The sequence below is a fragment of the Rhodococcus sp. S3 genome, assembly GCF_058211795.1.
The window spans coordinates 170,364-401,049 of sequence record NZ_CM177074.1; the positions used below are offsets into that span (position 1 = coordinate 170,364).

197 protein-coding genes, 5 tRNA genes, 3 rRNA genes, 1 other RNA gene and 5 pseudogenes (2 of these 211 only partly in view) are annotated in these 230,686 nt (G+C 68.0%); 123 read left to right on the forward strand and 88 right to left on the reverse strand.

All coding sequences use genetic code 11. The annotated features are described in order from the left end of the window. The 8 genes from AC0LPE_RS00815 to AC0LPE_RS00850 form a co-directional block, all read left to right on the forward strand. Positions 1-210, forward strand: partial view of a 3-hydroxyacyl-CoA dehydrogenase gene (locus AC0LPE_RS00815; RefSeq protein WP_016691832.1) — the 3' portion only. The gene continues 552 nt to the left of window position 1, outside the view; only the last 210 of its 762 coding nucleotides appear in the window; the start codon falls outside the window, past its left edge; the stop codon is at positions 208-210. A 31-nt stretch (positions 211-241) separates the two neighbouring features. Continuing rightward, positions 242-895, forward strand: coding sequence for a TetR/AcrR family transcriptional regulator (locus tag AC0LPE_RS00820; protein WP_016691833.1), 654 nt, complete (start codon positions 242-244; stop codon positions 893-895). A 39-nt stretch (positions 896-934) separates the two neighbouring features. Continuing rightward, on the forward strand, positions 935-1,918 hold the full coding sequence (locus tag AC0LPE_RS00825; protein ID WP_106200813.1) for an NAD(P)H-dependent flavin oxidoreductase: 984 nt from the start codon (positions 935-937) through the stop codon (positions 1,916-1,918). A gap of 8 nt (positions 1,919-1,926) precedes the next feature. Beyond that, positions 1,927-3,084 (forward strand): acyl-CoA dehydrogenase family protein, encoded by a 1,158-nt coding sequence (locus AC0LPE_RS00830; protein ID WP_490605437.1) that lies wholly within the window; start codon positions 1,927-1,929, stop codon positions 3,082-3,084. A 23-nt stretch (positions 3,085-3,107) separates the two neighbouring features. Further along, positions 3,108-3,866 (forward strand): SDR family NAD(P)-dependent oxidoreductase, encoded by a 759-nt coding sequence (locus AC0LPE_RS00835; protein WP_490605438.1) that lies wholly within the window; start codon positions 3,108-3,110, stop codon positions 3,864-3,866. Between the two features lie 49 nt (positions 3,867-3,915). Further along, the gene (locus AC0LPE_RS00840) at positions 3,916-4,314 is read left to right on the forward strand and encodes an NUDIX hydrolase (protein WP_443208690.1); all 399 of its coding nucleotides are present in this window, start codon (positions 3,916-3,918) and stop codon (positions 4,312-4,314) included. A gap of 87 nt (positions 4,315-4,401) precedes the next feature. After that, positions 4,402-4,689, forward strand: coding sequence for a putative quinol monooxygenase (locus tag AC0LPE_RS00845; protein ID WP_490605439.1), 288 nt, complete (start codon positions 4,402-4,404; stop codon positions 4,687-4,689). Positions 4,690-4,811: 122 nt separating this feature from the next. Next, the gene (locus AC0LPE_RS00850; protein WP_016933301.1) at positions 4,812-4,973 is read left to right on the forward strand and encodes a hypothetical protein; all 162 of its coding nucleotides are present in this window, start codon (positions 4,812-4,814) and stop codon (positions 4,971-4,973) included. Between the two features lie 27 nt (positions 4,974-5,000). Here AC0LPE_RS00850 and AC0LPE_RS00855 read toward each other — a convergent pair whose 3' ends face one another. Beyond that, positions 5,001-5,339 (reverse strand): metallopeptidase family protein, encoded by a 339-nt coding sequence (locus AC0LPE_RS00855; RefSeq protein ID WP_490605440.1) that lies wholly within the window; start codon positions 5,337-5,339, stop codon positions 5,001-5,003. A 13-nt stretch (positions 5,340-5,352) separates the two neighbouring features. After that, positions 5,353-6,411, reverse strand: coding sequence for a septum formation family protein (locus AC0LPE_RS00860; protein WP_490606401.1), 1,059 nt, complete (start codon positions 6,409-6,411; stop codon positions 5,353-5,355). A gap of 36 nt (positions 6,412-6,447) precedes the next feature. Between AC0LPE_RS00860 and AC0LPE_RS00865 the strand changes: the two genes are divergently transcribed. Together AC0LPE_RS00865 and serS are read left to right on the forward strand one after the other, a co-directional pair. Further along, the gene (locus AC0LPE_RS00865; protein WP_230824126.1) at positions 6,448-6,840 is read left to right on the forward strand and encodes an ankyrin repeat domain-containing protein; all 393 of its coding nucleotides are present in this window, start codon (positions 6,448-6,450) and stop codon (positions 6,838-6,840) included. An 11-nt stretch (positions 6,841-6,851) separates the two neighbouring features. Next, on the forward strand, positions 6,852-8,114 hold the full coding sequence (serS, locus tag AC0LPE_RS00870) for a serine--tRNA ligase (protein WP_490605441.1): 1,263 nt from the start codon (positions 6,852-6,854) through the stop codon (positions 8,112-8,114). 78 nt (positions 8,115-8,192) lie between these two features. On the opposite strand, the gene AC0LPE_RS00875 is transcribed toward serS, so the two are convergent. After that, on the reverse strand, positions 8,193-8,693 hold the full coding sequence (locus AC0LPE_RS00875; RefSeq protein WP_088896834.1) for a PaaI family thioesterase: 501 nt from the start codon (positions 8,691-8,693) through the stop codon (positions 8,193-8,195). Between the two features lie 92 nt (positions 8,694-8,785). On the opposite strand from AC0LPE_RS00875, the gene AC0LPE_RS00880 reads away from it, so the two are divergent. Next, positions 8,786-9,988, forward strand: coding sequence for an MFS transporter (locus tag AC0LPE_RS00880; protein ID WP_423659543.1), 1,203 nt, complete (start codon positions 8,786-8,788; stop codon positions 9,986-9,988). 14 nt (positions 9,989-10,002) lie between these two features. On the opposite strand, the gene AC0LPE_RS00885 is transcribed toward AC0LPE_RS00880, so the two are convergent. Then, the gene (locus AC0LPE_RS00885; protein WP_088896832.1) at positions 10,003-11,553 is read right to left on the reverse strand and encodes a Rieske 2Fe-2S domain-containing protein; all 1,551 of its coding nucleotides are present in this window, start codon (positions 11,551-11,553) and stop codon (positions 10,003-10,005) included. Positions 11,554-11,605: 52 nt separating this feature from the next. Continuing rightward, the gene (locus AC0LPE_RS00890) at positions 11,606-12,421 is read right to left on the reverse strand and encodes a hypothetical protein (RefSeq protein ID WP_160876648.1); all 816 of its coding nucleotides are present in this window, start codon (positions 12,419-12,421) and stop codon (positions 11,606-11,608) included. A gap of 63 nt (positions 12,422-12,484) precedes the next feature. On the opposite strand from AC0LPE_RS00890, the gene AC0LPE_RS00895 reads away from it, so the two are divergent. Beyond that, entirely contained in the window at positions 12,485-13,300 is an 816-nt protein-coding gene (locus AC0LPE_RS00895) for a lysophospholipid acyltransferase family protein (RefSeq protein WP_016692615.1), read from the forward strand. A gap of 55 nt (positions 13,301-13,355) precedes the next feature. Then, positions 13,356-14,192, forward strand: coding sequence for an HAD family hydrolase (locus AC0LPE_RS00900; RefSeq protein ID WP_490605442.1), 837 nt, complete (start codon positions 13,356-13,358; stop codon positions 14,190-14,192). Positions 14,193-14,217: 25 nt separating this feature from the next. On the opposite strand, the gene AC0LPE_RS00905 is transcribed toward AC0LPE_RS00900, so the two are convergent. After that, positions 14,218-16,383, reverse strand: a complete 2,166-nt coding sequence (locus AC0LPE_RS00905; RefSeq protein WP_490605443.1) for an N-acetylmuramoyl-L-alanine amidase — start codon at positions 16,381-16,383, stop codon at positions 14,218-14,220. Positions 16,384-16,656: 273 nt separating this feature from the next. Between AC0LPE_RS00905 and AC0LPE_RS00910 the strand changes: the two genes are divergently transcribed. From AC0LPE_RS00910 to AC0LPE_RS00975, 14 genes are all read left to right on the forward strand, one after another. After that, positions 16,657-18,216 carry a SpoIID/LytB domain-containing protein gene (locus AC0LPE_RS00910; RefSeq protein WP_016692618.1) on the forward strand — a complete coding sequence of 520 codons (1,560 nt, stop codon included), beginning with the start codon at positions 16,657-16,659 and terminating at the stop codon, positions 18,214-18,216. Between the two features lie 117 nt (positions 18,217-18,333). Then, a complete protein-coding gene (locus AC0LPE_RS00915) occupies positions 18,334-19,086 on the forward strand; it encodes a MerR family transcriptional regulator (protein ID WP_088896826.1) in 753 nt (250 codons plus the stop codon). A gap of 72 nt (positions 19,087-19,158) precedes the next feature. Next, a complete protein-coding gene (gene glf / locus AC0LPE_RS00920; protein WP_016692620.1) occupies positions 19,159-20,379 on the forward strand; it encodes a UDP-galactopyranose mutase in 1,221 nt (406 codons plus the stop codon). A 50-nt stretch (positions 20,380-20,429) separates the two neighbouring features. Further along, on the forward strand, positions 20,430-22,328 hold the full coding sequence (locus AC0LPE_RS00925; RefSeq protein WP_160877654.1) for a glycosyltransferase: 1,899 nt from the start codon (positions 20,430-20,432) through the stop codon (positions 22,326-22,328). Between the two features lie 37 nt (positions 22,329-22,365). Further along, positions 22,366-22,923 (forward strand): phosphatase PAP2 family protein, encoded by a 558-nt coding sequence (locus AC0LPE_RS00930; protein ID WP_160877642.1) that lies wholly within the window; start codon positions 22,366-22,368, stop codon positions 22,921-22,923. Continuing rightward, a complete protein-coding gene (locus AC0LPE_RS00935; RefSeq protein WP_016692623.1) occupies positions 22,920-23,825 on the forward strand; it encodes a decaprenyl-phosphate phosphoribosyltransferase in 906 nt (301 codons plus the stop codon). Before AC0LPE_RS00930 ends, AC0LPE_RS00935 begins: the two co-directional genes overlap by 4 nt. A gap of 4 nt (positions 23,826-23,829) precedes the next feature. Beyond that, positions 23,830-25,776: an arabinofuranosyltransferase AftB family protein gene (locus tag AC0LPE_RS00940; protein WP_490605444.1), complete on the forward strand. Its 1,947-nt coding sequence runs from the start codon at positions 23,830-23,832 to the stop codon at positions 25,774-25,776. 267 nt (positions 25,777-26,043) lie between these two features. Continuing rightward, complete coding sequence (locus AC0LPE_RS00945) at positions 26,044-27,054, forward strand: alpha/beta hydrolase (protein ID WP_088896824.1); 1,011 nt, start codon at positions 26,044-26,046, stop codon at positions 27,052-27,054. Positions 27,055-27,312: 258 nt separating this feature from the next. After that, complete coding sequence (locus AC0LPE_RS00950) at positions 27,313-29,229, forward strand: alpha/beta hydrolase-fold protein (RefSeq protein WP_016692626.1); 1,917 nt, start codon at positions 27,313-27,315, stop codon at positions 29,227-29,229. A 195-nt stretch (positions 29,230-29,424) separates the two neighbouring features. Further along, complete coding sequence (locus tag AC0LPE_RS00955) at positions 29,425-29,982, forward strand: DUF732 domain-containing protein (protein ID WP_145691278.1); 558 nt, start codon at positions 29,425-29,427, stop codon at positions 29,980-29,982. Between the two features lie 20 nt (positions 29,983-30,002). After that, positions 30,003-30,962 (forward strand): cutinase family protein, encoded by a 960-nt coding sequence (locus AC0LPE_RS00960; protein WP_016692628.1) that lies wholly within the window; start codon positions 30,003-30,005, stop codon positions 30,960-30,962. Positions 30,963-31,646: 684 nt separating this feature from the next. Further along, positions 31,647-33,536, forward strand: coding sequence for a long-chain-fatty-acid--AMP ligase FadD32 (gene fadD32, locus AC0LPE_RS00965; protein WP_016692629.1), 1,890 nt, complete (start codon positions 31,647-31,649; stop codon positions 33,534-33,536). A 53-nt stretch (positions 33,537-33,589) separates the two neighbouring features. Continuing rightward, a complete protein-coding gene (gene pks13 / locus AC0LPE_RS00970) occupies positions 33,590-38,518 on the forward strand; it encodes a polyketide synthase Pks13 (RefSeq protein ID WP_490606402.1) in 4,929 nt (1,642 codons plus the stop codon). Between the two features lie 8 nt (positions 38,519-38,526). Continuing rightward, a complete protein-coding gene (locus tag AC0LPE_RS00975; RefSeq protein WP_490605445.1) occupies positions 38,527-40,068 on the forward strand; it encodes an acyl-CoA carboxylase subunit beta in 1,542 nt (513 codons plus the stop codon). A 38-nt stretch (positions 40,069-40,106) separates the two neighbouring features. Here the strand turns inward: AC0LPE_RS00975 and AC0LPE_RS00980 are convergent, their stop codons facing one another. The 4 genes from AC0LPE_RS00980 to AC0LPE_RS00995 all read right to left on the reverse strand — a co-directional run bounded on the left by AC0LPE_RS00980 (position 40,107) and on the right by AC0LPE_RS00995 (position 47,946). Beyond that, positions 40,107-40,748, reverse strand: coding sequence for a TetR/AcrR family transcriptional regulator (locus AC0LPE_RS00980; RefSeq protein WP_085468766.1), 642 nt, complete (start codon positions 40,746-40,748; stop codon positions 40,107-40,109). Positions 40,749-40,817: 69 nt separating this feature from the next. Beyond that, a complete protein-coding gene (locus tag AC0LPE_RS00985; protein ID WP_172414842.1) occupies positions 40,818-41,246 on the reverse strand; it encodes a hypothetical protein in 429 nt (142 codons plus the stop codon). Between the two features lie 50 nt (positions 41,247-41,296). Next, positions 41,297-44,605: an arabinosyltransferase domain-containing protein gene (locus AC0LPE_RS00990; RefSeq protein WP_490605446.1), complete on the reverse strand. Its 3,309-nt coding sequence runs from the start codon at positions 44,603-44,605 to the stop codon at positions 41,297-41,299. 44 nt (positions 44,606-44,649) lie between these two features. Then, entirely contained in the window at positions 44,650-47,946 is a 3,297-nt protein-coding gene (locus tag AC0LPE_RS00995; RefSeq protein ID WP_088896818.1) for an arabinosyltransferase domain-containing protein, read from the reverse strand. Between the two features lie 130 nt (positions 47,947-48,076). Between AC0LPE_RS00995 and AC0LPE_RS01000 the strand changes: the two genes are divergently transcribed. Next, on the forward strand, positions 48,077-50,854 hold the full coding sequence (locus AC0LPE_RS01000) for an FAD-binding and (Fe-S)-binding domain-containing protein (protein ID WP_490605447.1): 2,778 nt from the start codon (positions 48,077-48,079) through the stop codon (positions 50,852-50,854). Here the strand turns inward: AC0LPE_RS01000 and AC0LPE_RS01005 are convergent. Then, the gene (locus tag AC0LPE_RS01005; RefSeq protein ID WP_490605448.1) at positions 50,840-51,589 is read right to left on the reverse strand and encodes a helix-turn-helix domain-containing protein; all 750 of its coding nucleotides are present in this window, start codon (positions 51,587-51,589) and stop codon (positions 50,840-50,842) included. The two genes, AC0LPE_RS01000 and AC0LPE_RS01005, sit on opposite strands and share 15 nt — an antisense overlap. Positions 51,590-51,727: 138 nt before the next feature. Here AC0LPE_RS01005 and AC0LPE_RS01010 point away from each other — a divergent pair, with 138 nt between their 5' ends. Beyond that, complete coding sequence (locus AC0LPE_RS01010) at positions 51,728-52,096, forward strand: phosphopantetheine adenylyltransferase (RefSeq protein WP_143543535.1); 369 nt, start codon at positions 51,728-51,730, stop codon at positions 52,094-52,096. 10 nt (positions 52,097-52,106) lie between these two features. On the opposite strand, the gene AC0LPE_RS01015 is transcribed toward AC0LPE_RS01010, so the two are convergent. From AC0LPE_RS01015 to AC0LPE_RS01040, 6 genes are all read right to left on the reverse strand, one after another. Continuing rightward, positions 52,107-52,769 carry a hypothetical protein gene (locus AC0LPE_RS01015; RefSeq protein ID WP_490605449.1) on the reverse strand — a complete coding sequence of 221 codons (663 nt, stop codon included), beginning with the start codon at positions 52,767-52,769 and terminating at the stop codon, positions 52,107-52,109. Then, positions 52,763-53,422, reverse strand: a complete 660-nt coding sequence (locus AC0LPE_RS01020; RefSeq protein WP_490605450.1) for a hypothetical protein — start codon at positions 53,420-53,422, stop codon at positions 52,763-52,765. Before AC0LPE_RS01020 ends, AC0LPE_RS01015 begins: the two co-directional genes overlap by 7 nt. Positions 53,423-53,498: 76 nt before the next feature. Next, positions 53,499-54,101, reverse strand: a complete 603-nt coding sequence (locus AC0LPE_RS01025; protein ID WP_490605451.1) for a hypothetical protein — start codon at positions 54,099-54,101, stop codon at positions 53,499-53,501. After that, the gene (locus tag AC0LPE_RS01030; RefSeq protein WP_490605452.1) at positions 54,077-54,490 is read right to left on the reverse strand and encodes a hypothetical protein; all 414 of its coding nucleotides are present in this window, start codon (positions 54,488-54,490) and stop codon (positions 54,077-54,079) included. The genes AC0LPE_RS01025 and AC0LPE_RS01030 overlap by 25 nt, the downstream gene beginning before the upstream one ends. A gap of 95 nt (positions 54,491-54,585) precedes the next feature. Then, positions 54,586-54,861: a hypothetical protein gene (locus AC0LPE_RS01035; protein ID WP_019290342.1), complete on the reverse strand. Its 276-nt coding sequence runs from the start codon at positions 54,859-54,861 to the stop codon at positions 54,586-54,588. After that, positions 54,858-55,160: an SAV_915 family protein gene (locus AC0LPE_RS01040; RefSeq protein WP_019290341.1), complete on the reverse strand. Its 303-nt coding sequence runs from the start codon at positions 55,158-55,160 to the stop codon at positions 54,858-54,860. The genes AC0LPE_RS01035 and AC0LPE_RS01040 overlap by 4 nt, the downstream gene beginning before the upstream one ends. A gap of 128 nt (positions 55,161-55,288) precedes the next feature. Here AC0LPE_RS01040 and AC0LPE_RS01045 point away from each other — a divergent pair, with 128 nt between their 5' ends. Further along, a complete protein-coding gene (locus AC0LPE_RS01045; RefSeq protein WP_059382146.1) occupies positions 55,289-55,729 on the forward strand; it encodes a DoxX family protein in 441 nt (146 codons plus the stop codon). Here the strand turns inward: AC0LPE_RS01045 and AC0LPE_RS01050 are convergent. Continuing rightward, a complete protein-coding gene (locus tag AC0LPE_RS01050; RefSeq protein WP_490605453.1) occupies positions 55,704-57,632 on the reverse strand; it encodes an arabinofuranosyltransferase in 1,929 nt (642 codons plus the stop codon). The two genes, AC0LPE_RS01045 and AC0LPE_RS01050, sit on opposite strands and share 26 nt — an antisense overlap. Before the next feature lie 245 nt (positions 57,633-57,877). Between AC0LPE_RS01050 and AC0LPE_RS01055 the strand changes: the two genes are divergently transcribed. Continuing rightward, on the forward strand, positions 57,878-58,108 hold the full coding sequence (locus tag AC0LPE_RS01055; RefSeq protein WP_490605454.1) for a hypothetical protein: 231 nt from the start codon (positions 57,878-57,880) through the stop codon (positions 58,106-58,108). A gap of 60 nt (positions 58,109-58,168) precedes the next feature. On the opposite strand, the gene dprE2 is transcribed toward AC0LPE_RS01055, so the two are convergent. Next, positions 58,169-58,930 carry a decaprenylphospho-beta-D-erythro-pentofuranosid-2-ulose 2-reductase gene (gene dprE2 / locus AC0LPE_RS01060; protein WP_490605455.1) on the reverse strand — a complete coding sequence of 254 codons (762 nt, stop codon included), beginning with the start codon at positions 58,928-58,930 and terminating at the stop codon, positions 58,169-58,171. Next, a complete protein-coding gene (dprE1, locus tag AC0LPE_RS01065; protein ID WP_145691287.1) occupies positions 58,930-60,354 on the reverse strand; it encodes a decaprenylphosphoryl-beta-D-ribose oxidase in 1,425 nt (474 codons plus the stop codon). The genes dprE2 and dprE1 overlap by 1 nt, the downstream gene beginning before the upstream one ends. A 19-nt stretch (positions 60,355-60,373) precedes the next feature. Between dprE1 and AC0LPE_RS01070 the strand changes: the two genes are divergently transcribed. After that, positions 60,374-60,907 (forward strand): GtrA family protein, encoded by a 534-nt coding sequence (locus tag AC0LPE_RS01070; RefSeq protein WP_226950042.1) that lies wholly within the window; start codon positions 60,374-60,376, stop codon positions 60,905-60,907. 50 nt (positions 60,908-60,957) lie between these two features. On the opposite strand, the gene AC0LPE_RS01075 is transcribed toward AC0LPE_RS01070, so the two are convergent. After that, entirely contained in the window at positions 60,958-62,061 is a 1,104-nt protein-coding gene (locus AC0LPE_RS01075) for a hypothetical protein (RefSeq protein WP_490605456.1), read from the reverse strand. A 164-nt stretch (positions 62,062-62,225) separates the two neighbouring features. On the opposite strand from AC0LPE_RS01075, the pseudogene AC0LPE_RS01080 reads away from it, so the two are divergent. Together AC0LPE_RS01080 and AC0LPE_RS01085 are read left to right on the forward strand one after the other, a co-directional pair. Beyond that, positions 62,226-62,339: pseudogene (locus AC0LPE_RS01080) on the forward strand (type IV toxin-antitoxin system AbiEi family antitoxin domain-containing protein); the annotation flags it as partial. A gap of 81 nt (positions 62,340-62,420) precedes the next feature. Continuing rightward, positions 62,421-63,065, forward strand: coding sequence for a DUF559 domain-containing protein (locus AC0LPE_RS01085; RefSeq protein WP_490606403.1), 645 nt, complete (start codon positions 62,421-62,423; stop codon positions 63,063-63,065). A 54-nt stretch (positions 63,066-63,119) separates the two neighbouring features. On the opposite strand, the gene rfbC is transcribed toward AC0LPE_RS01085, so the two are convergent. Continuing rightward, on the reverse strand, positions 63,120-63,701 hold the full coding sequence (gene rfbC / locus AC0LPE_RS01090) for a dTDP-4-dehydrorhamnose 3,5-epimerase (protein ID WP_490605457.1): 582 nt from the start codon (positions 63,699-63,701) through the stop codon (positions 63,120-63,122). Further along, positions 63,702-64,577: a glucose-1-phosphate thymidylyltransferase RfbA gene (gene rfbA, locus AC0LPE_RS01095; protein ID WP_490605458.1), complete on the reverse strand. Its 876-nt coding sequence runs from the start codon at positions 64,575-64,577 to the stop codon at positions 63,702-63,704. 33 nt (positions 64,578-64,610) lie between these two features. Between rfbA and rfbB the strand changes: the two genes are divergently transcribed. The 3 genes from rfbB (at position 64,611) to AC0LPE_RS01110 (ending at position 69,175) form a co-directional block, all read left to right on the forward strand. Then, a complete protein-coding gene (rfbB, locus tag AC0LPE_RS01100; RefSeq protein ID WP_490605459.1) occupies positions 64,611-65,618 on the forward strand; it encodes a dTDP-glucose 4,6-dehydratase in 1,008 nt (335 codons plus the stop codon). Between the two features lie 143 nt (positions 65,619-65,761). Beyond that, positions 65,762-67,666, forward strand: a complete 1,905-nt coding sequence (locus tag AC0LPE_RS01105; RefSeq protein WP_016692651.1) for a glycosyltransferase — start codon at positions 65,762-65,764, stop codon at positions 67,664-67,666. 24 nt (positions 67,667-67,690) lie between these two features. Next, positions 67,691-69,175 carry a glycosyltransferase family 39 protein gene (locus AC0LPE_RS01110; RefSeq protein ID WP_490605460.1) on the forward strand — a complete coding sequence of 495 codons (1,485 nt, stop codon included), beginning with the start codon at positions 67,691-67,693 and terminating at the stop codon, positions 69,173-69,175. On the opposite strand, the gene wzm is transcribed toward AC0LPE_RS01110, so the two are convergent. Next, positions 69,163-70,011 carry a galactan export ABC transporter permease subunit Wzm/RfbD gene (wzm, locus tag AC0LPE_RS01115; RefSeq protein ID WP_006553471.1) on the reverse strand — a complete coding sequence of 283 codons (849 nt, stop codon included), beginning with the start codon at positions 70,009-70,011 and terminating at the stop codon, positions 69,163-69,165. The two genes, AC0LPE_RS01110 and wzm, sit on opposite strands and share 13 nt — an antisense overlap. Positions 70,012-70,199: 188 nt before the next feature. On the opposite strand from wzm, the pseudogene AC0LPE_RS01120 reads away from it, so the two are divergent. The 4 genes and pseudogenes from AC0LPE_RS01120 (at position 70,200) to AC0LPE_RS01135 (ending at position 75,155) form a co-directional block, all read left to right on the forward strand. Then, positions 70,200-71,430: pseudogene (locus tag AC0LPE_RS01120) on the forward strand (amidohydrolase). A 13-nt stretch (positions 71,431-71,443) separates the two neighbouring features. After that, positions 71,444-72,091: a trimeric intracellular cation channel family protein gene (locus tag AC0LPE_RS01125; protein WP_490605461.1), complete on the forward strand. Its 648-nt coding sequence runs from the start codon at positions 71,444-71,446 to the stop codon at positions 72,089-72,091. A 28-nt stretch (positions 72,092-72,119) separates the two neighbouring features. Then, positions 72,120-72,503 (forward strand): hypothetical protein, encoded by a 384-nt coding sequence (locus AC0LPE_RS01130; protein WP_229566799.1) that lies wholly within the window; start codon positions 72,120-72,122, stop codon positions 72,501-72,503. A 159-nt stretch (positions 72,504-72,662) separates the two neighbouring features. Continuing rightward, positions 72,663-75,155 carry a response regulator gene (locus AC0LPE_RS01135; RefSeq protein ID WP_490605462.1) on the forward strand — a complete coding sequence of 831 codons (2,493 nt, stop codon included), beginning with the start codon at positions 72,663-72,665 and terminating at the stop codon, positions 75,153-75,155. Positions 75,156-75,211: 56 nt separating this feature from the next. On the opposite strand, the gene AC0LPE_RS01140 is transcribed toward AC0LPE_RS01135, so the two are convergent. Continuing rightward, positions 75,212-76,993 (reverse strand): AMP-dependent synthetase/ligase, encoded by a 1,782-nt coding sequence (locus tag AC0LPE_RS01140; protein WP_490605463.1) that lies wholly within the window; start codon positions 76,991-76,993, stop codon positions 75,212-75,214. 143 nt (positions 76,994-77,136) lie between these two features. On the opposite strand from AC0LPE_RS01140, the gene AC0LPE_RS01145 reads away from it, so the two are divergent. Both AC0LPE_RS01145 and AC0LPE_RS01150 read left to right on the forward strand, forming a co-directional pair. Then, entirely contained in the window at positions 77,137-79,596 is a 2,460-nt protein-coding gene (locus AC0LPE_RS01145; RefSeq protein ID WP_490605464.1) for a molybdopterin oxidoreductase family protein, read from the forward strand. Continuing rightward, positions 79,593-79,945: pseudogene (locus tag AC0LPE_RS01150) on the forward strand (hypothetical protein). Before AC0LPE_RS01145 ends, AC0LPE_RS01150 begins: the two are co-directional and overlap by 4 nt. A 12-nt stretch (positions 79,946-79,957) precedes the next feature. Here the strand turns inward: AC0LPE_RS01150 and glfT1 are convergent. The 3 genes from glfT1 to AC0LPE_RS01165 all read right to left on the reverse strand — a co-directional run bounded on the left by glfT1 (position 79,958) and on the right by AC0LPE_RS01165 (position 82,354). Beyond that, positions 79,958-80,848: a galactofuranosyltransferase GlfT1 gene (glfT1, locus tag AC0LPE_RS01155; RefSeq protein WP_229566806.1), complete on the reverse strand. Its 891-nt coding sequence runs from the start codon at positions 80,846-80,848 to the stop codon at positions 79,958-79,960. Next, positions 80,841-81,692 carry a galactan export ABC transporter ATP-binding subunit Wzt/RfbE gene (gene wzt, locus AC0LPE_RS01160; protein ID WP_085989369.1) on the reverse strand — a complete coding sequence of 284 codons (852 nt, stop codon included), beginning with the start codon at positions 81,690-81,692 and terminating at the stop codon, positions 80,841-80,843. Before wzt ends, glfT1 begins: the two co-directional genes overlap by 8 nt. 77 nt (positions 81,693-81,769) lie before the next feature. Continuing rightward, positions 81,770-82,354 carry a bacterial proteasome activator family protein gene (locus tag AC0LPE_RS01165; protein ID WP_016692665.1) on the reverse strand — a complete coding sequence of 195 codons (585 nt, stop codon included), beginning with the start codon at positions 82,352-82,354 and terminating at the stop codon, positions 81,770-81,772. Positions 82,355-82,501: 147 nt separating this feature from the next. Here AC0LPE_RS01165 and AC0LPE_RS01170 point away from each other — a divergent pair, with 147 nt between their 5' ends. Next, the gene (locus AC0LPE_RS01170; RefSeq protein WP_490605465.1) at positions 82,502-83,701 is read left to right on the forward strand and encodes a cysteine desulfurase-like protein; all 1,200 of its coding nucleotides are present in this window, start codon (positions 82,502-82,504) and stop codon (positions 83,699-83,701) included. Here the strand turns inward: AC0LPE_RS01170 and AC0LPE_RS01175 are convergent. Further along, entirely contained in the window at positions 83,698-84,684 is a 987-nt protein-coding gene (locus AC0LPE_RS01175; RefSeq protein WP_160877292.1) for an NAD(P)H-quinone oxidoreductase, read from the reverse strand. The genes AC0LPE_RS01170 and AC0LPE_RS01175 overlap by 4 nt on opposite strands. A gap of 119 nt (positions 84,685-84,803) precedes the next feature. Between AC0LPE_RS01175 and AC0LPE_RS01180 the strand changes: the two genes are divergently transcribed. Together AC0LPE_RS01180 and AC0LPE_RS01185 are read left to right on the forward strand one after the other, a co-directional pair. Then, positions 84,804-85,274 (forward strand): MarR family winged helix-turn-helix transcriptional regulator, encoded by a 471-nt coding sequence (locus AC0LPE_RS01180; protein WP_490605466.1) that lies wholly within the window; start codon positions 84,804-84,806, stop codon positions 85,272-85,274. A 51-nt stretch (positions 85,275-85,325) separates the two neighbouring features. Continuing rightward, a tRNA-Ser gene (locus tag AC0LPE_RS01185) sits at positions 85,326-85,413 on the forward strand. Between the two features lie 48 nt (positions 85,414-85,461). Here AC0LPE_RS01185 and AC0LPE_RS01190 read toward each other — a convergent pair. The 5 genes from AC0LPE_RS01190 to AC0LPE_RS01210 all read right to left on the reverse strand — a co-directional run bounded on the left by AC0LPE_RS01190 (position 85,462) and on the right by AC0LPE_RS01210 (position 89,288). Further along, entirely contained in the window at positions 85,462-85,962 is a 501-nt protein-coding gene (locus tag AC0LPE_RS01190; protein ID WP_261379860.1) for a hypothetical protein, read from the reverse strand. 62 nt (positions 85,963-86,024) lie between these two features. After that, positions 86,025-86,768, reverse strand: a complete 744-nt coding sequence (locus tag AC0LPE_RS01195; protein ID WP_088899634.1) for an MBL fold metallo-hydrolase — start codon at positions 86,766-86,768, stop codon at positions 86,025-86,027. Positions 86,769-86,799: 31 nt separating this feature from the next. Beyond that, the gene (locus tag AC0LPE_RS01200) at positions 86,800-87,198 is read right to left on the reverse strand and encodes a flavodoxin domain-containing protein (protein WP_490605467.1); all 399 of its coding nucleotides are present in this window, start codon (positions 87,196-87,198) and stop codon (positions 86,800-86,802) included. Positions 87,199-87,297: 99 nt separating this feature from the next. Then, entirely contained in the window at positions 87,298-87,969 is a 672-nt protein-coding gene (locus AC0LPE_RS01205) for a hypothetical protein (RefSeq protein ID WP_490605468.1), read from the reverse strand. A 56-nt stretch (positions 87,970-88,025) separates the two neighbouring features. Continuing rightward, complete coding sequence (locus AC0LPE_RS01210) at positions 88,026-89,288, reverse strand: helix-turn-helix domain-containing protein (protein ID WP_490605469.1); 1,263 nt, start codon at positions 89,286-89,288, stop codon at positions 88,026-88,028. 147 nt (positions 89,289-89,435) lie between these two features. Here AC0LPE_RS01210 and AC0LPE_RS01215 point away from each other — a divergent pair, with 147 nt between their 5' ends. Both AC0LPE_RS01215 and AC0LPE_RS01220 read left to right on the forward strand, forming a co-directional pair. Further along, a complete protein-coding gene (locus tag AC0LPE_RS01215) occupies positions 89,436-91,277 on the forward strand; it encodes an NAD(P)/FAD-dependent oxidoreductase (protein ID WP_088899636.1) in 1,842 nt (613 codons plus the stop codon). 172 nt (positions 91,278-91,449) lie between these two features. Then, entirely contained in the window at positions 91,450-92,448 is a 999-nt protein-coding gene (locus AC0LPE_RS01220) for an alpha/beta hydrolase (RefSeq protein WP_490605470.1), read from the forward strand. Positions 92,449-92,469: 21 nt separating this feature from the next. Here the strand turns inward: AC0LPE_RS01220 and AC0LPE_RS01225 are convergent, their stop codons facing one another. Both AC0LPE_RS01225 and hisC read right to left on the reverse strand, forming a co-directional pair. Further along, entirely contained in the window at positions 92,470-94,167 is a 1,698-nt protein-coding gene (locus tag AC0LPE_RS01225) for a bifunctional metallophosphatase/5'-nucleotidase (RefSeq protein ID WP_490605471.1), read from the reverse strand. Positions 94,168-94,266: 99 nt separating this feature from the next. Then, complete coding sequence (gene hisC, locus AC0LPE_RS01230; RefSeq protein ID WP_016692676.1) at positions 94,267-95,346, reverse strand: histidinol-phosphate transaminase; 1,080 nt, start codon at positions 95,344-95,346, stop codon at positions 94,267-94,269. Between the two features lie 148 nt (positions 95,347-95,494). Between hisC and AC0LPE_RS01235 the strand changes: the two genes are divergently transcribed. Further along, positions 95,495-95,586 (forward strand) — tRNA-Ser (locus tag AC0LPE_RS01235). 37 nt (positions 95,587-95,623) lie between these two features. Continuing rightward, positions 95,624-95,696: transfer RNA gene (locus AC0LPE_RS01240), tRNA-Arg, on the forward strand. A 70-nt stretch (positions 95,697-95,766) separates the two neighbouring features. Here AC0LPE_RS01240 and AC0LPE_RS01245 read toward each other — a convergent pair. After that, positions 95,767-96,660 (reverse strand): TIGR03619 family F420-dependent LLM class oxidoreductase, encoded by an 894-nt coding sequence (locus AC0LPE_RS01245; protein WP_016692677.1) that lies wholly within the window; start codon positions 96,658-96,660, stop codon positions 95,767-95,769. Between the two features lie 356 nt (positions 96,661-97,016). On the opposite strand from AC0LPE_RS01245, the gene AC0LPE_RS01250 reads away from it, so the two are divergent. Together AC0LPE_RS01250 and AC0LPE_RS01255 are read left to right on the forward strand one after the other, a co-directional pair. Then, the gene (locus AC0LPE_RS01250) at positions 97,017-98,249 is read left to right on the forward strand and encodes an acyl-CoA dehydrogenase family protein (protein ID WP_490605472.1); all 1,233 of its coding nucleotides are present in this window, start codon (positions 97,017-97,019) and stop codon (positions 98,247-98,249) included. Next, positions 98,249-99,397, forward strand: a complete 1,149-nt coding sequence (locus tag AC0LPE_RS01255; RefSeq protein WP_229566810.1) for an acyl-CoA dehydrogenase family protein — start codon at positions 98,249-98,251, stop codon at positions 99,395-99,397. Before AC0LPE_RS01250 ends, AC0LPE_RS01255 begins: the two co-directional genes overlap by 1 nt. A 31-nt stretch (positions 99,398-99,428) precedes the next feature. Here AC0LPE_RS01255 and AC0LPE_RS01260 read toward each other — a convergent pair whose 3' ends face one another. Together AC0LPE_RS01260 and AC0LPE_RS01265 are read right to left on the reverse strand one after the other, a co-directional pair. Next, a complete protein-coding gene (locus AC0LPE_RS01260) occupies positions 99,429-99,878 on the reverse strand; it encodes a very short patch repair endonuclease (protein WP_490605473.1) in 450 nt (149 codons plus the stop codon). Between the two features lie 11 nt (positions 99,879-99,889). After that, on the reverse strand, positions 99,890-101,035 hold the full coding sequence (locus AC0LPE_RS01265) for a DNA cytosine methyltransferase (RefSeq protein ID WP_033097811.1): 1,146 nt from the start codon (positions 101,033-101,035) through the stop codon (positions 99,890-99,892). Positions 101,036-101,671: 636 nt separating this feature from the next. Here AC0LPE_RS01265 and AC0LPE_RS01270 point away from each other — a divergent pair. From AC0LPE_RS01270 to rrf, 3 genes are all read left to right on the forward strand, one after another. Then, a 16S ribosomal RNA gene (locus AC0LPE_RS01270) occupies positions 101,672-103,193 on the forward strand. A 298-nt stretch (positions 103,194-103,491) separates the two neighbouring features. Beyond that, a 23S ribosomal RNA gene (locus tag AC0LPE_RS01275) occupies positions 103,492-106,625 on the forward strand. Between the two features lie 105 nt (positions 106,626-106,730). Next, positions 106,731-106,847 (forward strand): 5S ribosomal RNA (rrf, locus tag AC0LPE_RS01280). The 16S, 23S and 5S rRNA genes sit together here, the layout of an rRNA operon. A gap of 138 nt (positions 106,848-106,985) precedes the next feature. On the opposite strand, the gene AC0LPE_RS01285 is transcribed toward rrf, so the two are convergent. Then, entirely contained in the window at positions 106,986-108,146 is a 1,161-nt protein-coding gene (locus AC0LPE_RS01285) for a GIY-YIG nuclease family protein (RefSeq protein ID WP_490605474.1), read from the reverse strand. A gap of 112 nt (positions 108,147-108,258) precedes the next feature. Between AC0LPE_RS01285 and AC0LPE_RS01290 the strand changes: the two genes are divergently transcribed. Then, positions 108,259-109,278 carry a hypothetical protein gene (locus AC0LPE_RS01290; protein WP_160876156.1) on the forward strand — a complete coding sequence of 340 codons (1,020 nt, stop codon included), beginning with the start codon at positions 108,259-108,261 and terminating at the stop codon, positions 109,276-109,278. Positions 109,279-109,365: 87 nt separating this feature from the next. Then, positions 109,366-109,965, forward strand: a complete 600-nt coding sequence (locus AC0LPE_RS01295; protein WP_081314818.1) for a putative glycolipid-binding domain-containing protein — start codon at positions 109,366-109,368, stop codon at positions 109,963-109,965. Here the strand turns inward: AC0LPE_RS01295 and AC0LPE_RS01300 are convergent. Next, the gene (locus AC0LPE_RS01300; protein ID WP_160876154.1) at positions 109,962-111,308 is read right to left on the reverse strand and encodes an amidase; all 1,347 of its coding nucleotides are present in this window, start codon (positions 111,306-111,308) and stop codon (positions 109,962-109,964) included. The two genes, AC0LPE_RS01295 and AC0LPE_RS01300, sit on opposite strands and share 4 nt — an antisense overlap. After that, positions 111,296-112,258: a prephenate dehydrogenase gene (locus tag AC0LPE_RS01305; RefSeq protein ID WP_419957095.1), complete on the reverse strand. Its 963-nt coding sequence runs from the start codon at positions 112,256-112,258 to the stop codon at positions 111,296-111,298. The genes AC0LPE_RS01300 and AC0LPE_RS01305 overlap by 13 nt, the downstream gene beginning before the upstream one ends. A gap of 48 nt (positions 112,259-112,306) precedes the next feature. On the opposite strand from AC0LPE_RS01305, the gene AC0LPE_RS01310 reads away from it, so the two are divergent. The 4 genes from AC0LPE_RS01310 to AC0LPE_RS01325 all read left to right on the forward strand — a co-directional run bounded on the left by AC0LPE_RS01310 (position 112,307) and on the right by AC0LPE_RS01325 (position 114,535). Next, the gene (locus AC0LPE_RS01310; RefSeq protein ID WP_202400029.1) at positions 112,307-112,867 is read left to right on the forward strand and encodes a tRNA adenosine deaminase-associated protein; all 561 of its coding nucleotides are present in this window, start codon (positions 112,307-112,309) and stop codon (positions 112,865-112,867) included. After that, positions 112,868-113,344, forward strand: coding sequence for a nucleoside deaminase (locus AC0LPE_RS01315; protein WP_006552538.1), 477 nt, complete (start codon positions 112,868-112,870; stop codon positions 113,342-113,344). Positions 113,345-113,390: 46 nt separating this feature from the next. Continuing rightward, positions 113,391-113,481, forward strand: a tRNA-Ser gene (locus AC0LPE_RS01320). Between the two features lie 250 nt (positions 113,482-113,731). Continuing rightward, the gene (locus tag AC0LPE_RS01325) at positions 113,732-114,535 is read left to right on the forward strand and encodes an alpha/beta fold hydrolase (RefSeq protein WP_301847984.1); all 804 of its coding nucleotides are present in this window, start codon (positions 113,732-113,734) and stop codon (positions 114,533-114,535) included. Here the strand turns inward: AC0LPE_RS01325 and AC0LPE_RS01330 are convergent. Continuing rightward, on the reverse strand, positions 114,489-115,034 hold the full coding sequence (locus AC0LPE_RS01330) for a hypothetical protein (protein WP_490605475.1): 546 nt from the start codon (positions 115,032-115,034) through the stop codon (positions 114,489-114,491). The genes AC0LPE_RS01325 and AC0LPE_RS01330 overlap by 47 nt on opposite strands. Positions 115,035-115,179: 145 nt before the next feature. Next, positions 115,180-115,977, reverse strand: coding sequence for an SDR family oxidoreductase (locus tag AC0LPE_RS01335; protein WP_490605476.1), 798 nt, complete (start codon positions 115,975-115,977; stop codon positions 115,180-115,182). 77 nt (positions 115,978-116,054) lie between these two features. Here AC0LPE_RS01335 and AC0LPE_RS01340 point away from each other — a divergent pair, with 77 nt between their 5' ends. Then, positions 116,055-116,549, forward strand: coding sequence for a metallophosphoesterase family protein (locus tag AC0LPE_RS01340; RefSeq protein WP_088899154.1), 495 nt, complete (start codon positions 116,055-116,057; stop codon positions 116,547-116,549). A gap of 63 nt (positions 116,550-116,612) precedes the next feature. Here AC0LPE_RS01340 and AC0LPE_RS01345 read toward each other — a convergent pair whose 3' ends face one another. After that, positions 116,613-117,155, reverse strand: coding sequence for a TetR/AcrR family transcriptional regulator (locus AC0LPE_RS01345; RefSeq protein ID WP_267499186.1), 543 nt, complete (start codon positions 117,153-117,155; stop codon positions 116,613-116,615). Positions 117,156-117,253: 98 nt separating this feature from the next. Here AC0LPE_RS01345 and AC0LPE_RS01350 point away from each other — a divergent pair, with 98 nt between their 5' ends. Together AC0LPE_RS01350 and AC0LPE_RS01355 are read left to right on the forward strand one after the other, a co-directional pair. After that, on the forward strand, positions 117,254-118,795 hold the full coding sequence (locus tag AC0LPE_RS01350; RefSeq protein ID WP_160876142.1) for an MFS transporter: 1,542 nt from the start codon (positions 117,254-117,256) through the stop codon (positions 118,793-118,795). 38 nt (positions 118,796-118,833) lie between these two features. Beyond that, on the forward strand, positions 118,834-119,520 hold the full coding sequence (locus tag AC0LPE_RS01355) for a YceI family protein (RefSeq protein ID WP_160876140.1): 687 nt from the start codon (positions 118,834-118,836) through the stop codon (positions 119,518-119,520). Here AC0LPE_RS01355 and AC0LPE_RS01360 read toward each other — a convergent pair. Next, the gene (locus tag AC0LPE_RS01360) at positions 119,501-120,448 is read right to left on the reverse strand and encodes a sterol desaturase family protein (protein ID WP_016690967.1); all 948 of its coding nucleotides are present in this window, start codon (positions 120,446-120,448) and stop codon (positions 119,501-119,503) included. The genes AC0LPE_RS01355 and AC0LPE_RS01360 overlap by 20 nt on opposite strands. Positions 120,449-120,644: 196 nt before the next feature. Here AC0LPE_RS01360 and AC0LPE_RS01365 point away from each other — a divergent pair, with 196 nt between their 5' ends. The 6 genes from AC0LPE_RS01365 to AC0LPE_RS01390 all read left to right on the forward strand — a co-directional run bounded on the left by AC0LPE_RS01365 (position 120,645) and on the right by AC0LPE_RS01390 (position 129,064). Next, positions 120,645-121,109: an RrF2 family transcriptional regulator gene (locus tag AC0LPE_RS01365; RefSeq protein WP_490605477.1), complete on the forward strand. Its 465-nt coding sequence runs from the start codon at positions 120,645-120,647 to the stop codon at positions 121,107-121,109. 96 nt (positions 121,110-121,205) lie between these two features. Further along, a complete protein-coding gene (locus AC0LPE_RS01370) occupies positions 121,206-121,799 on the forward strand; it encodes a TetR/AcrR family transcriptional regulator (protein WP_490605478.1) in 594 nt (197 codons plus the stop codon). Positions 121,800-121,866: 67 nt separating this feature from the next. Next, on the forward strand, positions 121,867-124,203 hold the full coding sequence (locus AC0LPE_RS01375; RefSeq protein ID WP_490605479.1) for an MMPL family transporter: 2,337 nt from the start codon (positions 121,867-121,869) through the stop codon (positions 124,201-124,203). A gap of 93 nt (positions 124,204-124,296) precedes the next feature. Beyond that, positions 124,297-126,024, forward strand: coding sequence for an ABC transporter ATP-binding protein (locus tag AC0LPE_RS01380; protein ID WP_160876134.1), 1,728 nt, complete (start codon positions 124,297-124,299; stop codon positions 126,022-126,024). Continuing rightward, complete coding sequence (locus tag AC0LPE_RS01385; RefSeq protein WP_016690972.1) at positions 126,021-127,910, forward strand: ABC transporter ATP-binding protein; 1,890 nt, start codon at positions 126,021-126,023, stop codon at positions 127,908-127,910. Before AC0LPE_RS01380 ends, AC0LPE_RS01385 begins: the two co-directional genes overlap by 4 nt. Positions 127,911-128,026: 116 nt before the next feature. Further along, positions 128,027-129,064: a MarR family transcriptional regulator gene (locus AC0LPE_RS01390; RefSeq protein ID WP_229566822.1), complete on the forward strand. Its 1,038-nt coding sequence runs from the start codon at positions 128,027-128,029 to the stop codon at positions 129,062-129,064. 43 nt (positions 129,065-129,107) lie between these two features. Here the strand turns inward: AC0LPE_RS01390 and AC0LPE_RS01395 are convergent, their stop codons facing one another. Continuing rightward, positions 129,108-129,989 carry a LysR family transcriptional regulator ArgP gene (locus AC0LPE_RS01395; RefSeq protein WP_160876132.1) on the reverse strand — a complete coding sequence of 294 codons (882 nt, stop codon included), beginning with the start codon at positions 129,987-129,989 and terminating at the stop codon, positions 129,108-129,110. A 72-nt stretch (positions 129,990-130,061) separates the two neighbouring features. Here AC0LPE_RS01395 and AC0LPE_RS01400 point away from each other — a divergent pair, with 72 nt between their 5' ends. Then, positions 130,062-130,664 carry a LysE/ArgO family amino acid transporter gene (locus AC0LPE_RS01400; RefSeq protein WP_145691022.1) on the forward strand — a complete coding sequence of 201 codons (603 nt, stop codon included), beginning with the start codon at positions 130,062-130,064 and terminating at the stop codon, positions 130,662-130,664. Positions 130,665-130,669: 5 nt separating this feature from the next. Here AC0LPE_RS01400 and AC0LPE_RS01405 read toward each other — a convergent pair whose 3' ends face one another. Both AC0LPE_RS01405 and AC0LPE_RS01410 read right to left on the reverse strand, forming a co-directional pair. After that, positions 130,670-131,536 carry a cation diffusion facilitator family transporter gene (locus AC0LPE_RS01405; RefSeq protein ID WP_490605480.1) on the reverse strand — a complete coding sequence of 289 codons (867 nt, stop codon included), beginning with the start codon at positions 131,534-131,536 and terminating at the stop codon, positions 130,670-130,672. 36 nt (positions 131,537-131,572) lie between these two features. Beyond that, positions 131,573-131,992, reverse strand: a complete 420-nt coding sequence (locus tag AC0LPE_RS01410) for a pyridoxamine 5'-phosphate oxidase family protein (RefSeq protein WP_026060903.1) — start codon at positions 131,990-131,992, stop codon at positions 131,573-131,575. Between the two features lie 148 nt (positions 131,993-132,140). Between AC0LPE_RS01410 and AC0LPE_RS01415 the strand changes: the two genes are divergently transcribed. From AC0LPE_RS01415 to tgt, 3 genes are all read left to right on the forward strand, one after another. Next, positions 132,141-134,882 (forward strand): calcium-translocating P-type ATPase, PMCA-type, encoded by a 2,742-nt coding sequence (locus AC0LPE_RS01415; protein ID WP_160876130.1) that lies wholly within the window; start codon positions 132,141-132,143, stop codon positions 134,880-134,882. Between the two features lie 161 nt (positions 134,883-135,043). Beyond that, complete coding sequence (locus AC0LPE_RS01420; protein WP_085469869.1) at positions 135,044-136,282, forward strand: MFS transporter; 1,239 nt, start codon at positions 135,044-135,046, stop codon at positions 136,280-136,282. Then, positions 136,279-137,538, forward strand: coding sequence for a tRNA guanosine(34) transglycosylase Tgt (tgt, locus tag AC0LPE_RS01425; RefSeq protein ID WP_490605481.1), 1,260 nt, complete (start codon positions 136,279-136,281; stop codon positions 137,536-137,538). The genes AC0LPE_RS01420 and tgt overlap by 4 nt, the downstream gene beginning before the upstream one ends. Positions 137,539-137,570: 32 nt before the next feature. On the opposite strand, the gene AC0LPE_RS01430 is transcribed toward tgt, so the two are convergent. The 5 genes from AC0LPE_RS01430 to AC0LPE_RS01450 form a co-directional block, all read right to left on the reverse strand. Continuing rightward, positions 137,571-138,302: a queuosine precursor transporter gene (locus tag AC0LPE_RS01430; RefSeq protein WP_088899137.1), complete on the reverse strand. Its 732-nt coding sequence runs from the start codon at positions 138,300-138,302 to the stop codon at positions 137,571-137,573. A gap of 125 nt (positions 138,303-138,427) precedes the next feature. Continuing rightward, a complete protein-coding gene (locus AC0LPE_RS01435; protein WP_229566827.1) occupies positions 138,428-139,180 on the reverse strand; it encodes an RDD family protein in 753 nt (250 codons plus the stop codon). Between the two features lie 111 nt (positions 139,181-139,291). Next, positions 139,292-140,218 (reverse strand): DUF2189 domain-containing protein, encoded by a 927-nt coding sequence (locus AC0LPE_RS01440; RefSeq protein WP_490605482.1) that lies wholly within the window; start codon positions 140,216-140,218, stop codon positions 139,292-139,294. 86 nt (positions 140,219-140,304) lie between these two features. Further along, positions 140,305-141,237 (reverse strand): tRNA glutamyl-Q(34) synthetase GluQRS, encoded by a 933-nt coding sequence (gluQRS, locus tag AC0LPE_RS01445; protein WP_490605483.1) that lies wholly within the window; start codon positions 141,235-141,237, stop codon positions 140,305-140,307. Between the two features lie 9 nt (positions 141,238-141,246). Next, the gene (locus tag AC0LPE_RS01450; RefSeq protein WP_016691002.1) at positions 141,247-142,146 is read right to left on the reverse strand and encodes a LysR family transcriptional regulator; all 900 of its coding nucleotides are present in this window, start codon (positions 142,144-142,146) and stop codon (positions 141,247-141,249) included. 123 nt (positions 142,147-142,269) lie between these two features. Here AC0LPE_RS01450 and AC0LPE_RS01455 point away from each other — a divergent pair, with 123 nt between their 5' ends. Further along, positions 142,270-143,658, forward strand: coding sequence for an MFS transporter (locus tag AC0LPE_RS01455; RefSeq protein WP_016691003.1), 1,389 nt, complete (start codon positions 142,270-142,272; stop codon positions 143,656-143,658). Next, positions 143,655-144,392: a 3-hydroxybutyrate dehydrogenase gene (locus AC0LPE_RS01460; RefSeq protein WP_088899133.1), complete on the forward strand. Its 738-nt coding sequence runs from the start codon at positions 143,655-143,657 to the stop codon at positions 144,390-144,392. The genes AC0LPE_RS01455 and AC0LPE_RS01460 overlap by 4 nt, the downstream gene beginning before the upstream one ends. Before the next feature lie 62 nt (positions 144,393-144,454). On the opposite strand, the gene AC0LPE_RS01465 is transcribed toward AC0LPE_RS01460, so the two are convergent. Beyond that, a complete protein-coding gene (locus AC0LPE_RS01465) occupies positions 144,455-145,039 on the reverse strand; it encodes a TetR/AcrR family transcriptional regulator (RefSeq protein ID WP_490605484.1) in 585 nt (194 codons plus the stop codon). A gap of 53 nt (positions 145,040-145,092) precedes the next feature. Next, on the reverse strand, positions 145,093-145,758 hold the full coding sequence (locus AC0LPE_RS01470) for a YoaK family protein (protein WP_059383181.1): 666 nt from the start codon (positions 145,756-145,758) through the stop codon (positions 145,093-145,095). 139 nt (positions 145,759-145,897) lie between these two features. On the opposite strand from AC0LPE_RS01470, the gene AC0LPE_RS01475 reads away from it, so the two are divergent. The 3 genes from AC0LPE_RS01475 (at position 145,898) to AC0LPE_RS01485 (ending at position 149,621) form a co-directional block, all read left to right on the forward strand. After that, positions 145,898-146,968: a GmrSD restriction endonuclease domain-containing protein gene (locus AC0LPE_RS01475; protein WP_230825527.1), complete on the forward strand. Its 1,071-nt coding sequence runs from the start codon at positions 145,898-145,900 to the stop codon at positions 146,966-146,968. 390 nt (positions 146,969-147,358) lie between these two features. Continuing rightward, the gene (locus tag AC0LPE_RS01480) at positions 147,359-148,687 is read left to right on the forward strand and encodes an MFS transporter (RefSeq protein ID WP_259906637.1); all 1,329 of its coding nucleotides are present in this window, start codon (positions 147,359-147,361) and stop codon (positions 148,685-148,687) included. A gap of 94 nt (positions 148,688-148,781) precedes the next feature. Beyond that, complete coding sequence (locus AC0LPE_RS01485) at positions 148,782-149,621, forward strand: IS5 family transposase (protein ID WP_168702844.1); 840 nt, start codon at positions 148,782-148,784, stop codon at positions 149,619-149,621. Between the two features lie 49 nt (positions 149,622-149,670). Here AC0LPE_RS01485 and AC0LPE_RS01490 read toward each other — a convergent pair whose 3' ends face one another. Further along, positions 149,671-149,934 carry a hypothetical protein gene (locus AC0LPE_RS01490; RefSeq protein ID WP_059383179.1) on the reverse strand — a complete coding sequence of 88 codons (264 nt, stop codon included), beginning with the start codon at positions 149,932-149,934 and terminating at the stop codon, positions 149,671-149,673. An 85-nt stretch (positions 149,935-150,019) separates the two neighbouring features. Then, a tRNA-Ser gene (locus tag AC0LPE_RS01495) sits at positions 150,020-150,107 on the reverse strand. A gap of 117 nt (positions 150,108-150,224) precedes the next feature. Here AC0LPE_RS01495 and ffs point away from each other — a divergent pair. From ffs to AC0LPE_RS01520, 5 genes are all read left to right on the forward strand, one after another. Beyond that, an RNA gene (gene ffs / locus AC0LPE_RS01500) (signal recognition particle sRNA small type) lies at positions 150,225-150,319 on the forward strand. Positions 150,320-150,366: 47 nt separating this feature from the next. Then, entirely contained in the window at positions 150,367-151,659 is a 1,293-nt protein-coding gene (locus AC0LPE_RS01505) for an aspartate aminotransferase type Ic (protein ID WP_088899130.1), read from the forward strand. A 381-nt stretch (positions 151,660-152,040) separates the two neighbouring features. Then, a complete protein-coding gene (locus tag AC0LPE_RS01510) occupies positions 152,041-153,399 on the forward strand; it encodes a hypothetical protein (protein ID WP_490605485.1) in 1,359 nt (452 codons plus the stop codon). Between the two features lie 22 nt (positions 153,400-153,421). Beyond that, positions 153,422-153,994, forward strand: a complete 573-nt coding sequence (locus AC0LPE_RS01515) for an HhH-GPD-type base excision DNA repair protein (protein ID WP_088899157.1) — start codon at positions 153,422-153,424, stop codon at positions 153,992-153,994. Beyond that, complete coding sequence (locus AC0LPE_RS01520; RefSeq protein WP_490605486.1) at positions 153,991-154,767, forward strand: trypsin-like peptidase domain-containing protein; 777 nt, start codon at positions 153,991-153,993, stop codon at positions 154,765-154,767. The genes AC0LPE_RS01515 and AC0LPE_RS01520 overlap by 4 nt, the downstream gene beginning before the upstream one ends. 21 nt (positions 154,768-154,788) lie before the next feature. Here the strand turns inward: AC0LPE_RS01520 and AC0LPE_RS01525 are convergent, their stop codons facing one another. Genes AC0LPE_RS01525 through AC0LPE_RS01535 form a run of 3 tightly spaced genes read right to left on the reverse strand, consistent with a single transcriptional unit; the run spans position 154,789 to position 157,698 of the window. Then, a complete protein-coding gene (locus AC0LPE_RS01525) occupies positions 154,789-155,895 on the reverse strand; it encodes an LLM class flavin-dependent oxidoreductase (RefSeq protein ID WP_088899127.1) in 1,107 nt (368 codons plus the stop codon). Continuing rightward, on the reverse strand, positions 155,895-156,740 hold the full coding sequence (thiM, locus tag AC0LPE_RS01530; protein ID WP_088899126.1) for a hydroxyethylthiazole kinase: 846 nt from the start codon (positions 156,738-156,740) through the stop codon (positions 155,895-155,897). The genes AC0LPE_RS01525 and thiM overlap by 1 nt, the downstream gene beginning before the upstream one ends. Positions 156,741-156,780: 40 nt before the next feature. Then, on the reverse strand, positions 156,781-157,698 hold the full coding sequence (locus tag AC0LPE_RS01535) for a sulfurtransferase (protein WP_490605487.1): 918 nt from the start codon (positions 157,696-157,698) through the stop codon (positions 156,781-156,783). A gap of 124 nt (positions 157,699-157,822) precedes the next feature. Here AC0LPE_RS01535 and AC0LPE_RS01540 point away from each other — a divergent pair, with 124 nt between their 5' ends. After that, positions 157,823-158,512, forward strand: a complete 690-nt coding sequence (locus AC0LPE_RS01540) for a GntR family transcriptional regulator (RefSeq protein WP_016691017.1) — start codon at positions 157,823-157,825, stop codon at positions 158,510-158,512. Positions 158,513-158,516: 4 nt separating this feature from the next. Here the strand turns inward: AC0LPE_RS01540 and AC0LPE_RS01545 are convergent, their stop codons facing one another. Continuing rightward, positions 158,517-159,164 carry a PadR family transcriptional regulator gene (locus tag AC0LPE_RS01545; protein WP_490605488.1) on the reverse strand — a complete coding sequence of 216 codons (648 nt, stop codon included), beginning with the start codon at positions 159,162-159,164 and terminating at the stop codon, positions 158,517-158,519. 131 nt (positions 159,165-159,295) lie between these two features. On the opposite strand from AC0LPE_RS01545, the gene AC0LPE_RS01550 reads away from it, so the two are divergent. Both AC0LPE_RS01550 and AC0LPE_RS01555 read left to right on the forward strand, forming a co-directional pair. Continuing rightward, on the forward strand, positions 159,296-161,533 hold the full coding sequence (locus AC0LPE_RS01550; protein WP_490605489.1) for a DNA polymerase III subunit gamma and tau: 2,238 nt from the start codon (positions 159,296-159,298) through the stop codon (positions 161,531-161,533). Between the two features lie 71 nt (positions 161,534-161,604). Next, positions 161,605-162,183, forward strand: a complete 579-nt coding sequence (locus AC0LPE_RS01555; RefSeq protein WP_490605490.1) for a DUF2231 domain-containing protein — start codon at positions 161,605-161,607, stop codon at positions 162,181-162,183. Positions 162,184-162,282: 99 nt separating this feature from the next. On the opposite strand, the gene AC0LPE_RS01560 is transcribed toward AC0LPE_RS01555, so the two are convergent. From AC0LPE_RS01560 to AC0LPE_RS01595, 8 genes are all read right to left on the reverse strand, one after another. Next, positions 162,283-162,714, reverse strand: coding sequence for a RidA family protein (locus tag AC0LPE_RS01560; protein WP_229566842.1), 432 nt, complete (start codon positions 162,712-162,714; stop codon positions 162,283-162,285). After that, positions 162,704-164,302 carry a gamma-glutamyltransferase family protein gene (locus tag AC0LPE_RS01565; protein ID WP_229566843.1) on the reverse strand — a complete coding sequence of 533 codons (1,599 nt, stop codon included), beginning with the start codon at positions 164,300-164,302 and terminating at the stop codon, positions 162,704-162,706. The genes AC0LPE_RS01560 and AC0LPE_RS01565 overlap by 11 nt, the downstream gene beginning before the upstream one ends. Further along, on the reverse strand, positions 164,299-164,655 hold the full coding sequence (locus tag AC0LPE_RS01570; RefSeq protein WP_006552493.1) for a Rieske (2Fe-2S) protein: 357 nt from the start codon (positions 164,653-164,655) through the stop codon (positions 164,299-164,301). Before AC0LPE_RS01570 ends, AC0LPE_RS01565 begins: the two co-directional genes overlap by 4 nt. 39 nt (positions 164,656-164,694) lie before the next feature. Continuing rightward, entirely contained in the window at positions 164,695-166,149 is a 1,455-nt protein-coding gene (locus AC0LPE_RS01575) for an aldehyde dehydrogenase family protein (RefSeq protein WP_088899625.1), read from the reverse strand. Then, positions 166,146-167,372, reverse strand: a complete 1,227-nt coding sequence (locus AC0LPE_RS01580) for an NAD(P)/FAD-dependent oxidoreductase (RefSeq protein ID WP_490605491.1) — start codon at positions 167,370-167,372, stop codon at positions 166,146-166,148. Before AC0LPE_RS01580 ends, AC0LPE_RS01575 begins: the two co-directional genes overlap by 4 nt. Further along, the gene (locus AC0LPE_RS01585; protein ID WP_024102767.1) at positions 167,369-167,770 is read right to left on the reverse strand and encodes a Rieske (2Fe-2S) protein; all 402 of its coding nucleotides are present in this window, start codon (positions 167,768-167,770) and stop codon (positions 167,369-167,371) included. Before AC0LPE_RS01585 ends, AC0LPE_RS01580 begins: the two co-directional genes overlap by 4 nt. A 69-nt stretch (positions 167,771-167,839) precedes the next feature. Continuing rightward, the gene (locus AC0LPE_RS01590; RefSeq protein ID WP_006552489.1) at positions 167,840-168,559 is read right to left on the reverse strand and encodes an iron-containing redox enzyme family protein; all 720 of its coding nucleotides are present in this window, start codon (positions 168,557-168,559) and stop codon (positions 167,840-167,842) included. Between the two features lie 40 nt (positions 168,560-168,599). Continuing rightward, a complete protein-coding gene (locus AC0LPE_RS01595) occupies positions 168,600-169,049 on the reverse strand; it encodes a GlcG/HbpS family heme-binding protein (protein WP_006552488.1) in 450 nt (149 codons plus the stop codon). 328 nt (positions 169,050-169,377) lie between these two features. On the opposite strand from AC0LPE_RS01595, the gene AC0LPE_RS01600 reads away from it, so the two are divergent. After that, the gene (locus tag AC0LPE_RS01600) at positions 169,378-171,030 is read left to right on the forward strand and encodes a PucR family transcriptional regulator (protein WP_229566846.1); all 1,653 of its coding nucleotides are present in this window, start codon (positions 169,378-169,380) and stop codon (positions 171,028-171,030) included. On the opposite strand, the gene AC0LPE_RS01605 is transcribed toward AC0LPE_RS01600, so the two are convergent. Next, complete coding sequence (locus tag AC0LPE_RS01605; protein WP_423661124.1) at positions 171,017-172,489, reverse strand: MFS transporter; 1,473 nt, start codon at positions 172,487-172,489, stop codon at positions 171,017-171,019. The two genes, AC0LPE_RS01600 and AC0LPE_RS01605, sit on opposite strands and share 14 nt — an antisense overlap. A gap of 327 nt (positions 172,490-172,816) precedes the next feature. Between AC0LPE_RS01605 and AC0LPE_RS01610 the strand changes: the two genes are divergently transcribed. Beyond that, positions 172,817-174,391 (forward strand): TRAP transporter large permease, encoded by a 1,575-nt coding sequence (locus tag AC0LPE_RS01610; RefSeq protein ID WP_016691028.1) that lies wholly within the window; start codon positions 172,817-172,819, stop codon positions 174,389-174,391. Between the two features lie 40 nt (positions 174,392-174,431). Here AC0LPE_RS01610 and AC0LPE_RS01615 read toward each other — a convergent pair whose 3' ends face one another. Continuing rightward, positions 174,432-176,030, reverse strand: a complete 1,599-nt coding sequence (locus AC0LPE_RS01615; protein ID WP_145690992.1) for an FUSC family protein — start codon at positions 176,028-176,030, stop codon at positions 174,432-174,434. Positions 176,031-176,639: 609 nt separating this feature from the next. Between AC0LPE_RS01615 and AC0LPE_RS01620 the strand changes: the two genes are divergently transcribed. The 3 genes from AC0LPE_RS01620 (at position 176,640) to AC0LPE_RS01630 (ending at position 179,984) form a co-directional block, all read left to right on the forward strand. Beyond that, positions 176,640-177,335 carry a hypothetical protein gene (locus AC0LPE_RS01620; RefSeq protein WP_172414999.1) on the forward strand — a complete coding sequence of 232 codons (696 nt, stop codon included), beginning with the start codon at positions 176,640-176,642 and terminating at the stop codon, positions 177,333-177,335. A gap of 70 nt (positions 177,336-177,405) precedes the next feature. Beyond that, complete coding sequence (locus AC0LPE_RS01625) at positions 177,406-179,337, forward strand: sensor histidine kinase (protein WP_490605492.1); 1,932 nt, start codon at positions 177,406-177,408, stop codon at positions 179,335-179,337. Beyond that, entirely contained in the window at positions 179,334-179,984 is a 651-nt protein-coding gene (locus tag AC0LPE_RS01630) for a response regulator (protein ID WP_088898837.1), read from the forward strand. The genes AC0LPE_RS01625 and AC0LPE_RS01630 overlap by 4 nt, the downstream gene beginning before the upstream one ends. Positions 179,985-179,992: 8 nt before the next feature. Here AC0LPE_RS01630 and AC0LPE_RS01635 read toward each other — a convergent pair whose 3' ends face one another. Next, positions 179,993-180,709, reverse strand: coding sequence for a GntR family transcriptional regulator (locus AC0LPE_RS01635; RefSeq protein WP_490605493.1), 717 nt, complete (start codon positions 180,707-180,709; stop codon positions 179,993-179,995). 16 nt (positions 180,710-180,725) lie between these two features. Between AC0LPE_RS01635 and AC0LPE_RS01640 the strand changes: the two are divergent. The 4 genes and pseudogenes from AC0LPE_RS01640 to AC0LPE_RS01655 all read left to right on the forward strand — a co-directional run. Further along, a pseudogene (locus AC0LPE_RS01640) lies at positions 180,726-181,719 on the forward strand (FAD-dependent oxidoreductase); the annotation flags it as partial. Next, positions 181,635-182,267: pseudogene (locus tag AC0LPE_RS01645) on the forward strand (HAD family hydrolase); the annotation flags it as partial. The pseudogenes AC0LPE_RS01640 and AC0LPE_RS01645, both read left to right, overlap by 85 nt. Positions 182,268-182,903: 636 nt before the next feature. Continuing rightward, positions 182,904-184,118 carry an acetyl-CoA C-acetyltransferase gene (locus tag AC0LPE_RS01650; RefSeq protein WP_490606298.1) on the forward strand — a complete coding sequence of 405 codons (1,215 nt, stop codon included), beginning with the start codon at positions 182,904-182,906 and terminating at the stop codon, positions 184,116-184,118. A gap of 23 nt (positions 184,119-184,141) precedes the next feature. After that, a complete protein-coding gene (locus AC0LPE_RS01655; RefSeq protein ID WP_490605494.1) occupies positions 184,142-186,289 on the forward strand; it encodes a 3-hydroxyacyl-CoA dehydrogenase NAD-binding domain-containing protein in 2,148 nt (715 codons plus the stop codon). A gap of 81 nt (positions 186,290-186,370) precedes the next feature. Here AC0LPE_RS01655 and AC0LPE_RS01660 read toward each other — a convergent pair whose 3' ends face one another. Next, positions 186,371-187,678, reverse strand: coding sequence for a class I SAM-dependent methyltransferase (locus tag AC0LPE_RS01660; protein WP_490605495.1), 1,308 nt, complete (start codon positions 187,676-187,678; stop codon positions 186,371-186,373). Then, positions 187,675-189,135 (reverse strand): FAD-binding oxidoreductase, encoded by a 1,461-nt coding sequence (locus tag AC0LPE_RS01665; protein WP_490605496.1) that lies wholly within the window; start codon positions 189,133-189,135, stop codon positions 187,675-187,677. The genes AC0LPE_RS01660 and AC0LPE_RS01665 overlap by 4 nt, the downstream gene beginning before the upstream one ends. Positions 189,136-189,284: 149 nt before the next feature. Here AC0LPE_RS01665 and AC0LPE_RS01670 point away from each other — a divergent pair, with 149 nt between their 5' ends. The 5 genes from AC0LPE_RS01670 (at position 189,285) to AC0LPE_RS01690 (ending at position 192,955) form a co-directional block, all read left to right on the forward strand. Further along, positions 189,285-189,719 carry an SRPBCC family protein gene (locus AC0LPE_RS01670; protein WP_026061346.1) on the forward strand — a complete coding sequence of 145 codons (435 nt, stop codon included), beginning with the start codon at positions 189,285-189,287 and terminating at the stop codon, positions 189,717-189,719. 104 nt (positions 189,720-189,823) lie between these two features. Continuing rightward, positions 189,824-190,147 carry a YbaB/EbfC family nucleoid-associated protein gene (locus tag AC0LPE_RS01675; protein ID WP_016693176.1) on the forward strand — a complete coding sequence of 108 codons (324 nt, stop codon included), beginning with the start codon at positions 189,824-189,826 and terminating at the stop codon, positions 190,145-190,147. A 9-nt stretch (positions 190,148-190,156) separates the two neighbouring features. Continuing rightward, positions 190,157-190,765, forward strand: coding sequence for a recombination mediator RecR (gene recR, locus AC0LPE_RS01680; RefSeq protein WP_016693177.1), 609 nt, complete (start codon positions 190,157-190,159; stop codon positions 190,763-190,765). After that, a complete protein-coding gene (locus AC0LPE_RS01685; protein WP_301847921.1) occupies positions 190,762-191,361 on the forward strand; it encodes a TetR/AcrR family transcriptional regulator in 600 nt (199 codons plus the stop codon). Before recR ends, AC0LPE_RS01685 begins: the two co-directional genes overlap by 4 nt. Positions 191,362-191,458: 97 nt before the next feature. Continuing rightward, positions 191,459-192,955 carry an MFS transporter gene (locus AC0LPE_RS01690; RefSeq protein ID WP_420714471.1) on the forward strand — a complete coding sequence of 499 codons (1,497 nt, stop codon included), beginning with the start codon at positions 191,459-191,461 and terminating at the stop codon, positions 192,953-192,955. A gap of 95 nt (positions 192,956-193,050) precedes the next feature. On the opposite strand, the gene AC0LPE_RS01695 is transcribed toward AC0LPE_RS01690, so the two are convergent. Both AC0LPE_RS01695 and AC0LPE_RS01700 read right to left on the reverse strand, forming a co-directional pair. Next, positions 193,051-194,016 carry an oxygenase MpaB family protein gene (locus tag AC0LPE_RS01695; RefSeq protein WP_016693180.1) on the reverse strand — a complete coding sequence of 322 codons (966 nt, stop codon included), beginning with the start codon at positions 194,014-194,016 and terminating at the stop codon, positions 193,051-193,053. A 4-nt stretch (positions 194,017-194,020) separates the two neighbouring features. Continuing rightward, a complete protein-coding gene (locus tag AC0LPE_RS01700; RefSeq protein WP_088898846.1) occupies positions 194,021-195,556 on the reverse strand; it encodes an aldehyde dehydrogenase family protein in 1,536 nt (511 codons plus the stop codon). A gap of 130 nt (positions 195,557-195,686) precedes the next feature. Between AC0LPE_RS01700 and AC0LPE_RS01705 the strand changes: the two genes are divergently transcribed. Further along, complete coding sequence (locus AC0LPE_RS01705) at positions 195,687-196,436, forward strand: GntR family transcriptional regulator (protein ID WP_490605497.1); 750 nt, start codon at positions 195,687-195,689, stop codon at positions 196,434-196,436. A gap of 80 nt (positions 196,437-196,516) precedes the next feature. Further along, a complete protein-coding gene (locus AC0LPE_RS01710; RefSeq protein ID WP_088898823.1) occupies positions 196,517-197,374 on the forward strand; it encodes an oxygenase MpaB family protein in 858 nt (285 codons plus the stop codon). Between the two features lie 68 nt (positions 197,375-197,442). Here the strand turns inward: AC0LPE_RS01710 and AC0LPE_RS01715 are convergent, their stop codons facing one another. From AC0LPE_RS01715 to AC0LPE_RS01725, 3 genes are read right to left on the reverse strand one after another with little or no spacing between them, the layout of a single operon-like run. After that, entirely contained in the window at positions 197,443-197,919 is a 477-nt protein-coding gene (locus AC0LPE_RS01715) for a DUF4334 domain-containing protein (protein ID WP_088898822.1), read from the reverse strand. Next, a complete protein-coding gene (locus AC0LPE_RS01720; RefSeq protein WP_301847919.1) occupies positions 197,916-199,040 on the reverse strand; it encodes an NAD(P)-dependent alcohol dehydrogenase in 1,125 nt (374 codons plus the stop codon). The genes AC0LPE_RS01715 and AC0LPE_RS01720 overlap by 4 nt, the downstream gene beginning before the upstream one ends. After that, the gene (locus AC0LPE_RS01725) at positions 199,037-200,314 is read right to left on the reverse strand and encodes a TetR/AcrR family transcriptional regulator (RefSeq protein ID WP_490605498.1); all 1,278 of its coding nucleotides are present in this window, start codon (positions 200,312-200,314) and stop codon (positions 199,037-199,039) included. Before AC0LPE_RS01725 ends, AC0LPE_RS01720 begins: the two co-directional genes overlap by 4 nt. A gap of 254 nt (positions 200,315-200,568) precedes the next feature. Between AC0LPE_RS01725 and AC0LPE_RS01730 the strand changes: the two genes are divergently transcribed. The 4 genes from AC0LPE_RS01730 to AC0LPE_RS01745 all read left to right on the forward strand — a co-directional run bounded on the left by AC0LPE_RS01730 (position 200,569) and on the right by AC0LPE_RS01745 (position 204,935). Beyond that, on the forward strand, positions 200,569-201,558 hold the full coding sequence (locus AC0LPE_RS01730) for an NAD(P)H-dependent flavin oxidoreductase (protein ID WP_016693187.1): 990 nt from the start codon (positions 200,569-200,571) through the stop codon (positions 201,556-201,558). Next, positions 201,555-202,334: an enoyl-CoA hydratase gene (locus AC0LPE_RS01735; protein WP_016693188.1), complete on the forward strand. Its 780-nt coding sequence runs from the start codon at positions 201,555-201,557 to the stop codon at positions 202,332-202,334. The genes AC0LPE_RS01730 and AC0LPE_RS01735 overlap by 4 nt, the downstream gene beginning before the upstream one ends. Before the next feature lie 308 nt (positions 202,335-202,642). Continuing rightward, positions 202,643-204,241, forward strand: a complete 1,599-nt coding sequence (gene fadD5, locus AC0LPE_RS01740) for a fatty-acid--CoA ligase FadD5 (RefSeq protein ID WP_490605499.1) — start codon at positions 202,643-202,645, stop codon at positions 204,239-204,241. A gap of 145 nt (positions 204,242-204,386) precedes the next feature. Further along, positions 204,387-204,935, forward strand: coding sequence for an Rv1363c family protein (locus tag AC0LPE_RS01745; protein ID WP_085469843.1), 549 nt, complete (start codon positions 204,387-204,389; stop codon positions 204,933-204,935). A 48-nt stretch (positions 204,936-204,983) separates the two neighbouring features. Here the strand turns inward: AC0LPE_RS01745 and AC0LPE_RS01750 are convergent, their stop codons facing one another. Together AC0LPE_RS01750 and AC0LPE_RS01755 are read right to left on the reverse strand one after the other, a co-directional pair. Continuing rightward, positions 204,984-206,132: a hypothetical protein gene (locus AC0LPE_RS01750; RefSeq protein WP_088898818.1), complete on the reverse strand. Its 1,149-nt coding sequence runs from the start codon at positions 206,130-206,132 to the stop codon at positions 204,984-204,986. Beyond that, complete coding sequence (locus tag AC0LPE_RS01755; protein WP_423660800.1) at positions 206,132-207,067, reverse strand: metal-dependent hydrolase; 936 nt, start codon at positions 207,065-207,067, stop codon at positions 206,132-206,134. Before AC0LPE_RS01755 ends, AC0LPE_RS01750 begins: the two co-directional genes overlap by 1 nt. Positions 207,068-207,301: 234 nt before the next feature. Between AC0LPE_RS01755 and AC0LPE_RS01760 the strand changes: the two genes are divergently transcribed. From AC0LPE_RS01760 to AC0LPE_RS01770, 3 genes are all read left to right on the forward strand, one after another. Then, the gene (locus AC0LPE_RS01760) at positions 207,302-207,961 is read left to right on the forward strand and encodes a TetR/AcrR family transcriptional regulator (RefSeq protein WP_088898816.1); all 660 of its coding nucleotides are present in this window, start codon (positions 207,302-207,304) and stop codon (positions 207,959-207,961) included. Continuing rightward, positions 207,958-208,428, forward strand: coding sequence for a rhodanese-like domain-containing protein (locus AC0LPE_RS01765; protein WP_490605500.1), 471 nt, complete (start codon positions 207,958-207,960; stop codon positions 208,426-208,428). Before AC0LPE_RS01760 ends, AC0LPE_RS01765 begins: the two co-directional genes overlap by 4 nt. A gap of 240 nt (positions 208,429-208,668) precedes the next feature. Beyond that, a complete protein-coding gene (locus AC0LPE_RS01770) occupies positions 208,669-209,511 on the forward strand; it encodes an alpha/beta fold hydrolase (protein ID WP_490605501.1) in 843 nt (280 codons plus the stop codon). Positions 209,512-209,530: 19 nt separating this feature from the next. Here the strand turns inward: AC0LPE_RS01770 and AC0LPE_RS01775 are convergent, their stop codons facing one another. From AC0LPE_RS01775 to AC0LPE_RS01785, 3 genes are read right to left on the reverse strand one after another with little or no spacing between them, the layout of a single operon-like run. Beyond that, positions 209,531-210,241 (reverse strand): type 1 glutamine amidotransferase, encoded by a 711-nt coding sequence (locus AC0LPE_RS01775; RefSeq protein ID WP_006552453.1) that lies wholly within the window; start codon positions 210,239-210,241, stop codon positions 209,531-209,533. After that, positions 210,234-211,487 carry a MurT ligase domain-containing protein gene (locus AC0LPE_RS01780; protein ID WP_160876080.1) on the reverse strand — a complete coding sequence of 418 codons (1,254 nt, stop codon included), beginning with the start codon at positions 211,485-211,487 and terminating at the stop codon, positions 210,234-210,236. Before AC0LPE_RS01780 ends, AC0LPE_RS01775 begins: the two co-directional genes overlap by 8 nt. Beyond that, entirely contained in the window at positions 211,382-212,419 is a 1,038-nt protein-coding gene (locus AC0LPE_RS01785; RefSeq protein WP_490605502.1) for an EamA family transporter, read from the reverse strand. Before AC0LPE_RS01785 ends, AC0LPE_RS01780 begins: the two co-directional genes overlap by 106 nt. A 72-nt stretch (positions 212,420-212,491) precedes the next feature. On the opposite strand from AC0LPE_RS01785, the gene AC0LPE_RS01790 reads away from it, so the two are divergent. Next, positions 212,492-213,388 carry a LysR family transcriptional regulator gene (locus AC0LPE_RS01790; RefSeq protein WP_490605503.1) on the forward strand — a complete coding sequence of 299 codons (897 nt, stop codon included), beginning with the start codon at positions 212,492-212,494 and terminating at the stop codon, positions 213,386-213,388. Positions 213,389-213,410: 22 nt separating this feature from the next. Here the strand turns inward: AC0LPE_RS01790 and AC0LPE_RS01795 are convergent, their stop codons facing one another. Both AC0LPE_RS01795 and leuA read right to left on the reverse strand, forming a co-directional pair. Continuing rightward, the gene (locus tag AC0LPE_RS01795; protein WP_088898812.1) at positions 213,411-213,785 is read right to left on the reverse strand and encodes an SHOCT domain-containing protein; all 375 of its coding nucleotides are present in this window, start codon (positions 213,783-213,785) and stop codon (positions 213,411-213,413) included. Between the two features lie 233 nt (positions 213,786-214,018). Beyond that, positions 214,019-215,830: a 2-isopropylmalate synthase gene (gene leuA, locus AC0LPE_RS01800; RefSeq protein WP_088898811.1), complete on the reverse strand. Its 1,812-nt coding sequence runs from the start codon at positions 215,828-215,830 to the stop codon at positions 214,019-214,021. Positions 215,831-216,184: 354 nt separating this feature from the next. On the opposite strand from leuA, the gene AC0LPE_RS01805 reads away from it, so the two are divergent. From AC0LPE_RS01805 to AC0LPE_RS01835, 7 genes are all read left to right on the forward strand, one after another. Next, a complete protein-coding gene (locus tag AC0LPE_RS01805; RefSeq protein ID WP_490605504.1) occupies positions 216,185-217,480 on the forward strand; it encodes a glycoside hydrolase family 183 protein in 1,296 nt (431 codons plus the stop codon). A 78-nt stretch (positions 217,481-217,558) separates the two neighbouring features. After that, complete coding sequence (locus tag AC0LPE_RS01810) at positions 217,559-218,824, forward strand: aspartate kinase (RefSeq protein WP_088898810.1); 1,266 nt, start codon at positions 217,559-217,561, stop codon at positions 218,822-218,824. 2 nt (positions 218,825-218,826) lie between these two features. Next, positions 218,827-219,858, forward strand: coding sequence for an aspartate-semialdehyde dehydrogenase (locus AC0LPE_RS01815; RefSeq protein WP_145690975.1), 1,032 nt, complete (start codon positions 218,827-218,829; stop codon positions 219,856-219,858). Positions 219,859-220,000: 142 nt separating this feature from the next. Continuing rightward, on the forward strand, positions 220,001-220,579 hold the full coding sequence (locus tag AC0LPE_RS01820) for a TetR/AcrR family transcriptional regulator (protein WP_059383106.1): 579 nt from the start codon (positions 220,001-220,003) through the stop codon (positions 220,577-220,579). After that, positions 220,576-222,081, forward strand: coding sequence for a flavin-containing monooxygenase (locus AC0LPE_RS01825; RefSeq protein ID WP_490605505.1), 1,506 nt, complete (start codon positions 220,576-220,578; stop codon positions 222,079-222,081). The genes AC0LPE_RS01820 and AC0LPE_RS01825 overlap by 4 nt, the downstream gene beginning before the upstream one ends. Continuing rightward, positions 222,078-223,790, forward strand: a complete 1,713-nt coding sequence (locus AC0LPE_RS01830) for an FAD-dependent oxidoreductase (protein WP_423660789.1) — start codon at positions 222,078-222,080, stop codon at positions 223,788-223,790. Before AC0LPE_RS01825 ends, AC0LPE_RS01830 begins: the two co-directional genes overlap by 4 nt. Next, positions 223,783-224,415, forward strand: a complete 633-nt coding sequence (locus tag AC0LPE_RS01835; protein ID WP_229568238.1) for an acetoacetate decarboxylase family protein — start codon at positions 223,783-223,785, stop codon at positions 224,413-224,415. The genes AC0LPE_RS01830 and AC0LPE_RS01835 overlap by 8 nt, the downstream gene beginning before the upstream one ends. Before the next feature lies 1 nt (position 224,416). Here the strand turns inward: AC0LPE_RS01835 and AC0LPE_RS01840 are convergent, their stop codons facing one another. After that, complete coding sequence (locus tag AC0LPE_RS01840) at positions 224,417-225,289, reverse strand: helix-turn-helix transcriptional regulator (RefSeq protein WP_229566868.1); 873 nt, start codon at positions 225,287-225,289, stop codon at positions 224,417-224,419. Between the two features lie 186 nt (positions 225,290-225,475). On the opposite strand from AC0LPE_RS01840, the gene AC0LPE_RS01845 reads away from it, so the two are divergent. The 5 genes from AC0LPE_RS01845 to AC0LPE_RS01865 form a co-directional block, all read left to right on the forward strand. Then, on the forward strand, positions 225,476-226,327 hold the full coding sequence (locus AC0LPE_RS01845; RefSeq protein WP_423660787.1) for an SDR family NAD(P)-dependent oxidoreductase: 852 nt from the start codon (positions 225,476-225,478) through the stop codon (positions 226,325-226,327). A gap of 87 nt (positions 226,328-226,414) precedes the next feature. Further along, the gene (locus tag AC0LPE_RS01850) at positions 226,415-226,849 is read left to right on the forward strand and encodes a Fur family transcriptional regulator (protein ID WP_024102806.1); all 435 of its coding nucleotides are present in this window, start codon (positions 226,415-226,417) and stop codon (positions 226,847-226,849) included. 95 nt (positions 226,850-226,944) lie between these two features. Next, positions 226,945-228,405 carry a catalase gene (locus AC0LPE_RS01855; RefSeq protein ID WP_490605506.1) on the forward strand — a complete coding sequence of 487 codons (1,461 nt, stop codon included), beginning with the start codon at positions 226,945-226,947 and terminating at the stop codon, positions 228,403-228,405. Between the two features lie 330 nt (positions 228,406-228,735). Further along, complete coding sequence (locus AC0LPE_RS01860) at positions 228,736-229,569, forward strand: metal-dependent hydrolase (RefSeq protein WP_088898844.1); 834 nt, start codon at positions 228,736-228,738, stop codon at positions 229,567-229,569. Between the two features lie 76 nt (positions 229,570-229,645). Further along, positions 229,646-230,686 carry the 5' portion of a cholesterol oxidase substrate-binding domain-containing protein gene (locus tag AC0LPE_RS01865; RefSeq protein ID WP_229566874.1) on the forward strand. It continues 708 nt past the right edge of the window, so only the first 1,041 of its 1,749 coding nucleotides appear in the window; the start codon lies at positions 229,646-229,648; the stop codon falls past the right edge of the window.

Sequence of the window (230,686 nt, forward strand, 5' to 3'; positions counted from 1 at the left end):
GTCACCATCGCGCCGGGCCTGTTCAAGACCCCGCTGCTCGGCTCGCTGCCGGAGGAGGCCCAGGCCTCGCTCGGTGCACAGGTTCCGCACCCGGCCCGCCTCGGCGATCCGTCCGAGTACGGTGCCCTCGCCGCCCACATCGTCTCCAACCCGATGCTCAACGGCGAGGTCATCCGCCTCGACGGCGCGATCCGAATGGCTCCGCGCTGACCCGAGCACCGACTGTGAGAGGAGGGGGTCGATGACCCCGGCATACGAGGCCGAGGAATCCGACACGCCCCACGCGGACGTGCAGTCCGCGGACTGGCGGGAGTTCCAGCCTCTGGGGCTCGACCCCATCCTCGAACACGCCCTGGAAGCGTTCAGCGAGAACGGCTTCCACGGCACCACCGTCCGCGACCTGGCCCGCCGGGTCGGCGTGACGGTGCCCGCGCTGTACTACCACTACGAGAACAAGGAAGCCGTTCTCGTCACGCTGCTCGACGCCGCCGTCCTCGACCTCATCGACCGTGTCTCGGCCGCGGTCGCGGACGGCGGCGACGACCCGGTCGCCCGCTTCGTCAACGCCGTCGAGGCGATCGTGCTGAACATGACCCATCGCGCACAGCGTTCGGGCCTGGATTCCGAAGTGCGCCACATCTCCCCGGAGAACCGCCGTACCTACGCCGCGACCCGCAAACGTCTCGAGCTGATGATGCTCGACCTGGTGCGCGAAGGCGTCGACCAGCAGGTGTTCGACGTCGACGACGTCGAGGAGGCCGTGCGTGCTCTCCTCGGGATGTTCCAGTCCATCGTCCGCTGGTACCAGCTCGACGGTCCCCTCACTCCCGCTCAGGTCGCGCAGCGCTACATCGTGATCGCACTGCGGATCGTCGGTCATCGTCCGACCGCCTGAGAGCCTTTCGAACCGCCTCCACTGCAAGGAGTCCATGCCGTGCTGACCACCGCCTTCACCGAAACCTTCGGCGTCCGCCATCCCATCGTGCAGGGAGGGATGCAGTGGGTCGGCCGCGCCGAACTCGTCGCCGCGGTCGCCAACGCCGGCGCACTCGGCATGATCACCGCTCTGACGCAGCCGACCCCCGAGGATCTGGCGAAGGAGATCGAGCGCACCCGCGAACTCACCGACCAGCCGTTCGGCGTCAACCTCACGATCCTGCCGGCGATCGACCCGCCGCCCTACGAGGAGTACCGCCAGGTCATCATCGACTCGGGCGTGAAGATCGTCGAGACGGCCGGATCGAATCCCGCGCCGCACCTGCCCGACTTCCACGCCGCCGGGATCAAGGTGCTGCACAAGTGCACCAGCGTCCGGCACGCCGTCAAGGCACAGGACATCGGTGTCGACGGCATCAGCATCGACGGTTTCGAATGCGCCGGGCACCCCGGTGAGGACGACGTCCCCGGCCTCGTGCTCATCGCCGCCGCAGCCGAGAAGATCACCATCCCGATGATCGCCTCCGGCGGATTCGGTGACGGTCGCGGTCTCGTCGCGGCGCTGGCACTGGGCGCCGACGGCATCAACATGGGCACCCGGTTCATGTGCACCGAGGAATCGCCGATCCACCGCAACATCAAGGAAGCCATCGTCGCGGCGGACGAGACCGACACCGAACTCATCTTCCGTCCGTTGCGCAACACTTCGCGCGTCGCCAGCAACACCGTCAGCCGCGAGGTCGTCGAGATCCTCGACCGCGGAGGGCAGTTCGAGGACGTGCGCGAACTCGTCGCCGGTGCCCGCGGTCGCCTCGTCTACGAGAACGGCGACCCTGAGGCCGGCATCTGGACGGTCGGCACCGTCCAGGGAATCATCCACGACATCCCCACCGCGGGAGAACTCGTCGAGCGCATCGTCGCCGACGCCGAGAGCCTCATCGCGGAGCGTCTGAGCGGCATGATGTCGCGCGTGAACGCCTAGGAGAAGCCATGAAACGCAACCATTTCGACGACGACCACGAGGCGTACCGGGAGACCGTGCGCGAGTTCCTCGCCCGCGAGATCGAACCGAACTACGAGCGGTGGGAGGAGGAGCGCCTCGTCGACCGGTCGGCGTGGATCGCCGCGGGCAAGTCCGGCATCGTCGGCCTCGGCGTACCCGAGGAGTTCGGCGGTTCGGGCGTGACCGACTACCGCTTCCGGCACATCGTGCAGGAGGAGATCGCGCGCACCGGCACGACCTCCTTCGGCGCGGGACTCGCACTGCAGGACGACATCGCGATCCCGTACATCCTCCATCTCGGCACGGAGGAGCAGAAGGCGCGCTGGTTGCCGGCACTGGCCACCGGCGAACGAATCGGCGCGATCGCCATGACCGAACCGGGCGCCGGATCCGACCTGCAGGGTGTGAAGACCACCGCCGTGCGCGACGGCGACGAGTGGGTGATCAACGGCCAGAAGACCTTCATCACCAACGGAATCCACTCCGATCTCGTCATCGTGGTGTGCCGCACCGACCCGAGTGCGGGGTCGAAGGGCTTCTCGCTCATCGTCGTCGAGCGCGACACCCCCGGTTTCAGCCGGGGCCGCAAGCTCCACAAGGTCGGTCTCGCCGCGCAGGACACCGCCGAGCTGAGCTTCGAGGACGCCCGCGTCCCCGCCGGGAACCTCCTCGGCACCGAGGGGCGCGGCTTCGTGCACCTGATGGAGAACCTCGCGCTCGAACGCATCGGCATCGCCGTCAGCGCCATCACCTCCGCGCGGGCCGCCTACGAGTGGACCGCGCAGTACGTCTTCGAGCGCAAGGCATTCGGCAAGCCCATCGGCGACCTGCAGAACACCCGGTTCGCGCTCGCCGAGATGCTCACCGAGATCGAGATCACCGAGTCGCACGTCGACCGGTGCGTCCTCGCCCTCAACGCCGGGGAGCTGACTCCCGTGGATGCGTCGAAGGCGAAATGGTGGGCGACCGAATTGCAGAAGCGCGTCGTCGACCGCTGCGTGCAGCTGCACGGCGGGTACGGCTACATGATGGAGTACCCGATCGGGCGCGCCTACGTCGATGCACGCATCCAGACGATCTACGGTGGCACCTCGGAGATCATGAAGGAGATCATCGGCCGCGACATCGCTGCCGGGTACGCGTAATCGTTTCAGGGAAGAGGGATCCGATGTTCGACCTCACAGGCAGGCGCGCTCTCGTCACGGGTGGTTCCGCGGGGATCGGTCTCGGCATGGCCCGGGGCCTCGCCCGTGCCGGCGCCGACGTCACTCTGTGGGGCCGGAGCGAGGACAAACTCGCGAAGGCCGCGGCCGACATCGGGCGGTTCGCCGGCCGCGTGGCCACCCGCGCGGTCGACGTCTCCGACGAGCAGGCCGTGACCGACGGTGTCGCGGCGCTCGTCGACGACTTCGGTGGGCTCGACATCGTCGTGGTCAACGCCGGCATCGGATCGTCGCTGCAGAAGTTCCACGAGTCGACGACCGAGCGGTACCGCGACGTCATGGCCACGAACGTCGACGGTGCGTTCTTCACGATGCGGGAGACCTCGCGTGTGCTCGTCGAGCAGGGCGCCGGGGGTTCGATGATCGTCACGTCGAGCCTCGGTGCGCTGCAGGGCGCCGGACGCAACCAGCCGTACGCGGCGAGCAAGGCCGCGGTACTCGCGCTCGCGAACGGCTGTGCCGTCGAGTTCGCGCGTCACCGGATCAGGGTCAACAGCGTGCTGCCGGGCTGGATCGCCACCGACATGACAGGTCCGCTGCAGGAATCCGACGCCTTCAACTCGAACGTCATCGGCCGCGTGCCGCTCGGCAGGTGGGGCACCCCGGAGGATTTCGAAGGCATCGCCGTCTATCTCGCGAGCGATGCGTCGTCCTTCCAGACGGGCAGCACGACGCTCATCGACGGTGGTTACAGCATGTTCTGACCGGTCCTAGGATGGTCCGGTGAACCAGCATCCCGCGATTCGTGACCGTGTGATCAGAGTGAGCGCCGTCGTTCTCCGCAACGCCGCCGGTGAGGTGCTCACCGTGCGGAAGCGGAACACGTCGCGGTTCATGCTGCCCGGAGGCAAGCCGGATCCGGGGGAGACCCCGGCCGAGACCGCCGTGCGCGAGTGCGCCGAGGAACTGGGCGCCGAACTGGATCTGTCGTCGTTGCGTCTCGTCGGGGTCTTCGACGCCGAGGCCGCCAACGAGCCCGGTTACCGGCTCGAAGGAACCGTCTACGAACACCCGCTCGTGGAAGTCGCCGGTGCCGCCGCGGAGATCGCGGAGACGCGCTGGCTCGACCCGGCCGCCCTTCCGCTCCCCGGCGATCTCGCGCCGCTGCTCGAGCACCACGTCCTTCCCGCTCTCGCGTCGGCCTCCCGATAATCCTGTTTTCACAGAGGTATTGCGCAGTTCTCATCCATGGGGAAATGTGGTGAGGGCAGTCACATCGCACATCACGGAAGGTCTCCCATGGCGCTCACCGCTCTGCTCGAACTCGAATTCAAGGCCGACTCCCTCGACGACGCGAAGAAGGTCATGACCCGCGTGCTCGACGAGACGCGACAGTTCGACGGATGCGACGGCATCGAGATCCTCGTGGATCAGAAGGACGAGGCCCGCTGGGTGGTCGTGGAGAAGTGGCGCTCGGCCGAGCACGACGCCGCCTACCGCAAGTTCCGCGCCGGCGAGGGCGCCATCACCGACCTCGGACCCCTCCTGGCGGGAGCACCGAAGCTCGAGCACTTCACCACCCTCTGAGTCCCCACCGGAGCGCGGGCGGAGTCGGTCGTCACCCGGCGGAACGCGGACGGTAGGGTGACCCCCGGGGCGGACGTGTGCCGTTTGCCTCGAAGTGACATCGACTGTGGAGGTAACCGGGCATGTTGGAACTCTTCGGCGTCATCGTCGTGTGGCTCACCGTGGCCGTCGTCGCTGTCGGAACCGTCATCATGTTCGTCGTTTCGACGCTCAGCCCGCACTTCGGTCAGCGCAAGGCCAAGGGACCCCGCCTCGACAAGGCGACCGCGGCCCGCAACAAGTAGCACCCGGTACCGATCGCGAAGAGCGCCTCAGCCCCAGCCCAGCTGGTGGAGGCGCTCTTCGTTGATTCCGAAATAGTGCGCGATCTCGTGGACGACGGTGACGAGTACCTCGTGCACGACGTCGTCGTCGCTCTCGCAGATGTCGAGGATCGCGTCGCGGTAGATCGTGATCGTGTCCGGTAGCGATCCCGCGTAGTGGCTGTCGCGCTCGGTCAGCGCGACGCCCTGATACAGACCCAGCAGGTCGGGTTCTTCCTCGTGGCGCGGCTCGACGAGGACCACGACGTTGTCGATCGCCCGCGCGAGTTCGCGGGGGATCTCGTCGAGCGCTTCCGAGACGAGCTCTTCGAAGTGCTCGTCCTCCATGTGTACCGGCACGTCACGACCCCGGCAGGGGAACGGCGCCCGGCAACGGCGTCGGCAGCGACCGGCCTTCCGGCACGGGCGGCGGCGGCACGGGCGGCTGGCCGTCGATGAGGATGTCGCCCTTGGCGCTGCCGGTGATCGACGAGAAGCCGCCTCCCTCGACCTGCTTGCCGATCGAGCAGTTCACCTTGCGGCTGCCCGCGAGCCAGCTGTCGTAGTCGAGGTTGTCCCAGAACAGCGTGAGGGTCTTGTTGCGCAGGGCCTCGGGGTCGCCGAGGTACTCGTCGACCAGGCGCGTGCAGGTCTCCTCGAGATAGCCGTCCTGGTCCTCGATGCTCGGCAGCCCGCCGGGGAACTGCCCACCGAGGTCGACGACCGCGACGACCTCGAAGGCGTGCGGCTTGGAACACTCCACCGGGTCGGCAGGCACACCGTTGTTGATGCCGATGCAGACACCGACGTCCCAGGCCCGCGACTGGTCCTGATCGGCGACCCGGCCCTTGATGGGCAGCAGGTTGCCGGTGGTCGACGAGAACTGCAGACCGCACCGCAGCGTGCGCTCGCCGGCCGCCCAGCCCGCCTCGCCGGGGTTGATGAGGCCGATGCTGAACTTGCCGTGCGGGTCGAACCGGCCGTCGAGATAGTCCATCGCGGCGGGTGCGCACTGCTCGTCGCGCAGCTCGGTGAAACGCGTGACCGACGGGAAGCGTGATCCCGGTCCCCATTCGGTGCCGGGATACAGGCTCAGGTCGATGTCGGCGACCACCTCGAACAGATGCGTCTCGGCGCAGTCGACCTTCGTGAGGTCGCTCGCGTCGAGAGCACTCCAGGTCAGGCAATCGCCGGCGGTGGCAGTACCGAACGCTTCCCCCGCGACCGCGCCGGTCGTGCTGATGCCGGCGCCGGCGCTGTCGTCCCCGCCGTCGGCGCCCTGGAACCCCGCGACGACGAACGTCGCGATCGCCGCCAGGACGGCACCGGCCGCGACGAGCACGAGGGCGCGTCGGGTCAACCGCGCCGAGGGCGGGCGCCGGTCGGGCTTGGGCTTGTTGTCTTCGGCCATCACTTCCATCATGCCTGTTCGAGTGGACGCAGGTAGTTTCGGCTCATGGTCGACGACCCGATCGATCCCGAGATTCTCGAGATCGCCAAGCAGACCTTCGACGCCGCCCGCCAGGGAGACGTCGAGACCCTCACCGCGTACGTCGATGCCGGGGTGCCGGTGAACCTCACCAACGAGACCGGCGACACGCTGCTCATGCTGGCGTCCTACCACGGTCATGCCGAGGCCGTACAGGCCCTGGTCGAGCGGGGAGCCGACGTGAACCGGCTCAACGACCGCGGCCAGTCACCTCTCGCGGGTGCGGTCTTCAAGGGTGTCGAGGCAGTGGTGCGGGTGCTCGCCGAGGCCGGCGCCGACCCGCATCACGGGCACCCCACCGCGGAGGACACAGCGAAGATGTTCGGGCGCGACGACTACCTGGAACTCTGGCAGCGGTAGGCTTCGATTCCGTGATCGACCTCAAGTTCCTCCGCGAGAATCCCGACGCCGTCCGCGAGTCGCAGCGCATGCGGGGAGAGGACCCGGGCCTCGTCGACGTGCTGCTCGAGGCCGACGCCTCCCGTCGCGCCGCGGTCCTCGCAGGCGACAACGCACGCGCCGAGCAGAAGGCCCTGGGCAAGAAGGTCGGCAAGGCGTCCCCCGAGGAACGCCCCGCGCTGCTCGACGGCGCCAAGGAGCTGGCCGCGAAGGTCAAGGAACTCGAGGCCGAGCAGCACGCCGCGCAGGAGGCCTTCGATCGCGCGCACCTCGCGATCTCCAACGTCGTGCAGGACGGCGTGCCCGCCGGCGGCGAGGACGACTTCGTCACACTCGAGACCGTCGGCGAGCTGCCCACCTTCGACTTCGAACCGAAGGACCACCTCGCGCTCGGCGAGTCGCTCGGGCTCATCGACATGGAGCGCGGCGCCAAGGTCTCCGGTGCCCGGTTCTACTTCCTCACCGGTTACGGCGCGCTGCTGCAGCTGGGTCTGCTGCAGCTCGCCGCCCAGAAGGCCACCGCGAACGGGTTCACGATGATGATCCCGCCCGTGCTCGTGCGTCCCGAGGTCATGCAGGGCACCGGCTTCCTCGGCCAGCACGCCGACGAGGTGTACCGGCTCGAGGAGGACGACCTCTACCTCGTGGGCACCTCCGAGGTGCCGCTCGCGGGCTACCACTCGGGCGAGATCCTCGACCTGTCGAAGGGGCCGAAGCGCTACGCGGGCTGGTCGTCGTGCTTCCGTCGCGAGGCGGGCAGCTACGGTAAGGACACCCGCGGCATCATCCGCGTGCACCAGTTCGACAAGGTCGAGATGTTCGTCTACTGCCGGCCCGAGGAGGCCGCGGCGGAGCACGAGCGTCTGCTGGCCTGGGAGCGCGACATGCTCGCCGCCATCGACGTGCCGTACCGCGTCATCGACGTCGCCGCCGGAGATCTCGGGTCGTCGGCGTCCCGCAAGTTCGACTGCGAGGCGTGGGTGCCCACGCAGGAGCGCTACCGCGAGCTCACGTCGACGTCGAACTGCACCACCTTCCAGGCGCGTCGCCTCAACGTCCGGTACCGCGACGAGAACGGCAAGCCGCAGACCGCCGCGACCCTCAACGGCACGCTCGCGACCACCCGTTGGCTCGTGGCGCTGCTCGAGAACCATCAGCAGGCCGACGGTTCGGTGAAGGTGCCCGAGGCCCTCGTCCCGTTCGTGGGACGCGAGGTGCTCGAACCCGCCGGCTGATCTTCATCCGCTACAGAATCGGCTTCCCGCTACGGCAATTGCCGTAGCGGGAAGCCATTTTCGTAAGGGATGCAGTTGTCAGCGCAGGATCAGGCAGGTGGTCGAGCCCGTCGCGAGCAGGCGGCCCTCGGAGTCGCGGGCCTCGCCGCGCGCCGTCGCCGTGCGACGTCCGGTGTGCTCGCAGAAACCCTGCACACGGATGACGCCCTTACCGGTCTGCACCGGGCGGACGTAGCGCACCTGCAGGTCGAGGGTCGTGTACCCGACCCCGGCCTCGAGAGTGCTCGACACGCAGAAGCCCATCGCGGTGTCGAAGAGGGTGGCGAGCACGCCGCCGTGGATGCTGCCCACCGCGTTGGCGTGGAACTCCTGCGGCTCGAGGGTGACCTCGGCGAAGCCCTCGCCGGCATCGGTGACGGTGAAGCCGAGCGTGCGGGAGGTGGGGTGGTGCGGGATCGTCCCGTCGATCAGCCCGAGCAGGAAGTCGAGTCCGTGCATGTCGCGGTTGGCCGCCGACGTCGGTGCCGGGTCCTCCCACGTGTAGGTACGCTGCCGCTGCTGTTGCTCGTCCGTGCTCACGATGACCGACCGTATCCCACCTCCGGAGGGGTGACATGTGGAGCCGGGCGTGCCATTCTCGTTGCATGCGCCGTCGATGTTGATCCGATCCGGTGACCTCGCTGTCCGCGCGGGTGGTCGCGTACGCGTCCGTCCGTGAGTTCGTGCCGCTCTACGGCCTGTACGCGCTGCTGTTCGAGGATCACGGTCTCGACACCCGCTCGATCTCGTCGCTGTTCGTCCTGTGGTCCGTGGTTGCCTTCGTCTCCGAGGTGCCGTCGGGTGCGTGGGCCGACACCGTCTCCCGTCGCGGTCTGCTGTTCGGCAGCGGCGCCCTCCTCACCGCCGCGTTCACGACGTGGCTGATCTGGCCCGGTTACTGGGGGTTCGCGCTCGGTTTCGTCCTGTGGGGCATCAGCGAGTCGATGAAATCCGGCACCTTCGAGGCCCTCGTCTACGACGAACTCGCCGCGCGCGGGTGCGAACACCGGTACGCGGCGATCATGGGATACGCCAACGCGGGTGAGATGACGTGTGTCTTCGTCGCGATCCTCACGGCGGCACCGCTGTTCGAACTCGGTGGGTACGCGCTCGTGGGCTGGGTCTCGGTCGCGATCACCGTCGTCGACATCGCGCTCGTGGGAACGCTTCCGGCTGCACCGAAGGTGGAGGAGGCCGACGAGATCGCCGGCAGCGGCGACACCGTCCTCGTCCGCTACATGTCGTCGCTGCGGGCCGGCACGTCCGAGATCCGCACCGACCGGGCGGTGCGACGATCGGTCGTCCTCGCGGCCGCGCTGCTCGCCTGCCTTGCCTTCGACGAGTACTTCGCTCTCCTCGCACGCGAATCGGGAGCGGAGACCGGATTCGTGCCGGTGCTGGTCGCGCTGACGGCCGTCGGGCAGGTGGTCGGTGCCGCGACCGCCGGACGGACGGCGACGATGAGCGGCCGCACCATGGGTGCCGTCGTGATGGTCGGATCGGTACTGATCGCCGGTGGTGCCCTCGCGGGAGGGATCGCCGGGTTCACGGCGATCGGTGTGGGTTACGGCGCTCTGCACAACACGGCGATCGTCGCCGAGGCGCGCCTGCAGGACACGATGTCCGGTCGTGCCCGGGCGACCGTCTCGTCCGTCGTCGGCCTGACGAGCGAGGTGCTGTCGGTGGCGATCTTCGCCGCCTACGCGCTCGGCTCGCTGTGGTTGCCGATGGCGGTGCTGGTCGCGGTGACGGTGCTCCCACTGGTCGGGCTGGGCGTGGTCGCGCCGAGGCTGTTGCCCGCGGCGCGACCCGCCGCGACCGAACGGGAGCGGTGACTACCGGGTGCGGATCACAGCTTGGTGCTGCGCAGTTCGTGACCCTTCGACGTCTTGCAGCGGCCCGATTCGAGATCCCACTGCCAGCCGTGCAGGTTGCAGGTCAGCGTGGTGCCGTCGACGACACCGAACTTCGACAGGTCCGCCTTCAGGTGCGGGCAGCGACGCTGGATCTCGTAGCCGCCCAACTCGATCGACGCCGAGTCGTCGTGTGCCTCGGCGAACCAGCCGTCGGCGTACGCGATGCGCTCGTCGGTCAGGCACTTGAAGAAGGTGTAGAGGAACTCGTTGTATCCGCCGATGCGCCAGGCCGTGAACCGGGTGGACAGGAAGATCGTGTTGACCCAGTCGGGCTCGTCGTCGCGCAGCACCGTGCGCACGAGCTCGGGAGCGATGCGGAAACCGTAGCGGTACTTGCCTTCTCCCTCGATGGGTTCGCGCACGACGCGCTTCGGGAAGTCGAGCACCACGGTCTCGTCGCCCATCACCAGACCCACCGGATAACCGATGCCGTCGCAGATGAGATCGGACTGCGCCATGATCGGCTCGAACTTCGCCTTGAGCGCGGGCAGCAGCGGCTCGCCCTCGGCGGGCGCCCAGGCCGCCTTCTGCGCCGCGATCACCGGAGCGAAACGCTGCGCCATGTCCTCGATGTAGACGGCCTTGTTCGTGAAGATCGCCTCGACCTGCTCGTCGGGGATCGGGTGCGTGAGCGTCATGTGCTCGCTGCCCTTCAGATCCACCACCGAACCCGGGATCATGAGCAGACCGCCCTCGCGGCCGTGGATGCGCAGCTGCTCGAGGAAGACCTGCTGGTCGGGGAAGATGTTGCCCTCGTCGCCGTGGTCGTCGTTGAGGTCGCGCAGGTCGTCGTCGAGGAAGACCGGCGGACCGGCGGACGGCACGATCCACGTCGCGTCGACCTGGTCGATGTAGCTGCGGCAACGGTCCATGCCGCGCTGGCGCTTCTGCTTGCCGAAGTTGGCCTTGGTCTTCTTCGGGATGTCGTAGACCATCGGGTACCAGATGGCGCCCGAGTACTGCAGCAGGTGGATGTCGATCTTCCCGAACGCCTCGTGCATGACGTCCATGTCGATCGGCCGCGCGTCGTTCATGTTGAACACGGTCGACTCGCCGTCGGAGACGATCAGGCCCGAGTCGCCGATCGGTCCGTCGGCCGGCGCGCGCAGCGCGATGATCATGATGTCGAGATCGCCCTCGGGCCCACTCACCGTGTGCTTGACGGAGTCGGTGGTCTCGAAGAATTTCGAGAAGCCGAGCTTCTCGAGCTCGCGACGCAGGTCCGGCACCGGATAGTCGGGCAGCAGGACGGTCGCGTCCTTGTTGACGTGCTTGCTCAGCGTGTCGGGATCGAAGTGATCCTTGTGCAGATGCGAGACGTACAGGTAGTCGACGTTGCCGAGAGCGTCCCAGTCGAGACCGGTGTTGTCCGGGAAGGGCACCCACGAGGCGAAGTACGCGGGCGTGACCCACGGATCGCACAGGATGGACCCCGCTTCGGTCTGGATGTGGAAACCGGCGTGTCCGACGCTGGTGATCTGCACTTCGTACCCTCCTGACGTGCTGACCGACGCCTACCAGGGTAGGCGCCGCCCGTCAGTCCATTGCGCCCAGGCAGTACCCGTTGCTCCCCGTCGTGAGCAGGACCACCAGGTCACGGGGTGTGTCGGCCTCCACGATCGGAATCGTCACACTCGTGTACGCCTCCGAGATCGGCGTGACGGAGGCGGCCGCGGCGTCGAAGGATTCGAGGTCGCCGAGGACGTCGGGATCGGTGGCCAGCGGCGGCACGCCCGGGTTCCCGGTACCCCACGGATCCCATGTGCCCCGCGCCTCACACACCAGCGGGTACCGCTCCTCGGTGTCGTCCGGGTGCACCGGCTCACCGATCGCCCGTCCCAGGAATCGTTCGACGGCGTAGCGGGCGTCCTCGTCGGTGTAGCCCGGCGCACCGGTCGGGTTCACGTACGGGCACGCGTAGCCGGACGCGATCTCGCTGCGCAGGACGGACACGTCGATGCCGCCGGCCGACCACGTCACCGCGTACTGGCCGTCCCTGCCCGGCTGTTGCACCGCGGCGGTGATCGCGTCGACGTCGGCGTACATCTGCCGGGCCCGCTCCGGGGCGATCGTCCAGCACCTGCCCACCACATCGACGCCGCCGGCGAGGTCGTTCGTCCACGCCTGCAGCGCCGCGGTGGCGGCGGGATTGCCGGGGACGTCCCCGACGACCACCGTGGGCGTCGCGGCGGGGGTGGTGGTCTCCTCGACGGTGTCCACCGCGCTCGGCTCCGGACTCTCGGACGGGATGCCGGACTGCCCGTCGCCCTCGCAACCGGTGACGGTGAGGACGACGGCGACGGCGAGGCCGGCGAGTGCGAGTACGTCGGGCTTTCGGGGGAGGGTGCGCACAGCTTTGCCTTTCGACGATGATCACGGTCGTTCCTCCACCGGGGCCCCGCTAGGCTGACCGGCGTGGAACCCTTCTATCGGACCATCATCGGTGTCGCCCGCACGCTCTTCGCAGCGCAAGGGCTGAAATTCTCGATCACCGGGGCGGAGAACATCCCGGCGACGGGTGGCGCGGTCATCGCGATCAACCACACCGGCTACATGGACTTCACCTACGCCGGGATCCCCGCCCGGGCCACCAAGCGGTACATCCGCTTCATGGCGAAGAAGGAAGTCTTCGACCACAAGGTCTCCGGCCCCATGATGCGCGCGATGAAGCACATCCCCGTCGACCGCGGCGACGCCGGCGAGTCCTACCGACTCGCCGTGGAGGCGCTGCGTGCCGGGCAGCTCGTGGGCGTGTTCCCCGAGGAGACGATCAGCCGCAGCTTCGAGCTCAAGGCGTTCCGGTCCGGTGCGGCGCGGATGGCGAACGAAGCCGGTGTCCCGGTGGTCCCCATGGTCATCTGGGGGTCGCAGCGGGTGTGGACGAAGGGCCACCCGAAGCGGCTCGGACGTACGAACACCCCGATCACCATCGAGGTGGGCGCCCCCATCCAGCCGTTCGAGCCGGCAGCGGAGATGACCGCGCAGCTCCACGCGACCATGGAGGAGATGCTCCACCGGGTCCAGGACGGTTACACCCACGAGTCCGGTGCCTACTGGGTGCCCCGCCGGCTGGGCGGATCCGCGCCGACCCTCGAGGAGGCGACCGCCCTGGACGAGGCCGCGGCCGCCGAGCGCCGCGCGCGGAAGGCCCGCGAACGTGCCGCCCGTGAAGGTGCTGCCGGTAGCGGCAACGACGACGCAGGCGGCGACCGCGGTACTTCGGCACAATGACGGAGTGAACGCAGAGTCGAGTCGAGAGCCGTATCGGGACCACAGCACGGACGCGGTGCGTCCTGCGTCCACGGACGCGTCGCGTCCCGGATTGGTGGCCACGGACGTGGACGGCACCCTGATCGACGACACCGAGAAGGTGTCCGATCGGACCCGCGCCGTGGTGCATGCGGTCGTCGACTCCGGTGTTCCGTTCGTCCTGGCCACCGGCCGCCCGCCGCGCTGGATCGCGCCGGTGGTCGAGGAGCTGGGTTACGCGCCGATGGCGGTGTGCGCGAACGGTGCCGTGCTCTACGACAGTTCCACCGACCGGGTGCTCAGCGCCGCGGTGCTCGAGGTCGACGAACTGGCGTGGCTCGCCGAGGTGGCCTCGTCGGTACTTCCCGGTTGCGGTCTGGCCGCGGAGCGGGTGGGGGAGCGGGCCCACGACGCCGCGACGCCGCAGTTCGTCAGCGCTCCCGGTTACGAGCACGCCTGGCTGAATCCGGACAACACCGAACTCGCCGAGCACGAGGTGATCGGTGAGCCCGCCATCAAGCTGCTCGTCCGGCTCCCCGGCGCGACCAGCCGGGAGATGGCGGAGGCTCTCGTGCCGAAACTGCATGGGCTGGTCGACGTGACCTATTCGACGACCCACGGACTCATCGAGATCTCCGCGGCGGGGGTCACGAAGGCGTCCGGTCTCCAGGAGATGGCCCGGCTGCTCGGCGTCTCACACGAGAATCTCGCGGCCTTCGGCGACATGCCCAACGACATCCCGATGCTGACGATGGCGCGTCACGGTGTGGCGATGGAGAACGCGCATCCGGACGCGAAGTCGGTCGCAGACGAAGTCACCGCCACCAACGTCGAGGACGGGGTGGCCCGCGTTCTCGAACGGTGGTGGCGGTGACTCGTTCCTACCGGTGCGCTGCGGGTCAGCCCGCGGGCGCCGGTTCGGGTGCCGGTTCCGGCGCAGGTGCCGGTTCGGGTCCGGGTTCGGGCGCAGGAGCACCCTCGGGTGCGGGTCCTGCGACGTCGGCCGGCTGATCCTGCATCGCCTGGTCGTAGGCGTCGTCGTAGGCGCGCAGCACCTTGGTGACGACACCCGTGACCTCGTTGAAGATCAGCGAGCCGAACTCGAAGTCCGAACGCCAACCGTCCGGCACCCGGTACTCGTCGCTGGTGGGCAACCCCAGCTCACCAGCGTCGAGTCCGTTCTTCTCCCACGCCTTGTAGATCTCGCCGAGTACCGTCCACGTGCCGCCGTTCGGTGACGTGTAGATGGCACCGTTGACGAAGTTCACTCGTTCGAAACCGCTCTTGACCGCGGGAAGGATCGAGGTCACCGCCTGCCCGAGCCGTCCGAGTTCGCCGCCTTCGGCGAGCCACTTCTGGACCAGCGGGTGGCCGCTGAGGCGGATCAGTTCGTCGACGACACCTTCGGCAGTGTCGGCCGAGCCCGAGGCGAGCGCTCCGACGTTGACGTCCGGCACGTTCGGCTTCGGATTCGACGGTGACGGATTCGACGGTGACGGGTTCGAAGGCTGGGGGTTCGAGGGCTGCGGGTTGGACGGCTGCGGGGCAGTGCCACCGCCACCGCCCTTCGCCGCAGCGGCGGCGATGTCGCGGATCTTGCCCATCTGCGAGTAGCCGGCATCACCCGGGCAGCTGGTGTTGCCCACGTCGCGGTGCGCGAAGATGATCGGCAGATCCACCGCCGCACCGCGCGGGTACGGGGTGAACGACGTGCCCTCGGAGTACATCGTGGTGCGGCCCTTGGGATTCAGTCCCGCGCGGGCCAGACGCCAGCCGAGGAACTTGCCGACCGACTCCACCGCGGCCTGCGGCGGGGCCTGGGTCGAGAAGTCGCCCATCATCGCGATGCCGTGCGTGTTCTCGTTGAACCCACCCGCGTGGGCGCCCTGGACGTTGCGCTCGAGACCACCGGCGCGACCCTCGAAGATCTGGCCGTACTTGTCGACGAGCGTGTTGTATCCGATGTCGCACCAGCCGAGCGTGCGTGCGTGGTACGCGTAGATCGCGCGCACGATCTCGGCCGATTCGGCCTTGGAGTAGTTGTTGCTGCCCGCGGTGTGGTGCACGGTCGCGCCACCGAGGGAGTCGTCGTAGGTCGGGTTCTGGCAGCGCATCGACTCGTCGGCACCCCACTGCTGGCGGGTGATCACCTTCAGGCCGGAGTTGCCGAGCGGGCTCGCGATGTCCTCGAGTCGCGCGTCGGCCTCGCTGCTGCCGGGCGAGATGAGCACGGCGCTGACCGCCTCGGCAGCTGCCTGCAGCGGATTCTCGCGCAGCGGCTTGGACGACGATGCGGGCACGTATCCGAGGTCGGGCGCATCGGCTGCGGGTGCAGCGACCGGCGCGGGTGCCTCGTCGACGGGGACCGGGGCCTCCGCCGGGGCCTCGGGAGCAGGGGCTGCAGGAGCGGGTGCCTCAGGGGCGGGTGCCTCCGGGGCGGGTGCCTCGGGAGCGGGAGCAGGGGCTTCGGGTGCCGGCGGGGCCTCCGCGCCGGCGAGGTTCGGTTCGGGGCCGGGACGCGGCGTCAGCAACACCTGCACCGCACGCGTGGCGCCGACGTAGATCGGTTCCGTGCCGGAGCGTCCCTCGTTCGTGGCGTCGTCGGCGCGGGTCTCGATCGGCTGGGTCGCGGTCCACGGACCCCAGCTGCCGTCGTCGTGCTGCGCGCGGATGAGCGCGTCGGTGGCGGCGACGTCCTCGGCGGCGAGGGCGACGAGGCTGAACGGGGTGTCGCGGGTGAGTTCCTTGACGGTCGCACCGACGCGCTGGACGAGTCCGCCGTTCGGGTCGGGAGCAGTCGTGATCTGCGGGAGCCCGTCGACGATCTCCTTCAGGCTGAGGTCCGGCAGGTTGAGGCCGGTCAGTTCCTCGAGCGGGATGATCAGGTCGGGCACCGAGGCGAGCACGACTTCCGCGATATCGGGTGCCACTGCCTCGACGGTGTCGTTGGCATTCCGGATCTCGGGAGCGGTGCTGGTCAGCCCGGTGACGGCGAAGGGCGTCGCGACGGCCAGGGCGGCGACGGCACCCAGGACGATCGACGGCTTGGGGCGGCGATGCGGCACTGTTTGCTACTCCCTGTCGTTGGTGCTCCAGCGGACGGTTCCGACTTCGGATCGTCCCTTATGTGTCGCTTCCGTAGTCCGGTTCGGACACGAAAGTTCTGTAACTCGTGATTCTTGTGTTGCTTCTGTGACATTTGTTGCCTAGCTCCGTCACTCTTGTCACACTAGACGCAGCAAACCTTAAGCCTCAACCTGAGCTTGAGGATCGGTCGAAATTGTCCGATATCGCGGATCACGAGTTCGCGCCTACAGCGACAACGAGGGAGCAACGTCATGTCACGACAGTCCATCGGGCGCAGAGGCAAGATCCGGAGGCGGCGCATCATCCTCGGCAGGCCGCTGCGCAACGGATGGCGTCCCTCCGTCGCCCGTGCTGCCGCGATCGGGGTCGCTCCCGCGCTGCTCGTCGGAGCCGGCGTCGGCGCGCTCGTCCAGAGCAACCAGGCGGCACCGGGTGTCGTGCAAGCGGTTTCGGCCGACACTCCCTTCACGTTCAGCGGCTTCGGTCACGGCCACGGTCGCGGCATGGGGCAGTGGGGTGCCTACGGCTACGCCCAGGACGGGTGGACCGCCGAACGGATCATCGGCCACTACTACGGCGGCACCGAACTCGGCACGGTCGACGACGCGATGATCGCGGTGCGTCTCATGGCCCGCGACGACCACACCCTCGACGTCTACTCCGACACCGGCATGATCGTCGCCGGCAAGCAGCTCGCGCCCGGTGAGGCCGCGCACCTGACACCCACCCCGGACGGCGGCGCGAACGTCGTCGTCACGGAGGGCTGCAGCGGCGACGTGCTGTGGCAGGCCGCCACCGACCTGCCGTGGGTCGATCCGATCGACCTCGCCGAGGACCGTCCCGCGAACGAGCACCTGACGATGTGCTCGGACGACAAGACCTACCGCGGTGCCCTCGGTGTGGTGCTCGACGGCACCGCCCCGCGCACCGTCAACCGCCTCCACGTCGAGGACTACCTGCGCAGCGTGGTCCCCGCCGAGGCACTGCCCGGCTGGGCCGACACCGGTGGCGCCGAGGCGCTGCGGGCACAGGCCATCGCCGCGCGCTCCTACGCCCTCGCCGAGAAGCGTCACGAGAAGTGGCAGACCTGCGACACCACGGACTGCCAGGTCTACGGCGGGTCGGGCGTCGAGGATCCGCGCACGGACGACGGTGTGCGCACCACCCGCGGAACCGTCCTGATGAAGGACGGCGAGGTCGTGCGCAGCGAGTTCTCCGCCTCCACCGGTGGCTACTCGGCCGGCGGCACCTTCCCGCCCGTCGAGGACGAGGGCGACAAGGTCGCCCCGAACCGCGAATGGGCCAAGACCTTCACGGCGGCCGAGATCGGCAGCAAGTTCGGCGTCGGCGACCTCCAGGCTTTCGAGGTGCTCTCCCGCAACAATCTCGGCCCCGAAGGCGGTCGCGTGACCCGCGTCCGTGTGGTCGGCTCCGACCGCACCATCGAGACGACGGGTGCCGAGGCGCGGACCAAGCTGGGACTGCGCTCCGACTGGTTCACCGTCAAGGAAGGCATCGACGAGGACGCCCCGGAGGTCACTCCGGCACCCGAACCCGGCCCGGAGACCGGCACCGATCCCTTCGGCAGCGGCACCGGCACCTCGCCCATCGAGCAGGCCTACCTGGATCTCGGCGGCGTCGACAGCGTGCTCGGCTCGCCCATCGGCCCCGAGCTGATGCTGCCCGACGAGATCGGCAAGTTCCGGATCTTCACCGGCGGCGCGATCGTGTGGACACCGGACCTCGGTGCTCAGGTCATCGACGCGAGCTTCCTGAAGGACTGGTTCCCGAGCACGGGTAGCGCCGAGTAATCCCACGGCACACCTCGACCGGCCGGTGGCGTTCCGGCACCCCGACGACGAGTGTTGACATTGACGCAACGTCAAGATGCACGCTGGTCGTAGCCGGAAAGAAGAGGAGGTGGGCACGTGCGGGAATGGTCGATCCAGCAACTGGCACGCGCCGCCGGTGTCACCAGCCGCACGCTGCGGCACTACGGCGAGGTGGGGGTGCTGCGTCCGAGCCGCACCGGCAGCAACGGCATGCGGTTCTACGACGAGGACGCACTCGTGCGTCTCCAGCGCATCCTGCTGCTCCGCGACCTGGGGCTGGCCCTGCCCGCGATCCGCGACGTGCTCGCCGGTCACGACGACACCGCGAGCGCACTGCGCACCCACCTCGACCTGCTCGAACACGAGCGCCGGCAGTTGGACCGCCGTATCGCGGCGGTGCGCACCACCTTGGCGAAGACGGAGAGAGGGGAGGAACTCGTGGCAGACGAAGTGTTCGACGGGTTCGACCACACGCAGCACCGGGACGAAGTGATCGAACGGTGGGGCAAGGACGCCTACGACTCGGGCGACCGGTGGTGGCGGGGCATGGACGACGCCGCCAGGCACGACTGGATGAAACAGGTCGAGCAGCTGAACCACGACTGGACCGCGGCGGCCCGGGCCGGGCTGGACCCCGCCGGGCCCGAAGCACAGGACCTCGCGCGGCGGCACGTCGCCTGGCTGTCGTCGATTCCGGGCACCCCGGGAGGCGGCACTGCGGAGGGCAGTCCGCGGGAGTACGTGCTCGGTCTCGCCGACATGTACGTCGAGGACGAGCGTTTCGCAGCGAACTACGGAGGACGTGAAGGCGCCGAATTCGTCCGTGACGCGCTCATCCACTACGTGTGAGTGTGACGGCCCTCTCGGTCCGCCCGGACCGAGAGGGCACCTCCGCGACGGAGTCGCATACCCTGGTCTCCCGTGACTGCTGCATCAGCGCCCCAGCCCTCCACCGGTGAGTACGACCTGATCGTCGTCGGCTCCGGATTCTTCGGACTGACGATCGCCGAGCGCGCGGCCACGCAGCTCGGCAAGCGAGTGCTCGTGATCGAGCGTCGCCACCACCTCGGTGGCAACGCGTACTCCGAGCCCGAGCCGGAAACCGGAATCGAGGTCCACAAGTACGGTGCCCACCTGTTCCACACCTCCAACAAGAGGGTGTGGGACTACGTGAACCAGTTCACCGATTTCACCGGCTACCAGCACCGCGTGTTCGCGATGCACAAGGGCCAGGCCTATCAGTTCCCGATGGGTCTCGGACTGGTGTCGCAGTTCTTCGGCCGGTACTTCAGTCCCGACGAGGCACGCGCCCTCATCAAGGAGCAGGCCGCCGAGATCGACACCGCCGAGGCGAAGAACCTCGAGGAGAAGGCCATCTCCCTGATCGGCCGCCCCCTCTACGAGGCGTTCGTCCGCGACTACACGGCCAAGCAGTGGCAGACCGACCCGAAGGAACTGCCCGCCGGCAACATCACCCGGCTGCCCGTCCGCTACACCTTCGACAACCGCTACTTCAACGACACCTACGAGGGTCTGCCGGTCGACGGTTACACGGCATGGCTCGAGAACATGGCGAAGGACGAGCGGATCGAGGTCCGGCTCGACACCGACTGGTTCGCGGTGCGCGACGAGATCCGCGCGGCCAGCCCCGACGCTCCCGTCGTCTACACCGGCCCGCTCGACCGCTACTTCGACTACTCCGAGGGTCGCCTCGGATGGCGCACCCTCGACTTCGAGACCGAGGTGCTGCCCACCGGCGACTTCCAGGGCACCCCGGTCATGAACTACAACGACGCCGACGTGCCCTACACCCGGATCCACGAGTTCCGGCACTTCCATCCCGAGCGCGACACCTACCCGGCCGACAAGACGGTCATCATGCGGGAGTACTCGCGGTTCGCCGAGAACGACGACGAGCCGTACTACCCGATCAACACCTCCGAGGACCGCGAGAAGCTGGGCGCCTACCGCGCCCTCGCGAAGCAGGAAGCAGCCGAGAACAAGGTGCTCTTCGGTGGCCGACTCGGCACCTACCAGTACCTCGACATGCACATGGCGATCGCCAGCGCGCTGTCGATGTTCGACAACGTCCTGGCCCCGCACTTCGAATCGGGAGCGCCCATCGCCGGGGATGCCTCGTGAGCGCCGCGAAGCACGCCGCGGCCGCGAACGCCGGCAAGCACGAGGCGGCCGTGAGTGTTCCCGTCGCGGAGCAGGACGGCCTGCTCGGCCGGTCGTTGCTGCAGCGCATCATCCTGCCGCGACCGGGCGAGCCCCTCGACGTGCGCACGCTCTACCTCGAGGAGTCGCCCACCAATGCGCGTCGCGCCCACGCGACGAGCCGGACGACGCTGGCGATCGGCGCGGAGTCCGAGGTGTCGCTGTGCACCTACTTCAATGCCTTCCCGGCGAGCTACTGGCGTCGCTGGAGCACGCTCGGTTCGGTGGTGCTGCGTCTCGAGCTCACCGGCCACGGCCGCGTCGACCTGTACCGCAGCAAGGCCGACTCGAGCCGCATCCACGTCACCGGACGTGAGTTCCGCGGAACGGAGACGATCGTCGAGATCGACGCCGACCTCGGTCCGTTCGAGGACGGCGGCTGGCTGTGGTTCGACGTGACCACCGACAGCGACGTCACCCTGCACGCCGCCGGCTGGTACGCACCCGTCGAGGCGCCCGGCCGTGCCTCGGTCGCCGTGGGCATCCCGACCTTCAACCGTCCCGCCGACTGCGTGAAGGCGCTGCGTGCGCTCGCGTCCGACCCGCTGGTGATGGACGTCGTCGACGCCGTCATCATCCCGGACCAGGGCACCCGCAAGGTGCGCGACGAGGCCGACTTCGCGGAGGCCGCCGAACCCTTCGGTGCTCGCCTCGTCATCCACGACCAGGGCAACCTCGGTGGCTCCGGTGGTTACAGCCGCATCATGTACGAGGCGCTGAAGACCACCGATGCTCCCTACATCCTGTTCATGGACGACGACATCGAGATCGAACCCGACTCGATCCTGCGCGCCCTCGCCCTGTCGCGTTTCGCGCGGACCCCGATGCTCGTCGGCGGGCAGATGCTCAACCTGCAGGAACGCAGCCACCTGCACACCATGGGCGAGGTCATCCACCGCGCGAACTTCATGTGGGGTGCCGCCCCGAACGTCGAGTACGACCACGACTTCTCCACCAAGCCGCTGCGCGACCGGGAGAACTCGAAGCTCCTGCACCGCCGCATCGACGTCGACTTCAACGGCTGGTGGATGTGCATGATCCCGCGCGTCGTCGCGGAGGAGATCGGCCAGCCCCTGCCGTTGTTCATCAAGTGGGACGACGCCGAGTACGGCCTCCGGGCCCGCGAGGCCGGCTACCCGACGGTGACGATGCCCGGCGCCGCGATCTGGCACATGGCGTGGAGCGACAAGGACGACGCCATCGACTGGCAGGCGTACTTCCACCTGCGCAACCGGCTCGTCGTGGCCGCGCTGCACCAGCACGGCGACCCCAAGGCGATGGTGCTCGACACCATCAAGGCCACGATCAAGCACCTCGTGTGCCTCGAGTACTCGACGGTCGCGATTCAGAACAAGGCCATCGAGGACTTCCTCGCCGGCCCGGAGAACCTGTTCGATCTGCTGCCGCGCGCCCTCGGCGAGGTGCACGCACTGCGGAAGAACTTCCCCGACGCGGTGGTGCTGCCGTCGTCGACCGAACTGCCGATGGCATCCGGCGCCGAGGTCGGCGCCGTGGGCCTGCCCGAGGGTGCGGTCGCGAAGGTCAAGCGTCTCGCGAAGGGTGTACTGCACAACGTGCGCCCCGAGAACCGCGAGCACCACGAGCGGCCGCAGCTGAACGTGCCGACCATCGACGCGCGGTGGTTCCTGCTCTCGCAGGTCGACGGCGTGACGGTCACCACGGCGGACGGTCGGGGTGTCGTCTACCGTAAGCGCGATCGTGCGCAGGCCCAGGCCCTGCTCACGGAGGCGCTCCGGTTGCGACGCGAACTCGCTCGCCGGTTCCCCGAGATGAAGAAGCGGTACCGGGACGCGGTTCCCGCCCTGACCAGCAAGGAGGAGTGGGAGCGTGTCTTCGGTATCGGCAACTGACAGCAGCGCTGCGGCCACGACCGCAGACGGTGCGGCTGTGGACGGTGCAGCCGCGGACGGTGCGGCCGCACGTCACTGGAGGAGCACCGACACCGAGGTCCGGATCCTGCAGACCGTCCAGGCCACCGCCGGTGCCGTGCCCGCCGCGACGAAGATCGCCCGCGGCATGTCGCACTTCGGTGAGCACGCACTCGGCTGGATCGCGATCGGCGCCGCCGGCGCCCTCGTCGACCGCCCCCGTCGCCGCAAGTGGGCGAGCGTGGCGGTCGGTGCGTTCGGTGCCCACGCGGCGTCCGTCGTGATCAAGCGGGTCGTGCGCCGGCCGCGGCCGGTGGACCCGACGGTGCAGGTCAACGTGTCCACGCCGAGCCGGTTGAGCTTCCCGTCGTCGCATGTGACGTCCACGACTGCGGCGGCCGTGCTGCTCGCCCGCACCACCGGGCTACCCTTTCCCGCGGTGCTCGTGCCGCCCATGATGCTGTCCCGCCTGGTGCTGGGCGTGCACTATCCGACGGATGTACTGGCGGGTGCGGCACTCGGTGCGGCGTCCGCGGCCGTCGTGGCGCGGGCAGAGACGAAGTGGGGAGATCGATGAGCGAGGAACCGGCGCCCGTCAAGGAGGCGCCCAAGAGCCTGGGCGCCGGGATCGTCAAGGCGGTCCGTCCCCGACAGTGGGTGAAGAACGTCCTGGTGCTCGCGGCCCCGATGGCGGCCGGCTCGGTCACCCAGGTCGACGTGCTGCTGCCCGTCGCGCTCGCCTTCGTCGTCTTCTGCATGGCCGCCTCCGGCATCTACCTCGTCAACGACGCGATGGACGTCGAGGCCGACCGTGCACACCCCACCAAGCGGTTCCGGCCCATCGCGGCCGGCGTGCTCCCGGTGCGACTCGCGTACATCCTCGCGGCGGTGCTGCTCGTCGGCTCGATCGCGCTGTCGTTCGTCGCGAACTGGCAGCTCGCCGTCGTCATGGCCGTGTACATCGGCATCCAGCTCGCGTACTGCTTCGGGCTCAAGCACCAGGCCGTGCTCGACATCTGCATCGTGTCGTCGGGCTTCCTGATCCGTGCCATCGCCGGTGGTGTGGCCGCCGAGATCCCGCTGTCGCAGTGGTTCCTGCTGATCATGGCGTTCGGGTCGCTGTTCATGGCGGCCGGCAAGCGATACGCCGAACTGCGCCTCGCGACCCGCACCGGCGCGAAGATCCGCAAGTCGCTCGAGTACTACACCGAGACCTACCTGCGGTTCGTGTGGACGGTCGCGGCGACGGCGGTCGTGCTCTGCTACGGCCTGTGGGCGTTCGAGCAGGACAACGTGGCCGGCTCCAACTGGTACGCGATCTCGATGATCCCGTTCGTCGTCGCCATCCTGCGCTACGCGGTCGACGTCGACGGCGGTGAAGCCGGCGAACCCGAGGAGATCGCCCTGAAGGACCGGGTGCTGCAGTTGCTCGCAGTGGTGTGGATCCTGGTGGTCGGCGGTGCTGTCTACCTCTTCTGACGTCGTGCGCGGCGTCCACGACACCGAGGCCGGACCGTCCAGTACGGTCCGGTCCGTTCGGCGTGACCGCCTCGCCCGCGGCGTGTTCGCCGCCGGTGTGGTCGTCTCCGCGTTCCTGATGTTCTGGGGAGCGTGGGAGCGGCGCTGGATCGCCGACGACGGCCTCATCGTCCTGCGGACCGTGCGCAATCTCCTCGCCGGCAACGGGCCGGTGTTCAACGCGGGGGAGCGCGTGGAGGCCAACACCTCCACCGCCTGGACGTACATCGTCTACTCGGGTGGATGGCTCACCGGCCTCCGCCTCGAATACGTGGTGCTCACGATCGCGCTCGTGTTGTCGACGGGCGCGATCGTCCTCGCCATGTTCGGTGCCGCACGCCTGTACCGGTGGCGACTGCGCGCCACCACGGGGACCGTGCTGCTCCTGCCCGCCGGTGTCCTCGTCTACATCGCGGTGCCCCCCGCCCGCGATTTCGCCACCTCGGGCCTCGAGTCCTGCCTGGTGATCTGCTGGCTCGGTCTGCTGTGGCTGCTCATGGCACGGTGGGCGACCCCCACGCCGGGAGGGGACGGATCGCTTCCGGGTACGGGGCAGATCCTCGCCACGGCGTTCGTCGCCGGACTCGGCCCGCTCGTGCGACCCGAACTCGCGCTGGTCGCGGTGCTCGCGCTCGCGATGCTGTTCCTCGCGCCCGGCCTGGACCTGCGCATTCGCATCGCGATGGTCGCGGTCGCCGGAGCGATCCCGGTCGGCTACCAGATCTGGCGCATGGGCTACTACGGACTGCCCTATCCCAACACCGCGGTCGCCAAGGACGCCGGTGGTGCCAAGTGGTCGCAGGGCCTCGAATATCTCGGCAACCTGGTCTCGCCGTATCTGCTGTGGCTGCCGCTGTTGTTCCTCACAATCCTCGCCGCGCTCGTCCTCGCGACCAGCCGTGACGCCGCGGGCCTCACCGCCGCGGCGGCACGTCCCGATCCGCGCGACGTGCGGGCCACCCTGACCTGGGCGCAGAACCTGTTGCGCACGCCGACCGCCGTCGTCGTGCTGTTCCTCGGCTCGGGCGTGCTGCTCGCGTTGTACTCGCTGCGTGTGGGCGGCGACTTCATGCACGGCCGCGTCCTCCTGCCGCCGCTGTTCTGCCTGCTCCTGCCCGTTGCCGTCGTCCCACTGCGGGTCCCGGACCGGGCAGAGATCGGCAACAACCGGCCGACGCAGGTCGCGGGTGCGCTGGCCGTGCTATGGCTGGGCACCGTGGTGTGGACGGCCGCTGCGGCCAACACGACCGGCATGACCGAAGGCGCTGTGGTGGGCCGCTCCGGCATCGTCGACGAGCGCGCCTTCTACGCCCTCAACACCGGGCATCTGCATCCCATCCGGGCCGAGGACTATCTCGACTACCCGCGCATGCGGGCCATGGTCGAGGCCATCGCGAACACCCCGAACGGCGGGTTGTTGCTGCCGACCCCCTCCTTCGACGCGTGGGATGTCGTGCCGCCGCCCGAGCCCATCCCACCGGGTGGTGCCGGACATACGGTGTTCTTCCTGAACCTGGGCATGACCAGCATGAACACCGGTCTGGACGTGCGGGTCGTCGACCAGATGGGCCTGGCCTACCCGCTCGCCGCGCACACCGAGCGTCTCGAGGACGGCCGGATCGGCCATGACAAGATCCTGTTCCCCGACTGGGTGGTCGCCGATTCGGGCATGGTCGACGTGCATCCGTGGATGCCGGGCTATCTCGACGAGGACTGGGTCGCGATGGCGAAGACCGCGCTGACCTGTCCCGAGACCCGGGAGATGATCGATTCCTCGAGCGCCGAACTCACGTGGGCACTGTTCAAGAGGAACCTGCGCAACGCGTTCGACTACGCCTCGTACCGGATCGAACGGGTGCCGAAGTACGAGATCCAGCGCTGTGACCTGCCGATGCCACCGCCGCGGGGGTGACGGCCGGACACCGAGATCAACTTGGCCCCTTTCGACTGTCTCGATAGGATCACGACGCATCACGGATAGGTAACATTCCGGCAGCGCGTGCTTGACCTATAGGTCAAGAGGTGCCCAAGAGCTGTTGAAACCAGGGTTTGTCAGAGATCACGCGGTCCTTTACAGTTTTGACCGCAGTGTGACTTGGGGCGGCCTTCCGCGGTCGTCATCGCCGGAATCCGGGGGACGCGAACGCGGACGCCGCAGACGAGAAAGAGAGCATTGTTCATGCGTTTTGTCCCGAGGTTGAGGCAGGGCCTTCGACGGCGACTGCTCGGCACCGCCGCCGCAGCTCTGGTCCTCCCCGTGGCTGCCGGCCTCGTCGGAACCACCGCCGCCGTCGCCGCGCCGGCGCAGGGAGCGCCGGTCTCGCACCGCGCGCCTGCAGGGGGCTTCGAAGAGGTCTTCGTCGAGTCCGACATGGGCCCGATCAAGGTTCAGATCCAGTGGGCTGCGCGCGGTGGCGACGCGGCGCTCTACATGCTCGACGGCCTGCGCGCTCGGGACGACGCGAACGCCTGGACGTTCGAGACGAACGCCCTGCAGCAGTTCGCGAACGACAACGTCAGCCTGATCATGCCGGTCGGCGGACAGTCGAGCTTCTACACCGACTGGTACGCGCCGTCCAACCTGAACGGCCAGGACATCACCTACAAGTGGGAGACGTTCCTGACGGAGCAGCTGCCCGACTATCTCGCCACCCGTGGCGTGTCGCGCAACAACAACGGCATTCTCGGCCTGTCGATGGGCGGTTCCGCCGCCCTGACCCTGGCCGCCTACCACCGCGACCAGTTCAAGTTCGCGTCGTCGTTGTCCGGCTACCTCAACCTGTCGGCTCCCGGCATGCGTGAGGCCATCCGCGTGGCGATGCTCGACGCCGGCCGCTTCAACGTCGACTCGATGTGGGGCCCGCCGTGGAGCCCGGCCTGGCTGCGCAACGACCCGTTCGTCTTCGCTCCGAAGCTCGAGGGTCTGTCGCTGTACATCTCGGCCGCCAGCGGTCTGCCCGGTGAGCACGACAACCCGCAGGGCTTCGTCGGCTACTACAACACGGCCAACGGCATGGCCCTCGAGGCGCTGTCCCTCGCCCAGACCCGCGCGTTCCAGATCAAGCTGGCCACGCTCGGCATCCCGGCCACCTTCGACTTCCCGGCGCGCGGCACGCACGCCTGGAAGTACTGGGAGGATCAGCTCTGGAAGGCACGCCCGCAGATCCTCGAGGCGCTGAACGGGTTCTGATCCCCGGTACGCACTGCTAGCGACGACGCCGCCCGCTCACCATCAGGTGAGTGGGCGGCGTCGTAACTTTCTGCAACAATTTTCTCACCTGTCACAGCGCGGCACCCGCGATTCCGGGTGCCGCCGGTGTAGAAACAACATCCGGGACTCCGGTATCCCGAGTCGGCACATCCAGCCGGGGCGCCCTGCCACTGCCGCCGTCGCGGTCCACCCGAAGCCGCACTTCGGCAGGAAATCCGGCAACGCAGAAAGTGAGCGATGCAGATGCGAACTGAGCTCGAGCACGGTGAGCGACGGACGGGGCCGAGCAGGAGAGCGGCTCGCGTTGCGGGTGCGCGGAGCGGGAGATCCCGTGCGCTCGCACTGATCGCCGCAGCCCTCGTCGCGCCCGTCGCCGCAGGTCTGACCACCGTCTCGGTGGCCACCGCCGATCCGCTCATCGCCCAGTCCGGCCCGACGAGCACCGCCGGCGCCACCGTCCGTTCCGTCGACTGGCTCACCGATCGTCGCGTCGCCCTGTGGATCGACTCGCCGTCGATGGGGACGCCGATCCAGGTGCAGCTGCTGCTCGCGCGCGACTGGAACAGCAAGCCCGACGCGAAGTTCCCGTCGGTGTTCATGCTCGACGGCATGCGTGCGCGCGACGACGAGAACGGGTGGACGCTCGAGACCGACGCGGAAGCGTTCTTCGCCGACAAGAACGTCAACGTCGTGCTGCCGGTGGGCGGCCAGTCGAGCTTCTACTCCGACTGGATCGACCAGAACAACGGACAGAACTACAAGTGGGAGACCTTCCTGACGAAGGAACTTCCCCCGCTCCTCGAACGCGATTGGCGCACCACCGACAAGCGTGGCGTCGTCGGCCTGTCGATGGGCGGTACCGCCGCGATGTTCCTGCCCGCCCGCAACCCGGGCTTCGCGCAGTTCGCGGCATCGCTGTCCGGCATCCTCACCACGACCACCCTCGGCATGCCCGAGGCCATCCACTACGCGATGCAGGACGCCGGCGGTTTCGACTCCGAGGCGATGTGGGGTGCGCCCGGCTCCGACGGCTGGGAGTCGCACGATCCCTATCTGCTCGCCGACAAGCTCAAGGGTGTGAGCCTGTACGTCTCGAGCGGCAGCGGCACCACCGGCCCGTACGACGATCCGTCGGGCATCCCCGGTGTCAGCACCAATTACGCCGGTATGGGCCTCGAGATCCTCTCGCGCCTCACCTCGCAGGCGTTCGCGACGAAGCTCAAGAAGCAGGGCATCCCGGCCCAGATCGTGTACCGGCCGTCGGGCACCCACACGTGGAAGTACTGGGAGTTCGAACTGCACCAGCTGTGGCCGCAGCTCGCCAACACCCTCGGGGTCGGGGTCGACAAGCCCGAGTGCCAGGCCACCGGTGCCTTCGGCGACGTGGCGAACGCGAACGGCTGGCTCGGCGACTGCCTCACCGGTGAATACGACGTCGCCGGTGGCAAGGTGCAGGACTTCCGCTTCGGCCGCGTCTTCTCGTCCGAGGGCACGACGGTGCCGGTCGCGGGTGCGATCGGCGGCGCCTACCAGGGCGTCGGCGGTCCGGCCGGACAGCTCGGCTACCCGACCACCGAGGAACGCGTCGCTCCCGACGGACGCGGACGGTTCAACCACTTCCGGAACGGCGCGATCTACTGGACGCCCGAACACGGCGCCCACGCGGTCCGCGGCAAGATCTTCGAGGAATGGAAGAACCAGGGCTGGGAGGGCGGCCCCCTCGGTTACCCGATCCTCGACGAGGCGGCGACCCCCGACGGTCGCGGCGCGGTTCAGGGCTTCGAGATCGGTGCCATGTACTGGAGCGAGGACACCGGCGCCCACGGCGTGCAGGGCATGATCCTCGACAAGTACTCCCAGCTCGGCTACGAGACGGGCATCCTGGGCTACCCGACGAGCAGCGAGCAGCCCGCAGGGCGCGACGGTCGCTTCAACGAGTTCCAGCACGGCAACATCTACTGGAGCCCGCTCACCGGCGCCTGGCCGGTCCGCGGCAAGATTCTCGAGGCGTGGCTCGCCGAGAAGGGTGCCGAAGGACGTCTGGGTCTGCCGATCAGCGACGAGTTCCCGGCCGTGGACGGCAAGGGCGTGCAGCAGAACTTCCAGAACGGCTTCATCACCCTCGACGGCGACGAGGTGAAGCTGCAGCCGTAAACGGACGACAGCGGGGCGGCCCGTGCGGCCGCCGATCGCGAAGCGGGTCGGCCCGTGCGGCCGCCGATCGCGAAGCGGGTCGGCCCGTGCAACTGGGGGAGGCGGGACGCTTCTACCGGCCGCACGGGCCGCTCTGTAGCCTGGGGCGCATCTGACCAAGTTCGACCGACATCCCGGATGTGAGGACCCCACCACATGCCTTCACGGACCCGCTCGCGCTCGACCCGAGTCCTCGGCGCCCTCGCCGCGGCACTGACCGCCACGGCAGTTCTCTCCGCGTGCGGAAGCGACGACTCCACCGCGACGAACACGCCGACGACGTCTGCCGCCACGGAGACCTCGACGTCGGCATCGACCTCCGCGGCAGAGACGTCCACCGGCGCCGCCGGGGCGGAGAGCACGGACGAGGCCGAGACGAGCGACGCGTCCCCGGCTCCGTCCTCGCCCGACGCCGGTGAGGACACGGGAGCCGGCACGGGTGCGGCACCCGCTCCCACGCCCGGCGCCCAGGCCTTCCTCGACGGTCTCCGCGCCGAGGGTGTCGAGCCCAGCGACGAGACCGGCGCGGTGAACATCGCCGACTACATCTGCAGCGCCCAGGCGCAGGGCGGGTCTCCGGAGGAGATCAAGGTGTTCGTGACCGCGCTCGTGGGTAGTGATGCTGCAGCCGGTGGTGTCGAGTTGTCGGAGGAGCAGGCCTCCTCGACGGCCGACACGTACATCGCCGTCGCCGGCGAGACGTACTGCAACTAGGAAACGCGGGGACAGCACGAATGGTCAGGACGAAGCAGCGTCGCGGACGCAGGATCGTGGTCGTGGGGGCGCTGCTCGTCCTGGCGATCGTGCTGGTGCTCTGGTACATGCTCGCGGGGCGGCTCGACATCCCGTCGCCGATTCCCACCCCGCCGGGGCCGGAGGAGCCGCAGTCGCAGCCGGCCTCGTGCCCCGACGTGCAGGTCGTCGCGGTGCCGGGCACCTGGGAGTCCGCGGTGGGCGACGATCCGTACGCTCCGGCCGCGAACCCGTACTCGCTCATGCTCAACGTGACCCGGCCGCTGCAGGAGCGTTTCGACGCCCAGCGCGCCGACGTCTACACGGTGCCGTACGTCGCGCAGTTCTCGAACCCCATCGCGATCCCGCCGGACGGCCAGCAGTCCTACAACAACAGCCGCAGTGAGGGATTCGCGGCCACCACCGACATCCTCGCGCGCCGCTCGGCCGAGTGCCCGCTGACCACCTATGTGCTCACCGGTTTCTCGCAGGGCGCCGTGATCGTGGGCGACGTCGCCGCGCAGATCGGTGCCGGTAACGGCCCGGTGCCCGCCGACCGGGTGCTCGGTGTCGCGCTCATCGCCGACGGGCGCCGCGACGGGGTCTCGGGCACCGACATCGGTGCCCCCGTCGCCGGAGTGGGTGCCGAACTGTCGCTCGACGGACTGCGACTGCCGGGTATCACGATGACCGGCGCGCGTGCCGGCGGCTTCGGGGAACTCGACGACCGCACCATCCAGATCTGCGCGCCCACCGACAGCATCTGCGACGCACCGCCGAACGCGCTGAATCCCGCCAACTGGATGTCGGCCGCTCCGCGCCTGCTCGAGTACGTCAACAACCCGATCCACGCGATGTACAACACCTACGTCGTGGACGAGAACGGCACCACCGCGACGCAGTGGATCGCGAACTGGGCGGCGGAGAAGATCGACGCCGCACCGGAACCCGCAGAAGAGTGAGGTGCGGTTGTCGCCGCACGCAGGGAGGGTTCGGGCTCGAGTGAACCCTCCCACATATTACTCGCGGGTAGTGTCCGATCTCACCACCCGGTACACTCGAAAGACGGGCTGCCTTTAGACTCATCCCTCGGCTGCGTGCCCGGCCGTCCGGGATCGTGGCGCACGACGACTGCCACAGGAGAAGAGGTTCATGGTGCCAGCGACGGCACGGCGAACGGCCGGCCCCCTCCGGGGGCGTAGCGACGGCCCGCGACCGGGAATGATCCTTGTCACGAGCTCTCGCGTCGGTCGGGCGTACGTTCCGGGGCGCCGATCCTGGGCAGCAGAGGGCGGCGGGTCGCGTCGCCGGCTGGTGCCGGCGTCGAAAAACCGTCGCACACAATCGGATCGTGTGCTGTTCCCCTTCGGCGGGCACGGAATGTGTGTGTGAAGACGACCATGTCGTATCTTTGTGTTTCCCGTGTGCAAGGGGAAGTGTTCCTCCCGGCGTCCGCACTTTGCGAGGGTGCGCGTGATGCCGATCTGTAACATATTCGTGATCTGGGGTCGATGGACACGTTCGAGGAACGGACCGCCGGAAGCCGTGGGGGGCGGTATCGGTACGACGATCCGCCGGCGCGGAGGAAAAGTTAGTGGCGCAACCATGTCGAGTGGTTGTGGGATCGCTTCGACAGGGAGAAGGAATTGAGCGTCGGGTTCGAAGAGTTCATCGATGAGAACGGGCGGATCAGGCTGCCGGAAGGGCAGACCCTGCTCGATCACCTCGAGGGGAACTTCGCTTCAAACGGTGACGACCTCGCCTACCGGTACATCGACTACTCGCGGGAACGCGACGGCGAGGTGCACGAGCTGACCTGGGATCAGTTCGGCGTGCGCATCAAGGCCATCGCCGCGCGCCTGCAGCAAGTCACCGCTCCCGGCGACCGCGTCGCGATCCTCGCTCCGCAGGGCCTCGACTACGTCGTGTCCTTCTTCGCCGCGATCTACGCCGGCACCATCGCCGTGCCGCTGTTCGATCCCGACGAACCCGGCCACACCGATCGCCTGCACGCCGTTCTCGGCGACTGCACCCCCAGCGCGATCCTCACCGCCACCTCGTCCGCGGCCGGCGTGCGGCAGTTCTTCCGCCCGCTCCCCGCTGCGCAGCGTCCCCGCGTGATCGCCGTCGACGCCATCCCCGACTCGGTCGCCGAGTCCTGGAACCGGCCGCCCATCGGCACCGACGACATCGCGTACCTGCAGTACACCTCCGGCTCGACCCGCGTTCCCGCCGGCGTCGAGATCACCCACCGGTCGGTGCTCACCAACGTCATCCAGATGGCCGACTCGATCGAGCTCAACGAGTCGTCGCGCGGCGTGACCTGGCTGCCGCTGTTCCACGACATGGGCCTGCTCACGGTGATCCTGCCCGCGGTCGGCGGCAAGTACATCACCATCATGAGCCCGCGCGCCTTCGTGGCCCGGCCGAGCCGGTGGATCCGCGAGCTCGCCGCCGTCTCCGACGGTGCCGGCACCTTCGCCGCCGCCCCGAACTTCGCGTTCGAGCACGCCGCGGCACGCGCGGTCCCCAAGCCGGGCGAAGAACTCGACCTGAGCAACGTGATCGGCCTGATCAACGGCAGCGAGCCGGTCACCACGTCGTCGATGCGCAAGTTCAACGAAGCGTTCGGCCCCTACGGTCTGCCCCGTACGGCGATCAAGCCGTCCTACGGCATGGCCGAGGCCACTCTGTTCGTCTCCTCCACCCGCCACAGCGACGAGGCGAAGGTCATCTACGTCGACCGCACCGCCCTCAACGCGGGTCGGGTCGTGCGCGTCGAGCCCGACGCCGAGAACGCCATCCCGCAGGTCTCCTGCGGTTACGTCGCGCGCAGCCAGTGGGCCGCGATCGTCGACGCCGAGACCGGCACCGAGATGCCCGACGAGCACGTCGGCGAGATCTGGCTGCACGGCGAGAACATGGGCATCGGCTACTGGGGTCGCAAGGAAGAGACCGACAACACCTTCCACAACCGCATCACCAAGCGTCTGACCGAGGGCAGCCACACCGAGGGCACCCCGGACGACAGCAAGTGGCTGCGCACCGGCGACTACGGCGTCTACATCGACGGCGAGCTCTACATCACCGGTCGCGTCAAGGACCTCGTCATCGTCGACGGTCGCAACCACTACCCGCAGGACCTCGAGTTCTCGGCGCAGGAGGCCAGCTCCGCGCTGCGCCCCGGCTTCGTCGCGGCGTTCGCGGTTCCGGCCAACCAGCTGCCGCGCGAGGTGTTCGACAACGACGCCTCCGGTCTGCAGTTCGACGCGGACGATTCGTCGGAGCAGCTCGTGATCGTCGCCGAGCGCGCTCCCGGCGCCGGCAAGGCCGATCCGCAGCCGATCGCCGACGCGGTGCGTGCCGCGATCTCGTCCCGGCACGGTGTCACCGCCCGCGACGTGCTGCTCGTGCCGGCCGGTTCCATCCCCCGTACGTCCAGCGGAAAGATCGCGCGCCGGGCGTGCAAGACCGCATATGTCGAGGGAACGCTGCGCGGTGGTTACCAGCAGCAGGCCTTCCCGGACAGCGTGTAAGAACGAATGTCCTCTTTCCCGGGTAGCGTGGTGGGTTGATGTCTGACACTGAAATGACGGTTGCGCAGCTGCGCGAATGGCTGCGCAACTGGATCGCCGACGCGACCGGGCAGCCGGTCTCCCAGATCTCGGACGATCGTCCGATGGAGGAGTTCGGACTGTCCTCCCGGGACGCCGTCGCCATGGCGGGTGAGATCGAGGAACTCCTCGGTGTCACCCTCAATGCGACGATCGCCTACCAGCACCCGACGATCGCGTCGCTCGCGACGCGCATCATCGAAGGTGAACCCGAGGCACCCGCCGAGGACGACTCCGCCCTGTACACGGTCGGTGCCGTGGCGGGTTCGAAGGACGTCGCCATCGTCGGTCTGTCCACCCGTTTCCCGGGCCACGTCGACACCCCCGAACAGATGTGGGAGCTGCTCGCGTCCGGACGCGACGGCATCTCCGATCTGCCCGAGGGCCGCTGGTCGGAGTTCGAGAACGACCCCGCCGTGTGGGAGTCGATCCGCAACGCCAACACCAGGGGCGGCTACCTCGACGACGTCAAGGGCTTCGACGCCGAGTTCTTCGCGATGTCGCCGCGCGAGGTCGAGATGGTCGACCCGCAGCAGCGTCTCGCGCTGGAGCTGACCTGGGAAGCACTCGAGCACGCGCACATCCCGCCGAGCGACCTCAAGGGCGGCTCGGTCGGTGTGTTCATCGGCAGCTCGGCGAGCGACTACATGCTCCTCGCGGTCGGTGATCCGTCCGCAGCGCATCCCTACGCGCTCACCGGTACCTCCACCGCGGTCATCGCCAACCGCGTGTCGTACTTCTACGACTTCCACGGCCCGTCGGTCACGCTCGATACGGCGTGCTCGTCGTCGCTGGTCGCCGTGCACCAGGCCGTGCGCGCGCTGCGCAACGGTGAGGCCGACGTCGCTCTCGCCGGTGGCGTCAACATGCTGCTCGCCCCGGCCGGCACCCTCGGCTTCGACGAACTCGGCGTCATGGCACCCGACGGGCGCATCAAGGCGTTCTCCGCCGATGCCGACGGCATGATCCGCGCCGAGGGCGGCGGTCTCGTCGTGCTCAAGCGTCTCGAGGACGCCGAGCGCGACGGCGACAACATCCTCGCGGTGATCGCCGGTTCGGCCGTCAACCAGGACGGCCGCTCCAACGGTCTGGCCGCTCCCAACCCCGAAGCGCAGGTCGACGTGCTGCGCCGCGCCTACCGCGACGCGCAGATCCTGCCGTCCGGCGTCGACTACATCGAGGCGCACGGCACCGGCACGGTGCTCGGCGACCCGATCGAGGCCGACGCGCTCGGCCGCGTCGTCGGTCGTGGCCGCGAGGACGACAAGCCGGCCCTGCTCGGTTCGGCCAAGACCAACTTCGGTCATCTCGAGTCCGCCGCCGGTGCAGCCGGTCTCATCAAGGTCGTTCTCGCGATGCAGAACGATCAGCTTCCGCCGACGCTCAACTACACCGCGCCGAACCCGTACATCCCGTTCGACAGCGCGCACCTGAAGGTCATCCCCGAGGGTGCGAAGTGGCCGCGCTACACCGGTCGCGCCGTCGCCGGCGTGTCCGGATTCGGTTTCGGTGGCACCAACGCGCACGTCGTGGTCCACGAGTACACCGGCCCGGAGGGTCAGGAGGCGGCCGAGGCCGAGGTCGAGGTCCTGCCGGAGGAGATCCCCGCCGCCGCGGAGACCACCGAGCAGGCCCGCGAGCTGCCCGTCCTGCTCGCCGTCTCCGCTGCGATGCCGTCGCGTCGCCGTCGTGCCGCCGCCGATCTCGCCGACTGGCTCGAGACCGAGAAGGGCAGCACGACGCCGCTCGCCGACGTCGCCCGCACGCTCTCCCGTCGCAACCACGGCCGGTCCCGGGCGATCGTCGTGGCGAGCAACCACGGCGAGGCCATCGCCGGTCTGCGTGCCGTCGCTGCCGGTAAGCCCGCGCAGGGCGTGTTCACCGCCGACGCTCCGGCTTCCAAGGGCGCGGTGTGGGTGCTGTCCGGCTTCGGTGCCCAGCACCGCAAGATGGCCAAGCAGCTGTACCTGGAGAACCCGGTCTTCGCGGCGGCCGTCGACGAGGTCGACGAGCTGATCTACGACGAGTCGGGCTACTCCATGAAGGAGAAGTTCCTCGACGACGCGCAGGACTACGACGTCGAGACGGCGCAGGTCGGCATCTTCACGATCCAGATCGGTCTCGCCGCGCTGCTGCGTCACCACGGTGCCGAGCCCGCCGCGGTCGTCGGCCACTCGATGGGTGAGGCCGCCGGCGCCTACATCTCGGGCGGACTCTCGCTCGAGGACGCCGTGCGCGTCATCTGCTCGCGTTCGCGTCTGATGGGTGAGGCCGAATCGGGCCTGACCGGCGACGACATCCGCCTCATGGCGCTCGTCGAGTACAGCGCCGCCGAGATCACCGACGTGCTGCCCGACTTCCCGCAGCTCGAGGTCTGCGTCTACGCGGCGCCGACGCACACCGTCATCGGTGGCCCGCAGGAGCAGGTCAACGCGATCGTCGCGCGTGCCGAGGCCGAGGAGAAGTTCGCCCGGGTCCTGCAGACCAAGGGTGCAAGCCACACCTCGCAGGTCGATCCGATCCTCGGCGAGCTCGCAGCCGAGCTCGCCGGCATCGAACCGCACCGCCTGAAGGTCGACCTGTACTCGTCGGTCGACCAGGAGACCCTCTACCGCGCAGGTCACGACGGCATCCACGACGTCGAGTACTGGACCAAGGGCATGCGCCACAGCGTGTACTTCACGCAGGCGATCCGGCAGGCCCTGTCCGACGGGCACACCACCTTCGTCGAGCTCAACGCCAACCCCGCGACGCTCATGTCGGTCGCGGCGACGGCCTTCGACGCCGGTGTGCAGGACGGCCAGTTCATCCAGACGCTCAAGCGCAAGGAGGACGAGTCCCTCGGCGTGCTGACCGCGCTCGCGCAGCTGTACGTGCACGGGCAGTCCGTCGACCTGAGGACGCTGCTGCCGGAGGGCGACTACGCCGACCTGCCGCGCACCGCCTTCCTGCGCAAGCCGTACTGGGTCGACGCCAGCATCGGCACCTCCGGCAACGGCCGCGCGCCCGGCGCCCGCGTCGCACTGCCCGACGGCCGCTACGTGTGGGAGGTGCAGGCATCCGCCGTCACCGACGCGGCCGAGCTGGTCGTCGCGGCGGCTTCGCAGGTGCTGTCGGATGTCACGCTCACCGCGTCCATCCCGCACACCGAGGTCCCCGCGACCGGCACCCTCACCACGACGCTCACCCGGCATCCGGGTGGTGCGTCGCTGCAGGTGCACGCGAACACCGGCGACGGTTTCACGCTCGTCCACGAGGGTGTCGTCACCTCCGGTGAGCCGCTGCCCGCGCCCGTCGCGGTGGCCGCGAAGCCGGCCGCGCAGGCCGAGGAACTGCCCGAGGTCGTCGAGTCGTTCGGCGACAAGTGGGATCCGAACGGATCGCAGACCCTCGACGACCGCCTGAGGCTGATCGTCGCCGAGTCCATGGGCTACGCACCCGAGGACCTACCGGCCGAGATCCCGCTCATCGAGCTGGGCCTCGACTCGCTCATGGCGGTCCGCATCAAGAACCGCGTCGAGTACGAGTTCGACATCCCGCAGCTGCAGCTGTCGGCGGTCAAGGACGCGAGCCTGCGCGACGTCGCGAAGTACCTGCGGTACGCCGTGGAGAACCGCGAGGAGGTCGCGCAGCTCGCCGAGCAGCAGGCCGCCGAGAAGGCAGCCGAACGCGCCGCCGCTGCGGCGGATCAGGACGAGCTCCCCGCGATGGAGGACACCACCGCGGTGGGCGAGGCCGAGCAGATCCTCGCCGAGGCCGAGGCCGAGGTAGACGCAGAGGCACAGACCGCGCCCGAGACGCCCGCACCCGAGCAGGAATCGAGCGGAGTCGACGTGCCGCCGCGCGACGCCGCGGAACGACTGACCTTCGCCTCCTGGGCCGTGGTCACGGGCAAGTCGGCCAAGGGCATCTTCAACCCGCTGCCGAAGCTCGAGCGCGACGTCGCCGAGAAGCTCGCGGCACGACTGACCGAGCGGGCCGAGGGCGAGATCACCGTCGACGACGTGCTCGCCGCCTCGACCGTCGAGCAGCTCGCCGAGACCGTCCGTCAGCATCTCGAATCCGCCGATCGCATCGACGGACTCGTGCGCACGCTGCGGCCCCGCGCCGAGGGATCGGACGCCGTGCCGGTCTTCGTCTTCCACCCCGCGGGTGGTTCGACGGTCGCGTACGAGCCGCTGCTGCGCCGCCTGCCCGCGCACACCCCGGTGTTCGGTTTCGAGCGCACCGAGGGCCCGATCGACACCCGCGCCCAGGCGTACCTGCCGCTCATCGAGGAGATCCAGGGCGACGGCCCGTACGTGCTGTGCGGCTGGTCGCTCGGCGGTGTCCTGGCCTACGCGGTGGCCCGTCTGCTCCGCAAGAGGGGCAAGGACGTGCGTCTCGTCGGTCTCATCGACACCGTCATGGCCGGTGAGAAGGTCGAGGACACGCCCGACGAGATCCGTAAGCGCTGGCAGCGTTACTCGGCGTTCGCGAAGAAGACCTACGGGATCGACGCGCCGCTGCCCTACGACCTGCTGGCCGAGGCCGGCAGCGACGAGGAGCAGATCGGCATCCTGATGGGCCTGCTCGAGTTGAGCGGGGCGCAGATCCCCGGCGGCATCATCGAGCACCAGCGCACGTCGTGGCTCGACAACCGCGCCATCCAGACCGCGGAACTGCTGCCCTACGACGGCAAGGTCGTGCTGTACATGGCCGACAAGTATCACGACGACGCGATCGATCTCGAGCCGGCCTTCGGGACCCGGCAGCCCGACGGTGGGTGGGGTGAGGTCGTCGCGGATCTCGAGGTCGTGCACGTCGGCGGCGATCACCTGCAGATCGTCGACGAGCCGTACATCTCGAAGGTGGGGGAAGACCTGACCCGCAAGCTGGCCGACATCGAGGCCTCGAGGAGCTGAACGAAGAAGTGAGCACCACGGCACAGAAGCTGGCCGAGCTGCGCGAGAAGCTGGAGATCGCGAAGGAGCCTGCGGGCGAACTCGCGATCGCCAAGCGCGCGAAGAAGGGCATTCCGAGCGCTCGCGAGCGCATCGACATGCTGCTCGACAGGGGCAGCTTCGTCGAGATCGGCGCACTGATGAAGACGCCCGGCCGCGACGATGCGATGTACGGCGACGCGGTCGTCGTCGGGCACGGCACGGTCGACGGCCGCCCGGTCGCGGTGTTCTCCCACGACCAGACCGTTTTCGGCGGCAGCGTCGGTGAGATGTTCGGCCGCAAGGTCGCCGCGGTCCTCGACTTCGCCCTCAAGATCGGTTGCCCCGTCGTCGGCATCAACGACTCCGGTGGTGCCCGCGTGCAGGACGCCGTCACCTCGCTCGCCTGGTACGGCGAGATCGGCAAGCGCCACGAGCCGCTGTCGGGTCTGTGCCCGCAGATCTCCGTGATCGTCGGCAACTGCGCCGGTGGTGCGGTCTACGCCCCGATCAACACCGACGTCGTGGTCGCCACCGAGGGCTCGCACATGTTCGTCACCGGCCCGGACGTCATCAAGGCGGTCACCGGTGAGAGCGTGAGCCTCGAAGAGCTCGGCGGTGCCCGCCAGCAGGCCGAGTACGGCAACGTGCACCACGTGGCGCCCGACGAGAAGGCCGCCTTCGAGTGGGTGCGGCAGTACCTGAGCTACATGCCGTCCAACGCGCAGGAGAAGCCGCCGGTCATCAATCCCGGTCTCGAACCGGAGATCACGCCCGACGATCTCGAACTCGACACGTTCATGCCCGACGCCGACAACTCCGGCTACGACATGCACGACATCCTGCTGAAGATCTTCGACGACGGCGAGTTCCTCGAGGTCCGCTCGCAGACCGCGCCGAACATCATCACCGGCTACGCGCGCGTCGACGGTCATGCCGTCGGTGTCGTGGCGAACCAGCCGCTGTACCTGTCGGGTGCGCTCGACGCGGCCGCTGCCGACAAGGCGGCCCACTTCGTGCGCGTGTGCGACGCCTACGACATTCCGCTCGTGTTCGTCGTCGACACCCCCGGCTTCCTGCCAGGTGTCGAGCAGGAGAAGATCGGCGTCATCAAGCGTGGCGGCCGTTTCCTGTTCTCGTACGTCGAGGCATCCGTCCCGAAGGTGACGGTCGTGGTCCGCAAGTCATACGGCGGCGGTTACGCCGTGATGGGTTCGAAGCAGCTCGGCGCCGACATCAACTTCGCGTGGCCCACCGCGCGTATCGCCGTGATGGGTGCCGAATCGGCTGTCGCGGTGATCGGCCGCCGGCAGATCGAGGCCGCGGGCGAGAACGCTCCCGCCGTGCGCCAGCAGCTCATCAACTTCTACAACGAGCACGTGGCGACGCCGTACATCGCGGCCGAGCGCGGATACGTCGACGCGGTGATCGAGCCGTCGACGACCCGCCTCGAGATCCGCAAGGCGCTGACCCTCCTTCGCGACAAGGAAGTGTTCAAGAACCCGCGGAAGCATCACCTGCTGCCGCTGTAGAACAGCCGGAGAACCCTCGCCGACGGGGTCTGTGCACACTAGGACGTGCGCAGGCCCCGTCGCGCGTATCCGACGATCTGCTCGACCTCTGCGTCGGCGTCGAAGGTGGATGCGTCCCGCCACAGCAGATGCTCCATCACCGCGAGGAGCAGGATCGAGGTGGTGAGCGAATCCCGTTGCGGGTCGGCCGATCCCAGGTCGGCGATGGGACCGGCGAGTACCTCCGCGACCGCCTTCTCCAGATCCTCGCGCACCTTCGGTGCGTGCGACCGGCCGCCGGCGGAGGACACGACGTTGCGGGTGGCGGCGGCGATCTCGGGATCGACGGCCTGGTTCAGGACGGCCGCGATGCCGGCACGCAGGGCGGCGTCGGGGTCGGCGGCCTGGTCGATCTTGTGACGCAGGTACCGGACGAGTCGGTGTCCGCCCTCCTCGACGACGGCGTCGACGAAATCACCCTTGCTCTTGAAGTAGCGGTAGAAGGCGTCGTTGGAGAGTCCCGCGGCGGCCACGATGTCGGCGACGCGCGCGGGTTCGCCCCGGGTGAGCAGTTCGCGTCCGCACCGGATCAGGGTGTCGACGTCGCGGCTCGCAGCCTCCTGTCGGGGCGTCAGGCTTCGCTTCACGGCCTCGGAGGCGCGGGGGGACAGGGTCGACCCAGCTGAATTCTCGGTGGTCACCCGCTCATTCTAGATAACCGAAACCAGATTCTGGGATGCTCCGACCCCGTCACGCCGCACGTCGACCGATCAGGGAACCGTCCAGGAACCCCGGCCCGCCAGGAAGGTGATGTCGGTGGTCGTCACGACCGCCTCGATGCGTCCGGAGCCGGTCTCGAACGACGGATACGGGGACGCCGGGATGGTCGGGTAGATCGGCAGGGTGACGGCGCCACGCTGTCCGGTCGTGACATTCGTCCAGTGCACGACGCAGTGGCACTGGATGCTGCTGCCGAATCGGGAGAAACCAGGACGCTCGGGATCCACCCGAACGGTCACGCTCTCGTTGACGAGGGCGCCGCCCCATCCGGCAGAACCGGTACCACCGACCGCGCCGATGACCGGGCTCAGGGTCGTGGCCACGACAGGCTCCGCGGACGCCGCGGGAGCGGCGACCATGCCGAACGCGAGAGCCGCGCCCAGGGCTGCCGTGAATGCGATCTTTCTCGAGGTCGTCATGTCCAGTGTGTCGCCCCTGAGCATCACTTCCGTTACTCGCGCCCCACCCGTCACTCGTAGACGCGCATCGGCGCGGGCTTCCACAGACCCGACCGCGTCACCTCGGTGGTGGTCAGTTCGGCCGGCTGCGCATTCGGGTAGAAGCGCACGTACCGCTCCACCGAACCCCAGTCGCGACCCCAGTCGTTCTCCAGGTAGGTGGGCACCTGCTCGGGCCGCGCCAGGACCTCCGCGAAGCCGAGCGGACCACCGTTGTCGGCCGACTGCCAGGTGTCGGTCGACGACACCGCGAGCGGACGGTCGGGGAGGACCCGGTAGTTCGGCATCTCGGCAACGCCGGCCCAGTGGTCGAACGGCCGCTGGCACGGGAACTGCAGGCCCACGGCCCAGTCCAGCAGGAGCGGCTGATCGGAACCGAGCTGGGAGTCGAGCCGCTCGAGGGTCGGGACGCGCGGCGGCGTGAACGCCAGCCACTGGTCGCCGGTGAGGTTGGGGTCGTTCGCGACGATGCGGACGGCGTCGACGTCGTCGGGCAGGTCGGCGAGCGGCACACGCAGGTTCCGCCACGACGGCGCGGGGCCGATGTCGCGCGGCAGGTAGGTGCCCTTCGCCTCGACGCTGCCGTCGGCCTGGCGGGTGCCGTACTCGACGAGCAGCGACTGGCCGTAGGTCAGTGCACCGGTGTCGTCGTACGACCAGATGCGACCGGCCGCGGAGATGATCACCAGCGGCGTCTCGTCGGTGATCTCGGGCAGGGCGTACCAGCTGGAGGTGAGTGCGGCGGGTTCCTGCACACCCTCCTGGTAGCTGCCGAGCACCGGGGTGACGGCCGGATCGAGCCCGAAGGGCAGGCGCACGGTGCTGCCGTTGACCGTCTGCGCACCGGAGCCGCCCGTGGTGCCGCCGCCCGCGCCGGTCTCGAAGGTCGGGCCGACGCTCTGGTTGTCGGTGTTGCCCTGGCCCGGCTTGACCTCGACGTAGTCGGCGGTCAGATCGGACGGCACGCCGTCGGGAGTGAAGCCGCGCGGCGCCGCACCGGCGAGCGGGTCGTCGTTCGCCGGCGGGTTGGCGGGATCGATGATCGGTTCGAGGCGTCCCTCGTTGGGGTCGGACTCGACGAGCACGTCGTTCGCGAGACCGCAGGTCTGCCCGGCGACCGCCCCGATGTTGGACCGGGCGAGCGAGTACGCCGGGTACTGCGACACCGCGCCCTTGAGCAGCGACAGCACCTCGAACAGCACCATCACCGCGGCGACGACCGTGAGCGGAGCGGCCGCGAGGGCGCGGATCCGCCGGCCCTTCTTCGTCTCGGGCGACTCCGGCGGCGGCGCGTAGCCCTCGCGGAGGTACTGCCACGCGACGAGCACCAGGGCGAGACCGAACAGGACCAGGAACAGCGAGCTGGACTGGTAGCCGCTCAACGAGACGGTCTTGTCGAACCACGGCACGCCGTAGCTCGAGACGTACCACCAGCCGTTGATGCCGGCGAACGACACCGCCAGGACGAACAGCAGTCCGGCAAGGAAGATCGTGCGGTTGCGGCGCGACCGCAATGCGCTCGCGGAGACCACGACGGCCGTGACCGTCGCGAGCGATCCGGCGATGCCCGCGTACGCCCCGAAGTGGTGGGTCCACTTCGTGGGGTTGAACATCATGAAGAAGATCGTGCCGAAGACGATGCCGAGCAGACGCCAGGTCGGGCTCACGGCGACGCCGGGGATCCGGCGGCGGCGCAGCAGCACGAACAGCGTCGTGAACAGGCACAGCAGCATCGTGAGGAACGCGAAGCGGCGCGGCAGCGACCCGTCGACGGTCTGCACCATCAGGTAGTAGTAGCGGAGGAAGTCGTTCCACCACTCCTCGTTGGGGCCGATGATGGTGCGCACGCGGGTCGCCTCGAGGACCGCGGCGAGGGTCTGGTCCGAGAACACCACGACGAGCACGAGCAACCCGGCGGCACCGATCGGTGCGAGCAGCGGCAGGGTGCCGACCTCGCGGTGACGGCGCACGATGATCCGCGTCATCGGCCGGATACCGGCGATCAGGGCGGCCACACACATCAGGCCGGTCGGTGCCGCGGCGAGCGTGAACGCGCCGACGACCACCGCGGTCGCGGCGGGCAGCAGACGACCGGTCGCGATGGCGCGTTCGATCGAGCACCAGGTCAGCAGCGCACCGAGGGCGACGATCGGCTCGGGCCGCAGACCGTTGTTGTAGGGGAGCCAGAAGGCGAGGAAGACCAGTCCGCCGGTCCACAGCGCGATGCGGTTGTGCCGCACGGCCCGGCCGAGACGCGGCACCACCTCGCGGCTGATGACCATCCAGCACAGGATTCCGGCGATCAGTGCCGGGATGCGCATCCACGGGCTGGCCGCGGAGATCTTCGCGAACGCCGCCAGCACGTCGTAGTACCAGCCGAAGGGCGCTTCGGGGACACCGAACCAGCGGAAGTAGTTGGCCATGTAGCCGGAGTTCTCCGACACCCGGGCCATGGTCAGCAGGTAGCCGTCGTCCGAGGTGTTCGCGCCGAAGAAGTGCCAGCCGACGAGCGTGAGGACCACGACGACGTCGACGCCGGTGAACTTCCACCAGCGGGCCGGCAGGAAACGGCGGTGTCCGCGACCGTCCGTGCCGTCGAGTTTGGCCAGCGCGCCGAGCGCGAGTGCCGTCGACAGCACCGCCAGGATCATCGCGAGGGACTTGACCAGTGTCGGCGACGACGTGAACCGGGAGTCGACATCGACGGTGACGTCGAGGCCGGGAACCGCGGTCGGCAGGTCGCTGAACACGCCGACGACGAGCGGCCGCAGGTCGCCGGTGAGCTCACCGGACCGCGGGTTGCCGTTCTCGTCGGAGAGGCCGACGAACTCGGCGGTGGTGCGTTCGGAGTCGGAGAAGATCTGCAGTTCGCTGCACGCACCCGACTCGACGTCGGCGCGCGGCGCGGTCGCGACCACCACGTTGCGGTCGAGCACGTCGACGTTCTCGGCGCCGACCCGCACGAACATCGCGTTGAGCGCGGCGTCCTGCCCGTTGGTGGGGGCCGTCGCGAGCAGCATCCCGCCGTCACCCGGCATCTCCGCGACGGCGCTGCACGGCACGGTGGCGCGGAACTGGAGGGGGACCTGCGACATCAACGGCAGTTCGACGTCGGTCGCCGCCGCGTCCTGCGGCCACGACATCGTCGCCTCGGTCACGCGGACCGGGAGGAACGGTGTGGCCAGCGCCAAGATCATGCCGAGCAACCCGGCGACGACGGCGACGAGTCGCGCGGTCCGGTACCGAGTGCGAAGGTCCTCGCCCATCGACCGTGGGGCGGTCGGAGCGGGCGCGGGTGAGGTCGTCACGTCGTCGGGCACGGGAGTCGATGGTATCCGGCGACGTGGTGTGACGGCACTCGCCCTTACTCCAGCAGGACCGGGACCCCGTCACGGATGCGGCCCGGCGACCACAGGCCGGAGCGGGTCGTCACGTCGGTGGTGACCTCCGCCGGGGAGGCATCCGGGTCGATCGGGCGGTACTGCTCGAGCGATCCCCAGTCGCGATCCCAGTCGTGGTTCAGATAGGTGGGGACGGCCTCGGCGTTCAGCAGAAGCGGGATCCAGCCGAGCGGTCCACCGCCGATGTCGTCCTGCCAGCCGTTCGTCGCGTCGGCCCCGACACGGTCCGGGAGGATGCGGTATTCGGGGACCTCGGCGACACCGTTGCGGTGCCCGAACGGTCGCTGGCACGGGAAGGCGAGACCCACCGACCAGTCGATGAGGACGGGGGCGTCGGATCCGACGACCTCCTGCAGGGTCTGCATGCGCGGCATCCGCGGCGGCGTGACCGCGACCCACTGATCGGGGGAGAGGTCACCGTCGTCGACGACGATCCGCACGGCGTCGGCGTCGGCCGGGATCGCGTCGCTCGGCACGCGCAGGTTGCGCCAGGACGGCGACGGGCCGATGTCGATCGGGGCGAGCGTGGCCAGCGGCGTCACGTCGTCCCCGGACGACGAACCGAACTCCAGCAGCACGTCCTGACCGGGGGTGATGACGCCGTCCGGGTCCACGTAGCGGACGCGTCCCGCCGCGGTCACGACCAGCAGCGGTGTCTCGTCGGTGCGCTCCGGCAGCGCGTACCAGCCGGATTCGAGCTCGGCCGACTGCTGCGCGCCGGAGCGGTAGCTGCCGAGGACGGGCGTGGTCTGCGGGTCGAGGCCGAAGGGGAGCTTCACGGTGCTGCCGTTGATGCCTTCGTCGCTGGTGCGACCGCCCTCGGTGCCGGCGCTGGTGGAGGTGGTGGTGCCGCCCTCCTCGCTGTCGACGGTGTTGGCGCCACCGGTCGTGGTGGTCTCCGCATCCGCGGTGAGGTCGAGCGCCACGCCGTTCGGGGTGAAACCGACGGCCGTGCCGGCGCCCAGGGCCTCGCCCGGATCACCGTCGAGAGGCTGCAGCATCGTCGCGTTCGGGTCGGACTCGACGAGCACCTCGTTGGCGAGACCGCAGGAGTTGCCGGTCAGGGCCGCCGCGTTCGACTTGGCGATCGAATACGCCGGGTACTGCGAGACCGCGCCCTTGAGCAGCGACAGCACCTCGAACAGCACCACCGCCGCCGCGACCAGCGTCAGCGGCGCCGACGCCAGGGCCCGCACCCTGCCGTTGCGGTCGGGCCGCGGTGTCGTGAACGGCTCGCGCAGGTGGAACCACGCGGCGAGGAGCAAGGCGAGCACCGTCAGGCCGAGCAGCGCCGTGGAGAAGGCGTAACCGGAGATCGACGGCGGCTTGTCCCACCACGGGATGCCGTAGCTCGAGACGTACCACCAGCCGTTCGAGCCGGTGAACGCCATCGCCAGGACGAACAGCACCCCGGCGGTGAACAGCGCCCGGTTGCGGGCCGATCGGATGCCGACCGAACCCACTCCGATCGCGGCGAGCGCAGCCACCGACGCGGCCAGGCCCGCGTACACACCGAAGTGGTGCGTCCACTTCGTCGGCGTGAGCATCATGAGCAGCAACGACGCGAAGACGATGCCGAGGATGCGGCGCGACGGTCCGATCGCGGTGCCCGGAATGCGGCCCTTGCGCAGGATCAGCATCACGCACACGACCAGGCACAACAGCATCACGAACACACCGAACCGGCGGGCCAGCGAACCGTCGGGGGAGACGGTGAGCAGCGCGTCCCAGCGCAGCCGCTCGTCGAACCACGGCACGTTCGGGCCCACGGCCGAACGCACGCGGGTCGCTTCGAGGACCGACGCGAGCGTCTGGTCGGCGAAGACCGCGATGAGCACGACGGTGCCCGAGGCGAGGATCGGCGCGAGGGGCGCGACGACACCGACGAGATGCCGGCGCGCAATGAGCACCTTCACCAGCGGGCGCATCCCGGCGACGAGCGCGGCCACCGCGATCAGGCCGGTCGGACCGGCAGCGAGGGAGAAGGCCGCGATGAGCACCGCGATCGCGGCGGGCAGCATGCGACCGGTCGCGATGGCGCGTTCGATCGAGCACCAGGTCAGCAGTGCACCGACCGCGATGATCGGCTCGGGGCGCAGACCGTTGTTGTAGGGGAGCCAGAACGCGAGGAAGACCAGCCCGGCCGTCCACAGCGACACCCGGCTGTGCCGGACGGCGACACCGAGCCTGGGGATGACCTCACGGCTGATGACCATCCAGCACAGGATCGCCGCGATCAGCGTGGGCACGCGCATCCACACGCTCGACGTCGACACCTGCGCGAACACGACGAGCACGTCGTAGAACCAGCCGAACGGCGCCTCGGGCACACCGAACCAGCGGAAGTAGTTCGCCATGTATCCGGCGTCGCCGGACACTCGCGCCATATTGAGGATGTAGCCGTCGTCCGAGGTGTTCGCGCCGAGGACGTGCCAGAGCAACAGAGTGCCCACGACGATGGCGTCCACAAGGGTGAACCGCCACCAGCGAGCCGGCAGGAACCGGCGCGCGCGGCGCCCGTCGATCCCGTCCAGGCGATGCAGCGCGACGAGGGAGACCAGCGTCGCGAGCGCGCACACGATCATCGCGAGGAGCTTGAGCACCGTGGGGGTCGAGGTGAACCGCGAGTCGAGCTCGGCGCGCACCGACAACCGTTCCGTGGAGTCGTCACCGCCGGGTTCGAAGGCGCCCGCGGGGCCGGTGAGGTCGCTGAAGACACCGACCATCTGCGGTCGCTCGTCGCCTTCGAGCTCGATCGCGACCGGCGGGTCGGAGCCCACGATCTCGGCGGCGGTGCGTTCGGAGTTCGATGCGACGGTCACCGCCGTGCACGGTTCGTCGAGCGGCGCCGAGACGAGCACCGAGTTGCGCAGGACGGCCTCGACGGTGCCGGGGGCGCCGTCCTCACCGGGTACCGCGCGGATCACCAGGCCCTCCGCCGTGGCGTCGGGGGAGCCGGACGGGATGGTCGAGACGAGCGTGCCGCCGTCGGAACCGAGCTGCGCTGCTGCCGCGCACGGCACGCTGGCCCGCAGCGTGAGCGGGGCGTAGGTGACGAGCGGCGCCTCGACACTGTCGATGCTGCCGTTCTGCGGCCATTGCAGTTCGCCGGTCTCCTGCCGGACCGGCAGGAACGGAAGGGTCAGAGCCAGCACGAACCCGAGCAGTCCCGACACGATCGCGACGATCCGCGCTGTGCGGACGCGCGATGTCGGGTCGGACGAATCGGTTTTCCCGGGCGAAGCGGTATCGGCTGGCACAAGCGTCGATGCTAGGCGAGTCCCGTCACGGTCCGGGCTCGTGCCGCTCCGCTCGCACTACTCGTGGGTACTCCGCGGTTCTGTCCGACCACGTCCGGAGCCGTACCTCCCGCCACTAGCATCGCTGTCTATGAAGACCTCCACCCCGATCGGGCGCGCTCTGCGCGCGGCGGGCATCGGGGAGGTCTGCGACGACTCGACCACGCGCGCGCTGTACTCGTCCGACGCCTCTCTCTATCGCGTCCCACCACAGGCCGTGGTGCGCGCCCGATCGATCGACGACATCGCCACGACCCTCGACGTGTGCCGGCGCGAGGGTGTCCCCCTCACCTCCCGCGGCACCGGCACCTCCCTCGCGGGCAACGCCGTCGGACCCGGCGTCGTCATCGACTTCTCGCGTCACCTGAACCGGGTGCTCTCCGTCGACCCCGAGACCCGGACCGCGCGGGTGCAACCGGGGGTCGTGCAGGCCGAGCTCCAGCGCACCGCGGCACCGCACGGTCTGCGCTTCGGCCCCGATCCGTCCACCCACAACCGATGCACGATCGGCGGGATGATCGGCAACAACGCGTGCGGGGCGCGGGCGCTCGGCTACGGCCGCACGTCCGACAACGTCGTCGCGCTCGAGGTGTTCACCGGCACCGGGCACCCGCTGACGCTGCCCGGCGAGGATCCGACGCTCGAGCCGCTGCGGGAGATCGTCGCGCGCGATCTCGCGACCATCCGCACCGAATTCGGTCGCTTCGGCCGGCAGGTGTCGGGCTACGCACTCGAGCATCTGTTGCCGGAGAACGGATTCGACGTCCGGAAGCTGTTCGTCGGCAGCGAGGGCACCCTCGGGATCACAACCGAGGCGACGGTGCAGCTGGTCGCCGACCCTGCCGTCCGCACAATGGTCGTGCTCGGTTATCCCGACATCGTCGCCGCCGGCAACGCCGCGCACGGACTACTCGGGTTCCGGCCCACGGCGTGCGAAGGACTCGACTCGCGGATCGTCGACATCGTCCGGCACCGGCGCGGGCCGGAAGCAGTACCGCCCCTGCCGTCGGGTGCGGCGTGGCTGTTCGTCGAACTGGCGGGTGACGACGCCGACGAAGTGCGCGACCGGGCGAAGGCGCTCGCGCACGCCGCAGCCGCGACCGACGTCCTGCACGTCGAGGACCAGGCGCGGGCCGCCGCGCTGTGGCGCATCCGGGAGGAGGGGGCCGGCCTGTCGGCGAGAAGTCCGAAGGGACTGCCCGCGCACGCGGGATGGGAGGACGCCGCCGTCCCCGCCCACCGCGTCGGCGACTATCTCCGCGACTTCGAGGAACTGCTCGCCGGATACGACGTCACCGGCTATCCCTACGGGCACTTCGCCGACGGATGCATCCACATCCGCCTCGACATCCCGCTCGAGGTTCCCGGCCTGTTCCGCGAATTCCTCTTCGAAGCAGGCAAACTCGTCGCCGAGTACGGCGGGTCGATGTCGGGGGAGCACGGCGACGGCCGGGCCCGGAGCGAACTGCTGCCCCTGATGTACTCGCCCGACGCGCTCGCGCTGTTCGGCGCCGTGAAGTCGGTCTTCGACCCGGAGAACATCCTCAATCCCGGAGTGCTCGTCGACCCGCGTCCCGTCGACGTCGACCTCCGCGTCCCGGCCGCACGGAAGGTTCGTGAGGGTCTGGCCTTCCGCTATCTCGAGGACGGCGGCGACTTCACGCAGGCAGTCCACCGGTGCACGGGGATCGGCAAGTGCCGCGCCGACAACACCGGCACCGGCGGAGTGATGTGCCCGTCCTTCCTCGCGACCCGCGAGGAGAAGGACTCCACCCGCGGACGAGCCCGGGCACTGCAGGAGATGCTCAACGGTCACCTCGTCGACGAGTCGTGGCAGTCGCCGGAGGTGCACGAAGCGCTCGAGCTGTGCCTGTCGTGCAAAGGATGCCTGTCGGACTGCCCGACCGGGGTCGACATGGCGACCCTCAAATCCGAAGTGTTGCACCAGACCTACCGGGGACGACGACGGCCCGCCAGTCACTACGGTCTCGGCAGACTGCCGCAGTGGGCGGCGATCGCCTCCCGCGCGCCGCGTGCCGTCAACGCTCTGACCCGGATCCCGGGCGTCGCCCCGCTCGGCTTGACCGTCGCCGGTCTCGATCGACGCCGCCACGTTCCGGCGTTCGCTCCTCGCACCTTCCGGAAGTGGTTCGCCGACACCCTCCCGCAACGATCCCGCACGGGCGACCCGGTGTTGCTGTTCGTCGACACCTTCACCGAGTACTTCACCCCGGAGATCGGGGCCGCCGCCGTGCGTGTCCTCGAGACCGCCGGATGCAGCGTGCACATTACCGACGAACCCCGTTGTTGTGGGCTGACGTGGATCACCACCGGCCAGCTCGACCAGGCCCGGAAGATCGTGGGCCGCACCGTCGCCGAACTCTTCCGCAGTGGCATGCCGATCGTCGGACTCGAACCGTCGTGCACCGCTGTCCTGCGTTCCGACGCGGTCGAACTGCTCGGGTCCGCGCCCGCGCGTCTCGTGGCCGACAGCACCACCACCCTCGCCGAACTCCTCGCCGACTGGGAACCGCCGTCGCTGGAGGGGACACGGATCGTCGCGCAACCCCACTGCCACCATCACGCCGTCATGGGCTGGGGTGCCGATGCCGCCCTGCTGCGGCGTGCGGGTGCCGACGTGCAGCGACTCGCCGGCTGCTGCGGCCTGGCCGGGAACTTCGGCGTCGAACGCGGGCATTACGACGTGTCGGTGGCGGTCGCGCGGACCCAACTGCTGCCGGCCGTCGAGGCGGCATCCGACGACGCGGTGATCCTCGCCGACGGGTACTCGTGCCGTACCCAACTGAGCGACCTCACGACGCGGCGCGGCACGCACCTGGCGGAGTTGCTGGCCTCACGACTGCCGTAGGGAATCGAGGCGCTCGTCGACGACGATGCTCACACCGGATGCGGTCAGTGCCGTGGCGGTGAGCCCGAACATGCGCAGGAAGGTGTCGCTGAAATGGGACGGCGACACGAACCCCGCCGACATCGCGGCCGAGGTGAAATCTCCTCCCTCCGCGATAGTCCGGGCGACGGCGAGCATGCGGAGCCACAAACGGTAACGACGGAAGCTCGTGCCGGTCTCCCGTCCGAACAGTCGCAGGAAGTACGGCGTCGAGAGTGATTCCGCCCGTGCGAGATCGGTGGCGCTGCGTTCGGACGACGGATCGGATCGCATGCGTTCGACGGTCCGCGCGATCCGCGGGTCCAGGCGCCGTCGGGGCGGTCCCGACGCCGTCGCGGTGATGGCAACGCCGTCCGGAGCCGGCGCCTTGCACAGATCGATCAGTACGGACTCCTCACGATGACCGATACGGAACGGACCGCACCGATCCGATCTCCAGACCTCGTGCTCGCGGAGATATGCCTGGTTCACGTCCGCGTAGCAGAACAGGATCCTGTTCGGTGGAGGAGACACCACTCGGTGGACCAATCGTGGCGGAACCAGGGCACTGCGGGCGCTGATCTCCGTTCCGTCCTCGGCGGTCAGCGTGAACGGGGCGTCGACACCGACGACCACGCAGTACACCGACGTCGAGTGCGGATCGAGCTCGAGAGACGGGCCGAGATAGGCCGCTCGTCCGGGCCATACCCAGAGCATCGGATCCGGTGGCGATGAATCCGGAACAGCGCACGTTTCCGGAAGCGCGGCGGAGGCCATGCCGCGAGTCTAGGAGTGTCCGTCCCGAAGCCGGTGGTCTTCACCGATTCGGTCCGATCACGAAGCGAAGGAGTCGGAATGCGTTCATCGAGGATCGGTTCGCTACTCATGGCAGGAGTCGGCGTCGCTCACCTCGTTCCTGCGACGGCGGTGGTGTCGCGGCGGCGGGTCGAGGGTCTGTACGACGTCGACGCGAGGGACCGGAACGTCGAACTGCTTCTGCGGCACCGTGCGACCTTCTTCGGGCTCGTCGGTGCTGCGCTGCTCGCCGGTGCGGTCCACCCGCCCTACCGGTTGCCGGCCCTGCTGGCGGGGGTGCTGTCGCTGGGGTCGTTCGTCGGGCTCGTCGAGGCGGCCGGTCCTGCGAACGAGGAGCTCACCCGCATCGTCCGGGTCGACGTCGGTCTCCTCGGTGCCCTGGCCGGTGCGGCGGCCCTCACCCGGTGATCGACAGCGCTCACCCTCTGCTGTGTCGCCCTCTGGTGCGTTCGCTTCGGGTGGGGCGCGGACCGAGTTCGTAGGGGATCTTCAGGATGTGGCGGGTCTTGGCGTCGATGTCGCAGTTGCCCGACGCAATGGAATAAAGGATTCCGTTGTAGACCAGGTCCCACAGATCAGGGTTGCGCTGGATCTCGTTGATCTTGAACGAATGGATCTCGTTGCCGTGTACATCTTTCAAACGAAGAACGCGGTTGTAGCCGTCAGCGGAGAACTGGATGCGGGTGAGTTGGTAGGTGTCGACCCAATCTTCGCGCCATTGAACCCAGTTGATACCCGCTGCGGTCCAGTGATTCCCGATGCCTCGAAACAACAGCATGGCACTTCCGATGATGATGACCCACATGATCCACCAGTGGATCCAGCGGAAATCTCCGTTGATGACGGTGAGGTACACGATCAAGATTCCCGTTATCAGCAGTGCGCTGATGTATTTATCGCGGACGGTGGGTTGGAGCCATTCGAGGGTGGGGCCGAGATGGTCCGGTGCATCTGGTGGGTTCCGTGGGCTGCGGTCGTGCGGTGTGTATTCCGTTCCGTGGTAGATGCGGGGCGCCCGGGGTGGGCGGGGTTCGCTTGTGATCGAATCCGGCATCGGTGGTAGATCGATGGGGTTCACCATCTGCGGCGTCGTCCTCTGATGCGTTCGCTTCGGGTGGGGCGCGGCCCGAGTTCGTAGGGGATCTTCAGGATGTGGCGGGTTTTGGCGTCGATGTCGCAGTTGCCGGAGGCGACGGAGTGGAGGATGCCGTTGTAGACCAGGTCCCACAGGTCGGGGTTGCGTTGGATCTCGCTGATCTTGAACGAGTGGATCTTGTTGCCGTGTGCATCTTTCAAACGGAGAACGCGGTTCGGCCCGTCGGCTGAAAATCGTATGCGGGTGAGGTGATAGGTGTCAACCCAATCGTCGCGCCACTGCACCCAGGTGGATCCGACTGCGGTCCAATGGTTTCTGGTGGCGCCGAACATCACCCACGCACCCACAGCCATGATGACCCACATGACCCACATGTGGGTCCAGCGAAGGCCTCCGTCGACAAGGGTGAGGTACGCGACCGAGATGCCCACGATGAAGAGCGCGCTCGTGTACTGGTCACGGGCGGTGGGCTGGAGCCATTCGAGAACGGGTCCGAGATGTTCCGGCGCTTCCGGAGGCTTCCGTGGGGATCTGTCGGTCGGCGTGTGCTCGATTCTCTGGTAGATGCGTGGCGCACGGGGTGGTCGCGGCTCTCCGGTGTTTGGATCGGGAATCGCGGGCAGGTCGGTTGTATTCATTTATGTCCTCAGAAGAGATTTCCCACCCAGCGCGCCGCGGAACCGGCAGCGCCGGAGATATCGTCCCAGTGTTCGATCACTTCGCCCACACCGAACGCGACACCGACCCCGGCGCCAACAGCGAGAAGGGTGCCGGACCGCCTGCTGCACTCGCGAGTATCAACTCGGTCGCTACGGTTCCGGCGACGAAACCACCGACATCCTTCGCAACCGCTTTGACTGCGTCTCCGGTGGTTTCGGCATTTGCTACATCGTAGGCAGTCTGAAGTCCGGTGAGAACGCCTCCCACGACGGGCACCTTCGAGCCGAACTGTGCCAATGCCGAACCTTTTGGTAAATAGTCGCCGGCGGTGCGACCGAAGGATTCGATGAATTTGTTGTCACCGAGCCCCGCAAGCAAGCGAGAGTTCTCCGCAGCGAACCGCGCTGCATCGTCCGCTCCGCCCTGGAAGGCTCGAACAGCCCTGGCGGCTGTTGCTTCAGGGTACGGATCGCCAAGTCGCGCCGCTTCGGCAGCAAGCTCACGCAGCCGGGCGAGGGTCGCACCTCGCGTAGCGGCTTCGTTGCCCCATTTCGACAGCTCGGAGACTGTCGTCGCTATGTATCCGCCCACGGTATGCGCCAAGAGCCATTCCCACTGGGCTTCTGCGTCCTTCAGGATCGTCGTCGGCCCGCGCAAGGCTTCTGCGAGCGCGCTGTGCGCTCCGGTTCGGCCGCGCGACCTTCCGCAACGAGCCCCGCAGCCGCCTCGTAGGCTGCGATCTGCTTCGTCCGAAAAACCTGGGGTGCGATGTCGTACGAGTTCGGATCGACGTTGAGTGGCTCACCGATCCCGACGCCGAACTCCACGGGAATACCGGCTTCCGCCGCTGTCGCCTCGGCCTGCGACATGCGTGACCGGGCGGTGACGAGTCTGTCGGCGAATGCGCGCAGGGCAGCGGCGATCACGTCGATCTGGTCTGCGGCCTCGGTCGTCCCCGTGATGACGCGGTCGAGCGTCGTGCGGAACGCATCTCCCGCGGGGCTTCTGAATTCGTACTCGGACTCGGTGCGTCCGTCGCGCGCCACCTTCAGTCGGTCGTGCACACCCGTGGCGAGGGCAGTGAGCGAATCCGCGCATGCGTAGCAGGAGGTGGGGTCGCCGAAGACTCGGGTGTCGAGGCTCATCTCTCACCGGCCTTCGCCATCTCCTGAGCAGTGTGCGACTCGGCGTCCTGGTAGGCGCGCAGACTGTCCTGGGTGGCGTCTGCTGCATCGGCCAGCGACCGGACCGCCGCGTCCAGCGCGGAAGCAATCGACCCGAGAGCGTCGACGAGCAGTGCGGTGGCGGCACCCGCGTCGGGTATCGGTGCGGGATCGGATCCGAGCTCGTCGATTCCCATTGCTCCGGTCGCCAGGAGCTTCGCGACCGTGTCGAGGTCACCGATGTCGATGCTCACCGGGTCGCTCTCCTGCCGAGCGGGTCCTCGAACGGACGGTCGTCGTCCTCGATCGGGGGTGGCGGTGGTTGTCGGCCGTCGAGCAGGACCACGTCGTACCCGGTGGTCCGGTGGATCTCCTGCAGCCCTGTGCTGTCGACGCCCATCCACGGCTGCTGCGGTCCGCAGCAGCGGGCCAGTTCCTTCGGTGAGGTGTAGGCGGGCAACGCCAGCCGGCCGTCGGGCAGTGTGCGCATCTCAAGCCGAACGTGCCCGGAACTGTCGCGGCGTCGGATCGGCACATACAGAACGTCGCTCATCGAATCCCCCGATTCCGTCGTACCCCCCGTACGACTCGCCGAGACCCTACCGCAGCCGCGATGAGTTTCCGGCTCCTGCCCGGTCGGTATCTGCGACAGCACCGCTGCCCACCTACCAGGAGGTCGTCATGAACACCTTCACCCCGTCCACCACCGGCACCCGCGACGACACCGCCGCGGCACCCTCACGCACCGCCCGCATCGCAGGCCTGATCGTCAGCGGCCTCGTCGTCCTGTTCCTGCTGTGGGACTCGATCATCCACATCGCCAACGTCTCGCAGGTGCAGGAAGCCATGGCCGATCTCGGATTCGATCCGAGCCTCAACCGCGTGTTCGGCGTGGTCCTGCTGATCTGCCTGATCGCCTACGTCCTGCCGCCCACCGCGATCCTCGGTGCCGTTCTGCTCACCGGTTACCTCGGTGGTGCCGTCGCGACGAATCTGCTCACCGAACAGCCGATCGTCAGCACGACCCTCTTCCCGATCTACACCGGCATCTTCGTCTGGGGTGGATTGTGGTTGCGCGACATCGGAGTTCGTCGGATCATGCCGATTCGCCCGTCGCGGTGACGACGACGAACGGCCCCACCTCGGTCACGGTGAAGCGGGGATCGTCGAAGAGTTCCTTGGGGAAGGTCACCGTGTACCGCCGCACATTGGGATCGTTCGGGTAGACGTCCTCGGCCAGACGCAGCGTGTAGCCCTCGGCGCCCTGCCGGAAGACGACGGCGTCGGGGGCTCTCCACGGCAACTCCTCCCAGGCGGCGAGCAGTTCGTCGGGGGAGGAGAGTTCCGACCACTCCTCGATCGCTGCGGCCCGCGCGGAGAACTCCGCCAGCGGGTTGGCGTAGTGCGAGGTCAGGGCTTGGAAACCGAAGTACGGGTAGTAGGCGAGGAAGGACGTGTCGGCCGTGAGAACGACGTGGTCGTCACGCTCGGCGCCCAGCTGGGACAGCAGGACGTCGTCCACCTCGGCGTAGTAGGACGCGGCTCCGGCGGGTCGCTGGTCGGCGCGTTCGCCCGACCCGTCGGTATCGGTGTAGGCGACGGTGATCTCGCCGGCGAGTACCTGCGGAATGTTCTGCGCGAACGCCAGCGCACCCAGAGCCCCCACTGCCACGAGCACCCGGCGCACGCGCGGGTTCTCGCTGGTGGCCAGGCTGATCCACCGCGAGAAGTCGACGAAGGCGAATGCGCCTGCCGCAGCGAGCAGTACGAGCAGGATCACCTCGAGCCGGAACGCGAGCAGGGTGTTGCCCACGGCGGTCGACGCCATCGACGCGAGGTACCAGAGGTAGACCGCGATCACCCCGAGGCCGAGCGCCTGCGCCCGATGCGACGACGACGCCCGGCCCACGAGCCACACGGTGCCCAGCAACGACAGCAATCCGATCAGGGACATGTGGAACATCGGCAACGGCAGTCGCGCACCGGCATCGGGGAGATAGTGGGTCGCGGTCCCGGACTCGGACGGGGGATTACCGCCCAGCACGTCGAACACGAACGGCGCCCACACGATCAACGCGACGAGCACCGCGATCGACGCCATCACCACGAGACGGACGAGCACCGGAAGGACCGCCCGCCACGACCCGGTGGCGCGACGCGCGAGGTACGCCGCGACGACGGCCATCACCGTCACCGCGAACGCCGCGATACCGAGATAGAGGGTGTAGAAAGTCGCGGCGAGACCGAGGAACAGACCCGTCCCCACGACGGCACCCCAGCCCTGTCGTCCCCGGCCACCGCGTGTAGCGGGCAGGAAACCACCCCAGGCCAGCACCAACGCCGGCGCGACCAGCACCGCGATCACCGCTCCGTAGGGCTCCGGCGAACCGTAGGCCAGCACGACCAGCGTCGTCGCGGTAGCAGCGAGCACCGCCAGATCGGAGCGGACCAATTCGGACCACAACACCAGGGCGACGACCGCCGCGACCGCCAGCGAACCGATCGCATACGGCTTGAACGCTTCCCAGCCATCCATACCCAGCAGATTCGCGACACGGCCACCGATCCAGAACCACCCGGCCGGATAGAACGACGGCAGGTCGGCGTAGTTCATGTCGCGCAACGCCGCGCTGTCCGTCAGCCGCGTGAGGAACTGGGTGCGGAACTCCTGATCGACGGAGATGCCGTGCAGATAGAGGCGGGTCGCGGCCAGCGGCATCCCGAGGGTCGCGGTGACCAGGCCGGACAGCGCCGCCCACGACAACACCCGCGCCCCCGTCACCCATCTACGACGACGCAGCAGATAGATCGACAGGCCGAGCACGGCGAGCGCCGCGAACTGCATGACGGTGGTGACGGCCTGCGTCACGTTCGACGAATTGAACGCCGGCCACTGCACGCGGTCGAAGGCGAACAGCCCCACCGCCGCGACGAGTGCTGCGACGAGCGCTGCGCAGACGAACTGCACGAGCGTCGAGACGGCACGGCGTAACGGGGCTACTGCTACAGGAGTGTCGGCGAGCACCCCACGAGCATAGAGATGCGTCCGCGAGACGAGTGGCGGCCCGATCCGCGCCGCAAGAACGCCGCCGTCCACGGGTCGGGACCTTCATCCTGGAAGTTGCGTCGGGAAACCGGGCCATCGGTACGGCCCGGGGAATCCGAACGAAAGGCTCAGATCATGACAGGTAAAGCGGTTCGTGCGGCCCTTGCAACACTCGCGACGGCACCTCTCCTCGTCTTCGGGCGGCGCAGGCCTCGGCGTATCCGGTGATCGAACCGGGTGCGCCCGGCGGTCCCATCGACGGCCGGTTGTACGACCACCACGGCGTCGATCCCTACCAGTGCATCGTCCTCGGGACTCCGGGTGTCGGCTACGCGACGAACGAGGCGGGACAGGACGGCACCGTGAACGGCGTCTTCGTGAACGAAGGGTCGATCAACCACTGGTGCTACGGGCCGCCCGGGATGATCCACAGCGGAACCGGCTACGTCCGGTAGACCCCGAAAAGACGACTGCCCCGCCGGAACGGGTCCGGCGGGGCAGAGGGTGCACGTCTGTCAGATCGGCAGCTTGCGGAAGATCGCCCGCGGCAGGTGACGTAGCACGATCATCACGAACCGGAAGGTGCCCGGCGCCCAGACGATCTCCTTGCCGCGATCGGAGGCCGCGACCGCGAGCTTCGCGACGTCCTCCTTGTTCACGGTGAGCGGGGCCTCGTCGACGTGCGCGCTGAACTGCGTGCGCACCTGGCCGGGGCGCACGACGGTCACGCGCGGACCGAACGGACGCAGCGCCTCGCCGAGTCCGAGGTAGAAGCCGTCGAGACCGGCCTTGGTGGAGCCGTAGACGAAGTTGGCGCGCTTGACGCGCTCGCCGGCGACCGACGACATCGCGATGATGCGGCCGAAGCCCTGCGCCTTCATCCTGTCGCCCACCAGCACACCCACGGAGACGGCGGCCGTGTAGTTGACCTCCGCGACCCGCACGGCCTTGCTCTGGTTCTGCCACAGCTCCTCGGCGTCGGCATCCAGACCGAAGGCGACGATCGCGATGTCGACGTCGCCGTCCTTCCACGCCTGGTCGATGACGGCCGGGTGGCCAGCGGTGTCGAGCGCGTCGAAGTCGATCAGGTCGACCTGCGTCGCACCCGCGGCCTTCGCCTGGGCGACGGCGTCCTCACGACGCGGGTCGCCGGGCAGGGCCGCGAGGATCACGCGGGCCGGTGCCTTGCGCAGGTACTCCTCGACGATGGCCAGGCCGATCTCGGAGGTGCCACCGAGCAGCAGCAGGGTCTGGGGGTTACCGACGGCGTTGATCATCAGTGGAGTTCCAACCTTCTGGACATATCGGAGGCGAAGACGTTCGTGGGGTCGACGGAGCGGCGCACCTTCAACCACTCGTCGATCCGCGGGTACATGGCGTGGAAGGTCTCCGCGTCGGTCCGCGAATCCTTCGCGGTGTAGAGGCGGCCACCGAACTCGAGGACCCGCTTGTCGAGTTCGCGCACGAACTCGTTCAGGCCCGGCTTGATCCGGAAGTCGACGCAGATGTTCCAGCCTGGGATGGGGAAGCTGAGCGGAGCCTTGTTCCCTTCACCGAACAGCTTGAACACGTTCAGGAACGAGTGGTGTCCCGAGGCCTGGATGTCGCGGATGATCTTCTTGAACTCGTCGACCGCTTCCGGCGGCACCACGAACTGGTACTGCAGGAACCCGTTGGGTCCGTAGCCGCGGTTCCACTCCCCGAACAGGTCGAGAGGGTGGTAGAACGCCGTCAGATTCTGGACCTGGTTGTCGGCGTTCTTCGTCTTCCGGTAGTACAGCTCACCGATCACCGAGAAGTTGAACTTGTTGGCCAGCCCGTTCGGGAATACATCGGGCAGGGTCAGCAGGGTCGGCGCGTCGAACTTGAGCGGGTCCTTCTGCAGCTTCTTCGGCAGCTGGTCGAGCTTCGCGAGGTTGCCTCGGGAGACTGCGGCGCGGCCGAGCTTCGGCTCCGGCGAGATGGCGTCGAACCATGCGCTGGAGTAGTCGTAGTTCGCTTCCGAACCGTCGCTGTGCAGGGCGATCGTCTCGTCGAGCGATTCGGTGCGGCGACTGTCGGCGATGAAGTACGCCGTCTCGGTGGGGGTCATCTCGATGGTCGCGCGGAGGATGATGCCCGTCAGACCCATGCCACCGACGGTCGCCCAGAACAGCTTGGAATTGCGTCCGGTGGGCGTGCACGTGCGGACCTGGCCGTCGGCCGTGAGCAGGTCGATCGACTTCACGTGGTTGCCGAAGCTGCCCGCGCTGTGATGGTTCTTGCCGTGGATGTCGGAGCCGATCGCACCACCGATCGTCACCTGGCGGGTGCCCGGCAGCACCGGAACCCACAGGCCGAACGGCAGGGCGGCGCGCATGAGCTGGTCGAGGTCGACGCCGCCGTCCACCACCACGCGCCGCGAGTCGCGGTCGATGCTGTGGATCTTGTTCAGCGCCGTCATGTCGATGACGAGCCCGCCGGCGTTCTGCGCCGGGTCGCCGTAGGAGCGCCCGAGCCCGCGTGCGATGACACCGCGACGCAGGTGCGACGGCTTCGACTCGTTGTCTTCCGCGACCCGCGCGACCGCCTCGGCGATCACTTCGACGTCGGGGGTGGACAGCACCTCTGCGGTGGTCGGCGCGGTGCGCCCCCAGCCGGTCAGGGTGCGGGTCTGGGTGGGGAGCGGCTCGCTCGCCTGCTCCGTAGCTGTCGTGGACATCGGGGTAAAGGCTACCCGTGTGTCCTGGTCACCCGGCAAGATGCTGTTCCTCACGGGCGTTACCCTCGTCTGCGTGCCGGAATCCCACGACCATGTGCAGCCGCTGCCGGAGCACCACGCCCCGCTGGCTCCCGAACTGCCGTTGACCGATTCGACGGCCGACGAGGCGCTGGACCTGAAGACGCAGCTCACACGGTTCGTCCTGACCGGCGGGTTCTCGGCGATCGTCGACTACGGCCTGTACGTCCTGCTCATGGCACTGGGCGTCACCCGCGACGTGGCGAAGGCCCTGTCGTTCGTGGCCGGCACCACCACCGCCTATTTGATCAACCGCCGCTGGACCTTCAAGGCCCCGCCGAGCCGGGTCCGTTTCGCGGCCGTGGTGGTCCTGTACGCAGTGACGTTCGCCGCACAGGTCGGCATCAACCGCGTACTCAACGAAGCCCTCGGCGACGAGTGGTGGGTCACGCCCTTCGCCTTCGTCGTCGCCCAGGGCACCGCGACGGTGATCAACTTCGTCGTCCAGCGGGTCGTGATTTTCCGCCTCCACTGACCGATCTGGTGTTCTCGACGGCGCATAGCGAGGTCTGGAACACCAAGTTTTCAGGCGACCGGGTCGGGTGTGTCCGGGCTGTCCGACAGTTGCTCGCGCAGCCTCGTTCGTTCCTTCTTCAACTTCGCGATGTCGCGTTCGATACACCAATCGAGGAGCGCACGGAGCGAGGTGGGGACGACAGTTCTGGTCTGCTGGACGTGGCGCGGGACCGTACCCAAGATCACCAGAACCGATGGCGTGAGCGACGCAACACCGAGGACGAACCATCTCGCAACGGTCGGGAGGTCCACGATCTGAAGCAGATCGAAGACCACGATCATGGCAACGGAGTAGGCACCGACTGTTGCCAGCATTGGAACAGCACTCTCGGCGGGACGCCGACTGCTCCATACCGACTGGGGGAAGACGACGAGAAATGCTGCGGCGAGGGTCGTGATCATCGAGGACGTCAGAAGTGTGCCAGTGGATGCGATCGCATTCGGTGGCAGTTCTGCCCCAGCCGCGTACGCGACGAAGATCGAGCTAGCCACGGCGGCGAAAGTCAGAACGGTGACGATCAGCAGGTCGGTGACGATCGCCGGTCGGATCGTGGATCCGGGTTCGCGCAGACGTCGCTCGAGCTCTCGGATCTCGTCGTCGATCCGGATCACTCGAATTCGGGTCTCGGTATTGCTCTTCGGAGCGATCGCAAGCATTGCCTCGGCAGCGATACCGACGATGACGAAGCACGTCCCTGCAGCAAGGGCAGTGCCTAGGTGCCACGAGTGGGGAATGTCGTGAAAGAAGGTTGCTGGCAGAACGACTGCTGCTATCCGTCCCAGAACTGCATTCGCTGCACGAGCGGATCGTTGTCGCGCAAGCCCGTGCCAGCTTTCCGGATCGACGAGATCAGGAAGCCAGGCTGTGACGCTGGTTGCCACGATGAGTGTTGCGATCACAGCGAGCACGGTCAGAGCTACGGTCCACTCGATGGTCAATGCAAAAGCTGGATTGTTTCCACCGTTTCCGAACCGTTCGATCAACGCGGCGATCACGCCGTACAAGACCGAAGTCTCGACGAACATCCGTCCCATCCGTTTTGCGAGCTCACGCTCGTGCGAGACGATCCGACGCTCGATCTCCTCCTGTGATTCGTCCGTTGTCTCCCCCATGTCGGGGATCGTATGACATCAAGATCGTTTACTCGCGACCGCACAATCTGGTGTTCTCGACGGCGTATGGCGAGGTCTGGAACACCAAATTTTGTCGACGACGGAACCGGACGGGGTCCGCGAACGTCGAACCTGGCATGTCACGTCGACGAGTTCACTCACTCATGTCCCGACAGGACGGCATCGTCACCCGGCAGCAGGCTCTGCACTGCGGACTCGGTGTCGCCACCATCGACCGTTACGTGCGGTCGGGGGAGTGGCGATCGGTCGCGCCCGGCGTTTACCTGCGTGCCGACAGGCAAAGGAGTCCTGCGGTCCGGCTTCGAGCGGCCGCGTACGTAGCTGGAGAAGGTGCGACGGTGTGGGGTCCGAGCGCCGCGTGGTGGCACGGTCTCCTCGACCGCGCACCGAAGCAGCACTACGTCACCGTGCCGCATCGGCGTGTGGTGAAGGCTCCGACCGGCGTGCGACTGCGTCGCCGCGACCTGCCGCCCGCGGACGTCACGTCGGTGCGTGGTCTTCGTGTTACCGGCCTCCCGCTGTCCGTAGTGGAAGCTGCCGTCGAGCTGGAGGACGGATCGGTCTTCCTCGACCGAGCGCTGCAGCGACACACCACCCTGGCGTTGCTCGAACGTGCCCACCGACGCAATCCGGGACGACGAGGGTCACGCGCCGCCGAACGTCTCCTGTGCACAGCCAGGACCGGAGGTCACTCCGAAGCCGAACGGATCCTCTACCGGTTGCTGGAGGAAGCAGGCATCGTCGGATGGCGTCCGCATGTGAACAGCTGCGGTTTCGAGATCGATGTGGCATTCGAGGCGCAGAGGGTGGCCATCGAGGTGGACGGATGGGCTTGGCATCGTGACGCGGATCGTCATCGTCGCGACCTCGAACGGCAGAATGTGCTGATCAATGCGGGCTGGCACGTCCTGCGCTTCACCTGGCACACCCTCACCAATGATCCCGACGGGGTGATCCGGCAGATCCGGCAGGCCCTGGCCTGAGTCGCAGATCTGGTGTTCTCGACGGCGTATAGCGAGGTCGAGAACACCAGATCGTCAGAAGCTCGGGAGACGACCCGCTTCGCGGGCGTCGGCCAGGGTGGGGGCCATCCGATCCTTGGCGGACAACTCGTACTCGAGCTGACGGCCGTCGGCACCTGTTGTGGGCCAGTCGATCCCGATCTCCGGATCGAGGGGGTGCACCTCGTGCTCGCGGTCGGGGTTGTAGCCCGTCGAGCACAGGTAGACGACGGTCGAGTTGTCCTCGAGGGCAAGGAAACCGTGGCCGAGGCCCTCGGACAGGAAGATCGCGCGACGGTCCTTCGTGTCCAGCAGCACCGAATCCCACTTGCCGAAGGTCGGCGACCCGACCCGAAGGTCGACGACGACGTCGAGCACAGACCCCGACACGCACGTGACGTACTTCGCCTGTCCCGGAGGGACATCCGCGTAGTGGATGCCGCGCAGCACCCCGGCGGCGGAGACCGAGCAGTTCGCCTGCGTCAACTCCAGGGGCCGGCCGGCGGCGTCGGTGAAGGTCTCCTGCTTGAACCATTCGAGGAACACGCCCCGGTCGTCGCCGAACTGTTTCGGCGTGACCTCCCACGCCCCGGCGATCGTCAATTCGCGGTACTGCACCTAGCGGTCCTTTCCTCGTTCGAGCAGATCCAGCAGGTAACTGCCGTAGCCCGACTTCACCAGCGGCTCGGCCGCGGCGCGCAACTGCTCGTCGTCGATGAACCCGAGACGCCACGCGACCTCCTCGGGCGCGCCGATCTTCAGACCCTGGCGTTGTTCGATGGTGCGCACGTAGTTCGACGCGTCGAGCAGTGAGTCGAAGGTGCCGGTGTCGAGCCACGCGGTGCCGCGCGGCAACACCTCGACCTGCAGTTTCCCCGCTTCCAGATAAGTGCGGTTGACGTCGGTGATCTCCAGCTCGCCGCGCGCCGACGGCTTCAATGAACGGGCGATCCCGACGACGTCGTTGTCGTAGAAGTACAGCCCCGGCACCGCGAAGTTCGACTTCGGGTCGTCGGGCTTCTCCTCGAGCGACAGGGCGCGACCGGTGGAGTCGAACTCGATCACCCCGTAGGCCGACGGGTCGGACACGCGGTACGCGAACACCGCACCGCCGTCGATGTACGCGAAGCGCTTGAGCTGGGTGCCGAGGCCCGGGCCGTAGAAGATGTTGTCGCCGAGGATCAATGCGACCGGATCGGTCCCGATGTGGTCGGCGCCGAGCACGAAGGCCTGCGCCAGACCGTCGGGTGAGGGTTGGATCGCGTAGGTGATGTTCACCCCGAACTGCGAACCGTCGCCGAGCAACCAGCGGAACTGCTCGGCGTCGTGCGGGGTGGTGATCATGAGGATGTCGCGGATCCCGGCGAGCATGAGCGTCGAGAGCGGGTAGTAGATCATCGGCTTGTCGTAGACGGGCACGAGCTGCTTGCTCACGCCCTGGGTGATCGGATGCAGACGCGAGCCCGTCCCACCCGCGAGGATGATTCCGCGCATGTCGGACAGTCTCGCATGAGTAGGCTTGCGCCAATGAGGCTGCTCGTCACCGGTGGTGCCGGTTTCATCGGCGCGAACTTCGTCCATCAGACCGTCGCGGAACGACCCGACACGCAGGTCACCGTGCTCGACAAGCTCACCTACGCCGGCAACCGCGCCTCCCTCGACCCCGTCGCCGACACGATCACCTTCGTCGAAGGTGACATCGCCGACGCCGACCTCGTCGACCGGCTCGTCGCCGACACCGATCTGGTGGTGCACTTCGCCGCCGAATCCCACAACGACAACTCGCTGTCCAACCCCGCGCCGTTCGTGCACACCAATCTCGTGGGCACCTTCACCCTGCTCGAGGCCGTCCGCAGGTACGACGTGCGCTATCACCACATCTCCACCGACGAGGTCTACGGCGACCTCGCCCTCGACGACCCCGCCCGCTTCACCGAGGCCACCGCCTACAACCCGTCGAGCCCCTACTCGTCGACCAAGGCCGGCTCGGATCTGCTGGTACGCGCCTGGGTGCGCTCGTTCGGCGTCCGCGCGACCATCTCGAACTGCTCGAACAACTACGGCCCCTATCAGCACGTGGAGAAGTTCATCCCCCGCCAGATCACCAACGTGCTCACCGGTGTGCGCCCCAAGCTCTACGGCACCGGCACGAACGTGCGCGACTGGATCCACGTCGACGACCACAACAGCGCGGTGTGGACGATCATCGAACACGGACAGCTCGGCGAGACCTATCTGATCGGCGCCGACGGGGAGACCGACAACCGCACCGTCGTCGAAACCGTCCTCGAACTGTGCGGCAAGGACAGGACCGAGTTCGATTTCGTCACCGACCGCCCCGGCCACGACCTGCGCTACGCCATCGACGCGACCCGCCTGCGCACCGAACTGGGCTGGCAACCCCGCTACCGCGACTTCCGTGAGGGCCTGGCCGCGACCATCGACTGGTACCGCGCCAACGAGCAGTGGTGGACGCCACAGAAGCACGTCACCGAGGCCGGCTACAGCCGCACCGAGCGCGTTCTGGGCGGATAACCTGCGCCGTTCGGGGTGATCCCGGCACAATTCGCGAATGGGTCGAAACACTGGTGCACGACGCACACAACCGTGGAGCTCCTGTTTCCGCTGCTACTGTCGCATCGAAAACAGCGGATCGACCACGAGCGGGGAGTAGCCCGATGGAGCAGGCAGCTGCCGGCGACACAAGCACGATCGGACATGACGCGGACACGCTGGACGAGGTTCTCACCGAGCCGGTGCGTCGCGACCGGCTGATCGTCCAGCGCGGCGTCTTCGCATCCCTGTCGCCGCGCGTGCCGGAGAAGATGTACGTCCACACCAAGGGCGACGCGGCGTCCGACCGTTACGGGCTGCAGCTCGCCGACGGCGCGACCGCCCACACCAACACCTACTTCGGGCGCTTCCCCGCGACGTTCTGGCAGCGCTGGACCGACGTGAAGACCGTGAACCTGCAGCTCACCTACGGCTGCTCCGGTACCGCGAAGTTCACCGTGTGGGCCTCCGACGCCCGCGGGCGCGAGCGGATCGTGACGGTCGAGACGGTGTCGGGTTCGGGCGAGCTCGACCTCGAGCTGCCGATCGAGCGGTTCGTCGACGGCGGTGCGATGTGGTTCGCCGTCGACGCCAGCAACGGATCGGTGCTCGTCTCCGACGCGCGCTGGACGGTCGCCGCGCCCGAGCGCCTGCGACCCGCCGCGGTCGTCATCTGCACGTTCAACCGCGCCGACGACTGCACCGTCACCGTCGGCACCCTCGCCTCGGACGACGGGGCGATGGCCGACATCGAAGCGGTGTGCATCGTCGACCAGGGCACCGATCAGGTGCGCTCGCGTTCGGCGTTCGCCGAGGTCGCCGACAAGCTCGGCGACAAGCTCATCTACCTGACCCAGCCGAATCTCGGTGGTGCGGGTGGCTTCTCGCGTGGCATGTACGAGATCACCGGCTCCGCCAAGGCCGAGCACGCCAACGTCATCGTCATGGACGACGACATCCTGTGCGAACCCGAATCGGTGTTGCGTCTCAACGCTTTCGCGAACATGACGGTGCAGCCGACCATCGTCGGCGCCCAGATGCTGTCGTTGAGCAACCCGCAGGTCCTGCACGTCTCGGCCGAGCGCGAGGTGCTCGACGAGATCACCGCCGGCGCACTGACTCCGGGTGCGCGCATGGGCATCGATCTCGTGAAGAAGAAGCAGGACATGCGTTTCGACGCCGGCTGGAACGGCTGGTGGACCTGCCTGCTGCCCGCCGAGATCATCGCCGACTGCGGCCTGCCCATCCCGTTGTTCTTCCAGTGGGACGACATCGAATACGGCATCCGCGCCCGCTACGCGGGGCACCCGACGGTCACCCTGCCCAATGCGGGTGTGTGGCACGCCGACTTCTACCTCAAGGACTACGACGACTGGGCGCGCTACTTCAGCATCCGCAACGGTCTGATCGTCTCGTCCATCTACGGGCGCTTCGACGGCAACGACATGTCGAAGTACCTGTTCCGCAAGATCAGTGAGCTCATCGTCTCGATGCAGTACGGGCTCGCCGCGACCTTCATCAAGGCCGCGGAGGACTTCCTCGCCGGACCGGACTTCCTCTACGACGGCGGCCAGTCGGTGCTGAAGGAATTGCGCGAACTGCGCGACCGCTATCCCGAGACGAAGCCGCTGCCGGCCGCGCAGGTGGGCAAGGAATCCGACCCGCACACGCAGATGTCGGTGTGGCAGTTCGAGCCCGACAAGAAGCGCGAGGGGCTGGTGCTGCTCAAGCGTGCCGTGCAGCAGTTCGCCGGTAAGGTCGACCGCCGGACGGTCACCGTGCCCGCGCACTTCGCCGCCTGGTGGCACGTGTCGCTGTTCGACAAGGCCGTCGTCACCGACGCCTCGCAGAACGCCGTGCGGGTGCGTCACCGCGACAAGGACACCGCCGTCGAACTCGCGAAGCAGACCGCGAAGGTGTGCTGGCAGCTCCGCAAGGAAGCTCCCCGGATGAAGACGGTCTGGCAGGAAGCGCTGCCCAAGCTCACGAGCCGCGAGAACTGGGCGCGCCTGTACGGCATCGACGGGTAGACCGTGCGGGCATGGTCGTTTCCCGTGCTCGTCGGGGTTGCGACCGTGCTCGTCGCAGGGGCGTTCTCGTGGGTGCCCTCGCTGTGGTGGGACGAGGCCGCGACCATCTCGAGCGCCGACCGGTCCGTCGAGGGGATGCTCCGCGTCCACACCCGGATCGACGCCGTCCACGGCCTGCACAACCTTCTGCTGCACCACTGGTTCTCGCTGGTGGGCGTCGACGAGTTCACCGCCCGCCTTCCGGGTGTCCTCGCGCTCGGGGTGGGTGCCGCCGCTGTCACCGCGACCGGCCAGGTGCTGGCGGGTCGTCGCGTGGGGATCGCCGCCGGGGTGCTGTTCGCGCTGTCGCCGCGGGTGACCTGGGCAGCCACCGAAGCGCGATCCTATGCCTTCGCTGTGGGGCTGGTCGCGGTGTTGTCGCTGCTGGTCGCGCTCGGATGCACGACCGGCCGTAGACGCTGGTGGGCGCTGTACGCCGTCGTCCTGCCCGTCGCGACGGTGATGTTCGTGTACTCCGCGACGGTGGTCGTCGCGCATCTGTTCACCGTGCTGGTCCGTGGTCGTGGACGCGGCGCGTTCCTGCTGTCCGCAGGGGTGGGCGCGGCCTTGTCGACGCCGTTCGTGCTGCTCGCGTACTCGCAGGCCAAGCAGGTCGCGTGGATTCCCCCGCTCGACTCGACGATCGTCCGCACGATCGCTCTCGACCAGTGGTTCCCGCAGGCCCCGTGGACGGCGGCATTGTGCGCCGCGATCACCGTGGGTGGGGTGATCGTCGCGGTCCGTCGTGGTGCGGAGCCGGGGGAGCGCACCCTGCTCTGGCTCGCGGTACCGGGCTTCGCCGTGCCGATGGTGCTGTTGCTCGGCTACTCGCTGCTCGAGGACAACATGTACCTCGAGCGCTATCTGTCGTTCACGGTGCCCGCGATGGTGCTGCTGGTGGGCTGGGCCGCAGCCCGCGTTGCCACGCGCTGGTGGTCGATGCTGATCGTGCTGACGGCGGTCGCCGTCAGCGTCGCGCCGGCCTACGTGCAGCAGCGACAGCCGTTCGGCAAGCCAGGCGGGATGGACTACAGCGTGATCGCCGACCGGCTGGTCGAACGCTCCGAACCAGGCGACTGTGTTGCCTTCGAACCGCGCGTCTCGTGGGCACCCACGTCACTGCGCGCCGTCGTCGACGCCCGGCCCGACGCGGTGGAGGGACTCGACGACGTGGGGCTCGGGTACGACGCCGCCGACCGCGTGAACCTGTGGTCGACCGACGCCCCGCCACCGGAACTCGCCCGACGCGCGGCGACCCGATGCGAGGTGCTGTGGGTGATCGCCGACGGCGAGCGCGAGACCGGCTTCCGGGTGTGGCACCCGAACAACGTGTGGTGGCGGTTCGACCCCCACCGGTTCACCGAGACCGACACCTACCGGGAGCTCGAGGCCGTCGGTTTCCGGATCACCGACAGGGAGCAGATCCACCGTTCACAGCTCGTCCGGCTCGAACCGACTCAGACCCAGTAGGCGACGCGCGAGCGGTAGTTGCGCAGCGCGAGCAGGGCGATACCCCAGCCGACGACGGTGATGATCAGGACGATGACCCAGTGGTAGAGCTGCTGGTCGCCGCCGAGCAGCGGGGTCCGCACGATGTCGAGGAAGTGGTAGAGCGGGTTGATCTCCGCGATCCGCGCCCGACCCTCGTTGCCGGTGCCCTCGAGCGTCTTCTCCGTCCAGATGATCGGCGTCATGAAGAACAACAGCTGGACGATGCTGCCGAGCAGCGGCGCGATGTCGCGGTAGCGCGTGGCGAGGATGCCGAACACCAGCGACACCCAGACCGCGTTGATCGCGATCAACGCCAGCGCCGGGATGGCGAGGAAGGCCGTCCAGTACAGCTGACGTGGGAAGAAGATGAAGATGCCGATGTAGATGACGATGTTGTGCGCGAACAGGATCATCTGCCGCCACACCAGCCGGTAGACATGCACGCTCAACGGCGTCGGCAGCTGTTTGATCAGGCCCTCGTTGGACATGAACACGTCCGCGCCCTCGAGGATCGACCCCTGGATCAGGTTCCAGATGATGAAGCCGAGCGCGACGTACGGCAGGAACTCCGGGACGTCGAGGTTGAACAGCGTGCCGTAGAGCACACCCATCGCGATCGCCGACACACCCGTGGCGATCGTGATCCAGAACGGACCGAGCACCGACCGGCGGTAGCGCTGCTTGATGTCCTGCCAGCCGAGCAGCAACCACAGTTCGCGGTGGTTGAAGCCTTCGCGCAGATCCTGGAACGCGCGCCGGAACGAGCGTGAGGACGACTCGATGGGTTCGTCGTCGACGGTGAGGGCATCAGACACGGGTCCCGAGCCTACCCGCGGCGCAAATGCGGCCTGCCGGGGCGCGGGGTGATCGGGACTCCCGACGGATGCGCAGGTCCTGTCGATCTGGCACGATTTTCTCGACGAGAACCGCACGCCCGTGTCGATTGCGGTCCGGTGCGGTATCCGGACCGTGGTACCACCGATCCGACCACCGAGGAGACGTCATGACGCTTGCTCTGCAGGGCTTGGACGAGATCCGCGCGGACCAGGAGAACTTCTACCGCGACCTGCACGCCCACCCGGAGTTGTCGCACCAGGAGTCGCGCACTGCCGCGGAGGTCGCCGCGCGGTTACGGGCCGCCGGGTGCGAGGTGCACACCGGTGTGGGTGGCACGGGTGTCGTCGGGGTCCTACAGCGAGGTGACGGGCCCGGAGTGCTGCTGCGCGCCGATATGGATGCCCTGCCGGTTCGGGAGGAGACCGGTCTGGACTACGCCAGTTCCGTGACCGCGACCGGCGCGGACGGCAACGCGACGCCTGTCATGCACGCCTGCGGGCACGACATGCACGTCGCATGTCTCGTCGGGGCGGTGGAGCTGTTGTCCCGCGCCGGCGAGTGGTGTGGGCGGCTGGTCGCGGTGTTCCAGCCGGGGGAGGAGGTCGCCGACGGCGCTCGGCGCATGGTCGACGACGGGCTCGCCGGGATCGTCGGGAAGGTCGACGTGGCATTGTGCCAGCACGTCCTGGCCTTCCCGGCCGGGCTCGTGGGCACGCGCAGCGGGCCGACCCTCTCGGCCGCGGACAGCATGCGCATCACCGTTCACGGCCGCGGCGCGCACGGGTCGATGCCGCAGGCCTCCGTCGACCCGGTGGTCCTCGCCGCGATGATCGTCGTCCGGTTGCAGACGATCATCGCGCGGGAGACCCGGCCCGGCGAGCCTGCGGTACTGACCGTCGGCAGTATTCAGGCCGGGACGAAGAGCAACGTCATTCCGGACACGGCGACGATCCTGCTCAACCTCCGCACCTACGACTACGACGAGGACACCCGTCATGCGATCCTCACCGCTGTGAAGCGGATCGTCGTCGCCGAGTGCGACGCCTCCCGTTCGCCGCGACCACCCGAGTTCGAACTGTTCGACCAGTACCCGATGACGGACAACGACCCCGTGGTCACCGAGCGGGTCGCGGCGGCGTTCGCCGAGCACTTCGGGGACGGCGCGGGTGAACTTCCGTTGCAGACGGCCAGTGAGGACTTCAGCGTCATTCCCCGCGCGCTCGGCATTCCGTACACGTACTGGGGGATAGGTGGCACCGATCCCGAGCTCTACCGTCAGGCCGAAGTCGAGGGGCGCATCGCCGACGACGTGCCGGTCAACCACTCGTCAGCCCACCCTCGACGCCGGGACGGCTGCTCTGACTGTCGCTGCGCGGGCGTTCCTGGGGACTGCATGACGGACGGAGACGCGTGACTACCCAGAGCACGTTGCTGCTCGTACTCGATCTGCTCGGCACCTTCGCCTTCGCTGTCAACGGCGCCTTCACCGCCGTGCGGGTCGCGAGGATCGACATCGTCGGCGTGGTGACGCTCGGGATGGTGACCGCGCTCGGTGGCGGGATCATCCGCGACACCCTGATCGACGACCTTCCGCCCGCGACGTTCAGCGACTGGCGCTATCTCGCGGTGGCCGCTGCCGGAAGCCTTCTCGCTCTCTTCGGCCGCAAGCTGGAGCGATTGTCCAAGCCGATCACCGTGTTCGACGCCGCAGGCTTGAGTCTGTTCGCCGTCACCGGTGCGAGTAAGGCCCTCGATCTCGGGTTGGGTCCGGTGCAGGCGATCATCCTGGGCGCGATCACCGGGGTCGGGGGCGGCACGGTGCGCGACGTGTTGATCCGGCGGGTTCCGGTCGTGTTGAACAGCGAGTTGTATGCCATTCCTGCGCTGGTGGCCGCGACCGTCCTCGTCGTCTGCGAGAGTCTCGAGGTGCCCACGCCGCCCGCAGCGCTCGGGGCTGCGGCGTTGTGCTTCGTCATCCGAATGGTCGGGGTCCGTTACGATCTCGACGCGCCACGTCCTCGGGGATTCGGCGACCCCGACCCACCGAAACCGGCCTGACCGAAACCGGTGTTGTTGTCGATTTTCGATGCGTTCTCGCAAACAACGCCGGACTCGATCGGCCGCGCGTCAGTCTCCGTCGCCGTCCGCAACCATCTGGCCCGAGTCGCCCGGCCACTCGTACAGTTCCGCCGCCGGCTGTATCTGCGCCCACCACGCCGACGAGATCCTCGTGTACGTCGGCAACGGGAAGAACTCGTACTGGGCGACCGTCGCGCACATCGACGTGCAGGACGGTGTGCTGACCGTCGACGGTGAGACCCGGTACAGCAGGTTCGGAAGCGAACGCATGCCCGGACTCGACTCGTCCGGCACCTGGGTGCGCTCGCCGAAGGGCGGACCGACCGGACGCAGCAAGAAGCGAAACGGCGGCCTCGGTCTGGATCGCTACGCCGGGACGTGCCCGAAATAGCCGGTCGGCTGCCGGCCACGCCGTTCTCTCCCTCCCCCGACGAACCGCCACCACCGCCCACCTGAGGAAAGGAGGTTGTATGTCCTCTTTGTGGCGTCGCACTGCGCGATATGAGGGGAGAATGGCGGCGGGAAGTACCGGAGATGGGAGTGACGGGGCATGAGGGCGACAGCCGAGTCGGGAGAAGCGTGGTCGGCGGAGCGCCTGTTCGCGGGACCGGGAGAAAGCCAGGAACGCTTTCGGAAGACCGATTGGTCGGCTACGCCCCTGGGGCCGGTGGAGTCGTGGCCCGCGGAGCTGCGCATGGCGGTGCGGACGGTGCTGCCGTCCGAGGTGCCGATGCTCCTGTGGTGGGGACCGCAGCTGGTGCAACTCTTCAACGACGCGATCATCCCCGTCCTCGGTGACAAGTACCCCGCGGCGGTCGCCCAGCCGGCACCCGAGTGCTGGCACGAGGTGTGGGACGAGGTCGGAGCCCGCGTCGAACGGGCGATGGCGGGTACGGCGACCTTCGCCGAAGAGGAACTGCTGTTCATGCAGCGCCACGGCTACGAGGAGGAGACCTACTGGACCTTCTCCTACAGCCCGATCCGCGACGAGTCCGGCGAGGTGGCAGGGGTGTTCGTCGCGACCACCGATGTCACCTCGCGGGTGCTCGGCGAGCGTCGTCTGGAGGCCCTGAGCCGTCTCGGCACGGTGGCGATCACCGATTCGGGAATGTCGGTGATCGAGACGTGCCGGAACGCGTTGGACGCGCTCGCGCCCAGTCATCAGGATATTCCGCTGGCTGCACTGTTCCTCGACAGTCGGGTGGTGGATCCCGATGATCCGCAACCGAACTGGAAGCAGCTCGCCGCAATCGGGACGAAGCCCGGCTTCTCTGGTTCCCTGCTCGGACCGGATGAGGACCAGCTGCTGTCGAAGGCCGCGAGGGCCTCCGAACCCTTCGTCGTCTCCGGCGTCGCCGAGCGTTCCCCGGATCTGCTCGACCCGCAGCGAACCCTCGGAGACCATCCGATCGGCACCATCCTCCTCGTGCCGTTGACGGCGTCGGGACACGACTTCCCGCTCGGTGTCCTCGCCGTCGGACTGAGTCCGTACCGGGTGTTCGACGCCGCGTACTCCACCTTCGTCGAACTCGTCGCCACCAAGATCTCGGGACTGCTGCGTGATGCGTCGGCGATGGATGCCGAGCGTCGCCGGGCCGATGCGTTCGCGGCGCTCGACGCTGCCAAGACCCGGTTCCTCGAATCGATCAGCCACGAGTTCCGCACACCGCTCACACTGCTCCTCGGCCCGTTGCAGAGCATGCTCGACGAGGCCACGACGCTGACGGACGCGCAGCGACAGTCGCTGGAGGTCTCTCAGCGCGCCGCGATCCGGTTGCGGCGACTCGTCGACGCGTTGCTCGAAGCGACGCGTGCCGAGACCGACCCGTCGCGAAAGCCCCTGAGGCCGACCGATCCGGCGGCGCTCACGGCCGAATGTGTGGACCTGTTCACCGACGCGGCTCAGCGTGCGGGCCTGGACCTGCGCAGCCGGATCGCCGACGCGGCGGCCGAGCAGACCCGGCTCGATCCCCAGACGTGGGCCCATATCGTGCTGAACCTGCTCTCGAACGCGATCAAGTACACCCCCTCGGGATCGATCGATGTGGATCTGGACGTCGAGGACGATCTGCTGGTCCTGAAGGTCGCCGACACCGGTCTCGGCATTCCGGAATCGGAGCTCGGTCGCATCTTCGAACGGTTCCATCGCGTCGAGAGCGTCGGGGGACGCAGTCAGGAGGGCATCGGGCTGGGTCTGTCCCTCGTCTCGGACTGGGTCCACACGCTCGGCGGAAGTGTGACCGTGTCCAGTGACCTCGGGCACGGCAGCACCTTCACCGTGTCCGTTCCCCGCGTCCTCGACCAGACGTCGGAGTCGCCGGCGGGAACCGTCCCGGGGGATCTGAGCGCCATGTACATCGGCGAAGCGCAACAGTGGGACAGGGTCGCTTTCGACGAGAACGAATCGTCCATGCAGGGAGAGGATGTGGAATCGTTGCCACGGATCCTCGTGATCGAGGACAACGCGGACATGCGTGACTATCTGACGCAGTTGTTGCGTCGCCAGAGCTGGCACGTGGATGCGGTGGGGGACAGCGATGCCGCCCTCGAGCGGATCCGATCGCGACCGCCGCATCTCGTCCTCAGCGACATCATGCTCCCCGGTCGGGACGGGGTGGAGCTGCTCGGGGAGATCCGCCGCGACCCGGCGACCTCCCGTTTGCCGGTCATCCTCCTGACGGCACGGGCCGGCGCGGAGGCCACGATCGGCGGTCTGCGTACCGGCGCCGACGATTACATCACCAAACCGTTCCATCCCGACGAGCTCATCGCCCGTGTGCGCGTGAATCTCGAATTGTCGTGGCTGCGTGAGCAGATGCTCGCCGCGCGGGAGCGTGAGTCCGACCAGTTGAAGACGGCCCTGGAGACCCGGTCGACACTGAGCAAGGCCGTCGGACTGATGATGGCCACGTTCAAGTGCGACGCCGACGCGGCGTTCGACAAACTCGTCGCCTTCTCCCAGCACCGCAACGTCAAGGTGCGTGAGATCGCCGAGCAGATCGTCGGTGACTACACCGCCTCGCTCAGCAATTCGTCGGGGTAGTGCTCTGCGCCTTCGGTTCCGCCGCTGCTACTGCAGACCGTGAGCGCGGTGACGGATCAGGCCCCCGCGTACAGCTTGTCGATCTCCTCGGCATACTTCGCATCGATGGGCTTGCGCTTGAGCTTCATCGTCGGGGTCAGCTCGTCGCCGGAGGGTTCCCAGATCGTCGGCAGCACCGTGTACTTCTTGATCTGCTCGACCCGCGACAACTGGCTGTTCGCCTCCTCGACCGATTTCGCGATCGACTCGAGGACCACCGGATGCCGGGAGAGCTCCTCGTGGGTGCCGCTGAGACCGTGTTGTTCGGCGAAAACGGCCAGGGCATCGGGATCGAGCGCGAGCAGCGCGACGTTGTAGGGTCGGTCGTTGCCGATGGCGACGGCGCCACCGAGCATCGGGCAAGCGGCACGCAGGGCGCCTTCGATATTGGCGGGTGACATGTTCTTCCCCGCCGCGTTGACGATGATCTCCTTCTTCCGGTCGATCAACCGCACGTATCCGTCCGCGTCGATCTCACCGATGTCGCCGGTGTGCAACCAGCCGTCGGAATCGATTGCATCCGAAGTCTTCTCGGGGTCGTTGCGGTAGCCCTTCATCAGTAGTGGACCGGAGACGAGCAGTTCGCCGTCCTCGGCGATTCTGAGCTGCGCACACGGCACGGCCTGCCCGACGGTGCCGATGCGGATGGCGCCCGGCCGGTTCATCGTGACCACGCACGAGGTCTCCGACATGCCCCACACCTCGGAGCACGGAATGCCCAGGGCGAGAACGAACTCGAGGACCTCCGGCGAGATCGCGGCGGCACCGGTGACAGCGGCCCGGACCTGATCGAGGCCGAGCTTGCCGCGGATCGCGGACAGCACCAGCCTGTCGGCCACCGCGTGCTGCACCTCGAGGGTGCGGGGGACCGGTTTGCCGTCGGACTGCAGCCGGGCACGCTTGCGTCCGACGTCGATCGCCCACAACGCGAGTTTCTTCTTGATCGGGCTCGATTCCTCGGCGAGGGTCTTGTCGATCGCGGCCTTGAGCTTGTACCAGACCTGGGGGACGGCACCGAAGAGCGTCGGCCGCAGGCTCGGCAGCACGGTGATGGCCTGCTTGAGGTCGTCGAGCGTGGTGATCTGCATGCCGCTGTACAGGCTCGAGTAGTGCGAGCCCCAGCGGTTGGCGATGTGCGCGTCGGGCAGATACGACAGGATCCGGTCGTCCGGGCCGGTGGGCAGATACGAGCTCGTCGCCTCGAGTTCGGCGAGCAGGTTGGCGTGGGTGAGTTCGACACCCTTCGGCGGCCCGGTGGTGCCGGAGGTGTAGATGAGGGTCAGCAGGTCGGGCGGTTGCACGGCCTTCCACGAGGCGTCGAAATCGAAGGACGGATCGGCGGCGGCCTCGAGGTCGTCGAGGGAGATCGTGCCTTCCGGTGTGCCGTCGATGCACACCAGGTGCTCGACCTTCGTGTCGCCGATCGCCTGCCGCAGAACGGGGACGAACTGTTCCTCGGCGATCATCACGCGGTTGCCGGCGTTGCCGAGCACGTACGAGATCTGTTCGGCGGTCAACGAGTTGTAGATCGAGAACGGCACCGCGCCGAGGTGGATCGCGGCGGTGTCGAGAAGGTGGAATTCGGGCCGGTTGGTGAGCATGAGACCGACGGTGTCCCCGCGGCTCACGCCGAGGCCGGCCAGCCCGGCGGCGAGGCGTTCGACGCGCTGCGCGTACTGACGCCAGGTGTAGGAGACGGAGTCGTCGGGGGTGCGCAGCGCGACCTTGTCGGGGTACGCCGCGGCGGTGGTCTGGAAGGCTTCGCAGAGGGTCGACGGTGAGGTGGCACGAGGGGTCATCACTGGCTCCCGAGGTCGAGTGTGGCGAAAGTGTAGGACGAAGTGCGTACATCCGTGGTCGGATTTGCCGGATTGTTGCGCCGGAATCGAGCGGTGATGCAGGCAAGTGTTTGTTCCTGCCCACCCCGGGTACCGCCGGGGACATGACCACCGTGGATCGCATCGCGGATCCGTGGGGTTCGCGCACACCCTATGGACCCGGGCAACGCTGGCCCACCCGCGTCGACACCTATCTCGCCGACGGACTGATCGAGGACGATGTCGACAGGTGGGTGCAGTCGGCGACCATCCTGCATTCCAACGGCGACGGCCTCGACATCGCCGTCAAGGACGGACGCATGGTGGGGGTTCGCGGACGCGCCGTCGACCGGGTCAACCACGGCCGGGTCGACCCCAAGGACCTGTTCGGCTGGCAGGCGAACCACTCGGAGGACCGGCTCACCGCGCCGTTGATCCGGCGCGACGGCAAGCTCGTCGAGACCGACTGGGACACCGCGATGGATGCCGTCGCCGGTCGCACGAAGCAGCTGCTCGACGAGCGCGGCCCCAGCTCGGTCGGCTTCTACACCACCGGGCAGTTGTTCCTGGAGGAGTACTACACCCTCGCGCTCATCGGGCACGGTGGCATCGGCACCAACCACATGGACGGCAACACGAGACTGTGCACGGCGACGGCGGCAGCCGCCCTCAAACAGTCCTTCGGGTGCGACGGCCAGCCAGGCTCCTACACCGACATCGACCATGCCGACGTCATCGCGCTCTACGGACACAACATGGCCGAGACACAGACGGTGACATGGACGCGGATCCTCGATCGGCTCGCCGGACCGAATCCGCCGGCCGTGATCTGTGTGGATCCGCGGCGGACGCCGGTCGCGCGGGCCGCGACGGTGCACCTCGCTCCGCGCCCGGGTACCAACGTCGTCCTCATGAACGGGCTGTTGCACGAGATCCTGCGACGCGGGTGGATCGACGAGAAGTACATCGAGGACCACACCGTCGGATTCGACGAGCTGCGCAGCCGGCTTGCCGACTACTCCCTCGAGAAGGCCGCCGAGATCTGCGACGTCCCCATCGAGGATCTGCGGGAGGCCGCTCGACTGCTCGGCACGGCGGAGCGGCTGCTCTCGACGGTCCTGCAGGGCTTCTTTCAGTCCCATCAGGCCACCGCGGCCGCCGTTCAGGTGAACAACATCCATCTCGTGCGCGGCATGCTCGGCAGGCCCGGTTGCGGAGTCCTCCAGATGAACGGGCAGCCCACCGCGCAGAACACCCGTGAATGCGGAGCCGACGGTGACCTGCCGGCCTTCCGGAACTGGGCCAACGAGGCGCACGTCGAGGACCTCGCCCGGGTGTGGAACATCGACCCGATGCGGATCCCGCACTACACCGCGCCCACCCACCTCATGCAGATGATGCGGTATGTCGAGGACGGCTCGATCCGCTTCCTCTACGTGAGCGGGACGAACCCGGCCGTGTCCCTGCCGGAGCTGCGCCGGGTGCGCGAGATCCTCTCCCAGGACAGGCTTTTCCTCGTGGTGCAGGACATCTTCCTGTCGGAGACCGCGCAACTCGCCGACGTCGTCCTGCCCGCTGCGACCTGGGGTGAGAAGACCGGGACGTTCACCAACACCGACCGCACCGTGCACCTGTCGGAGAAGGCCGTCGAACCACCCGGGCAGGCCAGGCCCGATCTCGACATCCTCGCCGACTACGCGCGCCGGCTCGACCTGCGGGACAAGGACGGCGACCCGCTCGTGAAGTGGTCCACGCCCGAGGAGGCGTTCGAGGCGTGGAAGGAGTGCACGGCCGGGCGGCCCTGTGACTACACGGGCATCACCTACGAGAAACTCCGTGGCGGAAGCGGAATCCAGTGGCCGTGCAACGCCGACGCCCCCGACGGGACCGAACGTCTCTACGAGGGCGGAAAGTTCTGGGCCGCACCGGACTACTGCGAGAACTACGGACGCGACATGGTCACCGGAGCGCCGGTCGAACCCACCGAGTACCGGGCGCTGAACCCCTTCGGCAAGGCGATCATCAAGGCGGGTGAGTATCTTCCCCCGCACGAGACGGTCTCCGACGAGTATCCGTATCTGCTCACCACCGGCCGCACGCTCTACCACTTCCACACCCGCACGAAGACCGGTCGTGCCCCGCAACTGCAACGCGCGGCACCGGAGGTGTGGGTGGAGATGTCGGCGGGCGATGCCGAACGGCACGGCTGGTCGGAGGGCGACCTGCTGCGGGTCGACACCCCGCGCGGGCACGTCACCGCGCGGCTGCGGATCAGCGGGATCCGGACCGGGGTGCTGTTCCTGCCGTTCCACTACGGCTACTGGGACACCCCCGCGGGTCACGAACCGGCGCTCGAGGGGCGCGCGGCCAACGAACTGACCTTCACCGACTGGGACCCGGCGTCGAAGCAACCCCTGTTCAAGTCGGGTGCCGCGCGCGTCGAACGGGTCGCCGTCGCCGACGACGGGCCGTCCGCGGCGCCGACCACCACCGCCTCGGCGCCCGTCTCCGGCACCGTGCCCGCCACTTCGGGTGGACCGGACGCCGAGATCACCGAGACGCTCGACGACGGAGGGCCGCGATGAACAAGGTGTCCCTGGCGATCCGCGAACTGCACCGATCGGAGAACGACCTGGCGACCGAGCTGCTGCGCACCGCGGACCGGCACAAGGTCGACCACGAGATCTTCCACGTGGCGCGTGACATCGCCGGCACGCCCCGAGTGTCCTGTTGCTGCGGGACCTGCGCACCGTGCACCGCATGGCGGCGGGCGTCTCGCTCGACTGGGAGATCCTCGCCCAGACGGCGCAGGCCCTGAGCGACCGCGAACTGCTCGCCCTCTCGAAACGCTGCCATCCCCAGACCCTGCGTCAACTGCGCTGGGCGAACGCGAAACTCAAGGAGATCGCCGCGCAGACGGTCGTCACCGACTGAGCAGCGCCGAAGTCAGGGCCGTTCGAACCTCTCCTCGCGCCCGAGTCTGCGCAGCCGGATCCACTCGCGCAGGCCGGCCAGGTCGCGGCGGGTGATCAGGAAGTACCAGCCGAACCGCACCCATTCCTGGGGCAGCAACCGGCGCAGTCCCGGCTGCGAGAGCAGGTAGCCGCGGTTGCGGTAGGTGAAGAACCGCTTGGTGTCGTTGTCCGGATACTGCGTGTGCATCCGGCCACCGAGGATCGGCTTGAACTCGTCGGCACCGTCCGGGTGCAGGTAGGCCGTCTGCAAACAGGTGCCGAACGGCAGGCCCGACCGGACGAGACGGCGGTGCACCTCGACCTCGTCGCCGCGGACGAACAGGCGCAGGTCGGGCACGCCCACCGCGTCGATCGCCGCGGCCGTGAAGAGGGCGCCGTTGAACAACGAGGCGATGCCGGGCAGCAGGTCCTCGTCGCCGAGTTCGTGCCGCCATCGCCGCCACACCACACCGCGGCGCAGCGGGAAGGCGAGGCGATCGGGTTGCGCGATGTCGCACACGACCGGCGACACCTCGGCCAGGCCGTTGCGCTGCGCGCAGTCGAGCAGCGTCGCGAGCACGTCCGGTCCCTCGGGGCGGCCGTCGTCGTCGGCGAGCCACACCCGGTCGGCGCCCAGCGACAGTGCGTACAGGATGCCGAGGGCGAAGCCGCCCGCGCCGCCGAGATTGTGCTTCGAACCGAGATAACTCGTGGGCAGGTCCACCGCGTCGACGAGCTCGCGCACCGCGTCCTCGTCGCCGTTGTCGACCACCACGAGATGATCGAGCGGACGGGACTGCGAGGCAAGAACTTTCAGCGAATCCGCCAGCAACTCACGACGGCGGTGCGTGACGACGACGCCGATGATCCGTTCGTCAGCCACCGTTCGAACCCGTCGAGGCCGCGGTGTCGTGGGCGGACTTCGCGATCCGCTCACGCTCGAGCTCGTGGAGGATCGTGCGCACGTGATCGCCGGCCTCGTCGCCCTCGTAGGCGCGCACCACGTGCTCGATGTCGCCCTGCTCACGGATCTGGCCGTGATCGATCCACATCGCCTGGTCGCACAGCTGGGCGAGGAACTCGTTGGAGTGGCTGGCGAACACGAGGATGCCCGAACGCGCGACGAGATCCTGCAGACGCACGCGCGCCTTCTTCATGAACTCCGCGTCGACCGCGCCGATGCCCTCGTCGAGCAGCAGGATCTCGGGGTCGATGCTGGTGACCACACCGAGCGCGACGCGCACCCGCATACCGGTCGAGTAGGTGCGCAACGGCATGTTGAGGTAGTCGCCGAGCTCGGTGAACTCGGCGATCTCGTCGACCTTGGCCAGCATCTGCTTGCGGCTCATCCCGAGGAACATGCCGCGGATGACGATGTTCTCGTAGCCGGAGATCTCCGGGTCCATGCCGACGCCGAGGTCGAACACCGGCGCGACGCGGCCCTTCACCCGGGCGTGGCCGCGGGTGGGCTCGTAGATCCCCGAGAGCAGACGCAGCAGCGTGGACTTGCCGGCGCCGTTGTGGCCGACGAGCCCGACGCGGTCGCCTTCCTTCAGCGACATCGTGATGTCGCGCAGAGCCTCGACGACCACGACGTCGGAGTTGTTGCGGCCGATCGCTCCGCCCGCCTTACCCAGGAAGGCCTTCTTCAAGGAGCGGGTCTTGGCGTCGAAGATGGGAAAGTCGACGCACGCGCCGCGCGTTTCGATGCTGACCCGACTCACGATGCTGCTCCAGACGCTGACACGGGACCCGAGCGTACCCGTCGCGCCGATACCCGAGTCCCGGGGCGTACCCGGTGGGACTACAGGTACTGGCCGGTTCCGGGGTGGGTCTGGCCGGGGATCTGCTGATCGTTCTGGCCGTGACCGCCGTGCACGGCACCGGACGGGAGGGCTCCCTGACGCATCTGCTCGAGCTGGGCACGAGCGGCCATCTGCTGAGCGAACAGCGCCGTCTGGATGCCGTGGAACAGACCTTCGAGCCAGCCGACGAGCTGGGCCTGCGCGATGCGCAGCTCGGCGTCGGAGGGCACTGCGTCCTCACCGAAGGGCAGCGCGAGCCGCTCGAGTTCTTCCCGCAGGTCGGGGGCGAGGCCCTGACCGAGTTCGCGGATGGACGACAGGTGGATGTCCTTGAGCCGGGTGCGGCTGGCGTCGTCGAGCGGCGCGGCCTTCACCTCTTCGAGGAGCTGTTTGATCATGGTGCCGATCCGCATGACCTTCGCCGGCTGCTCGACCATGTCGGCCAGGGATTCGCCGCCGTTCTCGGTCTTCTCCTCCTCCGGTCGGCCGTCGGCCTCCACGCGGGCCGCCTCCTCACGGGAGACACGGATGGGTCGGCCGTCGGGTCCGATCACGAGAACCTGGTCGTTGTCCGGATGCGTCATGGCTCCATTCTCCCTTTCCCACCCCGGGGGTGCCCGGTTGCCCGAAGGTCCCGGAGTGCCGGGTACCCCGATCGAGCCTACCGAGACGGCAACGCCGAGTGCAGGTACGGCGCGTCCCGATTGACATCGGGACCTAGAGTGTCTGCCATGGCTTACGACGTTGCCCGGATCCGGGGGTTGATCCCCTCGCTCGGGGACGGGTGGATCCATCTCGATCCACGGGCCGGTTTGCAGATCCCCGACGTGGTGTCGCGCACCGTGTCCACTGCCTTCCGCAACTCGGCCGCGTCGTCGACCGGACGGCACCTGTCGTCGCGTCGCAGCGCCGCGATCCTCCAGGAGGCGCGCGTCGCGGTCGCGGAACTCGTGGGTGCCGACCCGGACGGCGTCGTCCTGGGTCCGAGCCACGCGGTGCTGCTCGCCTGGCTCGCCGAAGCGCTCAGTTCCCGCCTCGGGCTCGGCACCGGCATGGTGCTCTCGCGGCTCGACGACGAGGCGAACATCGCTCCCTGGTTGCGGGTCGCGAGCCGCTACGGCGCGCAGGTGCGCTGGGCCGAGGTCGAGATCGAGACGTGCGAACTGCCCACCTGGCAGTACGAGGAACTCATCACGCCCACCACCCGGCTCGTCGCGCTCACCGCGGCGTCGTCGATCGTCGGCACCGCGCCCGACGTGCGGGTCGTCGCGGATCTCGTCCACGAGGTCGGTGGGCTCATGGTCGTCGACGCCGCCGGCGCCGCCCCCTACGCCCACGTCGACATCGACGATCTCGGCGCCGACGTCATCACCGTCGACATCGCCGCATGGGGCGGACCGCAGATCGGTGCGCTCGTCTTCGCCGACCCCTCGCATCTCGAACGAGTCCCGGCGATGTCGCTGAACCCGCACGCACGCGGCGCCGAACGTCTCGAGGTGGGCGGTCACCAGTTCGGTCTGCTCGCCGGTATCCCCGCGTCCATCGACTTCATCGCCTCACTGGACGACGACGCCACCGGTACGCGCCGCGAGCGTCTCGACATCTCGATCAGCTCGATGCAGAACTACCAGGACGTGCTGTTCGACCGCCTCATGCGGCAGCTCGACAGCCTCACCGGCGTGATCGTGCTCGGCCGCGCATCGAGCCGCGTCCCCACCCTCAGCTTCACCGTCGACGGCGTCCCGGCCGAGAAGGTCGCCGCGCATCTCGCCGACCGCCGCATCGCGACGGTGGCGAGCACCCGCGGATCGAGCCGGCTCCTCGACTCCCTCGGCGTCAGCGACGAAGGGGGAGCGGTGAGCATCGGCCTCGCCCCCTACACCACGAGCTTCGAGGTCGATCAGCTCGTCCGCGAGCTCCGCAACCTCTAGTTGCGTTCGATCCGCAGCACGACCTTCCCGACGGTCTCGGGGCTGTCGAGCAGTTCGTGTGCCCGGGCGGCCTCGGTGATCGGCAGCTCGGCGTGCACGACGGGATGGACCTTCGCCTCCTCGATGAGCGGCCACAGATTGGCGCGCACGGAGTCGATGATCTCGCTCTTGCCCGACGGACCCGAGTCCGGACGGCCGCGCAGGCCGGTCGCGGCGACGTGACCGCGCTTGGCGAGCAGCTTGCCGAGGTGCAGTTCGCCCTTGGTGCCGCCCTGCATGCCGATGACGACGAGCCATCCGTCGGGAGCGAGGACGTCGATGTTCCGGGACAGATACTTCGCGCCCATGTTGTCGAGCACGACATCGGCGCCACCGAAGGCGTTGCGCACCTCGGAGACGAAGTCCTGTTCGCGGTAGTCGATCGCCAGGTCGGCGCCGAGTTCGCGGCAGCGGTCGAGCTTGCCGGCCGAAGCCGTCACCGCCACCTTTGCGCCGAGCGCCTTGCCCACCTGGATGGCGTGCGTGCCGATGCCACCGCCGCCACCGTGCACGAGCAGGACGTCGCCGCGCTTCAGGCCGGCCGTCATCACGACGTTCGACCACACCGTGCACGCGATCTCGGGAAGCGACGCGGCGACCGCGAGGTCGATGCCCTTCGGGACGGGCAGGAGCTGGGAGGCGGGGACCGCGACCTTCTCGGCGTAACCGCCGCCGGTGAGCAGGGCGCAGACCTTGTCGCCGATGTTCCAGCCCGTCACACCCTCACCGAGTTCGGAGATCACTCCGGAGCATTCGAGGCCCAGGATGTCGCTCGCCCCCGGGGGCGGCGGGTAGAGGCCGCGTCGTTGCAGCAGGTCGGCGCGGTTGACCGCGGTCGCCGCGACATCGAGAAGTACGTGCCCGGGAGGCAGGTCCGGGTCGGGCTGCTCGGTCCACCGGAGAACTTCTGGACCACCGGGTTCGGTGGCGACGATTGCATGCATGTGTTCGACGCTATCGCGTGCGACGCGGTGAGGGGATGATCACTCCGCTCGCGGCGCGCTCACCTGCTCGAAACTACCGTGCAGTAACCGGATCGGGCCGTCGGCATTACACTCCCGGCGTGACCAGCGAACGAGACGAACCCAAGTGGTTGACCGCAAAGGAGCAGGAGGCCTGGCGTCTCTACATGGACGGCAACAACCGTCTCATGAGCGCCCTCGGTCGGTCCCTCAACGATCGACACGACCTGTCGCTGGCGGAATATCGGATCCTGGTCATGCTCTCCGAAGGCCCCGACGGCGCCTTGCGCATGAGCGACCTCGCCGACGGCGTGCTGTCCTCGCGCAGTCGTCTCACCCATCAGATCCGGCGGATGGAGCAGGAGAAGATGGTCGTGCGCAGTTCGTGCCCCGACGACGGTCGCGGTGTGCTCGCCACCATCACCGAGGAGGGCCGGCGGCGTCTGGCGGAGGCCGCCCCCACCCACGTCGACGACGTGCGCAACTACCTCATCGACCTGCTGTCGGCCGACGAACTCGACATGCTGGCGCGGGTCTTCGCGCGCGTCGAGCACACTCTGGCCGACCGCTGAGGTCGCGAATCGGTTAGGCCCTGCTTGCGTCGAGCGGTTAGGATCTGCCACGGAAGCGTGGCAGAGCGGCCGAATGCACTCGCCTTGAAAGCGAGCTTGGGTAACACCAACGGGGGTTCAAATCCCTCCGCTTCCGCCACGGAAGAGGTTCCGGCACCCGTCAGGGAGTCGGAACCTCTTCTCGTTTCTACCGCCGGGTGGCGACCATCTTCTCCTCGAGGATCCAGGTGCGCCCCTCGTCGACGGAGTATTCGCCGAGCCAGACGAAGTGATCGGCGCCCACCTCCGTGAACCGCCACCGGAGGAACGGGTCGCCGTCGGTGCTGATCAGGTGCATCTCGTCGCCGGACGGCCGTCCGACGAACGTGCGGACGCGCCCGTGGATCGGCTCGATCCAGGTGGAACGCCAGGCGCCGATCCCGTCGTCGAAGAACCGGATCGTGGTGCCGTGGAACGAATAACGCTCGTCCTCGGTCGACTGCTGATCACCGGCCGGGACGATCCACACGTCCTGGATCGCTCGCCCGCCGAGCACGGTGCCGAAGTGCACTTCTCCCCACAGTGACGCGGGTGCCTCCTCGTCCCCGGGGCGGCTCCACTGCAGATCCCAGCTTCCGTCGAACCGTGAGAAGGCCTCGAGCTTCGGGTGGGCGACGCCGGTCAGAAGAGTGGCATCGAGAGCATTCATGCGGCCAGTGTGCCCGCGCCGCGCGGGCATGTCCCCGGATCCCGGGAGTCGACCGCGATGCGTCAGCTCGGTCCGGCGGCCACCGCTCGGTCCACGGCCGCCGCAGCGCCGTCGTGCCAGGGTTCGCCGTGGCCGACGAGGACATGTTTCGCGCCGGTGCCGGCGATGGCCGCCAGCGAGGCGAGGGCGGTGGCGCTGTCGGCGGTCGCCGCACCCGAGACGATCTGCGGACCGTGCCTGCCCGTGTACGGATCGAGGGTGACGATGGCGTCGCCGACGATCACGGTGTCGCGATCGGGGAGATGCAGCGCGCAGTGCCCGTAGGTGTGGCCGGGGGTGTGCAGGGGAACGGGGCGGCCCGGCAGGTCGAGCGGTTCGGAGTCGTGGAAGAGCGTCACGTCGTCGACTCCGCGCACCCACAACGCGCCGGCCACGGTCATCCGGGCGAGCACGGGGATGCAGGCGGGATACCGGACGGGATAGAGCAACCGGTTGCGTTCGTGCTGGTAGCGGTAGGGATGGGCGGCGAGGAACTTCTCGTCGCGATGCGCCCACACCGGCACCCGCCACCGCTCACGCAGCCGCTTCGCCGACCCGACGTGATCGAAGTGGGCGTGCGTGAGGACGACTCCCTGCACGTCGTCGATCCGGCGACCGATGTGCGAGATCGCCTCCTCGATGCGACCGGCCGTCGCGGGCAGTCCCGTGTCGACGATGGTCACTCCGGCGTCGTCCTCGATCAGGTAGACGTTGACGTCGGCGTGCGCGAGGCGATGCACGCCCGGCGCGACATCCGTGTGGAGCATGGCGGCCCTTCGCTCGGGGGAACGTTCGGGTTCAGCTGTGTCCGTCGATCTCGTCGGCGATGAAGGCGGCCCACGACCGCACCTCGTCCTCACCCGCCGACGGACCGAACGACCGGTAGTCGAGCGCGGCGAGTTCGGACATCAGATCCGGTGTATCCTCGGCACTTTCGTCGCCCACCGCGAACAACCACACGAGCTGCTGACTCAGCCCGGAGGCCCGCGACGACAACAGTTCGGCGGTATCGGGCGAGTACTCACCGGCGTCGACCTCGCCTCCGAAGACGACGCCCTCGAACTCCTCCGACCGCTCGAGGTCGGAGATGTCACCGACGGTGACGTCGATGTCCCGCTCTCCCAGAGCGTCGGCAACGAGCCGGGCGATCTTCTGGGTCGGACCTTCGGGACTGTCCGTGACGACGAGAACGGTCATTGTGTCTCCAGCATGTTCGGCGACTCGGGTTCACTGGTGCGTTCCCGGTCCCCGAGGGGCGGAAACATGTGCCCGGCCGTTGCGGGAGGTCGATCCGGTCTACGGGGTGCTGTCGGGGAAGACCTCGAACGTCTTCGTACCGACGGCGGTGGAAAGTCCTTCGGGTCCGACGACTTCGGTCGTGACCGTGTAGACACCGGGGGTCCCCAGCACGAGTTCGTTGGCGCGCATCCGCCCCGAGCAGGCGGCGCTCCGGTCGTTGTGGACGTACCCGCCCGGGCCGGTCACCGTCGAGACCACCTGGCAGGTCTCCTTCCAGAGTTCACCGTCCGCGGTCTGCGCCCGCCACCGGAAGATCACGCTCGCCTTCCCCCACGAGGTCGCCTCGTACATGTCGGGTCCGATGAGGTGACCGAGTCCGGAACGCTCGGTCAGGACGGTCACCGACGTGACGACGGGAACGGCCGGCGCTGCGGACGTGGTGGTCGGTGCGGTGGTGGTCGGTGCGGTGGTGGTCGGTGCGGTGGTGGTCGACGGAGCCGCGACCGGCGAGGTGGTCGAGGACGCGGTCGTACTCGGCGTGGTCGTCGCGGGCACCGATGTGGTCCGCGGGGTGGTGGCCGGAACCGTCTCGGTGACCGTCACGTACGAGGTGACCGTCGACGGAGGTGTGTCGGCCGCAGGGCTCGCACCACCGCAGGCGGTCAGTGCGGTGACGCCCGCGGCGCAGCCGAGCGCGAGCAAACCTGTCCGGAGCAGTCCACGACGCATGACGACCATGCTCGATCACACGGCCGCCCTGCACAGTCGTCCGATCGATCGACGTCTCAGCCGGAGACGGCGAGCGCCCGCACCCCCGGCGCCCCGGAGCGGCGGACGAAGTCGGAGTCGGCGAGGCGTTCGTCCGTTCCGAGATCCAGCGACAGGTCGACGGTGGTGGCGAGCCGGTACGGCTTGCTCTCGATCACGTCCCCGATCGCGCGGCGCAGCCGCGACACCTCGGCGCGGACCGACACGGCGTGGTCGTCGTCCCCGTAGAGGGCCCGGCTGAGCGCTGCGACCGTCATGCCGTCCGGGCCGCGCTCGTGCAGCAACAGCAGGATCTCGGCCTGGCGTGCGGTGACGATGCTGCGCCACGAGTCGTCGTCCCCGAACACCTCCACCGTCGGCGACGACGACACGTGCAGCACCATCCGCATGCGCGAGGACGAGGCCGCACCGCGGATCAACCAACCGTGCGAAAGGCGTTCGGGCACACACAGTCCCATGCCGGGAACGGTCAGCGGGCGGGCGTGCCGCGGCACCGCGACCCGCTCGGCGGCGATACCGGAGGCGTGCGCGACCCAGCCGTCCTCGTCGACGAGCAGCACCGGTCCCCGCGTCGACGACAGCAACGGAGCGGCCTCGGTGCGCAGCCGTTCGAGCCGCACCTCGTGCCGCCGCCACAGTTGCGCTTCGGCGAGCCGGACGGCGGTGTCGACGAGAGCGATTATGGCCGGGTGCAGGGTCAGCGCGGGGCCGCTGACGTCGACGATGCCCAGCAGGTCGCCGCGGATCGGATCGTGGATCGGCGCGGCGGTGCAGTACCAGGGGTGCTGGGTCGTCTCGAAGTGCTCACCCGAGAACAACTGGACGGGCGCGGCCTCCGCGAGCGCCGTGCCGATGGCGTTGGTGCCGACCGTCGACTCGGTCCACACCGTGCCCTCCTGGAAACCGAGGGCGTCGGCGCGGGAACGGATCGGTGCCGAGCCGCTGCGCCAGAGGATCACGCCGTCGGCGTCGGTCACCACCAGCAGCAGATGCGAGGCGTCGGCGACGGGCGTGATGACCTGCTCGAGATCGCCGATCACCGCGGAGAGGGCGGATGCGCGTCGACGTCGCTCGACTTCCGCAGCGGGCAGCCGGCTGCGCTCGTTGGTGCCGGTGGGATCGAGGCCTGCGTCGAGCACGCGCTGCCACGAGCGGGACACGAGGGGGCGGGGTCGCATGGGTGACCGGGCGCCGCCGATCACCGCGTCGTGCATCCGCGTCAACTCCCGCGCGTAGCGCGACAGGTCGGTGCCGGGCGCGATCGCGCTGAACGTGGTCACGGTCTCCTCTTCGTCGTCGTCCTCGGAGCATAGGTGGCAAATGTGTGCTGCGCCACAAATCGGATGCCGTGCAACGTGACGCAACGCTTGTGGGGGAGCGGCTACGAGAAGTGTCCTGGATCACATCACCACGGGAAAGGACTCACCATGACCGACACCCTCGACAAGCCCACGACCTCCGGCACCGCGACGCCCGACGAACGCGTCGACGCCTGGTTGCAGGCTTTCGAAACCGCCCTCGCGCAGCGCGACGTCGACGCCGCTGCGGGCCTGTTCGGCACCGATTCCTTCTGGCGCGACCTGGTCGCCTTCACCTGGAACCTCAAGACCGTCGAGGGACGCGAGGGCGTCTCGGACATGCTGCACGCGCGACTCGCCGACACCGATCCGAGCGGCTTCCGCACCACCGAACCTGCGAGCGACGACGACGGCGTGCTCAGCGCCTGGATCGCGTTCGAGACCGCGGTCGGTCGCGGCGTCGGCCATCTGCGCCTGAAGCGCGACGAGGAGAGCGGCGAGGACCGTGCCTTCACGTTGCTGACCACGATGCAGGAGCTGAAGGGCCACGAGGAGAACAAGGGCACGCGTCGCCCCCGCGGCACGAAGCACGGTGCGGACAAGCACCGCGTCACGTGGTCGGAGCAGCGCGAGATCGAGGAACGCGAACTCGGCTACACCCGTCAGCCCTACGTCGTGATCATCGGTGGTGGTCAGGGCGGCATCGCGCTCGGCGCGCGCATGCGTCAGCTCGGTGTGCCCGCGATCGTGCTCGACAAGTACGACCGTCCCGGCGACCAGTGGCGCGGCCGCTACAAGTCGCTGTGCCTGCACGACCCCGTCTGGTACGACCACCTGCCGTACATGCCGTTCCCCGACAACTGGCCGGTCTTCGCGCCCAAGGACAAGATCGCGGACTGGCTCGAGATGTACACGAAGGTGATGGAGGTTCCGTACTGGTCGAAGTCGGAGTGCACCTCGGCGAGCTACGACGAGGCGACGGGCGAATGGACCGTCAACGTCGTGCGCGACGGCGAACCGGTGGTCCTCCGCCCCAAGCAACTCGTCATCGCGACCGGCATGTCGGGTAAGCCGAACATCCCCGACTTCCCCGGGATGGACCTGTTCCGCGGCGAACAGCACCACTCCAGTGCCCACCCGGGCCCGGACGCCTACGCCGGCAAGAAGGCCGTCGTGATCGGTGCCAACAACAGTGCGCACGACATCTGCGGTGCCCTGTGGGAGGTCGGCGCCGACGTCACCATGGTGCAGCGCTCGTCGACGCACATCGTCCGGTCCGATTCGCTGATGGAGCTCGGTCTCGGCGACCTGTACTCCGAGCGGGCCCTCGCCGCCGGCGTCACGACCCAGAAGGCCGACCTGACCTTCGCGTCGCTGCCGTACCGGATCATGCACGAGTTCCAGATCCCGATCTACGAGAAGATCCGCGAGCGCGACGCCGAGTTCTACGACCGGCTCGAGAAGGCGGGCTTCCAGCACGACTGGGGCGACGACGGCTCGGGTCTGTTCATGAAGTACCTGCGTCGTGCATCCGGCTACTACATCGACGTCGGCGCCTCCGAACTCGTCGCGAACGGCGACATCAAGCTCGCCCACGGCAACGTCCGCGAACTCACCGAGACGTCGGTGATCCTCGAGGACGGCACCGAACTCGAAGCCGATCTCGTCGTCTACGCGACCGGCTACGGCTCGATGAACGGCTGGGTCGCCGACCTGATCTCGCAGGAGGTCGCGGACAAGGTGGGCAAGTGCTGGGGTCTGGGCTCCGACACCACCAAGGACCCCGGTCCCTGGGAGGGTGAGCAGCGCAACATGTGGAAGCCCACGCAGCAGGACGGCCTGTGGTTCCACGGCGGCAACCTGCACCAGTCGCGGCATTACTCGCTCTACCTGGCGCTGCAGCTCAAGGCGCGCTACGAGGGCATCCCGACCCCGGTCTACGGACTGCAGGAGGTGCACCACCTCCGCTGATCGACTCGGCTCCCACGCGTCGCTCCCGCCACCAGGTGGGGCGACGCGGCCGTGGATCCTCCGATACGTCACGAATCGACGGGCGAGTATTAGGGTCGCGTGCAGGTCCGCTTGACCGGGTACAGGTAGTGACTGTGAGATCACTGCAGGTCGTCGGGGGACGGGGAGTTCGATGGTGAAGAGACTTGCGGCGGCTGTGGCAGTGGCCCTGATGGCGCCGGTCTGCGGCACGGCGATCGCCCATGCCCGGCCGGTCCATGCCCAACCGCCCCACATGCGACCGGTGTCGGCCAGGATCGACCACGTCGAGCGCGTCGGCGACAGGCAGACGAAGCTGTTCGTCCACTCCGCCTCGATGAACCGGGTCGTGCCGGTGCAGGTGCTGCACCCGGCCTCGGCGGGGCCGCGCCCCACTCTCTATCTGCTCGACGGCGTCAGCGCCGGCGAGGAGTCCGAGTTCCGCGAGAGCACGTGGACGCAACGCACCGACATCGAGGAGTTCTTCGCCGACAAGAACACCAATGTCGTCCTTCCCGTGGGTGGCACCGCGAGCTACTACACCGACTGGAACAACCCCGACCCCGTCCTCGGCATCAACAAGTGGGAGACCTTCCTGACGGAGGAACTGCCCCCGCTGATCGACGCCGAGTTCGACGGCAACGGCACCAACGCCGTCGCGGGCCTGTCGATGGGTGCCACCGGCGCGATGTCCCTGATCACCCGCAATCCCGACCTCTACCAGGGGGTCGCGGCGCTCAGCGGCTGCTACGACACCTCCAGCGACCGCTCCCGCGACACCGTCCGCGGGACCGTCGCGTACAAGGGTGGCAACCCCGACAACATGTGGGGGCCGCCCGAGGACGCGCGGTGGGAGGAACACGACTCCTACCTGCTCGCCGAGAAACTGCGCGGCAAGGAGGTCTTCCTCAGCACCGGCAACGGCCTGCTCGGCCCGCACGATCTCGGTGCCGGCCAGGACGTGCTCACCGTCGGTGCGCCACTCGAGATCGGCACCTTCGTGTGCACCGTCACCTACGACCGTCGCCTCCGCGAACTCGGCATCCCCGCGCAGGTCGTCTACCGCCCGTGGGGCACGCACTCGTGGGGTTACTGGCAGGACGACATCAAGGCCGCCTGGCCGACCCTCGCCGACGCACTCGGACTCCGCTGACCGCGCATCGACGGCACCGTCTCAGTGCAGGCGGATGCGGTCGACGGCCGGCGGCTCCACGCGTGAGCGGGTCGCGAGATAGCTGTTGAGGGCATCGAGATCCTTGCCCGCGCCGACCAGCCCGTGCGCTTCCGTGCACACGGTGAAACCGTCGCCGCCGCCGGCCAGGAAGTTGTTCATCACGACCTTGTACACGCGTTCGGGGTCGACGGCCTCGCCGTCGATCGTGATCGAACGGATCCGTTCGCCGCGCGGCGCCAGGCGGTCGAGTGTGTAGTTCAGATTGTGCGACGGCGCCAGGATGCGTTCGATCTCCGAGCCGACCGGGCCGTCCTGGAACTGCTGCTCGAGCAGCACGTCGAGCTGGGCTCCGGTGAGGTCGAGTAACTGCAGCATGTTCCCGAAGGGCTGCACGGCGTAGGTCTCGCGATACGAGACGGTGCCGTCGCCGGCGAGGAGGTCGCCGCGCAGTCCGCCGGGATTCATCAGGGCGATCTGAGCCCCGAGATGCCGCGTCGCTGCGAGTTGCGCGTCGGCCACCAGATTGCCCAACGCCGACTCTCCGCTCGGGCTCTCGCTGCGCGTGACATCGGCACCGATGCGGGCGATGGACCGGTTCGCGACCTCCGCCGACTTCTCGACCGCCCGGTCGACGAACTCGAGGGTGGTCGGATCCGGATCGATGTCGTGCGTGACGACCTGCGTGAAGACGACGGTCCGGTCGCGCAGCACTTCCCGGCTCTGCCGGTCGATGACCAGATCGGCGACGGAGAGGATGCGCCCGTGCGAGGCGCCCTGCACGACGGTGCGCGGCCTGCCCGCCGGGTCGGTGTAGGTGCAGTTGAAGTGCCGGTCGCCGTCGGAGGTGATGATGAGGTCCACATCGGGGGAGACGGACGTCGCGATCGCCGCGGCCCCGCCGTCCCCGCTCGGGCACGGATCGTCGCCGTCGATGGCTCCGATGTCGCCCTTGTAGAGCACCACGATCGAACGGACGCCGAGCGCGCCGAGGATGTCGGCGGTGCGGTTGACGGCGGCGATCTCGTCCTCGAACCGCAATCCGGCAATCGCGTCGGGCCGGATGATGTCGGGGGTGTTGCTCGGCACGACGCCGATGACCCCGACGGGCAGTCCGTCGACGTAGTCGATGCTGTAGGGGAGAGCGGCCGGTGTGCCGTCCGTTGTGGTGAGGTTGGCGCCGAGGATCGGGAAGTTCGCGCCCTCGAACGGCTCGGTGTAGAGGCACCCTTCCTTCGGGTGGCACCCGCCGTCCCGGAGCCGCTCGAATTCGGCGTAGCCGCGGTCGAGTTCGTGGTTGCCGAGGGTCGCGGCGGTGAGGTCGAGTTCGTCGAGCAGGGCGATGGTCGGCTCGTCGTGGAACAGGCCCGACTCGAGCGGCGACGACCCCCACGTGTCGCCCACCGCGTAGAGCACGGAGTTGTCGGCCTGTTCCCGGAGCTGCCGGACGTAGGCGGCGAGATAGGCCGCACCGCCCGCCGGGACCGAGACGCCGTCCGACCGGACGACCTCGCCGTGCAGTCCCTGCGGGGGCAGCAGATTTCCGTGCAGGTCGCCGAATGCGATCACCCGGAGCGGGACGGTGTTCGAGGGGACCGTGCTGGTCGGTGCAGCGCCGGCGGGTGCCGCACCACCGAAGGCGACCAGTGAGCCGACGACTGCGCAGGCCGACAGGGCGCGCCGCACCTTGCCTGCCCCCATGCAGTTCCTCCGACCCCGGCCCGATCCGACCGCCCGAGTCTGTCAGGGCCGGATCACGCCACCGAGACCCAGCCATAACGGTTGGGTCTCGTCACAGGATCAGCCGATGCCGGCGAGTGCCCGTCCCTGCCCGGTCGCGAAGTCGAGGAACAGATCGTTCTCGTGCGGGTCGCCGATCGTCACCCGCGTGCCCTCACCGGTGAAGTTGCGCAGGACCACGCCTGCCTCCGCTGCGGCCTCGGAGAACGCGGCGGAGCGTTCACCCAGCGGCAGCCAGAGGAAGTTCGCGGCGCTCGCGGGCACCTCGTAGCCGGCCTCGACGAGTGCCGCGTGGACCCGTTCCCGCTCGGCGACGACACCCTCGGTGCGCGCGAGCAACTCGTTCGCGGCGGCGAGCGAGGCCACGGCAGCCGTCTGGGCGAGCGAGTTGACGGAGAACGGGGTGTGGACCTTGCTCAGCGCCGTCACGACGGACGGGTCGGCGACGGCGTACCCGACGCGGATCCCGGCGAGACCGTAGGCCTTGGAGAAGGTGCGGAGCACGACGACGTTGCTGCGGCCCTCCGCGAGCTCGAGACCGTCGGGCAGATCCTCACCGGGCTCGGGGCGGACGTACTCGAAGTACGCCTCGTCCAGGGCGACGACGATGTGCTCGGGGACGGCGTCGAGGAACTGTGCGAGCTCCTCCTTGCCCAGCAGCGACCCGGTGGGGTTGTTGGGATTGCACACGAAGATCAGCCGCGTGCGCTCGGTGATCGCGGCGAGCATGGCCTTCAGGTCGTGACCGTGATCCGCGGTGTTCGGGACGCGCACGGCGGTCGCGCCGGCGACGGCCGCGATGATCGGGTACGCCTCGAACGACCGCCACGCGAAGATCACCTCGTCGCCCGCGTCGCACGTGATCTGCACGAGCTCCTGGCACAGGCTCACCGATCCGCAGCCCACGGCGATCCGCTCGGTCGGGACGCCGAGTCGCTCCGACAGTGCCGCGAGGAGTTCGGTCGCGCCGTTGTCGGGGTAGCGGTTGAGGCCGGCGGCAGCGTCGGCGATCGCTTCCCGGACGCTGGGGAGCGGGCCGATGGTCGTCTCGTTGCTGGCGAGCTTCACCGCACCGGGGAACGAGCGGCCCGGAACGTAGGCGGGGATCGATTCGAGGTCGGGGCGGGTCCGTGGAGTCACGAGCCGATTATGCGCGTCGTCGTGGGACCGCCTGTCGGCAGGATGGGGGAGACCGTCCATATACACGCCTCTGAACAGGCGTTTTGCGTTTCCCCTCGGGGCATGTGTAATGTTTCGATCCGGCGGTTCGAGAGCATCGAATCCCCGAGGAGGCGTGCCAGAGCGGCCGAATGGGACTCACTGCTAATGAGTTGTCCCCCTTACCGGGGACCGGAGGTTCAAATCCTCTCGCCTCCGCCAGTTGGTGTAGCGTCACCAACGACAATTGAATACACATGCGCCCGTAGCTCAACGGATAGAGCATCTGACTACGGATCAGAAGGTTAGGGGTTCGAATCCCTTCGGGCGCACACACGAAAACCCTCACCGGCACTTCTGGTGAGGGTTTTCTCGTTCTCGACCTTCTTGCTGCAGAGCCGCTCAGGTGAGCTGTGTGATGATCCTCTCGGCGAAGTCCTCGATCGGCGCGCGGTACTGCTCGGCGGTGCCGAGGAGGTGATCGTGGTCGCCCGAGTGGGTGGCCTCCCAGTTCGCCCACGGCGACACCATGACGCCGGTGATGCCGATCTTCTCCGCCCGCCGGTACAGCTCCACGGACGGCTCGTCGCGCAGGCCGACGATGAAGTCGAAGGGCTCGTTCTCGCGTCCGTACTCGCGGCGGTAGCCGTTGATGCGATCGATCCACTGCTCGGCGACGTCGATCGTGTAGGCGGTGCCGACCCAGCCGTCGCAGTAGCGCGCGGCACGTCGGAGCGCCGGTCCGGATTCGCCACCGCACAGAATCGGTACCGGGCTCGGCGGGTGGGGTTCGATGGTCATCTCGGGGATGTCGTAGTACTCGCCCCGGAACGAGACCCATCCACCCTTCCATAGTTCGCGGAGCGCCCGGATCATCTCGTTCAGCCGGGGTCCGCGATTGTCGAAGTCCTGGCCGAGCAGTTCGAACTCCTCGCGCATCCACCCCGCGGACAGCCCGATGGAGACGCGACCACCGGCGATCGTGGCGGCGGTGCCCACCTGCTTGGCGACCTCGAGGATCGGCCGGGACGGCGCGATGTAGACGTTGTTGCCGAAGTGCAGGTTCTTCGTCACGGCGGCCATCGCTCCGATGAGCACCCAGGCGTCGGGCCACTCGGTCTCCGGTGACCAGAACGGCTTGCCGCTCTCGTGCCCGGGATAGACGGTCTTCATCTCCTTCGGGTAGATCAGGTGGTCCGAGACGAGCAGGCCGTGGAATCCGGCGTCGTCGAGCATGCGGGCGACGGCCGGCATCTCCGCAGTCTTCATGAATGCGGTCCCGCTCCAGAACTTCACTCGAATGCCCTCCGAACTTCGATGTCCGCCGATATCGACGTAGAAGAGTGACGCTTACGTTCTCAAGAACAAGGTTCTATCAGAGTGTGTGGTCGCAGTCACCAGCCGAAACGCCCTTGTCTTCGATTCCTGCGCAACGAGTGAACGTTCCGTCTCCGTTTCGGATGGACCTTCGGCTCGGGAGCGGCCGCTCGATCGTCCGCGTCCTCGACCCGGGATCGTGCCGGTGCCGCGGGTGAAATCCGTCTATTGACGAGCCCGCTGGAGCAGAAGTAGATTTCGTATCACTCTCGAAAAGTTAACGACGATTCGCACGACGGCCCGGCAACGGCGGTCGCACTCTGCGGGGAGAAGACATGGAACTAGCGTGGTCAGAGGCCGACGCCGCCTTCAGAGACGAGGTGCGATCGTTTCTCGAGGAGAAGCTGACGCCCGAACTGCGGCGGGCCGGCCGACTCGCGACGAGCGTGTACTCCGACCATGAGGCGAGCATGGAGTGGCAGCGCATCCTCCATGAGCGTGGTTGGGCGGCGCCGGCCTGGCCGGTCGAGTACGGCGGCTGCGACTGGACGCAGACGCAGCACTACATCTTCAGTCGCGAGTCGATCCTCGCGGGCGCCCCGAACCTGTCGCCGATGGGCATCCGCATGGTCGCGCACGCGATCGTCGCCTACGGCACCGACGAACAGAAGAGCTACTTCCTGCCCCGGATCCTCACCGGCGAGGTCTTCTTCTGTCAGGGCTACTCCGAGCCCGAGGCCGGTTCCGACCTCGCCTCGCTCAGCATGGCGGCGGTCGACGACGGCGACGACCTGATCGTCACCGGCAGCAAGATCTGGACCACGCACGCCACCGAGGCGAACTGGATGTTCGCCCTCGTGCGCACCTCGAAGACCGGTCGCAAGCAGCAGGGCATCACCTTCCTGCTCATCGACATGACCTCGCCCGGCATCGAGATCCGGCCCCTGGTCATGACGTCCGGTGAGGAAGTGCAGAACCAGGTCTTCTTCGACGGTGTGCGTGTCCCGAAGAAGAACGTGCTGGGGAAGATCGACGACGGCTGGACCGTCGCGAAGTACCTGCTCGTCTTCGAACGAGGGGGAGCGGCGGCAGCGCCGGCCCTGCAGGTCATGGCCGAGCGGATCGCCGAGGCGGCCGCCGAACAGCCCGGCCCGTCGGGCGGCAGGCTCATCGACGATCCGGCGTTCTCCGCCAAGCTCGCCGAGGCGCGTATCCGCACCGAAGTACTCGAGATCCTCGAATACCGCACTCTCGCAGCGTTGTCCGCGGGCAAGAACCCCGGTCCTGCATCGTCGATGCTCAAGATCCTGGGCACCGAACTCAGCCAGACGATCACCCAGCTGACCCTCGAAGCGGCCGGTCCGCGCGGCCGGGTCTACCAGCCGCACATCACCGCGCCCGGTGGTCCGGTGGCCGATTACGTTCCGCCCGTCGACGGCTACGTCAGCGGTGAGGATTGGCAGGCCGCCGCGCCGCTGCGTTACTTCAACGACCGTGCCGGGTCGATCTACGCCGGCAGCAACGAGATCCAGCGAAACATTCTCGCCAAAGCAGCATTGGGGCTCTGATGGACTTCGGTTTGAGCAAGGAGCAGGAGCTCCTTCGTGATTCGGTCACCAAGTTCCTCGCCGGTCGCTACGACCTGGCGCAAAGCCGGAAGGTCGCGACCACCGGCGAAGGTTGGCAACCGGAGGTGTGGCGGGCATTCGCCGAGGAACTCGGAATCCTCGGGGCCACGCTTCCGGAAGAGGTAGGGGGGATGGGCGGCGGACCGGTCGAGTTGATGGTGGTGTCCGAGGCACTCGGGCACGCACTCGTCATCGAGCCGTACGTCGACACGGTCGTCCTCGGGGGCGGGCTGCTCGATCGCGCAGGGGTCGATCGAGCCAGGTCCGTCCTCGAGGCGATCGCTGCCGGTGAGGCCGTCACGGCGTTGGCCGCGATCGAACCCACCTCCGGATACGTCTTCCACGACGTGTCCACCACCGCGCGTCGCGAGGGCGACGAGTGGGTCGTCGACGGGGAGAAGACCGTCGTCACCAGCGCTCCGCTCGCGACGCACCTGCTCGTCACCGCCCGCACGTCGGGCGAGCGCACCGACACCGACGGCATCTCGCTGTTCCTCGTCGACTTCGACCCCGCGAACCCGCCGGCCGGTGTGGAGATCCACTCCTACCGCACGATCGACGATCGACGTGCCTCCGACATCGTCTTCTCGGGTCTGCGACTGCCCGCCGACTCGCTGCTCGGCGAGGAGGGTGGCGCATGGCCGTCCGTCTCGCGCGGCATCGACGAGGCGACCGCCGCCGTGTCCTCCGAAGCGGTAGGTCTCATGCGCAAGGTGCTCGCCGACACCGTCGAGTACGCCAAGCAGCGTCAGCAGTTCGGTCAGCCCATCGGCAGCTTTCAGGCGCTCCAGCACCGCATGGTCGACATGTACATGGAGGTCGAGCAGGCGGTGTCTGCCGCCTACCTGGCCGTTCTCCATCTCGACAGCGACGATGCCACGCGGGCACGCGCGGTCTCGGCCGCGAAGGCGACGATCAGCCGTGCGGCACGCTTCGTCGGCCAGAACGCCGTCCAGCTCCACGGCGGCATGGGCATGACGGAGGAGCTCGCCGTCGGGCACTACTTCAAGCGACTGACCGCGATCGAATACGAGTTCGGCACCGCCGAACAGCACGTCGCGCGGTACGCACAGCTCACGAAGGGCTGATCGGATCGGTTCACGGGGCCGGTGCGGGGGATCACCCCTGCGCCGGCCCTGCATCCGTTTCCGGCGGAGCCGACAGAGCATCCTCCACGCGCGTCGCGGCGACGACGGGGTCCTCGTGCTCCCACACCCGCACCACCGTCCAGCCCGCAGCCTGCAGGCGCGCATCGGTGTCCCGGTCGCGCTGCACGTTGGCGGCGAGCTTGGCCGCCCACCACTCGGCGTTGTTCTTCGGGGAGGTCGCGTGCTGCGGGCAGCTGTGCCAGAAGCAGCCGTCCACGTAGACCGCGACCCGACGACGGGGAAAGACGACGTCGGCCCGGCGCCGCATACCCGGAAGGGGAGCGCGGTCGACGAAGAACCGCCGCCCCCGGCGATGCAGTTCCTTGCGCAACGCCACTTCGGGAACGGTGTCGCGTCGGCGTTGCCGGCTCATCCGCGCACTCGTACGCGGATCCGTCCCGGGCCGATCCGACGACGCCATCACGGTGTCTTTCAGGCCGCCACTCGCGGGAAGCCACCCATGCGTTCGAGGTGGTTCTCGACGTCCTCGAGGAATCCGGGCAGGAAACGCAGGTTGCCGGAGCGCGCGCGTCGGAGAAATCCTGCCGTCGCCCGCGCCGACAGCAGACGGGCGTCGAGGAGGAAACCGCCGAGGTCCTCGTAGGGAGCCTGGACGGGCCACTGCGACTCGTGCACGCGGAACGCCTGCCCGCGGGCACCCCACGCGGCGGTCGGCCAGGTGTCGCCCGGAAGCAGCGGGGTCTCGTGATCGGAGCTGTACGCAATGGGGTTGTTCAGGCGGTGGCCCACCCACGACGCCATCCGCACGCTGACGGCATTGCCGACCAGACGCCACCGATGCCCGGCACGGACGCCGGGCGCCTCGACGGCAGGGGCGGTCCAGTCGGCATCGAATCCCTGGAGTCTCTCCGCGTCGGTCAGGCCGGGGGTGACGATCTCGCCGGACGGCAGTCGCACCGCCGGCGGGCTGGCGATACCGAGAGTCGAACCGCCCTTGAGTGTGGGCACGGCGTTGACGGCCCATCCGAGACCGCGCACACCCTCGGTCCAGTAGAAGCCGCACGGGAACAGATCGGGATTGCCCTCCATGGGCATGCCGGCGTCCTCGCCGAACAACACCGTGCGGGGATCGTCCGTACGAGAAGCAACCATCAGGACGCGGTGCCGACGCTGGGGGAGACCGAACGCGCGGGCATCGACGACGCGATAGGCCCACATGTAGCCGAGCTCCTCGAGCGCATCGGTGATGTGGCGCATCGCCGCACCGCGACCGAGCTGGAGCATGAAGGGAACGTTCTCGACGACGAGCCAGCGCGGCCCGTTCTTACGCTTCACGAGACGGAACACTTCGTCGACGAGCCCGGACTTCGATCCCGTGATGCCGGCCGTGCGTCCGGCCTGGGAAAGGTCCTGGCACGGGAAGCCTGCGGCGACCAGTTCCGTATCGCGGGGGAGAGAGCGGAGACGCGTGACATCCGGATGGAGCGGAACGTCGGGGAAGCGCGTACGTAGTACTGCCTGAGCACCCGGCTCGATCTCGCAGAGGAGTTCGGTGTTCCACCCGTGTCGCCCGAGTCCGAGCTCCAGTCCGCCGATACCGGCGAACAACCCCACCATGTTCCCCGTCGACGTCACGGCACCCTTCCTCGCTCAGCTCAACGGTGAACGTTACTCGAGAAGTAGGAGGATCCGTGAGCGGACGCGACGAGCACCACGATGGAGGGGTGGTCCTACCCCTCCCGTGAGGGCCTTCGGGCGACCGAAATAGCAGCTGACCTGGCGATTTGGTTTTCTGGGAGATGTTCGCGTAACTTATTCCAGGTCAGAGCGACACGGACACCGACCCGGGCCGAGAGGAACGGGACAACGAGGTTGGACGAAGGCGCCTGCAGATTTCACTGGTTCGAAACCTTCTGGTAAGGTTTCGAGCCGCCCCTGGTTCCGAAAACCACACGGACTTGCGTTCGTGAGGATGAGGAAGTAGACTGGAACAGTTGCCTCAGAGCGGGTCGGACGTCAGTCCGAAGCGTGATGATGTGCGCGTGTTCTTTGAGAACTCAACAGTGTGCCGATGAATGTCAGTGCCAAATAATATTTGGTGCGACCACTTCACTTTTTGTGGGTGGTTGTTGCTGGACATCGCATTCTTCCGTCTGCGGTGATCCAGTGTTTAGCTAGTTTGAGTTTTTATGCTAGTGATTTGACTCGATGTCTTTGACTGATTGCCTCGCTTCGGTGGGGAATCTTGAGTCTTCAACGGAGAGTTTGATCCTGGCTCAGGACGAACGCTGGCGGCGTGCTTAACACATGCAAGTCGAACGATGAAGCCCAGCTTGCTGGGTGGATTAGTGGCGAACGGGTGAGTAACACGTGGGTGATCTGCCCTGCACTCTGGGATAAGCCTGGGAAACTGGGTCTAATACCGGATATGACCTCGGGATGCATGTCCTGGGGTGGAAAGTTTTTCGGTGCAGGATGAGCCCGCGGCCTATCAGCTTGTTGGTGGGGTAATGGCCTACCAAGGCGACGACGGGTAGCCGGCCTGAGAGGGCGACCGGCCACACTGGGACTGAGACACGGCCCAGACTCCTACGGGAGGCAGCAGTGGGGAATATTGCACAATGGGCGCAAGCCTGATGCAGCGACGCCGCGTGAGGGATGACGGCCTTCGGGTTGTAAACCTCTTTCAGCAGGGACGAAGCGCAAGTGACGGTACCTGCAGAAGAAGCACCGGCCAACTACGTGCCAGCAGCCGCGGTAATACGTAGGGTGCGAGCGTTGTCCGGAATTACTGGGCGTAAAGAGCTCGTAGGCGGTTTGTCGCGTCGTCTGTGAAATCCCGCAGCTCAACTGCGGGCTTGCAGGCGATACGGGCAGACTCGAGTACTGCAGGGGAGACTGGAATTCCTGGTGTAGCGGTGAAATGCGCAGATATCAGGAGGAACACCGGTGGCGAAGGCGGGTCTCTGGGCAGTAACTGACGCTGAGGAGCGAAAGCGTGGGTAGCGAACAGGATTAGATACCCTGGTAGTCCACGCCGTAAACGGTGGGCGCTAGGTGTGGGTTTCCTTCCACGGGATCCGTGCCGTAGCCAACGCATTAAGCGCCCCGCCTGGGGAGTACGGCCGCAAGGCTAAAACTCAAAGGAATTGACGGGGGCCCGCACAAGCGGCGGAGCATGTGGATTAATTCGATGCAACGCGAAGAACCTTACCTGGGTTTGACATGTACCGGACGACTGCAGAGATGTGGTTTCCCTTGTGGCCGGTAGACAGGTGGTGCATGGCTGTCGTCAGCTCGTGTCGTGAGATGTTGGGTTAAGTCCCGCAACGAGCGCAACCCTTGTCCTGTGTTGCCAGCACGTGATGGTGGGGACTCGCAGGAGACTGCCGGGGTCAACTCGGAGGAAGGTGGGGACGACGTCAAGTCATCATGCCCCTTATGTCCAGGGCTTCACACATGCTACAATGGTCGGTACAGAGGGCTGCGATACCGTGAGGTGGAGCGAATCCCTTAAAGCCGGTCTCAGTTCGGATCGGGGTCTGCAACTCGACCCCGTGAAGTCGGAGTCGCTAGTAATCGCAGATCAGCAACGCTGCGGTGAATACGTTCCCGGGCCTTGTACACACCGCCCGTCACGTCATGAAAGTCGGTAACACCCGAAGCCGGTGGCCTAACCCCTCGTGGGAGGGAGCCGTCGAAGGTGGGATCGGCGATTGGGACGAAGTCGTAACAAGGTAGCCGTACCGGAAGGTGCGGCTGGATCACCTCCTTTCTAAGGAGCAACTTCCGATACAGACACAACACAGGTTGTGCTCTGATCGGCAGAGCCATTACGGATTCACAGGTAATCCGGTGGTGCTCATGGGTGGAACGCTGACAAGCATTTTCTTCACTACTGCGGGCCCGAGTGCCGGCAGGAGGAAAGTTATATCGGTGCACTGTTGGGTCCTGAGAGAACACGCGAGTGTTTGATCAGCGACGATGTCGAAGAAAGTTCCGTGGTGTCCATGGGGTGAGTATTCGGTGTTGTGTGTTGTTTGAGAACTGCACAGTGGACGCGAGCATCTTTGTTGTAAGTGTTTATGAGCGTACGGTGGATGCCTTGGCACCAGGAGCCGATGAAGGACGTGGGAGGCTGCGATATGCCTCGGGGAGCTGTCAACCGAGCTGTGATCCGAGGATTTCCGAATGGGGAAACCCAGCACGAGTGATGTCGTGTTACCCGCATCTGAATATATAGGGTGTGTGGAGGGAACGTGGGGAAGTGAAACATCTCAGTACCCACAGGAAGAGAAAACAACAGTGATTCCGTGAGTAGTGGCGAGCGAAAGCGGATGAGGCTAAACCATGGGTGTGTGATAGCTGGCAGGCGTTGCATCCGTGGGGTTGTGGGGCTTTTCTTCCCGTCACTGTCATGACGGGCGAGAGTAAGAAACCGGTTGGTTAGTCGAAGTGGTCTGGAACGGCCTGTCGTAGAGGGTGAGAATCCCGTAGACGAAAACTTGCCGGCTCTCGTGAGAAGTACCCGAGTAGCACCGGGCCCGTGAAATCCGGTGTGAATCTGTCGGGACCACCCGATAAGCCTGAATACTCCCTGGTGACCGATAGCGGACTAGTACCGTGAGGGAAAGGTGAAAAGTACCCCGGGAGGGGAGTGAAATAGTACCTGAAACCGTGCGCTTACAATCCGTCAGAGCCGATGCACGATTCAGTTCGTGGTGGGTGATGGCGTGCCTTTTGAAGAATGAGCCTGCGAGTTAGTGGCATGTCGCGAGGTTAACCCGTGTGGGGTAGTCGTAGCGAAAGCGAGTCCGAATAGGGCGCATCTAGTGGCATGTTCTAGACCCGAAGCGGAGTGATCTACCCATGGCCAGGGTGAAGCGATGGTAAGACGTCGTGGAGGCCCGAACCCACTTAGGTTGAAAACTGAGGGGATGAGTTGTGGGTAGGGGTGAAAGGCCAATCAAACTCCGTGATAGCTGGTTCTCCCCGAAATGCATTTAGGTGCAGCGTCGCGTGTTTCTCACCGGAGGTAGAGCTACTGGATGGTCTAGGGGGCCCACAAGCTTACCGAAATCAGCCAAACTCCGAATGCCGGTGAGTGAGAGCGCGGCAGTGAGACTGCGGGGGATAAGCTTCGTAGTCGAGAGGGAAACAGCCCAGATCGCCGGCTAAGGCCCCTAAGCGTGTACTAAGTGGAAAAGGATGTGGGATCGCTGAGACAACCAGGAGGTTGGCTTAGAAGCAGCCACCCTTGAAAGAGTGCGTAATAGCTCACTGGTCAAGTGGTTCTGCGCCGACAATGTAGCGGGGCTCAAGTACACCGCCGAAGCCGCGGCATTCACACAAGCCCGCTTTCTTCCCACGGGGAGGGAGCCAGGTGTGTGGATGGGTAGGGGAGCGTCGTGCAGCCGTGGAAGCGCCGGAGTGATCCAGGTGTGGAGGCTGCGCGAGTGAGAATGCAGGCATGAGTAGCGAAAGACGAGTGAGAAACTCGTCCGCCGGATGACCAAGGGTTCCTGGGCCAGGTTAATCCGCCCAGGGTGAGTCGGGACCTAAGGCGAGGCCGACAGGCGTAGTCGATGGACAACGGGTTGATATTCCCGTACCCGTGTATCCGCGCCCAATGGCGAATCAGTTGTGCTAACCGTCCAAAAGGTCGGTCGTCTCCTTCGGGAGTCGACTGGCTGGCTGCACGGGACCCCGATTGTAGTAGTCAAGCGATGGGGTGACGCAGGAAGGTAGCTGGGCCAGGTGATGGAATACCTGGTGTAAGCCGGTAGGGCGAATGGTAGGCAAATCCGCCATTCATACAGCCTGAGAGGTGATGCGTACCCGTTGAGGGGAATTCAGTGATCCTATGCTGCCGAGAAAAGCCTCTAGTGAGTTGGTACACGGCCCGTACCCCAAACCGACACAGGTGGTCAGGTAGAGAATACCGAGGCGATCGAGAGAACTGTGGTTAAGGAACTCGGCAAAATGCCCCCGTAACTTCGGGAGAAGGGGGACCACGCCCGGTGACGGCCCTTGCGGTCCGAGCTGGGGGTGGTCGCAGAGACCAGAGAGAAGCGACTGTTTACTAAAAACACAGGTCCGTGCGAAGTCGTAAGACGATGTATACGGACTGACGCCTGCCCGGTGCTGGAAGGTTAAGAGGACCGGTTAGCCATTTCGGTGGCGAAGCTGAGAATTTAAGCCCCAGTAAACGGCGGTGGTAACTATAACCATCCTAAGGTAGCGAAATTCCTTGTCGGGTAAGTTCCGACCTGCACGAATGGCGTAACGACTTCTCTGCTGTCTCGACCACAGACTCGGCGAAATTGCATTACGAGTAAAGATGCTCGTTACGCGCGGCAGGACGAAAAGACCCCGGGACCTTCACTATAGCTTGGTATTGGTGTTCGGTTCGGTTTGTGTAGGATAGGTGGGAGACTGTGAAGCGGCCACGCCAGTGGTTGTGGAGTCGTTGTTGAAATACCACTCTGATCGTATTGGACCTCTAACCTCGGACCATGATCTGGTTCAGGGACAGTGCCTGGTGGGTAGTTTAACTGGGGCGGTTGCCTCCCAAAATGTAACGGAGGCGCCCAAAGGTTCCCTCAGCCTGGTTGGCAATCAGGTGTCGAGTGCAAGTGCACAAGGGAGCTTGACTGTGAGACTGACAGGTCGAGCAGGGACGAAAGTCGGGACTAGTGATCCGGCACCGGCATGTGGAAGCGGTGTCGCTCAACGGATAAAAGGTACCCCGGGGATAACAGGCTGATCTTCCCCAAGAGTCCATATCGACGGGATGGTTTGGCACCTCGATGTCGGCTCGTCGCATCCTGGGGCTGGAGTAGGTCCCAAGGGTTGGGCTGTTCGCCCATTAAAGCGGCACGCGAGCTGGGTTTAGAACGTCGTGAGACAGTTCGGTCTCTATCCGCCGCGCGCGTTAGAAACTTGAGGAAGGCTGTCCCTAGTACGAGAGGACCGGGACGGACGAACCTCTGGTGTGCCAGTTGTCCCGCCAGGGGCATGGCTGGTTGGCTACGTTCGGAAGGGATAACCGCTGAAAGCATCTAAGCGGGAAGCCTGTTCCAAGATGAGGTTTCTCACCCCCTCGAGGGGGTAAGGCCCCCGGCAGACCACCGGGTTGATAGGCCGGAACTGGAAGCCCAGCAATGGGTGGAGGTGACCGGTACTAATAGGCCGAGGACTTACCACGAAGATGTTACGCGTCCACTGTGCGGTATCTGAAACAACACACACATCAGATATCGGGAATCCCCTTGGGGGAGAACCGAATCCGATGCGTGAAGTTTCATAGAGTTACGGCGGCCATAGCGACAGGGAAACGCCCGGTCCCATTCCGAACCCGGAAGCTAAGCCTGTCTGCGCCGATGGTACTGCACTCGACAGGGTGTGGGAGAGTAGGACACCGCCGAACACCCGTTCCGAAAGGGGACCCACACTGTGGGTCCCCTTTCGTGTTTTCGTATGCAGAAAATGTGCCGGCCCAACGGTTTTCGAGAACCGGCACGAGCTGCTTCCCGGTTCGCAGACGAACCGGGAAGCAGCCGGAGAATCAGGGGCGCGGCGCCTTCGGACGCGCGACCGGCCGCGGCAGAGCACGCGTCAGACGCGGAGCCCAACCGTGCGACGGCCAACGCTTGAGACCCAGCCGGTCCGGCGTGACGCGAGTGTTGACGAACTTGCCTTCGAGCTCTTCGTCGGCCTCCCCGACGAACCGGTAGAGGATCGTGCCGCCGTTCTCCTCCGTGCGAGCGGCCGCCTCCCACCCGGTGGCTCGATAGACCGCGCGGACGATGTTGTCGGCGACGACGATGATGGGCAGCCCGTCGATCCCACGCGCTGCCGATCCCGCCGGCCACGGCTTCGACGCGAGTTCGCGCACCGCCGCCGGCGACGCCTTCTTCGCCTCGTTGACCCGCAGCACCACGCACGGCGTCGGCAGTTCGGGAGCGGGGGAGGCCGAGTACTGACGAACGAGCTCGGCGATCGGGATGGCGGCGCGGTCGGCTTCCGACTCCTCTGTTGCACGCGCCAGGTTGGTGAGTACGCATTCGCCGCGGTGCGGTTCGGTCAGTCCCAGTGCCGCGATGACCGCTTCGGCCGTCACTGCGGCGGTGTGGTCGGCGTCGGTCTTCGGGTTCAGCGCGTCGGCGACGACGAAGTGCTCCACCGCGTAGCCGGACTCGTAGACGGTTCGGATGCGCCGCAGAGCCGCCTCGGTCTCGGGTGTGGCCAGCGGTGTCTTCTCACCGGCCTCGGTCAGCTTCGAGGTCTCTCCGAGCGCCGTCCAGACGAGGGTGAAGATGCGATTTCCGCGTCCGGCGCCGACATAGAAGATGCTCCGATCACGAGGGTCGAGCAGGGCGTAGACGTAGGCGCCGAGCTGATCGCAGATGTTCTTCGGAAGCAGTTTCGGGCTGGGAGCGCGGTCCTCGACATGGTTCACGAGAGCACGCAGGACCGTCAGGCGCAGCGCCACGGGGACCTTGCCGGCGGACCCGCCGAACAGTTCGCGGTTGGCTGCGTCCACGGAGCCGAAGGTGCGTCCGATGTGACGGCTGAGGGCGCCGAGCGCGTGGGTGAACTCCGCAAGTCTCTGGCGTGGATCGTCCGCTGTATCCGGCAACTCGTTGCTGGTCAGGAACATCTGGATCTCGGGAGATTCCAGCAGAGTTTGGGCAATGTTCGGAGGAACTGTCCACACTGTGCGCATAGAGCGACTCTAGGCCACACACAAGATTGGGGAGCCGCTCCGCGCAGGCGCCGCGCCGCCGAATCCGGAGGAAGAACCCGAGGCGAACCCGGGCGGGATAAGCTCGCGTGCCATGACAGCGGTGCGGACCCGTTCCCGTTCTCGATTGTTGCGGGACACCGCGTCGTCCGCGCAGGTCGAAGCACTCCTGATCATCGCGGTCGCGACCATCCTCGTCACACGTCTGTACCTGCACCTGACGGGCTATCCGCAGGTCGGCGGGTCGGTCCTGCACATCGCTCACGTGCTGTGGGGCGGTCTGCTCATGGTCGCCGCGTTGATGGTCTCGATGACCTTCATCGGCCGGGCTCCCGACCGTATCGCGGTGGTGCTCGGCGGCATCGGGTTCGGTCTGTTCCTCGACGAGGTCGGCAAGTTCGTCACGAAGACCAACGACTACTTCTACCGGCCCTCGGTGGCGATCATGTACGTGGTGGTCGTGCTGCTGCTCGTCGTCAATCGAGCGGTGCATCTCCGTCGCGGGCCCTCGCCCGACGAGTATCTCGCCAACGCCGCGCTCACGGCGACGGACGGGCTCACCCACGGCCTGACCCCGACCGATCGCGACCAGGCGCGAGTGCAACTCGAACGCGCTCGGGAGGGCGGAGTCGATCCCGAAGTCGTCGAACAGATCGATCTCCTGCTCGCCCGGTGCCGGGAGGTGCCGTCGCGCTTCTCGTGGGTGTCGCTCCGGCTGCCGGAGCCGCTGCGGGGTGAGCGCAGCGTCCGCGTCGCGGCGGCGCTGCTCACCGTGTTCTCCGTCGGCATCCTCATCAACGCGGCCGCCACCTTCGAGGAGGATCTCGCCGCGCGGACGAGCGACGTGGTGACCGTGATCCAGCTCGTCGGTTCCGGTGTCACCGTCCTGTTGTGCGTGGTGGGATCGGTGGGCCTGTGGCGCCGGCGGAGGTGGGCGGTGCGTGCTCTGCGGACGGCCGCGTTGATCACCGTCTTCTTCGTCGACGTGGTCGAGTTCGCCGTGCAGGAGTTCGGGGCGTTGCTCAATGTCGCCGTGGGTGCTGCTGCGCTGTCCGTGTTCTCACACCACCTGCGTCAGGTGTCCCGGCACGAGGCGCTGCCCGACACGGCGTGAGCAGGTGAGCACTTGTGTCGAGACCGTGGCGGACGAATCACGGCGCCGCTGCCCACCGTGTGCGCTTCGTCGCATACCGTATAGACCGTGAGCACCCCAGCCTCTGACGCCACCGGTTCCGCGTCGACCTGGCCCGCGCTACTCACGTGGCGTGCGGCCGATGTGTCTCGGATGGAGTCGGTACGAGTACAGCTCTCCGGCCGCCGCATCAAGGCGTCCGGTCGCATCGTGGGTGCGGAGTGCACCGACCATCCGGCCTTCAGCGCGTCGTACGACCTGGTGACGGACGAGAACGGCGTCACCCGCCGATTGTCGGTGCGCACCACCCTCGCTTCGGGTGAGCGGCACATGTCCCTCACCCGGTCCGAAGAGGGCATCTGGATGTCCGACAACGGCATCAACCATCAGCGGTCCACCTTCGGCGGGGCGTTGGACGTCGACGTGGTGTTCAGCCCGTTCTTCAACGCCCTGCCCATCCGCCGGCACGACCTGCAGGCCGGAGCCGACGACGTGGAGGTGCCCGTCGTCTACGTCAACCTCATCGATCTCAGCATCGAGGAGGCCACGGTCGTCTACAGCAGTGCGTCCGACGGCATCCACGTACTGTCGCCGCGCTCCTCGTCGTCGGTGACCGTCGACGAGGACGGCTTCGTCCTCGAGTACCGAGGACTCGCGTCCCGAATCTAGGGCTGCCCCGACGCCTCCACCGCCATGGCCACGGCGAACGCGGCCGATTCGGCGGGGTGGCTGCCGTGCCCGTGCGTGCCGCCGGTGAGGCCGACGATCTGGAGTCCGACCGGCGACGACCCGCCGTCCGGGGCCGGCACCGACACGGCCGGGACACCGAGGACGCTGAACGGGATGCACATCTGCAGCAGCGGTGCGCGCAGCTCGACGGGATCGCTCGTCAGCGGCGCCGAACGCACGCCGGTGGTGACGGTGATCAGCGCGTCGAGCTTGTCCACGGTGCGGAGGCGGTGCACGACGTCGTGACGCAGTCGCGCCACCGCCCGGGCGGCGTGGATGTACTCGTAGGCCGGCCGGGCGCGTTGCGCGGCGAGCAAGGCGGCCGTCGGAGGCTGGTAACGGCCGGGGTCGGCTTCGAACCAGGCGCGATGTGTCTCGTACGCTTCCGAGCCGGTGACCACGGGATACAGCTCGAGCATCTCGTCGGTCTCGGGCAGTTCCACGTCGACGACGCGGGCGCCCAGATCTGTGAGGGTGCGGCACGCCGTCTCGACGGCCTCGTCGAAGACGGGCGACAGATCCCAGATGCCGCCCCGCAGGCGTCCGATGCGCAGTTCGGAGACCGGAGTGCGCAGGTGCGCGATACCCGGAAGCGCGCCCCATGCGAGCGAGGCGTCCAGGGCGTCGGCGGTGAGCAGACCGACGTGGTCGAAGGTCGTCGACAGCGGGAACACGCCCTGCTCGGGAAGAACACCGAAACCGGGCTTGAATCCGACGATCCCGCACAGCGCCGCCGGGGTGCGGACGCTGCAGCCGGTGTCGGTTCCCAGCGCGACGGGCACGATTCCCCTCGCGACCAGCACTGCGGAGCCCGACGACGAACCACCGCTGATCAGGTCCGGGTTGTGGGGATGGGGGGCCGCGCCGGACACATTGATCAACCCGGTGGGTCCGTAGGCGAACTCGTGGAGATGGGTCTTCGCCACCACGATGGCTCCGGCTTCGCGGAGCTTCTCGATGACTCGAGCGTCGCGCCGGGCCGGAGGCGCATCGGCGAGGACCGCGCTGCCGCAGCGGGTGGGGAACCCGGCGACGTCGATGTTGTCCTTCACCGCGACCGCGACACCGTGCAGGGGACCGATCCAGTTTCCGGCGGCGATCTGCTCGTCGGCGAGCGCTGCGGCTTCGAGTGCCGCCTCGTCGTTGCGGGCGGCGACGGCGTTCTCCCAAGGCGTTCCGACGAGGGCGTCGAGTCCGGCGAGAACCGAGCGGACGTGCTCGCTCGGGGTCGTCTTGCCGGTGGTCAGCGCCGAGGCGATGTCGCGGAGGTTCATCGCGTCCACACTCCACCACGTCGTCCGGCTTCGCGGAATGTCTCGATCCAACCCTCGTCGCCGGGCTGCGTGCCGACGATGGGGTCGCGACGACGCTGTTCGTAGCGGGTCCGGGCCGCGTGACCGGCGCGGGTGAGGTCGGAGGTGCTGCGGTCGGCCAGTTGTTCCCGGGCCGTCCTCAGCACCTCGAGCGTCTCGTCCAGCGCGACCAGCAGAGCCTCGGCGTTGCCCTCGCACATCGCGTCCACCAGAGGCGGGGCCGTCGCTGCGACCCGCGTGCCGTCCCGGAAGGAGCCGGCGGCGAGACCGAGTGCGAGATCGCCGCCTCCGGCGCCCGACAGGGCCAACGCTTCGGCAAGGAGGTGGGGGAGGTGGGAGACCCGTGCGACCGCCGCGTCGTGCTCCCGGGACTCGGCGGGCACGACGACGGATCCGCAGTCGAGCGCGAGGTCGGCGACCTGCCGCCACACCTCGGGATCGGTGCCGTCGTCGACGGTCACCACCCACACCGCATCGCGGAACAGGTCGGCGGTCCCAGCGGTCCAGCCGGACTCCGCCGTACCCGCCATGGGATGCCCACCCACGAAACGCCGCGACAGGCCGTGAGCGGCGACGGCAGCGGCCACTTCCGCCTTGATGCTCACCACGTCGGTGAGTGCGACGTCGGGGGCGTGCTCGGCCACCGCCTCGAGGATGCTGCCCACCGCCGGCATCGGCACCGCGATCACCACCAGGGCGTCGGTGTCGGCGGCGCGACGCAGCGTCGCGGTGAGGTCGGTGGACGCGTCGAAGCCGTCGGCGACGGCGGCCTCCACGGCCTGCGACGACCTGTTGTAACCCCACGCCTGCCTTCCGGTCGCCGCGGCGGCGCGCAGCAGCGAACCACCGATCAGACCGAGGCCGAGGACACAGACGGGCGGGGAAGAGACGGCTGAGGACACCTCATCAGGTTGGCATATCCCGTGCTGGGCTTCATTCACCGGACATGGCCGACTACCGTTGCGCCCATGGCTGCACAGCGTGTAGGGAACAAGAGCCCTTCCGTGACCCAGAGCGGGAACACCGCCGGGAATTCGAGCGACGACCTCGACGGCTTCGCCGTCGCCGTGACGCGGGAGGAAGGTCGTTGGAAGTGCCGGGCGTTGTCCGGTGCCGCACTGACGAGTCTCGATACCGCAGTGACCGAGTTGCGGGAGCTGAGAAGCTCCGGTGCAGTGTTCGGTCTGCTGAACGTGGACGACGAATTCTTCATCATCGTGCGTCCCGCACCTGCGGGAACGAGGTTGCTGCTGTCCGACGCGACGATGGCCGTCGACTACGACATCGCCGCCGACGTCCTCGATGCGCTGAACATCGAGATCCCCGACATCGATCCCGACGAGCTCGACGACATCGAGCCGTGGGAGGAGGGCGACCTCGGCATCCTGGCCGACATGGGTCTGCCCGAGCCGGTGTTGTCGGTGATCCTGTCGGAGACCGACCTGTATCCCGACGAGCAGCTCGACGAGATCGCCCAGCGACTCGGTTTCGACGACGTCCTGGGCAACACCCTGGACAAGCTCCGTTAGATGGGGCTGCGCGACGACGAGGCATTGATCCGGGTCGCGCTGGAGGCCGCCGCTGCCGCGCCCGCCGGTGACGTACCGGTGGGCGCGGTGGTGTTCGGGCCGGACGGCACCGAGATCGCGCGGGCGGCGAACTCCCGCGAGGCCACCGGCGACCCCACAGCGCATGCCGAGGTGCTCGCCCTGCGCGCGGCAGCGCAGGTCTACGGCGACGGATGGCGTCTCGAGGGCGCAACCCTCGCCGTGACCCTCGAACCCTGCACGATGTGCGCTGGAGCGTTGGTGCTCTCCCGGGTCTCGCGGGTGGTCTTCGGGGCGTGGGAGCCGAAGACGGGCGCCGTCGGGTCGCTGTGGGACGTGGTGCGCGATCGGCGCCTCACGCACCGTCCGGAAGTGCGCGGTGGTGTGCTCGAAGCCGAGTGCGCGGCCGTGCTCGAAGCGTTCTTCCGGGAACATCGAGGGCCGGCTTCGGAGCTGTGACCAGGCGATTTCAGGATGAGGCCTGCAATCCGCTAGAGTCGTCAGCGGTGGCGTGACCGAGCGGCCGAAGGAGCGCGCCTCGAAAGCGCGTGACGGGTAACCCCCGTCCGTGGGTTCAAATCCCACCGCCACCGCCAGAGAGCCCCTTACCTGTTAGTGCAGGTGAGGGGCTTTTCTCATGCCTGCAGGTCGCCAAGGCCGGGGTCCGAAGCATCCGCTACGGCTTTTGCTATCCGCCGCGGCAATTGCTGTGGCGGATAGCGAACTTGATTGCGAGTGGACTGCGGAGTCGACGAAGCGCCCGAGGGAGTGTGGGTCGGGCTACCTGCATCCGCCCAGGTCTTCCGATAGGTTCGCGTCTGCATGCTCGCAATCGGAAGGGGAACTGTGGATCGCGTCTGCTCGACGATCGTCGGACCCGCCGAATCCGACGTCCCGCCGGCCGTTCTCGTGCACGGGGTGCTGGCCTGGGGAGACGACGAGACCTACGGATTCGGTCGGCAGCGGCCCTTGGGGGCGTCACGTCGGCTGATCCTGATGGACCGCCGCGGGCACGGCGACTCGCCGGATCTCGACGGGGCCCATCGCACCGACTACGAGGTGGACGCCGCCGACATCGTCGAACTGCTCGGTGACGGCGCCCATCTCGTCGGACATTCGTACGGTGCGGTCGCAGCGATGCTCGCGGCGGTGGAACGGCCGGACCTGGTGCGGTCGCTGTGCCTGATCCAGCCCGGGTGCCTGAAGGTTGCGGAGAGCGAACCGGTGGTCGCCGAGAACCTCGCCCGCGCTCGCGCGTCCCAGGTGACGCTCCCGCCCGAGCTCACTGCGGAGGACTATCTGCGTCTCATCACGGAGAGCGTCGGCATGCCGCCGGCGGAACCCACCCCGAAGCGACTACGCGCAGCGGCGACGTCGATGCGGGAGAGACCGTGCTGGGACGCCGACATCCCCCTCGAGTCGCTCGCGGCGGCGCCGTGGCCGAAGCTCGTCGTCGTCGGTGACTGGGCGGGCGCACCCGACGAGTACAAGCGGCTGGCGGGAGATCCGCTGACGGTCACGGCGCGGGTCGTCGCCGACCGGATCGGGGGAGAACTGCTCGAGGTTCCCGGCTTCTACCCGCACGTCCAGCAGCCGGACACTGTCAACGAGGCGCTCGAGGAATTGTGGAGTCGGGCCGACGCTCGTTGACAGGAGGTCGGCCGACGGCGTCGGCGACCATCACGGCGAACATCCACAACCCCGCCGCGACACCGGCGACCGCTGCAACGGCCGAGGCTGCGAAACCTCCTGTCAGACCGACGATTCCGATCACCAGCATTCCCCAGCCCATGACCCGGAACATCGCGCGGCCGAAGGCCCGTGCGAACGGAACGAAGTGCGCACCGACGACACAGACCACCCACGCGACCGTCAGTTCCGAACGATCGAACGACGCGAGAAGCCGTGCCCCACCGACGATCAGCACGATCATTGCCACGACCGACACGAGATAGATCGTCGACGCCTGCTTCGAGGGCGGCTCCAACTGCTCGAATCTCCGCGGCCGAACGAGCACGGCCCACGCGAAAACAACGACGGCGCAGACCCACCCGGCCGCGACGATCCAGACCCACGGGGATCCCAGAGCGGCACCGTTCACGAGCATGAAAGCCGACGCGCCGCCCGCGCCGATCAACGCTCCCCACACCTCGGGACGATGGGTCGCTCGGTAACCCCTCGCCGTTCCCGCTCCGAATCGCTCCGCAGGCGGTGTCGTGCGCATCCAGTTCCCCCAACTCCGAGTCGGCCACCGGTCCGCCTGTGGACGCTAGCGGATGGGTGGCCGCTCGTCGTCAGAGTTCGCGCCAACTCCCGTCGTTCATGTCGTGTCCGTGTGCGGCCATGAGCATGAGGCCGCCGTCGACGGGGATCGAGCGGCCCGTCAGGTACGACGAGCGTGGGGACGCGAGGAAGGCGACGACGGAGGCGACCTCGTTGACGTGCCCGGGGCGCCCGGTGGGGTTGCCCGGTCGCTCCTCGTGGAAGGCCTCGGATTCGTCCATGCCGGTCATGGGCGTGGAGATCTCACCGGGAGCGACCGAGTTGACCGTGATGCCGTACCGCGCCCATTCGAGGGCGAGGCACTGCGTGAGCATGCCGAGCCCGGCCTTCGCCGTGCAGTAGGCCGAGGCCCCGTAGCGGGGGATGTGTTCGTGGACGCTCGTGATGTTGACGATGCGGCCGCCGCCCCCGGAGTCGATCATGTGTCGCGCGGCGCGTTGGGAGCACAGGAACGGGCCGTCGAGGTCGGTGGAGAGCATCTCCCGCCACCGTTCGAAGGACAGGTCGAGCACCTCGTCGCGGTGTCCGGTGCCGGCGTTGTTGACGAGGACCCCGAGACCGCCGAGCTTTCCGGTGAGTTCGTCGATCACGTCGGCGGTGTTCGGACTGGTCAGGTCCTGTCGGGTCACGAAGCACCGCTGTCCGCGCTGTTCGACCGCGGCACGGGTGTCCTCGGCCCCGGCCTCGTCGGTGTGGAAGGTGATGCCGACGTCGAACCCCTCGGCGGCGAGCAGTTCGGCGGTCGCCTTGCCCATGCCGGAGTCGGCGCCGGTGACGATGGCGAGTCTGTCGTGAGCTGGAGTGGTCATGCCTCGTGGTTACCCATGAGCGCCCGCGGCAGACTGTGACCCCACGGCAGACTGTGACCCCACGGCAGACTGGGACCATGCGTCTGTTGCTGCTCGCCGACACCCACGTACCGACGCGCGCCCGCGACCTGCCGTCGCAGGTGTGGGACGAGGTGGACCGCGCAGACGTGGTGATCCACGCGGGCGACTGGATGGACGTGGCGCTGCTCGACGCGCTGGAGGAACGGTCGCAGCAGTTGGTGGCGTGCTGGGGTAACAACGACGGTCCGATCCTGCGGGAACGGTTGCCGGAGGTCGCGCGGGTGACCCTCGACGGTGTGCGCGTCGCGGTGGTGCACGAGACCGGAGCGTCGACCGGGCGCGACAAGCGGATGGCCGCGGCCTATCCCGACACCGACGTCCTCGTCTTCGGCCACTCGCACATCCCGTGGGACACGACGGCACCGAGCGGGTTGCGCCTGCTCAACCCGGGTTCACCCACCGACCGGCGTCGGCAGCCGTACTGCACCTACATGACCGCGACCATCGACGACGGCGTGCTCCGCGACGTCGAACTGCATCGGCTCGGGTGAGGGCGATCGAAGGGGAGGTTGTGTGCGTATTTTCGCGAACGGACGCACGCAACCTCCCCGAACTCAGTCGCTCGGGCCGATCAGTTTCCGCACGACTTTCAGGAGTTCGTCGACGTCCTCGGGCGGCGTCGTGCTTGTCTCGCCCGACATGGCGGCGCCGTAGTAGAGACCGTCGCCGATGAGCGCGACCGCGCGCGCTGCCGCGGGATCGGTGACCTCCTCCGCCAGGGCGTCGAACCAGCCCTGGTGGATATGACGCAGTGCCTGCTGGGCGCGCGGGTTCGCGGTCTGGCTCAGGCGGGTCAGGGCGACGATGGCCCGGTCGATCGGAGTGTCGGCGAAGACCGACGTGCGGATGTAATACGCCGCCGGCCCTTCGGGAGCCGCACGCATGCGTTCGACGTCCTCGGCCCCGAGCGCTTCGACGTGCTCGGCGAGACCTTCGACCAGAGCGTCCTTCGACGGGAAGTGGTAGAGCAGACCACCTTTCGAGACGCCGGCGGTTGCGGCGACGGCCTCGAGGGTCGCGGCGCGCTCGCCCTGTTCGAGCAGGATCGTCACGAAGGCGTCGAGGAGTTTGGCGCGGGCGGCTGGGGCGGGTGGCACGGCCCGATCGTACGACCTCGTTACTGTACCGTCCAGCTGGTACAGTAACGGGGGTTCGTTTCCTCTCTCGCGAAAGTTCGATATCCGTGGCGACATCTGTGCCTGTTTCGGAACCCACCGCGGTGAAGGCGGCTGCTCGGGACTGGGTCGCCCTCGCGGTGCTCATGCTCCCCGTGCTGCTCGTGTCGGTGGACAACACCGTCCTGGCCTTCGCACTGCCCGGGATCTCGTCCGCGCTGCAGCCCACCGCCGCGCAACAGCTGTGGATCATCGACATCTATCCGCTGGTGCTCGCGGGCCTGCTGGTGGCGATGGGCAGTCTCGGCGACCGCATCGGGCGACGCCGGCTGCTGCTCGTCGGCGCGACCGGCTTCGCCGCCGTCTCGGTGGCCGCGGCCTATGCACCCTCCGCGGAACTGCTCGTGACGGCGCGCGGCGTGCTCGGCTTCTTCGGCGCCATGCTCATGCCGTCGACACTGTCGTTGCTGCGCAACATCTTCCTCGACGCCGCCCAGCGGCGCCTCGCCATCGCGATCTGGGCGTCGTGCTTCGCGGCGGGTGCCGCGCTGGGGCCGATCGTGGGCGGATTCCTCCTCGAACACGCCTGGTGGGGTTCGGTCTTCCTGTTGGCGGTGCCCGTGCTGATTCCGTTGCTCGTGCTCGCGCCGATCTTCGTCCCCGAGTCGAAGGACCCCAATCCGGGCCGCATCGATGTCGTGAGCATCGCTCTGTCGATGCTGGCCCTCGCCCCGATCGTCTTCGCGATCAAGAAGATCGCCGACAGCGGCGTCGGTGCCGTCGTCATCGTCCCGGCCGTGGTCGGCGTGGTCGCGCTCGTCGCCTTCGTGCGCCGGCAGCTGCGTCGCCCGAATCCGATGCTCGACGTCCGTCTGTTCCGCGTGCCCACCTTCTCCGGTGCCGTCGCGGTGAACCTGCTGTCCGTCGTCTCCCTCGTGGGCTTCCTGTTCTTCGTGTCCCAGCACCTGCAACTGGTGCTCGGGCAGAGCCCGATGGAAGCCGGACTGAGCCTGGTCCCGGGACTGGCGGTGATGGTCGTGGCCGGGATGTCGGTGGTCGCGCTCGTACGGTGGGTGCAGCCGTCGTCGATCATCGTCTGCGCGCTCCTGCTCTCGGCGACCGGCTACGCGCTGGTGTTCCTGCTGGCCTCACCGTCGGCATTCGCACCGATCATCGTGGCGTTCGCGGTCCTCGGCGCGGGTATCGGTGCGGCGGAGACGTTGTCGAACGACCTCATCGTCTCCAGCGTCCCGCCCGCGAAGGCCGGTGCCGCGTCGGCGGTGTCGGAGACGGCCTACGAGATGGGTGCCGTGCTCGGTACGGCGATCCTCGGGTCGGTGCTGTCCGCGTCCTACAGCGCACACCTGTTGCTTCCCGCCGGGCTGGACGCAGAACAGGCGCAGGCCGCCCGCGAGACACTCGGCGGCGCCCACGCCGTGGCCGGGACCCTGCCCGCCGACCGGGCCGACGCACTGCTCGCCGCAGCGGGATCGGCGTTCGACAGCGGCGTCACCATCACCTCCGGAATCGGCGTGGTCCTCATGATCGCCTCCGCCGGAATCGCGTGGTTCACGTTGCGCCCGAATCGCGTGGTTCACGCTGCGACGCCGCCCGTGACGTAGCACCCCACGCGGAATCCGACATCGTTTAAATTTGCAGGATGCGGAAACTGGTGTGGGCGCTCGTCGCCGTCGTGGTCGTGGCGCTGCTCGGCTTCTTCGTTGCCCCATGGGTATACGGGACGTTCATCGCCGAGGACGACGCACCCGCCGCGTCCGTTTCGACCGAGGGCGCCGAAGCCGCGACCGGTGAGCTCGACGGGGAGTGGACCGTCGTCGAGGGTGCCGAACCCAACCGCACCGCCGCCGGCTACACCGTGCACGAGATCCTGCGCGGGGCCGACGTCACCGTGGTGGGCAGCACCGATCAGGTCTCCGGTTCGGCGACCATCACCGACGGCACCCTCGAGACCGCCGAGGTCGTCGTGCAGGTCGAGGGCATCACCACCGACAGCGGCCAGCGCGACAACCAGTTCCGCACCCGGGTGATGGACACCGCGGCGCACCCGACGGCGACGTTCGCCCTCACCGAGCCGGTGGACCTGTCGTCCCTGCCCGACGACGGCAGCATCGGTTCCGTCACCGCGACCGGCACGCTCACCCTGCGCGGCGCCGAACGGCCCGTGACCGTGGACGTCGACGTCCTGCGTACGGGTGAGCGCCTCGTGGCGTCGGGAAGCATCCCCACCACCTGGACGGATTACGGCGTCGAGCCGCCGAACCTCGGATTCGTGACAGTCGACGGCGCGGGCAGCGTCGACTTCCTCGTCACGCTCGAGCAGAGCTGACGCTCTCGGTCTCCTCCGCGCGGGTCTGCTTCGGCACCCAGCCGGGCGGGCCGAAGGCGTAACCGAGCTTGTCGCGGAACTTGCCGGCCGTACGCCAGTCGCGGGCGATCGCCCGGTACTCGTGCGTCTGCAGGTCCCAGATGTTGTACGTGCCCACGGGCTTGGTGAGCCCGTAGGTGGGCCGGTGGTCCTCGGCCTTGAAGGTGCCGAACATCCGGTCCCAGATGATGAGGATGCCGGCGTAGTTGCGGTCGAGATAATCGGGATCGGAGCCGTGGTGCACCCGATGGTGCGACGGCGTGTTGAACACGAACTCGATCGGGCGGGGGAGCTTGCCGACCCGCTCGGTGTGCACGAAGAACTGGTAGACGAGGCTGACGGAGAAGCCGACGAAGACCATCCACGGCGGGATGCCGATCAGGGGGAGTGGCAGCCACATGATGATCTCGCCGCTGTTGTTCCACTTCTGGCGCAGCGCGGTCGCGTAGTTGAAGTACTCGCTCGAGTGGTGCGCCTGGTGGGTCGCCCAGACCAGGCGGACACGGTGCGCCATCCGGTGGTACCAGTACCAGAGGACATCGATGCCGACGAGCAGGATCACCCACGTGTACCAGGCGTCGGCGGGCAGGTGCCAGGGTGCGACGTAGACCCACAGGGCCGAGTATCCGACGAGGGCCAGTACCTTCCATGCGGCGCTCGTGACGATGGAGACCAGACCCATCGAGATGCTCGCGCGCGCGTCCCGCTTTTCGTAGCCGCCGCGCGGGGGATGGGCGCGTCCGTCGGGGCCCGGTTCGACGTGTTCGAGGGTGCGGGCCGCGATCCATTCGAGGATCAGGAAGGTGAGGAAGGCGGGAATCGCCAGGGTCACCGGATCGTGGAGGGGGTCGAGCAGCGACCCCCACGATTCCTGCAGGGTTTCCCACATCGCAACGACCTCCGATAGCTGTGAACAACCGTCCACGTTACCGCTGGTGTGGCATGGATCACCAGAGCCCTGCCGTGCGACCCGGGTCGCGACTCGCGTCCGCACGATTCCGGGTGGTCCGGTATTGCTGGTAGGAATTGACCCGTCCCGTCGAGACGGGCCGGTCGACGACATCAGGCAGCGCGAGAGGCATGGCATGCACATCACCGCGAGGGTCGACTACGCCGTGCGGACCCTGCTCGAACTCGCGGCGATCGAGGACGGTCGCCTGACGAAGGCGGAGACCCTCGCGACGGCGCAGAACATCCCGCACAAATTCCTCGAGGCGGTTCTCGCCGACCTGCGTCGTGGCGGGTTGGTGAACAGCCGGCGGGGACCGGAAGGCGGCTACTGGCTCGCGCGACCCGCGACCGAGATCTCCATCGCCGACATCATCCGCACGGTCGAGGGCCCGCTGGCATCGGTGCGCGGGGAGCGGCCCGAGGACGTCGTCTACAGCGGGGCCGCCGAACGACTGCAGGACGTGTGGATCGCCGTGCGTGTGAACCTGCGCGCCGTGCTCGAAGAGGTGTCGCTCGCGGACGTCGTCACGGGAGGCCTCCCCGGTTTCGTGGAGGATCTCACGAAGGATCCGGGGGCCTGGGAGCGTCGCCGGGTGTGAAGCCCGCGATAGGCCGGGATCGCCTGTGGGCGATGTCATAACTTTGCGCAACTCTGCAAACTTACAGAGCTCTGCAAAATCGGTACCTTGGATGAAGTGACCATCACTCTCGGCCTGCGCGACCGCAAGAAGGCAGCCACTCGCGCGGCTCTCGCGACCGCCGCGGCCGAACTGGCCCGCGAACACGGTCTGTCCGCCGTGACGGCCGATGCGATCGCAGCGCGCGCGGACGTCTCGACCCGCACCTTCCACAACTACTTCGCCAGTAAGGAAGACGCCGTCCTCGCCTATCTCGAGACCCGGGTCGAGGAGTGGATCGACCTGCTGCGCGATCGTCCCGCCGACGAGGACATCATGGACTCACTGCTCACGGTGGCCCTGGACGTCGTGCAGAACCCTGCCTGGCCGTTCGACGAGATCGTCGCGTGCATCACCCTGCTCGAGGAGAGCAATGTGCTGCTGTCCCGGCAGATCGAGGTCGAGCGGCGCTCGTCGCTGTTGCTCGTCGAGATCATCGCCGAACGCACCGGCACCGACCCCGACGCCGATCTGTATCCCTCGCTGCTGAACTACGCCGCCATGGGCGCCGTGCGCGCGGCCATGGAGACACACGCGACCGGGACGACGGACAGGTCGGTCGAAGAGCTGATCCGCGAGGCGTTCGACCAGCTCCGACGCGGATTCTCCTGACCCCGGACCTCTGCCCGTTCCGACCATCCGACCCCACCAGGATCTTCCGACAAAGAAAGGGTGCCCCGTGGCGACCTACCTGTACCGGCTGGGCAAGTTCGCCCACAGACGGAAGGGCGCAGTGCTGTCCTTCTGGATCGCGCTGCTCGTGCTCTTCGGGGTCGGTGCAGCGACTCTGTCCGGGCCCACCACTGACGCGTTCACGCTTCCGGGCACCCCCGCGCAGAAGACCCAGGACCTCATGGCCGAGCGGTTCCCCTCGACCGAGGATCCGATGAACGGGCTCAGCGCGCGGTACGTCTTCGCCGCGCCCGACGGGCAGACGCTCGACGACCCGGAGAACCTGGCCGCCGTCGACGAGGTCCTCGCCGCAGTCCGTGGCATCGACCGCGTCTCACCGCCCGCCAAGGTCGATCCCGCCACCGCCTCGCCGGAGGAACAGGCCGGCGCGCTGGTGAACCCGGTCCTCGCCGACGCCGGTCTCGTCGAGCAGATGAAGGCCGTCGCCGCGCAGCAGGGCACTCCCGAAGAGACTGCGCTGTCCGACGCCCAGGCCCTGTCGCCGCTGAGCGCCGACCGCACCGTCGGCTTCGTCACCGTCCCGTTCGAGGGCGAGATCACCGACGTCGACCAGGCCCTGCGCGACCAGATCTTCGACGCCGCCGAGATCGGCCGTGACGCCGGCCTGACCGTCGAGGTCAGCGGTACGGCCGCCGCCGAGATGGGCATGCCCGGTGGCACCGCCGAACTCATCGGCATCGGCATCGCCGCGATCGTGCTCACCCTGACCTTCGGCTCGCTCGTCGCCGCCGGACTTCCGCTGATCACCGCACTCGTCGGCGTCGGCATCGGCAGCCTCGGCATCACCATCGCCTCCGGCTTCGCCGACCTCAGCTCGATGACCCCGACGCTCGCGGTCATGATCGGCCTGGCCGTGGCGATCGACTACTCGCTGTTCATCGTCTCGCGCTTCCGGCACGAACTCACCGTCACCGCGGATCGCACCGAGGCCGCCGGCCGCGCCGTGGGCACCGCCGGTTCCGCGGTCGTCTTCGCCGGCCTGACGGTCATCATCGCCCTCATGGCGCTGAGCGTCGTCGGCATCCCGTTCCTGTCGGTCATGGGTTACGCCGCCGCGTTCACGGTGCTCATGGCCGTGCTCATCGCCGTGTCGCTGCTGCCCGCCGTGCTCGGACTGTTCGGTGAGAAGGCCTTCGCCGGCCGGATCCCGTTCCTGAACAAGCGCGAGCACGGAGAGGACAACCCCGGCGCGGGTGCCAAGTTCGTGGGCGTCCTCACGCGCCGCCCGCTGATCCCGCTCGTCGGCGGCGTGGTCGTCCTCGGCGCTCTCGCCCTGCCTGCCACCGGCCTGCAGCTGGCGCTGCCCTCGGAGGCCACCGCGGATCCCGCCACCAGCGCCCGTAAGGCTTACGACCTGGTCGACGAGGGATTCGGTCCCGGACGCAACGGCCCGCTGGTCGTCGTCGTCGACACCCAGGACGCCGACGTGGAGGCCCCGGTCGCGTTCGGTGCCGTCGTCGGCAAGCTCTACGAGAACGACGAGGTCGTCAACGCCCAGATCGTCGCGGTGAACGAGGCGGGCGACACCGCCCAGATCCTCGTCACCCCGCGCAGCGGCCCGACCGATCCCGCGACGATGGACCTCGTCCAGAGCATCCGCGACGGCGAGACCGAATTGAACGAGGAGTTCGGCCTGTCCTACGGCGTGACCGGCCAGACCGCGCTCGAGGGCGACATCTCCGACAGCCTCCAGAGCGCACTGGCTCCGTACCTCGCGGTCGTCGTCGGCCTCGCCTTCATCCTGCTGATGCTGGTGTTCCGCTCGATCCTGGTCCCGCTCACCGCGACCCTCGGCTTCCTGCTCAGCGTCCTGGCGACCTTCGGTGCCACCGTCGCGGTCTTCCAGGAGGGCTGGGGCGGCCTGATCGCCAACCCGCAGCCCATCGTGAGCTTCATGCCGATCATCCTCATCGGCGTCGTCTTCGGTCTCGCGATGGACTACCAGGTGTTCCTGGTGACGCGTATGCGTGAGGACTACGTCCACGGCGCGAGCGCACTCGAGGCCGTCCGCAGCGGCTTCGCGCACGGCGCCCGCGTGGTGAGCGCAGCGGCGATCATCATGATCTCGGTGTTCGCGGCGTTCATCGCCGAACCGGACTCGCTGATCAAGTCGATCGGTTTCGCACTCGCGGCGGCGGTCTTCTTCGACGCCTTCATCGTCCGCATGGTCATCATCCCGTCGGTGATGGCGCTGCTCGGCGACAAGGCGTGGTGGCTGCCGAAGTGGCTCGACCGGATCCTTCCGAACGTCGACGTCGAGGGCGAGAAGCTCACCCGCGAGCTCGGCGCCACCGAGCCCGCACCGGAATCCGCACGAGTGTGACGAACCCCGCCCGGCCACGTACCCGACACGGTACGTGGCCGTCCGGGTGGTTCGTGAAGATTGCTGCAGGGAGTCGCAGGTAGCGTAATGCCCATGTTGCTACGGCTGTTGCGCCGCTTCATGGCGCCCTATCGGGGTGCCCTCGCGGGGGTCGTACTCCTGCAGCTGGTCGCGACCGGGGGCATGTTGCTGCTCCCGAGTCTCAACGCCGACATCATCGACAACGGCGTGGCGACCGGGGACATCGACTACATCGTCCGGACCGGTCTGCTGATGCTCGTCATCAGCGCCGTCGAGGTCGGTGCCGCGACCGGTGCCGTCTACTTCGCGGCGCGTGCCGCGATGGGCTTCGGCCGCGACGTGCGGCTCGCGCTCGTCCGGAATGTGGGGCGGTTCTCGGCACGCGAGTTCGGGACGTTCGGTGCCCCGTCGCTGATCACCCGCAACACCAACGACGTGCAACAGGTCCAGATGCTGGTGCTGATGACCTGCACCATCGTCGTGACCTCCCCGATCATGGGGATCGGTGGCGTCATCATGGCGATCCGCCAGGACCCCGGCACCTCGCTCGTGCTGGTCGTCGCCGTCCCGGTGCTGATCTTCACCATGGTCACGCTCATCGCGCTCATGCTGCCCGGCTTCCGGGTCATGCAGAAGCGCATCGACTCGGTGAACCGGGTGCTGCGCGAGCAGATCACCGGCATCCGCGTGATCAGGGCATTCGTGCGCGACGAGACCGAGAAGGCCCGCTTCGACGGCGCCAACGACGACCTCACCGCCACCGCCCTGCGCGTCGGCCGCGTGAACTCCGTGCTGTACCCGGCGGTGCTGCTGATCTCGAACGTGAGCACCGTCGGCGTCCTGTGGGTGGGCGCCCACCGCATCGACTCCGGTGCGATGCAGGTCGGCTCCATTACCGCCATGATCACCTACATCGCCCAGATCCTCATGGCCGTGCTCATGACGTCGTTCGTCGCGATCATGGCTCCGCGCGCCGCGGTCTGCGCCGAGCGCATCCTCGACGTGCTCGACACCGAACCGACGGTGTCCTCCCCCGCCGAACCGGTCCGCGAACTCCCGACCCGCGTCACCCTCGAACTCCGCAATGCCGGTTTCTCGTATCCCGGTGCCGACGCTCCCGTGCTCAGCGGGGTGTCGTTCCGCGCCGACCCCGGTTCCACCACCGCGATCATCGGCGGCACCGGCTCGGGCAAGAGCACCCTGATGCGGCTCGTGCCGCGGCTGATCGACGTCACCGCCGGGCAGGTGCTCGTCGCGGGTGTCGACGTCCGGGCACTCGACACCGACGTGTTGCGCTCGCGCATCGCCGTCGTGCCGCAGAAGGCCTACCTGTTCTCCGGCACCATCGCCGACAACCTCCGGTACGGACGCGCCGACGCCACCGACGACGAACTGTGGCACGCCCTCGAGGTCGCGCAGGCCGCCGACTTCGTCCACAAGACCGAGGACGGACTGAACACGGTCCTCTCCCAGGGCGGCACCACGGTCTCCGGCGGACAGCGGCAGCGACTCGCGATCGCCCGCGCCCTCGTCCGCCGGCCCGCCATCTACCTGTTCGACGACGCCTTCTCCGCACTCGACCCGGCGACCGACTCCCGCCTGCGCGCGGCGCTCGAACCCGAGACGCGCGACGCGTGCGTGCTCATCGTCGCGCAGCGGGTCTCCACCGTGCAGGACGCCGACCGCATCGTCGTCCTCGACAACGGCGTCATGGTCGATTCCGGGACGCATCTCGGTCTGCTCGGCCGGTGCCGGACGTACTCGGAGATCGTCGAGTCGCAGAGGATGGCCACGGTATGACGACTCCGGAAGCGGCGGCACCGTCGCGTCTGCGCACCATCCGCCGGGTGCTCGGCCTGCTCCACCCGCACCGTTACGCCGTCTACTCGGTGCTGCTGTCCGCCTTCCTCGGTGTCGTGAGCATGTCGGTGGCGCCCTTCGTGCTCGGCCGCGGCACCGACGTCATCTTCGACGGGGTGGTGGGCATGCAGCTCCCCGCCGGACAGACCAAGGACGAAGCCGTCGCCGGTCTGCGCGCCGAGGGCCGCGACCAGTTCGCCGACATGGTCTCGGGGATGGACGTGGTGCCCGGACTCGGCATCGACTTCTCGGCCCTCGGCCGGATCCTCGTCATCGTCCTGGCGCTGTACCTGCTCTCGTCCGGTCTGATCTGGGTCGCCGCCTACGGCCTCAACGAGATCGTGCAGCGCGTCGTGCGCGACATGCGGTCGCGGATCGAACGCAAGATCCACCGGTTGCCGCTGCGGTACTTCGACACGCATTCGCGCGGCGACCTGCTCAGCCGCGTCACCAACGACATCGACAACGTCGCCGCGGGCATGCAGGAGTCCATCTCCCAGCTCGTCCTCGCGGTGCTGACGCTGCTCGGTCTCGTGGTGATGATGCTGTTCATCTCGCCGATGCTCGCGCTCGTCGCGATTCTGACCGTCCCGGCGTCGGTCGTGGCGACGGCAGTGATCGCGCGTCGCTCGCGCAAGCACTTCCTCGCGCAGTGGGAGACGACCGGCAAGCTCAACGGGCAGATCGAGGAGGCCTTCACCGGGCACGAGCTCATCACCGCCTACGGCCGCACCGCGGAGGTGCAGCGACGCTTCACCGACACCAACGAGTCGCTGTACCAGGCCTCCTATCGCGCGCAGTTCGTGTCCGGCCTGGTGATGCCGTTCGTGACCTTCCTCGGCAACGTCGGCTACGTCGTCATCGCGGTGCTCGGTGGTCTGCGGATCGCGTCGGGAACCGCGACGCTCGGCGAGATCCAGGCGATGATCCAGTACTCGCGTCAGCTCGTGCAGCCGCTCGCGCAGATCGGCGCGATGGTCAACCTCCTGCAGTCGGCGTCGGCGTCGGCCGAGCGGGTGTTCGCGGTGCTCGACGAACCGGAGGAGGAACCGGAGGTCGCGGCGCCGACGATGCCGTGGAGCCGGCACGGACTCGTCGAGTTCGAGAACGTCGCCTTCTCGTACACCCCCGACCGGCCGCTCATCGAGAACCTGTCGTTGCGGGCCGAACCGGGCCAGATGATCGCGATCGTCGGACCCACGGGCGCCGGCAAGACCACCCTCATCAACCTGATCCTGCGCTTCTACGAGGTCGACGCGGGCCGGATCCTCGTCGACGGCGTGGACATCCGTTCGATGTCCCGCGACGAACTGCGCTCGCGCATCGGCATCGTCCTGCAGGACACCTGGCTGTTCGGCGGCACCATTCGCGAGAACATCGCCTACGGCAACCCGTACGCGACCGAGAACCAGATCATGTCCGCGGCCAGGATGAGTTACGTCGACCGTTTCGTGCGGGCCCTGCCCGACGGCTACGACACGATCATCGACGAGGAGAACGACGGCAACCTCAGCGCCGGCGAGCGTCAGCTCATCACGATCGCGCGGGCGTTCGTGTCCAAGCCGTCGATCCTCATCCTCGACGAGGCGACGAGCTCGGTCGACACCCGCACCGAACTGCTCGTCCAGCAGGCCACCGCGCGGTTGCGCGACGACCGCACCAGCTTCGTCATCGCCCACCGTCTGTCGACCATCCGCAACGCCGACCGCATCGTGGTGATGGAGGACGGACGGATCGTCGAACAGGGCACGCACGAGGGGCTGCTCGAGGCGGCCGGTGCGTACGCGAGGTTGTACGACGCGCAGTTCAAGGCACTCGTGGAGTGAACACGGGAGACTTCGGCGCGGCCTGATACAAACCATTCCGTCCTCGCGGGCGGGGCGGGACACTTCTGGCCATGACGGGGGTGCGGACAACGGCGGTACGGTCGACTCTCGATCTCGTGCGTTCTGCGCGACCGGGGGTCTTCCGGGTCGACGAGACCACACCGGCGGGGTGGATCATGCAGCACCTACGACGTGGGGGACCGGCGACGCGCACGATGCTCGCCGACTTCACGGGCCTGTCGGCGTCGACGGTCAACCGGGCGGTGACGTCGTTGCTCGATCACGGGTTGCTGCGCGACCGTCCCGATCTCGCTCCGCGGGGGCGGGTGGGACGGCCGCACGTGCCGGTGGAGGTGGACACCGAACGGGGCTTCCTCACCGGTATCCATCTGGGGGAGCGGGAGACCCGGCTGGTCTCCGGCGACCTGCTCGGACGGGAGTTGCACCGGACGACCTTCGCGACACCGGCGTCGGCGTTCGATGTCTTCGCCGCGATCGGTGCGGCGCTGCGGGTGCACGAGTCACAGCTGCACGGCAGGCAGCCGCTGTGGGCCGGCCTCGCGGTGGGTGGTCTGTACGACGAGCGCCGAGGGGCGCTCGACCACCCGCGGCTGGGCTGGTGCGAAGCGCCCGTGGACGTGTTGTTCCGGGCGATCGTGCCCACGCCGTACACGGTCGTTCCGTACGTGGAGGCGGTCGCGGAGGTCGAATACCGCCGGTTCGAGAGTGCCTTCCGGCGACGACCCGAGAGCTGGCTGTATCTGTGTGCGGAGGAATCGATCTCGATGGCGTGGCTCGTGGACGGCCTCGCACGGTCCTCGGCAGACGACATCGAATCGTTCTGTGCTGTACTCGAACCGGGGAGCGCCGATGGCACCGACCCGTCGCCGAACCGGGCGGTGCTCCTCGGCCGTGCGGTCGCGTCGGTGCGGGACGTCGTCAATCCCGACGTGGTGACCGTCGGTGGTGAGGCGTTCGCCCGGCACGGACGGGAGCGTGAGGACGTGTCCGACGGTTACCGGCAGCGGTCGTCGTACAACGATGTGCCGCTGCGTTTCTCGGAACCCGACGACGATCTGCGGTCGGCGGCGGCGCTCGGTGCGGCGTCGCGGGTGATGTACGTCGATCCGATCGGCGCGATGCAGGCGCGGTGAGAACGGGCGTCCGGGCACCGGTGTGATCGAATCGTCCCGGATTTCAGTGCAGCACTTCGCGCGCGGTGCGACGGACCGCATCGGTCAGCGCGTCGAGTACGGGGGAGTCCAGCCGCCACCGCTGCCAGTACAGCGGCACGGCGATCGGGTCGTCCGGGGCCAGGCTCACGAGATCGGTGGTGTCGGCGACCATCGCATCGGGGAGCATGGCCCAGCCCAACCCCAGCCGCGCGGCCTCGACGAATTCGAGGGCGCCCGGAACGTAGTTGCGCGGCGGATTCAGCCGCCGCCGGGTCCGCTTGCGGACGAAGCGATCCTGCATGTCGTCCTTGCGGTCGAAGGTGAGCATCGGGGCTTCCCGCAGTTCGGTGGGGGTCATACCCTCGGGGAACCAGCGTTCGGCGAAGTCCACGCTCGCCATCGCGTGATAGCGCATGGCGCCGAGCTTCTCGGACGTGCAACCCTGCACGGGTTCGGGGACGGAGGTGACCGCCGCCATGGCGGTGCCGTCGCGCAACAGATCCGTGGAGTGGAACTCGTCCTCGCGGTGCAGTTCGAACAGTGCCCGATACCGCACGGGCATCCGGGCCAGGGCGCGCAGCAACCAGGTGGACATCGAATCGGCGTTGACGACGAGCGGGATCGTGGCGTAGCTCCCGGTGTCGGCGCCGAGCCCGAGTTCCTCGGAGGCGTCCTGTTCCAGCCGCGCGACCTGCCGGGCGAGCCGCATCACCACCTCGCCGGCCGCGGTCGCGCTGACGGGCCGGGTCCGTCGCAACAGCACCTGACCGACGTGTTGTTCGAGCGACTTGATGCGTTGGCTCACCGCGGACGGTGTGACGCGAAGAACAGCCGCCGCACCCTCGAAAGTGCCCTCGTCCAATACCGTTGCAAAAGTGCGAAGTTGAGCGAAGTCGAGATCCACATCAAGAAACTCTAATGCAGGTACAGCAAAACCAACTGTTCTTATCTCGACAGGATTCCTAGCGTCGATGCCATGTCACTCGTCGTCGCCGGATTCGTCACAGGTCTGTCCCTCATCGTCGCCATCGGTGCGCAGAACGCCTTCGTCCTGCGCATGGCCATCGCGCGACGATTCGTGCTGCCTGTGATCGCGATCTGCGTGATCTCCGACGCCGTGCTCATCACCGCGGGCATCGCCGGGATCGCGACGATCCTCGACCACGCTCCCGGCGCGATCGACGTGATCCGTTGGGCGGGTGCCGCTTTCCTCATCTGCTACGGACTCTTCGCGGCACGCCGCGCGCTGAAGCCGTCGGCACTGTCCGCCGCCCCGGGTGGTGCCGTCACCATCGGCGCGGCCCTGCTGACCTGCCTGGCGCTGACCTGGCTCAACCCGCACACCTATCTCGACACCGTGCTCATGCTCGGTTCGGTGGCCAACCATTACGGCAACCCCGGCCGGTGGTGGTTCGGTGCCGGGGCGATCACCGCGAGCGTCGTGTGGTTCGCCGCCCTCGGGTACGGCGCCCGTTATCTGCGTGCCTGGTTCGCCAAGCCGTCCTCGTGGCGCATCCTCGACGGCGGCGTCGCGGTCCTGATGCTCGGCCTCGGTGCCGGACTCGTCGCCTCGGCCTGATCACCTCACCTGCGTCCCGTGGGGGCGCGGTCGGGTTCGAGATGGCTGAACACCACGACGTCGGGTAGTGCCTCGCCGAGATCGGCCTCGATGCGGTCGAGCAGGTCGTGGCCGGCGCGCACCGTCCAGTCACCCGGCACCCGCACGACGAGGTAGACGAAGCGCTGCCGTCCCGACTCGCGGGTGCGCGGCGGCAGGATCGTCACCACCCCCGGTTCCCGATAGCGGTCGAGGACGGCGTTCACCGCCGTCACGTCCTCCGGGGGAAGAACCGCGTCGAGCATGCCGACGACCGCCTGCCGCACGAGCCCGAAGCCGATCCGCAGGATGTTCAGGGCGACGAGGATCGCCACGATCGGGTCGAGCACGTCCCACCCGGACAGCGCGACCAGCGCGACGCCGACGAGCACGCCCGCCGACGTCCACACGTCCGTCAGCAGGTGTTTCCCGTCGGCGACCAGCGTGATCGACCGATGTGCGCGGCCTTGCCGGATGAGCAGCAGACCGACCACGAGATTGAGCGCCGACGATCCGGCCGACAGGACGAGACCGAGTCCGACCTCGGTCACCGGCTGCGGGGAGATCAGGCGCTCGACCGAGGTCCACAGGATCACCGTCGCGGCGGCGAAGACCATGGTGCCCTCGACCGCGGCGGAGAGGTACTCGGCCTTCCCGTGCCCGAAATCGTGGTTCGCATCGGCCGGCTTCGCGGCGAGACGTAGCGCCGCGAGACCGACGAGCGCCGCGACGAGGTTGACCCCGGATTCGAGCGCGTCCGACAACAGACCCACCGATCCGGTGATCCACGCCGCCGATGCCTTCAGCAGCATCGTCGCGAGCGCGGTCGCCACCGACAGCAGCATAAACCGCATCAACAGGCGGTGCTGCTGCGCAGAGGGCGCCACCGTTCACCGCTTGACGAGCGTGAGCTGCATCCCGGTGAGGTCGGTGGCCGTCAGCGCGACGTAGTCGTATTTCGGGGTGGGAACCCACGGCGACAGTCCGAGGGCGTCGATCCGCGCCGCGTCGTCGAAGCTCCGCAGGATCCGGGCGTGCCCGTGCAGCACGACGCTCCACGCGGAGTCCTCGCGGATCTCGTCCACCTCGAAGGCCACCTGCGGGTGCACCGCCAGTTCGGAGAGCTTGCTGCCCTCACCGCTGCGGAAGTACACCGTGCGATCGTCGGTGACGTAGTTGACGGGATAGATCTCCGGTCGCCCGCCGACGACGGTGACGAGGCGGCCCACCTTGCCCGTCGCGAGCAGGTCCCAGCACTGGTCCTCGTCGAGTGGGACGACAGGATCGTCGGTGTTCGGGTTGTCGCTCATCGCGTTCACTCCTCCGGTTCCGCTGCCGTATCCAGCACATCACGAACCGGCTTCCGGCGCAGTGGAACGCTCCGCCGGTTACGGTGAAACCGGCCGTCAGGACCGTGTTCGCCCGATCCGCCGAGAGCAGCCCGAACGAGGAGTGCCGATGTCCGCACAAGCTCCCGCGACCACCTCGAGTTGGCACACCCGCGCCGCGACCGACGTCGCCGAGGCGTTCGAGGTCGATCCGCAACGAGGGTTGAGTGCGGACGAGGTCGAACGACGGCGTGGCGAGTACGGCCCGAACCTGCTCGACGAGGCGAAGAAGGTACCGACCTGGCGGCGCGTGCTCTCGCTGCTGGCCGACAGGATGACCCTCGTTCTGGTCGTGGCGGCGGTGGTCAGCGCCACCGTCTCCCGCGAGTGGGAGACCCCCGTCGTCATCTTCGCGGTGATCGCGCTCAACACCGTGCTGAACTACGTGCAGGAATCCCGGGCCGAGAGCAGCCTCGCCGCGTTGAAGAAGATGTCGGTGTCGACCAGCCGGGTGCTGCGCGACGGCAGGGGGACGGAGGTGCCCCGCGCCGAACTCGTCCCCGGAGACGTGGTGCTCCTCGAGGCCGGCGACACCGTCCCGGCCGACGGCCGACTCGTCACCGCCGTCCGGCTGCAGGTCGCGGAGGCCGCCCTCACCGGTGAATCCCAGCCCGTCGACAAACAGGCCGACGTCGTCGACGATCCCGACGCGCCGCTCGGCGACCGCACCGACATGCTGTTCATGAACACCGAGGTCACACGCGGACGTGCCGCGATGATCGTCACCGGCACGGGCATGCGTACCGAAATGGGTGCCATCGCAACCCTTCTCGGATCGGCCGGTGGCGAACAGACGCCGCTGCAACGGCGCATCGGCCAGCTCGCCCAGACCCTGACGATCGTCGCGATCGTGACAGTGGCGCTGGTGTTCGTCCTCGGTCTGCTGCGGGGACAGACCTGGTCGGATCTCCTCGTCACCGCGGTGTCGCTGGCGGTCGCGACGATCCCCGAAGGGCTCACGGCCGTCGTCGCCTTCACCCTCGCGATGGGAGCCTCACGTCTCGCGGCCCGCGGTGCGATCGTCAAACGCCTCGCCGCGGTCGAGACGCTCGGCAGCACCACCCACATCTGCACCGACAAGACCGGCACCCTCACCCTCAACGAGATGACGGTGCAGCGACTGCTCGTCGCGGGTCGTGCCTTCCGCGTCACCGGCACCGGGTACGGAACCGACGGCAAGATCCTCGTCGGTGACGGTCTGCCCGCACCGGACTTCACGGACGCACTGCTCGGGATGGGACTGTGCAACGACGCGACCGTGCGCAACGGAGTGCTGGTCGGCGATCCCACCGAGGGTGCCCTCGTGGTGCTCGCCGAGAAGGGCGGCATCGACGTCGAGGGTGCGCGGGCCGCGCTGAACCGCATCTCGGAGGTGCCGTTCGACTCGGACTACAAGTACATGGCCACCTTCCACACCCTGCCGAACGGCGGATACCGCTGTTTCGTGAAGGGCGCGCCGGGTGTGCTCCTCGATCGTGCCACCTCGATCGCCGGTCCCGACGGCCCGATTCCGCTCGACGACGACGGTCGCGCGAGGATCCACCGGGCCGTGGAGGCGCTCGCGTCGGAAGGTCTGCGAACCCTCATGATCGCCGGTCGCGACCTCGATGCCGTTCCCCGCGGCGACACCGATGCGCTGCAGGAGAAGGTGGCCGACCTGACGATCCACGCGATCGTCGGCATCGTCGACCCGCCGCGGACCGAAGCCGAGGATGCGATCGCCGTCGCCCACGAGGCGGGCATCTCGGTGCACATGATCACCGGCGACCATCTGGTGACGGCTTCCGCGATCGCCGAGGAACTCGGAATCCGCGGGTCGGCTGCCTCCGGTTCGGATCTCGACAAACTCACCGACGACGAACTGCGCCGGAGGGCAAAGAAATTCGGCGTCCTCGCCCGCGTGGCGCCCGAACACAAGATCAGGTTCGTCGAAGCGCTGCAGGCCGACGGGCAGATCGTCGCGATGACGGGCGACGGCGTCAACGACGCTCCCGCGCTCGAACAATCCGACATCGGTGTGGCCATGGGGATCACGGGAACCGACGTCTCCAAGGGCGCCGCGGACATGATCCTCACCGACGACAACTTCGCGACCATCGTCGCCGCCGTGGCCGAGGGACGCGGAATCTACGACAACATCGTCAAATTCGTGAAGTTCCAGCTCACCACGGCGTGGGGCTTCGTCCTCATCTTCCTGACGGCCGGTGTGCTCGGACTCGCGGGTGGCGCGCCCTTCAGCGCACTGCAGATCCTGTGGGTGAACATCATCATGGACGGACCGCCGGCGCTCGCACTCGGTGTCGACCCGACCGCCCCCGACGCGATGAGGCGACGACCGCGGCCCGCGAACGAGGCCCTGCTCGAACGCTCCCGGGTCCAGCGCATCCTCGGCCTCGGCATCGTGATGACGGTGGGCACGATCGCAGTCCTGCACTTCGGACCGGAACTGTTCCCCGACAGCGCATCCGACCCGTTGTTCGCCACCACCCTCGCGTTCACGACGTTCGTCTTCTACCAGGTGTTCAACCTGTTCAACGTGCGCTCGGATCTCGGATCGGTGTTCTCGGCGCAGACGTTCACCAACCACACCATCTGGATCGCGATCGGCGCCGTCGTCGTCCTGCAGATCTGCGTCGTGCAACTCGGCGCCCTGCAGGGATTCATGGACACCACCTCCCTCACCTCCGAGCAGTGGCTGCTCGCGGTCGCAGTCGGCTCGTCCGTGCTGTGGGTGGACGAGATCGGCAAGTTCGTCGCCAGGAGGATCGAGGCGCGCAGGGCCGAGCGGGCGGATACGACCTTCCTCACCTGACGATCGGGAGATGGCGGAACTCACGTCGCCGCGGGGAGAAGTGCGAGGCCGCACTGCCCCAGAATGGAGGCTGCCCCGCGTTGCTCCCCGAGCGCGCCCGCGTTCCGGCCCGCACGACCTCCGGCTCCGGGACTCTCGACAGATCGAAGGTTTCCTCACCGATGACCACCACGGCTTCCGGCCGCCCACTCGACGATCCTGCCCACACCGACTCCGGACATCCCGCGCGCACGCTCGTGATGTGGGCGCTCGCCCTCGGCGGGTTCGGGATCGGAACCACCGAGTTCGTCGCCATGGGGTTGCTCCCCGAGATCGCGACGAGCATCGGGGTCTCCGAACCCACCGCGGGCCACGTCGTCTCCGCCTACGCGGCCGGTGTCGTCGTCGGTGCCCCGCTCATCGCGACGATCGCCGCCCGCGTGCCGCGCAAGACACTGCTGGTCGCGCTGATGGTCGCGTTCACCCTCGGCAACGCCGCCACGGTGCTGGCCCCGAACTACGGTCTGCTCGTCGTCTCCCGGTTCGTCGCCGGCCTGCCGCACGGCGCGTACTTCGGGGTCGCCGCGCTGGTCGCGGCGCATCTCGCCGGACCCGGTCGCCGCGCGCGTGCGGTGTCGCTGGTGATGATGGGGCTGTCGGTGGCGAACGTCGTCGGGGTGCCCGCCGCCTCGTGGCTCGGCATGGCGTTGGGCTGGCGCGCGGCGTTCGTGCTGGTCGCGGTGATCGGAGTGGCCACCGTCGTCGCTCTCGCCGCCTGGGTGCCGACACTGTCGATACCGACGACCAGCGTGCGGGTCGAACTCGGGGCGTTGAAGAGCAGCACCGTCTGGCTCACGCTCGCCGTGGCCGTCATCGGCTTCGGTGGTGTGTTCGCGGTGTACACCTACATCAGCACCACCCTGACCGACGTCGCCGGAGTGTCGAGATCGCTCGTGCCGGTCGCGCTGATGCTCTTCGGCGTGGGCATGGTCGTCGGCAATGCCATCGGTGGTCGCGTCGCCGATCGCGGTGTGATCCCCGGCGTCTACGCGTCGATCACTTCGCTCGCGGTGCTGCTCGCGCTGTTCGTCGCCGCGGCCCACAACCCGTGGACCGCCTTCGTGATGGTCTTCGGTCTGGGTGTCGGATGCGCCGCGGTGGGCCCGGCCCTGCAGGTGCGGTTGATGGATGTCGCGGAGGACGCCCAGACGCTCGCGGCGTCGCTGCACCACGCCGCGTTCAACCTGGCGAACGCGTTCGGTGCGTGGATCGGCGGGGTCGTGATCGCGGCCGGCTTCGGCTACACCGCGCCCGCCGCGGTCGGTGTGCTGCTGGCGCTCGCCGGTGTCGCCGTGTTCGCGATCTCCGTTCGCCGCCGTGAGAAGGCCGCACATTCCCGACGTGATTGGATACGGAAGTGACCGATTCCAGCATTCCGACCCCGCCCGATCCCTTCTTCACGGTCGGAGCGCGTCTCGACAACGGACTCGGCCGCACGGGCACGATCCACACCCCGCACGGAGACATCCGCACCCCGGCCTTCGTCCCGGTGGGCACGAAGGCGACGGTCAAGGCCGTGCTGCCGGAGACGATGGCCGAGCTCGGCTCGCAGGCACTGCTCGCCAACGCCTACCACCTCTACCTGCAGCCCGGTTCCGACATCGTCGACGAGGCCGGTGGGCTCGGGAAGTTCATGAACTGGCCCGGCCCGACCTTCACCGACAGCGGCGGCTTCCAGGTCATGTCGCTCGGGGCCGGGTTCAAGAAGGTCATCGCCATGGAGTCCGTCGGCGTCCAGAACGACGACGTCATCGCCAAGGGCAAGGAACGGCTCGCCCACGTCGACGACGACGGGGTGACCTTCAAATCGCACCTCGACGGGTCGCGGCACCGGTTCACCCCCGAGGTGTCGATGCGCATCCAGCACGAGCTCGGCGCCGACATCATGTTCGCCTTCGACGAGCTCACGACCCTCATGAACACCCGCGGCTATCAGGAACGCTCCCTCGAGCGGACCCAGGCGTGGGCGGTGCGGTGCATCGCCGAGCACGAGAAGCTCACCGCCGAACGTGCCCACCGTCCCTACCAGGCGTTGTTCGGCGTCGTGCAGGGCGCGCAGTACGAGGACCTGCGACGACAGGCGTGCCGGGGCCTCGAGTCCATCGCCGGCGAGACCGGCCGCGGGTTCGACGGCTACGGCATCGGTGGGGCGCTCGAGAAGCACAATCTCGGCACGATCGTGCGGTGGTGCACCGAGGAGCTGCCCGAGCACAAGCCGCGGCATCTGCTGGGCATCAGTGAACCCGACGACATCTTCGTCGCGGTCGAGCACGGCGTCGACACCTTCGACTGCGTCAATCCGTCGCGGGTCGCGCGCAACGCCGCGATCTACCACCCGGACGGCCGGTTCAACATCAACACCAGCCGTCACCGGCGCGACTTCACGCCGATCGACGAGAACTGCGACTGCTACACCTGCCGGAACTACACGCGGGCGTACATCCACCACCTGTTCAAGGCGAAGGAGATGCTCGCCTCGACGTTGTGCACGATCCACAACGAACGGTTCACGGTGCGCCTCGTCGACGACATCCGGACGAACATGGAGAACGGCACCCTCGCCGAGTTCAAGGCCGAGACGCTCGGCCGGTTCTACGCGAGCCGGCGCCAGGCCTGAGTCGTCCGGCTCGAGTCGTCAGGCGTGAGTCGTCACGCGTAGGAGGGTTCGCGCTTCTTGACGTAGGCGATCACGCGGTAGGTCACCGGGAGCACGACGATCTCGACCAGCGTCTTCCACAGGAACCCGACGATCACGAAGTTGACGAAGTCGGCCCAGGTCGTGATGCCGATGGCCCCTGCGGCGATCGAGCAGAAGATGAGGGTGTCGGCGAACTCACCCACGACGGTCGACCCGATCAGCCGCGCCCACAGGTGCTTCTCCCGGGTGCGTTCCTTGATGCGGACGAGCACGTACGAGTTGAGCAGCTGCCCGACCGCGTACCCCGCGAGCCCGGCGATGAGCATCCGGGGCACCACGCCGAGGACGTTCTCGAAGGACTCCTGACCGGCGTAGAAGTCGGCCGGGGGCAGCTGCTGCGTGATCCAGAAGCACAGCGCGGACAGCGCGACCGCCCCGAAGCCGTAGAAGACGGCGCGGCGGGTGGCCGCGAAGCCGTACACCTCGCTGAGCACGTCGCCGAGGATGTAGGCGAGGGGGAACAGGAAGAACCCGCCGTCGGTGATGATCGGCAGGATCTGCAGCGGGCCGACGGCGAACTCGGAGTCGGTGAAGAACGCGATGCCCTTCGTCGCGGAGATGTTGGAGATCATCAGCACCGCGGTGAACAGCACGACGATCCCCGTGTACGGGCTGCGGCCCACGCGCGCGAAGGCGGCGTGGTCGAAGAGGGCGGGGGAGGTGTTCGATCCGTGCTCGGTCACCCGGACATCCAAGCATCACCACGGGGCGATCACGAAGTTGCGGATGGTCTGTACGTGCGCGAACACCCCATATGCGACGAACGGGTCCCGTCCTGGCGGGGACGGGACCCGGAGCGCGCGGGAGATCAGGACTTGCGTACCCGGGTGCCGCCGGCGAACTTGTCGTGGAAACCCTGCTTGTTGCCGTCCTGCTCGATGGTGACCGCGATACCGATGTATGCGGCGAGCGACAGCAGACCGGCGAGGAAGCCCAGCAGCGGGACACCGGTGAGGATCTGCAACGCGACGAACGCGTTGCGCTTGGCGGCCTGCTCGAGGGTGGGATTGCCACCGGCAGGGCCGGCGACCGACAGGCCGAGGAGCTTCTTGCCGACGGTCGCGCCCCGAGCGGACTCCATGTACGTCCAGTAGCCGAAGGCGACGACACCGCTGACGACCGTCATGAAGAAGTCCACGAAACCGCTTCCACCGCTCGCGAGGATCATGATCGCGCTCAGGATCCCCATGGGGATACCAACGATGAGGCCGTCGATGATGCGGGCGCCGAGACGCGGGAGCAATTCCCCCGGGGTGCCGGCACCGAAATTCGGATCCGGGCCGGGGAATCCCGGGCCGCCGAACCCACCGTCCTGCGGCGCCCCGTACTGGGGTGCACCGTACTGAGGAGCGCCGAACTGGGGCGCACCGAATTGGGGCGTTCCGTTCTGCGGGGTTCCGTACTGAGGAGCGCCGTACTGGGGGCCACCGTTCTGGGGCGCGCCGTACTGCGGGAACTGCTGGGTGTAATCGGGCGGGGTGGCGCCGTACGAGGGGGCGCCGGGATGACCGCCCGTCGCCCGAGGATCCTGCTGAGGGGGTGGATAGCCACCAGTGGTCACTTATGTCTCCCTTGTCGCGATCGGCATGGCAACGCGCCACGGTACAGCGTGCCGTGGCGCGTCGGTAGATATGCCTACGGATGCGACGGGAGGATCCCGCCGGGGGTTGTGTCAGGCCGCTACGGGACCACCCGTGGTGACCCGGTAGGCGTACGTGACGGCGATGATCGACACCGGCACCGTGACCAGCAGGCCGATCAGGCACAGCAGGGCACCGACGAGGTTGATGCCGAGCAGTGCGAGGGCGAGCAGCACCAGCGTTCCCGCATTCGATTTCACGGCATTGAAGCTCGACTTGATCGCGGTGACGGCATCCTGATTGCGATCGATGACGAACTGCATCGTCCACCACGCGAAGAACGCGAACACCAGGCCCGGGAGGATGCACAGCACGAGACCGATCGACGTGCCGATGCCCACGAGCAGACCTGCGAGGATGACCGCACCGATCGGGCCGATCTGGAGGAACGTCCCGAAAGCAGGGCGCTGCCCGTCGGTTTCGGCCAGCGCACCGCGCACGAAGGCGGCCTGGATCAGGTATCCGACGATCGCCGAGACGATGCTGCCGATGGCGCTCAGCAGGGTGAAGTCCGTCGCCTCACCGGTGAAGTCGAACCCGTTGAAGATGCCGCTGATCAGGCCCTGGATGACGAACGCGGCGAGCATGAAGACGATCCACACGCCGGCGTTACCGCTGAACTTCGACCAGCCGTAGGAGATCGCGTCGCCGACACTCAGCTGATTCGGAGGCGGACCACCGAAGCTCCCGGCGCCGTACGCACCCGGCGGGGGCGGGTAGTCACCACCCGACGGGGGAGGCGGATAGTTCCCCGGCGGCGGGTAGGACCCACCCGGCGGCGGGTAGTTGCCACCCGAGGGCGGGGGGTAGTTCCCCGGAGGGGGGTAGTTGCCGGGCGGCGGATAGTTCCCACCCGGCGGGGGAGTGCCACCGCCCGAGGGCGGCGGATAGCTTCCGGGTGGCGGATAACCACCCGGGTTCTTCGGATCCTGATTCGGGTCGTAACCACCGGTGGTCATGGCTGCCTCTCGTCTCCGGGATCGGACACTTCCGAGAGAGTACGGATATCACCTCGGGTCTGCATCCGCTATGTCCGCATCGTGTCCTATCGGATGCCTTCCTCCGACGGGGTGAACACCCACGGATCCCGGGGAAGCAGCACGGGATTCCAGCGGTCCAGCAACAGTTCCGGCGACACGGGCTCGCCGGGGTCGGCGAGTCGCAGCGACACGGCGATCGTGCCCAGCACGTCGGCGGCCGTGTGTCCGAGCGCGAGCTGATCGGCCAGTGTCACCGCGCCGTCCCGTTTGGCCAGTCGCTTGCCCTCCTTGTCGAGCGCGAGCGGCACGTGCGCGTAGACGGGCTCCGACAGTCCGAGAAGGTGTGCGAGACAGGCCTGTCGGGGCGCGGAGGTGAGCAGATCGTCGCCGCGCACCACCTGATCGATGCCCTGGTCGGCGTCGTCGACCACCACCGCGAGGTTGTACGCGGGGGTTCCGTCGTTGCGGCGCAACACGAGATCGTCGACGATGCCCGTGAAATCGCCGTGCAGCAGGTCGTGGACGGTGAACCACTCCTCGGTCGCCCGCAGCCGGATCGCGGGGGCGCGGCCGGAGGCCCGGCGCTCGGCCCGCTGCTCGTCGGTGAGATTGCGACAGGTGCCCGGATAGGCGCCCGCAGGGGCGTGGGGTGCGGAGGTGGCCTCGAGGATCTCGCGTCGGGTGCAGTAGCACTCGTAGGTCAGGCCGGCCTGCTCGAGCCGCGCGATCGCCTCGTCGTACAGGCGCCGGCGGCGGGACTGGTGGACCACCCGACCGTCCCAGTCGAGACCGATCGCCGCGAGATCCGCGAGCTGGCGTTGCTCCGCGCCGGGACGCACCCGGTCGAGATCCTCGACGCGCACGAGGAACCGGCGGTTCGTCGACCGCGCGAACAACCACGCCAGGACGGCGGTGCGCAGATTGCCGAGATGCAGGTCGCCGGAGGGACTCGGTGCGAAGCGACCCGCTCCTGCTTCGTCCTCGTCCGAAAGTGACACCCGTGCACTCTATCGAGCGACACCCAGGAGCACCGCTCGCTGGGCGTGCACGACCTCCCGGATCGCCGCGACTGCGGCCGCGACCTCCGGCCGCCGCAGCGTCTCCGAGCGCGCGACGAGCCAGTAGGCCAGACGCGCCTCGACCTCGCCGGGCAGGACCCGGACGAGATCGGGGTGCCGGTCGGCCATGAAGCACGGCAACAGACCGAGGCCTCCGGCGGCGCGGGTCGCTTCGACGTGCACGAACACGTTCGTCGAGCTGATCGAATCCTGCATGTCGGGGGCGATGCGCCGCGCGACGTCGAGATCGTCGACCTGCAGCATCGAATCGATGAAGTACACGAGGGTGTGCTCACGCAGGTCGCGGACCGACGACGGGGAACCGTGCGTGGCGAGATAATCGCGCGAGGCATACAGGCCCAGGTTGTAGTCGGCGAGACGGTGCGCTTCGGCCCGATGCACCTGCGGGCGTCCCACGACCACCTCGATGTCCATGCCGGACCGCTGCTGTGAGGCGCGACGGGTGGTCGCGACGATCTCGACGGAGATACCCGGGTGGCGTTGCCGCACGAGCGCGCCGGCCGGGGCGGCGATGTAGGCGCTGAAGCCGTCGGTGGCGGAGATACGCACGACGCCCTCGAGGCGGCGCTCACCCCGGGGGTTCCGCAGACTTCCGACCGCGGCCTCGATGCGTTCGGCGGCCTCGAGCGCCTCGCGACCGCGGTCGGTCAGTTCCCATCCCGCCGCCGACCGCGTGAGCACGCGACCGCCGAGGCTGCGCTCGAGCGCGGCGATCCGCCGGGAGATCGTGGTGTGGTTGACGCCCAGGTCGTCGGCGGCGCTGGTGAACCTGCCACTGCGCCCGACGGCGAGCAGGACGAGGAGGTCATCGGCCGAGGGCACGCTCATGTGTGCAGTTTTGCAGATCGCATCTGCGAATCGCGTCATTGTGGATGCAAATGTGCGTACCGATACTCGGCATATGTGTTTGGAAGTGTTCCCCGTCACAGAGTATTCCGGGAGGGTGCAGGCATGAGCGTCGAACAGGCACGAACGGACGGGCCGGAGAGCTCGCCGTCGGCATTGCGCAGGGTCGTCGGTGCGTCCATGGCGGGCACCGTCGTCGAGTGGTACGAGTTCTTCCTCTACGGCACCGCCGCGACCCTCGTCTTCGCCAAGGTCTTCTTCCCCGACGGCGGCAACGAACTCGACGCGATCATCGCGGCGTTCGTCACCTACGCCGTGGGCTTCGTCGCCCGGCCGCTCGGCGGCATCGTCTTCGGCCACTTCGGTGACCGGTTCGGACGCAAGCAGCTGCTGCAGACCAGCATCATCATGGTCGGCGTCGCGACCTTCCTGATGGGCTGCCTGCCGACCTTCGGTGCCATCGGGTACTGGGCGCCGGCGCTGCTCGTGACGCTCCGGTTCGTCCAGGGCTTCGCGGTCGGCGGCGAGTGGGGCGGCGCGGTGCTGCTGGTCGCCGAACACAGCCCCAACCGCTCGCGCGGGTTCTGGTCGTCGTGGCCGCAGGCCGGCGTTCCGATGGGCAATCTTCTCGCGACGATCGTCCTGCTCGTTCTCACCACCACGCTGCCCGAATCGGCCTTCCTGTCGTGGGGCTGGCGAGTCGCGTTCTGGCTCTCGGCCGTCATCGTGCTGATCGGCTACTACATCCGCACCAAGGTCACCGACGCCCCGATCTTCCTCGAAGCGCAGCAGGAGGCCGACAAGCTCAAGGAGACGTCGTTCAACGTCTTCGAGGTGCTCAAGCGCTACCCGCGCGGCGTGTTCACGGCGATGGGCCTGCGGTTCGCCGAGAACGTCATGTACTACCTCGTCGTCACCTTCTCGATCACCTATCTGAAGATCGTCGTCGGTGCCGACACCAGCCACATCCTGTGGTGGATGCTCGCCGCGCACGCCGTGCACTTCGTGATCATCCCGGTGGTCGGGCGACTGTCGGACACGCTGGGACGCCGCCCCGTCTACATGATCGGTGCCGTCACCGCCGGTGCCTGGGGCTTCCTCGCCTTCCCGATGATGGACACCGGCAACAGCGCGTGGATCGTCTCGGCGATCGTCATCGGACTCGTCTTCCACTCGTTCATGTACGCCGGGCAGCCCGCGATCATGGCGGAGATGTTCCCGACCCGCATGCGCTACTCGGGCGTCTCGCTCGGCTACCAGGTCACCTCGATCGTCGCCGGGTCGCTCGCCCCGATCATCGCCGCGAGCCTGCTCAGCCGTTTCGATTCGTCGGTCCCGATCTCCTTCTACCTGCTCGGATCGTCGCTGATCACGATCGTCGCGGTGATCGTGGCCCGGGAGACGAAGGGCATCTCGCTGCGCGACATCGACGCCGCGGACGCGGAGACGGTCGCCCAGGAGAAGGCCGCCGAGAACACCAGGGTCTCGGCATGAGGGCCCGCACCGCACTCGTGACCGGTGGTGCCGGCGGGATCGGGGCGGCCTGCGCCCGCGCGCTCGCTCGGCAGGGAGTCCGCGTGACCGTCGCCGACGTCGACGAGGTCGCCGCGAAGACGCTCGCCCACGAGATCGGGGGAGAGGCGTGGAGCGTCGACCTGCTCGACACCGACGGCCTCGACGGTTTCCGCCTCGACGTCGACATCCTCGTCAACAACGCCGGCATCCAGGTGGTGCGGCCGGTGGAGGACTTCGCCCTCGCCGACTTCCGCCGCATCCAGACGCTCATGGTCGAGGCGCCCTTCCTGCTCGTGAAGGCCGCGCTGCCCGGAATGTACGAGCGGGGCTTCGGCCGGATCGTGAACATCTCGTCGGTCCACGGGCTGCGGGCGTCGGCCTTCAAGGCCGGGTACGTCACCGCCAAGCACGGCCTCGAGGGGTTCTCCAAGGTCGTCGCGCTCGAGGGTGGCCCCCACGGCGTGACGAGCAACTGCGTCAATCCGGGTTACGTGCGTACCCCGCTGGTGGAGAAGCAGATATCGGAACAGGCTCGCGCGCATGACATCCCGGAGGATCGCGTGCTCTCGGATGTCCTGCTCACCGATCAGGCGGTGACCCGGCTGGTCGAGCCGGAGGAGGTGGCCTCGCTCGTGTCGTGGCTGGCCTCCGACGAGGCCGGGATGGTCACCGGCGCGTCGTACACGATGGACGGCGGCTGGTCGGCCCACTGACCGCACTGATCGCACTGTGCGATCGCCTTCACCGACCCGCGTCCCGGATTCCGGGGCGCGGGTCAGTGCGCGTCGGCGCCGTCGAGGACGAGCTGGACCTGGGCGTGCAGAGCGTGGGTCAGATACTCCCGCGGGTAGAGCTCGGGGCTGGCCGCCGCGTCGAGCGCGAGCCCGTTCGCGGCCGAGAGCAGCAGGGCGGCCCGGGTCTCCGGATCGGGTGTTCCCGCGCGGATCAATACGCGCGCTATGCCCGTCCGGATCGTGAACAGGGTGGCGGTGCGGACGGCGCTCAGGGTGGGGGAGGTGACCGCCCGCACGGCGAACGCCGACATCACGTGTACCTCGCTGCCGCGTTCCTCGTCGAGCGGGAGCAGCTGGCTGAGCGCGGAGAACAGGGTGCGCGCCGGATCGATGTCGGGATCGACGTTCGTCAGCCGGTTCAGCACCCGGTCCGAGAGGGTGCGGAACGAGTACGCGAGCATCTCGTCCTTGGTCGGGAAATGGTGCTGCACCGCCCCGATCGAGACCCCTGCCTCGTTGGCCACCTCCCGGACGCTCGCCGCGTCGAGACCGTTGCGTGCGGCCACGTCGAGCAGGGCCGCAGCGAGCCTTGTGGGGCTGGTGGTGACGTAGGGGCGCGTGCGCATGGGGAGCACCGTAGCCGAGCCCTCCACCGTACGAACGTACGGGGAGGTGGGAATCACACCCCGCCGGTGAGCTCGTGATCGGAGAGGAAACGGACCGAGACCGTCAGCGTGGCTGCGAACGCCGCCGCGATCCACAGAGCGTGCAATCCCAGCGCCCGATGGGCGAGCGCGCCGAGAACGGCACCCGTCACAAGGCCGCCCCACAGACCCAGATAGGGCAGCCAACTCCAGCGCGGACCGCCGAAGAACGCCGCCGCGATCCGCTGCCCGATCTTGACCAGTGCACCCGTCATGTAGGTCAGGGCGACGGTCGTCTCCCCGTGGCGCCGGAACACCGAGTTCTCCGTTCCCATGGCCAAGGTCATCGCGATCACGGAGACCGGCGTCCAGTCCACCAGGACGGCCGCAGCGGCGACCGTCAGCAACACCGTCACGGTTGCGAGGACCGCGATCTTGCGGGTCCGCCGGTCGCGGTCGGTCAGTTCCGCCACCACGCTGCCGAGGATCACCCCGAGCACGAACAGCGCGAGCACACCGCCGATGAGCGCCACCGTCTGCCACGCACCGTCGGCCGTGCCGACCGCGAAGCGCGTGGAGTTGCCGCTCATGAACGACACGAACACACCGCCCAGGGTGATGAACCCGAGGGCATCGATGAACCCTGCGAGAGAGGACAGCGCGATCGCGAGTCCCTGCAACTGCCTGCCGTAACCGACCACCAGACGATAGTAGGAACCGTTCCCTCCGGGATGCCGACCACGTCGGCTCCCGGATGCTTACGTGGTGTAACGACCGGGCGTCGTGGGCGCGATGGACAAGGGAAGCCGTCCGGCGCCGTCGTTCTCAGGAGTTCCCTCGATGTCCTTGCCCCGCTTGTCGTCCCGGCTGTCCCTGCTCGTCGTCGCGACGGTCGCGGGTCTGACCCTCACCGGTTGCGACTCGACGGCCGAGGACACCTCCGCCGCTCCGGCGGCGACCTCCGAACAGTCTCCGGCGCCGAGCTCCGAAACTCCCACGACGACATCTTCACCCACCGCGACGCGCCCCTCCTCGACGACCGCATCGAGTCCGGCGGCGTCGAACCCGGCAGCGTCGGCGGATTCGTCGGAGGCCCTGGCCCGGCTGGCGACCCTGCCCGTCAAGGGGCGCGCGCCCAAGACCGGGTACAGCCGCGACCTGTTCGGTCAGGCGTGGAGCGACGACGTGTCGGTGGAGTTCGGGGGCAACGGCTGCGACACCCGCAACGACATCCTGCGGCGCGACCTCGTCGACATCGTCTACCGGCCCGGTACCCGCGACTGCGTCGTCGCGTCGGGAACCCTGAACGACGTGTACACCGGCACGACGATCGCATTCACCCGCGGACAGGACACCTCGACCGCGGTGCAGATCGACCACGTCGTCGCGTTGTCGGACGCGTGGCAGAAGGGTGCGCAGCAGCTCGACGCGGGCACCCGTGCCGATTTCGCCAACGACCCGCGCAACCTCCAGGCCGTGGACGGGCCGACCAACCAGCAGAAGAGCGACGGTGACGCCGCGACCTGGCTGCCGCCGAACCGCGCGTACCGCTGCACGTACGTCGCGCGGCAGATCGAGGTCAAGGCGATCTACGGCCTGTGGGTGACGCAGGCCGAGCACGACGCGATGGTGCGGGTCCTCACCGAATGCGGAGGTGGAGCTCCCGCAGCTGCACCCGCTCCCGTACCCACCACGACGACGCGACCGGCCCCCGCGCCGGCTCCTGCTCCGGCACCCGCGCCCGCGCCCGCGCCTGCTCCCGAGCCGGCCCCACCTGCCCCTGCTCCGGCGAGCGTGTACTACGAGAACTGCGCGGCGGCCCGCGCTGCGGGAGCTGCACCCCTGTATGTGGGAGAGCCCGGCTACCGGCCGAAGATGGACGGTGACGGGGACGGCGTCGCCTGCGAGTAACGCACCACAGCGCCTGCGAGTAACGCACCACAGCGCCTGCGAGTAACGCACCGCAGCGCCTGCGAGTAAGAGAGCGCGCGGATAGGTGCAGACGTCTTTGGGCTGAGAGCAGGTGCTCACTGATAGGGTTCGAGGCATGTCAGGCGCTTCGTCCTCGGCCGCTTGCGCGGCAGTGACCTGGTCGTCCCGCTAGCGGCGGGACGACCAGGTCGTAGCAACACTTCTTTTGGAACGTCCAGCCGCTTCGTGAACCAGTCCGGAGCGGCCCCTTGTGCTGCTCAGTAACTCTTCAGAGCGACGGAGCACTCGATGCTTTCAGGCATTTCTCCTACTTCTCGCGGGCAAAGTCCCGCCCCTGTACGCGTATGGCTCGTGTTGTGTGCGATGTCTATGCTGCAGTTCTTCATCGCGGTCGACGTGACCGTGGTCAACATCGCGCTGCCCTCGATCGGTGCGGAATACGGCGTTGGCGGACACTCCCTGACCTGGGTCGTGATCGGTTACACGATTACCGGTGGTGGGTTGCTGATGCTCGGCGGCCGGCTCGGCGACTTGGTTGGCCGCCGCCGTACTCTCCTGGCAGGCACGACCCTGTTCGGCGCGGCGTCCCTTCTGGCAGGCCTGGCCCCCTCATTCCAAGTACTGGTAGTAGCTCGTCTCCTGCAGGGTGCCGGTGAGGCCGTCGCGCTGCCCGCGGCGATGGCGACCATCGTGCTGCTGTTCCCCGAGGGGCGCCGCCGTTCCCGCGCCTTGAGCGTGTGGGCGGCCGTGGCTAGCTGCGGGTTGGTGCTCGGTTTCGCGCTATCCGGGATCATCACCGCTTACCTGGGGTGGCGCTGGATCTTTCTGATCTCGGTGCCGTTCATCGTGGTCGTGGTCGTGGCTGCGCTTTTACTAGTGCCGGCTGACCGATCCGTACCCAGGGGGCAAGTTCGGTTGGACTTGCCCGGTTCGTTCCTGCTTACGGCGGGCCCGCTGCTCTTCGTGTACGCCGTGGTCGAGGCCGGGGAGCCCGGTGCAAACCCGTGGCTGATCCTGGGCGCGCTTGCCGGCGCGGTGGCGGCCGCAGCCGGGTTCGTGCGGGTCGAGTCGAGGTCGCAGAACCCGCTGGTCCCGATGGCCTTTTTCGCTGACCGGTCCCGGGTACGGGCGAACTTGACCACGATGGTGCTCAGCGGAGCGCTGTCGACCTCGTTCCTACTGTTCACCTTCTATCTCCAGGACCGATTAGGCATCGGGCCGCTCGGGGCAGGGTTGACTATGTTGCCGCTGGCGGTGGCGCTGATAGCGGCCTCGATGCTCGTGCCGCACCTGCTGGAACTCTGGGGTGCGCGTGTGTGCGTGATGATCGGGCTCGCCTGCGCCGCAGGCGCGATGGTCGCGGTCGCTGTCGTCACCGTCCTCGGTGGTGGGGCGGCATGGTTACTCCCGGCGATGCTGCTGATCGCGGCGGGTATGGGTTTCGGTCTCGTCGGCCTGCAGTACATCGCAGTCAGCGGAACTACTGACGAAGACGCCGGGATCGCCTCGGGCGTCCAGCGCGCGGCCGACCAACTCGGGGGCGCGACCGGTGTGGCCGTCTATGTGGGAATCGGGTTCGCACCGACTCTGCACGCTGGCGATCCGTTCCTCGTCGCTGCGGTGCTGGCTATCGCAGGGCTTGTCGTAGGTGCGGTGGTCATCGGCCGGTCTCCGGCGCCTGTCAAGGCCGACGCATAGATCGAACATCACGACGCTCGCCTCTGTCCCATTCGCCTGTCTGCCACAGGGGCGGGCGTGCCTGTTCCTTTGCCGCCAACACGCAGAAGATGCCGTGCCTGTCCTTCCAAGCTTCATCACCGACCCGTTGTGGGACCAGTTCCGAACGCTGCTTCCCGAACGAACCATCACTCATCCTCTGGGGTGCCACCGCCCTCGCATCCCCGACCGGGTCGTGTTCGACAAACTCCTTGCCCGCCTCGTCCTGGGAGGCTCCTACCAACAACACGCGGATGCGAACTGCTCGGCGACCACGATGCGTGCTCGACGCGACGAATGGATCCGCGCTGGCGTTTTCGACGCGATCCACCGGCTCGCGCTTGGCGCCTATGACCAGGCGGTCGGTCTCGACCTTGACGACCTCGTGGTTGATGGATGCATCGTCAAGGCACCGTGCGGGGGCGAGAACACAGGCCGCAGCCCTGTTGACCGAGGAAAGTCAGGTCTAAAACGATCACTGCTCGTGGAAGGTGGCGGCATCCCAATCGGATGGGTGCTGGCCGGAGCTAACCAGAACGATTCTCCTCTTCTACGTCCCACGCTCGAGAAACTCGACGTCTTTGGCTGCCATCTACCGCAGAACATCACCGTTCATTTGGATGCAGGCTACGACTCCATGACCACTCGAAGTCTCCTAGAGGAGCTGGGATGCGATCGGCGAATCAGCCCAAAAGGCGCGTTCGTGCCGATCAACCACACCCGCCGGTGGGTAGTCGAACGCACGAACGCTTGGCATAACCGAGGATTCGCGGCCCTAGCGAAGGTGACCGACCGGAGAGCGCTAGTCCAGGATGCGTGGATCGCGTTAGCCAGCGCGATCATCATCATCCGCCGTCTGGTCCGTCGAGCATGGTCCATCTACAGATGGGATACACGACCCGCCCGCAGCCCGTGACTCATGCCCTATCCGCGCGATCCCTAACGCACCGCCGCGATCTCTCCGATCAGCTGAAGCGGTCGGTGAGATTGCGACGCATGCGGTGCAGATCGCGGAGCTGGGCGCCCAGTCGCTCGACCTCGGCGTCGAACCTGCGCGCTCGGTCCACGGCCCCCACCCGGTGTTCGGCGAGGGCCTTCTGTTCGGTCTTCTCGATGGCTGCGGACACCTCGTCGATCTCCCGGTCCAGCATCTCCACCCAGACCGAAGCCTGCTCGTGGTCGGCGTTGCCGGCGAGCGGGAAATTGTCGTCCGCGGTCACGAGACGCATCGTGCCCGAGATCGGCCCGGTACGCGAACAGGGGCGGCGGAAAAGCAGAAACCCCGTGGGACGCTGTGCGCCCCACGGGGTTCCGTGGCGGAGGATAGGGGATTTGAACCCCTGAGGGCGTTAACCCAACCCGCGTTCCAGGCGAGCGCCATAGGCCACTAGGCGAATCCTCCGTGGGGAAGCATACCGAATGGAGACCCCAACTTGCCAAACGAGCACGTCGCACCCTGATTCCGGGGGTGCTGCGGGGGCGGGTTCGCCGCCGGGGCGCTCGTTCCTCTACACTTGCCGATGGATCCCGCGCGGCGCGCATCCTGTGAACTCCCCCAGGGCCGGAAGGCAGCAAGGGTCAACGGGCTCTGCCGGGTGCGCGGGGTCCTCTTAATTTCCGCCGATGCCCGTGTCGCCGTGCACGGTGAAAGGTCCCTCCGCATGCCTACGCAGACCCAGTACGGGTTGATGAGCCATGAGGAACTCGTTGCAGAGCACGAGCGCCAGTCCGCCAACTACGAACGGTTGAAGTCGGAGAAGCTGACGCTGGACCTGACCCGCGGCAAGCCCTCGCCCGAGCAGCTCGACCTCTCCGCGGAGTTGCTGTCGCTGCCGGGCGCCGACGACTTCCGCGACGGCAAGGGCACCGACACCCGCAACTACGGCGGCCTCACCGGCCTGCCCGAGCTGCGCGCGATCTTCGCCGAGCTGCTGAACATCCCGGTCGAGAACCTGCTCGCCGGCAACAACGCGAGCCTCGAGATCATGCACGATCTCGTCGTCTGGTCGCTGCTGCACGGCACCGTCGACTCGCCGCGCCCGTGGTCGCAGGAATCGGTCGTCAAGTTCCTGTGCCCGGCGCCCGGCTACGACCGGCACTTCGCGATCACCGAGTCGCTCGGCATCGAGATGATCCCCGTGCCGCTGCGCGAGGACGGCCCCGACGTGCGGTTCATCGCCGATCTCGTCGCGAACGACCCGCAGATCAAGGGCATGTGGGCCGTGCCGACCTACTCGAACCCCACCGGCGCGGTGTACTCCGAGGAGATCGCCCGCGAGCTGGTGTCGATGCCGACGGCCGCTCCCGACTTCCGCATCTTCTGGGACAACGCCTACGCGGTGCACCCGCTCACCGAGCACCTCGCGCCCGCGATCGACATCCTCGGTCTGGCCGCGCAGGCCGGTCACCCCAACCGTGTGTTCGCGCTGGCGTCCACCTCGAAGATCACCTTCGCCGGTTCGGGCGTGAGCTTCTTCGGCAGCTCCACCGAGAACCTCACCTGGTACCAGAAGCATCTGGGCATCAAGACCATCGGCCCCGACAAGGTCAACCAGCTGCGTCACCTGCGTTTCTTCCGCGACGCCGAGGGCGTGCGTGCCCACATGGCCAAGCACCGCGAGATCCTCGCGCCGAAGTTCGCGCTGGTGCGCCGCATCCTCGAGGAGCGTCTCGGCTCGTCGAAGGTCGCGTCGTGGACCGAGCCCGAGGGCGGCTACTTCATCAGCCTCGACGTCGTCGAGGGCACGGCGGCCCGCGTCATCGCCCTGGCGAAGGAAGCGGGTATCGCGCTGACGGGTGCCGGTTCGGCGTTCCCGTACAAGAAGGACCCCGAGGACAAGAACATCCGCCTCGCGCCGAGCTTCCCTTCGCTCGGCGAGCTCGAGAAGGCCATGGACGGCGTCGCGACCTGCGTGCTGCTGGCCGCGGCGGAGAAGGCGCTCGCCGACAAGTAGTGCGCGGGTAGGTACGCAACGCGAGGACGAGGCTCGCAACATCGGCAGTCACTGCCGACGTTGCGAGCCTCGTTTCTTTGTTGCGTGCCTCCGTCGGCAACAATCTGCACTCCGAGTGGGAGTTTGTTCCCAACCTGTGGATAAAGTTGTGCACAACACGTGGACCGACGGTGGACAACTCGGATCACCCCTGGTCGGGGCGTTATCGGTACCCGCCGTGACAGCGACTTGCTTTCCCCGACCGACCTGACATACTCGCTGGTCAGGGTCGCCGCATACCGTGCGGCGGGTTCGGAAGTGGTGAGTGTGATGGAAAACCGCGCTCTCGTGAACTCCGGAGTCGGCGCATCGGCCGTCGGATCTGTCACGGGGTGTCTCGGTGTGCTGAAGGTGTTCCTCCTGGCGCTCGACATCGAGGCGGCGCCCGAGACGCCACCGCGGGTCCCGCCCGTCGAGAAGGTGGAGCCTTTCCTGCCGGCACGTATCGCCGATCGGCCCGATTCGGACCACGGTGTGCGTCCGCCGTGTCTGCTCGCGTTCCGGCACGTCGTCGACCCGACACGACCGGAGGTCTCGTTCGGTGCATCGACGGGTTCGCTGCGTGAGGCGCCGGACGCGACCCTGCCGTATGTGGGACACCCCGCGACATGCGTGTCGCTGTGGGACGTCCCCGGCCATGGCCTCGTCCTGGCGTTGGAGTCGCTGACGGACCACGGCCCGCCGTTGATCGACTGGCGCAGCGACCCGCTGCAGGACCGCGACGGCGCCGGTCTGCGCCCGGTGCTCGGCGAGTTCCTCGCGCCCTTCGAACTGACCTCCGACGCCTGCCTGAACGACGTGTTTCCCGGACTGAACAGGCGGTTGTGCGCGCCGACGACCTACCGGCCCCTGCACGAACTCGTCGTCCACCGTCACCGGGGGGTCGGTGATCGGGAGGTCGTCGAGGGGATGGTCGTGGAAGTGGTCTCGAGCGGCGGCGAACGGGTCCGCTCGCTCGTCGACGGTCCGCGCATCGGACCCCAGGCCCGCGCCGCCGCTCGGTCCTGGGGCGTGTTGTGGAAGTGGGATCGGGTTCCGCTGGTGGACCGGCCCGTGCAGCCGGGAGCGGCCATCGCCGTGCGGGAGGACTCCGGTGCGGTGCTGTTCGACCTCGAAGCCACCGCCCTCGGCAGCGACTACGTCGGGCACGGCACCCGCGAGATGATCTACGGGCTCATCCCGTGGGTGGCGGTGCGGGCACGGGCCTCCGCCGACTACTGGACGACCGTGGAGCACCTGCGCCACCCCGACGGGCTCGACGGCGATCGGCTGGCCACGGTCCTCGACGACATCGCGGTCATGCAGGCCCGCCGGATGGAGCGTGCCCTGCTGCGCAAGGAATCGATCCACGACGACCGGTTCCATTCGTGGACACAACCCACCCAGCTGCGAGCGCTCATGGCCGGCCGGGTCGCCGACGAGATGGCCGAACTCGACGCGGAACTGTCCGATGCCGTGGACGTCGTCGAGCACGCCCTGCTGCGCAGTGCGGAGTTGCGCGGCGCGAGGCACACCCGCCTGGCCCAGGGCTGGTCCGCGGCGGCCTCGGTCATCGCCGTCGTGGCGCTGTTCGCCGCACTCGCTGCCGTCCCGGCAACGTCACAACCGACGCTCTTCCCGCACTGGTTGCATGCTCTGACCACGTCGATCGCGCTCACGCTGGGCATCGTGATCGCGGTGGTCGTGTGGCGCCGCCCCTGACGCGCAGGGCATGATCGTCTGCATGTCATCGACGCTGAACCTGGTCGGAGATCCCGACGCCGACGCACTGCTGGCCGAGAACCCGCTGGCGCTTCTCATCGGCATGCTGCTCGACCAGCAGGTGGCGATGGAGGTCGCGTTCGCGGGACCGAAGAAACTCGCCGACCGTCTCGGCGGTCTCGACGTGGACCGCATCGCGTCGGCCGATCCCGACGAGTTCGTCGCGGTGTGCGCGCAGCAACCGGCCGTCCACCGGTTCCCCAAGTCGATGGGACAGCGGATCCAGGCGCTGTGCGCGGCGATCGTCGAGGACTACGACGGAGACGCCTCCGCACTGTGGACCTCCGGCGACCCGGACGGCAAGGAAGTGCTGCGACGGTTGAAGAAGCTGCCGGGCTACGGCGACCAGAAGGCACGTATCTTCCTGGCGCTGCTCGGCAAGCAGATGGGTGTGCGGCCCGAGGGATGGCGCGAGGCCGCCGGCGACTACGGGCACGAGGATGCGCGCCGGTCGATCGCCGACGTCGTCGACGAGCAGTCGCTGCGCGAGGTGCGCGAGTTCAAGAAGTCGATGAAGGCAGCGAAGAAGTCATGAGGCGTGTCGTAGCAGTGTGCGGCGCCGCCGTCGCCTTCGCCGCGGGGGCCGTGGGCGTGGCCTCGGCCGGCGGGGGAGACGACCGGGTCGTCCTCCGGCCCGGCGACGGGATCGTGTTCTCCGCAGAGCCGACACCGGGTTGGTGTTCCGTGGCAGCGGTCGGACACGACGACGCGGGTCGTCTCGTCGCGATCACGGCGGGGCACTGCTACCAGACGGGATCGTCGCCCGTCTGGAAGGTCGACGAGCAGCATCGAGGGCCGATCGGAACCGAAACGGACGTCGCGAGTACGGGTTCGGTCGATCAGCTGGGATTCCCCACCGACGAGATCGCCGACTACGCGGTGGTCGTGCTCGACGAGACCCGCGTGCGGGGATCGAATACGTCGGTGCCCAACGACCGGGGAGAGCGAGTCGTGCTCGAATCGGTCGCGGCGTTCGGCGACGGTGAACTGCCGGTCGGAACACATTGTGCGGCAGGGCGGAGCACGTCGGTGGCCTGCGCGACCGGCGATGTGCGGGTGGACGGGAACCTGATGTCGTCGCCGCTGCTCATGCGGCCGGGCGACTCCGGCGGTCCGCTCGTGCGCGCCGAGACGGGGGAATGGATGGGACTGTCGGTGGGCTACCGGTTCCCGCAGACCGCGGTCTCCGACGACCGGCAGGTTCCCGACACGAGGTTCGCCGCCTACCAGCGGGCCGATCGGATCCTCGCCGAGATCGACGCGCGCGACGGGATCGGCTCGGGGTTCCGTCTCGTCGACACCCCCTGACCGATCCCGCCCGCGTTACCGTCAGAGCGTGTCGAAACGCGGAATCAGATGTTCCGCAACGTTCTTCGCCTCGTCGATGAGCGGCCATCCGGCGAGGATCAGGGAGGTCAGTCCGGTCGCGTCGCGCAGGGTGCGCACGTGGCCGGTGATCTCGTCCGGGTCGCCGACGTAATAGACCGCCGACGAGCCCGTGGCGAAGATGTCCAGCGGTGACCACGCGGTGATGCCCGCGTAGAGTCCGTCGCCGAGATACAGGTCCTCGGGTTCGGGGAGCTTGCCGGCGTTGATGGTGTCGACCCAGCCCTGCCGTTGCGCGTCGCGCGCGGTGAAGGTCTTCAGATCCTGCTTGCCGTGCGTGCGGCGGCGCACCGCCTTGTCGAGCACGTCCTGGATCTGCTCGATCCCGGCCTTCTCGAACAGCGACCGGAACCGCTCGAGTGCCTCGTCCCGGTTCGGACGCACGATGACGCCGGACAGGGCGCCGAAGTCGGTGTACCCGCGCCCCTCCGCTGCAGCGGATTCGCGTGCAGCGGTGAACTTCTCCGTGACGAACGAGGTCTCGCGCAGCATGATCAGGTAGGCGTCGAGCACCTTGCCGGCGTTCTGCAGACCGGCGGGGGAGTCGCCCGTTCCCCACAGCGGGACCGAGTGGTCCGCAGGAGCATCGATGCGCAGCGGGGTGTTCGGGAAGTTCGACGCGGTGCCCTCGGCATAGATGCGCCGGAACTCCGCCCAGTACTTCTCACCGAGCTCGTACCGACGGTCGTGCTCGACGTTCATGTCGTACTTGGTGAGGATGTTCTCCCGGCCGTTGACCGAGTTGATCATCAGACGACCACCGCTGAACGCGTCGAAGGTCAGGGCCTTCTCGGCGAGCAGTCGCGCGGGCGTCATGTTCGCGTAGATCGCGACGAGGAACTTCATCCGGCTGGTGTGCGCCGCGGCCCAGGTCGCCGAGATGAAGGGGTCGTTCGGCCAGGTCGCGACGAGCGCACCTTCGAAGCCGCCGTCGTCGATGGTCTTCGCGAGTTCGATCTGCCGCTGCCCGTCCACCGGGTACAACCCGCCGGGGCTCCAGGGGTAGTCGCCGTCGGCCTGGGTGAGATACCAGAAGGTCTTGATGGGCATTACTTCGTGTCCTTCGAGGGGAGTTCGAACGGTTCGACGCGGGCGCGAGCACGCAGCGTGTCGGCGTCCACGGCGAACAGGGCGTCGAGATAGGCGACGGCGAACGAGCCGGGGCCGGTGGAGTTCTCCTCGGCGATCTCGGACGCGACGGCGACGTGCGCGTGGGCGGCCGCGAGGCCGACGAGAGGGGTCTCCGCGACCGCGAGATAGGCCGCGACGAGTCCGCCGAGGGAGCATCCGGTGGAGGTCACACGCGGCAGCATGGCGCTGCCACCGGCGATGCGCAGCCCGACGATCCCACCGTCGCGGTCGCGGCCGACGAGGTGGTCGACGGGACCGGAGGCCGACACGGCATCCGCGCGGTCGAGCAGCGCGAGCGCGGCGGGCACGGCGGCAGCGGCCTCGTCGGCGCTGTCGACGCCGCGCGTATCGCCGCCGAGGCCGGCGAGCGCGATGATCTCGGAGGCGTTGCCGCGGATCGCGGTGGGGTGGAACTTCAGCAGGTCGGCGGCGAGCGAGGTGCGCCACGCGAGTCCGCCCACGCCGACGGGGTCGAGGACCCACGGGGTGCCGGCGTCGTGCGCGGCCTCCGCCGCGCGGGTGAAGGCCACCGAGGTCTCGTCGAAGGGCGTACCGAGGTTGACGAGCACTCCACCGGCGATGCGCGCGAAATCGCCTGCCTCGTGCGCGTTGTCGATGTGCGCGTTGCTGGCGCCTGCGGCGAGCAGCACGTTGGTGAGGAAGTTGGCCGAGACGATGTTGGTCAGCGAGTGCACGAGCGGCGTCCGGGCACGCAGGGCGTCGAGGGTGACGGCGAGATCGTCGACGGTGGGGGTCGTGGTCACGGAGGATCCTGTCGGGAGATGGGGGAGGGGATGAAGCGGGTCAGGATCGCGGACATCGCATCATGCGTCGCCCTTCCCTTTCTCCGAGTGTCCGCATGGGGAGCGCGGGGTCGGCCGTCCACTCCTCGAGGGATCCGTCGTAGACGGCGATGTCGTCGTGGCCCGTCCGGACCAGTGCGAGCGCCACCAGGCAGGCCGAGACGCCGCCACCGCAGTAGAGGATCAGGGGCCGGGCCGTATCGGCGAGGGCCTGCTCGGCCATCTCGGCGATCCGATCGGTGCTCCGCAGGATGCCGTCGGCGAGCAGGCTCTTGGCCGGCAGGTTCCGGCTCCCGCTGATGTGCCCGCGGCGCGCGTAACGAGTGGTGGCGGTGCCTGCGAACTGCTCGGCGTCGAGCGCGCAGACGAGGGTGCCCGGTGCGTCGCCGGAGGCCACGGCGAGCACGTCGTCGCGGTCGCGCCACAGGCCGCGGTCGGGCAGACCGGTCCGGGATGTGGTGGCGCGGCGTTCGGCGGCGTCGCCGGTCTCCACGGGCAGATCGAGCTCGGTCCAACGGGCGAAGCCACCGTCGAGGACTCGGGCCGAGATGCCGATGTTGCGCAGCATCCACCACAGCCGGGAAGCCCAGGTCATGCCACCGTCGTCGTAGATCACGAGGTCGGCGTCGGGGGCCACGCCGAGTTCGGCCAGGGCCGCTGCCAGGTCGTCGGGGGCGGGGCGGGAGAAGTGCAGCTCGGTGCCGGGGGCGCTGAATCCGCCGAGCAGGTCGGCGTGCACGGATCCCGGGATGTGCGCGGCGCGCCAGGTCGCGTAACCGGATTCCGGTCGGTAGTCGCCGTCGAAACGAGGCTTCGGGAAGGTGACCGTGGCGTGCAGGACCGTGTGTGCGCCGGGGTCGCTCGCGAGTTCTTCGGCGCTGATCAGCACCTGTTCGTCCCGCAAAGCCGCCTCGGTCACGCGTTGGGTCCTCTCGTCGTGTTCGAGGAGCGACGCTAAACGACGAATAACGTATACGCAAGTATGCGTAAGTTGACGGTGGCATAATCGGCGCACGTAAACGGCATGCCTACGGAGGGTGTAGATGACCGAGCAGGACGCGACGGCCGAGCTGGAGAGCTCACTTCTCGTCGAGCCGCCCACCGGGCGCGACGACCAGACCTCCAAGCAGTACCTGCGCCTGCGCTCGGACATCCTCGCCGGGAAGTTCCCACGCGGCGCCGCTCTGCACGAGACCCAGCTCAGTGAGACCTACGGGGCGTCCCGCACCCCCATCCGTGAGGCGCTCAACTGGCTCGCGCACGACGGTCTGCTCGAACGGGCCAGTCGCGGCTTCCGGGTGCGTTCGGGCACACCCGAGGACGTCATCGAGATCTATGCGGCGCGCGTCGCGCTCGAATCCGAGGCGGCCGGCGCGGCGGCGATACGGCACACCGATCTCGACATGGCCAGGCTCGAGCGGCTGCACGATTCGTGCTGCTCCGCCACCGACGACGCCGCGGTGCGCATCGGGAACTTCCGGTTCCACGAGGCGCTGTGGCAGGCCGCGCACAACACGACGATCACGACGTTGCTCGTGCGTCTGACCACCCAGCTGCGGATCTACGACTCCGGGCCGCCGTCCAACTACGGCGAGCCCGATCTGCTCAACCGGGAGCATGCGCAGATTCTCGACGCGTTGCGGGCGCGGAACGAGTCCGCGGCCCGCGAGCACATGCGTGCTCATCTCGAGCGCAGCCGCGAGCAGCGCATCCGCCTCTTCGCCCGCGGCTGAGCCTTCACTCCTGATCGGACGTGTCGGTGTCCCCGGCGAGGATCCGGTACAGCGACTTCTTGGCCTCGGTGAGGACCGCGTGTGCCGCGGCGACCTCGGCGTCGGAACCGCTCATCGCGACCGACCGTGTCGCGACCTGCAGTTCGCGCAGTGCGAGTCGCAGGTCGGGGGCGTCGGAATCGGGATCGTGACCGGCGAAGGGGTCGATGAGCTCGTTCCCCGGATCGTCGATGTACGTGCGGCCCGCATCCGTCAGTGAGACGAGCTTGCGTCCGCCCTCTTTCTCGACGGTGACGAGTCCTTCGTCCTCGAGTTGGGAGATCGTCGGGTAGATCGCGCCGGGGCTGGGGCGCCAGGCGCCGCCGGTCCGTTCGGCGATCGCTTCCATGAGCTGGTAGCCGTGCATCGGTTCGGTGCCGAGCAGGCGCAGGACGGCCGCGCGGACGTCGCCTCGTTGTGCTCGGCCGCGTCGTCCTCCTCGCGGGCCGCCGTGTCCCCGTCCGCCGCCACCGCGGTGCGGGCGGAAGCCGGGTTCGTCGTCGTGCGGGTGGTGTCCGCGCCGGCGGGGTCCGTCGGCGCGGAACGGGCCGCCGGGGAGATTTCGATCGTGTATGGCGCGGCGACGGCCGCGGGGATGTTCGTGGGTTCGCATCTGTGCGTCTCCTTCTTTGTCGATACGATCACGATAGATCTCGATATATCGTTAACGCAAGAGTGGCCTCGGCCACAGATGTCGACGGACCGACCTCCGTGCATGTCGGGAGCCGCCGGTACGCTCGGCGCGTGGCTCTGTACCGGAAGTATCGACCTGCGACCTTCGCGGAGGTGGTGGGGCAGGAGCACGTCACCGTGCCCCTCAGCACGGCGCTCGACACGGGCCGCATCAACCACGCCTACTTGTTCTCGGGCCCTCGTGGATGCGGCAAGACGTCCTCGGCGCGCATCCTTGCCCGCTCGCTCAACTGCGAGACCGGCCCCACGTCCACGCCGTGCGGCACGTGCCGGTCGTGCGTGTCGCTCGGCCCGGGCGGTGGAGGCAACCTCGACGTCACCGAACTCGACGCGGCGAGCCACGGCGGTGTCGACGACACCCGCGAACTCCGCGACCGCGCGTTCTACGCTCCGGCCGAGTCGCGCTACCGCATCTTCATCATCGACGAGGCGCACATGGTCACCACGCAGGGCTTCAACGCCCTGCTCAAGATCGTGGAGGAGCCGCCGGAGCACCTCATCTTCGTCTTCGCGACCACCGAGCCCGAGAAGGTGCTGCCCACCATCCGGTCGCGCACGCACCACTATCCCTTCCGGCTCCTCGCTCCCACGGCGATGCGGGGTCTGCTCGAGCAGATCTGCGGCCAGGAGAACGTGCCGGTCGAGGACGCGGTCTATCCGCTGGTCATCCGTGCCGGCGGTGGATCCCCCCGCGACTCGCTGTCGGTGATGGACCAGCTCCTCGCCGGTGCCGGCCCCGAGGGCGTCACCTACGAGCGCGCCCTGTCGCTGCTCGGCGTCACCGACGTCGCGCTCATCGACGAGGCCGTCGATTCGCTCGCGGCCGGCGACGGCGCGGCGCTGTTCGGCACCGTCGAGAAGGTCATGGACGCCGGACACGACCCACGTCGCTTCGCCGTCGACCTCCTCGAACGCCTTCGCGACCTCATCCTCATGAAGTCCGTCCCCGACGCCGCCGAGCGCGGACTGGTCGACGCTCCCGGCGACGTCCTCGAGCGGATGCGCGACGAAGCGACCCGCCTGGGTCCGGCCACCCTCACCCGCTACGCCGAGATCGTGCATGCCGGGCTCGGTGAGATGCGCGGGGCGACGTCGCCGCGTCTGCTGCTCGAGGTGATGTGCGCGCGCATGCTGCTCCCCGCAGCGTCCGACGCGGAAACCGCTGTCCTGCAACGCCTCGAACGACTCGAACAGGGCATCGTCGCGGCTCCTGTCGGAGGTGCCGCGCCGAAGCCAGTGGCAGCACCCGCCGCGCCTGCCGCACCGCCCATCTCGCCCGACGAACCCGCGGCACGTTTCCAGCGTCCCTCCCAGCGCCGGGCAGCCGAGGTGGCACCTGCCGCACCGTCCACCGAGACTGCTCAGCCCCGCGAGGCCGCGCAGCCGCAACCGGAAGTTCCTGCCCAGCAACCCCCTGCCCAGCACGAACCGGTGCAGCCCGAACCGGCCCAGCCGGTACCGACCCCGACGCCGTCTCCCGCCGCCGCGCAACCTCCCGTCGTCCCGGAGGCGCCGCAGCCGCAGAGTGTGCCCGACGAGGTTGCCGCGCAGGAGGTTCCGCCGCCCGCCCCCGAGGAGCCGGTTGCTCCCGAACCCGAACCCGCCCGCGCGACAGGCGGTCCCGACGCGGCCCAGATGCGGGGTGTGTGGTCGGAGGTGCGTGCGAAGGTCCGCGAACGCAGCCGCACCGTCGAAGTGATGCTCTCGGGCGCCACCGTGCGGTCGGTCGACGGCACCCGCGTCGTGCTCGTGCACGACTCCGCTCCGCTCGCGAAGCGACTCGCCGACGCGCGCAACGCCACGGTCATCGCCGATGCGCTGAAGGCGGTCTTCGGCGGGGAGTTCGAGGTCACCTGCGTCCACGGTTCCGCTGCTGCGGAGGCGCCTGCCAGAACCCCGGCGCCCGAGAAGAATTCGCGTCCGGCGGGTCAACCGCGTTTCTCCCGGCCGAGTCAGGCGAAGAACGCCGCGGCGCCCGCTCCCGTCGAAGCCCCCGCCCCACCGCAGCGACCGGCGGCGGCACCGTCGGCTGCTCCGACGTTCACACGTCCGTCCGCGGAGAACGTCGACGACATTCCGCCGCCCGAAGCGCCCGACCTTCCCGACGATCCGGGCTCGGGCTACGACGCGCCGCCGCCCGACCCGTCGCAGATGACGGAGGCGGACGTCGAGGAGATGTTCGCCGAGGCCGCCACGCCCGGCGACCCGTCGACGCGCCGCGATCCGGAGGAAGTCGCGATCGAGCTGCTCAAGGACGTGCTGGGAGCGAAACCGCTCGACGAGAAGTAGTCGTACCGAGTCCCAGGTCGCATCGACCGCGTCGGCGATTCGTCTCTGCTGTCGACGGGTATGGCCTCATCATGAACCTGCACGAACTCCTGCGCGCCGTCGAATCCGTCGACGCTGTGGATCGGCCCGCCGAGCGCATCGCGCAGCGCATACGGCGAGTCCTCGACGGCTCCGTCGTCGACGACCTGCTCCGAGGTTCCTGGCTCGGACACCCCGTCCATCCCCTTCTCGTCACCGTCCCGATCGGGTCGTGGGTGTCCGCGGCGGCGTTGGACGCGCTGCCCGGGCAGCGCACCGCGTCCCGGCGACTCGTCGCGTTGGGACTGGGCGCGGCCGTCCCGACGATCGTCACCGGGTACACCGACTTCTCCACGCTGGAGGAGGTCCCTCAGCGCAGGGTCGGCGCGGTGCACGCCGTGTCGAACGCGATCGGGGTGATCTGCATGGCGACGTCCTATCGCGCGCGACGTGCCCGCCACGACCGGGCGGGGACGGTGTGGACCCTGATCGGTCTCGGCGCCGTCGGTGTCGGTGGTGCCCTCGGCGGTCACCTCTCCTACGCCCAGGGCGGGGGAGTGTATCGGTGGCAGCGACCGTCCGAGAGCGTCGATCTTGCAGCCGAACTCGAGGACATCGGCGCGAAGCGCTGAGCGTTCGTCGCCGAGGTTCACAACCCACAGAGGAGGCTTACAACCCTGAGGGTCGACCACCAGGGTTGTGAGCCTCGTTTCTCGGTTGTGAACCCCCGCCTACCGGCACACGGCGGTCAGCGCGATCTCGAGCGGCGCTCCACCGGGCAGGGTGTGGACGCCGACTGCGGTGCGTGCCGGTAGTGCGTCCACACCGAGTTCGCGTTCGATCACGTCCGACGCGCCGTCCGCGACCACCGACAGGTCGACGAAGCCGGGCGCGCTCGCGATGTAGACGACCATCTCGACCGGCCGGAACGACGTGCCCTCCGGCACCGTTGCGCGGATCGCCGCCAACGCGTTGCCCACCGCGACGACCGCGGCGGCCCGGGCCTGTTCGACGGTGACCTCCGCGCCGACCCGTCCGGTGAGGATCAGTTCGCCGTCGCGACGCGGGGTCATGCCCGCCGTGCGGACGGTGTCACCGGCCAGCACGGCCGGGACGTACCGGCCCTGCGGCCGAGGTGCAACAGCAGCAATGTCAGAGGACACCCAGCGCCACCCCCTCCTGTCGTGGATCGCTGCCTCCGGACAGCACTCCGCGGTCGTCGATCGAGATCACCTGTGCGCTTCCGTCTGCGCCCAGTGGTTCGAGCACTTCCACCCGGTGACCGAGTTCGCGCAGTTCGTCGCACACGCCGTCGGCGACGTCGCCTTCGATCCGCAACGCGGTCGGTTCGCCGAGCACGTTGGCGTCCGATCCCGGGAAGACGGTGAAGCGCGGCGCCGAGACCGCCTCCTGGGGGTCGAGACCGTGGTCGAGCAGGTGCGACAGCAACTGCATGTTCCACTGCACCTGCCCGTCGCCGCCGGGCGTGTTGCCCACATGCCGCAGTTCGCCCGCCGAGTCGGTGACGATCCACGCGTTGAGCGTGTGCAGGGGCTTGCGGCGCGGCGCCACCTCGTTCGGATGCCCGTCGATCAGGTAGGCACCGCGACCGAGTCGGTTGTTGAGCACGATGCCCGTACCGGGCACCGTGAGCTTCGCTCCGAAGGTGAACGCCAGCGAATGGATGAACGACACCGCCCGCCCCTCGGAGTCCACGGTGACGAACGACGTCGTGTCCCCGGCGGAGACCGAGAAGGCCTCGGCGAGTGCACGCTCTTCGATCCGTGCGCGACCGGCTGCGATGTTCGCGGGCTCGAGCACCCGTGCGACCCCGTCGTTGTCCGACGAGCACCAGCGGAGCCTGTCCTCGAAGGCGACGGTGGCCGCGCGGGCCATCCGGTCGATCGACGCCGCGCCGAGCACAGGGTGGGTACCGAGCGCGTCGTCGCACAGGGCGGCCTGGTGCAGGACCATCCATCCCGGCGTCGGGAGCGGGGTCTGGTGCACGACGTGCCCCGCATAGGTGCCGGTGAGAGCCGCCTCCGCGTCCACTGCCGCCCCGGCCTGCCATTCGTCGCCGCTGAACGGTGCTCCGCCCCCCTGCAGCGTAGCCACGCAGCGCTCGGCGAGCGTGCCGGTGTAGAACGAGCCCGGATCCTCGGCCAGCGCACGGATCGTGCGGGCCAGATCGGGCTGGGGAAGCACGTCGCCGAGGCGCGGGACGTGGTCGCCCGGTGTGTACACCGAGGCGAGTCCGGCGTCGCCGCGGATCGCACGCAGCGCGACCTGCACATCGGTCCGGGTCTTCGCCGAGCACGGCAGGCCGCTCTCGGCGATCCGGGCTGCCGGCGCCCACAGTTCGGGCAGCGACCTGCTCGCTCCCCGCCGGTGCAGTGCGGCCAGCGCGGCGGGCGCGCCGGGGACGGCGACGGCGAGCGCCCCGTCGAGCGGGATCGCGTCGAGTCCCCGCTCCCGGTAGAAGTCCGGTGTGCCGCCGTCGGGTCCGTAACCGCTGCCGTTGACGGTCCACACCGACCCGTCGGGCTCGCGGACCACGGCGAACGCGTCACCGCCGATGCCGCACTGGCCGGGTAGCGTCAGCCAGGTGACCGCTGCCATCGCCAGGGCCGCGTCGACGGCGTTGCCACCGTCCTCGAGGACGCGGACCCCGGCGAGGCTCGCGAGTGGATGACTGGACGCGACCATGCCTCCGGTCGCGAGCGTCGCCGGTCGTGTCGCGCGCCGGGTCATGCCGACCGCATCCGACGTCGACGGGGTCCTTCCGGCGGCTCGGCGGGGTCGATCCCGACGAAGATCTCGCCGTCGCGCTCCTCGCACGGATAGGTCTTGATGGGTTCGGTGGCCGGCGGGCAGATCGGCTCGCCGGTCTCGAGGTCGAATGCGCTTCCGTGGCAGGAGCATCCGATGCCGTCCTGGACGAGCTTGCCGGACGACAGCAGGCAGTCGAGGTGTGAGCAGTAGTTGGACGTGGCGTACGCCTTGCCGTCCAGTCGGGAGATGGCGAACTCGTAGTCCTCGGCGTAGAACCGGCGGACGATGCCTTCGGGCACCTGCCCGGATCGGGCCACTCGCTTGAACTCCATGGTCTTTCCTCCAGGCTTGTCGAGGGTCGGTGTCGCCGGTCAGGCGTCGGGGGAGAGGTAGACGGTCTTCTCGGACTGGTAGAACTGCATGAGCGTGGGGCCGGCCTGTTCCTTGAAGGTCTGCGTGCTCGACTGCTTGTAGCCGCCGAACGGCGCGTTCATGGCCATTCCCGTGGTGGGCTGGTTGACCTTCACGAGTCCGGTCCGCGACCCTGCGATGAATCGCTGTGCGGCGGACAGGCTCCGGGTGACGACGGAGGCGCTGAGCCCGAAGGCGGTGTCGTTCGCAAGGGCGAGGGCCTCGTCGAAGGAACCGGCGCGCTGGAAGGCCAGGACCGGGCCGAAGATCTCATCGGTCAGCAGGCGCATCCCCGGTGCGGTGTCCGCGAAGACCGTGGGCCGCACGAAGAATCCGCCACGCAGCGTGTCGTCCTCGCATCGCACGCCGCCGCACACCAGCCGTGCGCCTTCGTCCGTGCCGATGGTGACGTACTCGAGGAACTTGTCGAGCTGACCGCGACTCGCGAGCGGGCCGACATCGACGGCGGCACCCGAACCCGGTCCCACCCGCAGGGCGCGGGTGCGTTCGGCGACCTTCTCGAGCAACTCGTCGTGGATCGCGTCGACGGCGACGACACGGCTGGTGCCGGTGCACGCCTGGCCCGACAGTCCGAAGGCGCCCTTGACGATCAGTGCGGCCGCCGCGTCGAGATCGGCGTCGTCCAGGACGACGACGGGGTTCTTGCCGCCCATCTCCAGCTGTACGCGCCGGTCGGGGCCGACGCTGCGGTGGATGGCGCGTCCGACCTCGGTGGACCCGGTGAAGGTCACCGCGGCGATCCGCTCGTCGCCGGAGACTGCCGCACCGGCCTTGCCGTCGCCCTGTACGAGTGCGATCGCGCCGGCCGGCAGACCACCGGCGAGCAGGGCCTCGACGAGTCGCTGTCCCATCAGCGGGGTGATCTCGGACGGCTTGAACAGCACCGTGTTGCCGGCGGCGAGCGCGGGCCCGAGCTTGCGGGAGGGGATGTTGAGCGGGAAGTTCCACGGCGTGATCGCACCGACGATCCCGATCGGTTCGCGCACGGTGTAGACGGTGGTGGAGCCCGGACCGGGGAAGGTCGCGCCGGTGGCGCGCAGTGCCTCACCTGCGTAGAAGCGCAGGTTCATGGGGGTGCGGCTCACCTCCATCGTGGCCTCGGCTCGGGTCTTGCCCTCTTCGCGGATCAGTTCGTCGACGAGTTCGGCCGAGCGTGCCGCGAGATGGTCGGCGGCTGCCTCGAGGATCGCGGCGCGACGTTCGGGCGGGGTGGCGGCCCATTCGGGTGCGGCCTTGTCGAGGGCGTCGACGGCGTTGCGGACGTCGATGGCGTCGGAGTCCGGGAAGGTGCCGATCAGATCGGTCTCGTCGGCGGGGTTGCGGCGTTCGAAGACCGCGCCGGAGGCGGCCGGTACCCAGTTGCCGTCGATGTGGTTCAGTCCGGTGATCGTCATGCGGGCTCGACCTCCTCGTACATCTCCCACAGATCGGTGTCCTCGTCGGCGAGCAGCGCTGCGTCGACCCTGCGGCCGATGAGTTCGCGGGCCGCCATGATGTCCTCGCCGCGGTCCATCGCGAAGGCGGCGGTCAGAACGTCGCCGGCGAGGTAGAAGACCGAGAACTCTCCACTGTCGGTGTCCCCGCGGACGACGAGTTCGGTTGTTCCGGAGGCTGATCCGGCGAACTGAATGTTGGAGTCGTACTGATCGGACCAGAACCAGTGCGGGTCGTCGGAGAGCGACTGCCGCCCGACGATCGTGTCGGCGACCACCGCCGCCTGGCGGTTCGCGTTGTCGAAGTGTTCGACGCGCACGTGCCGGCCTTCGCGCGGGGAGAACCGCTTCGCGACATCGCCTGCCGCGTAGATGTTCTCGACCGAGGTGCGCCCGGTGGCGTCGACGACGATCCCGCCGTCGACGGCGAGTCCGCTCGCCGCCGCGATGTCGGTGTTGGGGACGATGCCGATGCCGACGACCACGGCGTCGGCCTCGGCGATCCCGCCGGTGGTGGTCTCGATCCGCACACCGCGATCGGAAGTGGTCACCGACGCGACGCCCGTGCCGGTGCGCAGGTCGACACCGTTGCGGCGGTGCAGTTCGGCGCAGTGCCGGCCGACCTGCTCGCCGAGGATGCCTCCGAGAAGGTGTTCGGCCTGTTCGAGGACCGTCACCGTCACCCCGAGAGATTGTGCGGTCGCGGCGATCTCGAGTCCGATGAAGCCGCCGCCGACGATCGCGAGACTCGAACCCGGGGTCAGGCGGGCTGCGAGGGCGGTCGCGTCGTCGAGGGTGCGCAGGTAGTGGACGAGATCGGGCCGGGAACCGGTGGTGGCGAGGGTGCGGGGGCGTCCGCCCGTGGCGAGGACGATCGCGTCGGCGGCGATCTCGCCGCCGTCGAACTCGACGGTGCGGGTCGCGGTGTCGATGCGCTGGACCGACACGCCCGTGCGGATGTCGATGTCGTTGGCGTCGAGCCATTTCCGGGTCAGCAGTGCGAGGGAGTCGATTCCTTCACGACCCGCGAGGAATTCCTTCGACAGGGGCGGACGCTGGTAGGGGGCGTGCTGCTCGTCGCCGAGCAGCACGATGCGTCCGTCGAAGCCGCGGCGGCGCAGGGTGCGTGCGGCGACGGCGGCGACCTGGCCGGCGCCCACTGTGACTACGGTGCGAACGGTCATGCCGTGCACTCCTTTCCGGATGCGGCCGGTGCCGGACGCGGGGTGAGGTCCACGAGGACGGTCTCGTCGCGCACGAGGACGGGATAGACCGGCTGGCAGAGGTCCTGGTCCTCTTCGTATCCGGTCTCGAGATCGAAGCGCCACTGGTGGCCGGGGCAGATGACCCGGCCGTGCAGGAGCGTGCCCTTCACGAGCGAACGGTCCTGGTGGATGCACAGGTCGGCGAAGGCGTAGATGCGGTCGTTCGCATGGAACAGTGCGATCGCGAGGCCGTCGACCTCCACGCGGAGTTTGCGGCGGCGGGTCACCTCTTTCACCGTGGCGACGGCGACCCAGGTCGGGGACTCCGCGGCGGTGTCGGTGCCGGCGGTCCCGCTGCCCATGATTTCGGTGGACATGCTTCTCCTTCGCTCGTGTGCGAGAACGGGAGCGGAAGCCGCGAGCGACTTCCGCTCCCGCGCATCGGATCAGGCGGACGCCAGCTCCAGATCGGGGGCGACGTACGTGTCGTACAGGCCCTTCGTGTACGAGAAACGCATCTCCGCTCCCCAGCGGACGAGCTGCAGGCAGCGCTGCTGCAGCTGCGGGGTGTCCGCGCAGTCCAGGACGATCTGGTAGCCGCGCTCACCGTGCACGACGTCCGAGGTGATGTGCAGGTCGAAGAACTCGATCTCGTCCTCGGTGAAGCCGTACACCTCGCGGAGCGGGACGATCTGCTTCTTGTAGATGCTCGGCACCTGGGATTCGAGGCCCACGACCAGGGCCGCGGTGGCGACGACGAAGTGTTCGCGCTGCGACACCGCGTAGCACCAGGCCTGCAGTCCGCGGGTGACCGCGTTCATGTTGTTCGGATCCTCGACGCGCTCCTTGGTGGTGCCGCACGCCTCGGCGAACTTGATGAGCAGGTCGGTGTGCCGGATGTCGGCCAGCTCCTCCTCGTACATGTTCTGGAGGGTGAAGTCCTTGGCGTCGGTGAAGTGATCGGGGGTGTTGGAGTAGATGTTCGCCAGGTAGTCGGCGAAGGGGCCGACGTAGTGGTAGTGGTTCTCGGCCCACCGGGCGAAGTGGTGCTTCTCGAGCTTGCCCTCGGCCCACGCCTTGCTGAACGATGCGTTCTTCGCCTCGCGTCCCTTGATGGCGTCTTCGAGTGCGGCGCGGAATTCGTCGCGTCCGAGCAGTTCGGTCATGATGATGCCTTTCGATGAGGAGGTCGTGCGGGGGATGCGATCAGGCGTTGATCGCGGAGGTCAGAGCTTCGAATTCGGCGATCATGGCGGCGCCGACCGCCTTGTCCTGCTCGCCGTTGCCGCCGCTGATGCCGACGGCGCCGACGATCTGTCCGTCGTAGACGAGGGGGAAGCCGCCGACGAAGATCGCGAACTTCCCGGGGAGCATGTGGCTGATGCCGAATGCTTCGTTGCCGGGGAGGGCGGGTCCGTTGGGACCCTCGTTGAACAGGTGGGTGGCGCGCTCGTGGCCGGCGGCGGTGAACGCCTTCGCCATGGCGATCTCGACGCCGGTGAGGCGGGCGCCGGGAAGCCGGTGCAGAGCAATGACGTTCGCGCTCTCGTCGCAGACGCAGAGGGTCTGCTTCACGCCGATCTCCTCGGCCTTCGCGCGGCCGGCGGCCAGCAGGGGGAGTGCGTCGTCGAGGGTGATGCGGTGGATTCGATGCATTGGTCTCCACTTTCGAAGTCGGGTCGGAGAGTCGGACGATTCCTGGTCCGCGTCGGGATCCGTGTGCGTCCCGCCGATGCCGCGTCGCTGAAGTGTCGGCGGGTGCCGGAGCGGTGGAGCGGTGTGTCCGGCGTGGCTCATTTCTAACAGGGCCGTGCGCCGATGGGGACGGTCAAGATCACCGTTGTTTTCGGGATTCGGTGTACACAGTGCACATGTGTCTGGGACGCATGACTCTGGTAACTGGTGTAGAAAGTGCACACCGCCACGGTGTCAACGGGTCCACCCCCTCACGGCCCGCCGATGCTCCCGATGGAAGCAGGTCCCCATGGAATCGAGCCCGCGTCTGACAGTCCGAGGACTGCTCGACGAACCGCTCATGGAGGGCGCCCGGGTCGTGGATCGGGAGGCCGATCTCGACCGGGCGCTCACCTGGGTGCTGCCGTTCGGCGAGGTCGTCGGCCGATTCGACGATCTCACCGGTGTCGCCGTGTACATGCGGCCGGAGGCACTGGCCGACAGTGCGCACGCCCTGTCCGCGCTCGCGGCCCGCGACGCGGCGGCACTGGTCGTCGACGGCGCGGTGCCCGCCGGAGTGTCCTGGCCGGCGGGACTGGTGGTGATCGAACTCGACCTGCCCGTCGGATTCGCGGCACTCAACCGGTTGCTCGCGGAGCGGTCGCTGATGCAGGAAGTGCACGTCATGCGCTATTCCGCGCACGTGCACTCGACGCTCGCCGGCCTGCTGCACCGCGGCGCGGGACTGAACCTGCTCGTCAAGGAGGTCTCGGCGCTCGCCCAGCATCCGGCGATCGCGCTCGACGCGCGCGGTCAGGCCGTCGCCTTCCACGGTGTGGATGCCGCTCGGGCGGAAGAGATCTCGGGGATCCTGCACAAGCAGCTGTCGACGGTGACGGCCGCGGATCGTCACGCGCACCACGACACCCGCGTGCTGGAGGAGGTCGTCGGAGGCGCACCCTGGACGTGCACGGCCAGCACCATCCGGCTCGGCAAACGGTTCGAGGGCTGGGTGGTCGTTCTCGCCTCGGGCGCGTCTCCCGGACCGCACGAACTGGCCCAGCACGCGGTCGTCACCGAACAGGCGACGGCGATCATCGGGTCGGAGATGCTGCGGCAACGCAGCGTCGACGAGGCCGAGGAACGGGCCCGCGGCGATTTCGTGCAGGCGCTGGTGCACGGCAGTTTCACCAGCCAGCACGACATGCAGGCCCGCGCCGAGTACCACGACATCGACCTCACCTCGTCGTTCGCGGTCTTCGTCGCGCCCGGTTACGGGGAGAACCCGGCCGGCCCGGGCGGCGACGAATCCGGTGGACTGTTGCGGTTGGCCCGGTACGCCGCCAGCGTCCTGCCCCATCCGTCGGTGCGCTCGTACGTCACGGTGATCGGCGACGTCCTGGTGGTGGTGCGGTCGCTCCGCTACCGCGACCCGCGCGACGTCGAACTCGAGATCGCCGAATACGCCGACGCGGTGTCGCAGGACCTGTCCCGCCGGCGCGTGCGCCCGGTGCCCGTCGCCCACGGCGCTCCGGCCGTCGGCGCGGACCAGATCCGCGAGAGCTACCGGCAGGCCCGTGTGGCACTCGGCATCGGGCAGCGGCTCGGCATGTCGGGTTCGGTGGCGTACCGCGACCTGCGGGGTTACGGCGTGCTCGAGCTGGTCGCCGAGACCGATCGCAGCCGCAGGTTCGTCGGCGACGTGTTCGGGTCGCTCAAGCCCGGCACCGACCTGTACGACACCCTGTCGGCCTATCTCGCGGCCGGCGGGAACGTCAACGCGGCGGCGCGGGAGCTGTCGGTGCACCGCAACACGATGCTGTCGAAGCTGGACCGGATCTCCCGCGCGATGGGGATGGACGTCCGGCTGCCGGAGAACCAGTTCACGGCCTGGCTCGCCGTTCGCCTCGAGCTTCTCGACCGGCTGCGCACCTCGGTCGAGAACGAGATCAACTACCGCTGAGAGCGGTCGACTCGGAGCCGGTCGCGACGTGATCCTCGGGGTCGGCCCCCAGGAACGACGCGGCGAACCCCGCGCACACGACCACGGCGCACACCGCGAAGAGCGGTCCCACCGTCCACGAACCGAGCGCGACGGTCACCCACGCCGCCCCGACGGCCGAGCCGCCGAACCGGATCAGGTTGAACACTCCCAGCCCCGTTCCGCGCTCGCCCGCCGGAGAACGCGTCGAGCCGGCGGCCGCGGGGGTCTGCACGGCGGCGATACCGGCGCCGGTGATCGCGAGGACGGTCGCGACGAGCCACAGGCGCGGTTCGTCCGCCGAGAGGACGACGGCGAGCGCGATCTGACCGACGAGGAGCACCACCAGTCCCGCCCGCAGTATCCGCCGTGCGCCGACGCGGTCGACGGTGCGGCCGACGACCGGTGCGAGGACCGCCATGACCGCGGGCAGCGCGAACAGGATGGCCCCGGCCGTGGCTGTCGACGCGCCCGTCGCGTGCAACCGCAGCGGCACCGCCAGCAGAGCCGCGCCCAGGCAGAACATCTGCGCGAAGGCGGCGGCTGCGCTCCGCGCGAACCTGCTCTCGACCAGCAACCGGACGTCGACGAACGGCACGTCCGCGCGGAGGCAGTGCACGACGAAACCGACCAGTACGACGATCGAGACGGCCAGTGCGATCCCCGCGACGGACGTGGGAACACCCGCTTGTCCGAACATGCTCAGTCCCAGCACGACTCCGGCGGAACCGAGCGTCAGTGCGATCGCACCGGGCACGTCGAGGGTCATCCGGCGTCCGGGGAAGATCGGGATCCAGCGCAGCGTTCCGGCCAGTCCGATCAGTGCAATCGGGATCATCGGGACGAAAACCCATCGCCAACCCCAATGTCCCGCAACGAAACCGCCGAAGGTGGGGCCGATGGCCTGACCGAGTCCGTTCACGGTGGCCCACGCGCTCACCGCGCGTGCGCGTCTGTGCGCGCCGAACAGCCACGCGATCAATCCCATGACCGCGGGAGCGAATGCGGCCGCCGCGACTCCGCCGAGGGCGCGCCAGACCACGAGGATCTCGAGGGTCGGCGCCGTCGCCGCTCCGGCAGCACAGATCGCGGTGCCGAGCAGGGCACCGCAGTAGACGCGACGCCGACCGTATCGGTCACCGATGTACCCTGCAAGGGGCATTGCCGCAGCAAAAGTGAGAAGGAAGCCGACGGCCAGTAGTGCGCCGTCTTCGAGGCTTGCGTCGAAGTCGGAAAGTATCTGTGGCAGTGGGACATTGATGATGTTGTTGCTCAGTGTCCCGACGAGGGTTCCGGCGAGCAGGGCGGACAGGGCCAGGGGAGTGCCCGTATCCGTCTCGGCTGCCGGCGCTGCCGGTGTATCGGTGCGAGTGGTCATCGAACTCTCCGGAACCTCGGGAAACTGCGCGGCACGGTTCGTACCGTCGAACCACTTTCGCACTGCGCTACCGTCGGATGCATCGCCATCGCGGAGTGAAGGTGCACATCGGATCCGGGGGAACCGGTGCAGGGTGCACATTCGACGACGTCGTGAGGGCGGCGCGGGGCGCGCGACACATGTTCGTAGCAATATTTCACATCCGAGCGCCTCGTCGTCACGAAATCGCAAAAGTGGAACACAGTGCACAGCTAGCGTGGCGGGCAATGTGCACCGTTCTCGTTGACCGAGCACGGGCCGTAGCGGAAAGTTCCCCCAATACATCGAGTTCCCATTCACCGTCCACGAACACAGCCCGACTCGTTCCACCCCCCTGTCGAAGGAATCGCCTTGGACGTACAACTCACCGCCGCGCACTGGGTCTACCTGGCCGGCATCCTCGTCATCCTGGCCACCATGGCCCTGCGGAAGAACATCGTCGTTCCTGCAGTCGTCGCAACCTTCCTGACCGCACTGACATTCTCCGGCAGCATCGTCACGGGACTGTCGGCCATCTTCAACGCGAGCCTCGTCGCGGCGAAGGAACTGTTCAACATCTTCCTCATCATCGCGATGGTCACGGCCATGCTCGGCGCGCTGCGCCAGCTCGGCGCCGACCGGATGATGGTCGCGCCGTTCCGGCGGGTCATGCGTGCGGGCACCAGCAGCTTCCTCGTCCTCGCCGCGGTCACCTACGTGATCTCCCTGTTCTTCTGGCCCACCCCGGCCGTGCCCCTCGTCGGCGCGGTGCTCATCCCCGTCGCGATCCGCGCGGGCATGTCCCCGCTGTCGGTGGGCATGGTCATCGCGATCTGCGGTCAGGGCATGGCGCTGTCCTCGGACTACATCATCAAGGTGGCGCCCGGTATCTCCGCATCGGCGGCCGGCGTCGAGGCCGACGCCGTCGCGGACAAGGCCATGGTCCTGTCCCTGATCGTCGGCGGCACGGCCCTGCTGATCACCTACCTCGTGCAGAAGCGGCACTGGCGTGCGCCGTCCCCCGACCTCCTCGTCGAGTGGGAGGCCGAAGCGGACCGCGGCATCGGCGACACCCGTGGCGACGACTCCTCGGGCGGCGGCTCCCGTCCTCCGCGTCGGCCGGAACCCGCCGGTGGCCCCACCGGCGGTGGCGGAGAGCATGCGGCGACGGCCACGGCGGTGCTCGTGGCGCCGTCCGACCCGGTCGCCGACCCCGACGCCGAGGCGGAGAAGGAGCGCCGCGGTACCGCGAAGGCGTTCGCGATGCTCGTGCCGCTCGCCTACCTCGCGTTCATCGTCTACCTGATGCTGGGCAAGTTCACCGAGGTCGTGCCGCCGCTGCAGGGTGGTGACGCCGCCGCGATCGTGGGTGGGATCGCAGCGCTGATCCTCTTCGCTGCCGCAGCGTCGACCGACCGCGGAGGTTTCCTCGAGACCACCTCGGATCACCTCGTCGACGGTCTGGTCTTCGCCTTCAAGGCCATGGGCTGCGTCCTCCCGATCGCCGGCTTCTTCTTCATCGGCAATCCGGAGTTCGCGGGACCGATCCTCGGCATCTCCGCCGACGCCGCAGGCCCGGCGATCCTGTTCGACCTCGTGACCACCGTGCAGGCCAACCTTCCGCAGAACGCCTTCGTCACGTCCTTCGGCATCCTGCTCATCGGCCTCGTCGCCGGACTCGACGGATCCGGATTCAGCGGACTGCCCCTCACCGGTGCGCTGTCGGGTGCTCTCGGCCCGGCCGTCGACGTCGACCCCTCGACGCTCGCGGCGATCGGTCAGATGGGCAACATCTGGGCCGGTGGTGGCGTCATCATCGCGTGGTCCTCGCTGGTCGCGGTGGCCGGTTTCGCCCGGGTGCCCGTGCTCGATCTCGCCCGCAAGTGCTTCCTGCCGGTGATGGCGGGACTGATCCTCTCGACCGTCTTCGCAGTCCTGGTGTTCTGACGAGGGCGCGTGTTCCGACGGAAGCGACCGGGTCCCTGCTTCAGGGGCCCGGTCGTTCCGGCAGGGTCAGGATCCGGTAGCCGAGTTCGTGGAGACGGCGATGCTCGGTCCAGCGTTCCCGGGTCCACGCCGGCTCGGTGTGCGCGGCGATGACGGCCGCGGTGGTGGAGGCGTGCAGGTCGAACTCGAGGTCGCGGCGCAGTTCGGGCAGCTCGCGCGCGTCCGTCGACGCGGCGATCCTCGTGACGGCGTCGCGGACGCGCCCGTCGGCGAAGACGAGGACGCGGCGGTGGGCCCGGGGGAGCACACCCCACAGCACCGCGAGCGCGACGAGGACGCCGACGACGGTCTCGAGGAACCGATCGCGCGCGACCGTCACCAGATCGCCGGGGGCGCCCAAACCACCGAGGACGACGACGAGCGGGGTGATGAAGACCATCGCCAGGCCGTAGTTCCGCACCAGGAACATCTCGGTGCCGGCCATCACCGCGGCCAGCACCGCGACGAGGACGACCCCACCGGGATGGAAGGGCGTCAGAGAGGCCACCAGGACGAGTCCGAGCACGGTGCCGAGGAAGCGGTGCGCCGCCCGGTAGGAGCCGAGGATCCGGTCCGGTCCCTGATGCAGGATCATCGCGGCCGTGATGACCGCCCAGTCGGGGCGTCCGACGCCCAGCGCGATGGCGATCGTCCCGGCGACAGGTCCCGCGACGAGCAGGCGCACGGCGATCGTCGCCGACCGGCTGCGCAGGTGCGCGGCGCGCGCGAGGCGGTACCGCACGGAGGGACGTCGCAGCGGGGTCCGCAGTCGCAGATCGTCCTCGGGAACCGCCTCGTCCCGCGGCCGCTCGTCCAGTGTCTCCGCGCATCGGAGGTGGGCCGCGCGCAGCGTCTGCTCCAGCGGATGCCCCGAGTCGACGAGTCCGGCGTCGTGCAGGCACTGCCAGGCGGCGTGCAGGTCGTGGACCGCGGCGCGGCGATTGCCGGGTGAGTTCTCCTCGAGGACCGCGTCGACGGCGGCGACCGCAGCGGCCACCGCCGTGCGTTCCGGAGTTCGCGGCCGGAACGGGGCGCCGGACAGGGAGACCACGACGGCCGTCCCCGCGCCGATCGCCGTCCAGGCCGAGACCGTCGGGACGGACACTCCCAGCGCGGGGAGAGCGGACGCGATCTCGAGGGACAACAACATCAGGAAGGCGCCGGGCGCACCCATCCGCAGCGCGTCGACGACGAAGGCGCACACCGCGACGGTCGCGGTCATGGCCGCGATGACCAGCAGGTACCACCACGCCGACCCACCCTCGGCCAGCTCGTGGTGGACCACCGACCCTGCGAGGGCACCGATCGTCGCCAGTGTCACGAGCACCGTCCCGATGACGGCGACCGCTCGGGCACGGACGCGATAGGGGCGTTGCTCGCCGTAGACGACGGCGAAGGCGCCGAGTGTGGCGATGGCGGAGACGGCGCCGAATCCGAGGGCGACGCCCACGAGACCGGGTACCGCGACGGTGGCGGCTGCGCGTGCGGCGCCGGGCCACCGGCGTCCCTGCCGCGGAACCGACAGCATCGCGGTCCGCAACGGGGCGGGCGTGGGCAGCGGCAGGTCGACGACCCGATGATCTCCGCTCGCTTCCGCCACGTCGTATCACCTTAGGAACCGGCGGGCCGGCGTTTCCCGTCGGCAGGCGCGCATGAGGCGCAGGTCACTGGGTCGGTCCGTCGAATTTCCCGACGGAATATTCGACGGGTAATTCGTCGGCGTTCGAATTGCGAACGCATCGAATTCGCCGGTGGAAAATGCGTCGACTCGCATATTTCTCGTAAATGGGATAGAAGAGGGGAGCGCCTGTTTCGAAGTCGGGAGAAATTCACCCGGCCCCGTGAAAGGACATTCCATGACACTCAATGTTGTGCTGTTGTTACTGGTACTGGCTGCGGCCTTCGCGTCCGTCGCCGCTCTCCATTCGGCGGACGAGCGCCGCACCCGCCATCCCTGAGTGAATTCGTGACGACGCGGATCCGTCCGCTCACGGAGATATCCGCGTTGCACTGTCCGATCGAGGGGGAGGTCGTGTGCGTTTTCGTCGGGAGAATCGCACACAACCTCCCCCTCGTTCGTCGTGCCCGGGGATGGCGCGAACGGTGGTCCCGGAAGGTCGGGACGGCCGTCCCTTCCACCCGGGACACCGGGCACCGGATCGTTTCTTCCACGACGCGCAGGGCGTCGCACCGATCCGAAGGGACTCTCATGAACACTCTCGGCACCGAGACCGAACCCCTCGCGCCGATCGCCCCCGACCGTCGTGGCCCCGGTTCGCTCTGGGCGTGGACGGGGGCGGTCGCCGGACTCGCCGGCGTCGTGGGCATCCAGGCGAGCATGGCGATGAGCGCGGCGTACAACGAGCGCACCGCCGGCAACGCGGTGGCGATCATGACCGAGTTCGCCGGGCAGCGCACGGCCATGCTCGTCATGCATCTGACGCTGATGGTGTCGACGACGCTGCTGCTCGTCTTCGCTGCCGGACTGCAGCGTCGGCTGCGCGCGGGCACTCCGGAGTTCAGCCTCGTGCCGACGGTCGCGGCATTCGGTCTCGTGCTCACCTCGGTTGCGACCCTCATGGGTACCGGGCTCGACACCGAGTTGCTGTTCGGCCTCGGCAACACCGACCAGATGGTGCCCGAGGTGGCGGTCTTCGCCTCGCACTGGATGGGCACCATCCCGTGGCTGTGGGTCGGTGCCGGCGTCAGCGGCGTCGCGGTCGCGGTGGCGGCCCTGCGTCACCGCGCGGCGCCCCGGTGGATCGGTTGGGCGAGCATCGTTCTCGGCGGCCTGACGCTGCTCCTCGGCATCTCCCCGCTGCAGTACATGGCGGGTTTCACCGGCCCGGTGTGGGTGTTGGTGGCCGGAGTCGGATTCGCCCTCGCGGACCGGCGTGCACGTTAGTGCCACTGCGAGCGGCCCAGCGGCGTATACCGGCCGCATCGAGGACACAGTGGTGCATACTCACCGCACCATGAAGGACACAGTCGCGGCGAACGGATCGGCGGGTACCGGGGCACCGGTACCCGCCGCCGTCGTGGCCGTCGCCTCCTGGCTGCTCGCCGTCGCGGCCGTCGTCGTGTTCGTCGCGGCCCGGCCCGCGCTCGATTCCGACCAGCTGTTCCTCCTCGTCGACGTCGTCGGAGCCGCCGTCTACGGGACGGTCGCCGGGGTGATCCTCGCCCGCCGGGTCCACGCCGTGCCGATCCTGCTGGCCGTCGCGTCGATCGGCGTCGGTGTGGCAGCGGTGTCCTACAGCTGGACCCAGCTCGCCCTCGTCCGCCCCGAACTGCCCGTCGGATTCCTCGGTCCGCTGCAGAACACCACCTGGATCCCCGGGACGCTCGCGTTGTTCCTGGTGGTGCCGTGGCTCGTCCGCGACCGCCCGGCCGATCCCGTGGTGCGGGCCGGGATCGGCATCGGCGTCCTGACGATCGCCTGGTTCTTCTGGGCGCGCACCTTCACCGATATCGCCGACATCTGGTTCGTCGGACCCGTTGTGGCCGTGGGCTTCCTGACCGCGGGGCACGTCGAGTGGCGTCGCCGCCACGCTCCGGCCGGCGAACGATCCGGGACGGGATGGCTCGCGCTCGGCAGTGCCCTGATGACGGCCTCGTACATCCCGATGGCAGTCCCGGACGTGCCGTGGATGCTCACACCGCTGCTCCACCTTGCGACGCAGGCCTTCTATCCGGTCGCGATCCTCGCCGTCGTGCTGCGCCAACGACTCTGGGGTATCGACCTCGCCGTCGGTCGTGCCGCGCTCGCCGGCAGTCTCACCGCCGTGCTCGTCACCTGCTATCTCGCGGTGACGGTCGCGGTGTCGCTGGTGCTCCCGAACGAGTCGGTCTTCGCCCAGGCGGTCGCCGCCACCGCCGTCGCCCTGGCCGTGCAACCGGTGCGGATGTGGCTCGGCCGGAAGGTGCACCGCCTCGTCTACGGTGACGGCGTCGACCCGGCACGCGCCGTCCGGATCCTCGGGCGGCACTTCGCCGGTGCCGATTCCCCCGACCTGCTGCTGGGCGAACTCGCCGCCGGCATCGGTACCGCACTGCGCCTCGAATCGGTCGAGGTGCGCCGCGGCAGCGACGTGATCGCACGCTGGGGGACCGCGACCGGACCCGTCGAGGAGGTGCCGGTCGGTTCCGGTGACGCCACACTCGCCGTCACCGCACCCCCGGGCGAATCGCTCGGGACACGCAGCCGGCGGGCGCTCACCGAACTCGCGACCGTCGTCGACGCCGGTCTCGTCGTCCTGCGGTCTGCGGAGGACCTCGAAGACGCACGTCGCCGCCTCACCGAGGTGAGACTCGAGGAACGCCGCACCATCCGCCGTGAACTGCACGACGGTCTCGGCCCGTCGCTCGCCGGGGTGCGGCTCGGCCTGCAGGGCGCACGCAATCTCGTCGCCACCGACCCGGAAGCCGCGGCCGGACTCGTCGACGAACTGCTCCGCGAACTCGACCGGCAGGTCGACGGTGTCCGCGAACTGTCGCGCAGTCTGCTGCCCCCGGTCCTCGACGAACTCGGCCTCACCGCCGCACTCGACGAACTCGTGATCACCCACGCCCGCGCGGGATTCCGCGTCGACCTGCAGTCCGACCTCCCCGCCGGGATGTCCGGGCCGATCGCGTGGGCCGCCTACGGCATCGCCTCCGAGGCGATCATCAACGCACGACGGCACTCCGGCGCCGACGAATGCACGGTGCGGGTCGCGGCGGAGGGCGACCTGCTGGTCCTCGACATCGTCGACGACGGACGAGGGCTCGCGACCGACGCGCGTGTCGGTGTGGGGACGCAGAGCATGCGGGAACGGGCCCGGGAGGTCGGCGGAACGGTGGGCATCGAACCCGGCGACCCGCGCGGTGTCGTGGTGCGGGCACGGCTACCCTGGTCCGAATCATGAGCGACAACGGAGCGATACGCGTTGCGGTCGTCGACGACCATCCCGTCTTCCGCCTCGGTATGGCGGCCCTGCTGGGCACCCTCGGCGGGATCGACGTCGTGTGCCAGGCGAGTTCGGTGGGGGAGGCGCTCGAGGTCGTGACCACCGACGTCGACGTCGTGCTCATGGACATCGAACTCGGCGACGGATCGGGGATCGACGCGACCCGCAGCATCCTCCGGAAGTCGCCGGGCACCCGGATCCTGATGGTCACCATGCACGAGGACGAGGACATCCTCGTCGCATCGATCCGTGCCGGTGCGTCGGGTTATCTCGTCAAGGGGGCCGATCCGTCAGGGGTCGAACGGGCGATCCGGGCCGTGGCCGACGGCGAGATGATCGTCGGTGCGGCGGTCGCGGCGAAAGCCCTTGCGGCGGTCGCGACCTCCCGCAACACCTCGGCGGCCTTCCCGGACCTGACCGAACGGGAGCGGGAGATCCTCGATCTCGTGGCCCGCGGACTGGACAACACCGCGATCTCCCGTCGGCTCGTGCTCAGCCAGAAGACGGTGCGCAACCACGTGTCGAACATCCTCGGCAAGATCGGTGCCGCCGACCGGGCGAGCGCGATCGTGCGTGCGCGAGAAGCAGGCCTGGGCGTCGACTGACCTGCTGCTCAGGGAGTGACGGTCGTGACGAAGGACATCCGGTCGCCGCGGTAGAGCGACCGGCGGTGCTCGATCGGCACGTCGTTCTCGTCGTAGGAGATCCGCTCGAGCAGCAGCATAGGGGTGCGCGTGTCGGCGTCGAGCAGCGCCGCCTCGCGCGCATCCGGCAGCGTGGTCTCGATCCGCTCGACCGCCCGCGCGAAGGTGATCCCGTACGAACGGATCGCGGCGTACAGCGACGACGACGGATCCAGCGTCCGGCGCAGCTCCGGAAAGCGGTGTGCGGGAAGGCGCGTGCGTTCGAGCCCGACATGCACGCCGTCGGTGAGCAGGACACGTTCGAGTTCGAGGACGGGATCGCCGGGTTCGAGACCGAGACGGCAGGCCAACTCGTCGTCGGCGACGAGATCGGTCCACGCGACGAGCACACGCCCGGCGCTGCGCCCTTCGAGCAGGGCGGCCTCGGTGTAGGAACCGATGACGAGAGGCTGGACGACCTTCGGTCCGGCGACGACGGTGCTGCGGCCCCGCCGTTCGATGCGACCGTCGACGAGCAGTTCCCGAAGTGCCTGACGGACGGTTTCGCGGGCGACGTCGAATCGTGTGGCGAGATCGCGTTCGGAAGGGACCTGATCTCCCACGCTGAGCTGGTCGAGGAGGCACTCCACCTGGCGGCGCACGATCTGGTGCTTGAGGGTGCGCGCTTCGCGAACGACGGTGGCCACACATCCAGCGTAACCGAATTCCGGTCTACACCAACTGTTTCACCGGGAGTTCGACGAACCGGCCCTAACCCTGCGGTCCCGCGAGCTGTGGGAGGACCTCGGCGCCCGCGTTCCCGACGTCGGTTTCCGCGCGAACGGTTCGCTGACGCTGCCGCGCACCGCCGCCGAGATCGCCGTCGCGGAGGAAGCGGTCGCACGCGACGACGCGCAACGACGGGGATTCGCCCTGCTCGATGCGGACGAGACGCGCCGCCGTAACCCCGCGCTACGCGGTAACTTCCTCGCGGCACTGCACTGCAGCACGGACGCTGCCGTCGAATCCCGCATCGCGCTCCCGGCGATCCGGCAACATCTCGCCATCTCGGGCCGCTACCGGTTCCTGCTGTCCACAGAGGCCCGGGACGTCTCCCGCACGGCCCGCGGGACCGTGCAGTGCGCGACGACCACGGCACCGTGCACGAGACCGACCTCGTTCTCGTCTGTCCCGGCGCGACACTCGGTGGCCTCGCCCGCGACCTGCCATTGCGCAGGGTCCGGCTGCAGATGATGCAGACCGCACCGCTCGGCGAAGACCTCACCACGTCGATCGCCGACGGCGACAGCCTGCGCTACTACCCGGGATTCGCCGGTACCGCCCTCGACGAGCTCACCGCCTCCGAGGAGCAACGACCCGTCGCCGCGCAGCATCGCATGCAGTTGCTGTGCGTCCAGCGTCTGCACGTCGGCCTCACCATCGGCGACACCCACGCCTACGACGAACCGTTCGACTTCGACGTCGACGAAGAACCCTACGACCACCTCGTCGCAGTGACCGAGGAGTTCCTCGGCCGCCGACTGCCGCGCGTCGTCCGGCGCTGGGCCGGTGTGTACAGCCAGTGCATCGACCCCACGCGCTCGTGCACCGCGCGAAGGCCGACGAAGACGTATGGGTCGTCGCCGGCCCGGGTGGCCGCGGTATGACCCTCGGCCTCTATCTCGGCGAGGAGACCGCCGACCTGCTCGGCCTCTGACATCCCGGAACCGGACGCCCCGATTCGTCGACCAGGGCGACGTCGCCGCCGCCCCCGGCACGGGCACCGGCAAGGCGATCACGCAGCTGCGTGAGGCCGGCGTGAAAGTCGTACTCACCACAGGATTCAGCCGATCCACCCAGGTCAGGCTGCTCGATGTACTCGGATGGCACGACCTCGCCGACCTCGCTCTCACACCCGCCGACGCCGGTCGCGGATGCCCCTACCCCGACATGATCCTCACCGCCCTGCTGCGCACGGGTACCGACGACGTCCGTGACGTGGTCGTTGTCGGTGACACAGCAGGAGACATTCTGTCGTCCCGGCGCGCTCACCGAACAAGGCTTCCCGAAACCCTCACGCTCGGACACGAAGGGGTAGGGGGCGTCGCTGCCGGTCCGCACGCCTCTGCGGCGGTGGGGGAGCGGATCGTGTGGAGCGTGACGTGCGCGTGCCACGACTGCGACCGGTGCCGATCCGGGCGCACGGCCAAGTGCCGGTCGGTGACGAAGGTCGGCCACGAACCGTTCACCGGCCCGTGGCCACTGTCGGGTACCTACTCCGAGTACATCGTGCTACCCGCGGGCGTGACGACCGTGCCCGTCCCGGCCGCGGTGCCCGACGTCGTCGCAGCTCCGGCCTCGTGTGCGACCGCGACGGCTGTCGCGGTGGTTGAGACGGCCGGCGATCTCGACGGCCGCAGGGTCGTGGTGTGCGGTGCCGGGATGCTCGGCGTCACGGCGGTCGCCATGTGTGCCGAAGCCGGCGCCGACGTCATGATCATGGACACCGACCCGCAGCACGCGGCACGCGCCGACCGGTTCGGCGCGGTTCTCGACGACGGTGGTCCTGCCGATATCGCTCTCGACTTCTCGGGTTCGGCGGATGCGATCGCGTCGCTGGTGTCCGCCTCGATGTGGGCGGGCGCCTCGTGCTCGCGGGCTCGTCGGCACCCCCGTCCCCCTCGATGCGCTGCGGGAAGTCCTGTATGCGGCGCCGCGCCTGCGGGCGGCGGTGGTCCCGTAAGGGGTTTGCGGACGTTCGGTTCGGTCACGGACACCGATCGCTTCGGTCCTTACCGCCGAGGGCCGTCCGCTTCTACCGTGGGGGAGGTTGGGCACGGCGGCCCTCTGCAGGGCCGTGGGTGCCGTCGCTCCGCAAGCACGGGAAGGAACCTGCGCACTGTGACCACCGAGGCATTCATCTATGAAGCCATCCGAACACCACGCGGCCGAGGCAAGAAGACGGGCTCTTTGCACTCCGTCAAGCCGATCTCCCTGGTTACGGGCCTGATCGACGAGCTGCGTGTTCGATTCCCCGATCTCGACGAGAACCGTATCTCCGACCTGATCCTCGGTGTCGTCAGCCCCGTCGGCGATCAGGGTGCCGACATCGCCCGCACCGCGGTCACCATCGCGAACCTGCCGGTCACCACCGGCGGCGTCCAGATCAACCGCTTCTGCGCGTCGGGCCTCGAGGCCGTCAACATGGCTGCGCAGAAGGTCCGCTCGGGCTGGGACGAGCTCGTCCTCGCCGGTGGCGTCGAGTCGATGTCCCGCGTGCCCATGGGCTCCGACGGTGGCGCGTGGATGCTCGATCCCGCCACCAACTACGACAGCTACCTGGTTCCCCAGGGCATCTCCGCCGACCTCATCGCGACCATCGAGGGCTTCACCCGCGAGGACGTCGACGCCTACGCACTGCGTTCGCAGCAGCTCGCGGCGGCAGCCTGGTCCGGCGGCTACTTCTCCAAGTCGGTCGTCCCGGTCAAGGACCAGAACGGCCTGACCATCCTCGACCAGGACGAGCACATGCGTCCGGACACGACCCTCGAGGGTCTGGCCAAGCTGCAGCCGTCGTTCGCGACCATCGGTGAGATGGGCGGCTTCGACGCCGTGGCGCAGCAGAGGTACCACTTCGTCGAGAAGATCAACCACGTCCACCACGGCGGCAACAGCTCGGGCATCGTCGACGGCGCGGCACTCGTGCTCGTCGGTTCCGAGCAGGCCGGCAAGGACCTCGGCCTGACCCCGCGTGCCCGCGTCGTCGCCACGGCCACCTCCGGTGCCGACTCGACGATCATGCTCACCGGCCCCACGCCGGCCGCGCACAAGGTTCTCGCCGCGGCGGGCCTGACGGTCGACGACATCGACCTGTTCGAGATCAACGAGGCCTTCGCCTCGGTCGTCCTGAAGTTCCAGAAGGATCTGAACATCCCGGACGAGAAGCTCAACGTCAACGGCGGCGCCATCGCGATGGGCCACCCGCTCGGCGCCACCGGCGCCATGATCACCGGCACCATGATCGACGAGCTCGAGCGCCGCGGAGCCAAGCGCGCCCTCGTCACCCTGTGCATCGGTGGCGGCATGGGTGTGGCCACCATCATCGAGCGCGTCTGACACCGGAAGGAATTCGAACAACAGTGAGCGACAACATGATTTCCTGGGAGAAGGACGCCGACGGCATCGTCGTGCTGACCCTTGACGACCCCAACCAGGGCGCCAACACGATGAACGAGCTGTACAAGGCGTCGATGAAGGCCACCGTCGACCGCCTGTACGAGGAGCAGGACTCCATCACCGGTGTGGTGATCACCTCCGCGAAGAAGACCTTCTTCGCCGGCGGTGACCTGCGCAACATCATCGCGATCGGCCCCGACGACGCGCAGGCCGCGTTCGACGAGGTCCAGGGCATCAAGGCCGACCTGCGTCGCCTCGAGACCCTCGGTAAGCCCGTCGTCGCCGCCATCAACGGCGCGGCCCTCGGTGGCGGTCTCGAGATCGCCCTCGCGACGCACCACCGCATCGCCGCCGACGTCAAGGGTGTCCAGATCGGCCTGCCCGAGGCGAGCCTCGGCCTGCTCCCCGGTGGCGGTGGCATCACCCGCACCGTGCGCCTCCTCGGCATCCAGACCGCTCTGCTCTCGGTACTGTTGCAGGGCAACAAGTACAACGCTGTCAAGGCCAAGGAGATCGGCCTGGTCCACGAGGTCGTGGGCAGCGTCGAGGAGCTCGTCCCGGCCGCCAAGGAATGGATCAAGGCCAATCCCGAGGGTGGCGTCCAGCCGTGGGATGTCAAGGGCTACAAGATCCCCGGTGGCACCCCGTCCAGCCCGGCCTTCGCCGCGAACCTCCCGGCCTTCCCCGCGAACCTGCGCAAGCAGATCAAGGGCGCCCCGATGCCGGCTCCGCGCGCCATCATGGCCGCCGCCGTCGAGGGCTCCCAGGTCGACTTCGACAACGCCTCGACCATCGAGTCGCGGTACTTCGTCGAGCTCGCCACCGGCCAGGTCGCGAAGAACATGATCCAGGCGTTCTTCTTCGACATGCAGTCCATCAACTCGGGCGCTTCGCGTCCGAAGGACGTGCCGAAGCGTGAGATCAAGAAGGTCGGCGTTCTCGGCGCCGGCATGATGGGCGCCGGTATCGCATACGTCTCCGCCCGCGCCGGTTTCGAGGTCGTCCTCAAGGACGTCACCCTCGAGGCCGCCGAGCGTGGCAAGAACTACTCGGAGAAGATCGAGGCCAAGGCACTCTCGCGTGGCAAGACCACCGAGGAGAAGTCGAAGGCTCTCCTCGACCGCATCACGCCGACCGCCGACGCGGCCGACTTCGCCGGTGTCGACTTCGTCATCGAGGCCGTCTTCGAGAACACCGAGCTCAAGCACAAGGTCTTCCAGGAGATCGAGGACATCGTCGATCCCGACGCGCTGCTCGGCTCGAACACCTCGACGCTGCCGATCACCGGTCTCGCGACCGGCGTCAAGCGTCCCGAGGACTTCATCGGTATCCACTTCTTCTCGCCGGTCGACAAGATGCCGCTGGTCGAGATCATCAAGGGTGAGAAGACCTCCGACGAGGCCCTGGCCCGCGTGTTCGACTACACGCTCGCGATCCGCAAGACCCCGATCGTCGTCAACGACAGCCGCGGCTTCTTCACCTCGCGCGTGATCGGCACGTTCGTCAACGAGGCCATCGCCATGCTCGGCGAGGGCATCGAGCCCGCGACCATCGAGCAGGCCGGTTCGCAGGCGGGCTACCCGGCTCCGCCGCTGCAGCTGACCGACGAGCTGAACATGAAGCTCATGCAGAAGATCGCGAAGGAGACCGAGGAGGCTGCCAAGCAGGGCGACACCAAGCTCGGCACCACGCGGCATCCCGCGCTCGACGTCGTCGACTGGATGATCGAGCAGGGCCGTCCGGGCCGCCTCGAGAAGGCCGGTTTCTACGAGTACGACGAGAACGGCAAGCGCCTGGGCATCTGGCAGGGCGTGCGCGATCACTACAAGACCGAGGCGACGCTCGACGTGCCGCTGCAGGATCTGATCGACCGCATGCTCTTCGCCGAGGCGATCGAGACCCAGAAGTGCTTCGACGAGGGTGTTCTCGAGACCACCGCCGACGCCAACATCGGCTCGATCCTCGGCATCGGCTTCCCGGCCTGGACCGGTGGTGTCGCTCAGTACATCGTCGGCTACCCGGGTGGCAAGGAAGGCTTCGTCAAGCGCGCCGAGGAGCTCGCGGCCAAGTACGGCGAGCGCTTCACCCCGCCGGCATCGCTGCGTAGCTGACACCCACGGTTCGACGAAGGGCTCCCGACGCATCCTGCGTCGGGAGCCCTTCCCGTTCGGCTGGTGAGAGCAGCTCGTCCTCTAGGCGACCCACCAGGGGCGCAGAGGAACTGCGGGAGCCTTGTCCTTGGCGAGCTTGACGCCGAGCACCTGGTGCAACTGCACGACATTGCGTTCGAAACCGAGACGGGAGCCGGCCATGTACAGCCCCCACAACCGGGCGGTGCCCTCACCGACTTCGGCGACGCAGGCATCCCAGTGCTTCTCGAGGTATTCGCACCAGCCCTTCAACGTCAGGGCGTAGTGCTCCCGGAGGTTCTCCTCGTGCACGACTTCGAAACCGACGTCCTGGGCTTCGGTGATGATCCGGCCGGAACCGGTGAGCTCCCCGTCGGGGAAGACATACCGGTCGATGAAGCCCCCGGCCTTGACCCGGCCTCGGTTCGTCGGACGGGTGATGCAGTGGTTGAGCAGCAGACCACCGTCGCGGAGCTTGTCGTGCAGGAAGCCGAAATAGGCGGGATAGTTGGCGACACCGATGTGTTCGGTCAATCCGATCGACGAGATCGCGTCGAACCCCCCTTCGGGCACGTCGCGATAGTCCGAATGCCGGATCTCGGCCAGATCGCTCAGGCCTTCCTCGACGATGGCCTTCTGCGCCCATTCCGCCTGCTCTCGTGAGAGCGTCACGCCGAGCGCCTTCACGCCGCGCCGTGCGGCATAGCGCACCATCCCGCCCCAGCCGCAGCCGATGTCGAGCAGCCGATCGCCCGGCCGCAGCCGCAACTTCTCGAACACCAGGCGGTACTTGTTCTCCTGGGCGTCTTCGAGGCTCTGGCTCTCGGAGTCGAAGACCGCACAGGTGTACGTCATCGACGGTCCGAGCACGTACTCGTAGAACTCGTTCGACACGTCGTAGTGGTGGTGGATGACCTCGGCGTCGCGCGCCTTCGAGTGCCTCAGACCTTCGGCGATCCGGCGCCAGCGCGGCAGATGCTCCTGCGGCGGCGGCGCGATCGGCTTGAGGAGTTCGGTCCCGAGCGACCGTGCGATGTGGGCGAGTACGCGGGCCGGTGGGCGTTCGAAGTGGAGGTCGCGGAGCGCCGCGAGGAGCGCGTACGGGTTGCCCGGGTGTACTCCGTCGGTCTGCAGGTCGCCCGAGATGTACGCCCGCGCCATGCCGAGATCGCCGGGAGCCGTCGCGATGTACGTCGCCCCCTTCGGGGTGGCGAGATGCAGTCCGTAAGGGGAAGTCTCGGGACCGGCGGACGAACCGTCGTATGCGGTGAACCTCAACGGCATCTCGCCACCGGTGACGATCTCGACGATCTGTGCGAGCGTGAGCTTTTCCTCGGCGGACCGGGTCCGCTCGGTCTTCAACAGGGTCATTTGCGTTGCACCGCCTTCGAGAAGAGGTCCAGTAGACGGGACCGCGGGTCGTATTTCTTCTTCAGCTCGGGGTACGTGCCCCCGCCGTAGTACAACTTCTCGAATTCGTCCCGGGAATAGAACGAATCCGAGTAGAGCGACTTGTGTCCGTCGAGTTCGGCGACCTTCTGCTCGATCAGCCGGTTGGCTGCGCCATCCTCGGCGCCGGGCACGACGGGAACCGACGACCAGAACCCGACGTTGACGTAGGTGCGTTTGGGTTCGAGCGGATACAGCGGCCACGGCCGCTCGGCATCCCACGACGCGGCGTGCCGTCCGTCCGATGACGATCCTGTGTCGCGCAACTTCAAGGGGCACAACCAGATCGGCTCGATCGGAATCTCCTCGAGAAACCACTCGACGAATTCCTGCGTCCGTTCGAGCGGCACCTCGATGTCCTGCACGACCCGCTCGCGGGGCGGATTGCCCTTGCGTGCCTCGAGGCGATCGGCCACCGAGTACTTGTGGTCGAGGGCGATGAGTTTCCAGTAGAAGCTGCTGCGCAGCAGCCGTTTCGGCCATATACGGCGGATCCGGGGATTCTGTGCGCCGAACGCCCGGGAGCACCAGAACCAATCGGTGTCCCAGCGCCAGAGATAGTCGCGGATCGTGAGCCGGTCGTGCTTGGGATGATTGACCGAGACGTGCTGGATCGACCGGTAGTAGATGTCCTGCCCGGTGTAATCGCTGACGGGGCCCGGCTCGTCGGTCTGCGTGCCGAGCGTCAGGTAGCTCTCGGTCGCGGAGAAGACGACACCATCGAGGTAGTCGACCGGCGTGCCGTCCCAGGTCCGCTCGTCGACGATCCGCGCGAGAGTGGACTGCAGATCGGCGATCGTGTCGAATCGCAGGTGACGCAGTGCGACGAAACGCTTCACCGGTTCGAGTTCGATGCGCAGGCGCGTGGCGTATCCGAGCGAACCGTACGAGTTGGGGAAGCCGTGGAACAGGTCGGCGTGCTCACCCTCGGGGCGGGCCGTGACGATCTCGCCGGACCCGGTGAGGATGTCCATCTCGAGCACCGACTCGTGGGGGAGACCGTTGCGGAAGGACGTCGACTCGATGCCGAGCCCGGTGACGGCGCCGCCGAGCGTGATGGTCTTCAGTTGCGGGACGACCAACGGTGCCAGGCCGTAGGGCAGCGTCGCGTCGACGAGGTCCTCGTAGGTGCACATGCCGGCGACGTCGGCGGTGCGGGCCTGCGGGTCGACGGAGATGACACCGCCGAGGCCGGAGACGTCGAGCCCCGGCGCGTTCACCGCGGCGCGTGCTCGAAAGAGGTTCGACGTCTTCTTCGCGAGTCGCACGGGCGCGTCGGCCGGAATCGCGCTGTACGAGCGCAGCAGGCGGTCGACACCCTGACGGTGTACCGCCTCCCCGTACGGGACCTTCACACCTGACGATCTCGGCATCTGCATTCGACTCCTTCGGAGCGGCGCATCAGTGGGCACGTCCACAATAGACCCGGCGGTCGCATCCGTCCCGGAACGCGCAGGGCAGGATGGATGCTGTCGTCACAGGCACATTCGAGCCCGCATCAGCACGGAAGAAGCAGAAGGAGTCGTTCATGGCACAGGTCAGCGCAAGTAGTTCGATCCAGTTGGCGGCAGCTCCCGAGGCGGTGCTCACCGCCCTGGCCGACTACGAGACCGTGCGTCCGCGCATCCTCACCGAGCACTACCGCGACTACCGCGTGATCTCCGGCGGCCGCGGTGACGGCACCGTCGTGCACTGGATCCTCCAGGCCACGGAGAAGCGTCAGCGCGACGTGCAGGCCACCGTGTCGGTGAAGGGCAGTACCGTCACGGAGACGGACGCGAACTCGACGCTCGTGACGACCTACAGCGTCGTGCCGAACGGGACGGGTTCGACGGTCGTCGTGCTCACTCAGTGGAAGGGTGCCGGAGGCGTCAAGGGCTTCTTCGAGAAGACGTTCGCGCCGCTCGGCCTGAAGAAGATCCAGCAGCAGGTGCTCGAGAACCTGAAGAAGGAAGTCGACTGAGCCCGGTTCCGTCGACCTCGGCGTCTGTGCCGACCCCGATGCGCGGCGACTAGGCTGGCATCACAAACGTGCAGAAAGGACGTGCCGTGCAACCCGGTGGTGGAATGCCCGACATGCAGCAACTCCTCGCTCAGGCCCAGCAGATGCAGCAGCAGCTCGCCGCTGCGCAGAACGAGATGGCGCAGGCGGAGGTCACCGGCCAGGCCGGCGGTGGCCTCGTGACGGCGACGGTGAAGGGCACGGGCGAGGTCGTGTCCGTGAAGATCGATCCGAAGGTCGTCGACCCCGAGGACGTCGAGACCCTGCAGGATCTCGTGGTCGGTGCGATCGCCGACGCCTCGGCGAAGGCCCAGGAGATCGCGGCCGAGAAACTCGGTCCGCTCGCGGGTGGGCTCGGCGGCGGAATCCCCGGCCTGCCCGGTTTCTAGAGGTCGGCGTTGTACGAAGGACCGGTACAGGACCTCATCGACGAGCTGGGCAAGCTTCCGGGCGTCGGTCCGAAGAGTGCCCAGCGCATCGCGTTCCACCTGCTCTCGGTCGAGCCGCCCGAGATCGACCGCCTGCAGGCGGCGCTGCAGCGGATCCGCGACGGCGTGCAGTTCTGCGAGGTCTGCGGAACGGTCTCCGACCAGCAGCGTTGCCGGATCTGCTCCGATCCTCGCCGCGACCGCACGGTGATCTGCGTGGTCGAGGAACCGAAGGACGTGCAGGCGATCGAACGCACCCGTGAGTTCCGGGGGCGCTATCACGTCCTCGGCGGTGCGCTCGACCCGCTCAACGGCGTCGGTCCCGACCAGCTGCACATCCGCGAACTGCTCACCCGGATCGGCAACCAGGAGGACGGCGTCGACGTCTCCGAGGTGATCATCGCGACCGACCCCAACACGGAGGGCGAGGCGACGGCCACCTATCTGGTGCGCATGCTGCGCGACTTCCCGGGGTTGAGCGTCACCCGCCTCGCGTCGGGTCTGCCGATGGGTGGCGACCTCGAGTTCGCCGACGAACTGACGCTCGGACGAGCGTTGTCGGGGAGGCGGGCGATGTGACCGTGCGCAGCACGGAGGCATCGCATCGGGGTGGGCCCGAGAAGCGTCGCCGGACTTCCGACGAGACCCGGAAGCTGATCATCGACGCTGCCGGGAAGGCGTTCGCGACGCGCCCCTACCGCGACATCACGCTCAAGGACATCGCGGAGGAAGCGGGGGTCAGCGCACCGCTGATCATCAAGTACTTCGGCTCGAAGGAGCAGTTGTACGAGGAGCTCGTCGACTTCCAGTACGGCGCGCAGGTGCTGTTCGACGGGCCGCTCGAGAGCCTGGGGGAGCGGATGGTCGCGATGCTCGCCCGCCCGCTCGAGCCGTACAAGCCGTTGTCGATGAACATCCTGTTCATGAGCGGGGGCAGCGAGGAGAGCAACCGCATGCTCCGCGACAACTACTCCGCGCAGATGGTCGACGCGCTCGCCGCGCGGCTGCCGGGGCCGGATGCCCGGCTCCGGGCCGAGCTCGCGATGTCGGCGGTGATGGGGTTGGCGATCATGCGTCGTCGCATGATGCAGGAGCGCGCGACCGGCACGGTCGAGGAAGTCGTGGCCGTGTACGCGCCGCTGGTCCAGCGGTTGCTCGACGGAAACGGTTCTTAGCGGCACGAATGACCTTGGTCACTCCTCTTGAGGGTAAATAGCCGTTCACCTAATGTGGTGAACGGCTATTTACCTGTTTGTCGATGAGGGGGTGTCGTTGTCGATCTCGCTCCCCCTGCGCCTGCACGTGGCGGGTAGGTCCGTCTCAGCGCCGACGCGCTCGGCGTCCGCAGCGAAGAAGGCGAGCAGACCGGCGGAGAAGAAGACGCGCGACCTGCGGCATCTCGTCTTCCCGGTTCTCGCGGTCGGTGCCGTCTTCCAGGCCATCATGCAGACCGTCATGGTCCCGCTCCTGCCGAGCATGCCGGGCTTCACCGGTGCCGGAACCACCGCCGTGTCGTGGCTGGTGACGAGCACCCTGCTGGTCGGTGCGGTGATGACGCCCATCTTCGGCCGTCTCGCCGACATGATCGGCAAGAAGCGGATGCTGCTCATCGCGTTCTCGCTCATGACCCTCGGCTCGCTGATCTGCGCGTTGACCTCCGACATCGGACTGCTCATCCTCGCCCGTGGCCTGCAGGGCGCCGGCGCGGCAGTGCTGCCGATCGGCATGGCGATCCTCCGCGAGGTCCTGCCCCGTGAGCACGTGGAGCGCTCGATCGCGATGCTCAGCTCCACCCTCGGCATCGGCACCGCGGTCGGCATCCCGTTCGCGGCCGCCATCGTCCAGTTCGCCGACTGGCACCTGCTCTTCTGGATCACCGCCGCCATCGGTGCCGGTGTCGCCCTCGCGGCGTGGATCGTCATCCCGGAATCCGACACCCGCACCGGTGGTCGCTTCGACGCCGTGGGCGCCGCCGGCCTGTCCGCCGCGCTGGTGTGCCTGCTCGTGCCCATCACCCAGGGCAGCACGTGGGGCTGGACGAGCCCCGCGGTGCTGCTCTCGTTCGCCGCGTCGGTGCTGCTGTTCGTGCTCTGGGGCGTGCAGCAGTTGCGCAACCGCAATCCGCTCGTCGACCTGCGTGTCTCGGCCCGCCGGTCCGTCCTCGCGCCGCACCTGTCGGCACTGCTCGTCGGGTTCGCCTTCTACGGCAACACCCTCATCACCACGCAGCTGCTGCAGGCGCCGTCGGCGCACGGAGCCGGATACGACCTGACCATCCTCCAGGCCGCGGCCTGTCAGCTGGCCGCGAGCTTCGCGATGATGATCTTCGCGATCGTGGCCTCCCGGATCACCGAACGTTTCGGACCCAAGATCACGATCATGACCGGAGCGGTCTTCCTGCTCGCCGGCTACAGCGTCCACGCGGTGCCCGGCAAGCCGCTGTGGCTCGTCGTCGCCGCCATCTTCGTCGCGGCCATCGGCACGTCGCTCGTGTACTGCACGCTGCCGGTGCTCCTGCTCGGCGCGGTGCCGCTGTCGCAGAACGCCGCGGCGAACGGCGTCAACGTCCTGCTCCGCACTGTGGGCAGTACCGTCTGCAGCGCGGTCGTCGCCTCGGTGCTCGCGGCTCACACCCTCGGCGGCGGGCTCGGCATCGGCACGGCGGGCTTCGTGATCGCCTATCTCGTGTGCGCCGGCTGCGCCGTCGTCGTCTTCGTCTCGGGGTTCGCGCTCCCGTCGAAGCAGGCCCTGCGGCCCGTCGAGAACTGAGCCCGGTCCGCTCCTCCCCGAACAGTTACGGCCCCGCACCCGGTGTGAAACCGGAATGCGGGGCCGCCCTCCTGTCCCCCAGGTCTATCGGTGCGTCAGTGTTCGACGCCCAGATCGTTCGGACGGTAACCGAGGGGGTAACCCGGATACGTCCGGTTGGTGGCATTGCCCGCCGACAGCGACACGCGTCGCTTCGGCAGTCGCCGCACGAACGCCGACCGAGCCCGCAGCGCGCCCTCGACGATCTCCGTCAGCTGCGGTGAGCTCTTCGGGAAACCGAACGCCGACGCCATGCGGTCGTCGATCAGTGCGAAGACGACCTTCTCGATGCCCTTGTTCAGCACCTTCGGGTACCACGACTGGAACAGGCGCAACGTGTAGGTGCCGATGGCGTGGTTGTCGTCGCTGTAGGTGAACTTCTCACGCTCGTATTCGAGCTTGAACCGGTGGAACTCCTGGAACGACTCCGGGATGTCCTTGATGCCCATCCGGATGCCCACCTGGCGGTAGAAGTAGAACGATGCCAGCCGCTCCTTCGGGTGCAGACGACGCCACCCGTAACGGTCGATCCAGTCGAGCGGGTCGTACACGAAGGTCGACAGGACGTACAGCATGTCGTCGTTGTCGATCGAGTACTTGCCGTGCATCCGGTTGATGTTGCGCAGCGATTCGCGTCCCCGCTCGGCGTCGTAGCCGTGTTCGACCAGCTCGGCCATCAGCAGCGCCGTGTCGTCGTACCGCTTCTGCGGCCGCTTCTCGAACTCGCCGGTGCGGGCGAGCAGTTCCGAGATGCTGGGCACGCAGTACGTGCGGAAGAGGGCGAACTCGAGCGACCGCTGATAGTCCCACGGGAACTCGTAGCCGGCGGTGATCCGCACGATGTCCTGGTGCTGCGTGACCGGGTCGAGCTCCTCGATCACCTTGACCCAGCCCATCCGCCCACGCTTCGGGTGCGGATCCCTGTTCGGGGGCGGGAACGTGCCGGCCTTCTCGATACGTGCCTCGGGCTTCGCGACGACGGCGGCCTTCCGGCTGCGAGTGCGCGGGGGAGTGGTCGTCATCGGCTCACCTTCCGTGCATGAACTTGAGCATCGCCTGCGAGATCTTCAGGTCGCGCTCCGGACGCTCGAGGCTCATGAGCTTGAGCGGCGAGCTGAACTTCGCCACCGTGACGGACTTGGGACGGCTGAACTCGCGCAGGCCGTCGGCGCCGTGGATGCGGCCGAAGCCGGACTCGCCGATGCCGCCGAAGGGCAGCGAGGCGATGGCGGCGAAGCCGAGCACCGAGTTGACCGACACCATGCCGTTGCGCAGGCGCTCGGCGAGCTGACGGCCCTTCTTCTTGTTGCGCGTGAAGATCGACGCGCCGAGACCGTAGTTGGTGCCGTTCGCGCGCTCGACTGCCTCGTCGAGGTCGCGGACCTTGTTGACGACGACCGTCGGGCCGAAGGTCTCCTCGCACACCGCGGCCGAGGTCTCGGGCACGTCGGTGAGGATGACGGGTTCGACGATGCGCTCCTGCACCGACTCGAGTCCGCCCAGGACGGCCTTGCCGCCGGACTTCAGGGCGTCCTCGATGTGGTTGCGCACGATGTCGACCTGGCGCGGAAGCGTCATCGGGCCGTAGGTCGAGTTCTCGTCGCCGCCCGGCTTCGCACGCCGGACGGTGGCGGTGAGCTTGTCGAGGAACTCACGGTAGACGGGCTCCTCGACGTAGATGCGCTCGACGCCCGCGCAGGTCTGGCCGGCGTTGCCGAACGCACCGAAGGCGGCGAACTCGACGGCCTCGTCGATGTTCGCGTCGGCAGCGACGATCATCGCGTCCTTGCCGCCGCACTCGGCGACGAGCGGGGTGAGCGACTCGGCGCACACCGCCATGACCTTGCGGGCGGTGGGGCCGGAGCCGGTGAAGGCGACCTTGTCGACACCCGAACGTACGAGCGCCGAACCCGTCTCACCGAGACCGGTGATCACCTGGAAGACCGGCTGGGTGGGGGCGATCGAGTTCCACTTGTCCTCGAGCCACTTCGCGACACCGGGGGTGAGCTCGCTCGGCTTGAACACGACGGCGTTGCCGGCGGCCAGCGAGTAGGCGATCGAACCCATCGGGGTGTAGACCGGGTAGTTCCAGGGGCCGATCACGCCGATGACGCCGAGCGGCTTGTACTCGAGGGTCGCGGCCTGGTTGAAGCTCGCGACGCCCGAGGGCACCTTGCGAGGCTTGAGCACCTTCTTGGCGTTCTTGGCCGCCCAGTCGAGGTGCTCGACCGCCAGCATGACTTCGAGGAAGGCGTCGCCGAAGGGCTTGCCGGTCTCCTTCGCCACCACCGATGCGAGCGAGGTCGCGTCGGACGCGACGGCCTTCTTGAACTCGAGGAGCCAGTCGCGGCGGCCGCGGAAGCCCTGGGCCTCCCACCAGCGGGCGGCGACGCGGGCACGCTCGACGGCCGCGCCCACGGCGGCCTCGTCGGCGATCGGATACTCGGCGATCACCTCGCCGTTCCGGGGGTCGAGGCTGGCGAAGGTGTCGGTGTTCGCTGCCGTGGATGCCTTGTCCGAGCTGCTCTTCGCGTTTTTCGGACTGGTGAGGTTCTGGGTCATGTTCGACACTTCCTGGTGGACCACATCACATATATTTGATGTGATAGCTGTAGTGGACATCACATTAGGCGTTCGCGGGCCAATTGGACAACCCCCGTGCGCAGTTGTCCGGATTCCTACAGGAGACACGATGGCGGCACCGACACGCAGCCCCGGGACAGCGGCGGATCACGCTGCGGCATCCCGACGTTCGGAGGGGGCCGTGCGGCGCCGTCCGCAGCTGTCCGACGAGGTGGCCGGCCACCTCCGCGGCTCGATCATGTCCGGCGCACTGCGTCCGGGCGACTTCATCCGGCTCGACGAGACGGCGGTCGAACTCGGCGTCAGCGTCACCCCCGTCCGGGAGGCGCTGCTGACGCTGCGCGGGGAGGGGATGGTCGAATCCGCCCCGAATCGCGGGTGCCGGGTCTCGCCCCTCACGCGCGGCGACATCGACGACATCTTCTGGCTGCAGGGACAGATCGCCGTCGAGCTCGCGCTCCGTGCGGTCGACCGTGCCACGCCGGCCGATCTCGAGCGTCTGGCCGAACTCAACGAGAGGCTGCGCATGCTCGTCGTCGTCCCGGAGGGGGTGACACCCGACATCGAGCGGATCGCCGACGCCGAGTTCGACTTCCATCGCGAGCTCAACCGCATCGCCGACAGCCCCAAGCTCGCGTGGTTCCTCAACACCGCCGCGCGCACGATTCCGTACCGCCTCTACGCGCGGGACGCCGAGTGGGGCACGCTCGCCATCCGGTCGCACACGAAGCTGATCGAGGCGATCGCCGCGCAGGACCACAGCGAGGTGATCACGCAGACGCTCGTGCAGTTCGAGGACGCGGCCGCGCGCCTGGTCGCCCACCGCGAGCGGGCGGGGGTCGATTCGCCCTCCGGATAGGCACTTGCCTATCTGAGTACGGGTGTGCACAATTTGTATGACAGTGCTGCACCCGTACTTTCACCATCAGGAGACCTCCGATGACGACCCACGCCGAAGAGCGCGCCCCCGCCGTCACCACCGACGAACCGGTGGCGACCCCCGCTCCGCTTCCGGTGGGCTCGGTCGAACTGGCCGACTTCGTCGGAGAGTCGATGCTCCTGCTCGGCGCCGGCGCGACGGTCCTCCTGCAGCTGGCATCGCGCGGTGTCGGGCACGGCGTCGCCGACCACAGCACCACCCTGCAGCGGCCGCTCGACCGGCTGCGCACCACGATGACCTACGTCTACGCCGTCACGCTCGGTACTCCCGAGGAGAAGAAGCAGGTCGTCCGGATGGTCAACAAGGCGCACGTCCCGGTGCGCTCGGAGACCTACAACGCCTTCGACCCCGAACTCCAGTTGTGGGTTGCCGCAACGCTGTACCGCAACGGTGTCGACATGTACCGGCGGATGTTCGGTCCTCTCACCGACGCCGACATCGAACGCATCTACCGTCAGTCCGCGGTCTACGGCACGGCCCTGCAGGTCAAGGACGACATGTGGCCGAAGACGCGGGAGGAGTTCGACAGGTACTGGGACGAGATGATCGCGACCTTCGAGGTCGACCGGAAGGTGCGTTCGTTCACCCGCGACCTCCTCACCGGCGGCGACGCCCCGCTTCCTGTTCGGGCTCTCATGCCGCTGCAGCGCTTCATGACGATCGGTCTTCTCCCGCAACGCATGCGCGACGAGTTCGCGCTGCCGTGGAGTCCGCGCGACCAGCGGCGCTTCGACCTGTTCTGGAAGGTGGTCCCGCCGATCTACCGCGCGGTGCCCAGGCCCATCCGCCAACTGTCGGCCACCTACTACCTCAACGACATGCGCCGCCGGATGAAGGCGCACGGGCACGTCATCTGAGTTCTCTCCGGAGAACGACACAGTGGCCGGACGCACGTCCGGCCACTGTGTCGTTTCCCGTCGGACGATTACACGGCGCTGTCGCGTTCGAGACCGAACCAGTAGTGCTCACCGTCGTCGAACACCAGCGAGCCCTTACCGTTCATCACCCCGACGACGGTGTCGTCGTCGACCTTCTTGAAATGGTCGAAGACCGGCATGCCGTCGTAAACCATCGTCGCCGTCACCTCGCCGCGGAAGACGATCTCCCACAGGCTCGCCTCGCCGCGTCCGGTCTTCGTGTCGGAGAACAACTCGCCGTCCTCGTCGTAACACACGAGCGGCTGGACCTCGGACACAGACGCGAACGTCTTCCCGTACCACCGCGACCTGCCGAGCAGTGTGTGGGTGCGGTGCCCGGTGTCGAAACTGAAGCCCTTCCAGCGGTATCCGACGAGATCGTCGATGCGTGCAGGAGCGAGATGCTCCCAGAGGGCGTCGAGTTCGCGAGGATCGATCCGGTCGGTGCGGGCGCGCAGTTCCTCGAGTCGCTGGACGACGTTCATGTGTTCCCCTGGATGTCGAAGGTGAGTACGGCCTTGACGACCTCGCCGGAAGCGACAGCGGCGAGAGCGTCGTCGAGTTTCGTGAAATCGAAGGTCTGAACGAGCTCGTCGACGGGGAAGCGCCCGTCGCGCCACAGTGCGGCCAGTTCGGGAAGGAACCGGTGCGGATCGACGTCGCCCTCGATGACTCCGGTCAGGGTGCGACCGGACAACAGATGGGTCTGGTCGATCGAGACGGGATTGCGGCCGGCGCGCAGTCCGAGGGTGGCGCAGACGCCGGGACTGGTCAGGGACGACAGTGCCTGCCGGATCACGGATTCCGAACCCACGGACTCCACCGCGTAGTCGGCGCCACCGCCGGTGAGACGGCGCAGATGGCGTCCGAGGTCGTCGTGATCGGTGGGGGAGAGCAGCTCGGTGGCCCCGAGCGATCGCGCGAGTCCGTGCCGTCGCGGGTTGGGGTCGACACCGATGATGTTCGCGCACCCGGCGATACGTGCCGCCATCACCGCGGCCATGCCGACGGCGCCGAGACCGAAGACGACGATCGTCGACCCCCGTTCCGGCCGCAGCACCTCGAGCACGGTTCCGGCGCCGGTCGCCAGACCGCACCCGAGCGGACCCGCCGACGCCACCGGGACATCCGCCGGCAGACGCACCGCGTTGCGTTCGGTGGCCACGACGAGCGAGGAGAACGACGACTGTCCGAACCAGTTGCCGTGCACCGGTGCTCCGTCGGCGTCGCGGAGCACCGCGGTGCCGTCACCGCGCACACCGCCGTAGTTGAGCGGGGCGAACCGCGTGCAGTAGGCGTGCCGTCCCCGGGCACAGTTGCGGCACGTGCGGCACGAGTCGAATCCGAGGACCACCCGGTCGCCGACCGCGAGATCGGTGACTGCCGAACCCACTTCGGTGACGACCCCGGCACCCTCGTGGCCCAGCACGACGGGCGTCGGGACGGGGACGCCTCCCGCGGCGGCGGTGAGATCGGTGTGGCAGATCCCGACCCCGTGAACCTGGACGAGCACTTCGTCGTCGCGCAGTTCGGGCACGGTCACCGTCTCGAGCCGCAGCGGTGCGCCGTACTCGCGGAGTACCGCGGCGGTCGCGGTGCGGGTCATCCCGCCGCCTCCGGCGAACCGGTGCCGCCGAGCAGCACCGAGAGCATCAGCTGCTGTACCCGGCGTTGCCGGGAGGGGGTGGGCAGGAAGTGCACGAGGTTGCCGGTGTCGAGCACGAGGTTGAGCGCGGCGTGCACGAGGAAACGGCACTCGACGGCGGGCAGTTCGGGGCGTAGCTCGCCGACCAGACGGGCCCATTCCTCGATGTTGAGGCGCTGGATGTTCCGCAGGTCGCTGCGGTGGTGCGCGGGCAGATTGCCGACCTCGGCGAAGTACACCGACATCAGTTCGCTGTTCTCGAACGACATCCGGACGTACACCTCGGTGAGGACGTCGAGGGCCTGCGCGGAGGTCGTCGAGTCGGCGAGCGCCTCGCCGATGATCACCGCGACGCGATCACCGGCCCGGTGGAAGGCGGCCGCGAGCAGATCGGCCTTGCTCGCGAAGTGCCGGTAGACGCCGGACGCGTTGATACCGGCTGCCGCACCGATCTCCTCGATGCTCACCTCGTGATAGCCCCGCGCATCGAAGAGCAGCACTGCCTCCTGCAGGAGGACCTCGCGCTTGTTCGCTACGGACAATCCGCGCGGTTCGGGGGGTGGCGTGGGCTCGTCGACATCGGGCACCAGGTCGGTCGCGGCGACCGCCGTGCACGCGTCGAGCAGCAGCTGCTGCAGGCGCCGGTTGGACAGTGGGACACGGTGGGTGGTGATGGAGCCGATCACGCTGAGCATCGCGCTGCTGAGCAGGATGTAGTCGTCGTCGGTGAGATCGGGCCGCAGGCGCGCGACCGTGCGGGCGAGATGGCGGTTGAGCGCTCTCATCTTCGAGCGGATCTCGCTGTGGTCCTCGCCGGTGAGATAGCGACGTTCCCAGCGGTACAACCCGCCCGTCCGGCGGTTGTCGATCGTGGTGCGGATGAGCGCGAGGAGCTTGCGTTCGAGTTCCTCGGCGGCGTCGAGTTCGGCGCCGTTCGCTCCGCTCTGCTCGTCGAACTCCGCGAGGGCGGCGCCGAGGGCGTCGGCGAGGGTGACCACGGCGTGTTGGAACAGGGCGTACTTGTTCGGGAAGTGCCGGTACAGGGCGGGGCCGGAGATGCCGACGGCAGTGGCGATCTCGTCGATGCTCACGCCGTGGTAGCCGCGTTCGCTGAACGCCTCGGCCGCGACCGTGGCGATCTGGGCCTTGCGGTTCTTCGGCCGGCGCCGCACGGTGGGGGTCGGGGTGCCGGTCTTCGCGGCTGTGCGTGCCCCGACCTGCGCTTGTTCGGGCACCCTGCCTCCTCGTCGTGGATCCTGTTTCCGGCCGCGATGTCGCGGCGAATGTTCGTCGGCCTCAAAGGTAACAGTCGCACCCCCTGCAGAGAAACACTACTTTCGGGTAAGAATCGCCAAAACTGCAGGACAGAACGTATTGACAAACCAGCACCCAGGACGCAAAGTTAACCCCAATTCTTCAGGTGCGTCACCGCTGGGCGCATACGGAACCGTCACGACAGCGGCACTTTTCGAAGGACCGAGGAGGACTCGTGAGAACCCGATTCACCGAGATTTTCGGGGTGGAGCATCCCATCGTCCAGGGCGGCATGATGTGGGTCGGCCGCGCCGAACTCGTGGCCGCCGTGGCGGAGGCGGGAGCGCTGGGCTTCATCACCGCACTGACCCAGCCCACCCCGGAGGATCTCGTTCGCGAGATCGAACGGACGCGCGAACTCACCGACAAGCCCTTCGGCGTCAACCTCACGATCCTGCCGTCGATCAATCCGCCGCCGTACGCCGAGTACCGCCAGGCGATCATCGACTCGGGCGTGAAGATCGTCGAGACCGCCGGCTTCAACCCGGCCGATCACCTGCCGCACTTCAAGGACGCCGGCATCAAGGTGATCCACAAGTGCACGAGCGTGCGGCACGCGGTCAAGGCCGAGCGCATCGGCGTGGACGCCGTGAGCATCGACGGCTTCGAGTGCGCCGGCCACCCGGGTGAGGACGACGTCCCGGGCCTGATCCTCATCCCCGCCGCGACGAGCAAGCTCGGCATCCCCGTCATCGCCTCGGGCGGCATCGCCGATTCCCGCGGGCTCGTGGCAGCGCTCGCGCTCGGCGCCGATGGTGTCAACATGGGCACCCGCTTCATGTGCACGGTCGAATCGCCCGTGGCCCACGAGGTCAAGGAGCAGATCGTCCGCAACACCGAACTCGACACCAAGCTCATCTTCCGCACTTTGCGCAACACCGCTCGTGTCGCCACCAACGCGGTGAGCGAAGAGGTCGTCGAGATCGAATCGCGCGGAGCCGAATTCGGCGACATCGCCCACCTGGTCGCCGGTGCGCGCGGCCGCAAGGTGTTCGAGGACGGAGATCTCGACGCCGGTATCTGGACGGCCGGGCAGAGCCAGGGGCTCATCCACGACATCCCCACCGTCGGCGAACTGGTCGACCGCATGGTCACCGAGGCGGAGGCCGTCATCACGGGCCGCCTGAACGACATCGTCGGTGCCGACCGGGCGGTGCGCGCATGACCTCGACCACCACCGAGAGCCTGCGGTCCGAACTCGCCGACGGCATCCTGCGACTGACCATCACGCGTCCGCGCCGGATGAACGCGATCGACTTGACCACGATGAAGACGCTGAGCGACGCGGTGAAGGCGGCCGGCGACGACGAACGCGTCCGTACGATCGTCGTCACCGGTGAGGGATCGGCGTTCTGCACGGGTGCGGACCTGGCTGCGGGAGCAGCGGATCCGCAGGACCCCGGTGTCGTCATGGACACCGCCAACGAACTGGTCCGGACGATCGCGTCCGTCCCGGTCCCCGTCATCGCGGCGGTCAACGGACCCGCCGCGGGCGTCGGCGTCTCGATCGCCCTCGCGGCCGATCTCACCTACGCGGCCGAGAGCGCGTACTTCCTGCTCGCCTTCGTCAACATCGGACTGATGCCCGACGGCGGCGCGAGCCTGCTGGTTCCCGCCGCGATCGGGCGGGCCCGGGCCGCCGAGATGGCACTGCTCGGCGAGCGGGTGTCCGCGCAGGACGCCGACCGGTTCGGACTGGTGGCCCGCACCCTGCCCGACGCCGAACTTGCCGCACATGTCGACGCCGTCGCCTCGCGGACCGCATCCGGCCCGCGACGTGCCCTGGAACTGACGAAGCGGGCCCTCAACGCCTCGACGCTCGGCGAACTCGACGCGGCGCTCGCGCGGGAGAAGGACGGCCAGGTCGAACTCCTCGGCTCCGCCGACTTCGCAGAGGGGGCCATGGCGATGCTGGAGAAGCGCCCCGCCCGCTTCGCCTGACCGGGCGATCCTTCCCGAGCACGGTTCTCGGGGGATCGACAAGGAACTTCCCGGGCGGGAGCAGGGACCGGCGTGCTCGTCGGAACACCCGCTCCCGTCCGGTGAACCCAGCGCTCGACCAGTATTTTCTGCGGTATCCACCCGTTCTCGCTCGGCGACGACGCCTGGAGCGAGTCGGGCCGCATTCGCGGAATCTCCGTTAACAAAAGCTCTGGCCCAAACCGTTCCGGGCCTGTAATGTGCCTCACACATCGACGGCTCGGCACAGGCCGTGCCCGCACTCCCGCCCCGTCACGAGAGGATCATCGATGGTTCCCCCCTCTGTCGTTTCCGAAGCGGTCGGTTCCGACGCGACCCGCTTCCGTAGCAACAACTGGAACAATCAGGTGGCGCGCCACGCCCTGATGATTCCCGATCGCACGGCCTTCCGATTCCGCGGCGAGACCATCACCTGGTCGCAGCTGAACACGCGTGTCGAGAAGCTCGCCGATGCACTCTCGCGTCGCGGCGTCGGCTTCGGCGACCGCATCATCATCCTCATGCTCAACCGTCCGGAGTACGTCGAGATCGTGCTCGCGGCCAACGCCCTCGGTGCCATCGCCGTGCCGGTGAACTTCCGCCTCACCGCACCCGAGGTCGCCTTCCTCGTGGGTGATTCCGGCGCGAAGGCGATCGTCGCGGAGGGACCGCTCGTCCCGCTCGCCGCCGCCGCGCGTGGCCAGGCCGAGGGCATCGAACTGTCCATCACGGTCGGAGCCGAGCCGGAAGGCGACTCGCTCTCCTACGAGGCGCTCGTCGCCGAAGAGGGCGAACCCCACCCGCCGGTGGCGATCCCGAACGACACGCCCGCGCTCATCATGTACACCTCGGGCACCACGGGCCGGCCGAAGGGCGCCGTGCTCACCCACTCCAATCTCGAAGCGCAGTCGCTCACCTGCATCCGGGCCTTCCGTCTGTTCGACGAGTCGGGCATCGGTTTCTGCGCGTCGCCGATGTTCCACATCGCGGCCCTCGGCTCGATCGCCCCGAGCCTGATGCTCGGCACCCCCACCGTCATCCACCCGGTCGGCGCCTTCGACCCGGAGGAACTGCTCGACGTGCTCGAGGCCGAGAACGTCACCAGTCTGTTCCTCGTGCCGGTGCAGTGGCAGGCGATGTGCGCCGCGCAGCGGTCCGAGCCGCGGAAACTGAAGCTGCGCAACATCTCCTGGGGTGCGGCACCCAGCTCCGACACGATCCTGCGGGCCATGGCGGAGACCTTCCCCGACGCCTTCAACGTGGCGGTCTTCGGGCAGACCGAGATGTCGCCCATCACCTGCGTGCTCGACGGCGACGACGCCATCCGCAAGCTCGGTTCCGTGGGCCGGGTCATCCCCACCATCCAGGCGCGCGTGGTCGACGACGAGATGAACGACGTCGCCCCCGGTGAGGTCGGCGAGATCGTCTACCGCGGCCCCACCATGATGCGCGAGTACTGGAACAACCCCACCGCCACCAGCGAGGCGTTCTACGGCGGATGGTTCCACTCCGGCGACCTCGTGCGCGTCGACGAGGAGGGCTTCGTCTACGTCGTCGACCGCAAGAAGGACATGATCATCTCGGGTGGCGAGAACATCTACTGCGCCGAGGTGGAGAACGTCCTGTACGGGCACCCCAAGGTGCTCGAGGCCGCGGTCATCGGCCGCCCCGACGCGAAGTGGGGCGAGGTGCCCGTCGCCGTCGTCGCGCTCGAGCCCGGCAACGACGATCTCACCCTCGACGAACTCCAGCCGTACCTGAACGAGCACCTCGCGCGGTACAAGCACCCCAAGGAGGTCGTGATCGTCGACGCCCTGCCGCGCAACGCGAGCGGCAAGGTCGTCAAGGGCGAGCTCCGCGGCGGTCTCCCCGCCGTCACCCAGGGCTGATCCCGGCGCACTCCTCGTACGAACGAACGGGGACCGGACCACTACGGTCCGTGTCCTCGTTCGTCGTCGTTCGGCGCCGGATCGGTGAGGTCGCGTCGGGGGAGCCGTTGAACTACTGGAAGAAATTGTTGGAAGGACTGGGCGGATGACACCGACCGATGCCCCCACCGGTAACGACACCGAATCCGCAGCGGAATCGCGCGATGCTGTTGCGGCCACCCGTTCCGGCGTGGGCCGGTGGGTCACCGCCGCGGTCGTCGTGGTGTTGCTTGCGGCCGCCGGTTTCTTCGGATTCCGTTGGTGGCAGGCCGAACAGGACGCGGCGCTGCGCGACGACGCGATCGCGCAGGCCCGCGAGTACGCAGTGGCGCTCGGCACCTACGACTACCGCTCGTTCGACGACAACCTCACCGCCGTGACCTCCAATGCCACCGAGGAATTCGCCTCCCGCTACGAGGAGGTGGCCGGAGATCTGAGAGAGCTCGTGGCGAACGGGGAGGGCACGTCGGCGGCGCGTGCCGAGCACGCCGGTCTCGAGAGCTTCGACGGCGATGTCGCCACGGTGCTGGTCTTCCTCGATCAGGACGTGAAGAACGTCGTCGTGCCGGAGGGACGTACCGACGCGACCCGCTTCGTCATCACATTGAAGCGGGTCGGCGACCGGTGGTTGCTCGACGGAGCCGACGCACGGTAGCGCGGGCCGGCTCCCGCCGTAGCGGAGCGTCGAATACCACCGACTTCGTCAGGCCTCGGTGAGCGTCTTCGATGCGGTGTCGTCCGGACTCGTCTCGGCCGTGCGCGGGACGGTGAAGGCCGCAGCGACGCAGGCGATCGCGACGACGAAGCACGCCACGGTGTACCACAGGCTGCCGATCGGGTCGCCCGCTTCGGTGACCCCGTCGACGGCGGAGAACCAGTCGGGCAGAGCGCCGATCCACAGCACGGCCATCACAGCAAGATAGGCGACGGCGTACCAGCGGACGAGGTCGTTCGAATAGGGCCGATCGGTGGGTGTGCTCCGCAGTCGAGACCACTGGCGCGAGAGCACGTAGATCGCCACGATCGACAGGATCACGAGTTCGGCAGCATAGATCGTCGCCCGAACCGTCGTGCTGCCCATGCCGATCACGGTCGCCGGCGCCGGGAGGATCACCACACCCACGGACGCGAGAAGACCGACGGTGATCGTGCGCCAGGTCAGTTCGAGCCCGCCGAAGGTGCGCCCGGCGTCGATGTGCCGGCCGACGAAGAACTGCGCGCAGAATGCGAGCGACATCGGCCACAGAGCAGCGAAGACCACGACGCTGGGCAGCGGAACGGAGTCGAAGAAGGGCTGATTGATCGGATTGTCGAGCGACCACTCCCACCACCGCAGCTGCGGTCCGAGGTGATCGAAGATCTCGTAGAAGGCGTGGTGGACGAAGCCCACGCAGACCGCGCCGACGACGGTGCCGTACTGCCGGAACACCCCGAGCATCCGCACGATCTCGAACGCGATCGTCGCCATCATCGGGTAGATCGCGATGATGTACAGCGGCAGGCGTCCCCACATGAACTCGACGGTGAACACGTTGTGCGCGAACATCGTGTCGAGGTAGTCCTCCACGCCGAAGGCGTCGGGGAAGTACAGCAACGGTTCGATGATGAACAGGAACGCGAGCGTACCGAGCCAGACGACGAGGTTCGTGGCGTCACCGGTGCGCCGCAGCCGGACGATCGCGTACACGAGCATCAGCACCGCCCCGAGCACGATGGTCGCCTCGAGGACGGGCAGCGTCCAGTTCTCCAGCGCGAACGGGCTGCGCAGTTCGAAGATCCCACCGGCTTCGTCGCACGAGAATCCGAGGCGGGTCGAGAGGTCCTCGAAGGTGGGCGAACACAGGTCGGACATCAGTTGTTCCTTCCGCCCACGGTTTCGGCCGTGTACCAGTGCGAGACGTCGTAACCTTCGTCGAATCGACGGAACCACACGTCGGCGAGCGCCGGCAGCTTCTCGTGGTCGGGATTGTGCTTGGGCATCTGGCTGCGAACGATGCCCACCAACGCGACGAGCTGTTCGCCGAGCGGCAGGACGTCGAAGGCACGCGGCATCGGGCCGTGGTCCTCGTACTGCAGGAACGGCAACCGGCGCCGCAGGTTCTGCTTACGGCGGTACGACGCGAACATCGACATCGCGTCGATCTTCCGTTCCTCCAGCGGCACATGTTTGTTGAAGCCCTCGCACGCGATGGCGATGACGTCGAGAACGTGCTTGAACACCGAGGCGGCCTGCCGCATGCGGTACAGATCGCTGCCGACCACCGCGTCGAAGATGATGAGCGCCGAACTGCGGTGTTCGACCTCCTCGACGAAATGCCAGATGAACAACGAGGCGACCCGGTCGTCGCCGGGGCGGAAGAGCGATGCGTCGTTGTCGAGCATGAGCTTGAAGACCGGAGTGAAGGTCGCCTCGAGGTCGGCGGTGTACGCGAGGCGGTATTCGGCGGAGGTCTCGGCGGTGAGCTTGTCGAAGGCGCCGATGACGTCGTCGAGCGTCTCCTGCAGCCCCGGATAGCTCTTGATCAGACCCTTCACGTGCTGCCGGTGGGCGGTGGAGTGCTGCCCCTCCTGGTACATGAAGGCGTTGGCCTCTTCGAGGACCTCGGGATCGGTGATGCGCGGGGTGATCTCGCGGATCATGTTCACGATCATCTTCTCGAAGCCGATCGCGAGGAACGAGACGGCGTTGGCCATGCTCGAGAAGGCCGGATTCTCCTCGTTCCACAGGAACGGCACGTCGTAATCCGCGAATGCGAAGCGCATCTTGCGGACCTGCAGGTTCGTCATGGGGCGGTACCTCGTCTCGTCGACACCGGACTGGTTGTGGACCTGGTTGGGACACGGTCGGGGAGGACCTCGGAAGAGCCGGGAGGCCCCCGATCGGCGTGACCATACACGAAATGCGTCATGTGTATGATAGGTGTCCCATTCGCTCGCGGGAGCCTGTTTCGGACCACATCCATCGAGGCCGGCCGTGTTACCGTCGGGCCTTCTCCAGGCGACGGTTCGAGGTAGCGCGAAGTGGCACGTAGACGTGGGTGGGGTGGGAGTCCTCCCGCCAGCGACGAAGAGGCGTCGCAACGGATCGTTGCGGCTGCCGTCGACCTGATCGACCGGACCGGCGCCGAGATCAGCATCGCCGACGTGGCCCAGTCACTCGGGGTTATCCGCCAGACGGTCTACCGCTACTTCCCGAGCGCCGACGCCCTCATGCGCGCGGCCGCCATCGCGTCGGTCGAAGGGTTCCTGGAGCGCCTGACCCGGCAGGTGGCGGGGCTCGACGACCCGGTCGAGTCGATGACCGAAGCCGTGGTCTACACACTCGCGGAGGTGCGTCGCACCCCGCATCTCGGCATCCTGCTGTCGAGCACCTACTCGAACCCGCACCCCGAGGAGATCGCCTCGGAAGAGGCGTGGATGTTCGGCATGGCGATGATCAAGCGATTCGACGTGGACTGGGAGAAGCACGGCTACGACGACGACTCTCTCGCCGAGCTGGTCGAATACGTGCTGCGCACGATGCAGTCGTTCTTCGTGTCACCGGGAACGCCGCCACGCTCCGACGACGATCTGCGCCGCTACCTGCGGCGATGGATGGGGACGGCGATCCTTGCCCAACGGGAGTGGGATTCCGGCAACCCCGCGGAGGGCGATCACTCTCCCGTAGAGTCCGGTTCGTGACGAGCGACGAGCAGCAGATCAGGCGTGCCGATCGCACGCGCAACGACGACCCGCAGAACGTTCCCCGCCCGCTGGAGGGCGAAGCCGACCGCACGGTGGTGGAGACGACCTGGGGCGAGGTGCAGCCGATGCAGGTGGCGGCGGGCGTGGCGACCGTCGGTGAACTCGAGGTGATCGAACTGCTCGACCGGGGTGCTGCGCTCGTGGACACGCGGGTGCCGGATTCCCGGAGCGGGGTGAGCCTCCCCGGTGCCGTGAACATCCCGCACGACGACATCGTCGAGAGGAAGGGCGAGCTCGATACCGCCCGGACGACGATCGTCTTCTGCAACGGTCCCCAGTGCCCTCAGTCGCCCGATGCGATCCGGAAGCTGATCGATGCCGGATATCCCGCGTCCGCACTCGCCTACTACCGCGGGGGCCTGCACGACTGGGCAACTCTGGGATTCCCGCTCGCCTCGGTCTGACCCGGGTCGTGGAAAAGGACTTGCGTTCGCACTGTGACGTAGCTAACATCGAAGGTGCGAATCGAGCTTATGAGACGTCCGCGGACGACAGAGAGAAGCTTGTGAAGCAGAGATCCGGCCCGGAGAACGCGTAAAGCGAATCACCGGGCCGAACCCCTGTTCAGGGGAGGATTCGCGGTCACTTGTCCGGTCGGTGCCGATCGCCGCGACCGCAGCGGGGGCTTTCGAAGGGGGACTCGGGTGGGGGAGCGCATCACGACCGTCGAGAGGGACGGACTCCGGTTCGACATCCGCGACGACGGGCCGATCGACGGCGACCCCATCGTTCTTCTGCACGGCTTCCCACAGGACTCCCGATCCTGGGAGGCGGTCGCGCCCTACCTGCACGCTGCGGGATACCGCACCTTCGCCCCGGATCAGCGCGGCTACTCGCCCGGCGCCCGGCCACCCCGCCGCCGTGACTACAGCCTCGACCTGCTCGTCGACGACGTCGCGGCGCTCATCGAGTCGGTACCCGGTGGTCGCGCGCACGTCGTCGGTCACGACTGGGGATCCGCTGTCGCGTGGACGCTCGCGGGGCACCGTCCCGATCTCGTCCGCACCGTGACGGCGGTGTCCGTTCCGCATCCGGCGGCGTTCATGCGCTCGTTCGTCACCAGCGGGCAGCTGCTGCGTTCGTGGTACATGCTCGTCTTCCAGCTGCCCTGGATCCCGGAGACCCTGCTGAGCAGGGAGACGATCGCGCGGCAGTTGCTGCACGGCACCGGCCAGCCGTCCGCCGCCACCGACCGCGATGTCGCGCGGCTGAAGGACCGCGCCGCGGTGCGGGCCGGCATCAACTGGTATCGGGCGGTGCCCCTGTCGAATCCGAAGTCGTCCTTCGGAAAGATCACCGTGCCCGCACTCATGGTGTGGAGCGACAAGGACACGGCGATCGGGCCTGCCGGGGTCGACGCGACCGCCCGCTACGTCAGTGGTCCGTACCGACGGGAAACGCTCGTCGGTACGAGTCACTGGATCCCGGACGAGGAGCCGGAGAAGCTCGCGCGGCTGGTCCTCGAACACATCGCCGCGCACGGCTGATCGCCCGGGCGCGTAACCGTCAGGCGCGCAACCGTTCCTGCCGCAGCAGATCGACCTCGGGCAGATCCAGCGGCGGCAGCGAGTCGACTCCCAGAGCGCGCATCAGGAGATGATCGGCGAGCTCGGGATTGCGGGCGAGCACGGGACCGTGCAGATAGGTGCCGATCACCGAACCCTGCACGGCACCTTCGAGTCCGTCGCCCACACCGTTGCCGACACCGCGGTCGACGCGGCCGAGCCCGGTGGCGTCGGAGCCGAGAGTCGTTCCACCACGGTGGTTCTCGAATCCGGTCAGCGGCTGGGTGAGGCCCGACAGCGTGGGGCGGATGACGATCTCCCCGATCGCGCGGGTCTGCTGCGGCGAGGTGGTCGCGTCGAGGATGCCGACACCGTCGACGCGTTCGCCCGAGGACGTCTCGTACCAGTGGCCGAGCACCTGGATCGCGGCGCAGATGGCCAGCACGGGCGCTCCGCGCTCGGCGGCGCGCTGCAGACCCGGATAGCGCTGCAGGTGCCGCGTGGCCAGTCGCTGCGCGGCGTCCTCGGCACCACCGAGGGTGTAGAGGTCGAGGGACTCGGGGACGGGATCGTTCAGTCCGATCTCGACGATCTCGGCGTCGTGACCGCGCATCCGCAGGCGCTGGCGCAGAACCAGGGCATTGCCGCCGTCGCCGTAGGTGCCCATCACGTCGGGCAGGACGAGTCCGATGCGGACGGTCGACTCAGACATGGGCAGCTCTCCTGGCGATGGCGGTGTTGAGATCGCGGAACGCGGTGTAGTTGGCGAGCACCTCCACACGGCCGGGAGGGCACGAGGCGATGGCCTTCAGCGGATCCGGCACCAGTGTGTGCTCGACACCCGCGTAGGTCAGGCGGACGGCGAGATCGGTGCCGCGTTCGCCCGCAGCCACCACCTGCACGCCTTCGAAATGTTCGAAACGCACGTCCCACAGCCACGACAGGTCCTCGCCGTCGGGCACCTGACCGTTGACGGCGATCACCAGGCCGTCGACGGTCGGGTCGATCATCGACAGGGCCTCCTGCCAGCCGGCGGGGTTCTTCGCGAGCAGCATGTGCACCGAGTGCGGCCCGACCTGCACGGTCTTGTAGCGACCGGCGACCTCTTCGACGACCGAGGCGGCCGCGACGGCCTTCGCCGGATCGGCGCCGAGGGCCACGGCGGCCGCGACCGCCTGGGCGGCGTTGCCCCGGTTGGCGCGACCGGGGAGGGTCAGCTTCAACGGGAGGACGAGGCCGTCCGGTCCGTACAGGTTCTCGTCGTCGACCCACCAGTCCGGTGTCGGCCGCGCGAAGTCGGAGCCGGTGCTGTACCAGTGGTCGCCCTCGCGGACGATCGGCTCGCCCGTGCGCGGGCAGCTCACCGAGTCGTTGGCCCAGCCGGCGCCCGCGGCGACCCATACGACGTTCGGGTTGTCGTAGGCGGCGGACGTGACGAGCACGTCGTCGCAATTCGCGACGATCACGGCGTCGGGATGCCGCTTCAGTCCCTCGCGCAGCTTCCGCTCGATCATGTTGATCTCGCCGACCCGGTCGAGCTGGTCGCGGGTGAGGTTGAGCAGCACGATCGCGCGGGGCTCGAGGGCGTCGGCGACGTGCGGGGTGTGGAGTTCGTCGACCTCGATCGCAGCGAGCGGCGCCCGGAGATCGGTGGCGAGCGCGGCGACGATCCCGGCGTCCATGTTCGCGCCGTCCGCCTGGGTGACGACCGAGTCGATGGTCTCGAGCGCGGCCGCGGTCATGCGGGTCGTCGTGGACTTGCCGTTCGTCCCGGTGACGAGCACGGTCCGCCGGCCGTGGCCGAGCTGCTTCATCAGTGCCGGGTCTATCTTCAGGGCGACGAGCCCTCCGATCATCGAGCCCTTACCGCGTCCGGCCTTCTGGGACGCCCACGCGGCGGCTCGGGCTGCGCGCAGTGCGAGCCGTCCACGTGCGGTGATTCCTGTGCTGGTTCCCACGTCGGCGAGTGTTCCACAGGCGTGGGAGCGTTGTGTCGCCGGAGGAGCGTCCTGCTCGTCACACTGCGGTGTCCGCCCTGGGCGGCGAGGGCTCCGACGATGACGATCACACCGCCGATCAGCGACGACGGTGCCGGCCGTTCGCCGAGCGTGATCCACGCGACGGTGAACCCGACGACCGGCACCATGAGCGAGAGCGGTGCGACGGTCCCGGCGGGGTAGCGCGACAGCAGCGAGGCGTAGATGCCGGTGCCGGCAATGGTGCCCGCCAGGACGACGTAGGAGAGTCCGACCAGGGCCAGGCCCCCGTCCGCAGTGGTGACGGCGGTCCCGAGGGTCGACCACGCCTGCGGACCTTCGGCGAACCAGGAGATCCCGAAGAAGGGGAGCACTGGCACGACGCACATCCACAGCATCAGGCGCATGGGGTCACCGGCGCCCGCCTTGCGGGTCGCGATGTTGCCGACCGCCCACGACAGGCCGGCGAGCAACGCGAGCGTCATGGGGATCAGGCTCACGTCCGCGGCGCCCTGCCCCACGGCGACGATCACCATGCCGGACACCGCGACGACGAGACCGGCGAAGCGGATTCCGTCGAGTCGTTCGCGCAGGAACAGAGCGGCGAGCAGGACCGTGAAGGGCGCGGACGATTGCAGTACGAGGGACGCGAGGCCCGTGGGCAGACCGGCCTCCATCGCCCAGAACAGGAAAGCGAACTGGGCGAAGCCGAACCCGGCGCCGTAGAGCAGGAGCCAGCGCAGGGGAACGGCGGGTCGCGGGACGAAGAGCAGGACCGGGACGGCGATGATCGCGAAGCGCAGGCCGGCGAAGAAGAACGGCGGGAAGTGATCGAGACCCAGCCTGATCGAGAGGAAGTTGCATCCCCAGAGCACCACGACGGTGAGCGCGAGCAGACGGTCCCGGAACGACATGCCGTCAATTCTTTGCGCAGGAAACAATCAGGACAAGCGAATGTTTCTGAAGGAACTGTGTAGCTTTACTACATGGATGTCGTGCGATTGCGGATACTGCGCGAACTCGCCGACCGCGGGACGGTGGCCGCGACCGCCGCAGCGTTGGCGATGACACCCTCGGCCGTCTCACAGCAGCTCAAGGTGCTCGCGCGGGAGGCGGGAGTACCCCTGCTCGAACCGGACGGCCGGCGTCTGCGGTTCACCGATGCGGGTCGCGCGCTCGTGGTGCGCGCCGACGAGGTCCTCGACGCGCTCGACCGGGCCGCCGACGAGATGACCGCCTACGCCCGGTCGCCTCGCGGACGGGTGCGCGTGGCGTCCTTCCCCTCCGGGGCGGCGCTCCTGCTGCCGGCCGTGCTCGAGGCAGCCGGGACGATCGGTGTCGAGTTGGACGTGAGCGACGAGGACGTCCCCGCCTCGGCCGCGCCCGCACTGCTCGCCGACTACGACGTGGTGCTCACCCACCGCGACGAGCGTTCGGCGCCGCTGTCCGGCCCGCGTGTCCACGTCGAGACACTCATGCGCGAACCGATCGATGTCGTCCTCCCGCCGGGGCACCGGCTCGCGGCGCAGGACCGCGTGCAGGTCGACGAACTGGTGGGGGAGAGCTGGATCAGCGTGCGGGGTGGATTCCCCGTCGACGACGTGGTGCTCTCCGTCGCGGCGGTGACGGGCATCCGGGCGCGGGTCGTGCACCGCATCAACGACTTCCGTGTCATCGAGGAGCTCGTCGCCGCGGGGCACGGGGTGGCCCTGTTGCCGCGGTATTCGGTTCTGCATCCGGCCTTGGTGCGCCTGCCGCTGGCCGGTGTGCGTGCGGCGCGGATCTACGAGCTCGTCACCCGCCCGGGAGCGGCGCGGCGGCCCGCCGTGGGTGCAGTGCTCGACAGCTTCCGGGCCGCGGCGGCACGGAAGCTGTCGATGTGAACGAACGGGTGGTCGCGCGGGATCAGGCGAGTGCCTTGGCCTTCAGCGCGTCGAACTCGGCCTGGTCGATGACACCGTCGTCGAGCAGCTTCTTCGCGTCGGCGATGTGCTCGGCGGGCGACTTGCCGGCGACCGAGCGGATGTAGTCGTCCTGCACGGCCTTGTACTGCGCTGCTTCCTTCGCGGACCGCTCGGCCATGCCGCTGCCGTGGACGATCAGATAGATCAGGCCCGTCAGCCACGGGAAGACGAACAGGAAGACGATCCATATCGCCTTGACCCAGCCGGACTGTTCGCGGTTGCGGAACAGATCCCCGATGATCATCCACAGCATGATCAGGTACGCGATGAATGCGAAGCAGACGATGATGTACCAGATGATGTCCATGAATTCCATACGCACACTCCGGGTTCGAGCAGAACGACTCTGCGGGACGAGAATTGCGGAATTCGACGGATATTACCCGTGAACGGGTTCGTTCTCGTCGAACATTCGGAACTGTATCTTTCCGGAGAGTGCGGTAATTGCCCGAAACGGTATTCGCGAGATGAATTGTCGGGGTGAAAATCCCCGAAAACGACGAATGCGGTGGACCCTGATGGGTCCACCGCATTCGGTATCGAGAAAGGTCAGCGGTGCGAGCGGTTCACCGCGGAGACCATCGCGCGCAGCGACGCCGTGGTGATCGACGGGGCGATGCCCACGCCCCACACCAGGACGCTCGTGCCGTCGGGACGCGTGACGTCGGCCTCGACGTAGGCCGCGGCGTTTGCGTCGTCGCCGGCGGACATGGCGTGCTCGGCGTAGCCGCGGACGGCCACCTGGTAACCCAGCGACTCGAGGGCGTCGACGAAGGCCGCCAGCGGGCCGTTGCCGCTGCCGGAGATCTCCTTCTCCACGCCGTCGACCTTCAGTACGGCGGCGATGGTGTCCTCACCGTCGTCGGTCTCGGCCGCGGTGACCTTCTGCCGGATGCGCTCGAGCGGCGAGATCGGGGCCAGGTACTCCTCGTGGAAGATGTCCCACATCTCCTTGGGGCTGACCTCGCCACCTTCACCGTCGGTGACCTTCTGCACGGCCTGCGAGAACTCGATCTGCAGGCGACGCGGCAGGTTCAGGCCGTGGTCGTGCTTCATGATGTACGCGATGCCGCCCTTGCCGGACTGCGAGTTCACGCGGATCACGGCCTCGTAGGTGCGGCCGACGTCCTTCGGGTCGATCGGCAGGTAGGGCACGGCCCAGGTGTGGTCGTCGACGTCGACACCGGCGGCCTCCGCATCGACCTTCATCGCGTCGATGCCCTTGTTGATCGCGTCCTGGTGGCTGCCGGAGAAGGCGGTGTAGACCAGGTCGCCACCGTAGGGGTGGCGCTCGTGGACGGGCAGCTGGTTGCAGTACTCGACCGTGCGGCGGATCTCGTCGATGTTCGAGAAGTCGATCTGCGGGTCGACGCCACGGCTGAACATGTTCATGCCCAGGGTCACCAGGCAGACGTTGCCGGTGCGCTCACCGTTGCCGAACAGGCAGCCCTCGATGCGGTCGGCGCCGGCCTGGTAGCCCAGCTCGGCCGCGGCGACACCCGTGCCGCGGTCGTTGTGCGGGTGCAGCGACAGGATGATCGAGTCGCGCTTCGCCAGGTTGCGGTGCATCCACTCGATCGAGTCGGCGTAGACGTTGGGGGTGGCCATCTCGACCGTGGCCGGCAGGTTGATGATCACCGGGTTCTCGGGGGTCGCGCCCAGGGTCTCGACGACCGCGTCGCAGACCTCCTTGGCGTACGACAGTTCGGTGCCGGTGTACGACTCGGGGGAGTACTCCCAGCGCCAGTTGGTGTCGGGGTGGTTCTTCGCCTCCTCGAGCACCAGTTCGGCGGCGTCGGTCGCGATCTTCTTGACGGTCTCCTTGTCGGCGCGGAAGACCACGCGGCGCTGCAGGATCGACGTCGAGTTGTAGAAGTGCACGATCGCGTTCTGTGCCCCGGCGCACGCCTCGAAGGTGCGCTTGATCAGTTCGGGGCGGGACTGCGTCAGCACCTGGATGGTGACGTCGTCGGGAATCGCGCCGTCCTCGATGATCTCGCGGACGAAATCGAAATCGGTCTGGCTCGCGGACGGGAAACCGACCTCGATCTCCTTGTAACCCATGCGTACGAGCAGATCGAACATGCGCCGCTTACGAGCGGGGCTCATCGGGTCGATCAGCGCCTGGTTTCCGTCGCGCAGGTCCACGGCGCACCACGCCGGGGCACGATCGATGATCTTGTCGGGCCAGGTGCGGTCGGGCAGCGAGATCGACTCGACCTCCTCGGCGAACGGCCGGTACCGGTAGGTCGGCATCGACGAGTTCTTCTGCTTGTTCCACGACGGCTGGTCGGCCGGGGCCGGCTTGCTCGGCGGCGTGATGGTGCGCGAGCCGGAGGTGAAAGCGTCGGCGGGTGACATGACGTAACTCCAAAGAGAAAAGGGGACCTGTGGGCCCAGATCGAATATCGACCGGCGCGTCGAAACCCCGCGACGGGAAGCCGGTCTGGTCAGATCCCGCCGCGGCGGCCGAGGAGAAGCACGCGCTGCATGTCCAGCAGTGTATCGCGCCATCCCCCACCTCGACCAAGTGGCACCTCCCACACGCGCGCGTTCCGTGTGACCGGGTGGCGGTGATGTCGTGACCCGATCGATACGAACGCGCCTGACAGAGCAGTACTTGCGCCCCTAGCGTTACCGAACGTAACTCCCGCAACATCAGTAACACCGGTATCACCGATAACTCCGGTAACACGACGGGTGAAGGGCGTGTCGATGGGATCGTTGCGCACGGCGGTTGCCGGATCGTGCAGTGCACTGCTGGCACTCGGACTCATGGCGGTCTCTGCTCCCGCGGCGCATGCCGAACCCTGCGACTCCGGACCCCTCGGGTCGGGCTCCGGATCGGGTCTCCCCGGCTCGGGTTCGGGCACCGGATCCTTCGGCACAGGATCGGCCGGCCCCCGGCTCGGAAGCAGCGGATCGGGAAGCGGGGGACTCGCACCCGAAGGACCGCAGGGACCGCTGCCGGCACTCGGCCCGGGACCCACCAGCACCGTGTCCTGGGTGACCGGTCCGCGCAGCCCCAACAGGACCTTCGACAGGTTCTCCATCTCGGGAACCGACCTCGGCATCATGTGGGACAACGGGGAGGAAGGCGACGCCCGCCAGATCCTCATGGCCTTCGGCGACACCTTCGGCGACTGCTCGCTGCCCGACCAGCAGTGGCGGCACAACGTCCTCATGCGCACCACCGACGCCGACCTCTCCGACGGCATCGACGTGCCCGATCCGGTGCCCGGCGACCGGCGTGCGGGTTCGCCCGTCCTGCCCTCGGCTCCCGACATCTCCCGCGAACTCGTGGGCAGTCTCGCACTCGACGGCGTCGAGATCACCGTGATCCCCACGGCCGGCATCGCCGTCGACGGCGTCCAGTACGTCAACTTCATGTCGGTGCGGTCCTGGGGCGACCACGGCGAGTGGTGGACCAACGCGTCGATGATCGCGACCTCGGCCGACAACGGGGAGACCTGGCAGCTCGACCCGACGACGGCGCGGATCAACCTGCCCCTCGACGTGCCCACGGTGCAGCAGCTGTCCACCGGGAACGAGAACTTCCAGCAGCACGCCTACGTCCGCCACGAGGGATACGTCTACGACTTCGGCACACCGCAGGGCCGGTTCGGCGCGGCCTTCGTCTCGCGCGTCCCCGAGACCGCTCTGCTGGACCTGGCCGCCTACGAGTACTGGAGCGGCGACGACTGGGTGTCCGGCGACGCCGCCGCGGCCACCCCGGTCGTGCCACCCGCAGTCGGGGAGATGTCGGTGCAGTTCCTGGGCGGTGAGTTCGTCATGCTCTACGGCAACGAGGCGAACGGCACGATCGAGATGAGGACGTCCGCGAGACCCGAGGGGCCGTGGAGCGAGGCTCGAGTGCTGGTCACCCACCGTGAGATCGGTGGTCTCTACGCTCCGTTCATCCACCCGTGGTCCACGGATACGGACCTCTACTTCACCGCCTCGCGGTGGGGTGACTACAACGTCCTGTTGTTGCGCACGACACTTTCCTGAGATGCCCCGGGTCGATGAAAGCCGCGGTCGGTAAGCTGGGCCACTGGACTTGTTCCCGAGACCCGGAGGTTGGCCAGCGTGGCACTCGTCGTCCAGAAGTACGGAGGATCCTCGGTCGCGACGGCCGAGCGGATCCGGCGCGTCGCTGAAAGGATCGTCGAGACCAAGAAGGCGGGCAACGACGTCGTGGTCGTCGTCTCGGCCATGGGAGACACGACCGACGAACTCCTCGATCTCGCGCAGCAGGTGTGCCCGGCCCCGCCGGCCCGCGAGATGGACATGCTCCTCACCTCCGGTGAGCGCATCTCCAACTCCCTCGTCGCGATGGCGATCCACTCGCTCGGCGCCGAGGCCCGGTCGTTCACCGGTTCCCAGGCCGGCGTGATCACCACGGGCAGCCACGGCAAGGCGAAGATCATCGACGTCACCCCCGGCCGCGTGCGCGCCGCCCTCGACGAGGGCAGCATCGTGCTGGTCGCCGGCTTCCAGGGCGTGAGCCAGGACAGCAAGGACATCACGACTCTCGGTCGTGGCGGTTCGGACACGACCGCCGTCGCACTCGCCGCCGCGCTGAACGCGGACGTCTGCGAGATCTACACCGACGTCGACGGCGTGTTCTCCGCGGACCCGCGCATCGTCAAGGACGCGCAGCGTCTCGAGAAGGTCTCCTTCGAGGAGATGCTCGAGCTCGCCGCGTGCGGCGCGAAGGTTCTCATGCTGCGGTGCGTGGAGTACGCCCGCCGCTACAACGTGCCCGTGCACGTTCGTTCGTCGTACACCACCAAGCCCGGCACCATCGTGTCCGGATCGATGGAGGACATCCCTGTGGAAGAGGCCCTGATCACCGGCGTTGCGCACGATCGCAGCGAAGCGAAGATCACCGTCGTCGGCATCCCCGACACCCCCGGTTACGCCGCCAAGGTGTTCCGCGCCGTCGCCGACGCCGAGATCAACATCGACATGGTGCTGCAGAACATCTCGAAGGTCGAGACCGGCAAGACCGACATCACCTTCACCTGCCCGAAGAGCGACGGCCCGCGCGCGGTCGAGCTCCTCACCAAGCAGCAGGGCGACATCGGCTTCACCCAGGTCCTCTTCGACGACCACATCGGCAAGGTCTCCCTCGTCGGTGCCGGTATGAAGAGCCACCCCGGTGTCACGGCCAAGTTCTGCGAGGCCCTCGCCGACGCCGGCATCAACATCGACCTGATCTCGACGTCGGAGATCCGCATCTCCGTGCTGGTGGATGACAACGAACTCGACGACGCCGTGCGCGCTCTGCACGCGGCATTCGAGCTCGGCGGCGACGAAGAGGCCGTCGTGCACGCAGGAACGGGGCGGTAATCGTGACCACCATTGCAGTTGTAGGCGCCACGGGGCAGGTCGGTATCGTCATGCGCACCCTCCTCGAGGAGCGCAACTTCCCGGCCGACACGGTTCGGTTCTTCGCGTCGGCCCGCTCGGCCGGCAAGAAGCTGCCGTTCCGCGGTGAGGAGATCGTGGTCGAGGACGTCGCGGCGACCTCCGACGAGGATCTGAAGGGCATCGACATCGCGCTGTTCTCGGCCGGTGGCACCCTCTCCAAGGAGCAGGCTCCGCGCTTCGCGGCCGCCGGGGCGATCGTCGTCGACAACTCGTCGGCGTGGCGCAAGGACCCCGAGGTTCCGCTCGTCGTGAGCGAGGTCAACCCGGAGCAGGTGAAGAACCCGCCGAAGGGCATCATCGCCAACCCGAACTGCACCACGATGGCCGCGATGCCGGTGCTCAAGGCACTGCACGACGAGGCCGGGCTCCAGCGCCTGATCGTGTCGAGCTACCAGGCCGTCTCCGGTAGCGGCCTGGCGGGCGTCGAGGAACTCGTCGGCCAGGTGCGCGCCGTCGCCGACGAGGCCGACAAGCTCGTCCACGCGGGCGACGCCGTCGACTTCCCGGCCCCGAACAAGTACGTCGCGCCCATCGCGTTCAACGTCGTCCCGCTCGCCGGGTCGATCGTCGACGACGGCACGGGCGAGACCGACGAGGACCAGAAGCTGCGCAACGAGTCACGCAAGATCCTCGGCCTGCCGGACCTGCTCGTCTCGGGCACGTGCGTGCGCGTTCCCGTCGTGACCGGCCACTCGCTGTCGATCAACGCCGAGTTCGAGCGGCCGCTGTCGGTCGAGCGTGCGCAGGAGCTGCTCGCGAACGCTCCGGGCGTCCGCCTCGTCGACGTGCCGACCCCGCTCGCCGCAGCGGGCGACGACGTCTCGCTCGTGGGCCGCATCCGCCAGGATCCGGGTGTTCCGGAGGGCCGCGGTCTCGCGCTCTTCGTCTCGGGTGACAACCTGCGCAAGGGGGCCGCTCTCAACACCATCCAGATCGCGGAGCTGCTCGTCTAAAGGCTCTTCGGACCTGCTCGACGGAGCGGGTGGACCTCTTCGGGTCCACCCGCTCCGTTGCGTTTCGGGCGCAACCGGGACGGCAGAGAAACATTTACAAGCAGTCTGGACTGTTTGTTGTTTTCCCGTTACGCTGCGAAGCGTGATCCAGGACACTGCGCCGAACGGTGGTCGTACCCAGGCGCAACGCACCGCCGCGACGCGAGCCAAGCTGCTCGACGCCGCGGTCGACTCGCTCGTCGAGCACGGCTACTCGGGCACCAGCACGCAGGGCATCGCCAAACGTGCCGGAGTCTCGCGAGGCGCCCAGCTCCACCACTTCCCGACGAAGGAGAACCTTGTCGTCGCGGCGGTCGAGCACCTCGTCGACAAGCGGCTGCAGGAGATCCTCGAGAAACGGCCCGATCCGGAGCACGGCTTCGAGGCGCTCATGGACGCCTTCTCCGGTCCGCTCTTCGCCGCAGCGCTCGAACTGTGGGTCGCGGCGCGGACCGATCCGTCCCTGCACGAGGCGATGATCCCGCTCGAACGCAAGGTCTCGGACGCGCTCCGCACGGGTTGCCTGGAGATCATGGGCGACAGGGTCTCGCCCGACCACATCGACCTCAGCATCGAGATCGCCCGGGGCTTCGCCGTCTCGGCCCTGATGCGTACCCCCGAATCCGATCGAGAATTCCGGGAGCGCCTGCTCCCGGTCTGGAAGGCGCTGGTGATGAAATGAGTCTCGCACTGCTTCCCGATCACGTGCACACGCTCGTCGTCGGCGCGGGCTTCGGCGGCATCGGCATGACCGCAACACTGTTGCGCGAGAACTCCGATGCCGACGTCCTCGTCCTCGAGCGCGGTGACGACGTCGGCGGAACCTGGCGCGTGAACACCTATCCCGGTGCCGCATGCGATGTTCCGAGTGCGCTGTACTCGTTCTCCTTTGCGCCCGAACCCGACTGGTCGCGAGCGCACGGCACCCAGGAGGAGATCTACGCGTACCTCCGCCGCGTCGCACGTGAGCAGGGCGTGACCGACCGGACGATGTTCGGGTGCGAACTGCGCGAGGCCCAGTGGGACGCCGAGCGTGCCGTGTGGCGGATCTCCACCTCCCGCGGTGACCTGACGGCCGACGTGCTCGTCGCCGCGACCGGTGCCCTCTCCACGCCCACCTACCCGAAGGTTCCCGGCCTGGAGTTGTTCCGCGGCAAGAAGTTCCACTCGTCCGAATGGGATCACGACCACGACCTCACGGGTGAGCGTGTCGCCGTCATCGGCACCGGCGCGTCGGCCATCCAGTTCGTGCCGGCGATCGTCGACCGCGTCGAACACCTCACGCTGTTCCAGCGCACGGCCTCCTGGGTGATGCCCAAGCACGACCACGTCATCGCGCGGTCGGTCCGCACGCTCTACCGGCGCTTCCCCGTGGCGCAGAAGCTCATGCGCGGATTCGTGTACGGGCAGAAGGAGATCTACGTCGTCGGCATGACGAAGCCCTTCGCCCGCAAGTACCTCCTGCCGCTGTTCGAGGTCCGGGCACGGCAGGTGCTGCGCAAGAACGTGCGCGATCCGGAGCTGCGCAAGCGCCTGACCCCCGATTTCGCGATCACCTGCAAGCGGATCCTGTTGTCCAACGACTGGTTCCCCGCCATCACCCGGCCGAAGGTGGACGTGGTGTCCTCCGGTCTGGCCGCGGTCACCGAGAACGGCGTCGTCGACGACAAGGGCACCGAGTACCCGGTCGACACCATCATCTTCGGCACCGGCTTCACGCCGACGGAACCGCCCGTCGCGCACCACATCCGCGGTGGCGACGGCCGTACCCTCGCCGAGACCTGGGACGGCAGCCCCTCGGCCTATCTCGGCATCACCGTGCCCGGTTTCCCCAATCTGTTCCTCATGTACGGCCCCAACACCAATCTCGGCCACAGCTCGATCGTGTACATGCTCGAATCCCAGGCCGATTACATCTCCGACGCGCTGCGCACGATGGAGCGTCGCGGCATCTCGGCCGTGGAGGTGCGTGACGACGCGGTGCGCCGCTACACCGCCGATCTCGACCCGGCGCTGAACAACACGGTCTGGAACCAGGGCGGTTGCAGCAGCTGGTACATCGACGAGAAGGGCCGCAACTCCGTGATGTGGCCGACCTTCACGTGGCAGTACCGGGCGCGGACCAAGCAGTTCGACCCGGAGAGCTACACCGAGCACCGCGCGACGGCAGGAGCAGGCGCATGACCCATTACGACGTCCTCGTCATCGGATCCGGATTCGGCGGCAGCGTCGCAGCGCTGCGCGCCACCGAGAAGGGATACAAGGTAGGTGTTCTCGAGGCCGGACGGCGCTTCGAGGACGACGAGCTGCCCAAGACGAGCTGGCGGCTGCGCAAGTACCTGTGGGCACCGCAGCTGGGGTGCTACGGGGTGCAGCGCATGCACCTGCTGCCCAATGTGCTCGTCATGGCCGGAGCGGGGGTGGGCGGCGGGTCGCTGAACTACGCCAACACCCTGTACAAGCCGCCGACGCCGTTCTTCCGCGACCCGCAGTGGGGTCACATCACCGACTGGGAAGCGGAACTGACCCCGTACTACGACCAGGCGGCACGGATGCTCGGCGTCCGACCCAATCCCAGCACCACGCCCGCGGACGAGGTGATGCGTCAGGTCGCCGACGAGATGGGTGTCGGTCACACCTACACGACGACCCCGGTCGGCGTGTTCTTCGACGAGCCCGGCAGGACGGTGCCCGACCCGTTCTTCGGCGGTGCCGGCCCCGACCGCACCGGCTGCACCGAGTGCGGCAGCTGCATGACGGGTTGCCGTGTGGGAGCGAAGAACACGCTCGTCAAGAACTACCTCTACCTCGCCGAGAAGGCCGGCGCGCACATCCACGCCCTCACGACGGTGACCCGTGTGGTGCCCCGCGCCGGTGGTGGATACGAGGTCCACACCCGCAGCACGAACGGCATCAGGAAGCGCCGCAAGGTCTTCACCGCCGACCAGGTGGTGATCGCCGCCGGTACCTACGGCACGGCGCGCCTGCTGCTCGCGAGCCGCGAGACCGGCGACCTGCCGAACCTGTCTCCGGCCCTCGGCACCGTGGTGCGCACCAACTCCGAGGCGGTGCTCGCCGCGACCGCGCAGGACCGCGTCGTCGACTACACGAAGGGCGTGGCCATCACGTCGTCCTTCCATCCGGACGACCACACCCACATCGAACCGGTGCGGTACGGCAAGGGCAGCAACCTGATCGGTCTGCTCCAGGCACTGCTCGTCGACGGTGGCACGCGGATGCCGCGACTGCTGAAGTTCTTCGGTGTCGCCGCGAAGAATCCCGCTGCCTTCCTCCGCTCGCTGTCGGTGCGGAACTGGTCCGAGCGCACGGTCATCGCTCTGGTCATGCAGACCGACGACAACTCGCTCGAGCTCGCGACCCGGCGCACGCCGATCGGCCGGGGCCTGACCAGCAAGCAGGGGCCGGGCACCCCGCCGCCCGAGTGGATCCCGGTGGGCCACGAGGCGGTTCGCCGCGTCGCCGACAAGATCGACGGCGACGCCGGCGGTTCGATCGCCGACCTGTTCAACATTCCGATGACCGCACACTTCCTCGGTGGGTGTGCGATCGGCGATTCACCGCGTACCGGCACCGTCGACCCGTACCTGCGTGTCTACGGGCACGAGGGTCTGCACGTCGTCGACGGCTCCGCGGTGAGCGCCAACCTCGGCGTGAACCCGTCCCTCACGATCACCGCGCAGGCCGAACGTGCGCTGGCGCTGTGGCCGAACAAGGGGGAGAAGGACAACCGGCCTCCGCTCGGGTCGGCCTACGAACCCGTGCAACCCGTGCAGCCCGTGCGACCGGTCGTGCCCGTCGAGGCCCCGGCGGCGCTGCGACTCCCCATCACTCCCGTTCGGAAGGAGAGCGCCCGTGCTCTGGACAGTGCCTGAGAGCGAGGACGAACGCACCGACTATCCGGTCTCGCCGCCACCGCCCTGGCCGGCCGCCGTGCGGGCCACCCTGTGGTGGCATCGCAGCACCCCGGACGCCGCCCAGTACGGGCCGACCGGCGCGACCCTGCCCATCACCCTCGCAATGATGGTCGACTACCTCGACTCGCCGGTCGGGCCGTACCGCGAGGTGCTGGCCAGCCCGGTGCTGCGTCGTGGCGTGATTCCGGCGATGGCGGTGCCGTTCATCGCCGTCGACTCCGAACCGTCGGTACACGGTGGTCGTGAGCACTGGAAGCTGCCGAAGGTACTCGCGAAGTTCGACGGGGACGTCCTCGGCGACTTCTCCGCGACCGGCGCCCGATGGAGCGTGGCCACCTCGGCCGCGCCGAAGGGGCCGGAACTGCCGATCGCGGGTGGACTGACCTTCGCCCAGCCGATCCCCGGCGGCGCCGTCGAACGCGCCACCGCCCGGCTGCGGGGGAAGTTCCGCTACGCACGGGTGACCGTCGCGGCGGAGGGACCGACGCTGAGCCGCTGGCTTCGCCCCGGCGCCCACCACGGCATCGTCATCACCTCCGGACGGATGTCCACGGGCGCGTCGCGAGTCGTGTCGCGTATGTAGGTCAGCCGGTGTCGTGGGTGCGCCGCGGTGCCGGCTGCACCCACGACGCCAGCAGGTTCATCGCCTCGCGGGACGATGAATCGGGCGCGGTGGAGTAGAGGAACAACGTCTGGTTCGGGTCGTCGGGGAAGGTGAGCGATTCGAAGTCCACGGTGAGCTCGCCGACCACCGGATGGTTCAGGTGCTTCGATCCGTGCGTGCGCCGGTGGACCTGGTGCTCGGACCACCAATGCCGGAACTCGGGACTCGCGAGCGAGAGCTCACCGACCAGTTGTTGCGCCAGCGGGTCGTCGGGGGTCGTGCCGACGTCGAGGCGCAGACTCTCCACCGCCGTCCGGGCCTGTTGTTCCCAGTCGGCGAACAGGTTCCGGGCCTCCGGGCTCAGCAGCATCCAACGCGCGTAGTTGCGCTCCCGTGGTGGCATCGCGTCGAAGTCGGCGAACAACGCCCGCGCCATCCGGTTGGTGGCGAGCACGTCGGTGCGATGGCCGAGGACCAGCGCGGGCTGCGAGTCGAGACCGTCGAGCAGTTGGTACAGGCCGGGCCGCACGCGTTGGACCGCGCCGCGGCTGCGTCGGCCGGGTCGGGTCGACGCGCCGATCAGGTCGTCGAGATGGGTGCGACCCGCATCGTCCAGACCCAGGGCCCGCGCGAGCGCGTCGAGAACCTGGCGTGACGGGACGATCCGACGGCCCTGCTCGAGTCGGGTGTAGTAGTCGGTGGACACCCCGGCGAGCAGGGCGACTTCTTCGCGCCGCAGTCCCGGCACCCGCCGTACGCGCCCGTCCTCCGGCAGCCCGGCGTCGTCGGGTTCGCGTGCGGCGCGGGCACGGCGCAGGAAGTCCGCCAGTTCGTGATTTCTGGGAGCGGCCACCCGGTCATTGTCTCTCCCGGAAGGCGATCGTGCCTGGTCCTCCCAGTCCTATGTTGCCGGATCCGAGGCTGCCGGAGACCAGGACGGGCAGGGCCGACGGTGTGCTCCCACGGGGCATGTTCGAGCGGGATTCTGGAATCACCCCGGCGGCGGACCCCGCCCCGGAGATTCGAAAGGACAAGAATCATGCTCGAATCCACCACCACCACAACTTGGTTCGTCACCGGTGCCTCGCGGGGTCTCGGTCTCGAGATCGTCGCTCAGCTCCTCCGGCGCGGCGACGACGTTGCGGCCACGACGCGCTCGGTCGAGCGTCTGACCGCCGCCCTCGACTACATCGGTACCGGCCGGCTCCTTCCGCTCCGGGTCGACCTGACCGATCAGGAGCAGGTCGCCGCGGCCGTCGCGCAGACCCGGGAGCACTTCGGCGGACTCGATGTCATCGTCAACAACGCCGGCTACGGATATCTCTCCGCCGTCGAGGAGATCGCCGATGCCGACGCCCACGCGATGTTCGACGTGCAGATCTTCGGGGTGCTGAACGTGCTGCGGGCGGCGCTTCCGGCGTTCAGGAGCAACCGTCGCGGGCACATCGTCAACGTCTCGTCGATCCTGGGGCTCACGACCTTCCCGGGCTGGGGACTCTACAGCGCGGGAAAGTTCGCGCTCGAGGCCCTGACGGAAGCGCTCGCCGCGGAGGTCGCCGATCTCGGTATCGGGGTGAACCTGATCGAGCCGGGATACGTGCGGACCGATTTCCTGACGAACGACTCGCTCGCACTTCCCGATTCGACACTCGGTGAGTATCCGGCCGTGCGGGAGACGACCGAGGCGCACCGGGCGATGCACGGGACCCAGCTCGGAGATCCCGTGAAGGTCGCGGCCGCGATCATCGAGGTCGCCGTCTCGGGTACCGCTCCGCTGCACCAGTTCCTCGGTTCGGACTCGCTCTCGTTCGCCGAGGCGCGGGTGAAGGCCCTGCAGGCGGACATCGACGCATCCCGGGCGCTGGCGGGCACCGACCACACCGACCTCTGATCCGATCGGAGACCCGAAGTGGGGCGTGACGGGCACCGCACCGATCCTTTTCTTGACTTATTCCAGAAAAGGGGCATACTTGGTGTCATGCAACAAGGACACGAGCATCACTTCGACCCCAAGGAGCAACTGCGCTCCGTGGGTCTGCGGGTGACCGCTCCCCGCGTTGCCGTACTGAGAACCGTTGCCGAGCATCCGCATTCCGATGCGGACGGAATCGCCGCCCACGTGCGCGACGAACTCGGCTCGGTGTCGACGCAGGCCGTGTACGACGTACTCAAGGCATGCGTGGGGAACGGGTTGCTCCGCCGGATCGAACCGGCCGGATCACCCGCACGGTACGAGACCCGCATCGGCGACAACCACCACCACCTCGTGTGCCGCGCATGCGGCACGGTCGTCGACATCGACTGCGTCGTCGGGGCCGCACCCTGCCTGACGCCGTCCGACGACCACGGCTTCGTCATCGACGAAGCAGAGGTCACCTTCTGGGGCCTGTGCCCCGATTGCCGCGCCGACTAGCGCCCACTCGCTTCACCGGTGGTCCGGCCCCTCCGCGGGGCCGAACCACCGGCTTCGTGTCCCGAGACCCGGAACACCCGTATTCGGAGGTCACCATGACGAATGCCCGTTACACCACGAACAACGTCGGTATCCCCGTCGCCAGCGACAACGAGTCGCTGACCGCCGGCACCCAGGGCCCGATCCTGCTCCACGACCACTACCTGGTCGAGAAGCTCGCGCACTTCAACCGCGAGCGGGTGCCCGAGCGCGTCGTGCACGCCAAGGGCGCCGGCGCGTTCGGTGAGCTCGTCGTCACCGAGGACGTCTCCGCCTACACGAAGGCCAAGCTGTTCCAGCCGGGCGCGAAAACCGAGATGCTGGCACGCTTCTCGACGGTCGCCGGTGAACAGGGCAGCCCCGACACCTGGCGCGACCCGCGCGGTTTCGCTCTGAAGTTCTACACCGAGGACGGGAACTACGACCTGGTCGGCAACAACACGCCGATCTTCTTCATCAAGGACCCGATCAAGTTCCCCGACTTCATCCACTCGCAGAAGCGTCTGCCCGGCTCCGGCCTGCGCGACCACACGATGCAGTGGGACTTCTGGACCCTGCGCCCCGAGACCGCACACCAGGTCACCTGGCTGATGGGTGACCGTGGCCTGCCGCGCACGTGGCGCCACATGGACGGCTTCGGTTCGCACACCTACCAGTGGATCAACGCCGACGGTGAGCGCTTCTGGGTGAAGTACCACTTCAAGACCGACCAGGGCATCGAGTTCCTCACCCAGGACGAGGCCGACCGCCTCGCCGGCTCGGATCCCGACTACCATCGCGCCGACCTCTACACGGCGATCGAGCGCGGCGAGTTCCCGAGCTGGACGCTCCACGTGCAGATCATGCCGGTCGCGGAGGCGGAGAACTACCGGTTCAACCCGTTCGACCTGACCAAGGTGTGGTCGCAGAAGGACTACCCCCTGATCAAGGTCGGCACCATGACCTTGAACCGCAACCCGCGCAACTTCTTCGCGGAGATCGAGCAGGCCGCGTTCGCCCCGTCGAACGTCGTGCCGGGCATCGGATTCTCGCCCGACAAGATGCTGCTCGGCCGCGTGTTCTCCTACGCCGACGCCCACCGCTACCGCATCGGTGTCAACCACGCACAGCTGCCGGTGAACTCCGCGAAGGCCGCCCGTGTCGACTCCTACAGCAAGGAGGGCAACATGGCCTACACCTTCAACGATCCGCAGACCCCGGTCTACGCGCCGAACAGCTTCGGTGGTCCGCATGCCGATCCCGAGCGGGCCGGCGACGAAGGTCTGTGGAACTTCGGAACCGAGGCCGTGCGTGCGGGATACGTGCAGCACCCCGAGGACGACGACTTCGGTCAGGCGGGCACCCTCGTCCGCGACGTGATGGACGACGCGGCACGCGAACGCCTCGTGAACAACATCGTCGGACACGTCCTCGGCGGTACCTCGGAGGCGCTCTACGAGCGGATCTTCGAGTACTGGCGCAACGTCGACGAGGAGCTCGGCAAGCGGGTCGAGGCGGGCGTGCGCGCCGGAGCCTGACCCGTCACCGGGGGAGATGCGGCGGGATCAGAGCAGTCCCCACCAGTAGATCAGGGCTGCCAGCGCCAGCACGATCAGCGTGGTGTCCATGTCGCTCTCCCTCCATCCGACGGCAACAACTCCATCTTCCTCGCACACGAGGAGTCCGGCACAGACGGCAGGGTCGTCCACCTCTTACGGTGGGCGGCCCTGCCGGCGTCTGCGAACATATCGGCTGTTCGAACACGCGTGTGACAGCTGTGTCGGCTGTGGTTGTTAGGTTGGAGATCCGGGCCGGCGTCGTCACGCGGGGCCGGGTTCGCGCTCGTTCGTCGAAAGGTGTTGTCCGACATGGTGATGGGTCCTACCCATGCAGTATCCGGGGCGCTGGTGGGGCTCGTCGTCGCAGATCTGCTTCCTCCCGACTGGGGTGCACCCGCGTCCACCGCGGAGACCTTCGCCTTCGCGGCGGTGTGTTCGGGGGCGGCCCTGCTTCCGGATCTCGACACGGCACAGTCGACGGTCGCGAGGTCGTTCGGGCCCGTGAGCCAGACCTTCGCCAAGGGCATCGACGCGGTCTCGCTCGGCTACTACTCGCTCACCAAGGGCAGCCGCGACCGGAAGCGGCGCGGCGGGCACCGCACCATGACGCACACCGCGCTGTTCGCGGCACTGCTCGGAGCCGGAGTCTCGGCGCTCGTCGCGAGCTTCGGCAGGGAAGCGATCATCGGGGTCCTGTTCGTCACTCTCGGTCTCGCGTTGCGTGGGTTGTTCGGATCGTGGGCGAAGAAGCGCGGGTGGGTGGTCGTCACCCTGAGCGCGGCAGTGCTGTCGATCCTGTCGTGGACGTGGTTCCCGCAGGAGGTCGCGTCGACGGGCCTGGGGGTCGCGGTGGCCCTCGGATGCGCGACACACTGCCTCGGCGACGCCATCACCAAGGAGGGCATCCCCTTCCTCGCGCCGTTCGTGCCCTGGCGCGGGTCGCGCTGGTGGGAGATCAAGCTGCCGTCGGCGTTGTCCATCCGTGCGGGTGGGCCGTTCGAGCTCGGCATCCTCGGTCCGGCTCTCACCGTTGCGGCGGTCGCGATGGCCGTCTGGTCGGTCGACGGCGCGCCCGAACACATCCTCGGCACGTTGGAGGCGTCGGGCCTGTCGTTCTGGAGCGAGGGCACCGCACACCGGTAGCGGTACTGGAGAATAAAGAGAACTTGTTCTATTTTTGCGGAGTCCGTGCCCGCAGAACAGAACGGAACCCGCCCTCGTGAGCGCTCGAGCCTCTGGTCCCACCCTCAGTCGTCGCGGTCTTCTCGGAGCAGCCGCCGGAGCGGCCGTCCTTGCAGGCACGGGATGGACGCTCGCGGGTGCGGTACCGCTCGGCGACCCGGCTGCCACGATCCCGGCGCCGCCGGACTTCCCGGCCGACATCCCGCTCTCGCAGCAACAGTTCGTCAACTGGGCAAAGACCATCCGGTTCGACGCGGTGTGGACCGCGACCGCGCGCACCGCCGACGACGTCGTCCGTCTCGCGAACTGGGCACACGCCCACGGCTTCCGGATCCGTCCCCGCGGATCGATGCACAGCTGGAGTCCGCTCACCCTCGAGGCCGGGCAGGACATCGAGAACGTCGTGCTGGTCGACACCATGTCGCAGCTCAACCAGGTCGTCGTCGACGCGGGCGCCGCACCTGCGCGCGTGACGGCCGGCGGTGGCGCGAGCATCGAAGCGATCCTCACCGCGCTCGAAGCGAACGGACTGGGGTGGGCCAACTCGCCGGCCATCGGGGACATCTCCATCGCGGGGGCACTGTCGATCGGTGCCCACGGCGCCACCTACCCGGCAGCGGGGGAGACGGTGGTCCCCGGCCAGTCGTTCGGCTCGCTGTCCAATCTCGTCCTGGCTCTGACCGCCGTGGTGTGGAACCCGTCGGCCGGTGCCTACGAACTCCGCGAGTTCCGCCGCGCCGACCCGGAGATCGGACCCGTGCTCGCTCACCTCGGACGCACCTTCGTCACCTCCGTGACGTTGCAGGCCGGAGCGAACTACCGGGTGCGCTGCCAGAGCTTCACCGACATCCCGTGGCGCGAACTGTTCGCACCGCCCGGCTCGCCGGGGCGCACCTTCGAACGCTACGTCGAGGAACACGGGCGGGTCGAGGCGATCTGGTTCCCCTTCACCGAGACACCCTGGCTCAAGATCTGGTCGGTCTCCCCGGAGAAGCCCGCCGCCTCCCGTGAGGTGCAGGGCCCGTACAACTACTATTTCTCGGACAGCCTGCCCGAGGAGCTCACCGACCTGCTGGGG

What these genes read in the sequence shown, in the direction of transcription:
- AC0LPE_RS01785 (WP_490605502.1), bottom strand. Translation starts at nt 212,419, where the DNA reads ATGTCGTTCCGGGACCGTCTGCTCGCGCTCACCGTCGTGGTGCTCTGG.
- AC0LPE_RS01310 (WP_202400029.1), top strand. Translation starts at nt 112,307, where the DNA reads ATGGCTGCACAGCGTGTAGGGAACAAGAGCCCTTCCGTGACCCAGAGC.
- AC0LPE_RS01745 (WP_085469843.1), top strand. Translation starts at nt 204,387, where the DNA reads ATGACACCGACCGATGCCCCCACCGGTAACGACACCGAATCCGCAGCG.
- AC0LPE_RS01315 (WP_006552538.1), top strand. Translation starts at nt 112,868, where the DNA reads ATGGGGCTGCGCGACGACGAGGCATTGATCCGGGTCGCGCTGGAGGCC.
- AC0LPE_RS01420 (WP_085469869.1), top strand. Translation starts at nt 135,044, where the DNA reads ATGACCACCACGGCTTCCGGCCGCCCACTCGACGATCCTGCCCACACC.
- AC0LPE_RS01710 (WP_088898823.1), top strand. Translation starts at nt 196,517, where the DNA reads ATGACGACCCACGCCGAAGAGCGCGCCCCCGCCGTCACCACCGACGAA.
- AC0LPE_RS00820 (WP_016691833.1), top strand. Translation starts at nt 242, where the DNA reads ATGACCCCGGCATACGAGGCCGAGGAATCCGACACGCCCCACGCGGAC.
- AC0LPE_RS01205 (WP_490605468.1), bottom strand. Translation starts at nt 87,969, where the DNA reads ATGCGTCGTGGACTGCTCCGGACAGGTTTGCTCGCGCTCGGCTGCGCC.
- AC0LPE_RS01585 (WP_024102767.1), bottom strand. Translation starts at nt 167,770, where the DNA reads ATGTCCACCGAAATCATGGGCAGCGGGACCGCCGGCACCGACACCGCC.
- AC0LPE_RS01520 (WP_490605486.1), top strand. Translation starts at nt 153,991, where the DNA reads ATGAGGCGTGTCGTAGCAGTGTGCGGCGCCGCCGTCGCCTTCGCCGCG.
- AC0LPE_RS01855 (WP_490605506.1), top strand. Translation starts at nt 226,945, where the DNA reads ATGACGAATGCCCGTTACACCACGAACAACGTCGGTATCCCCGTCGCC.
- AC0LPE_RS01405 (WP_490605480.1), bottom strand. Translation starts at nt 131,536, where the DNA reads ATGCGGTTTATGCTGCTGTCGGTGGCGACCGCGCTCGCGACGATGCTG.
- dprE1 (WP_145691287.1), bottom strand. Translation starts at nt 60,354, where the DNA reads ATGTCCACGACAGCTACGGAGCAGGCGAGCGAGCCGCTCCCCACCCAG.
- AC0LPE_RS01805 (WP_490605504.1), top strand. Translation starts at nt 216,185, where the DNA reads ATGGGATCGTTGCGCACGGCGGTTGCCGGATCGTGCAGTGCACTGCTG.
- AC0LPE_RS01285 (WP_490605474.1), bottom strand. Translation starts at nt 108,146, where the DNA reads ATGCGCACAGTGTGGACAGTTCCTCCGAACATTGCCCAAACTCTGCTG.
- AC0LPE_RS01105 (WP_016692651.1), top strand. Translation starts at nt 65,762, where the DNA reads ATGGAGCAGGCAGCTGCCGGCGACACAAGCACGATCGGACATGACGCG.
- AC0LPE_RS01020 (WP_490605450.1), bottom strand. Translation starts at nt 53,422, where the DNA reads ATGAATACAACCGACCTGCCCGCGATTCCCGATCCAAACACCGGAGAG.
- AC0LPE_RS00835 (WP_490605438.1), top strand. Translation starts at nt 3,108, where the DNA reads ATGTTCGACCTCACAGGCAGGCGCGCTCTCGTCACGGGTGGTTCCGCG.
- AC0LPE_RS01755 (WP_423660800.1), bottom strand. Translation starts at nt 207,067, where the DNA reads ATGACGAACCTGCAGGTCCGCAAGATGCGCTTCGCATTCGCGGATTAC.
- AC0LPE_RS01000 (WP_490605447.1), top strand. Translation starts at nt 48,077, where the DNA reads ATGAAGACCTCCACCCCGATCGGGCGCGCTCTGCGCGCGGCGGGCATC.
- AC0LPE_RS01340 (WP_088899154.1), top strand. Translation starts at nt 116,055, where the DNA reads ATGCGTCTGTTGCTGCTCGCCGACACCCACGTACCGACGCGCGCCCGC.
- AC0LPE_RS01005 (WP_490605448.1), bottom strand. Translation starts at nt 51,589, where the DNA reads ATGCTCTGGGTATGGCCCGGACGAGCGGCCTATCTCGGCCCGTCTCTC.
- AC0LPE_RS01190 (WP_261379860.1), bottom strand. Translation starts at nt 85,962, where the DNA reads ATGAATGCTCTCGATGCCACTCTTCTGACCGGCGTCGCCCACCCGAAG.
- AC0LPE_RS01015 (WP_490605449.1), bottom strand. Translation starts at nt 52,769, where the DNA reads ATGGTGAACCCCATCGATCTACCACCGATGCCGGATTCGATCACAAGC.
- AC0LPE_RS01140 (WP_490605463.1), bottom strand. Translation starts at nt 76,993, where the DNA reads ATGACCCCTCGTGCCACCTCACCGTCGACCCTCTGCGAAGCCTTCCAG.
- AC0LPE_RS01665 (WP_490605496.1), bottom strand. Translation starts at nt 189,135, where the DNA reads ATGCAGATGCCGAGATCGTCAGGTGTGAAGGTCCCGTACGGGGAGGCG.
- AC0LPE_RS01220 (WP_490605470.1), top strand. Translation starts at nt 91,450, where the DNA reads ATGGTGAAGAGACTTGCGGCGGCTGTGGCAGTGGCCCTGATGGCGCCG.
- AC0LPE_RS00910 (WP_016692618.1), top strand. Translation starts at nt 16,657, where the DNA reads ATGTCACGACAGTCCATCGGGCGCAGAGGCAAGATCCGGAGGCGGCGC.
- AC0LPE_RS01715 (WP_088898822.1), bottom strand. Translation starts at nt 197,919, where the DNA reads ATGAACGTCGTCCAGCGACTCGAGGAACTGCGCGCCCGCACCGACCGG.
- AC0LPE_RS01415 (WP_160876130.1), top strand. Translation starts at nt 132,141, where the DNA reads ATGTCCGCACAAGCTCCCGCGACCACCTCGAGTTGGCACACCCGCGCC.
- AC0LPE_RS01860 (WP_088898844.1), top strand. Translation starts at nt 228,736, where the DNA reads ATGGTGATGGGTCCTACCCATGCAGTATCCGGGGCGCTGGTGGGGCTC.
- AC0LPE_RS01695 (WP_016693180.1), bottom strand. Translation starts at nt 194,016, where the DNA reads ATGACGACCACTCCCCCGCGCACTCGCAGCCGGAAGGCCGCCGTCGTC.
- AC0LPE_RS01175 (WP_160877292.1), bottom strand. Translation starts at nt 84,684, where the DNA reads ATGCATGCAATCGTCGCCACCGAACCCGGTGGTCCAGAAGTTCTCCGG.
- AC0LPE_RS00860 (WP_490606401.1), bottom strand. Translation starts at nt 6,411, where the DNA reads ATGGAAGTGATGGCCGAAGACAACAAGCCCAAGCCCGACCGGCGCCCG.
- AC0LPE_RS01200 (WP_490605467.1), bottom strand. Translation starts at nt 87,198, where the DNA reads ATGACCGTTCTCGTCGTCACGGACAGTCCCGAAGGTCCGACCCAGAAG.
- AC0LPE_RS01130 (WP_229566799.1), top strand. Translation starts at nt 72,120, where the DNA reads ATGCGTTCTCGCAAACAACGCCGGACTCGATCGGCCGCGCGTCAGTCT.
- AC0LPE_RS01450 (WP_016691002.1), bottom strand. Translation starts at nt 142,146, where the DNA reads ATGAGCGTGCCCTCGGCCGATGACCTCCTCGTCCTGCTCGCCGTCGGG.
- AC0LPE_RS01465 (WP_490605484.1), bottom strand. Translation starts at nt 145,039, where the DNA reads ATGCGCACGCGCCCCTACGTCACCACCAGCCCCACAAGGCTCGCTGCG.
- AC0LPE_RS01660 (WP_490605495.1), bottom strand. Translation starts at nt 187,678, where the DNA reads ATGACCCTGTTGAAGACCGAGCGGACCCGGTCCGCCGAGGAAAAGCTC.
- AC0LPE_RS01845 (WP_423660787.1), top strand. Translation starts at nt 225,476, where the DNA reads ATGCTCGAATCCACCACCACCACAACTTGGTTCGTCACCGGTGCCTCG.
- AC0LPE_RS01575 (WP_088899625.1), bottom strand. Translation starts at nt 166,149, where the DNA reads ATGACGATCACCGGACTGAACCACATCGACGGCAACTGGGTACCGGCC.
- AC0LPE_RS01260 (WP_490605473.1), bottom strand. Translation starts at nt 99,878, where the DNA reads ATGGCGTCGTCGGATCGGCCCGGGACGGATCCGCGTACGAGTGCGCGG.
- AC0LPE_RS00855 (WP_490605440.1), bottom strand. Translation starts at nt 5,339, where the DNA reads ATGGAGGACGAGCACTTCGAAGAGCTCGTCTCGGAAGCGCTCGACGAG.
- AC0LPE_RS01830 (WP_423660789.1), top strand. Translation starts at nt 222,078, where the DNA reads ATGACCCATTACGACGTCCTCGTCATCGGATCCGGATTCGGCGGCAGC.
- AC0LPE_RS01540 (WP_016691017.1), top strand. Translation starts at nt 157,823, where the DNA reads ATGACCGAGCAGGACGCGACGGCCGAGCTGGAGAGCTCACTTCTCGTC.
- AC0LPE_RS01355 (WP_160876140.1), top strand. Translation starts at nt 118,834, where the DNA reads ATGCGGAAACTGGTGTGGGCGCTCGTCGCCGTCGTGGTCGTGGCGCTG.
- AC0LPE_RS01290 (WP_160876156.1), top strand. Translation starts at nt 108,259, where the DNA reads ATGACAGCGGTGCGGACCCGTTCCCGTTCTCGATTGTTGCGGGACACC.
- AC0LPE_RS01380 (WP_160876134.1), top strand. Translation starts at nt 124,297, where the DNA reads ATGTTGCTACGGCTGTTGCGCCGCTTCATGGCGCCCTATCGGGGTGCC.
- AC0LPE_RS01525 (WP_088899127.1), bottom strand. Translation starts at nt 155,895, where the DNA reads ATGCCCATCAAGACCTTCTGGTATCTCACCCAGGCCGACGGCGACTAC.
- rfbA (WP_490605458.1), bottom strand. Translation starts at nt 64,577, where the DNA reads ATGCGCGGAATCATCCTCGCGGGTGGGACGGGCTCGCGTCTGCATCCG.
- AC0LPE_RS01545 (WP_490605488.1), bottom strand. Translation starts at nt 159,164, where the DNA reads ATGCGAACCCACGAACATCCCCGCGGCCGTCGCCGCGCCATACACGAT.
- AC0LPE_RS01475 (WP_230825527.1), top strand. Translation starts at nt 145,898, where the DNA reads ATGTCCTTGCCCCGCTTGTCGTCCCGGCTGTCCCTGCTCGTCGTCGCG.
- AC0LPE_RS00935 (WP_016692623.1), top strand. Translation starts at nt 22,920, where the DNA reads ATGAGCGAGGAACCGGCGCCCGTCAAGGAGGCGCCCAAGAGCCTGGGC.
- AC0LPE_RS01170 (WP_490605465.1), top strand. Translation starts at nt 82,502, where the DNA reads ATGGCTTACGACGTTGCCCGGATCCGGGGGTTGATCCCCTCGCTCGGG.
- AC0LPE_RS01795 (WP_088898812.1), bottom strand. Translation starts at nt 213,785, where the DNA reads ATGGAATTCATGGACATCATCTGGTACATCATCGTCTGCTTCGCATTC.
- AC0LPE_RS01505 (WP_088899130.1), top strand. Translation starts at nt 150,367, where the DNA reads ATGCCTACGCAGACCCAGTACGGGTTGATGAGCCATGAGGAACTCGTT.
- AC0LPE_RS01480 (WP_259906637.1), top strand. Translation starts at nt 147,359, where the DNA reads ATGCTGCAGTTCTTCATCGCGGTCGACGTGACCGTGGTCAACATCGCG.
- AC0LPE_RS01515 (WP_088899157.1), top strand. Translation starts at nt 153,422, where the DNA reads ATGTCATCGACGCTGAACCTGGTCGGAGATCCCGACGCCGACGCACTG.
- AC0LPE_RS01595 (WP_006552488.1), bottom strand. Translation starts at nt 169,049, where the DNA reads ATGCATCGAATCCACCGCATCACCCTCGACGACGCACTCCCCCTGCTG.
- AC0LPE_RS01590 (WP_006552489.1), bottom strand. Translation starts at nt 168,559, where the DNA reads ATGACCGAACTGCTCGGACGCGACGAATTCCGCGCCGCACTCGAAGAC.
- AC0LPE_RS01670 (WP_026061346.1), top strand. Translation starts at nt 189,285, where the DNA reads ATGGCACAGGTCAGCGCAAGTAGTTCGATCCAGTTGGCGGCAGCTCCC.
- AC0LPE_RS00850 (WP_016933301.1), top strand. Translation starts at nt 4,812, where the DNA reads ATGTTGGAACTCTTCGGCGTCATCGTCGTGTGGCTCACCGTGGCCGTC.
- AC0LPE_RS01145 (WP_490605464.1), top strand. Translation starts at nt 77,137, where the DNA reads ATGACCACCGTGGATCGCATCGCGGATCCGTGGGGTTCGCGCACACCC.
- dprE2 (WP_490605455.1), bottom strand. Translation starts at nt 58,930, where the DNA reads ATGATCAACGCCGTCGGTAACCCCCAGACCCTGCTGCTGCTCGGTGGC.
- AC0LPE_RS00955 (WP_145691278.1), top strand. Translation starts at nt 29,425, where the DNA reads ATGCCTTCACGGACCCGCTCGCGCTCGACCCGAGTCCTCGGCGCCCTC.
- AC0LPE_RS01775 (WP_006552453.1), bottom strand. Translation starts at nt 210,241, where the DNA reads ATGTCTGAGTCGACCGTCCGCATCGGACTCGTCCTGCCCGACGTGATG.
- AC0LPE_RS01580 (WP_490605491.1), bottom strand. Translation starts at nt 167,372, where the DNA reads ATGACCGTTCGCACCGTAGTCACAGTGGGCGCCGGCCAGGTCGCCGCC.
- AC0LPE_RS01335 (WP_490605476.1), bottom strand. Translation starts at nt 115,977, where the DNA reads ATGACCACTCCAGCTCACGACAGACTCGCCATCGTCACCGGCGCCGAC.
- AC0LPE_RS01600 (WP_229566846.1), top strand. Translation starts at nt 169,378, where the DNA reads ATGGAATCGAGCCCGCGTCTGACAGTCCGAGGACTGCTCGACGAACCG.
- AC0LPE_RS01255 (WP_229566810.1), top strand. Translation starts at nt 98,249, where the DNA reads ATGGACTTCGGTTTGAGCAAGGAGCAGGAGCTCCTTCGTGATTCGGTC.
- AC0LPE_RS01360 (WP_016690967.1), bottom strand. Translation starts at nt 120,448, where the DNA reads ATGTGGGAAACCCTGCAGGAATCGTGGGGGTCGCTGCTCGACCCCCTC.
- AC0LPE_RS00830 (WP_490605437.1), top strand. Translation starts at nt 1,927, where the DNA reads ATGAAACGCAACCATTTCGACGACGACCACGAGGCGTACCGGGAGACC.
- AC0LPE_RS01400 (WP_145691022.1), top strand. Translation starts at nt 130,062, where the DNA reads ATGTCACTCGTCGTCGCCGGATTCGTCACAGGTCTGTCCCTCATCGTC.
- AC0LPE_RS01215 (WP_088899636.1), top strand. Translation starts at nt 89,436, where the DNA reads ATGACCGACACCCTCGACAAGCCCACGACCTCCGGCACCGCGACGCCC.
- AC0LPE_RS01365 (WP_490605477.1), top strand. Translation starts at nt 120,645, where the DNA reads ATGCACATCACCGCGAGGGTCGACTACGCCGTGCGGACCCTGCTCGAA.
- AC0LPE_RS01195 (WP_088899634.1), bottom strand. Translation starts at nt 86,768, where the DNA reads ATGCTCCACACGGATGTCGCGCCGGGCGTGCATCGCCTCGCGCACGCC.
- AC0LPE_RS01570 (WP_006552493.1), bottom strand. Translation starts at nt 164,655, where the DNA reads ATGGAGTTCAAGCGAGTGGCCCGATCCGGGCAGGTGCCCGAAGGCATC.
- AC0LPE_RS01440 (WP_490605482.1), bottom strand. Translation starts at nt 140,218, where the DNA reads ATGACCACCGGTGGTTACGACCCGAATCAGGATCCGAAGAACCCGGGT.
- AC0LPE_RS01675 (WP_016693176.1), top strand. Translation starts at nt 189,824, where the DNA reads ATGCCCGACATGCAGCAACTCCTCGCTCAGGCCCAGCAGATGCAGCAG.
- AC0LPE_RS01735 (WP_016693188.1), top strand. Translation starts at nt 201,555, where the DNA reads ATGACCTCGACCACCACCGAGAGCCTGCGGTCCGAACTCGCCGACGGC.
- leuA (WP_088898811.1), bottom strand. Translation starts at nt 215,830, where the DNA reads ATGTCACCCGCCGACGCTTTCACCTCCGGCTCGCGCACCATCACGCCG.
- AC0LPE_RS00950 (WP_016692626.1), top strand. Translation starts at nt 27,313, where the DNA reads ATGCAGATGCGAACTGAGCTCGAGCACGGTGAGCGACGGACGGGGCCG.
- AC0LPE_RS01045 (WP_059382146.1), top strand. Translation starts at nt 55,289, where the DNA reads ATGAACACCTTCACCCCGTCCACCACCGGCACCCGCGACGACACCGCC.
- AC0LPE_RS01410 (WP_026060903.1), bottom strand. Translation starts at nt 131,992, where the DNA reads ATGAGCGACAACCCGAACACCGACGATCCTGTCGTCCCACTCGACGAG.
- AC0LPE_RS01460 (WP_088899133.1), top strand. Translation starts at nt 143,655, where the DNA reads ATGAGGGCCCGCACCGCACTCGTGACCGGTGGTGCCGGCGGGATCGGG.
- AC0LPE_RS00865 (WP_230824126.1), top strand. Translation starts at nt 6,448, where the DNA reads ATGGTCGACGACCCGATCGATCCCGAGATTCTCGAGATCGCCAAGCAG.
- AC0LPE_RS01625 (WP_490605492.1), top strand. Translation starts at nt 177,406, where the DNA reads ATGAAGGACACAGTCGCGGCGAACGGATCGGCGGGTACCGGGGCACCG.
- AC0LPE_RS01075 (WP_490605456.1), bottom strand. Translation starts at nt 62,061, where the DNA reads ATGGGGGAGACAACGGACGAATCACAGGAGGAGATCGAGCGTCGGATC.
- AC0LPE_RS01850 (WP_024102806.1), top strand. Translation starts at nt 226,415, where the DNA reads ATGCAACAAGGACACGAGCATCACTTCGACCCCAAGGAGCAACTGCGC.
- fadD5 (WP_490605499.1), top strand. Translation starts at nt 202,643, where the DNA reads ATGGTTCCCCCCTCTGTCGTTTCCGAAGCGGTCGGTTCCGACGCGACC.
- AC0LPE_RS01825 (WP_490605505.1), top strand. Translation starts at nt 220,576, where the DNA reads ATGAGTCTCGCACTGCTTCCCGATCACGTGCACACGCTCGTCGTCGGC.
- AC0LPE_RS00845 (WP_490605439.1), top strand. Translation starts at nt 4,402, where the DNA reads ATGGCGCTCACCGCTCTGCTCGAACTCGAATTCAAGGCCGACTCCCTC.
- pks13 (WP_490606402.1), top strand. Translation starts at nt 33,590, where the DNA reads ATGACGGTTGCGCAGCTGCGCGAATGGCTGCGCAACTGGATCGCCGAC.
- AC0LPE_RS01225 (WP_490605471.1), bottom strand. Translation starts at nt 94,167, where the DNA reads ATGGGGGCAGGCAAGGTGCGGCGCGCCCTGTCGGCCTGCGCAGTCGTC.
- AC0LPE_RS01630 (WP_088898837.1), top strand. Translation starts at nt 179,334, where the DNA reads ATGAGCGACAACGGAGCGATACGCGTTGCGGTCGTCGACGACCATCCC.
- AC0LPE_RS01555 (WP_490605490.1), top strand. Translation starts at nt 161,605, where the DNA reads ATGAACCTGCACGAACTCCTGCGCGCCGTCGAATCCGTCGACGCTGTG.
- AC0LPE_RS01700 (WP_088898846.1), bottom strand. Translation starts at nt 195,556, where the DNA reads ATGACCCAGAACCTCACCAGTCCGAAAAACGCGAAGAGCAGCTCGGAC.
- AC0LPE_RS01165 (WP_016692665.1), bottom strand. Translation starts at nt 82,354, where the DNA reads ATGACGCATCCGGACAACGACCAGGTTCTCGTGATCGGACCCGACGGC.
- AC0LPE_RS00960 (WP_016692628.1), top strand. Translation starts at nt 30,003, where the DNA reads ATGGTCAGGACGAAGCAGCGTCGCGGACGCAGGATCGTGGTCGTGGGG.
- AC0LPE_RS01385 (WP_016690972.1), top strand. Translation starts at nt 126,021, where the DNA reads ATGACGACTCCGGAAGCGGCGGCACCGTCGCGTCTGCGCACCATCCGC.
- AC0LPE_RS01265 (WP_033097811.1), bottom strand. Translation starts at nt 101,035, where the DNA reads ATGGTGGGGTTGTTCGCCGGTATCGGCGGACTGGAGCTCGGACTCGGG.
- AC0LPE_RS01750 (WP_088898818.1), bottom strand. Translation starts at nt 206,132, where the DNA reads ATGTCCGACCTGTGTTCGCCCACCTTCGAGGACCTCTCGACCCGCCTC.
- AC0LPE_RS01135 (WP_490605462.1), top strand. Translation starts at nt 72,663, where the DNA reads ATGAGGGCGACAGCCGAGTCGGGAGAAGCGTGGTCGGCGGAGCGCCTG.
- AC0LPE_RS00985 (WP_172414842.1), bottom strand. Translation starts at nt 41,246, where the DNA reads ATGACGACCTCGAGAAAGATCGCATTCACGGCAGCCCTGGGCGCGGCT.
- AC0LPE_RS00945 (WP_088896824.1), top strand. Translation starts at nt 26,044, where the DNA reads ATGCGTTTTGTCCCGAGGTTGAGGCAGGGCCTTCGACGGCGACTGCTC.
- rfbB (WP_490605459.1), top strand. Translation starts at nt 64,611, where the DNA reads ATGAGGCTGCTCGTCACCGGTGGTGCCGGTTTCATCGGCGCGAACTTC.
- AC0LPE_RS01790 (WP_490605503.1), top strand. Translation starts at nt 212,492, where the DNA reads ATGGATGTCGTGCGATTGCGGATACTGCGCGAACTCGCCGACCGCGGG.
- AC0LPE_RS01455 (WP_016691003.1), top strand. Translation starts at nt 142,270, where the DNA reads ATGAGCGTCGAACAGGCACGAACGGACGGGCCGGAGAGCTCGCCGTCG.
- AC0LPE_RS01565 (WP_229566843.1), bottom strand. Translation starts at nt 164,302, where the DNA reads ATGACCCGGCGCGCGACACGACCGGCGACGCTCGCGACCGGAGGCATG.
- AC0LPE_RS01010 (WP_143543535.1), top strand. Translation starts at nt 51,728, where the DNA reads ATGCGTTCATCGAGGATCGGTTCGCTACTCATGGCAGGAGTCGGCGTC.
- AC0LPE_RS01620 (WP_172414999.1), top strand. Translation starts at nt 176,640, where the DNA reads ATGAACACTCTCGGCACCGAGACCGAACCCCTCGCGCCGATCGCCCCC.
- AC0LPE_RS01705 (WP_490605497.1), top strand. Translation starts at nt 195,687, where the DNA reads ATGGCGGCACCGACACGCAGCCCCGGGACAGCGGCGGATCACGCTGCG.
- AC0LPE_RS01040 (WP_019290341.1), bottom strand. Translation starts at nt 55,160, where the DNA reads ATGAGCGACGTTCTGTATGTGCCGATCCGACGCCGCGACAGTTCCGGG.
- AC0LPE_RS01490 (WP_059383179.1), bottom strand. Translation starts at nt 149,934, where the DNA reads ATGCGTCTCGTGACCGCGGACGACAATTTCCCGCTCGCCGGCAACGCC.
- AC0LPE_RS01720 (WP_301847919.1), bottom strand. Translation starts at nt 199,040, where the DNA reads ATGACCCGCACCGCGACCGCCGCGGTACTCCGCGAGTACGGCGCACCG.
- AC0LPE_RS01250 (WP_490605472.1), top strand. Translation starts at nt 97,017, where the DNA reads ATGGAACTAGCGTGGTCAGAGGCCGACGCCGCCTTCAGAGACGAGGTG.